Here is a 226,425-nt window from a genome sequence, read left to right as displayed (position 1 = left end):
TGCGGAACATCTACAAGGAGATGCACGCGGAGCTGGACACCCCGATCCCGGACAACGGATATCTGATGCCCTGGGCGAAGCAGGGGGTCCTGCTGCTCAACGCGGTGCTCACGGTCCGCGCCGGCGAGGCGAACTCGCACAAGGGCCGCGGCTGGGAGCTGTTCACCGACGCGGTGATCCGCGCGGTGGCCGGCCGGACCGACCCGGCCGTGTTCGTGCTGTGGGGCAACTACGCGCAGAAGAAGCTGCCGCTGATCGACGAGACGCGGCACGTGGTGGTCAAGGGCGCGCACCCCTCGCCGCTGTCGGCGAAGAAGTTCTTCGGCTCCCGCCCGTTCACCCGGATCAACGAGGCGGTCGGGGCGCAGGGCCACGAGCCGATCGACTGGACCGTCCCGAATCTGGGCTGACCGTCCCGTCACCCGGGCCGGTCCGGCACCCGACCGGCCCGCGCGCGTCCCGGTGCCGCCTGACCGGGAATGCCGGTGCGTGCGGTTAGCGTCGTCGGGACAGCCGACGAGGGCACGGAGGACGCGGTGGCGCAGGGACAGGAGCAGGCGGCGCCGGACGCGGTGCCGACGCGGATCGGCCAGGTCGTCATGCTGCATCACGCGGGCGACCGCGAGGAGGCCCGGCACCGCTTCCTCGGGCTGTGGGCGGAGATCGGCGAGCACGGCGACCCCCTGCACCGCTGCACGCTGGCCCACTACCTGGCCGACACCCAGGACGATCCCGAAGAAGAACTGGCCTGGGACCTCAGGGCGTTGTCGGCCGCCGAGGAGCTGACGGAGGACCGGCTCGCCGACCGGCACGCGGCCACGCCCGCCGCCCGGGCCCTGTATCCCTCGCTCCACCTGAACCTGGCCGCGGACTACGACCGGCTCGGCGACACAGAGGCCGCCCGCCTGCATCTGCGCCGCGCCCGAGGCGCGGCCGAGTCCCTCGCGCCCGGCCGCTACGGAGAGGGCGTGCGCGCTTCGATCGACCGGTTGGAGATGCGCCTGGACGGCGCCGGCCGGGGCACGGACCGGCCCGACCGGCCCGGGGGACGGGGGCGACCGCCGCGGCAGCAACCGTGAACACCGGTCGGCCCACGTGACGCGGGCCGGCCCGCCTGGGCACCGGCGCCGTGCCTCCGGCGTCGGGCGGGTCCCCGTGGCGTGGGCCGGCGTCTGGGGCGTCGAGCAGGCTCCGCGGGCCCCGGCCGGGTTCAGTGGCCGTACGCCTGATCGCAGATCTGTGCCTCGGGGCTGCCCGGCCGCCAACCGCCGTACCGCTTGCCGAGGGAGCACACGTCCGCGTTCTTGCCGGCGTCGCCACCGGACGTGCGCGGCGGGTCGGGCGCCTTGGAGCGGGACGGTGCGGGCGCGCGGTCCGGGGCGGCGGGGCGGGCGGCCCGCTGCTCGGGGGCACGGGCGGGCGGCGCGGGTGCGGTGGTGGAGGGCTTCGGACGGCGCGACTCCCCGGTGGCCCGGTCCGTGGACGAGGACGGGGAAGGGCCGATCATCTCCAGCGCCTCCCGGGCCGGGGCCTGGACGGCCCGTGGATCGACCGGGCCGTCGGGGCGGGGGGCGGACGAACGGGGTCCGGCCGCCGACGGGTCGGCCACGCCCGGACCCCGGACCGTCGTACAGCCGGCCAGGGCCGAAACGGCCACGGTCACCAGAAGAGTCGCGGTGGTCGCAGTTCGATGCACCCGCGCCACTCTGCTCGCTCGGGCGCCTTCCGCGACGCCGGACAAGCGCAGGTTGCCCCGCACGGGTGATCTCCGGCCCCGTACGGAGGCCCGTGGGCGACCGGAGGTGACGTCAGTCGCCCGTGGCCCCGTCCAGGCGCTCGCGGATCAGGTCCGCGTGCCCGTTGTGACGCGCGTACTCCTCGATCATGTGCATGTGGATCCAGCGCAGGGTGAAGCGTTCACCGGTGCGCAGGTGCCTGCCCCGGGTCGGTTCGCCCAAGGGGACACCGACCGCGTTGCGCCGGGCAGCCTCGATCTCGGCCTGCCAGGTGGCGCGGGCCTCGGCGAAGGTGTCCGCGTCGGTGAGCAGGAACTCGCCGTCCGGGTTGTCGTCGGAGTAGTAGATCGGTCCCGCGTCCTCGGCGGCCAGCACTCTGCGATACCAGCTGCGCTCCACCTCCGCCATGTGCCGGACGAGTCCCGTCAGGGACAACGCCGAGGGCGCCACGGCGGCCGTCCTCAACTGCTCCTCGGTGAGCCCCTCGCACTTCCAGGCGAGGGTCTGCCGGTGGTACTCGAGCCAGCCTTCCAGCATGGTGCGTTCGTCGGCGTCGACGGCGGGTTCGCGGCGTTCGGTCGTCATGCCCGTATCCTCGCCCGCACCGGCCCTCCTGACCACGGGTTTTCACCGGCCCGGCGGTCCGCCCGCAGGTTCCCGGGGCCAGACACCCGAGTCCCGGCCGGGGCGGCGACCGGACCGCGGGACCGGCCCCGCTCCCGCGCGGCTTCGACGGCATCGCCGACCGGCGGCCACCGCGGCCCCCGTATGCTTCCCGGCGGACCCAGGTCGGAGAGCGTCACGAGCGTCAGAGGAGCACATCCCGTGAAGGTCGGCTGCATCGGACTCGGCGACATCGCGCAGAAGGCCTATCTGCCGGTGCTCGCCGCCCTCCCCGGGATCGAACTGCACCTGCAGACCCGTACCCCCGCCACCCTCACCCGGGTCGCCGACAAGCTGCGCCTCCCGCCGGCGCAGCGCCACGCCGACCTCGACGCACTCCTCGCCCAGGGCCTGGACGCCGCCTTCGTGCACGCGCCGACGGCGGCCCACCCCGAGATCGTGACCCGGCTCCTCGAAGCCGGCGTCCCCACCTACGTGGACAAGCCCCTCGCCTACGAACTCGCCGACTCCGCACGCCTGGTCGCCCTCGCCGAGGAGCGGCGCACCGGCCTCGCCGTCGGCTTCAACCGGCGCCACGCCCCCGGCTACGAGCAGTGCGCCGAGCACCCGCGCGAGCTCATCCTCATGCAGAAGAACCGCACCGGGCTGCCCGAGGACCCGCGCACGATGGTCCTCGACGACTTCATCCACGTCGTCGACACACTGCGGTTCCTGGTGCCGGGCCCGGTCGACGACGTGACCGTGCGCGCCCGGACCGAGGACGGCCTGCTCCACCACGTCGTGCTCCAGCTCGCCGGGGACGGCTTCACCGCGCTCGGCGTGATGAACCGGCTCAGCGGCTCGGCGGAGGAGATCCTGGAGGTCTCCGGCCAGGACACCAAGCGCCAGGTGGTCAACCTCGCCGAGGTGATCGACCACAAGGGCCAGCCGACGGTGCGGCGGCGCGGCGACTGGGTCCCCGTGGCCCGCCAGCGCGGTATCGAGCAGGCGGTGCTCGCCTTCCTCGACGCGGTGCGCTCCGGCGAGGTGCTCAGCGCCCGGGACGCGCTGGAGACCCATGAGCTGTGCGAGCGGGTGGTTCAGGCCGTGCGGGACCGCTCCGCCTGAGCCGCCCCGTCCGCACGCCCTCGGCGGCGGCCCAGGCCGCGAGGGTCAGCAGCGCCGCGTGCACCGCCCAGTCGCCGTAGCGGACGTACGGCGTGGTGCCGTGGGCGAGGGGGATCTCGTACACCCGCGCCTCGCTCGCGCCGGTGCCGAGCCAGGAGCCGATCCGCGCGCCGTTCGCGTCGTAGACGGCGGAGACGCCGGTCAGCGTGGCGTGCACCATCGGCCGGCCGGTCTCGGCGGCGCGCAGCGCGGCGAGCGAGGCGTGCTGCTCGGGCGCCCAGGTGTGCTGGAACGTCGACGTGGACGACTGGGCCAGCAGCACCTCGGCACCGTCGGCGGCCAGCCGGCGGCTCATGTCGGGGAACGCGCTCTCGAAGCAGACCATCGGCCCGATCCGCAGACCGTCACCCGCCTCCATCACCACCTGCTCGCTGCCCCGCCTGCGGTCCTCGCCCGCCGCCTTGCCGACCGAGGTGGCCCAGCCGAGCAGCGAGCGGAACGGCACGTACTCCCCGAAGGGAACGAGCCGCATCTTGTCGTACCGGTCGCCGGTCGGGCCCTCGGGGCCGACGAGCACCGAACTCTTGTAAATGCCGGGCCGGCCGGAGCGCCGCGCGTCCACGTTGACCAGAAGGTCCGCACCGGTCTCCCGGGACAGGGCCGCGAGCCGCCGGGCGAGGTCGGGCCGGTCGTCCAGGTCGAAGCCGACGCTGCTCTCGCCCCAGACGATCAGGTCGAGGTCCCGGTCCGCGAGCCGCCGGGTCAGCCGCTCCTCACGGTCGAAGCGCCGGTCGGCGCTGCCCGCCCCGGCGACGATGCCCGGCTGCACCACGCCGATCGCGACCCGCTCGTCGGTGTCGGGGCGCGGTGACCAGACCCAGGCCGCCGAGGTGGCCGCGGCCGTGGCGAGGAGCCCGGCCAGGGCCGGTACCCTCGCCCGGCGCACGGCGACGAGGACGGCGACCGCGACGTTGACGGCCACCACCAGGAAGCTGAGCAGCCAGACCCCTCCCACCGACGCGAGCCGCAGCGCCGGTGCGACCTGCCACTGGCTGGCGCCGAGCATCCCCCAGGGGCCGCCCAGCCCCTGCCAGGAGCGGACCAACTCCGCCAGCAGCCAGCCCGACGGCAGCACCACCAGGGCCGCCGCGGCCCGCCCGGCGGACGGCGCCCCGCCCAGCATCCGGCGTACCAGCCAGCCCCACGGGACCCACAGCGCGCCGAGCAGCGCGGCGATGACGAACGTGAACACGTGCAGGTTCGGCAGCAGCCAGTGGTGCATCGCCAGCACGAACCCGAACCCGCCGCACCACCCGTCGTACGCCGCGCGCTTCCCGCTCGGCGCGCTACGGGCCAGCAGGATCCAGGGGACCAGCGCGAACCAGGCCCACCACCACAGGGCCGGACCCGGGAAGGCGAGCACGGGCAGCGCGCCGGCGAGCACGGCGACGGCCGAGCGCCGCCATGGGGAGACCGGCCAGTGGTCGAGCGTCTTCATGGGCGCCTCCCTACCCGGTGATCCCTACAGTGTGCGTCCACGACGAGAGCGAACTCAGTTGATCACACCGGGGCCTGTGCGGCGCGCGACCTTCTCCCTAAGATGATCGATGATCGATCAAATCTGGAGGTAGTCATGACGCGACCCCTCACGGTGGTCACCGGCGGCAGCCGGGGGATCGGCGCGGCGACCTGTCTGCGGCTCGCGGCGGACGGGCACGACGTCGTCGTGGGCTACGCGCGCGACGCGGCGGCCGCCGAAGCGGTCGTCGCGGGGGTGCGCGAGGCGGGCGGCCGCGCTGTCGCGGTGCGGGCGGACACGTCCGTCGAGGCCGACGTCGACCGGCTCTTCGACACGGCGCAGGAGCGGCTCGGCCCGGTGGCGGGACTGGTGAACAACGCGGCGGTGACCGGCCCCCTGGGGCGGCTCGCCGACAGCGACACCGCGGACCTGCGCCGGGTCCTCGACGTCAACCTGCTCGGCGTGCTGTTGTGCGCCCGGCGGGCCGCGCGGCTGATGACACCGCGGGGGAGCGGCGCGATCGTGAACGTGTCGTCGGGCGCCGCGACCCTCGGCAGCCCCGGGGAGTACGTCCACTACGCGGCGACGAAGGCCGGTGTCGACGCGCTGACGCTGGGCCTGGCCAAGGAACTCGGCCCGGACGGGATCCGGGTCAACGCCGTCGCGCCCGGGGTGGTCGACACCGAGATGCACGCGGCCGCGGGCGACGCGGACCGGGCGGCGCGGATGGGGGCGGCGGTGCCGATCGGACGGGCCGGCCGGGCGGAGGAGATCGCCGCGGCGATCGCCTGGCTGATGTCGCCCGACGCTTCCTACACGACGGGGACGGTGCTCCGGGTGGCGGGCGGGCGCTGACTCGCCCGACGGGCGGGGCCCGGTCGGCGCCGCGGCGGGCGACTCCGCGCCGCGGCGGCCCCGTCGCTCAGGCCGCCTCGATGACCTCGCCGCGGATCGCGGTCGCCCACTCGACCACCAGCAACTCGTACTCCACGCGCTCCTGCGCCGACAGGGTCCCGCCCGCGCGCCGCCACAGCGCACGGATCTGATCGTTCAGCTCCGCGGCGGACCGCACGGAACCAGGAAGTACGTAATCGGGGGACATGCCGACAAGCCTAGGGGCAAGCACTGACACTCCGCTACCGGACGGCTACACAACCGGTCGCGGTCAGCCGGACGACTCCGCGGCGTGCGGACTGAGGACGCCCGCCGCGACCAGGGCGATGATGACGATGCCGAGCGCGACGCGGTACCAGACGAACGGCATGAAGCTCTTGGTGGAGATGAACTTCATGAACCACGCGATCACCACGTATCCCGTCGCGAAGGCGATGACCGTCGCGAAGAGCGTCGGACCCCACGAGACGTGGTCGCTCGCCATCGCGTCCTTCAGCTCGAACACGCCGGAGGCGAGGACCGCGGGGACGGCGAGCAGGAACGAGTAGCGGGCGGCGGCCTCACGCCGATAGCCCATGAAGAGGCCGCCGCTGATGGTCGCGCCGGAGCGGGAGACGCCGGGGACGAGGGCCGCCGCCTGGCACAGGCCGAAGATCAGGCCGTCCCGGACGCCCAGGTTCTCCAGTTCCTTGCGCTGCTGGGGCGCGCGGTGCCGGCCGCCCTTCTCGTCCCGGGCGGCCATGCGGTCGGCGATGCCGATGATCACGCCGACGACGATCAGCATCGTCGCGGTGATGCGCAGGTCGCGGAAGGGCCCCTCGATCTGGTCCTTCAGCGTCAGGCCGAGCACACCGATCGGGATCGAACCGACGATCACCAGCCAGCCCATGCGGGCGTCCGGGTTGCGGCGCATCGACTTGTCGGTCAGCGAGCGCGTCCACGCCGAGAGGATCCGCCCGATGTCGTCGCGGAAGTAGATGAGCACCGCGGCCTCGGTGCCGATCTGCGTGATCGCCGTGAAGGCCGCGCCCGGGTCGTGCCAGCCGGAGAACGCCGCGGTCAGCCGGAGGTGCGCGCTGGACGACACGGGGAGGAACTCGGTCAGCCCCTGGACGAGTCCGAGGACGAGGGATTCAAACCAAGACATGGGGTTACGGAGTCCAAAGGGCGATCGAGAAGCGGGCGACGGACACACCGAACCGCCGTGTGCGGTGATCGGGAGGCGGCATGCCGAGGGGCAGCGTAGCGCCCTTAAATGAAGTGCAGACGACAGGGGGCAGCGGGCCCCGGCGCCGCGGGCACGCCGGGCGCCGGGTGTGCCCGCCTCTCAGTGCCCGCGCAGCCGATGCCGCTTGCGCCAGGCCACCACCGCGCCCGCCAGCCCCGGCAGGGCGATACAGGCCAGCGCGATCAGGAACGCCGGCGACGTGGGCGTGGAGGCGCGGGCGCCCGCGACGACGTAGGCGGCGGTGTTGGGGATCGAGCCGAGCGCCGTGGCCAGCAGGAAGGGCAGCAGGCCCATGCGGGAGACGGCGGCGCAGTAGTTGGCCGCGGCGAACGGCACCCCGGGAAACAGCCGCGCCGCCAGCATCGAACGGAAACCGTGCCGGCTCAGCTGTCCGTCGGCGGCCTGCAGCCACTTGCCCCGCAGCAGCGGACGCAGCGCCTCCTGGCCCAGCACCCGGCCGAGACAGAAGGCGATCCCGGCGCCGAGCACCGTACCGGCCAGCGCGGAGGCGAGCCCCAACTGCGAGCCGAACAGGGCGCCGGCCGCCAGGTTGAGCAGCGGGCGCGGCACGAAGGCGACCGTGCACAGCCCGTACGCCACCGCGTAGGCGAGGGCCGCGGCGGCCCCGCCGAGCTGTGGTGGCCAGCCGTTGGTCAGCAACTGCTGTGGCTGGAACAGGAGCACGGCCGTCGCGGCCGAGACCAGCAGGGCGACGAGCAGGGAGAGCCGGGACCACGGCGAGAGCAGCACTCTCGTCGCACGGGCGGCGAAGCCGGCAGGCGCGACCGGCCCGGAAGAGGTGGCGACGGCGAGCTCCGTCGCGGCGGTCCGGGGAGAGACCATGGCGTTGCCCCCAGAGCGGGTGGTGGCATCGAGCATCCGGTGACACTAACCGACAAATGTGTGTGATCGCCGTACGGTGTGTCTCACGAGCGTCACAGGCAGGGAAATCCGGACGCGCCGCCGGGCCCGCTCGTATCGAACTCCCGTTCCCCGAAAACCATTCGACGTGGGCCGAGGCGTCGGCGAGGATCGGCGTCATGTTCCGGTACGCCTTCCACCTCGCAGCATCCGCGGTCGCGGACGCCCCGAAGGCTGCCGTCGCCCATCTCACCGCCGCAGTCGACGGCGCCCGAAGCTGACCCTCCCCGGATCGTCCGGCGGACCCCGCAGGGGGAGGGTCGGCCGGCCCCAGGGGTTCCCACCACCGCCACGAGGCTTCGAGGTACCGCCATGTCCAAGACGGCGTACGTCCGCACCAAACCGCATCTGAACATCGGCACGATGGGCCATGTCGACCACGGCAAGACCACCCTGACCGCCGCCATCACCAAGGTCCTCGCCGAGCGCGGGGCCGACGGCACCACCCGGTACGTCTCCTTCGACCGCATCGACCGCGCCCCGGAGGAGGCGGCGCGCGGCATCACCATCAACATCGCGCACGTCGAGTACGAGACCGACACCCGGCACTACGCGCACGTCGACATGCCCGGCCACGCCGACTACGTCAAGAACATGGTCACCGGCGCCGCCCAGCTCGACGGGGCGATCCTCGTCGTCTCCGCGCTGGACGGGATCATGCCGCAGACCGCCGAACACGTGCTGCTCGCCCGACAGGTGGGCGTGAACCACATCGTCGTCGCCCTCAACAAGGCCGACGCGGGCGACGAGGAACTGACCGACCTCGTCGAGCTGGAGGTCCGCGAACTGCTCACCGCGCACGGCTACGGCGGCGACGCGGTGCCCGTCGTACGGGTCTCCGGGCTCAAGGCGCTGGAGGGCGACCCGCGGTGGACGGCGTCCGTCGAGGCGCTGCTCGACGCGGTGGACACGTATGTGCCCATGCCCGAGCGGTACGTGGACGCGCCGTTCCTGCTGCCGGTGGAGAACGTGCTCACCATCACCGGCCGCGGCACCGTCGTCACGGGAGCCGTCGAGCGCGGCACCGTCCGCGTCGGTGACCGTGTCGAGGTGCTCGGGGCGTCCGTCGAGACCGTCGTCACCGGCCTGGAGACCTTCGGCAAGCCGATGGCGGAGGCCCAGGCCGGGGACAACGTGGCGCTGCTGCTGCGCGGGGTCGCCCGCGACACGGTGCGCCGCGGGCACGTGGTCGCCGCGCCCGGCAGCGTCGCGCCCGCGCGCCGCTTCACGGCGCGGGTGTACGTGCTGTCGACGCGCGAGGGCGGGCGGTCGACGCCGCTCACCACCGGCTACCGGCCGCAGTTCTACATCCGCACCGCGGACGTGGTCGGCGACGTGGACCTCGGCGAGGCGGCCGTCGCCCGGCCCGGCGACACCGTCACCATGACGGTCGAACTGGGGCGGGACGTGCCGCTGGAGACGGGGCTCGGCTTCGCGATCCGCGAGGGCGGCCGCACCGTGGGCGCGGGGACCGTGACCGCCGTGGGATGAGGCTGCCGTCGCCCGGCCGGGTGAGACCCGTGCTTGGCACAATGGCCGGGTGAACGAAGCCATACCGGTCAGCCGGGTCACCGACCACGGCACCGCCAAGCTCATGCCCGACGTCGACCGGGAACGGGCCTGGCTGCTCACCGTCGACGGCGCACCGCAGTCCTACGTCGACCTGGACGAGCCGGCGCACCTGGAGTTCGAGTACACGCGCCGGCTCGGCCACGTCCTGGACACGGTCGCCGAGCCGGGGCGCGCGCTGGACGTCCTGCATCTGGGCGGCGGCGCGTTCACCCTGCCCAGGTACGTGGCCGCGACCCGGCCCGGCTCGCGGCAGGACGTCGTGGAGGCCGACCGGGGGCTGCTCGACCTGGTCGCCGAGCACCTGCCGCTGCCGCCGGGCGCGGGCATCACCGCACACGGTGCCGATGCCCGCGCCTGGCTCGTGGACGCACCCGCGGACTCGGCCGACGTGCTGGTCGCCGACGTCTTCGGCGGCTCGCGGGTGCCCGCGCACCTGACCTCCGTCGGCTACGTGCGCGAGGCGGCCCGGGTGCTGCGCGCCGACGGCGTGTACGTGGCCAACCTGGCCGACGGGGCGCCCTTCGCCTTCCTGCGCGGTCAACTGGCCGGATTCGCCGCGTTCTTCGCGGAGCTGGCGCTGATCGCCGAACCGGGGGTGCTGCGCGGGCGCCGCTTCGGCAACGCGGTGCTCGTCGCCGCACACCGGCCCCTGGACACCGCGGCGCTGGCCCGGCGCACCGCCGCCGACGCCTTCCCGGCCAGGGTCGAGCACGGGCCCGTCCTGCGGGAGTTCGTCGGCGACGCCCGGCCGGTGGGCGACGAGGACGCCGTCCCGTCGCCGGTGCCGCCCGCCGGAGCGTTCGGTATCGGCTGAGGGCTACGACCCGGTCGGCGGTGCCTCGGTGAGGCGCACGGTGCTCAGGATCTTCTGGATCGTCGCCTCCGGGACCTCCTCCTTGACGCCCTTGGCGCCGTACAGGTTCCAGGTGACGAAATCACCCGCGCCGTTCTGGAACGCGAAGGTGATCGCCTTGCCCTCGGTGTCGCACTTCCCCTTCTTCGGAGCGCCCTCCGAGTGCGCCGTGATGACGCTGCCCTTGATGCCCGACGCGGTGGTGTACGCCTTCGCCTTGCCGTACTTCACGCTCTTCTTGTCCGGCTCGGTGAAACCGCCGTAGATCCACCACGGCACCCGCGTCTCGGCCGCCTGGTCGGTGTTCGTGGCGCCCGTCTCACCGCGGGTGCCCGTGGTGGCGAGGGCGGTGGTCTCCTTGCGGCCGTCCTTGTTCTCGTCGGTGGTGCACCACTCGGACTTCAGGTAGGCCGGGGCGGTGACGGTGGTGCGGTCGGTCTTGCCGTCCTCTTCCCACTCGAAACCGACGCTGGTGTCGGTGCTGTCGATCTCCCAGTCCGCGGGCACGTCGAACATCGTGCCGAAGCGCGGGTTGGCGACGACCTTCCAGCCGTCGACCGTGGCCTTCGCGTCCTCACCGCCACGCGGGTTGTCCTCGGAGCCGGACGCGCTGGGCTCCGCGGAGGGGGACTCGGACCCGCTCGCGGACGCGCCGGCGGACGGCTTCTTGTCCTTGCCGTCGTCCGCCCGGTCGTCCTTGTCACCGCCGAGCACCAGGAACCCGGTGACGCCCGCGGCCACCACGACGGCGAGGGAGGCGACGATCGCGACGAGCTTCGTCCGGTTGCCCCCACCGCCCCCGCCGCCACCCGCCGCCGACTGCTCAACCGTGGCAGGCTGCGGGGTGCTCCACTGCTGCTGCCCGTAGGCGGGCTGCTGCGGATAGCCGGGCTGCTGCTGGTAGCCGGGCTGCTGATACGGATTCGGCTGCTGGTACCCCGGCTGCTGGTACGGATTGTCCTGCGGGTTCTGCTCGCCCCCGGGCGGCTGCTGTCCTGGCCACATGGGCAGTCACCCTAATGCCGCCCAGGACACGATTCGGTCACCGGGCCTTGTCAGGGACGTACCGAAGTCTCACGACTTTGACGGGGCGTACTCCCGCACGGTCGCGAGGATCTCGCGGACGGTGGCTTCGGGCACCTCGTCGGCGACGTCGGCGGCGCCGACGAACGACCAGGAGGCGAAGCCGCCGTCGGCGGACTTGAAGGCGAACGTGGTCGCCTTGCCGTTCACGTCGCACTTGTCCTTCTTCTCCACCCCGGACGACCGGGAGGTGGCGACGCTGCCCTCGATGCCGGAGGCGGTGGTGAAGGACGCCACCGGTCCCGTCGACACCTTGTCCCGGTCCGGCTGGGTGAAGGCCCCGTAGACCCACGTCGCGGAGTCGGTGCGGGCTATCTCCCCGGTGCTCCGCGCGCCGTTGTTGCCGCGGGTGCCCGCACTGGCCAGCGGCGTGTGGTCGACCGAACCGTCCCGGTCGCCGTCCGACCCGCACCACTCCTCCTGGAGGACGGCAGGGGCCTTCATCCCGACCAGGGGCTTCTCGTCGGGGTCGTCGTTCTCGGCGACGTAGGTGACCCAGTCGCGCGACTGCGGAGCCCAGGAGGGCGGTACGTCGAAGGCGATGCCCTGGTCGGGATTGGCCACGACCGTCCAGCCCTCGACGGTGGACCGCGGGGTGCCGTCGGCGTCGCGCGGGTTTCCGGCGGTGGAGGCGGGCGGCGAGGAGGAGGCGGGGGCGGTCGGGGCGGGGGCCGCCTCGTCCTCGCCGCCGCCCAGCAGGACGGCTCCGGTCACGGCGGCGGCGAGGACCACGGCCGCCGCGGCGACGACCGCCACCACCTTCGTGCGGCCGCCCGGTCCACGGCCGGGCGGCCCGGCGGGCGCGACCGTGGGGGCCTGCCAGGCGGCAGGCTGCTGCTGCCCGGCGTAAGGCTGGTGCTGCTGGTACCCGGGCTGCCGGTACGGGTTGGGCTGCCGGGGGTCCGGTCCGCCGGTGGGTGACTGCTCTCCTGGCCACATGGGCGCACAGCATACGGCGATCTTCCCCGGGGCCTGGCCCTGGATGCTACTCACGGGTAACCTTCCGGCATGAGCGCAGATCAGATGTCGATCGGCGAGTTGCTCGCCGCCACGGTGCCGATGGTCCGGACCCTGAACCTCGAGTACCTGGAGACCACCCCGGAGAAGGCCGTCCTGGCCCTCCCCGACCAGAGCGAGTACCGCAACCACGTCGGCGGGCCGCACGCCGGAGCCATGTTCACGCTGGGCGAGTCGGCCAGCGGCGCGATCGTGCTGGCCGCCTTCGGTGACCAGCTCTCCCGGGCGGTGCCGCTGCCGGTCACCGCGGAGATCGCCTTCAGGAAGATCGCCCTCGGCCCGGTCACCGCCACCGCGACCCTCGGCCGCCCCGTCGCCGAGGTCGTCGCCGAACTCGATGCCGGTGACCGCCCCGAATTCCCGGTGAGCGTCGCCATCCGGCGCGAGGACGGCGCCGTGACCGGTGAGATGACCGTCATATGGACCCTGCGCCCCAACAGCTGACCCCCGCCGACCCGGTACGCTTCCCGGTGCGCCTCGTGCGAGGCGCACCGGGAACAGGTATCCGAAGCGGAGGGTGGGGCGTTGCACGTCCAGGAATGGCTCGACACGGTGCCCGCGGCGGCCGTCTACGCCGTCGTCGGACTGGTCATCGGTCTGGAGAGCCTGGGCATCCCGTTGCCCGGCGAGATCATCCTGGTGTCGGCGGCCCTGCTGTCGTCGCAGCACGGCGGAATCGACCCGCTGGTCCTCGGAGCCTGCGCCAGCGCGGGCGCGGTGATCGGCGACTCCATCGGCTACGCCATCGGCCGCAAGGGTGGCCGGCCGCTGCTGGCCTGGCTGGGCGCGAAGTTCCCCAAGCACTTCAGCGAGGGGCACGTCGCCACCGCCGAGCGGTCCTTCCAGAAGTGGGGCATGTGGGCCGTCTTCTTCGGCCGCTTCGTCGCCCTGCTGCGCATCTTCGCCGGCCCGCTGGCCGGTGTGCTGCGGATGCCTTACTGGAAGTTCCTGATCGCCAACGTCCTCGGCGGCATCCTGTGGGCGGGCGGCACCACCGCCGTCATCTACTACGTCGGCGTCGTCGCGGAGGACTGGCTCAAGCGCTTCTCGTGGCTGGGCCTGGTGGTCGCGGTCCTGATCGGCGTCGCCTCCATGCTGATCGTCAAGCGGAGGGCGAGTAAGGCCCAGCAGACGCCCGAGCCGGTCGCCGCCGGGGAGTGAGGCGCCCCCGAAGGGGCGCGGGGAACCGCGCGATCAGCCACGACGAAGCCGCAGCCGGCCGATCACCGCACCTGTCCCACCGCATCCCGATGCTCCCCGGCCAGCGCCGCGTACATCGTGCCGTTCAGCGTGACCCCCTGACGCTCCTCCTCCGTCAGCTCCCGCTTGACCTTCGCCGGGACCCCCGCGACCAGCGACCCCGGCGGCACCCGCATCCCCTGCGGGACCAGGGCCTGCGCGGCGACCAGTGAACCGGCGCCGATCACCGCGCCGTTGAGGACCGTGGCGCCCATGCCGATCAGGCAGTCGTCCTCGACGGTGGCGCCGTGCACCACGGCGTTGTGCCCGATGGAGACGCGCTCGCCGACGGTGACGGGGAAGCCCGGGTCGGCGTGGAGCGTGCAGTTGTCCTGGACGTTGCTGCTCGCGCCGACGGAGATCCGCTCGACGTCGCCCCGCAGCACGGCGCCGTACCAGACGCTCGCCCCGGCGTGCAGCGTCACATCACCGACGACCGAGCACGTCGGTGCCACGAACGCCTCCGCGTCCACCGTCGGTTCCTTGCCGCCGATGCCCGTGATCAGCGCCTTCTGTGTCATCTTCGCCTCCTGCTCGGGTGATGTACGGCACCGTACGCCACCCGGTGGGGTGAAGATCACAGCACGGCGCGGCCATGGCCGTACCGCGCGCGGGCTACCGTGAGCGGGTGCCCCACCGCAAGAACACGTTCTCGTCCTGGCGGAGCCGCCTCGCTCAGCGGGCCGTCCACGCGGGCTGGGCCTGGGTGCAGCGCACCGGTTCCGTCACCGCCGCGCACCCCGGACGCTTCCGCTTCGGCGCCCTCGGCACGGGCACCCGGCTCGCCTTCCCCCTCGGCACCGTCTTCGGCGAGCCCTGGATCCATGTCGGTGCCCACTGCATCATCGGCGAGCAGGTCACGCTGACCGCCGGGCTCATGCCCGACCTCGACCTCGGCCCGGAGCCGATCCTGCGCATCGGCGACGGAGTCGTCCTCGGCCGCGGCAGCCACGTCATCGCGGACACCACCGTCACCGTCGGCAGCGACTGCTACTTCGGCCCGTACGTCTACGTCACCTCCACCAACCACTCCTACGACGACCCGCACCGGCCCATCGGCAAGCAGTGGCCCCGGATGGACCCGGTGGAGATCGGCCCCGGGTGCTGGATCGGCACCGGCGCGGTCATCCTGCCGGGCGCCCGGATCGGCCGGAACGTGGTCGTGGCCGCCGGTGCCGTCGTCCGGGGCACGGTCCCCGACCACGCGGTGGTGGCGGGCGCCCCCGCCCGAGTCGTTCGCCGCTGGACACCCGCCGAGGGCTGGCAGCCGCCGCTGCGGACACCGGCCCCGGTGCCGATCCCCGACGGGGTCACGCCAGGGCAGCTGCGGGAGCTGTCGAAGCTGGACGACGAGGCGGTGGCCCGGCTCGCCGCGCTGGACGACCCGGCCAAGGGGGCGGGCCGGCTCGCGGAACCGGCCGCGGAGAGCTGAGCGCCGGGTGCCGGGTGCCGGGCCGTCCGGCCCGGCGGCGAGGGCGACGGACCGACGGGGATGATCACGGCCGTCCCGTGCCGCCCGTCCACCGAGACGGCCGTTCGCCGGGCCGCCCGCCGTTGCTAGCGTGCCGCCATGCACGCACCCATCGGGAACTTCGACAGCGCCACGCCTGCCCCCGACCGCCTCGACGACCTGACCCGCCCCGTCGCCGACGGCGTACGCCGCTGGAACGGCACCGTACCGGCCGACCGGATCCTCTACGTCGACACCGAACCGGAATGGGCCGACACCGCCACCTTCGTCGAGCACTACGGCCGTGAGCTGCTCGAACAGTCCGCCAACTGCGTGGTGGTCAGCGGCAAGCGGGGCGGCGGGACGACGCTCGCCGCCTGTGTGGTGCTCTCCACCACCCGGGTCGACGTCAACGGTGTCGTACGCCGTCGCCTAGGGGCGCGCAAGGCATCCTTCGCCCCGATGGACACCGCCACCGGCGAGACCGGCATGGAGTACGGCGGCATCACCCCGGTCGGCCTGCCCGCCGACTGGCCCGTGCTCGTCGACGCGGCCGTCGTCGACCTGCCGTACGTCCTCGTCGGCAGCGGGCGCCGCCGCGGCAAGCTGCTGGTGCCCGGCAAGGCCTTCGCGGAGCTGCCCGGCGCGGAGGTTGTGGAAGGGCTCGGCGTCGCCTGACCGGTCGGGCGCTCACGCGGTGGCGTGGTGGGCGATCGCCAGGTGCGGATCCGCCTCGCCCGCGGACGGCGCCGGGTCGGCGTGGACCAGGGCGGCGGTGAGCCGCGGCACCGCGTGCAGCAGGGCGTGCTCGGCCGCCACGGCGATGCGATGGGCCTCGCGGACCGTCGCCTCGCCGTCCACCACCAGGGCGACCTCGGCGCGCAGCCGGTGCCCGATCCAGCGCAGCCGCAGCTCACCCACCCCGCGCACGCCGGGGACCTCGCCCAGTGCGCGCTCGGCCCGGTCCACCAGCGCCGGATCGACGGCGTCCATCAGGCGCCGGAACACCTCGCGCGCCGCGTCCCGCAGGACCAGGACGATCGCGGCCGTGATCGCCAGCCCCACCAGCGGGTCGGCGAGTTGCCAGCCGAGGGCCGTGCCTCCGGCGCCCAGCAGCACGGCCAGTGACGTGTAGCCGTCGGTGCGGGCGTGCAGCCCGTCGGCGACCAGCGCGGCGGAGCCGATCTCCCGGCCCACGCGGATCCGGTGGCGGGCCACCCACTCGTTCCCGGCGAAGCCGGCCAGGGCGGCCACCGCGACCGCCGGGACGTGCGCGACCGGGCGCGGGTCGAGCAGCCGGTCCACCGCCGTCCACGCCGCGAGGACCGCGGACGCGGTGATCGTCAGGACGATCACGACACCGGCCAGGTCCTCCGCCCGCCCGTAGCCGTAGGTGAAGCGCCGGGTGGCCGCGCGCCGGCCCAGGACGAAGGCGATGCCCAGCGGGACGGCGGTCAGCGCGTCCGCGGTGTTGTGCACGGTGTCGCCGAGCAGCGCCACCGACCCGGAGACCACCACCACGGCCGCCTGTGCGAGGGCCGTCCCACCCAGCACCGCCAGGGACACCCACAGGGCGCGCAGCCCGCGGGCCGAGGACTCCAGGGCCGGGTCCAGCTTGTCGGCGCTCTCGTGCGAGTGGGGGGTGAGCCGGTGCGCGAGGCGGTGCGCGAGCCGGCGCCACCGGTCGGCGGGGGAGCGGTCGGGGTGGGGGTGCTCGTCGTGGTGGTGATGCCGGTGCGGGTCGCTCATGGTGCCCCTTCCGGTGTCGCGGTGCGATGGGTGGACGTCCGCCGCCCACGACGCCATTATGTGCGTATGAACGCACGCATGCACCTGTCACCTGCGGACGATGCGCACCCGCGCACACCCGGCGAGGAGCAGTTCGCGCTCGCCGCCGAGGTACTCGCCCTGCTCGGCGACCGCACCCGTCTGACCCTGCTGCACGCGCTGACCGGCGGAGAGGCCGACGTCACCACCCTCACCGAGGCGTGCGGAGCGGCCCGCCCGGCGGTCAGCCAGCATCTGGCCCGGCTGCGGCTCGCGGGGCTGGTCGGCACCCGCAAGGACGGACGCCGGGTCGTGTACTCGCTGCGCGACGGACATCTGCGCCGCCTGGTCGACGAGGCGCTGAACGTGGCCGACCACCGGCTCGGCGACCGGCCCCTGCATGACTGAGCCGCCCGCGGCTCCGTGGCCGGGGCCCTCGGGTCCGGGGCGCGGAAAACACCTGGCGGCTCCCGAACGGCGAGGCTATGCTCCCCGCGATGACTACTCCTCCCGTCGGCAGATTGGGGGACCCGTCCGCGCAAGGTGAGTGCTGATGGCCACTCACCTCGCCCACGGGGACCCCGACTTCCGCATTTCCCTCTGGCAGCGCGTGCGCGAGTTCGCCGTGCCGCCCTCCATGATCGAGACCGCGACCACCCGCCGCCGTGCCGGGGACTGGGCGGGCGCGTGCGCCGCCGCGGCCGTCGACGTCGACCTCGACCCGCGCTCCGTGGCGCGCACCCACGGCCACGCTGTCGCCTCCCGGCTCCGCGCCGACCTGCGGCACCTCGCTCCCGACCTGCTGCGCTGGCACATGCCGAGAATCGCCCCGGACGGGCTGCTGCGCCCCGGCCTCACCCTCACCCTCGCCCGGTACGACACCGCGGGCCACGACGGCGCACGCCCGCTGCACCTCGTCGTCCGCACCCCGCCCGCCTGGGCGGACGGCGGCCAGCGGATCAGCCTGGCCCTGTGGGACGGTACGGGCCGCCACGCCGGCACCGCACGGCATCCGCACCCCCGGCCCAGCCGACGCTTCCGCCTCGACCTGCACCGCCACCTGTGGGACGCGCGCAGAACCGGTGAACTGCGCGTCCGCTCGGGCGCCGACCTCCCGCCGCCCGCCGACGCACCGGCCGCACCCGCGGATCCGGCGGCGGAGTCCGAGCCGGAGCGCCACTGCGCCGTAGACCGGTGGGCGGCCGAGGCGGGGATCCTGCTCCGGGCCGAGGACCGGACGGCACCAGGCACCGGCACCCGCACCGGCACGGCGGAGGGCACCGGTACCTCCACCGTCGTCGTGCGGGTCGGGGCCGGGCAACGGCTGGCCCTGGAACTGGACACGGGCCCGGACGGTGTCCCACGGTCCGCGCCGCGCATCGCGGCGCTGCCCACGGGCGGCTCCTCCTGCGCGCTGCCGGTGCTCCCCGACGCGGCGACCTGGGTGCTGCCCGACCTGGAACTGGTCCGCGCCGGTGCCGTCGAGGCCGGCCGGCTGCATCCGCTGGTCGCCCCGGCACTGGTACCGGGGCGGGTACCGGCCGCCCCGCCCTCGACCGCGGGCCCGGTGGCGGGCCCCCGGATCGTGGACTGCCGGGGAGCCCGGCACCGGATCGGCCTCGTCGACGGAGCGCTGGCGGCGCTGGACCACGATCCGGCGGAGATCCGCCGCGAGGAACTGCTCGCCGCCCTGACCGGAACGCCACTGCCCTGCTTCCGGGCCATCGACGACGCCCACCGGCGTCCGGAGTGCCTGCCCGGCATCCGTGAACGACTCCGCCACGGGGACACCGCGGGTGCGCTCGCGGTCGTCGAGTCCCTGCTCGGCCCCGCCGCACGCCTGCGCGACGGCGCCCTGCGGGACGACCTGGAGGCCGCCGCACTGCGGCGGGTCGCCCACGGGATGTACCGCGCCGGCCTCGACGAACCCGCCGCGGGACGCGCCTGCCCCGACCGCCACCGGCCGCGTACGGGCCGCTCCCGCCCCCGCCACGCGCTCTTCGACTGACCCCAACGGCGCGCGAACACCCCGCCCCGCGCCGAAATCCTTCTCACGACCCACCCCAAGGTGATGACAAATGATGACATGTTCCCCTGCCGTGCCCTCCCGGCTCGACGTCGCCGGCGAACTGCTGGCACTCCTGCGTGACACGACCACCGAACCGCGGCCCGACATCCAACTGGAGGCGCTCACCCTGGCCGTGGCCGCCGACCTGCCCGTGCTGCTGTGGGGAGAACCCGGCATCGGGAAGACCGCGGCCCTGACCCAGCTCGCCACCGCCCTCGATCTCCCGCTGACCACCGTGATCGCCAGCGTGCACGAGCCCTCCGACTTCTCCGGCCTGCCCGTCGTCGGCGACGATCCGGCCGAGCAGGGCGTTCCGATGGCCCCGCCGGACTGGGCGGTCCGCCTGGTGCGGGCCGGCCGCGGACTGCTGTTCCTCGACGAGCTGTCCACCGCACCGCCCGCCGTCCAGGCCGCGCTGCTCCGCCTGGTCCTCGAACGGCGGATCGGCGCGCTGCGGCTGCCGCCCGGCGTGCGGATCGTGGCCGCCGCCAACCCGCGCTCCTCGGCGGCCGACGGCTGGGAGCTGAGCCCGCCCCTGGCCAACCGGTTCGTCCATCTGCAGTGGACCCACGACCAGGACGTGGTCGTACGCGGTCTCGGCGGGACCTGGCCCCGGGCGACCCTGCCCGGCCTCGACGCGGCCCGGGTGGGAGAGGCCGTGCGCTACGCGCGCCGTGCGGTGTGCGAGTTCCTCACCGCCCGCCCCGGGCTCGTGCACCGACTGCCCGGCGGCGAGACGCGCCGCGGCGGTGCCTGGCCGTCGCCCCGGAGCTGGGAGATGAGCCTGTGCCTGATCGCCTTCGCGACCGCGGCCGGTTCGTCCCGGGAGGTGCTCTCCCTGCTGGTGCGCGGGACCGTGGGGGACGGACCGGGACTCGAACTGATGGCGGGCCTGGACCGCATGGACCTCCCGGACCCCGAGACGCTGCTCGCCGACCCGGCGGGTGCCGTACTGCCCGAACGGGGGGACCTGCGCCAGGCCGTGCTGGACGGGGTGGTGGCCGCCGTGCGCAAGCGGCCGGAGCGGTCCCGGTGGGACGCGGCGTGGGCACTGCTGGCCCGGGCGATGGAGACCGGCGCCCCGGACGTCGTGGTCGTCCCGGCGACGACGCTCGCCGCGCTGCGGCAGGGGGACTGGGACGTCCCGGCCTCGATCGACCGACTCGCCGGCGCCATGGCCCTGTCCCGCCGCGCCGACCGCGCCGCCGACCGCGCGGCGGCACGGATCGCCGGCACGGCGCAGGCGGCCCGATGAGCCCGGGGAGTACGACCGTGCCGGACCGGGTCGTGATCGACCTGGAGAAGCTCTTCACCGCCCGGCTGCAGGCCGCCCGGGCCCGGCCCTACCTGGCGACGGCGCTGTTCGCGCTGCACGTCGTCCCGTCGCGGAGGGTGCCGACGATGGCCGTCGACACGCACTGGCGGTGCTACGCCTCGCCGGTCTTCGTGGACCGTAGGCCCGTGGAGGAACTGGCCGGGGTCTGGGTGCACGAGGTGTCGCACCTGCTGCGCGACCATCACGGGCGCAGCGACCGGGTGGCGCGCGAGCGCGGGCTGACGGGCCCGGCGGAACGGCTGCGGATGAACATCGCCGCCGACTGCGAGATCAACGACGACGCGTTCGGCGACGGCCTGGTCCGCCCCGAGGGCGCCGTCGACCCGGCGTTCCTGCAACTGCCGGACGGGCAGCTCATGGAGGACTACCTGCGCCAGTTCCGGCTCGGGCGGCTCACCGAGAGCCTGGCCTGGCTGGACTGCGGCAGCGGCGCCGACGGCCTCGAACGGGACTGGGACCTCGGTCCCGACGGCGCGGACGGACTCAGCGAGCAGGAACGGGACGCGGTGCGCTTCCGGGTGGCGCGGGGCATCAACGCCCGTCCGGGAAGCGCCCCGAAGGGATGGCGGCGGTGGGCGGAGAAGGTGTTCCACCCGCCGCAGCCCTGGCGCGAGTTGCTGGGCGCGGCGGTCCGCTCGGCCACCTCCTCGGGCGGCGCGGGAGAGGACTACACGTACGGCCGGCCGTCGCGCCGCTCCGCCGGAACGCCCGGCGTCGTCCTGCCCAGCCTGCGGCGCAGACCGCCCCGGGTCGCCGTGGTCATCGACACCTCCGGGTCCGTCAGCGACGCCGAACTGGGCAGCGCGCTCCTCGAGGTCGCCGCGATCGCCCGCGCCGTCGGCGGCCGGCGCGACCTGGTCAGCGTGGTGCCGTGCGACGCGTCGGCCCGCGCCGCGCACTCCCTGTGCCGGGCCGAGGGGATCCCGCTGACGGGCGGCGGCGGGACGGACCTGCGCACCGGCTTCGCCAAGGCGCTGCGGTCGAGCCCGGCGCCGGACGCCGTCGTGGTCCTGACCGACGGGCAGACGCCCTGGCCGGACACCCGGCCGGCATGCCGGACCGTGGTGGGCTTGTTCCCCCGGGAGCGGTCGAACGGGTCCTGGGACGAGGACGACCCCGAGTACGTCCCCGACACCCCGCCCGAATGGGCCCGCGTGGTGGTCATCGAGTCCGGTCCGGGCACCGCCCGGTGAGCTGCCGCCCGATCAGCCCAGCCGGGGGATCTCGATCGCGGGGCAGCGGTCCATCACCATCTCCAGGCCCGCGGCCCGGGTCCGCTCGTACGCCGCCTCGTCGACCACGCCGAGCTGGAACCAGACGGCCCGCGCGCCCTGGGCGACCGCCTCGTCGGCGACCGGACCGGCCAGGTCGCTGTTGACGAAGACGTCGACGACGTCCACGTCGAAGGGAACGTCCGCGAGCGAGGCGTAACCCTGCTCGCCGTGCACCGTCTCCGCCTTGGGATGCACCGGGACGACGCGCTTGCCGAAGCGCTGCAGCACCTCGGCGACGCCGTACGCCGCGCGCTGACGGTTGTTCGACAGGCCCACCACGGCCCAGGTGTCGCCCGACTCGGTGAGGATCTTGCGGACGGTTGCCTCGTCGCCGTACACCGGCGGCCTCCTCGTGCTCCCGGGCGGCCCGCGGATCGGGCACCCGGTCGGGACAACGGACGGCGGCACGCCGGGATTCCCCGTGCGGCGCAAGCGGTGCCGCGCGCCCCTGTGCGCCACCGCCCCACCCCGCCTACGCTCGCCTCGTGCTGCGCATCATCGACGCCCGGACCGGGCACCCCGCCCCCGCCGCCCCCGCCCGGCGGGCACCGACCCGTGTCGAGGCGCACGCGCCGGGCGGCGACGCCACCGCCCTGCGGGTCCTGCTCGTCGCGGACCTCCTGGTACGTGTCCTGGAACTCGACGGCACGCCCGCGTGGGCGGTGCTCGCCGGCGCGGAGGAGCGGGAACGGCTGGACGGGGCCGCGGCCGCCCTCGGCGTCCGGCCCTTCGAGGACGGCCCGGCCCCGGCTCCTCCCCGGGCTCCGGCCAGAGCGTGCGCGTCGTACGCGACGACGCGGCCGCCCCGGACGGGACGGCGATCGCCGTCGCCCCGGTGCACCCCGCCGCACTCGACCTCGCCGCCCCCGACGCCGTGCGCCTCGCCCTGCTCGAACGGCACCACCACGCGCGCGTGGAGCTCGACACGAGGACGCTGGACGAGGCCCGGCAGAGCCTCGCCCGCCTGCGCCACGCGGTCGCCGACTGGGCCCGGCGGCCCTCGCGCCCCGTCCCGGGCGACGTCCGCGACCGGCTGCGGGCCGCCTGGGAGGACGACCTCGACGCCCCCGGAGTGCTGCGTGTCCTGCACGAGGTGGAGAGCGACCCGGACCTCCCGGACGGAGCCCGCTTCGAGATCAGCGCCTACGCCGACCGCTTCCTCGGCCTCCACCTCACCCGGGACGTCGGGACCGTCGGATGACCGCGGGCGCCGCCCGGCCCCGCGACGACCGTGCCGGGGGACGCGGTACGGCGAGCGCATAGGCTGGCCGGATGCAGGACGAGTACCGCACGGTCGCCCGCGCGGGCGTGCACGAAACCGAGATCAACCGCTCGCGCTTCCTGTGCGCCCTCGCCCCGGCCGCCACCGAGCAGGACGCCCAGGCGTTCGTCGCGGGCGTGCGCAAGGAGCACGCCGACGCCACCCACAACTGCTGGGCCTACGTCATCGGCGCCGACGCCGCCGTCCAGAAGGCGAGTGACGACGGCGAGCCGGGAGGCACCGCGGGCGTCCCCATGCTCCAGATGCTCCTGCGCCGCGACATGCGCTACGTCGTCGCCGTCGTCACCCGCTACTACGGCGGCGTCAAGCTCGGCGCGGGCGGCCTCATCCGCGCCTACGGAGGCGCGGTCGGCGAAGCCCTGGACGACCTCGGCACGCTCACCCGCCGCCGGTTCCGCCTGGCCACGGTCACCGTCGACCACCAGCGGGCCGGCAAGCTCCAGAACGACCTGCGCACAACGGGCCGCGCCGTGCGCGACGTGCGCTACGCCGAGGACGTCACCATCGAGGTCGGCCTCCCGGAGACGGACGTGGACACCTTCCGCGCCTGGCTCGCGGACGCCACCGCCGGCTCCGCCGGGTTCGAGCTGGGCGGAGAGGCGTACGGAGACGCATGACAAGCCGGACAAGACGGTCGTAACAGGCCATCGCGCAACGGTCGTGAAGGGCGAAACGGGAGTAACCGTCCGGGCTGTCGGACCCTCCCGTTAGTCTCGGGGATCATGCGACTGCTGCACACTTCCGACTGGCACCTCGGCCGGGCGTTCCACCGGGTGAACATGCTCGGCGCCCAGGCCGGGTTCATCGGCCACCTCGTCGACACCGTGCGCGAGCACGCCGTCGACGCCGTGGTCGTGTCGGGAGACGTGTACGACCGGGCGGTGCCGCCGCTGGCCGCCGTCGAACTGTTCGACGACGCCCTGCACCGCCTCGCCGACCTCGGCGTGCCGACGGTGATGATCTCGGGCAACCACGACTCGGCCCGCCGTCTCGGGGTCGGTGCCGGGCTCATCGGTCGTGCCGGCATCCACCTGCGCACCGACCCGGCGGGCTGCGCGACCCCCGTGGTACTGACCGACCCCCACGGGGACGTCGCCCTCTACGGACTGCCGTACCTCGAACCGGCCCTCGTGAAGGCCGAGTTCGGCGTCGAGAGAGCGGGGCACGAGGCCGTGCTCGCCGCCGCCATGGACCGGGTGCGCGCCGACCTCGCCACCCGCGCGCCCGGCACCCGTTCCGTCGTCCTCGCGCACGCCTTCGTCACCGGCGGCGAGCAGAGCGACAGCGAGCGGGACATCACCGTCGGCGGGGTCGCCGCCGTGCCCTCCGGCGTCTTCGACGGCGTCGACTACGTGGCCCTCGGGCACCTGCACGGCTGCCAGACCCTCACCGAGCGCGTCCGCTACTCCGGGTCCCCGCTGCCGTACTCCTTCTCGGAGCACCGGCACCGCAAGAGCATGTGGCTCGTCGACCTGGACGCCGGGGGATCGGTCACCGCCGAGCGCGTCGACTGCCCGGTGCCGCGCGCGCTGGCCCGGCTGCGCGGCACGCTGGAGGACCTCCTCGCCGACCCGGAACTGACCCCGCACGAGGACGCCTGGGTCGAGGCGACCCTCACCGACCCGGTCCGGCCGGACGACCCCATGGCACGGCTCACCGAGCGGTTCCCGCACACGCTCAGCCTCGTCTTCGACCCCGAGCGCGCACCCGACGAGCCGGGCGTGTCCTACGCCCGGCGCCTCGCCGACCGCAGCGACCAGCAGATCGCGGAGGACTTCGTCGGCCACGTGCGCGGCGCCGGTCCCGACGGCCACGAGCAGAGCGTCCTGCGGGACGCCTTCGACGCCGTACGCGCCGACGAGACCCTGCGGGAGGTGGCACGGTGAGGCTGCACCGGCTGGACATCACCGCCTTCGGGCCCTTCGGCGCCTCGCAGAGCGTCGACTTCGACGACCTCTCGACGGCCGGACTCTTCCTCCTGCACGGCCCCACCGGCGCGGGCAAGACCTCCGTCCTCGACGCCGTCTGCTACGCCCTGTACGGCTCGGTGCCGGGCGCCCGGCAGGGCGGCGGCCAGGGAGTGACGCTACGCAGCGACCACGCGGCCGTCGGCACCCGCACCGAGGTGCGCCTCGACCTCACCGTCGCGCAGCGCCGACTGGAGATCACCCGGCAGCCGCCCTGGGAGCGCCCCAAGAAGAAGGGCGTCGGCACCACCGTCGACAAGGCCCAGACCTGGCTGCGCGAGTACGACGCCACGGCGGGAACCTGGAAGGACCTCAGCCGCTCCCACCAGGAGATCGGCGAGGAGATCACCCAACTGCTGGGCATGAGCCGCGAGCAGTTCTGCCAGGTCGTGCTGCTGCCCCAGGGCGACTTCGCGCGTTTCCTGCGCGCCGACGCGGAGGCCCGCGGCAAGCTCCTCGGGCGGCTCTTCGACACCCGGCGGTTCGCCGAGGTCGAGAAGCGCCTCGCGGAACGGCGACGCACCACCGAGGCCCGGGTCCGCGAGGGCGACGCCACGCTGCTGGCCGACGCGCACCGGATGCAGCAGGCAGCCGGCCGCGCCATGGAACTGCCCGAGCTGGCGCCGGGCGAGCCGGGCCTCGCCGAGGCCGTTCTCGGCGCCGCCGCCGTCGCCCGCACCACCGCCCGCGAACTGCTCACGATCGCCGACTGCCGGCTCACGGCCGCCGAATCCGCCCAGGCCGCCGCCGAACGCGAACTCGCCGGCGCCCGGGAACTCGACCGGCTGCAACGCCGGTTCGCCGAGGCACGGGAGCGAGCCGCACGGCTCGCCGAGCGGGCCGACGCCCACCGCGCCGCGCAGGAGCGCATGGAGCGGGCCCGCAAGGCCGAAGCGGTGGCGCCCGCCCTGGAGCTGCGGAACGCCGCCGGCACCGAGCACCGGCGGGCGGCGGCCGCGGAGGCACGCGCGCGTGCCGTCCTGCCGCAGGCCCTCGCCGACGCGGGCGCCGCCGGACTCGCCGCCGCCGCCCGCCGGACCGCCGAGGAACTGGGCGGCCTCGAGTCGGCCCGTCGCGCCGAACAACGCCTCGCCGGCCTGGTCGAGGAGCGGTCCGGCCTCGACCGCCAGGAACGCGCCGACGAGGACGTCCGGCACGAGGCGGAGACCTGGCTCGCCGACTGGGAGCGCACCCGCACCCGACTGCAGGGTCGCGTCGACTGCGCGCAGGAGGCCGCGACCCGTGCCGAACAGCTCGCCGTGCAGCGCGATCCGGCACGGCGCCGACTCGACGCCGCCCGGCAACGCGACCGGCTCACCGACGACACGGAGGCCGCCCGGCGGCGGGCACTCGCCTCGGCCGAGCACGCCGGGGACGCCCGCGCCCACTGGCTCGACCTCAAGGAACAGCGGCTGACCGGCATCGCCGCAGAACTCGCCGCGAACCTCACCGACGGCACCCCCTGCGCGGTGTGCGGCGCCACCGAACACCCCGCCCCCGCGCGCAAGACCGCCGGGCACGTCGACCGCGACGCGGAGGAGCGGGCCCTCGCCGCCTACCAGGCCGCCGACGAGCGGCGCGCGGACGACGAACGACGCCTGGGCACCGTACGGGAGGCCCTCGCCGCCGCGAAGGCGGAAGCCGGCGAGACGCCCACCGCCCGGCTGGCCGAAGAGGCCGAGGAGCTGGAGCGGGAGTACGCGCGCGTGCGGACGACCGCCTCCGGGCTGCACGCCGCGCAGGAGGAGCTGCGGGGGGCCGAGCGAGAGCGCGAGCAGCGCGTCGCCGCCCAGCAGCAGGCCGCCCTCCGGTCCGCCTCCCGGATCGCGGGACGGGACCGCCTGGAGCGCGAACAAACGGCCCTGGAAGAGGAGTTGACGCGAGCACGCGGTGCCGCCGCGAGCGTGGCGGCGCGGGCGGCGCAGCTGGAACGCCGGGCCGTGCTGCTCACGGAGGCCGCCGACACCGCCCGCGTCGCCGAGGACACCGCCCAGCGGCTGAAGGACGCCGACGCCCGGCTCGCCGACGCCGCCTTCCGGGCCGGCTTCGACACCCCCGGGGACGCGGCGGCCGCACTGCTCGACGCCACCGCCCACCGCGAGCTGCAACAGCGGCTCGACGCCTGGCACTCCGAGGACGCCGCCGTCCGCGCGGTCCTCACCGAGGCCGACACCGTCACCGCGTCCCGCCGACCGCCCGCCGACCCGGCCGCCGCGGGGCGGACGGCCGCCGACGCGGGTCTGCGCCTGCGCGAGGCCGCCTCCGCCCGCGACGCCGCCGCCCGGTGCTGCGCCGAGCTGGACCGGCTGTCCGCGCACGCAACCGCCTCCGTGCGCGGGCTCGCCCCGCTGCGCGAGGAACACACCCGGGTCGCCCGCCTCGCCTCCCTCACCGCGGGCACCTCCGCGGACAACCAGCGCCGCATGCGCCTGGAGTCCTACGTCCTGGCCGCCCGCCTCGAACAGGTCGCCGCCGCGGCCACCGCCCGCCTGCTGCGCATGTCCTCCGGCCGCTACACCCTCGTCCACTCCGACGACCGCTCCGGACGCGGCCGCAGCGGCCTCGGCCTGCACGTCGTCGACGCCTGGACCGGCCGCGAACGCGACACGGCCACGCTGTCCGGCGGGGAGACGTTCTTCGCCTCGCTCGCCCTCGCGCTCGGCCTCGCCGACGTCGTCACCGACGAGGCCGGCGGCGTCCGCCTGGACACCCTCTTCATCGACGAGGGCTTCGGCAGCCTCGACGACCAGACCCTCGACGAGGTCCTCGACGTCCTCGACGCCCTGCGCGAGCGGGACCGCAGCGTCGGCATCGTCAGCCACGTCGCCGACCTGCGGCGGCGGATCCACGCCCAACTCGAGGTGGTGAAGGGGAGGTCGGGGTCGGCTCTGCGACAAGGCGGTACGGGCCAGTCCGTCTCCCGGTGAACGTCCCGTCAGCTCCCGTTCCGCCGGGTGCATGTGTTCATGATCCGGTCATTGCTCGGGTTGTGCCACGGGAACTTCATGTTGGCTGCGGTGTTCGGGCCGTAGATCCCGTCCTGCTCGCTCGATTGCTGCGGGAAGATCTGTACCTGCAAGTAATACACTGCGTTCTTGGTGGCGTTCCCGTAGATGCCGTCGATGTCGCCGGGGCCGAACTTGTGACCCTGAGCGCCCGTGTAGACGTTGTAGCAGTACGCGAGCGCCGTCTGAAGAGCGGTGACGCCCTTGTTCCGCGCTCCCGGACTCATGCTGCACTTGACCGTGGCGGCCGACTTCGGAATGAGCATGTAGTACGAATACGCGGAGTTCGGCTTCATCTGGACCGCGCGGCTGCACTTGGGGGTCGCGGCAGCCGCCGGCGTCGATTCCAGGGCAACGAGGCCGACCGACAGCATGGTCACGGACAGAACGCTCGATGCGAGCTTACGATTTCTCATTGTCGCTCCAATTCCTCCGGCTTCGCCCAGCGACTTTAGGCGCGTCCTGTGCTTCGGACTTGGCCGAGCGTGCAGGGAACTTTGTCAGTGGTGCACCGCAGCTCCCGTTCGGTGCCGCAGCAGGCGGGCAGGCTCTCCGAACGCGTTTCGGGGTCGTTGCGCAGCCGGTGGGACCCCGCCAGACTGGTGGCCGGAACCATCCTTGTGCCGAGGGGGTCTTGTGGGGGAACGGGCCGAGATGCCGCCGGGCCGGCTTCATGACCTGGCCGGACGGAGGTCTGCTTCATGAGCCCGGTCCTGGACACCGCGTGCATTCCGCCGCGGGATCGGGAGGAAGTGGTCCGGCACGCGGTGTGGGAATCCCTGGTGGCGGTCGACATCGACCACCGTCCCCCCGACGAGGACATCTCCGTGCGCATAGGGCTCGGCGCCGTCGGGCCCCTCAGGTTCTGTTCGGCGAGGGCGTCCGCGGTGACCGTCCGTCGGACGGAGCGGCTGGCCCGGCAGGACGAGGAGCCGGCCGTCTTCCTCGGCCTCCAGGTGACGGGTACCAGCCTGGTGACGCAGAACGGCCGCGAGTGCGTGCTGAAGCCGGGCGAGTTGGCCGTCTACGAATCGGTCTCTCCCTACACCCTGCTCTTCGACGAGGGAGTCGACCACCATTTCCTGCGATTTCCCCGTGCGGCACTCGCACTCCCCGACCAGCTGCTGCGTGACACCGGTACGGTCACCCTGGGTCCCGACAACCCCCTTGCGTGCCTCGCCTTCACCTACTTCTCCCAACTGGCGGTCAGCGACCGGCTGCACCAGGCCGCGCACGCCGACAGCGTTGTGGAACCCAGCGTCGAGCTCCTGCGGGCGGTCCTGACGACCCAGCACGGCGACTCCGGCCTCGCCAAGGCGCCGTTGGAGGCGACTCTCAGCCTCCGCGTCACGCAGTACGTCCGAGAGCACCTGGCGGATCCGGACCTGTCGGCCGCACGCATAGCCGCCGCCCACGACATCTCCGTACGGCACCTCTACGCGGTGCTGTCCCGGTCGGGGATCAGCCTCGGAGAGTGGATCCGTACCCGCCGCCTGGCCGAATGCCGGCGAGAGCTGGCCGGTGCGAACGGACGGCTGCGGACCATCGCCGCAACAGGACGGAGATGGGGCTTCGTGGACGCCACCCACTTCAGCAAGACGTTCAAACGGGCCTACGGAATCTCACCCCGGGCCTGGCGGGAACAGAACCGCCCCCGCTCCCAAACGTAAGGGCGTTCGACGGGCGTGTAGGTTCTCGACCATGGTGCGATACGCGGAGCCGGGCCGGGTGGAGTGGGTCGAGTCGGGCGGAGGGCCGCTCATCGTGGTCCCCGAGACGGTTCTGCCGTTCTGGACCGGCGCCGACGGCGAGGAGGCGGACTCCGACTACGACCGGGCCTGCGAGGTCGACGGCCAGGTCGGACTCCTGCCCGTCGGCGACTCCACCGCCCTGGTGCTCGGCGACGAACCCGCCGCCACCGCCTACCTCCCCGACCACGGCACCTTCGTCCGCTGGTGCGCCGCGGACTCCGAGGACGAGGTGCTGGACGGGGTCCCCGCCGCCCTCGACACGGCCGAGTGGCAGCCCGAGGTCTCCTGGCACGTGCCCGGCCCGGTGCTCCTGTTCGACGCCGCCTGGCCCGGCGCCGCGTCGGACCGCGCAGGCCGGGCGCGGGTCGCGCTGGAGCCCGGCCGGTACGCGGTGCGCGCGGCGGAGGTGCGCCCCGAGCCGGAGACCTGGCTGAGCCTCGTCCACCTGCGGTGGCTCGCCGACCGGTAGCCGGGGACGAAAACGGCGTGCGGGGCGCCCGCGGCCCACCCATCATGGGTGCCCATGCCACGACTTCCCCTCCCCGCCCCCGAAGACCTGCGCCGCGACCCGCTGCCCCTGCGCGGCCGTACCGCCCTCGTCACCGGAGCCAGCCGACGCCGCGGCATCGGCCACGCCGTGGCCCGGCGGCTCGCCGCGTACGGAGCGAGCGTCTACCTGCACCACCACGTGCCGCACGACGCCGCCATGCCCTGGGGCGCCGACCGCGTCGAGGACGTGGCCGCCTCCGTACGCGCGGCCCTCGGCGACCCCGACGCCGCCGTGCACGCGGGCCCCGGCGACCTCACCCGGCCCGACGCACCCGGCGACCTCGTCGCCACCGCCACCGAGGCGCTCGGCGGACGGCTGGACGTCCTCGTCGCCAACCACGCGCTCAGCGGTCTCGACGGCACCCTCGACACGGTCGACGCCGCCATGCTCGACGCGCACTGGCAGGTCGACACCCGCTCGGTGCTGCTGCTGATCCAGGCCTACGCCCGTCACCGCGCCGCCCTGCCGCCCCGCACACCCGGCGGACGCGTCGTGACGATGACCTCCGGCCAGGACATCGCGGGCGGCATGCCCGGCGAGATCGCCTACGCGTTGCAGAAGGGCGCGCTCGCCTCCGTCACGCGCTCCCTGTCGACGACCCTCGCCGAGCACGCCGTCACCGTGAACACGGTCAACCCCGGCCCGGTCGACACCGGTTACCTGACCGGCGAGGACCATGAGGCCGTCGCCGCGTGCTTCCCCGCCGGGCGCTGGGGCATGCCCGACGACCCCGCCCGCCTCATCGCGTGGCTCGCCACGGACGAGGCGGACTGGGTCACCGGTCAGGTGATCGATTCCGAGGGCGGCTTCCGGCGGTGACCGGCGAGATGAGCGGGCGTCAGAGCCGCGACAGCTCGTCCACCAGGTCGTCCAGGCCCAGCGAACCCTGGGAGAGGGCCGCCATGTGCCACGCCTTCGGGTCGAACGCGTCGCCGTGCCGCTCGCGGGCCTTCTCCCGGCCGAGCAGCCACGCACGCTCACCGAGCTTGTAGCCGATCGCCTGACCCGGGATCGTCAGGTACCGGGTCAGCTCGCTCTCCACGAAGTCCGCCGGACGGCTGCTGTGCGCGCCGAAGAACTCCTGCGCCAGCTTCGGCGTCCAGCGCTCACCCGGGTGGAAGGGGGAGTCCGCCGGGATCTCCAGCTCCAGGTGCATGCCGATGTCCACGATGACCCGCGCGGCCCGCATCATCTGGGCGTCCAGGTAGCCCAGGCGCTGCTCGGCGTCCGTGAGGAAGCCCAGCTCGTCCATCAGCCGCTCCGCGTACAGCGCCCAGCCCTCGGCGTTGGCGCTGACCATGCCCACGGACGCCTGGTAGCGGGAGAGGTCCGCCGCCACGTGCGTCCACTGGGCGAGCTGGAGGTGGTGGCCCGGGACGCCCTCGTGGTACCAGGTGGACACCAGGTCGTACACCGGGAACCGGGTCTGGCCCATGGTCGGCAGCCAGGTGCGGCCGGGGCGGGAGAAGTCCTCCGACGGCGACGTGTAGTAGGGCGCCGCCGCGCTGCCGGGCGGCGCGATGCGCGACTCCACCCTCCGTACCCGCTCGGCGAGTTCGAAGTGCGTGCCGTCCAACTGCTCGATCGCCTGGTCCATCAGGCCCTGCAGCCAGTCGCGGACCTCGTCGACGCCTTCGATGTGCCTGCCGTGCTCGTCCAGGTGTGCCAGCGCCACCCACGGAGTCTCGGCGCCCGGCAGGATCTTCTCGGCCTCCGCCTTCATCTCGGCCAGCAGGCGGTGGTACTCGGCCCAGCCGTACGCGTACGCCTCGTCCAGGTCCAGGTCGGTGCCGTTGTAGTAGCGCGACCAGCGGGCGTAGCGCTCCCGGCCCACCGTGTTCGGGGCGCCCTCGATGGCGGGCGCGTACACGTCGCGCATCCAGTCCCGCAGCTCGACCACGGCCGCGGTCGCGCCCCGGGCCGCCTCGTCCAGCTCCGCGCGCAGCGCCTCGGGGCCGTCGGCGGCGAAGTCCTCGAACCAGCCGCGCCCCTCGCCCGTGTCCGCCCACTCGCCGAGCTGTTCGACGAAGGTGGCGGTGGGACGCGGCGCCGCGTACAGCTCACGCTCCAGGCCCAGCGACAGGGACGCGCGGTAGCCCGCGAACGCCGCCGGCACCGCGCGCAGCCGCTCGGCGATCCGGGCCCAGTCCTCGTCGGTCTGCGCCGGAGTGAGCGTGAAGACCTCGCGCACCGAGTGGGCGGCGGTGCCCATGTTGCCGACCGAGCGCAGGCCCTCGTCCGCCTCGTGCACCGCCAGTTCGGCCGTCAGGCGCTCGCGCAGCAGCCGGGCGCAGCGCCGCTCCACGTCGCTGTCCCCGCCCGGCCCGCGCTCGGCCTCGTCCAGCCGGGCGAGGGTGGTGCGGGCCAGCTCCGCGAGGGCCTCCTGCCCGACGGGCGAGAAATCGGGCAGGCGGCTGGAACTCTCCGCGACACCGAGATAGGTACCGGTGACCGGGTCGAGGGCGATGAGGTCGTCGACATAGGCGTCGGCGACCTCGCGGGGCAGCGGGCTCTTGGTCTCTGACATGCGGACATCCTCGTACGGATACCGGTGCCGCGTCAGCCCGGTGGGCCCGGCCCGACGGCCCGGGAGGCCGGATTTCGCTCAGGGCGTGTCCGCGGACGGCGACGACGACGCGGACGCGGACGCGGGTGACGGCGACGGGGTCGGCGCGGTCGGTGGCAGCAGGGGGCCGCACTCCCACTGCTGGAAGATCAGCCGGGTCTCGACGCGGGCCACCTCCCGCCGGGACGTGAACTCGTCCAGGACCAGCCGCTGCAGGTCCGTCATGTCCGCGACCGCGACATGCACCAGGTAGTCGTCCGGACCGGTGAGGTGGAAGACGGTGCGCGACTCGGGCAGCGCGCGGATCCGCTCCACGAACGGGCCGACCAGCTCCCGCCGGTGCGGGCGCACCTGCACCAGCAGCAGCGCCTGGAGACCGCGGCCCAGCTTCGCCGGGTCCAGTTCGAGCCGATGGCCGAGGATCACCCCGGCCCGCCGCAGCCGGGCCACCCGGTCCAGACACGTCGACGGGGCGACGCCGACCTGGGCCGCGAGATCGCGGTAGGTGGTCCGGGCGTCGTTCTGCAGCAGCCGCAGCAGATGAAGATCCACCGGATCCAGTACGACGGAATCGGCCATGGCCCGAACGTAGCACGGAGTCCGGCCCGGCCGGCCCGTTCGGTGTTCACCCTTCCGCCATGGACTCAGCGCGCACGCACACGTCATCACCCGGCGACGTACGCACCACCGCACCCACGGGCAGGGCACTGGCCACCGAGGCCGTGCACGCCGGCCGCGACGACCTCGCCGGCCGGGGCCTGCACGCCCCGCCCATCGACCTGTCCACGACCTACCCGTCGTACGACAGCCGCGGCGAGGCCGCCCGCATCGACGCGTTCGCCGCCACCGGCGCCGAGCCGGACGGGCCGCCGGTCTACGGCCGCCTCGGCAACCCGACCGTCGCCCGCTTCGAGACGGCGCTGGCCCGGCTGGAGGGGACCGAGGCAGCCGTCGCCTTCGCCAGCGGCATGGCGGCGCTCAGCGCGGTCCTGCTGGTGCGCGGCTCGATGGGGCTGCGGCACGTCGTCGCCGTACGGCCGCTGTACGGCTGCAGCGACCACCTGCTGACCGCCGGGCTGCTCGGGTCCGAGGTCACCTGGACCGACCCGGCGGGCGTCGCCGACGCGCTGCGCCCGGACACCGGCCTGGTGCTCGTGGAGTCGCCGGCCAACCCGACGCTGGCCGAGGTCGACCTGCGGGCCGTGGCGCACGCCTGCGGGTCGGTGCCGCTGCTCGTGGACAACACCTTCGCCACGCCCGTGCTCCAGCGTCCCGCCGAGAGCGGTGCCCGGCTGGTGCTGCACAGCGCCACCAAGTACCTCGGCGGGCACGGGGACGTGCTGGCCGGCGTGGTCGCCTGCGACGAGGAGTTCGCGGGGCGGCTGCGGCAGGTGCGCTTCGCCACCGGCGGAGTGCTGCACCCGCTCGCCGGCTACCTCCTGCTGCGGGGGCTGTCCACCCTGCCCGTGCGGGTACGGGCCGCGTCCGCGGGCGCCGCCGAGCTGGCCGGACGGCTGGCGGCCGATCCGCGGGTGGCCCGTGTCCACTACCCGCGCATCGGCGGCGCGATGGTCTCCTTCGAGGTGCACGGCGACCCGCACCAGGTCATCGCGGGCGTCCGGCTGATCACCCCGGCGGTCAGTCTCGGCAGCGTCGACACGCTCATCCAGCACCCGGCGTCGATCAGCCACCGCATCGTCGACGCGGACGACCGACGGGGCGCCGGGGTCGGCGACCGGCTGCTGCGGCTGTCGGTCGGCCTGGAGGACGTCGACGACCTGTGGGCCGACCTGGACCGGGCGCTGGGGGAGCGGGCGGCCGGGGCGACCACTGCGCGGGAGGTGCTGACACCGGCCGAGTGACCCGGCCGCCGCGCCGGACGCCCCGCCCGCCGCCCGTCACTCCCGGCCGACCCGCTCCCCGCGCGCCGGCCGTGCCGCGGACCGGGCCGACGGGTCCAGGCGGGCCGTGACGACCAGGATCCCCTCCTCGATCCGGTAGTCGAGGGGGAGGCCCAGGCCGCGCATCGCGGCGACCATGCCGGTGTTGGACGCCTGCGTGACCGCGTACACGCTCTCGCAGCCCGCCTCCGCCGCCAACGCCACGAGCCTGCCGAGGAGTTCGCCGCCGATGCCCCGACGCTGCCACGCGTCCTCGACGAGCAGCGCGACCTCCGTCTCGTCCCCGTCCCACAGCAGGTGGCCGAGACCGACGATCCGTCCCGACGCGGTCTGCACGGCGAGGGTGCGGCCGAAGCGCGGGCTGAGCAGGTGGTTGAGGTAGCGGTCGGCGTCCCCGACCGGGCCGTGGTAGCGCAGCCCGAGGGTCCGCGCCGAGCAGCGCTCGTGCATCGCCTTCGCGGCCGGGACGTCCCGCGTGTCGACCCGGCGGACCGTGATGTCGCTCCCCTCGGGCAGCGTCAGTACGTCCCGGCCGCGCGGGATCCGTGGACCGAGCCGGGCGTCCAGCTCGACCAGGGCCCGTGCCCGGGCGAACTCGGCCGGGGTGAAGGGAAGATGGGGGCGTTCCACGCTGATCACCCCGCCCTCCGGGGCGCGCAGCCGCAGTACGGTGTCCTCGAACGCGCCCTCCGGAGGGACGGCACCGGTCGTCGCCGCCTCCGCGCTCGTGCCCGCCGGCAGTGACCTGATGGTGCACCTGCCCAGCAACTGCCTGAGTGCCAAGGGGAGTTCCGCCGCATCCAGGGCCGTACGGGCGGCGAGAGCCAGCACCCGGGTCGGGGCGTCCACCAGGTCGTGGGCGTCCGCCCGCTCGGTCCAGGTGCGGGCGCCGCCCGCCGTGGTCACCACGTCGGCCAGCTCGGCCCCGCTCAGCTCACCGGGGGCGCGGAGCAGGAACTCGTCCACCGTGCCCTCGGCCAGCGGGTGCGTCTGCAGGCTCAGGATGTCGATCCGCCGGTCGGCGAGGGCCGCGCACAGCACGGCCAGCGATCCCGGCGCGTCCCGCACCGTCGTCCGCATCCGCCACAGCGCGCTCCCGTTGCGGCTGGGTCCGGTCCCCCTCGGTTCGGTACCAGCCGGTTCGGTACCAGCCGGTTCGGTCCCGGTGGGCCCGGACCCGGCCGGCCGCCCGGCGGCCGGCGGCCGGGCGCCGGTATCCTCCGCCGGCGGCGCCTGCCCGTGGCGGCGTGAGCGGCGGGTGCGGAAGCCCGCCGTGGCGATCAGCGCGGCCACCGAGGCCAGCACCATGGCGGGCACCGCCGGGCCGTGCGCGAAGAGGTGCGCCGCCGCATCCGTCACATCAGACATGTCTCGACTCATGCATCCACTGTGAAGGAACGGTGTTGCGCGGTCGCGAACGCGCTGTGACCGATGGGTAAAGAGGACTTCCGGGAGATTTCGGGGAGTTGGCGCGCACCGGTCCGCGTCCGCGGTCCGCGGGCCGTGTTCCGGGAGCCGTGTTCCCGGGCCGCGCACCGGGGGATGACGCCGATGCGCGGCGCACTCGACAGGCTACGGGACTACTGGCCGACCCGGCCCGGCCGGAGCACCTTCGTGAACAGCACCGTGCCGTCCTGCTCGCGCAGCCGCACCGTCATCTCGGCGCTCTCGCCGTCGATGTCGACCTCGCCGAAGAACTGGTAGCCGCCCGCGGGCGAGACGTTGGAGGCGGTCGGCGCCTTCACGAAGACCCGCTCGGGACCGAACGTGCCGTCCAGCTGACTGGCCGGGAACGCGCCCGCGTTGAGCGGCCCGGACACGAACTCCCAGAACGGCTCGAAGTCGTCGAACGCCGCCCGCGAGGGCTGGTAGTGCTGGGCCGAGGTGTGGTGCACGTCGGCCGTCAGCCACACCGTGCCGGTGATGCGCCGGTGCTTGACGAAGCGCAGCAGCTCCGCGATCTGCAACTCGCGCCCGAGGGGCGCCCCGGGGTCGCCCTGCGCGATCGCCTCGAAGTTGGCCGCGCCCTCGGTGGCGTCGGGCACGACCAGTCCGATCGGCATGTCGGCGGCGATCACCTTCCACACCGCACGCGACCGCGCCAGCTCCCGCTCGAGCCACTCCAACTGCTCGCGGCCCAGGATGCCCTGCCGGTCGACGCGCTGGTCGCCGGGGGAGTTGGCGTCGCGGTACGTGCGCATGTCCAGCACGAACACGTCGAGGAGCGGTCCCTGGCGCAGCACCCGGTGCACGCGTCCCTCCCGGGCGCCGGGGCGCAGCGTGGAGATCGGGACGTACTCGCCGAACGCGCGCCGGGCGCGGGCGGCCAGCACGTCGACGCTCTTCTCCGTGTACCGGTCGTCGGTCTCCGCGATCACCTGGCCGGGGTACCAGTTGTTGCGCACCTCGTGGTCGTCCCACTGGACGACCGACGGGACCCGCGCGTTGAAGCGCCGCAGGTTCTCGTCGAGCAGGTTGTAGCGGAAGTTGCCGCGGAACTCGGCGAGGCTCTCGGCGACCTTGGACTTCTCCTCGGTCGTGATGTTCCGCCAGGTGCCGCCGTCGGGCAGAGCGGCCGTCTCGGGGATGGGGCCGTCGGCGTAGATGTTGTCGCCGCTGCACAGGAAGAAGTCGGGGTCCAGGGCGCCCATGGCGTCGTAGATGCGGTAGCCGCCGAGGTCGGGGTTGATGCCCCAGCCCTGGCCCGCGAGGTCGCCGGACCACACGAAGCGCACACCGTCGCGTCGGCGGACCGGCACGGTGCGGAAGGTGCCGGTCACCGGCTCGCCCGTACGGCGCGGGTCGTCCGGGTCGGCGAGGAGGACGCGGTAGTGGATCTGCTCGCCCGGCGGCAGTCCGTGCAGCCGGGTGGTGCCGGTGAAGTCGGTGTCGCGGCCGAGCAGCGGGCCGTGCCACCGGTGGGTGCGGCGGAACGACTCGGTCGCGGACGTCTCGACCACCATCCGGGCCGGCCGGTCCGAGCGCACCCAGACCAGACCGGAGTGGGCGGTCACGTCTCCCGCCTGCACGCCCCACCCGGCCCCCGGCCGCCCGGAGCGTGCGAACGCCGGCGCCGCCCCGAGGGCGGTCGGCAGGGTCAGGGCCGCCGACGCGGCGAGCGAGCCGCGCAGCACGCTGCGGCGACCGGGCAACGGACGAGGGGACATGAGTGCGCCTCCAGGGACGGGATCCGGCCAGTGTTCCGGCCGGGGTGCGCAGCCAGACCTACTGGCACGGCGCGGCGCCCACGGAAATTGCGGGTGAACAACCCGGACGGCCCGAGGGGTGCGCCGCCCGCGCCGCGTCACACCGCCGCCGCCATCCTCCCCACCCCTGCCCGGATCCGCCCCGGTGACAGGTGCGCGTATCCCAGGACCAGCCGCACCCGCGCGCCCGCCCCCGGGCCACCGGCTGTCCCGTGGTGCCCGTACGTCCCGGGACGACCGGCCGCCCCCGGATGCCCGTACGCCGTCAGCGGGCGCACCGCGACGCCCGCCCGCGCCACGCGGGCCAGGAAGCGCTCCTCGGGCCCGTACCGCTCGGGAAGCGTGGCGATGGCGTGCAGGCCGGCGGCGATGCCGGTGACTCGCGAGCCGGGGAAGTGCTCGGCCAGCGCGGCGACCAGGGCGTCGCGGCGCTCGCGGTAGGCGCGCTGGCAGGCACGGAGCTGACGGTCGTAGTCGCCGCGCTCCACGAAGCGGGCGAAGAGCGCCTGGTCGAGTGCCGGATGCCCGAGGTCGGTGGTGCGCTTGCGTTCGACGACCTCGTCCGAGAGCCGGTCCGGCACCAGGAGCCAGCCCAGCCGCAGTCCCGGTGCAAGGGACTTGCTGACCGAGCCCGTGTAGGCGACGCGTTCCGGATCGAGACCCTGGAGCGAGCCGACGGGGGCGCGGTCGTAACGGAAGTCGCCGTCGTAGTCGTCCTCCAGGACCAGGCCGTCCACCGACCGCGCCCAGTCCAGCAGTTCGGCACGGCGTCGCGCCGAGTAGCCGATCCCGGTGGGGAACTGGTGCGCCGGTGTCGTCACCACGACGCGTACGCCCGAGGCACGCAGCGGGCTCATGGCGAGTCCCTCCTCGTCCAGGGGCAGGGGCACGGTGTCCACGCCCGCCGAGGCGTACAGGGCGCTGTGCTGGGGGCTGCCGGGGTCCTCGACACCGGCGGTGCGCGTCCCGCGCGCGTGCAGCACGCTCGCCAGCAGCGCCGTCGCCTGCGCCACCCCGGAGACGACCACGATCCGCTCGGGGTCCGCCACCACGCCCCGGCGCCGCGCGAGCAGTTCGGCCAGCGCGGTCCGCAGCCGGGGCAGGCCGCGCGGGTCGGGATAGCCGAGGCCCTCGTGCGGCAGGTCGGTCAGCACGCTCCGCTGCGCCGCGGCCCACGCCGAGCGGGGGAAGAGCGACAGGTCGGGTGTCCCCGGCACGAAGTCGGCCCGGTCGCCGGGGGAACGCGGGGCGAGATCACGCGCGCGCGGCCGGGCGGCCCGCACGGCGTCTCCCACCCAGGTCCCCGCACCGCGCCCGCTGCGCAGGTACCCCTCGGCCGTCAACTGCTCGTACGCCTCCGTGACAAGACCCCGCGACACGCCCAGGTCGGCCGCGAGGTCCCGGCTCGACGGCAGACGGGTGCCCGCGGCGAGCCGGCCCGAGCGGACCGCCTCCCGCAGCGCCTCCTGCAAGGCACGGCCACGCGCGCGTGCCGGTGCCGAGGCCGCGGGCAGCAGCAACTCCCACGCAGACGTCATCAAGAACAGCCCCCCGAGGATCCCGTCTTCCCCATCACCTCCACTTTACGAGGGGTTGGCCCCGCTGGTGCGTAAACCGGAGTGACAGACCACAGCGAGGGGGCAGGCTGATGTCGGGCCCCGGAATCGTACGCGCAATCCAGGAGCGCCCGTGGACGCCAAGAACCGTTTCGAGACGAAGGTCACCTTCGCACTCTCCAGACTCGAATGGCTGGGATTCCTCGCCGTATCGCTCGTGCTCGCCTTCCAGCACCGTTCGGAAATCCGCTGGGGCGTTTTCGTGCTGTTGTTCACCGTGATCGACGCCATTGGCTACATTCCCGGCGCGATCGCCTTCCGGCGCCGCCCGGACCGACGGGTTCCGCGCGGCTACTACGTGGCCTACAACACGATGCACAGCCTGTTCACCGCAGGTGTCCTGGCCGGAGCGTGGGCACTGCTCGTCCGTCCCGAGTGGGCGCTGCTCGCCCTCCCGATCCACCTCATGGGCGACCGGGCCCTGTTCGGGAACTCCCTGAAACCCTTCGGTATCGCCTTCGAACCGGAAACCAACCCGGAGTTTCAGATGTTCGAACAGAAATACCGGCCGAGGGTGTATTCAGGTGAGTCCCGCGAGCCCGGAGCGAGTACTGCGGCACGCAATTCCGTGGAGGACGCCGATGCCGTCCGTACTTGACACGCTCGCCGCACACAGCGACAACCCCAGTTCATTTCTCGCCCTCAACAGCGGAAACACCTACTTCCACGACGACCGGTTCGAGGGAACCTGCGCCTATCGCACCTCCGGCCGCTACGTCCTGCAATTCGGCGGCCCCTTCACGGCGCCCGAGCACCGCGGGCGACTGCTGGAGGCGTTCGCCGCCCACACCGGCCGCCGCCTGGTCGCCGTACAACTGCAACGGGCGGACGCCGAGCTGTACGCGGCCCACGGGTTCACGGTCAACCAGATCGGGGCGTCGTACGCCGTCGACCTGAGCCGGTTCACCCTGCGGGGCTCGCGGTTCGTGCGCCTGCGGAACAAGATCTCGCGCGCCCGCCGGGCCGGTCTGGAGGTCGCCGAGGTCCGGGACGGCGACGACTGCGCCGAGCTGGACCGCATCGACCAGAGCTGGCTGCGGGAGAAGGGCCGGCACGTCAAGGAGCTGCGGTTCCTGGTCGGTCAGCGGACCGGCGTCCTCCAGCGGCACCGCCGCCTGTTCGTCGGCCGGATCGACGGCGAGGTGGTCGGGTACGTCAACTACTCGCCGGTCTACGGCAGCCGCCCCGGCATGCTGCACGACCTCAGCCGACGCCGCCCGGACGCCCCGCCCGGCGTGATGGAGGCGCTCAACGCCACCGTCATGGAACGGCTCACCGCCGACGGGGCCGGCTGGCTGCACTTCGGGTTCACCCCGTTCACCGGACTCGAACCGGGACACGAACTCCCCGGCGCCAGCCGTACGTTCACCCGGTTCGCCCGCCTGCTGGCCGAGCACGGCGACGCCGTCTACCCCGCGGCCTCCCAGCTCGAGTACAAGCAGAAGTGGGCCCCGCACGCGGTGCTCCCGGAGTACATCGCCTTTCGCGGCAGGCCCCGCCCCGGCGCCGTCTGGCAGCTGTTGCGCGCCACCAACGCCGTGTGAGTACCGCCCTCGCCCGCACGGCAGCGGGCAGAGCACGCGGCCGTCCGCACGGCAGTCCCGTCCGCCCACCCACCCAGGAGGTCCGCACGCCCATGAGATTCCTCGAGCGTGAACGCACCACCCTCGCCAAGCTGCTGCCCGACCTGGACCCCGCCCTGCGCGAGATCCCCCTGATGGAACTCGAGCGGCCCGGCAGCCCCGGCATCCGGCACTTCCGGGACAGCGGCGCCCCCGGACTGCTCGTCCCGGAGTCCCACCAGGGGCGCGGCGCCACCGCGCTGGACGCGCTGCGCGTCCAGCGGGCCATCGGCAGCCGGTCGCCGTCCCTGGCGGTCGCCACCACCATGCACCACTTCTCCATGGCCACCCTGGTCGGGCTCGGCGGTCTCGGCGACGGCCTGGAGTGGATGCTGATCGAGGGCGTGGCGTCGAGCAACCGGGTCATCGCCTCCGGCTTCGCCGAGGGCCGCAGCGGCGCCGGGATCCTGGACCCGTCGATGACCGCCACCGCGACCGCCGACGGCGTCCGGATCAACGGCGTCAAACGGCCCTGCAGCCTGGCCCACTCCATGGACGTGCTCACCGCGGGCGTGATGATCCCGCGCGAGGACGGCAAGGGCGACGAACTGGCCGTCGCCCTCGTGCCCGCAGACAGCGAGGGGCTGAGCGTCAGCGGCTTCTGGTCCAGCACCTTCCTGGCCGGAGCCGAGAGCGATCAGGTCACGCTCACCGACGTCCTGGTCCCGCCGGAACTCGTCCTGCGCACCGCGACCGCCTCGGGGGAGCGCCTGGACGAGCTCCAGACCGCCGGCCTGGTCTGGTTCCAGGTGCTGATGACGGGCAGCTACCTCGGCGCCGCCTCCGCCCTGGTGGAACGCGTGCTGCAGAACGACCGGATTCCCGAGCACGAGCGCGTGCGCCTCTTCACCGAGACCGAGGCCGCCATGGCCACCGCCGAGGGCGTCGCCCGTCGCGTCGACGCCGGGGAACTGGACGAGTCGGCTCTCGCGCAGGCGCTGTGCGTGCGCTACGGCGTCCAGGACGCCCTCGCCCGCATCGTCCCGCGCGCGGTCGAACTGCTCGGCGGACTGAACTTCATGACCTCCGACGAGGTGGGCCACCTGGCCGCCTGCGCCAACGGACTGGCCCTGCACCCGCCCTCGCGCTCGCGCATGACGGGCCCGCTCGCCACGTACCTGGCCGACGGCCCGCTCACCATCGCCTGACGGCCGACAGGCCGCGCTCCGGCGGCCCCCGCCCGTCTCGCCTGCCCGGCCCCGCACCGACCACCCACCCGCCCGGGGCCGGCCCATTCACCACGGTCAGCCCCGCCCGTCCCGTCCGTCCCACCCGTCCCGCTCGTCGCACGAGCCCCGCAGTCCCTTCCGCCCCGCCCCGTACAAGAGCCCCGCCGCCCCGCCCGTCCCACGTACACCCCGGCGCGCGCCCCCGTCGTCCTCACGTCGGCCACGCGCCGGTCACCGTCCCGCCGACCCCACGTTCCACGGCGGTCGAAGCCCGTCGAGGGGAGCCCCCACCATGCCGCGAAACGCTCCACGTCCCACCGTCCTGCCCGTACCACCCCGCACCACCGCGCGTGACCGTCCCACCCTGCTGCTCACCGGCGGCTCGGGGGTCCTCGGCCGGGCCCTGATCGACGAACTGGCGCCCGACTACGACCTGCTCTGCCTGCGGCGGTCCCGGCCGCTGCACGATCCGCGGGTGCGCGAGATCGAGGGCGACCTCCTCGCCCCGCGCCTCGGCCTGAGCGCCGGCGCCTGGTACGAACTGGCCCTGCGCGTCGACGTGGTGCTGCACTCCGCCGCCCAGACCAACTGGCGCACCCCGCCCGAGGAGATCGTGCGGACCAACATCCTCGGCACGGAGACGATGCTCGATCTCGCCGCCCGCGCCGACGCCCCGCTCTACCTGGTCAGCACGGCCTTCGTGGCCAACACCCCGAGCGAGGAGGACCGGGAGCGCTTCCCGGGCGCCACCGCGTATCTCGCGTCCAAGAGCCGGGCCGAGCAACTGACGCGCGAGGCGGGCGTACCCGGTGCCATCGTGCGGCCCTCCGTCGTCATGGGCCACTCGGCCACCGGGCGCATCGCCGGGCAGCAGGGTCTCACCAAGACGATCGGCGCGATGGTCCTCGGCCAGGTGCCGGTGCTCCCCGGCGCCCCGGAAGCCCGCGTCGACATGATCCCGCAGGACTACGTGACGCGGGCCATCGGCGCCCTGATCCGCGGCGGCGTCGGCGACGGCGAGTACTGGCTCACCGCGGGCAGCCAGGCCCCGGCGCTGAGCGAGATCGCCGACACCTGCGCGGAGTTCGCGGTCCGCCACGGCCTGCCCCGGCCGCTGCGCCCGCGACTCATCCCCGTCGAGGCCGTCCACCGGCTGCTGCTGCCCATGCTGGAGGGCACCTCGCTGCCCGCCTCGGTGCGGCAGCGGTTCCGGCACTACGCGGAACTGCTCCTGGTCTTCCAGCGCGAGCTGCCGTTCGACTCCTCCCTCGGCACCCCCCACTGCGGCACCCCCGTCACCCACGCCGACATCCGCGCCGCACTCGTACGCAACCTGGAGAGCTGGGCCGCGGACGAGTCCGGCACCCTGCGCCGGCACCGCACCCACGCGGCCGCGGCGAGCGCGTCGGAGGTGGCGTGATGACCATGTCGCCTCCCTCCACCGACGCCACCGAGCCGACGGGTGCCGTCGAACCGCCCGGTGCCGCGTCCGTCCCGCCCTCCGGCCGGACCGACGTCGTCGACCTCTACCTCAAGCACATCGGCTCCGGCCGCGCCGTCATGGGCCGGGTCATGGGCGGCATGGCCGAGGTCCGCTCCGAGGGCGCCTGGATCCACGCCGACGACGGCCGCCGCTTCCTGGACTTCGGCGGCTACGGCGTCTTCATCCTCGGCCACCGCCACCCGGCGGTCGTCGAGGCCGTGCACCGGCAGATCGACACCCACCCGCTGGCCAGCCGCGTCTTCCTCGAACCGGTGGCCGCCCTCGCCGCCCAGGCCCTCGCCGCCCACACCCCGCCCGGCGTCGACTACGTCCACTTCGTCAACTCCGGCGCCGAGGCCACCGAGGCCGCCCTGAAGCTCGCCCGCGCCCACGGCCGGACCTCGGTGATCACCACCCGCCGCGGCTTCCACGGCAAGACGCTCGGCGCGCTCAGCGTCACCGCCAACGCCACCTACCAGACGCCGTTCCAGCCCCTGCTCCCCGACGTCACCCAGGTCGCCTACGACGACCCCGCCGACCTCGAACAGGCGCTGGCCGCCCGCCGCGACCGGGCCTGCGTCATCGTCGAACCCGTTCAGGGCGAGGGCGGCGTCCGCATCCCCCGCCCCGGCTACCTCCGCCAGGTGCGCGCCCTGTGCGAGGCGTACGGCGCCCTGCTGGTCGTCGACGAGATCCAGACCGGCATGGGCCGCCTCGGCACCTGGTGGGGCGTGGACGCCGAGGAGGTGCGCCCGGACGTGCTGCTGGCCGGCAAGGGGCTCAGCGGCGGCGTCGTACCGATCGCCGCGATGGCCGCCACCGCGGAGGCCTACGCGCCCTTCAGCCGCGACCCCTACCTGCACACCTCCACCTTCGGGGCCTCCCCGATCGCCTGCGCCGCGGCGCTCGCCACCGTACGGGCGATGGAGGCGGAGAACACCGTCGCCCGCGCCGCGGCCCTCGGCCTGCGCCTGCGCGCCGCCGTACGGGACGTGTGCGCGCCCTACGAGGGCGGCCTGGTCCGCGAGGTGCGCGGCCAAGGACTCCTGATCGGCATCGAGTTCGCCGAGGAACAGGCGGTCGGCGAGCTGCTGCTGGAGCTGATCGCGCGCGGCGTCCTCGTCAACCACTCCCTCAACTCCACCCGGGTGCTGCGGCTGACCCCGCCCGCCGTGGTCGGGGACACCGAGACCGACCTCTTCCTCACCACCCTCGCCGAGGCCCTGCACAGCACGGCCGAACGCATGCCGGGCTGACCGCCCGGCCGACACCCGCGTCCGCAACCCTCCGGAAGGAACCGAACGAACCATGCGCCACGTGGTCCTGCACGCCCTCGCCGACGGTCTGGCACCCGCAGACGTCTACCGTCGCATCAGCGACTTCGGCCGCTACCCCGAATACAGCGACGTCTTCCGCGAGGTGCGCGTCGAGCCGCCGCTTCCCGACGGCTCCACGGTCTCGGACTGGACCGTCGAGTTCCGCGGCGGCCTGATGCGGTGGCGGGAACGCGACACCTACTCGCCCGAGACGTACTCCCTCGCCTTCGAGCAGCTCAGCGGCGACTTCCAGACCTTCGAGGGCGGCTGGCGCTGTGAGGAACGGGGCAGCGGCACCCTCGTCGTCTTCACCGCGGCCTTCGACCTCGGCATCCCCTCGCTCGCCGAGATCCTCGACCCGGTGGCCGAGTCGACGGTGCGCACCAACATCGCCCGGGTACTGCGGGGCCTCGCGGACGCGGAGGTGATCGATGAACGCGCGGCTGCGACTCGTCGCTGACCGGTCGGCGACGACCGCCGACCCGCTGCACGAGGAACCCGGGCCGGGCGCCGCCCGCTGCCTGGGCCTCTACGCCAAACTCGCCGCCGGGGTGACCGTCGTGACCGCCCGCGGCCAGGACGGCCCGCTCGGCATGACGGTGTCCGCCGTCACCTCGCTCTCCGCACGCCCGCCGCTGCTCCTGGCCTGCCTGCGGGAGGGCTCCCGCACCCTCGACGCCGTCCGCTCCCGCCGGACCTTCGCCGTGCACCTGCTGCGCGAGGAACAGCAGGAGCTGGCCGGCCGGTTCGCGTCCCCGACGACGACCGCCGCCGAACGGTTCGCGGGAACGGACACCCGGCAGGTCCTCGGCGTCCCCGTACTGGCCGGCGCACTCGCCTGGTCGGTGTGCCTCACCGAGGACGTCCGCCGCTACGGCGACCACCACCTCGTCGTCGGCCGGGTCGCCGCCGTGCACGTGGGCGCGGGACGACCGCTGCTGTGGCACGACCGCCGGTTCGGCGTACTGACCGAACCGGTGCCGGACGCCGCCGGATGAGTGGCGAACCGGCCGGGACACCGTACTGGGACCCGGCGGAACTGCCGCCCCAGCCCCAACTGCAGGGTGTCGTCACCGCGGACGTCGCCGTCGTCGGGGCCGGCCTGGCCGGGCTGTCCTGCGCCTACCACCTCGCGGAACGCGCCCCCGGGCTCGACATCGCCGTGGTGGACGCCGAGCAGCCGGCCGCCGGGGCCAGCGGCCGGGGCACCGGCCTGCTCGGCCCCCGGGCCGGGCCCGCCCTCGACCGCGCGGTGCGCCGGTTCGGCCCGCGGACGGCCGGCCGGATGCACCGGGCCAGCCAGCAGGCCGTGCGGGACGTCATAGACCTCTGCGCGCGGCTCGCCGTGCCCTGCGGACTGCGGCCCGGCGAGCAGCTCATGGCCACCCGGTCGCCCGCGGGCCTGGTGGCACTCGCCCGCCAGGCCCGCGCCGGCCGCGAACTCGGCCTGGACGTGCCCGTCCTCACCCCGGCCGGCATCCGCGACCGCGTCGGCATCCCCTACCGCGCCGCGCTCCTGCACCGCCCCGCCGCCACCCTCGACCCCGCCGCCCTCACCTGCGCCCTCGCCCGCGCCTGCGCCGACAAGGGCGTACGGTTCTACGGCCGCAGCCCCCTGCTGGCCCTGCACCCCGGCGATCTGGTCGGCCCCGAACTGGTCCTCCCGCACGGCAGGCTCTACGCCGGACAGGCGGTGCTGGCCGTCAACTCGGCCGCCCAGGCGCTGGACCTGCCGGTCGGCACGATCCTCCCGCTGGAGGTGTACGCCGTGGCCACCGAGCCCCTGAGCACCTCGGCGTACGAGGCACTGGGCGGGCGGGCAGGACACGCGGTCGTCGACGCCGTGCCGCTGGCGCCCTACTACCGGCTGCTCCCGGACGGCGGCCTGGTGGCGGGCGGCGGCACCGCGTCGGTCCCGGCCGGACTCGGAGCCCCCCGGCTCCAGGCCCTGCGCGAGCGCGCCTGGGGCCGGCTGGAGCGCTGGCTGCGGTCCCTGCACCCCGACCTGGCCCGAGCGCGGGTCACCCACCGCTGGTCCGGCCGGATCGGCATGACCGGCGACGACCTGCCGGTGGTCGGGCCGGTGCCGGGGTATTCCGACGTCTGGTACATCGGTGGCTGCGGCGGCCACGGCCTCGCGCTGTCCGTGGCGCACGGCGCCCACGTGGCGGGTGCGCTCCTCGGCGAGCCGGAGCCCGGCGACCCGCTGCCCTGGCACCGCTCGCGCGCCCCCCGGCTGCCCCTGCGGGGACCCGTGCGCCCCCTGCTGCGCGCCTGCGTCGACGCACACGGGTGGGCCGTCCGGCGTGTCTGCTGACGGCCGTCGTGCGTTGAAGTGCCGTTCCAGTTCCTGAGTTCGACCGGGAGGTCCTCATGAAGCGACTCCGCCTGGGCAGGGACGGCCGCCTGCCGCCGTCCGTGACCATGGGCACCGTCGATGTCGCCTTTCACCTGGCCGCGCACGGACGGGTGCTCCCCGTCGTGTTCGCGTTCGAGTTCGACGGCCGGGCGCCGACCCTGGACTCCGTGCGCGAGCGGGTGGCCGAACGCGTCCACGGCATCCCGTCGTTGCACTACCGCATCGCACGCGACCGCCTCAGATACCTGCGGGTGGACCGGATCGCCGTGGACCGGCACGTCCACGAGGCGCGGCTGCCCGACGACACCGACGGATCGGCGACCAGCCGACTGATGCTCTCCCGTCCCATGGGCGCCGACGAAGGGCCGCACTGGGACGTGTGGCTGGTGCACGGCCCGGCGGGCCGGCACACCCTCTGCTACCGCACCGACCACGCCTTCCAGGACGGGATGGGCGCCGCCTACACCGCCCGCGCCCTGCTCGGCGACGACCCCGACGGCGGCCCGGCCCCGCTGCCCCGCCGCCGGCCCACCGTCCTCGGCCTCGCCGGCAGCCTGGGGGACGTGGTGGGCGCCTTCGGCGCGGCGACGGCGAAACCGGCCTTCGACGGCGTGTGCACCGGCCGGGTCGACGTGTCCCACACCGACGTGCCGCTGGCCCGGCTGCGTGCCGTCGGCGCCCTGTACGGAGCGACGGTGACGGACGTCTTCCTCGCCGCCCTGTCCCACGCCGTCCGCACCTGGCACCTGAAGGAGACCGGTGCGGCGCACCCGCCGCTGCCCGTGGCGATCCCGATGTCCGTGCGCGCCCCGGGCGAGGAGCACGTCCCCGGAAACCGCATGATCACCGCGCGGATGCTGCTGCCGTGCGACGAGGAGTCGCCGCAGGGGGCTCTGGCCAGGGTCGTGGCCGCGACGGGCCGGATGCGGACCGCCCGGCGGCGCGACGCCATGCGCCTGCTGCTGGCGGCCACCCCGCGGTCGGTCGGGGCCCGGGTCGGCGTCCGCCTGGTGCACGGCAGGCTCGTCGCCGGACCGGTGAGCAGCGTCAACTTCGGCACCGCGCTGGAACACCAGGGGCTCACGGCCAGGCGTGCGGCGGTCCTCACGAGCGTCGCGTCCGGCATCCGCAGCGTCATCACGCTGACCAGCCAGCACGACACCGCGTGCCTGAGCGTCGTGCACGACGAGGCGCTGCGGACCGCCGACGAACTCCCCGACCTGTGGCTGGCGGCACTGCTGGAGCTGGAACGCCGCTGACCCGCCGCGCGGTCCGCGACGAAGCCCCGGGCAGGCGCTCGGGGCTTCGTCGCGGCGGCTCAGCGCGTGCCGCGCAGGGTCCCGGTCGTGAGGAAGGCGCACTTGGCGGCGGCCTCGCCGACCAGCGGCAGGTACAGGGAGAGCCGTTCCATCGCGTACGGCAGCGTGAACAGGTCGGCGACCCGGGCGTCCCAGCCGCGCTCCGCCCACCAGCCCTCGGGGTCCGCCAACTGCCAGTTCCAGGCCGCCCCGATCGTGGACAGTGCCTCGAGGAAGGGCGCCACCAGGGGTGAGGCCACCGCCCGGGCGTTCACGCATTCGGCGCCGAACGTGCTGCCCTCGGCGGACAGTTCGGTCATCGTGGCGACGATCGCCGCCACCTGGGCGGGTTGCAGGAAGTACAGCGGGGCCTCGCAGAGCCAGGCGGTGGGCCTGCCCGGATCGAATCCCGCCGCCACGAGCCGCTCGCCCCACGAACCGGTGACGTCGGCCCCCACCGTGCTGCGCCGTCCGCAGGTGACCGGGCTGCAGTCCAGCACGCGTTCCTTGAAGGCCAGGACGGCCGGGACCTCGACCTCGAAGAGGTGCACACCGGTCGGCCAGTCGAGGCGGAAGGCGCGGGTGTCCAGGCCGGCACCGAGCACCACCACCTGACGGCAGCCCGAACGGGCCGCGGTGAGCAGGTGGTCGTCGAAGAAGCGGGAGCGCACCACCTGCCAGTCGGGCAGCAGCCGCTGCATCGGGCCGTCACCGGGCGGACCTCCCCGGAACCCGGCCGCGTGCAGGAAGTCGGCGGCCCACGGGTCGCGGACGAACGGCGCGGACCGCAGGTACTCGGCCGCGTGCGCGGCGGCCGTCCAGAGGGCCGCGTGGGAGAGGCCGTCCGGGGCCCGGGGGGCCGACGCGGGCGGCGACTGCGGTCGGGTGGCTTCCGGCATGTGTCCTCCTGGGGACGGGACGGGACGGGACGGGACGGTACGAGGCGGGGGAGAGGGCGGCGCGGGAGGGTCGGGCCGGTCGGCCGTGCGCGGGCCCGGGTCAGCCCGAGCGGCGACGGCCCAGCAGGAAGGCCGCGGCGCCCAGCGCGAGCATGCCCCCGGAGGGACGGGTGGGCCGCTGTCCGCCCATGGCGGCGGGGGTGCGCGGCTCGTGGATGTTCAGCGCGAACTGCCGGTTGGCCACGTCGGACAGGACACCCCGCACCTGCTCGGGACTGGTGACGGCGGCGAGCAGCAGCTCCATCGAGTTGCGGGCGAACTGGTTGCGGCCGAGGAACTCGCGGCCCAGCGCGAAGAGGATCTTCGGCACCTCCGCCTGGAACACCTCGGGCAGCGTGATCTCGGGGGCCAGGCAGCGCACCGAGCCGTCCAGGTTCGCGAACGACTTGCCCAGCAGCGACACGGCCGGCGGCGAACCGATGCCCCGCTTGGTCGCCTTGGCGAGCACGGTGGTGAGCGCGAGTCCGAAGTTCATGTCCTCCAGCGACAGATGGGACACCTTGGGTACGAACGCGGCCATGTCCGCGGCGAACGCGGGCATGTTGGCCCACGGCGTCATCCGGCCCATCTCCGCCCAGTGCTGCGCCAGCCCGGTACCGTCGTTCTGGGCCAGGGTCATGAACAGCGGCAGCAGTTGCAGACTGGTCCGCCGGTCCAGCCGGCCGACCATGCCCCAGTCGATCAGCGTCGCCGGTCCGCCGGGGGCGGCGAAGACGTTGCCGGCGTGCGGGTCGGCGTGGAAGAAGCGGTGGACGAAGTACCCGTGGTACATGAACCGCAGCAGGTCCTTGCCGATCTCCACGCGCTCGTCGTCCGCGAAGTGCGCGCGGTCGACGTGCCGCACCGACTTCCCGTCGGCCAGCGACTGGACCAAGACCCGGGGGCTGGCGTGCAGCACCCGGGGCACCTCCAGGGAGCGGAACTGCCGCACCTGGCCACGGGCCTCGTCCATGTTGCGGGCCTCACCGGTGAAGTCCAGCTCCGGTTCCATGGCGTCGAAGACCGAGCCGAGCATCGCCTCGACGTCGATGACCTCGTTGAACCGGGGAGCGACACGGGCCACGATCCGCGCTGCCCGCCGCATCAGGGCCATGTCCGCGAGCACGCCCTCGCGGATGCCGGGGCGCTGGATCTTCACCACGGCCGCGCGTCCGCCCGGCAGCGTCACGCGGTAGACCTGGGCGAGAGACGCCGCCCCGAGGGGGGCGGCGGTCTCGATGTCGTCGAAACGCAGCTTCCAGTCGAGGCCCAGGTCGCGGGCCAGCACCGGCTCGAACTGCGAGAACGGCTGGATGTCGACCTCGTCGTGCAGGTTCTGCAACTCGTCCCGGATGGACTGGGGAACCATGTCGGGGCGGGTGGACAGGATCTGACCGAGCTTCACGTAGAAGGGGCCGAGGCTCTCCAGGGCCTGCCGCACCGCCTTGGCGCGGCGTTGATCGGACCCGGCGGAGGCGTCACCGTCCTCCGCCGGGGGCCGACCGTCCCGCCTCGTACGTCTCCGCAGCCGGGTGGCCTGTCCCACCTCGTCGGCCACGAGGCTGCCCAGGACCTTGACCACGAGACGCAGCCGATCGCCGACGACAGACGCCATCGTGTGTGATCCTCCTCGGGTGGGGTTCGTTCAGGGGACGGAAGAGCGGCGTCCGGCACCGAGCCGGCCGGCGGGACGGTGGTACGACCGGGTCAGGTCGAGGTCGAGGACTGGCCGCCGTGAGGCCGGTCGCCGCCCTGCTGGCCCGTCAGGCCCTGCAGTGCGGCCAAACCCTGCTGCCCGGCCTGGGCCGGCAGGTTGGCCGCGTTCTGCACGCCCTGGACCGCCTCGAGGAGTTTGGGGAGCACCTGGGTCAGCTGGGTCAGCTGGGTGGGGAGCGACATCAGGTCGCCCGCCCCGCTCGCCGCGTGTCCGAGGCCTCCGGCCAGCTGTCCGAGCCCGCCGAGCGCACCGGCCGCGCCGCCGACCGCGGCGAGCGGATTGGCCGCACCGCCCAGCGCGGCCAGGGGTTGCCCGCACCGCCCAGCGCGGCCGCGAGCGGGTTGGCGGCGCCCACGGCACCGGTGAGGCCGGCGAGCGGGTTGGCGGCGCCGATCCCGCCGATCCCGCCGAGGGCGGCCAGCGGGTTGGCGACACCCGCGAGCGCGGTCGCCGGGTTGACGGCCCCGGCCAGCGCGGCGAGGGCGTTCGGGGGCAGCCCGGCCAGTGCGTTGACGGCGTTGCCGGAGCCGGTCGACGAGCCCGAGTCGTCTCGGTTCAGGAGGTCGTCGAACGCATCCTTCCAGGCGTCGGTCATATCACCGAGCAGATCTTTGATGATGTCCTGGATGTTCTTGCTGTTGCCCATGAGTGTGGTCCCTTTCCGTTTCTCTGTGAGGGGAGAGGTGAGGGTGCCGGCTATTACCCGGGGCAGCCTTCCAAGGCCTTAGCGCACGCGCTTTTCAGACGGGCACGTCCCCTGGTGAAAGCGGCTTCGGCCGCCTTGACGGAAATGTTGTGGATGCGGGCGAATTCCGCGGTGGAAATTCCCTTGGCGCGGGCGAGTATGACCTCCTGTTCCCGTCCCCGCAGGTGTTGCACCTGGCCCAGCAGCCAACGGCCGAAGTCTTGGTCGCAGACGTCCTCCTCGGTCGTGCCGAAGGTGTCCACGAGCGCTGCGCGCTGCAGGAGTCTGCTGCGACGCTCCATGTCACGGTAGAAGTCGATGCAGAGGCGAAGCGCCACGGAGGTCAGAAAGGAACCGAGCCGATTCCTGTCCAACGCGGCGTGAGCGGCTGCGCGGGCCATGGTTTCCTGAACGCAGTCCTCGGCGTCCTGAAAACTCGGCAGTCTTCGTCGAACCAATCGCATGAGGCGGTCCTGATGCTGGAAGATGTCTTCCCAGGAGCATTCAGCGGGCGATTGGCAGGTGGAATGTCGCACCATGGTGGATTGCAGCCCGTTGTCTCTCGGATTGGGCAGGGAGAACCACGGCCGACTTTCTATTTGTCGGCCATGTGGTTTTCCTACCCGAGGCCCCGGAGCGGCAAACCGGAATGTGTGCGTCCGCGAGTCGGCGGAAATGTTTTTCCGCGCTCATTTCCGAGGAGCGGTCCGCCGCGCCCAGTCGCGGTTCCAGTTGAGCCACATGTCCCGGACGGTCTGGTGCACCAGCGAGCTGCCGGCCCGCAGTTCGCCGGTGTACGCCTGGACCGCCTCCTTGCCCACCAGCCGGGCGCCACCGGTGAAGTAGGAGCCGCGGACGTGCCGGGGCGAGCGGTACTTGCCCCACAGCAGGATCTTCATCAGCGGCCAGAGCGTGAACACACCGGAAGGGCAGCGGTTGTCGGGGTCCAGGGTCCCCCAGACCCCCGGGACGAGACCGCTCTCGCCCAGCACCTCGTAGATGCGCGCGATCGTCTGCTCCTTCGTCAACTCACCGGCCTGATAAGCGAGTACGGCGTCGCGTGACTGGTCGAACATCCGCTCCACCCAGGGATTGTCCATGCCCTGCAGGCCCCGGTACGGCGGCAGCTCCAGTACGTCGAAGCAGGACGGGTCCTGCGTCTTCTCGTACGTCACCGCGGCCTGGTTCTGGGCGTTCGTGCCGTACAGCGTGGTGAGGGTCCACACCCGGTTCCACGCGTTCCACAGGTCGAAGTCGTCGAACGCGATGTAGCTGCACGACACCAGGTCGTCGTAGAACCGGAACATGCGCTTGGTCCAGTGGTCCAGGTACGCGAACCGGGAGGTGTCGAAGTCGTCCTGGCGCACCGCGTCGATGAGCCGGTGGCCCAGGGCGTTGAGGGCCATCACGGTGACGGCGAGCCCGCTGGAGAAGAGCGGGTCGATGAAGTCACTGGCGTGCGGCAGCAGGCACCACCGGTCGCCGACCACCTTCTGGGAGGCGAACTGCGTGCGGTCGGTGGACACGTACGGCCGGACCGCACGCCCCCGCTCGAACTGCCGCGCCACACTGGGGAACCGGCGCACATGGTGCCAGAACTCCTCCTCCGCCGACATGTCGTCCGGGCGGGGATACCGGTCCAGGTCGAGGTTGAGGCCGACGCTGCACAACTCGTTGGTGCTGGTCGTCTGGTTGTCGAACGGGATGACCCAGAGCCAGCCGCCCTGGAACATGTGGTGCAGCGTCCCCTGACTGAACGGACTCGGCATGCCGTGCTGTTCGCGCGGCGGCGACACCGCGTCGAAGGGCCGCACGTCCACCATGTGCGTGAAGATCGTGCGCGAGCGGGTGCGGTACGGCGGCTCCTGCCGCAGTCCGAGCCGCTCCGGCAGCATCGCCCGCATTCCGCCGGCGTCGACCACGTAGGACGCCCGGAAGTTGCCGCGGTCCCGGGTGACGAGCGTGGCGCCGTCCTCCTCGAACTTCACGTCGTCGACCATGGTGTGGGTGTACGCGGTGACGCCGTAGGACACGGCGACGTGGAACATGTACGCGTCCACGTCCTGCCGGAAGTAGTGCGAGTCGGGGCCGAGCGGCGGACCCCAGGTGGGGTACTGCGTGCACTCGTCGGGTCGGGTCGGCTCGCCGTCCCGGTGGTAGACGAAGCTGAAGTTCCGCTTGACCCCGCAGTTCGACGACACGTGACGGCGCAGGGCCGCGTTGGTCGCCAGGTGCTCGAGCTCCGGGACGTCGTAGCGGCGGGCCAGGACCCTGAGACCGAACGTGGTCTCGGGGACGGTGGACTCTCCGATGGCGAACCGGGGGTGGCCGCTGCCCTCCAGCAGCAGCACGCGCACGCCGTGGCGGGCGAGCACGGTCCCCAGCATCGTCCCGCCGATGCCGCCTCCGACGATGGCGACATCGAAAACACGCTGGTCTTCTTGCATGTCTGCGGTTCCTTTCGCAACGGGAAGGGCGAGTTGCCGCGGCCTCCCGGTCACCGAGGGGCGACCGGGGAGCCCGGCAGCACCCGGCGCGGCCCGCAGGCCAGCATCCGGGCGGAGAAGGACACGGCGAACCGGGGGGTGGGCGCCAGCCCGGCCAACCGCGCACGGTCGCCCGGCACTTGACGCGCACCGCGCCCGACGACGTCGAGCCAAGCGCCGAAGTGCAGAAGCCGCGCTTCCGGTCCGGCGTCGCGCGCGGGAAACGGCCGCATGTGCTCGCGCACCGCACGGGTGAGGGCTGTGCGCCGCCCCGGACCCACCTCGTGCCGGGCCAGGAACGCGTCGAGCAACTGGGCAGAACGGGCCGCGAATCCACCACGTCCCAGCCGCGTGCGCCCGACCAGACCGACGTCGTGGAACGCCGCCGCGGCCAGCAGGCCGACCCGGTCGTACGCCGTCCCGTGGGTGCGTGCACAGGCGTCGGCCAGCAGGAACGTCCGCAAGGAGTGCACGGCGAAGTGCGGCGGCAGCAGCCGGCGCATCTCCGTCAGCGCGGCGCCCGCGAGGGGATGCCCGAGCAACTCCGCCAGCGCCGGCCGGCCGAGCAGCGGCTGCCACGCCTGGGGCAACGACTCCGGCGCGACGAAGGGCGAATCCGCCCCGTCCGCACCGGAACCGGGAACCTCCGGCTCTTCGGGCCCTGCGGCCATGACCCAACCCCCTTGCCCTGCGACCCGTCGACGGGTCCGTCTCATCTGTCTTTACGCTCGGGTCGCGCTCCGCCCCCCATTCCACAACGACCCGTACGTATCCGCGCGTTGGCGCGCAACCGGCGGCGCACGAGAACGGCAAAGCGCTCCGGGCGTACGTTCCCCCCGCGCTTTCGACCGCCGTCTTCGAGATATTCGAATGGACGGCCCCTACCTACTCCATGGAGTGAATTCTTTCGCCCGGTCGAGGGATCGTTGTGGAATTCGATGGACGCAAGACTGAGGAGCAGGATCACCCGCAGTGTCATTCTCCGACGAAAGGGAGAACACCGTGAACTTCGGCAACCCCCGTCTGCCCGGCGTCAATTCGGACGACGTCGTCACGGACATCACCGAGTCACCGCACCGCGTGGGCGCGGTCGCCCAGGCAGGCGGGGCCCAGGTCATCGCCACCGTCGACGTCCAGGCGGGAGAGGACGACTGGAACGCCCCGCCGAGCGAGGAACATCCGCGTCCGGTGGTGCTCGTCCACGGCACCTTCGGCAATCGCGGCTACACCTGGAACACCGCGACACCCCTGCTGCGGCAGAACGGGCACCGCGTCTTCCGGCTCGACTACGGGCAGCACGGAAACCCCGTGATCTTCGGCCTCGGGGACATCAAGCACTCCGCGCGGCAGCTCGCCGAATTCGTGGACGAGGTGCTGCGCCGCACCGGCGCCCAAAAGGTCGACCTCGTCGGCTTCTCGCAGGGCGGCATGATGCCGCGCTACTACCTCAACGCGCTGGGCGGCGGCCCCAAGGTGCACAATTTCGTCGGCATCTCACCGAGCAACCACGGAGTCACCGCCCAGGGGCTGATGAACCTCGCCCGCCAGATCCCCGGCGCCGTGGAACTGCTCGAACAGGGTGCCGTCGGGGAGGTCGTGCCGGCCTGGCCGCAACTGCAGCACGACCACCCCTTCCAGCAGGAGCTGGCCGGCCTCGGCGAGACCACGGAGGGGGTGCGCCACACCGTCATCGCCACCCGGTACGACGACGTGGTCACCCCGTACACCTCGTGCGCCCTGGAACAGACGCCGGGGCGCCACGTCGACAACATCGTCCTCCAGGACATCGACCCGGACGACCACACCCCGCACGTGAGCATGCCCTACAACGCGACCGTGCTGAAGGAGGTGCTCAAGGCGCTCGCCTCCTGAGCACGGCCGCCGGCCGCCGGCCGCCCCGCGCCACGGTGACGGGACGCCCGGCACGTCGTCGGTGAACCGCACGGTCGGGCCGGCCGCCGTGCGGGCCGCCGGGCGGGAGCGGCGGTTCGCTCTGTCGCGGGATTGGTCTTGACCAAGGGGGTGGGGCGTTTTATGGTCGCAGAGAACTGCAACAACCTTTAATAAACAAGGGCGTCAAAACGCCGCCGGACCACGGTGATTGCGGAGGACAGGGTGGGGACCACGCAGTTGGAACCAGTGCCGGAACCGAAGTACTGGCACCTCAGGACCGTGCTCAGCGAGGCCCTGGACTCGGAGTTCGAGGTGGGCGAGGTCCTGCCCAACGAACGCGACCTCGCCGCCCGCTTCGGCGTGGCCCGCGCGACACTCCGCCAGGCCCTGGAACAGCTCGAGCTGGAAGGCAGGCTCCAGCGCCGGCGCGGCGTCGGTACGACCGTGGCCCCACCCCGCGTGGGCGTGGCCGTCGGCACCCGGCAGCACGCCTGGCCCGGGGCGCCCGGCGACGCCTGGCAGCCGGTCGACTGCGTCCTCGCGGCGCCCGCCGCGGCCGTCGCCGACGCGCTCGGGACCGGCCGCGACGAGCCCGTCCACACCGTCCGCCGCTCCCGCGTGACCCACGGCCAGCCCGTCGCCGCGGAACTGCTCCACATCCCCCCGTCGGCGGTGCCCGATCTCACCGCCATCGACGCGCCCTCGGGCCCCGCACGCGCGCGCGCCGTACTGCGCGAACTGCAGCGCGGGGAACTGGAGCGGCAGGAGAGCGCCGTCGAACTGGGCTCGGCCGGCACGGACGACGCGAAGGAACTGGACCGCCTCCCCGGCGCTCCCGTCCTCGTGGTCACCACCCGCTACCTCACCGAGGGACGCACCGCCGCGCTCTCCGTCGCCACCTACCGCGCGGACACCTGCCGGCTGACCTTCGGCGACCAGGGCGACGTGGAGATCCACCACGGCCCCCGGACCCGGGCCTCCTGACCGGAACCCGGCCCACCCGGGACGCCGACGTGCCACCGGCCGCCGGTCGTCCGGCGCGTGATGACGGTCCGGACCGCCCGGTCCGTCGTCGACGGCGCTCCCCCCGCCCGCGGGAACGGCGCTCCCACCGGCCCGCGGGAACGGCGCTCCCACCGGTCCGCGGAGACCCGGTGACGTGCCCTCGTGCGCGCGCCCCGGCCGGACGGGCCCCTCGGCGGGTCAGCGGCGTGCGGTCGCGCCCTCGACCGCGAACAGCTGTTCCTCCACGTGGTCGAGGGCCAGCCGCAGCGCGCCCGTCGCCACGGCGGCCTCGCCGAGCAGGGACAGCGTCACCCGGGGCGGGCGCAGGCAGTAGCGGGCCAGCTCCCGGCGCAACGGCTCCAGCACGCCGTCCAGCCCGGCCGCCCAACCGCCGATCACGACCAGCTCCGGATCGAGCGCCAGCACCAGCGCCGCCACGTCGTGCACCAGCCGCTGGAGGTAGCGCTCGACGGCCGCGCGGGCCCGCTCGTCGCCCTCCCGGGCCTCGGCGAAGACCCTGGCGACCGCCTGCTCGTCCAACGGGTGCAGCGGCTGGTCCGTGGTGGACAGCAGCGTCTCCGGCGTCACGTCCCGGCCCAGCAGATGCAGTGCGCCGATCTCCCCGGCCGCCCCGCCGTACCCCCGGTGCAGCCGTCCGCCGATGAGCGCCCCGGCCCCGGGGCTCAGCCCGGCCAGCACGAACACGATGTCGTCCGACTCCCTGGCGGCGCCCTTCCAGTGCTCGGCGACCGCCGCCGCGTTGGCGTCGTTCTCGACCAGCACCGGGCACTTGAAGGAACGGCCCAGCCGCTCGCCGAGGCCGAGCCCCGTCCACCCGGGCAGCGCCGTGCCCAACCGGACCGTGCCGTCCGCCTCGACGATGCCGGGCGTGGCCGCGCCGACCGCCCGCAGCGAGCCCCGTGCCACACCGGCCCGGCGCAGCAACTCGGCGACGGCCGTACGCAGCCGCTCCAGCCGCTCGTCCGCCGGCGCGTTCTCGTCCACGTCCTTGGCCTGGGCGCCGATCACCCGGCCGTCCAGGTCGGACAGGAGCGCGGCGACGCGGTGCGGGCCGATCTCCAGACCCAGCAGGTGCCCGGCCTCGGCACGGAACCGGAACCGCCGCGCGGGCCGCCCCTGCCGCCGGGCCGTGCTCTCGTCGGCGGCCGCCTCCACCACCAGACCGGCCTCGATCAGCCCCTCCACGACGCCCTCGACGGTCGGCCGGGACAGCCCCGTCACCCGGGTGATCTCGGTCAGCGTCGCGGAGTCCGTCGCACGCAACGCGTGCAGCACCACAGCGGAGTTGATCCTCCGCAACAGCGACGGATCCCCGCCGGTCAGCCCTGCCAAGGTCCGTCCTCCCAGCTCATGCGCATGTGGGCCGGATGGTACTCGGCCCGCCGAGCCCCGGCGAGGTCCGGGCCGACCGTTCCCGGCGAGCGAGGTTCCTCACCCGGGTGCCACGAACCCCGACTCGTACGCCGTGATCACCGCCTGCGTGCGGTCCCGGGCCGCCAGCTTCGCCAGTACGGCGCTCACGTGCGACTTCACCGTCTCCGTGCCGACGACCAGCCGGGCGGCGATCTCGGCGTTCGACAGCCCCCGCGCCATCAACCGCAGCACCTCGCCCTCCCGCTCGGTCAGCCGGGCGCGCTCCAGGGCGGCGCGGGCCGCGCGGTTGCCGCCGCCGTCGCCGTACTCGGCGGCGAGCCGCCGCACCGAGGCGGGGAACAGCAGGGACTCGCCCTCGGCGATCAGCCGCACCGCGTGCACGATCTCCGCCGGGCGGGCCCGCTTGAGCAGGAACCCGTCGGCGCCGGCCCGCAGCGCCTCGTACACGTACTCGTCGTTCTCGAAGGTCGTCACCACCAGGATCTTCGGCGGGTCGGCCACCGTCCGCAGCAGCGCGCGCGTGGCCTCGATCCCGTCGAGCAGCGGCATGCGGACGTCCATGGCCACCACGTCCGGCCGCACCTGCCGCACCAGCGGAATGACCGCCGCCCCGTCGGCGGCCTCCCCGGCCACCTCGATGTCCGGCTGCGCCTCCAGCACGGCCCGCAGACCGGCGCGCACCAGGGGTTCGTCGTCGACGAGGAGCACTCTGACCGGCATCCGGCCAGCCTAGATCAGCCCAGTGGCAGCTCGACGCGCACCTTCCAGTCACCGGCGCCGTCCGGCCCCGTGTGCGCCCGGCCGCCCAGTAGCGCGGCCCGCTCCCGTATGCCGCGCAGGCCGCTCCCACGGCCGGGCCCGGCCCGGTCGTCCGGCAGCGGATTGCGCACGTCGAGGGTGAGCACACCGTCCGCGACCGCGACGTGGACCAGCGTCGGCACGGCGCCCGCGTGCCGCAGCACGTTGGTCAGCGCCTCCTGGAGGATGCGGTAGCCCTCACGGGAGACGGAGCCCGGCACGGTCTCCAGGGGTCCCGTGAACTCCGCGCCGACCTCGGCACCGGAGGCCCGCGCGGATTCGAGCAGCCGGTCGGCGTCCGTGAGCGTCGGTCGGGAGCTCGCCGGCCGCTCCGCCTCGCGCAGCACGCCGAGCACCCGCTCGAGGTCCTCCAGGGCCGCCCTCCCCGTCTCCTCGATGGCCGTCAGGGCCCGGTCGGTGAACTCGGCGCTGTTCGCCGCCCGCGCGGCCCCCGCCTGGACGACGGCGACGGTCAGCGCGTGGCCGATGGAGTCGTGCAGTTCGCGGGCGATGCGGGTGCGTTCCAGGAGCTGCTCGGTGCGTTCCTCCAGGGCGTTGAGCCGCTCCGCCGCCGAAGGCCCCAGGAGGCGGCGGGCGAGCCGGGTGATCAGCTCCCCGGAACCCACGACGACCGCGGCGAGCAGCAGGAGCGGCAGCGGCGAGAGCAGGCCGTACCACCAGTGGTCGCCCGCGAGGCGGACGTACGAGCCGTCCCCCTGCCGCCCGCCCCGCGCCGCGTTCACGAGGTCGACGGAGAGGACGGGCAGCTGCACGGTGAGCATGGCGACGCAGAAACCGAGGACCAGGCGGGCCTCCAGCCACACGACCGTGCGGGCACGGTCGGCCCAGGTCGCGGAGGGCGCGACGACGATGTCCGTGGTCGCGTCGTCCGGGTGGTGGCCGGTCAGCAGCAGCCTGGCCTGCACGCCCTCGACCACCCGCATCCCGGGCACCAGCCCGGCGACCGCCAGCGGCACCACCGACGCGAACGCCCACGCCTCGTCCACGAAGATCCACATGGCGGGCCACACCACGGCCATGAACAGGTGCAGCCATCGTGTGTACGTCACAGCCCGGCCGAACGGGCGCAGCATGCGGACCATCCGCCCATCCTCCCAGCGGCCACCGACACCCGGCCTCCCCCGCCCGGGGGAGACGATCTCCACCGGTGGGGGAGGCCCCGCCCCCGTACCGACCGGCACGCTGCTCCCATGACCAGCATCGACGTCCGGAACCTCACCAAGGAGTACGGCAGCCGACGAGCCGTCGACGACCTCACCTTCACCGTGCGCCCCGGCCGCGTCACCGGCTTCCTCGGCCCCAACGGCGCCGGCAAGTCCACCACCCTGCGGCTCGTGCTGGGCCTGGACCGGCCCACCTCCGGGACCGCCACCGTCGGCGGACGCGCCTACCCCACCCTGCGCGAACCGCTGCGGCACGTCGGCGCCCTGCTCGACGCGGACGCCGCCCACGGCTCGCGCACCGCCCGTAACCACCTGCGGGTCCTGGCGGCGAGCAACCGCGTCCCCGCCCGCCGCGTCGACGAGGTGATGGAGGAGACGGGCATCGCGTCCGTGGCCCGCCGCCGGGTGAGGACGTACTCCCTGGGCATGCGCCAGCGCCTCGGCATCGCCGCCGCGCTGCTGGGCGATCCCGAAGTGGTGATGCTGGACGAGCCGTCCAACGGGCTGGACCCCGAGGGCATCATCTGGATCCGCGAACTGCTGCGCCGACTGGCGGCCGAGGGGCGCACGGTCCTGGTCTCCAGCCACCTGATGAACGAGACCGCGTCCTTCGCCGACCACCTGGTCGTCCTCGGCCGGGGCCGCCTGCTCGCCGACACACCGATGCGGCAGTTCATCGACGGGCGCGTGCGACCACGGGTGCGCGTGCGGACGTCGGACGCGACCGCCCTGAAGGCCGCCCTCGCCCGGCACGGCCACGACGCCGTGGAACACGACGACGGGTACTGGACCGTGCACCACGCGCGCGTGGACGACATCGGCCGGGTCCTGTCCGGCGCGGGTGTGCCCGTCCTCGAACTGGCCTCGGACGAGGGCACGCTGGAGCAGGCCTACCTCGATCTGACCGCCACCGAGACCGAGTTCACCGCACAGCCGCAGGAGGCCTGACCATGAACCTCACACCCGTCCTCCGCGCGGAGGCGCTCAAGGTGCTCACCCTGCGCTCACTGTGCGGCACGCTGCTGGCCCTGTTCGCCGCCACCACCGCGTTCTCCGCCCTCGCGGGGGTGTCCGACACCTCCGACCCGGACTTCGACCCGCTGTTCATGGCCCTGTCCGGGGTCATGCCGGGCCAGATCGCGGCCATCGCCTTCGGGGCCGTCGTCGTCTCCTCGGAGTACCAGGGCAACGGAATCCGGCTCGCCCTGGCCGCCGTTCCGCGGCGGGGGCGCTGGTTCGCGGCGAAGCTGGTGGTCGTCGCCGTACCGGCCCTCGGGGTGGGGCTGGTCACCGCGCTCGCCGCTCTGCTCGCCGCGCGCGCGGGCCTCGGCGGGGCGGCCCACGGCCTCACCGCGGGCGAGCAGGTACGGGGTGTCGTCGGCTGCGCGGTCTACCTCATGCTCATGGCCCTGTTCGCGGCCGGACTCACCGCCCTGTTCCGCAGCGGCGTGGCCACCCTGTCCACCCTGGTCCCGTTCATCCTCGTCGTCTCCTTCGTGATCGGGGACGCGGCGGGCACCGTCGCCGACTTCCTGCCGGACAAGGCCGGGCAGATCGTCCTGTACCAGACGTACGAGGGTTCCCTGGGCCCCTGGACGGGGCTCGCGGTGACCGCGCTGTGGGCGGCGGCCGCGCTCCTCGCCGGGTTCTGGCGGCTGCGCGGCCGGGACGCCTGACCGCCCCCCCCGGAGCCGCGACCGGACTGACGCCCCGCCAATTGTCAGTGGCGGCGGGTTTACTGGACCCATGGACATCGCGCGGCACCTCGCCCTCATCGACGAGCTGTGCCTCCGGCCCTTCCCGGCGGAGCACGGCCCGTCGGACGAGGGCGCCGCGGGCCCCGGGCACTTCACGGCGGTGCTGGAGAGCAGCCACGGCCTGAGCGGCCGCGACCCGGCACGGCGGGCGGCGACGGTGGAGCAGTACGAGAAGGAGCGGGACGCCCTCTACGAACGGCTCGCCCCGCGCTGGGGCGAGACGGCCCCCTGGAACCTGCAGACGGTCCTGCTGCGCACCGAGCGGGAGGAGATACCCGAGCCGTGGGCCGCCCTGAGCGCCCGCGCGCGCGTGGCCTACCTCTGGGAGGCCGAGGGCACCGGCCGCTGGGTCGCGGTGGCCGCCGCCGACCGCGACGAGGCGGACGAGGTACGGCTGCTGGCGGTGGTCACGCGGGAGGCACCACCGTGACCGCCCCGCCTACGTCTGCGAGGGTTCCCGCGCCGCGACCCGCAGCCGGGCGAACTCCGCCGCCATCGTCTGCGCCGTCCAGTGCGCGTTGAGCCCGCTCGGGTTGGGCAGCACCCACACCCGAGTGCCGCCGAACGTCCGCTCCTGCGGCCCCACACGCGCCTTCCGCTCGTCGAAGGCGGTCCGGTACGCGGTGACGCCGACCACGGCCAGCCAGCGGGGGCGCAGCCGCGCCACCTTCGCGACCAGCAGCCGCCCGCCCTCCCGGTACTCCTCGGCGCCCAGCTCGTCCGCCCGGGCGCTGGCCCGCGCCACGACGTTCGTGATGCCGAGCCCGTACGACGGCAGCTCGTCCTGCTCCGACGGCTTCAGCAGCCGCTCAGTGAACCCGGACAGGTGCAGGACCGGCCAGAAGCGGTTGCCGGGACGGGCGAAGTGGTGTCCCGTGGCCGCCGACAGCAGGCCCGGGTTGATGCCGCAGAACAGCACGTGGAGACCGTCCGCGACGACGTCCGGCAGCAGACGGTCGCGGGCGGCCTCCAGCTCGGCCCGGGTGAAGCGGGTCAGAGGATCGCTCCGGGCGTGTAGCCCGCGGCCTCCGGGTGCCGCTTGACGATCTCCTCGATCCGGCCGACGACGACACCGACCTGGTCGGCCGCGGCGCCGGTGAAGGAGAGCTTGTCGGCCATCAGGGCGTCCAGGCCGGCCCGGTCCAGCGGAATGCGGTCGTCGGCGGCCAGCTTGTCCAGCAGCTCGTTGCGCTCGGCGCCCTGCTCGCGCATGGCCAGCGCGGAGGCGACCGCGTTCTCCTTGATCGCCTCGTGCGCGACCTCGCGGCCCACACCGGCCCGCACCGCACCCATCAGCACCTTGGTGGTGGCCAGGAACGGCAGGTAGCGGTCCAGCTCCCGGGCCACGACGGCCGGGAAGGCGCCGAACTCGTCGAGGACGGTCAGGAACGTCTCCAGCAGCCCGTCGAGCGCGAAGAACGCGTCGGGGAGCGCCACCCGGCGCACCACCGAGCAGGACACGTCGCCCTCGTTCCACTGGTCGCCCGCCAGCTCGCCGGTCATCGAGGCGTAGCCGCGCAGGATCACCATGAGGCCGTTGACACGCTCGCAGGAGCGGGTGTTCATCTTGTGCGGCATCGCGGACGAGCCGACCTGACCGGGCTTGAAGCCCTCGGTCACCAGCTCGTGCCCGGCCATCAGCCGGACCGTCTTCGCCAGCGAGGACGGCGCGGCGGCGAGCTGCACCAGCGCGGTGACGACCTCGTAGTCCAGGGAGCGCGGGTAGACCTGGCCGACCGAGGTGAAGGCCTCCGAGAAGCCCAGGTGCACGGCGATCCGCTGCTCCAGCTCGGCGAGCTTGCCCGCGTCGCCGCCGAGCAGGTCCAGCATGTCCTGGGCGGTGCCGACCGGGCCCTTGATGCCGCGCAGCGGGTAGCGGCCGAGCAGCTCCTCCACCCGGCCGTACGCCACGAGCAGCTCGTCGGCGGTGGTGGCGAACCGCTTGCCCAGCGTCGTGGCCTGCGCCGCGACGTTGTGGGAGCGGCCGGCCATGACCAGCTCGGCGTACTCGCCTGCCAGCTTGCCCAGGCGGGCCAGGACGGCCACCGAACGGTCCCGGACCAGCTCCAGCGAGAGCCGGATCTGCAACTGCTCGACGTTCTCCGTCAGGTCGCGGGAGGTCATGCCCTTGTGCACGTGCTCGTGCCCGGCGAGGTCGTTGAACTCCTCGATCCGCGCCTTCACGTCGTGCCGCGTGACCTTCTCGCGCTCGGCGATCGAGGCCAGGTCGACCTGGTCGAGGACGCGCTCGTAGTCGGCGATCGCGGCGTCGGGCACCTCGATGCCCAGATCCTTCTGGGCCCGCAGCACGGCGAGCCAGAGCTGCCGCTCCAGCTTCACCTTCTGCTCGGGCGACCAGAGCGTGGCGAGCTCGGCGGAGGCGTAGCGTCCGGCGAGGACGTTCGGGATGCGGGGCTTGGCGGGAGCGGAAGTCACGTGGACGGATTCTACTGGCGATTCGTGCAGGTCGACGCCGCGGGGTTGTTCGTCGGAAGCTACGAAGGGCCCGCGGCGGCGGCGATCACCGCGCCAGGTCCTCGTAGGGCAGCAGCTCCGGGCGCTTGGCCGGCAGCCCGTCCCCGGACGAGCGGCCCGTCAGCCTGCGGCCTATCCACGGCAGCAGGTGCCGCCGGGCGAACCGGACGTCCGCGGTCCTGCGCGTCACCCAGCCCGGCGGCGGCGTCGTCGGGATCGGCGCGTGCCACTCGGGGTCCTCGGGTGCGTGACCGAGCGCCTGCCACACGGCCTCCGCGACCCGGCGGTGGCCGTCGGCGGTCAGGTGCAGCCGGTCCACGTCCCACATCCGCGGGTCGGCCAGCGACTGGGCCGAGTACAGGTCGACGACCACGGCGCCGTGCCGCTCGGCGAGGTCGTCGATGACGGCGAACAGGGCCTCCATGCGCGGCCGGAACCGTTCCAGTACGGGACCCTGACGGCCCGGGCTGCGCATCAGCACCAGTTGCTCGCAGCTGGGGGCGAGCCGCTCCACGGCCTGGGTCAGCAGGTCCCGCACCCGGGCCATGTCGCACTTGGGCCGCAGCGTGTCGTTGAGCCCGCCGACCAGCGTGATCACGTCGGCTCCCATGGCCGCGGCCACGTCCACCTGCTCGTCGACGATCTGTCCGATCAGCTTCCCGCGCACCGCGAGGTTGGCGTACCGGAAGCCGGGGGAGCGGGCCGCCATCCGTGCGGCGAGGAGGTCGGCCCAGCCCCGGTAGGAGCCGTCGGGCAGCAGGTCCGACATGCCCTCGGTGAAGGAGTCGCCGACGGCGACGAGACTGGTGTGGGTGGGGTTCGTCTGCATGGCGACAGAAATGGTAGCCCCTACACATACCCGCCGGTCGGTCACCCTCCGGACCGGCCCTCCGCGCCGGCCCCCACGGGCCGTCCACCGGCTCTGGGGACCCGCGCGGAGCGGCACACGCGGCCGTGGGGCTCACGTGTGCTGCCCGAACAGCTCCCGCAGCACGTCCTCCATGGTCACCAGGCCCGCCAGCCGCCCGTCCGAACCGAGCACGGCCGCCAGGTGGGTACGGCTGCGCCGCATCGCGGTGAGCACGTCGTCCAACGGGGTCCGCTCCCGGACGCGGGCGATGGGCCGCATGTCCCGCAGCCGGAACGGCAGTTCCCGCGGCGAGGCGTCCAGGGCGTCCTTCACGTGCAGGTACCCGACGATCCGCCGTCCGTCGTCCACCACCGGGAAGCGGGAGAACCCGGACCGCGCCGACAGCCGCTCCAACTGCTCCGGAGTGATGCCCACGCGCGCGTGGACGACGCGCTCCAGCGGCAGCACCACGTCCCGCACTGGCCGGCGGCCCAGCTCCAGGGCGTCGTGCAGCCGCTCCCGGGCCCGGTCGTCGATCAGCCCGGCCTCCCCGGCGTCCTTGACGATCTCCGCCAGCTCGGCGTCCGTGAAGGTCGCCGCCACCTCGTTCTTGGCCTCGACCCTGAGCAGCTTGAGCAGCGCGTTGGCGAACGTGTTGACCGTGAAGATCACCGGCCGCAGTGCGCGGGACAGCGCCACCAGCGGCGGTCCCAGGATCAGCGCACTGCGCACCGGCTCGGCCAGCGAGATGTTCTTCGGCACCATCTCGCCCAGCAGCATGTGCAGATACGTCGCCAGGGCCAGGGCGATCACGAAGGACACCGCGTGCCCCGCGCCGGACGGCACGCCCACCGCGTGGAACACCGGCTCCAGCAGGTGCGCGATCGCCGGTTCCGCCACCACGCCCAGGACCAGCGTGCACAGTGTGATGCCCAGCTGTGCCGCCGCCAGCAGCGCGGAGACGTGCTCGAGCCCCCACAGCACGCGCTTCGCACGGGCGTCGCCCTCCTCGGCGTAGGGCTCGACCTGGCTGCGGCGCACGGAGATCAGGGCGAACTCGGCCGCGACGAAGAACGCGTTGACGACGAGCGTCGCCAGACCGATCAGCAGCTGTACGGCGGTCACCGGTCCGCCTCCCCTTCGCTCGCCCCGCCGCTGCCCCGGTCACCCGCGTCGTTCAGGGGCGCGTGCATCAGCACCCGGGCGGCCCTGTGCCCCGTGGCGTCCACGACGTCCAGCCGCCAGCCGGAGACCTCGAGACGGTCGCCGACATCGGGGATGCGGCCGAGACCGGACGCGACCAGCCCCGCGACCGTCTCGTACGGCCCCTCGGGCACCCGCAGCCCCAGGCGTTCGAGGCGGTCCACGCGCGCCGAGCCGTCGGCCCAGTACAGCGCGTGCCCCTCCTCGTCGGTGCCGGCCGGGTCCAGGTCGGGTGTCTCGTGCGGATCGTGCTCGTCCCGCACCTGGCCGACGACCTCCTCGACGATGTCCTCCAGTGTGGCCACACCCGCCGTCCCGCCGTACTCGTCGATCACCACGGCCATCGTGCGCCGCCCGGACAGCCGGTCCAGGAGCCGGTCCACGGTCAGCGACTCGGGGACCAGCAGCGGCTCGCGCATCAGCTCGGCGACCGGCATCCCCGGCCGCCGGTCGGCGGGCACCGCCAGGACGTCCTTGACGTGCGCGGTGCCGACCACGGCGTCGAGGGTGTCCCGGTAGACGGGGAACCGGGACAGCCCCGTCGCCCGCGTCGCGTTCGCCACGTCCTCGCACGTCGCGTCCGCGTCGAGGGCCACCACCTGGACGCGCGGGGTCATCACCTGCTGGGCCGTCAGGTCGGCCAGGTTCAGGGTGCGCACGAACAGCTCCGCGGTGTCGGGCTCCAGCGCGCCCTCCTTGGCCGAGTGCCGGGCCAGCGCCGCCAGCTCCTGCGGCCCGCGCGCGGACGCCAGCTCCTCGGCGGGCTCCACGCCGAAGAGGCGCACGACCCGGTTGGCGGTGTTGTTCAGGTGGCCGATGAAGGGCCGGAAGGCCGCGCTGAACCAGCGCTGCGGACCGCCCACCCGCTTGGCCACGGCCAGCGGCGAGGAGATCGCCCAGTTCTTCGGCACCAGCTCGCCGACGATCATCAGGAACACCGTCGACAGGGCCGTGCCCAGCACCAGCGCCAGCGAGGACGCCGCCGAACGCGACACCCCCAGGTCCTCCAGCGGGCCCGCGATCAGCGCCGCGACCGACGGCTCGGCGAGCATGCCGACCACCAGGTTGGTGACCGTGATGCCGAGCTGCGCGCCGGAGAGCTGGAAGGTCAGGTTCCGTACGCCCTTCAGGGCGCTCGCCGCACCCCGCTCACCCCGCTCGGCGGCGCGCTCCAGCTCACCGCGCTCGACGGTGGTCAGGGAGAACTCGGCCGCGACGAAGGCGCCGCACGCGAGCGAGAGCAGGATCGCCACCAGCAGCAGGAGCACTTCGGTCATCGGGTCACCTCGGATCCATGATCGGCCAGGACCCGGAGCTTCGCCCGATGTTCAAGTGTTCAACCTTCCTGTCCTCCGGTCGCTCAGCCGGTGAAGGGCTTCACCCAGCGTCGCCACTGCTCCTGGGGCGCGTACCCGGCCGCCCGCCACGCATGCTGGGCCCGCTCGTTGCGCCCCAGCACCATCGCGTCCCCGCGGCGCCCGCCGAGGCGTACGAACCGCTCCTCCGCTGCGGCCAGCAGGGCGGAGCCGATGCCCCCGCGCCGGTGGTCCGGGTGCACCGCCAGCCGGTACAGATGACAGCGCCAGCCGTCGAAGCCCGCGATCACCGTGCCCACCAGCTCGCCGCCGCGCTCGGCCAGGACCAGCGCCTCGGGGTCGCGCTCCACCAGGCGCTCCACCCCGGCCCGGTCGTCGCTGATGCTCGTCCCCTCGGCGGCCGTCTTCCAGAAGGCCAGCACGGCGTCCAGGTCCTCGGGCCCGGCGGGCCGTATGCGCAGATCCGTCATGCCGCGATCCCACCACGCGTGGCGGAGACCCAGGCGGTGATTCCGGCATGCGGACGGACCCGGCGCCGGGGGTCAGTCCTCGCGCAGGGCCCGCAGCACCGGGGCGAAGGCCTCCATGGAGGGCTCCAGCACGGTCAGGTAGGTGAACCCGTACCGCTCGCGCTGCGCCCGCACCTGCGCGGTGATCTGCTCCAGGCTCCCGGCGAGGAAGATCGGCAGCTCCAGCACCTGACCGGGGGTGAGGTGCGGCATGTGCTCCAGGTAGGGGCGGACGGCGGCGGCACGGTCCTCGGTGACGGCCACCATCTGGATGAGCAGGTTCAGCTCCGCAGGTTCCTTGCGGCCGGCCGCCAGCTCCCGGTAGCGGGCGACGCGCTCGTCGAGCTCCTCGGCGGTGACGGGAGCCAGCCGGCCCGTTCCCCGCGCGGTGCGCCCGCCGGTGAACGCGGCGACGGCGGCGTGCCGGGCGGTCAGCTCCAGCATCCGGTCGCCGTTCGCGCCGATCAGCAACGGCACCCCGGACCGCTGCACGGGCCGGGGCAGGTACGCGTCGTCGCCCAGCAGCCGCTCCAGTTCCTCGACGGTGCGCCGCAGATGGTCCACCCGCTCACCCGGCGAGCCGAAGGCCAGGCCGGCGGTGTCGTGCTCCGCGCGTACGTAGCCGGTGCCGAGCCCCAGCTCCAGGCGTCCGCCCGTCAGGGCGTCGGTGGTCGCCACCTCCCGCGCCAGCAGCGCCGGGTTCCAGAAGCCCGCGTTGAGCACGAACGTGCCGAGCCGGGGCCGCTCGGTGGCCCGGGCCGCGGCGACCAGGGCAGGGAACGGCGCCGGCATGCCGAGGTGGTCCGGCACCAGGATCACGTCGTACCCGAGTTCCTCGGCCCGCCGGCACTTGGCGTCCCACTCGTCCGCCGGGGCGGCGCTCATCAGGTTGACGCCGAAACGGAACGGACGGGACATGAACTCTCCTGACACACGGGGGACTTCCGGCCACAGGGAGTCAATCATCCGTCCGCGGCGGCCGCCAGGCCGTGCCCAGCACTCAGTAGGAACTCGGCAGCGCCGGCCCGGTCTCCGGCATCATCACCCGTCGGTAGGGGCCGAGCGCGAACCCCGCGTCGCGCAGCGCGGCGACCGGTTCGCGGGACAGGTGGCAGCCACCGGCCAGCGCAGGCCACAGCGTCCGGTCCAGCGCGCGCTGGGTGAAGGTCATCACCCGCCCGCCGCCGCGGCCGTGCTCGAAGAACCGCACCTGACCGCCGGGGCGCAGCACCCGCCGCAGCTCACCGAGCGCCCGCGGCACGTCGCGGACGCTGCACAGCACCAGCGAGAGCACGGCCGCGTCGAAGGCCTCGGCCTTGACCGGCAGGGCCTCCGCCGCGCCCGGCGCCACGTCCACCGGCACCCGGGAGCGCAGCGCCGCCTCCACCGCCAACCGGCGCAGCATCGGCTCCGGTTCGACGGCGACGACCTCGGCGACGGTGTCCGGGTAGTGCGAGAAGTTCAGCCCGTTGCCCGCGCCGACCTCGATCACCCGCCCCGACAGCCCGGCGAGCAGCCGCTCGCGCACGCCCGCCATGCCCATCCGGGACTCGGCGCCCACACTGATCCGGGCGTAGTAGCGGGCGAACAGCGGATGGTGCACGGCGTCCCGCGGCACGGCGCGGGAACGGGTGGACGGCAGCGGCATGGGACCTCCCTCGCGAGGTGGTGCCTACCGCGATTGTCCCCCGTTTCCACGCCGCGCACCCACCGCACCGGTCCGCGTGTGAGCTGCGCCGGCCCGCGCGTGAGCGCCCCAGTCCGTCAGGGCGCCTCCCGGGCCGTGAACGCGTCCGCGTCCCATCCGCCGCCCAGGTGCGGCGCGAGCCAGCGCGGTGCCGCCGCACGGAACGCGGCCGGCGCGAGCGCGCCCGCACCGTCGGGCACCGCGCCCAGCAGCGGGGCCCCGGCCACGTCCGGCAGGTCCGCGAGATTGCAGCGCGAGGCGAGGTCCGGGGACCCGGGCCAGCTGCCGATCACCACCCCCGGCAGCTCCAGCGCCCGATGCCGCAGTTCCCGCGCCGTCAGTTCCGTGGTGTTCAGCGTGCCCAGCCCCGCCGCCGCCACCAGCAGCACCGGTGCGTCCAGCAGGGCGGCGACGTCCGCGAGCGTCCCGCCGGCCGCGTCGAAGCGTACGAGCAGTCCGCCCGCGCCCTCGACCAGCACCAGGTCGTGCTCGGCGGCGAGCTTCTCCGCGGCCTGAGCCACCTCCCGCGGGCAGACCGGAGCCAGGCCGGCCCGGCGAGCGGCCGTGCCCGGCGCCAACGGTTCGGGGAACCTGGCCACTTCGGCCACCGTCACCCCGCCCGCGAGTCGCGCCACCTCCTGGGCGTCCCCGGTCTCGTGCGGCCCCACACCCGTCTGCGCGGCCTTGAGCACGGCCACCGACCGGCCGCCCGCCGCCGCCGTCGCCGCGACGGCGGCGGTCACCACGGTCTTGCCGACCTCCGTGCCCGTGCCCGTGATCACCAGTACCGGCATGTCATCCCTCCCGTGCCGCCGCGCACACCGCGCGGGCGATCCGTGCCACGTCCGCGTCGCCCGTGACATACGGCGGCATGGTGTAGACCAGGTCGCGGAACGGCCGCAACCACACGCCCTCGCGCACCGCCGCCTGAGTCGCCGCCCGCATGTCGACGGCGTGGTCGAGCTGCACCACCCCGATCGCGCCGAGCACCCGCACGTCACGCACCCCGGGCAGCCCGGCGGCGGGCGCGAGCCCCTCGCCCAGGCCCGCCTCGATCCGCTTGACCTCCGCGCGCCAGTCCTGGCCGAGCAGCAGGCCGATCGACGCGCACGCCACGGCCGCCGCCAGCGGATTGCCCATGAACGTCGGCCCGTGGGCCAGCACCGGGACCTCGCCCCGCGAGATGCCCTCGGCCACCCGCGACGTGCACAGGGTGGCGGCCATCGTCAGATAGCCGCCGGTCAGCGCCTTGCCCACGCACATCACGTCCGGTGCCACCGCCGCGTGCTCCGCCGCGAACAGCGCGCCCGTGCGCCCGAACCCGGTCGCGATCTCGTCGAACACCAGCAGCACGCCGTGCGCGTCGCACGCCTCGCGCAGCACGCGCAGGTACGCGGGGGAGTGGAAGCGCATCCCGCCCGCGCCCTGCACCACCGGCTCGACGATCACCGCGGCCAGCTCGTCGGCGTGCCGCTCGATGAGCGACCGCAGATGCTCGGCGTACGCCTCCTGGTACTCCGCCGGGGGCGCGTCCGCGAAGACCTGGCGCGGCAGGGCACCGGACCACAGTTCGTGCATCCCGCCCTCCGGGTCGCACACCGACATGGGCTGCCAGGTGTCCCCGTGGTAGCCGCCGCGCCAGGTGAGCAGACGGCGCTTGCCGGGGCGGCCGAGCGAACGCCAGTACTGCAGGCACATCTTGACGGCGACCTCGACCGACACCGACCCGGAGTCGGCGAGGAACACGTGCTCCAGGCCCTCGGGTGACATGTCGACAAGGAGCTTCGCCAGCCGCACGGCGGGCTCGTGCGTGAGCCCGCCGAACATGACGTGGCTCATCCGCCCCAACTGCTCGCGCGCGGCCTCGTTCAGCACCGGGTGGTTGTAGCCGTGGATCGCCGACCACCAGGACGACATCCCGTCGACCAGCTCCCCGGAGCCGTCCGCCGGCCGCAGCCGCACCCCGCTCGCCGACTCCACGACGAGCGGGTCCTGCCGTCCGGGCATGGGCCCGTACGGGTGCCAGACGTGCCGCCGGTCGAGCGCGAGCAGCTCGGCGACGTTCAGCGCGGGCTCAGGCATTGGGCGCGAGGTCCGTACCGGCGCCGCGGCGGCGCACCGCCACCAGGTCCGTACGGGGCTCGTCGGTGGTGCGCGCCGCGGGCGCGGGGCGCACACCCCGCCCCCGGCGTGCGACCCGCAGCCCGTGTCGCCCTCGGCGCCCGCGTCCGAGCCGCAGCCACCGCCCGCGTGCGAGCCGCAGCCACCGCCCTCGTGCGAGCCGCAGCCGCTCCGGGTGGCTCCGCGGTGCTCCGGCAGGGTGGTCTCGTCGGCGCCCTCCACCTCGAAGCCGGCGTCCGCGATCATCTCCAGGTCCGCGTGGCCCGCCTGGCCCTCGCTGGTGAGGTAGTCGCCGAGGAAGATCGAGTTGGCCAGGTGCAGGGCGAGTGGCTGCATCGTGCGCAGATGGACCTCGCGCCCGCCGGCGATGCGCACCTCGACGTCCGGGCAGACGAACCGCGTCATCGCCAGGATGCGCAGGCACCGCTGCGGGGTGAGGTGCCACTCCTTGGCCAGCGGCGTGCCCTCCATCGGGATCAGGAAGTTGACCGGCACCGAGTCCGGGTCCAGCTCGCGCAGCGAGAAGACCACGTCGACCAGGTCCTCGTCGCTCTCGCCCATGCCCGCGATGAGGCCCGAGCAGGCGGAGAGGCCGGCGGCGTGGGCCTTGTTCACCGTGTCCACACGGTCGGCGTAGGTGTGCGTGGTCGTGATGTCGCCGTACGTCGACTCGGAGGTGTTGAGGTTGTGGTTGTAGGCGTCGGCACCGGCCTCGCGCAGCCGCTCCGCCTGGCCGTCGGAGAGCAGGCCCAGGCAGGCGCACACCTCGACGGACCCGTTCTGCTCCTTGATGGCCCTGATGGTGTCCGAGACCCGGTCCACGTCCCGGTCGGTCGGACCGCGTCCGCTGGCCACCAGGCACACCCGCTTGGCGCCCCCGGCCACGCCCGCCGCGGCCGCGCCGGACGCCTGGTCGGGCTTGAGCCAGGTGTACTTGAGGATCTCGGCCTTCGAGCCCAGCCGCTGCGAGCAGTAGGAGCAGTCCTCGGGACACAGGCCCGACTTGAGGTTGACGAGGTAGTTGAGCTTCACCCGTCGCCCGAACCAGTGACGGCGCACCCGGCCGGCCGCGGCCACCACGTCCAACAGGTCGTCGTCGGAAGTCGCGAGGACGGCGAGCGCCTCGCCGCGGGTCGGCGTCTCGCGCCGAAGCCCCTTGTCCACCAGCGTGTTCAGCAGGTCCATGAGAGCCGATCCTGTCGTAAGGGGCCGCCCGCGGCCAAGGAGACTTTGCACAACACTGACAGATCGACGTGTGGGTATTGCCACACCTCGCGGGGGTGGCCGTACCGCTAATGTCTGTCCACTGCCTACAAAACACCGGAGGACCGCCCCATGGCGTTCGGCTGGATCGACGAGCAGGACCGGGCACGCCACCGGGCCGGACTCGTACGGGTGCTGCGCCCCCGTGACGCCGCGTCGCCGCTGCTGGACCTGGCGAGCAACGACTACCTCGGTCTGGCCCGGCACCCGGAGGTCGTCGAGGGGGCGGTCCGGGCCGCGCGGACCTGGGGCGGGGGTGCGACCGGCTCGCGGCTGGTCACCGGCACGACCGCGCTGCACACCGACCTGGAACGCGAACTGGCCGATTTCTGCGGGTTCGAGGCCGCGCTCGTCCTCTCCTCCGGCTACACGGCCAACCTCGCCGCGGTCACCGCGCTGGCCCCCCACGGCAGCCTCGTCGTCTCCGACGCGGGCAACCACGCCTCGCTGATCGACGGCTGCCGCCTCGCCCGGGGCACCACCCAGGTGGTGGGGCACGCCGACCCGGACGCCGTGCGCAAGGCGCTGGCGGGGCACGACGGGCCCGCCGTGGCCGTCTCCGACACGGTCTTCTCGGTCGACGGCGACGCCGCGCCCCTGACCGGACTCGCCGAGGCGTGCCGGGAGCACGGCGCCGGACTGGTCGTCGACGACGCCCACGGCCTCGGCGTCCTCGGCGACGGCGGCCGGGGCGCCCGCGGGGGCGGGACTCGCGGGCCGCGACGACGTCGTCGCGACCGTCACGCTGTCCAAGTCGCTCGGCGCCCAGGGCGGCGCCGTGCTCGGCCCCGCGCGGGTGATCGACCACCTGGTCAACGCGGCCCGCACGTTCATCTTCGACACCGGCCTGGCCCCCGCCGCGGCGGGGGCGGCCCTGGCGGCGCTGACCCTGCTGCGCCGCGAGCCGGAGCGCGCGGCGCGGGCCCGTGCCGTCGCCGTCGAACTGCACGGGCGGCTGACCGCCGCGGGTCTGGACGCGGTGCGTCCGGACGCCGCTGTGGTCTCGGTGCGGGCGCCCTCCCCGGAGGGGGCCGTGCGCTGGGCGGCCGACTGCCGTGCGGCCGGTCTGTCCGTGGGCTGCTTTCGCCCTCCTTCCGTGCCCGACGGCGTCTCACGGCTCAGGCTGACCGCTCGCGGGGACCTCTCCGGGGAACAGATCGAGCGCGCTGTACGGGTGATCGGTGAAACGCGGCCATGAGTCGGCGTGACACGGCCGTGCTCCGTCGGCCGGGCGGCGCGGTCAGCCGCGGTGGATGCCCGCGGTGAACGTCGTCCAGCTCCCGGGGGAGAAGAGCAGGGCGGGTCCGGCCGGGTTCTTCGAGTCCCGCACCGCGAGCAGTCCGGCCCAGTGGCCGGCCGACGGACGGGCCGTCTCCACGCAGTTGTTCGCCCCGGTGCTGTAGCTGCTGCGCAGCCACCGGACACCGGGCAGATCCGTGCTGACAGGGATGTTCCTGCGGAGTGGGGACATGGAGCCTGACATGGTGCCTCCTCACACGCCTGCCGCGGTCGCGGCGATGAAGTCCAACGAGTCCTCGGGCGAAAGGGCATGGATCAGAAGGGCGTTGAAGGCCTCGGTATAGGCCTCTAGGTCTTCTTTCCGTTCGAGGTGCAAGCTACTCGTCAAGTGGTCGAGAACAACCACGTCCAGATCAGAAGTGCTCGAAAATGAGAAAATTACGAAAGGGCCGGTGACGCCGATGTGCGCCCCGGCGGCAAACGGCAGGACCTGGAGCCGGACATGGGGCAGGCGCGCGGCCCCGACCAGCTTCTCCAGCTGACGGGTCATCACCCCCGGCCCGCCCACCTCCCGGCGCAGCACCGCCTCGTCCAGGACCGCGCTCAGCCTCAGCGGCGGCTCGCCCCGCAGCACGTCCTGCCTGGCCAGCCGCACCTCGACCAGCGTGTCCAGCCGCTCCTTTGGCATCCCGTCCACCGCGGCCCGGGTCACCGCCCGGGCGTACTCCGGCGTCTGGAGCAGGCCGGGGACCACCGTGGTCTCCAGGGTCCGCATCGCGCTCGCCTGCGACTCCAGGCTGATGAAGTCGCGGTAGGTCGGCGGCAGGACGCCCCGGTAGGCGTGCCACCAGTGGTTGCGGCCCCCCGCGCCGTCGGAGCGGGCCAGCATCTCCAGCAGCCCGCGCAGCTGCTCGTCGTGCACGCCGTAGGCGTCCAGGAGTAACCGCACGTCGGCCGGTTTCGCCCCGCTCGTCCCGGTCTCGATCCGGCTGACCTTCGACTGGTGCCAGCCCACGAGCCGGGCCGCCTCGCCGCTGGTGATGCCCGCCGCCGTGCGCTGGGCGCGCAGCTCCGCGCCCAGCTTCCGGCGGCGCACCACGGGACCGTGCTGCATGGGCCAACCCCCTACTCCCTGTGAGTCGCCCACATACGCTCTGCCGTCGCAGAGTTCACCGCTTCGAGCGACAGATATATGCATATCTTGGTGGATCGCCGTCCTTCACCGGCCGGTGATGGCAGTCTGGCGGCGAAGCACCAGTCCGGGACCGTACTCGAACCGTCTGCTCCGTGTCGGGTCGCGGTCCCGTGAGAAAGGGACGACGTCGCCATGGCAGACCATCTGGAAGCATCCGTCACTCTGCCGAGCGATCCCGCCTCGGTGGCCCCAGCGCGTACCTATGCGGTCGGCACACTCGCGGAGTGGGGTCTGCCGGCCGATGCCGACCTGTCCGAGACCGTCCGCCTCATCGTCTCCGAACTGGCGACCAACGCGGTCCAGCACACGTTCGGGCAGTCGCCCACCTTCACGGTGGACCTCGTCCTCGACCGGGACGAGCGGCTGCGCGTCGGTGTCACCGACAGCCATCCGCGCTTCCCCAAGCGCCTTCCCGCCGCCGTCCAGCAGGACAACGGACGGGGCATGGTGATCATCCGCTGGCTGACCGCGGAATGCGGCGGCAAGCTGAGAGTCCGGCCCACCCGTGAGGGCGGCAAGACGGTCTCCATCGAGCTGCCCTGGACCGTCCCGAGCCGGCCGGCCGCCCCCGAGCCGGCCGCGGCGGCCGTGGCGCGAGGCACCCGAGGGGGCGACGGCGGGGCAGAACGCCGTCGCCCCCTCGGGCGGGCTACTTGACCCGGCCGTACCAGACGCTCGACGTCCAGATCTTCTCCAGGCGCACCACGGCCCCGGTCTTCGGCGCGTGCCAGATCCTGCCCTTCCCGGCGTAGATGCCGACGTGGTAGACGCTGCTGCCGGAGTGGAAGAAGACGAGGTCGCCGGCCTTGCGGTTCCTGCCGGAGACGCGACTCGTCCTGTTGTACTGCTGGGCCGCGGTGCGGGGCAGCTTCTTGCCGGCCTTCTTGAACGAGTACAACGTCAGGCCGGAGCAGTCGAAACGGTGAGGTCCGGTGGCGCCCCATCGGTACGGGGAGCCCTTCTTGGAGGCCGCGATCCTGAGGGCTTTCGTCGCATGGCTCGCGGCGGCCGCCTCCGAGGCGACACCGGGGACCACGACGGAGCCGCTCACGGCGGCGAGGGTGAGGGCCGAGGCCGTACCGGCACGAGCCATCAGGGACGGGACACGATTGAGCGCGGACATGCGCAACCCTTCGTCAGCCGCCTGTGAAGGATGACCTGTCGGATTCGGGCTGGCGAAGTTGCCCGGCCGCACGAGTGCGGCTTCACCCCAAGGGCCGCTCGATCCGGCGCCTCCCGCGGAGGCGGCCGTCGCGGCGACCCGTCGTGCTCGGGTCCTCCACTCCTGCCGATCCACTTCCCTCGCGACCGGTCGTCCGGGCGGCGGCAGGATTCGGCGTCCGCCCGGACCGCCCCGCCGCTGCGGCGGGGGCTTGTCGTCAGTCACGGATCTTGTCCCGCCCTGCGGGGAATTCCCAACGGAACGTGCCCTTTGTGTTGTTACCCGTCACTCGCCCGTTCGGGTGGGCACCCCTGTGTTCGAGTCACCCTCGGGGGTGGTGGCGACGCCGGGACCAGCGGCGCAGTGCTGCCCGCCGCCGCCCGGACGCGCGGGCACCGCAACTTCGACCCGTCGGGAATCGGAGGTGTTCCTACGCTGAAAGGGGGTAAGCCGTTTGGTCCGTTTCGGCCTCGCGATCCTCAGCCTTCAGAGCGCGGCGGAAGACCGACCCGCGCCGTCCGCCGCTCACCGTCCAGCACCCGCAGCGCACGGGCCAGGGTGGCGGCGTGCACGTCCGTCTCACCCCGGCGGTGCATCAGCGCCAGCGCGTCGCGCAGCGCGGTCGCCTTGCCGACCAGTGCCTGGGCGGCCCGCAGCCCGCCGTAGGTGTCGCCGTCCCGGGCCGGATTGACGCGCCCGACGAGGTCGACGACGTCCAGATAGCGGTCGATCAGCTCGGCCTCGGCCCGGGTCAGGGCGGGCAGCGGAGGCAGCTCCGGTGGCAGCATCGGCGGATCACCGCCCGCCGGACGCAGCGGGGCGGGTCCCGCGGGCCGACACGATCCGGTCCACCAGGCCGTACTCCAGGGCCTGTCGGGCGTCGAGAACCGTCTCGCGCTCCAGGTCCGCGCCGACCTGCTCGGGAGTGCGGCCGGTGTGCCGCAGGAGGATCTCCTCCATGCGGGCGCGGACGCGGACCAGTTCGCCGGCCCGGAGGGCCAGGTCGCTGGCCTGCCCCCGCACCGGGTCGGTGAGCGCCGGCTGGCGGAGCACCACCCGGGCGCCCGGCAGTACGGAGCGCTTGCCCGGGGCGCCCGCCGCCAGCAGCAGCGCGGCGGACGGCCCGGCCTGCCCGAGACACGTCGTCGCCACGTCGCAGGTGACGTAGCGCATCGTGTCGTAGACCGCCGTCATGGCGGTGAAGGAGCCGCCGGGCGAGTTGACGTACAGCTCGACGTCGCGGTCCGGTGCCTGGTGCTCCAGGTACATGAGCTGCGCCATCACGTCGTTCGCGGAGGCCTCGTCGAGGGGGGTCCCGAGGAGGACGATCCGCTCCTGGAGCAGCTTGGAGTACGGGTCCGTCGTCCGGGTCCCCGCGCTCGTGCGTTCGGTGAACTCGGGCAGGACATGGCGGGCGGACGGTCGGGTCATGGCGAACCCCTCCTCGTGGCGGAACCGTCTTCGGCTGCGCTGTCTCCGTAAGAAATGTACAGGACGTACGTTTCTCGGGAGTGGATTCGGGCGAAACGTAAGCTGGGGTCATGGCCTACGAGATTCCGGTGACGCAAGCCAGGGCTGAGCTCGCCGACCTGATCAACCGGGTGGTGTACGGCGGTGAACGCGTCGTGGTGACGCGCCACGGCAAGCCTCTCGTCGCCCTCGTCTCCGCCGCCGACCTGGAGCGGCTGGAGGAGGCCCAGGAGTCCTCCGCCGGGCAGGCGGTCACCTCGGTCGCCGCGGTCCGGGACACGGCCGCCGCGACGCCCCGTGAGCAGCATCGCTTCGGCATCGCCGCCGAGCACCGGGGACCGAATCCGTCCTAGGGCGGGCATCGGCCCTGGAGCGGGCATGCGGGAAGTCACCGTCGGCATCGGTAATCAATCGGTCAAAACCGGGTGACGTGGCCGTCACACTCTAGCCCTACTCTGCACCCCGATCCACCTGCGGGTTTTCACGTACCGGTAGGTGAATTCCGGTCTGTTCCCGTGTGTTAAACCTAGAGCCGCCGCGGTGGCCGCGGCAGCCGGACCGGCCGGTCCTGGCGTGACGCCCTGTGAGGTGGTAAATGCAACTGACCCCGCACGAGCAGGAGAGACTGCTCATCCATGTGGCCGCGGACGTGGCGGAGAAGCGCCGCGCACGAGGTGTCAGGCTCAATCATCCCGAGGTCGTCGCGCTGATCACCGCGCACATCCTCGAAGGCGCCCGGGACGGACGCAGCGTCGGTGAACTCATGTCCTCCGGACGCAAGCTGATCCAGCGCGACGAGGTCATGGAGGGCATCCCCGAGATGATCCACGACGTGCAGGTCGAGGCCACCTTCCCCGACGGCACCAAGCTGGTCACCGTCCACGAACCGATCGTCTGACGGGAGCCGCAGTCGTGATTCCCGGAGAGATCCTGTTCGCCGACGAGCCGGTCGCCTTCAACGAAGGACGCGAAGTCACCCGCGTGACCGTGCTCAACACCGCCGACCGGCCCGTCCAGGTCGGCTCCCACTACCACTTCGCCGAGGCCAACCCCGGCCTCGAGTTCGACCGCGCCGCGGCGCACGGCAGGCGGCTGCACATCGCCGCCGGCACCGCCGTCCGGTTCGAGCCCGGCATACCCGTCGACGTGCCGCTGGTCCCCCTGGCGGGTGCCCGCGTCGTGACGGGTCTGCGCGGCGCGACCGGAGGTTCCCTCGATGCCTGAGCTGTCCCGCCCCGCCTACGCCGACCTGTTCGGCCCGACCACCGGCGACCGGATACGCCTCGCCGACACCGACCTCTTCGTCGAGATCGAGGAGGACCGCTCGGGCGGCCCCGGCCGCTCGGGGGACGAAGCCGTCTTCGGCGGCGGCAAGGTGCTGCGCGAGTCCATGGGCCAGGCGCGCACCACGCGCGCCGAAGGCGCCCCCGACACCGTGATCACCGGTGCCCTGATCATCGACCACTGGGGGATCGTCAAGGCCGACATCGGCATCCGCGACGGCCGTATCACCGGCATCGGCAAGTCCGGCAACCCGGACACCATGGACGGCGTCCACCCCGACCTGGTCATCGGCCCCGAGACCGAGGTCATCGCGGGCAACGGCAAGATCGTCACCGCGGGCGGCATCGACACCCACGTCCACTTCATCGCGCCGAACGCCGTCGACGAGGCCCTGGCGTCCGGCATCACCACCCTCATCGGCGGCGGCACGGGCCCGGCCGAGGGCAGCAAGGCGACGACCGTCACGCCCGGCGCCTGGCACCTCGCGTGGATGTTCGCCGCCCTGGAGTCGAGCCCCGTCAACATCGGCTTCCTCGGCAAGGGCAGCACCATGTCGAAGGAGTCCATGCGCGACCAACTGCGCGCGGGCGTCCTCGGTTTCAAGATCCACGAGGACTGGGGAGCGACCCCTGCCGTCATCTCCGCCTGCCTGGACGTGTGCGAGGAGTCCGGCGTCCAGCTCGCCGTCCACTCGGACACCCTGAACGAGGCGGGCTTCGTCGGCGACACCTTCGACGCGGTCGCGGGCCGCACCCTGCACGCCTTCCACGTGGAGGGCGCCGGCGGCGGCCACGCACCTGACATGATCACGGCGGTATCGCTGCCCAACATGCTGCCGGCGTCCACCAACCCGACCCGGCCGCACACCGTCAACACCGTCGAGGAACACCTCGACATGCTGATGGTCTGCCACCACCTGAACCCCGCCGTCCCCGAGGACCTGGCCTTCGCCGAGTCCCGGATCCGGCCCAGCACCATCGCGGCCGAGGACATCCTGCACGACATGGGGGCGATCTCCATCATGTCGTCGGACGCCCAGGCCATGGGCCGCATCGGCGAGGTGGTCCTGCGGACCTGGCAGACCGCGCATGTCATGAAGCGCAGACGCGGCCTCCTGCCCGGCGACATCCGCGCCGACAACCTGCGGGCCCGTCGCTATGTCGCCAAGTACACCATCAACCCCGCCGTCGCCCAGGGCATCGAGCACGAGGTCGGCTCCGTCGAGACCGGCAAGCTCGCCGACCTGGTGCTCTGGGACCCCCGCTTCTTCGGCGTGAAGCCGCAGCTCGTCATCAAGGGCGGCCAGATCGCGTATGCGCAGACGGGGGATGCCAACGCCTCCATCCCCACCCCGCAACCGGTGCTGCCGCGCCCGATGTACGGGGCGCTCGGAACCGCTCCCGCCACCAACTCGGTCAACTTCGTCTCCGAGCAGGCCGTCGAGGACGGGCTGGCGCAACGGCTCGGGCTCGGGCGGGCGTTCGTGCCCATCCGGTCGACACGTGGCCGGACCAAGGCCGACATGCGGCAGAACGACGCGCTGCCCCGCGTGGAGGTCGCCGCGGACTCCTTCGCGGTGACCATCGACGGCGAACTCGTCGAGCCCGCTCCCGTCGCGGAACTACCGCTCGCGCAGCGGTACTTCCTCTTCTGAGCGCCGCGATGAGCCGCGCAGCACTGCTCGTCCTCGCGGACGGCCGCTTCCCCGCCGGAGGGCACGCCCACTCCGGCGGGGCGGAGGCCGCCGTCCGGGCGGGACGCATCACCGACGCCGCGAGCCTGGAGGCGTTCTGCCGGGGGCGGTTGCACACCAGCGGGGTCGTCGCGGCGTGCGTCGCGGCCGCCGCCGCCCTCGGGGCCGACCCCGGGGAACTCGACCGGGCCGCCGACGCCCGCACCCCGTCGCCCGCTCTGCGGGTGGCCGCGCGCAGGCTGGGACGGCAGCTGACGCGGGCCGCCCGGTCTACCTGGCCGAGCCCCGAACTCGACGCCCTGGCCGCGTCGTTCCCCAAGGGAGCCCACCAGCCCGTCGTGCTGGGACTCACCGCTCGCGCGGCCGGTCTCGGGGCGCTCGACGCGGCGTACTGCTCCCTCTACGAGGGGGTGAGCGGACCCGCGACGGCCGTCGTGCGGCTGCTCGGCCTCGATCCGTTCGACGCGACGGGGGTGCTGGCGCGGCTCGCGGACGAGGTGGACCGGGCCGCCGCGGACGCGGTGGAGGTGGCGCGGCGCGTGGTGACCGACGGGGTCGATGCGCTGCCCGCGCGGTCCGCGCCGTTGCTGGAGATCGGGGCGGAGGCGCATGCCGCCTGGGCTGTGCGGTTGTTCGCCTCGTAGGAGGGTTCGCCCCCGCCGCCCCTTCCCGTTCCCGGCCCCAGGGGCTCCGCCCCTTCTACCCCGCCAGGGGGCTTCGCCCCCTGGACCCCCTTTCGGCCTGGACCCCCTTTCGGCCTGGACCCCCTTTCGGCCTGGACCCCCTTTCGGCCTGGACCCCCTTTCGGCCTGGACCCCCTTTCGGCCTGGACCCCCTTTCGGCCTGGACCCCCCTTCGGCCTGAACGGCCTCGTCCTCAAGTGCCGGACGGGCTGACCTGGCCGATCCCGACTGTGACAGGAGCCGTTCATGCATCTCGACCATCACCACGAATCCCCCGCCGCCGTCTCCGCCGACGCGCGTCGGCCCGACGGGACCCGTCGGGCGCTGCGGATCGGGCTCGGTGGGCCCGTGGGGTCGGGGAAGACCGCCACCGTCGCCGCGCTGTGCCGGGCGTTGCGGGAGGAACTCTCCCTCGCCGTGGTGACCAACGACATCTACACCCGGGAGGACGCCGAGTTCCTGCTCAGGGAGGCGGTGCTGCCGCCCGAGCGGATCAGTGCCGTGGAGACCGGGGCCTGCCCCCACACCGCCATCCGGGACGACATCTCCGCCAACCTGGAGGCCGTCGAGGACCTGGAGGACGAGGCCGGGCCGCTCGACCTGATCCTGGTGGAGTCCGGCGGGGACAACCTCACCGCCACCTTCTCCAGGGGGCTCGTCGACGCGCAGGTGTTCGTGATCGACGTCGCGGGCGGCGACGACATCCCGCGCAAGGGCGGTCCCGGCGTCGCCACCGCCGACCTGCTGATCGTGAACAAGACCGACCTCGCGCCCTACGTCGGCTCCGACCTGGCGCGGATGGCCGCCGACGCCAAGGCGGCCCGCGGCGAACGCCCCGTCGCCCTCCAGTCGTTGCGCGGCGACGACGGGGTCCGGGAGGTCGCCGACTGGGTGCGGGAGCGGATCGCCGCGTGGACCGCGTGACCACCGCCCCGGGCGGTGTGCGGGCCAGCGCCCGCATCCTCGCCCGCGGCGACGGGCGCGGCGGGACCGCCCTGCCGGTGCTGGAGGGGAGGGTCCCCTCGCCGTGCGGCGGACCCGGGGAGCGGCGGCGAGGCCCGGGTGATGCTGGTCGGCGCGATGAGCGGGCCCCTCGGCGGCGACCGGTTCACGGTGGCGGCCGACGCGGTGGGGGGCGCCCGGCTGCGGGTCGGCTCGGCCGCCGCCACGCTCGCGCTGCCGGGACAGGACAAGGCAGCCGCCCACTACGACGTCCGGCTCACCGTCGGCGACGACGCGGAACTGCACTGGCTGCCCGAGCAGTTGATCTCGGCCGGCGGCAGCGACCTGCACGTCGGCACACGCGTCGACCTCGCCGCCGGAGCCCGGCTGCTGCTGCGCGAGGAGCAGGTGCTCGGGCGCTCCGGGGAGGAACCCGGACGCCTCACCAGCCGTCTGACCGTACGGATCGACGGGCGGTGCGTCCTCGACCAGGAGCTGGCGTGCGGGCCCGGCACGCCCGGCGGCTGGGACGGGCCGGCCGGGCTGGCGGGACACCGCGCGGTCGGCCAGCTGGTCGTCGTACGGCCGGGGTTCGCCGCCGCACCACCGGTGGCGCGGGCGTTCGAGGAGGGCGCGGCCGTGATGCCGCTCGCCGGACCCGCCGCGTTGGTGACCGCCGTGGCGCCGGACGCGCTGCGGCTGCGGCGGCTGCTGGACGGGGCGCTGGCCTCGCTGGACTGACCGCTCCGCCACCGCTCCGTCGCCGGGTCCGCCGAACGAACGCCCTTCTCCGTTTATCGGATTGGCAAAGAAGTAGTACTTGCTCTGTTCTCAGGAAACCCACAGCCGCGAGGATCCCCGTACTTGTCGCGAACACGTACGGGGAGGGCCACTTGAGGAAGAGCAGCATACGGCGGAGGGCGACGGCGTTCGGCTCGGCCGGGGCACTGGTCACCGCCACGCTGATAGCCGGCGCCGTCTCGGCACCCGCCGCGAGCGCCACGCCGGCCGAGGGCCACGGGCACGCGCGGGGCTGGGACCGGGAAGCGCGCGGTGCCGCCATCGCCGCCGCCCGCGCCTCGAAGGCCGGAGTCGACTGGCGGGACTGCGCCGCCGACTGGAACCTGCCGAAGCCCATCCAGTGCGGCTACGTCACGGTGCCGCTCGACTACGCCAAGCCCTTCGGCAAGCAGATCGAGCTCGCCGTCGACCGCATCGGCAACACCGGCACCCAGGGCGAGCGCCAGGGTGCGCTCCTCTACAACCCCGGCGGCCCCGGCGGCTCCGGACTGCGCTTCCCGGCCCGCGTCACGAGCAAGAGCGCGGTCTGGGCCAAGACGGCCAAGGCCTACGACTTCGTCGGCTTCGACCCGCGCGGCGTCGGCCACTCCGCGCCCATCTCCTGCGTCGACCCGCAGGAGTTCGTCCAGGCACCCAAGGCAGACCCCGTGCCCGGCTCCGAGGCCGACAAGCGCGCCCAGCGCAAGCTGGCCCGCGAGTACGCCGAGGGCTGCTTCGAGCGCAGCGGCGACATGCTCCCGCACATGACCACGCCGAACACCGCCCGCGACCTCGACGTCATCCGTGCCGCGCTCGGCGAGAGGAAGCTCAACTACCTCGGCGTCTCCTACGGCACCTACCTCGGCGCCGTCTACGGCACCCTCTTCCCCGACCACGTGCGCCGCATGGTCGTCGACAGCGTCGTCAACCCCTCCCGCGACAAGATCTGGTACCAGGCCAACCTGGACCAGGACGTCGCCTTCGAGGGCCGCTGGAAGGACTGGCAGGACTGGGTCGCCGGGAACGACGCCACGTACCACCTCGGCGACACCCGCGCCGAGGTCCAGGAGCAGTGGCTGAAGCTGCGCGCCGCCGCCGCGAAGAAGCCGCTCGGCGGAGTCGTCGGACCGGCCGAGCTGATCTCCTTCTTCCAGAGCGCCCCGTACTACGACTCCGCGTGGGCACCCACCGCGAAGATCTTCAGCGCGTACGTCGCCGGTGACACCCAGGCACTCGTCGACGCCGCCGCCCCCGACCTGTCCGACACCGCGGGCAACGCCTCCGCGGAGAACGGCAACGCCGTCTACACGGCCGTCGAGTGCACCGACGCCAAGTGGCCCGCCAACTGGCGCACCTGGGACCGGGACAACACCCGGCTCCACCGCGACCACCCGTTCATGACCTGGGCCAACGCCTGGATGAACCTGCCGTGCGCCACCTGGCCGGTCAAGCAGCAGACCCCGCTGAACGTCAAGGCAGGCAAGGGACTTCCGCCGGTCCTGATCGTCCAGTCCGAGCGGGACGCGGCCACCCCGTACGCGGGCGCCGTCGAACTGCACCAGCGGTTCAAGGGCTCCCGGCTCATCACCGAGCGGGACGCCGGTTCGCACGGCGTCACCGGACTGGTCAACCCGTGCGTCAACGACCGCGTGGACACCTACCTGCTCACCGGCAGGACGGACGCCCATGACGTGACCTGCGCCCCGCACGCCACGCCCAAGCCGTAACCGGCCGGGCGGACACGACAGGAGGGGGCGGCCGGTCCGACCGGCCGCCCCCTCCCGCACGGCCTCACCGCCCCGCGGCCCAGGCGTCCTCCGCCGCGTAGTCGAAGAGGTCCCCGTACGCCTCGAACATCTTCGGATACGCCTCGCGCCAGTCCCGCCCGGCCAGCCGTTCCTCGATGAACGCCACCGTCTCGGGCAGGGTGTCGGCGTACCGGACCACCGGGCGGTAGCCCAACTGGCTCTCGGCCGCGCTCATGTCGCACACCACCGGCGCGGGCACGGACCACGGGGTGTCGCCCACGCCGTCCACCGGCGGGCCGTCCACCAGCACGTCCCGCGCCTCGACGCCCATCACCGCGTCGATCGCCGCCGCGATCTCCGCCACCGTGGGGGCGTCCGGGTCCACGGCGTTCAGGACGCGCGTGCCCGGCCGCGGGGCCGCCAGCCGGACCAGCTCGGCGATGGTGCGCACGCTCGCCGGGTGGAACCGGCTCGCGCCGCCGTACGCGAGCACGCGCCGCTGCCTGCCGTCGAGGTTGCGCTTGACGAAGTACAGCTCGCGCGGCGTCCGGCAGTACGGGCCGTGGACCGCGCCCGCCCGCAGCACCGTCACCGGCAGGCGGTCGCCCGCCGCGAGGAGTTCCCGCTCCAGCGCGGCCTTGCCCGTGCTGTACGAGGTGCCGCCCGGGCGGACGGTCCGCTGCGCCTCCGTGACCGGCACCGGGTACCGGGGGAAGCCGTCGGGTTCGCTCTGCGTGTCGAAGCCCCGGCCCCTGTCGTCCTCGTAGACCGACACGCTGGAGACCACCACCGCCGAGCCGACCCGACCGGCGAGCGAGACCAACTGGCGTGCGTGGCGGTCCCCGTAGGCCACCATGTCCACCAGGACGTCGCAGCCCTCGCCCACCGCCGCCGACAGTGCCGCGTCGTCCTCCCGGTCGGCCCGCACCACCCGTACGTCCCCGGGCCATCGCGCGTCCCGGCCGCCGCCCCGCGAGAGGGCCGTCACCTCCCAGCCGTCCCGGGCCAGCGCCCCGACCGCCGCCCGCCCGATCTGTCCCGTCGCCCCGACCACCACCGCATGTGTCATGGGGCGACCGTAGGCGCGGCCCCGCCTCCTCGGCCACGGACTCTGCCGACGGCAGACGGAGCGACCCCCACGGGGCCGTCAGCGGTGCGGCAGCCGGGGGAACCTCCGGCCCCGCTCCGCCTTCTGCGCCTCCTCGGCCTTCACGTCGGCGGCGTACCGGTCGACGTACTCCTGCCCGGACAGGGTGAGGATCGCGTAGACGATCTCGTCGGTGACGGCACGCAGCACGGCCTTCTCGCCCTCCATGCCCGCGTAGCGGGAGAAGTCGAGGGGCTCGCCGAAGCGGATCACCACCGGGTGCAGCTTCGGGATCTTCCGGCCCGGCGGCTGCGCCTCGAAGGTGCCGATCATCGCGCAGGGCACCACCGGCGCCCCGGCCCTCAGCGCCATCACCGCGACGCCGACCTTGCCCTTGTACAGTCGGCCGTCGTGCGAGCGGGTGCCCTCCGGGTAGATGCCGAGCAACTCGTCCCTGGCCAGCACGCCGAGCCCCTCGCGGATCGCGGCCTGCCCCGCCTCCTTGCCGGAGCGGTCCACGGGGATCTGCCCGGCGCTGCGGAAGAAGAACGCGGTGAGCCTGCCCTTGAGGCCCGGCCCGGTGAAGTACTCGGCCTTGGCGAGGAAGGTGATGCGGCGCCTGAGGACCGCGGGCATGAGGAAGTGGTCCGAGAAGGAGAGGTGGTTGCCCGCGACGATGGCCGCACCCGACGCCGGAACATGGTCGAGGCCCTCGATCCTGGGACGGAAGACGACCCTCAGCAGCGGGCCCAGCAGTACGTACTTGAGCACGTAGTAGAACACGGTGCGTCTCCCCAGTTCTCCGGGCTCTCGGCCGGTCGTCCGCGTCCGGTGATCGATCGTAGCCCGGACACGGTGAAACCGGAGGGGACCGGTTCGGCCGCTCTTCGGTCAACTCGATTGACGCGGCAGGCCCTCTCCTCTGTGCTGTCCGGTAGCTGACGGCGCGAAGCCCGGGCGCCCCACGGCCCGAGGCGGGGCGCGACCGGGGGGAGGGCGGATGACCGCTGGATCGGCACGGGCGGCCGGGACTTCGTGGACGGAGTTCGGACGGCGGCTGCGCTCCCTGCGCAGGGCCGCCGGGCTCACCCAGTTGCAACTCGGTCTGCGGGTGGGCTACCACCACTCCGTCCTCAGCCGGCTCGAAGCCGGTCTCCGTGAGCCGCCCGTCGGGCTGGTGCGCCGGCTCGACGCGGTGCTGGAGACCGGCGGCGAGCTGGCCGCGGTCGCGGCCGCGCCGCGCGAAGCAGCGTCGGAGCCGGGCCGGTCGGCTCTCGACCCGGCACTGTTCGCGCCGCTGCCCGGCTCGGACGCCCCCGGCGGGAAGCGGGCGCCGGACCCCGGGATGTGGCCCGCGCGGCTGCCCGCCGAGGGACTGGCGTGCCCGCTGCACGGCACCGCGGGATGCGCCGTGCCCGAGCCGGGCGCGTTACCGGCCCTCCTCGACGGGCCGGGGCCGCGCGGCGGACCGGTCGAGGCGTGGGGCACGGGCGGCCGAGGAGCGGTCTCCGAGGCCGATCTGCTGCACGGCCTCACCGCCGTGCTCGCCTGTCTGATCCGTGAGGCGTTCCGGCACGAGGGCCGGGTGCGGGCCGTGGAGGGACTGCTGCGGGCCGTGGCGCGCTGGGCCGAGGAGATCAACTCCGCCGGGCGGCTGCCGTACGGGCAGGTGCGGCTGGCCGCGCAGTACGCCCAGGTCGCCGGCCGGCTGCGGATGGAGCGCGGGCAGAGCGGCGTGGCGATGGCCTGGTTCGGCCACGGACTGCGCTGGGCGGACGCCGTCCGGGACGCCCCGGCCCGCGCGACGCTGCTCAGTGACATGTGCACCCTGGTCCGGCTCGACGGGGACCCCTCGCTGATGCTCGGGTACGCGCGGGGCATCGGCGCGGTGGACGGGCGGCGCCGGTGGACGGCCACCCTGTCGGACCTCTACCAGGCGCGCGGCCACGCCCTGGCGGGCGACGCGCCGCAGTGCCGCCGGCACATCACGCTGGCCCGGCGCGGGTTCGCCCGCCTCGATGCGCGGGACCACCTGGAGGCGCCCTGGCTGGCCGGCGCCGAGGGCGGCATGCGGGTCGACTCGGCGATCGGCGGCGCCCTGCGCGACCTCGCCGTGGCGACCGGGGACCGGGCCGCGGCACGGCGCGCGGTCGACGCCACCGCGCGGTCCTGCGCGCAGGTACCGCCCCAGATGCGGGGCGCCCGCCTGCTGCTCACCCTGCGCCTCGCGGACAGCTGGGCGTGCGCGGGCGACCCGGGCGCCGCCGTCGCCCTCGCCTCGGAGGTCCTGCCGGAGGCGGTGCGCTCGCGCGAGTCGATGGTCGTCGCGGAACTGCGCGGGCTGCACAGCAGGCTCACCGGCGGCCAGTGGGGCGAGCTGCCCGAGGTCAGGGCGTACCGGGAGCGGCTGCTGGACGTGGGGGAGTGAGGCACGGGGCCCGTCGCCCGCGCCCGCCCGCACTTGCCGGATTTTGACAGGACCGCACCGCGCCCGCGGAGCCGTTGCTTCGGCCGCGGCGGGGTGTGAGGGTTCCGCCAGCCCGCGACATGACATGCAACCGACACCCGTGGGACGCGCCCCGGCACCCCGGGGTGCGCGTCCGGCACGCCATGGCCCGGGCCGGCCCGCAAGGAGCCCCCACTCTCACAAGGAGCCACGATGCTCAGACAGACCGCGGTGGCCGGGACAGTCCTGGCCATGACACTCGCAGGGGTGGTGGTACCGACCTCCCTCGCCTCGGCCTCGGAGCGGTCCGCGCCCTCCGCGGCGGAACCCAGCCCCGTCGAGAAGGCCGTCGCCGCGGCCGACCGGGCCGTACGCAGCGGCCTCGACGCCCTCGCCGCCGGCGGCCCCGACGAGCAGTACGACCGCCACCAGGTCACCCCCTGGGACAAGGACCTGTACTCCGTCGCCTACGAGCGCACCTACAACGGCCTGCCGGTCGTCGGGGGCGACGCCGTCGTCCTCGCCGACGGCCGGGGCCGGGTCCGCGCCGTCCGGTCCGCCACCGACGCCGCGATCGCCGTACCCACCGAGGCGGCCGTCAAGGCCGAGCAGGCCGTGAAGACCAGCCGCGAGCGGCTCGCCGACGTCGACAAGGTCGACTCCAGGCGGCTGGTGGTCCGGGCCAAGGACGACGTCCAGACCCTCGCCTGGGAGACCGTGCTCGTCGGCACGACCGAGGACCACGCGCCCAGCAGGCTGCACGTGTTCGTGGACGCCCGCACCGGCAAGGTCGTCGACAGCTACGACGACGTGAAGGCCGGCACCGGACACAGCGAGTGGAACGGCCCCGACCCGCTGACCATCGACACCTCCCGCTCCGGCAGCCAGTACGCCCTGCGCGACACCACCCGGCCGGGTCTGCAGTGCTCGGACTACAACGGCGGCCTCTTCACCGGCCCGGACGACGACTGGGGCACCGGCAACGCCTCCAGCCGTGAGACCGGCTGCGTCGACGTCATGTACGCGGCGCAGAAGGAGTCGGACATGCTCCGCGACTGGCTCGGCCGAGGCGGCCACAACGGCAACGGCGGCAGCTGGCCGGTCCTCGTCGGCCTCAACCAGCTCAACGCCTACTGGGACGGCTCCCGCGTCACCATCGGCCACAACAGCGCCGGCAAGTGGATCGCCGGGATCGACGTGGTCGCCCACGAGTTCGGCCACGGCCTGGACAGCTACACCCCCGGCGGTGCCAACCACGAGAGCGGCCTGGGCGAGGCCACCGGCGACATCATGGGCGCCCTGACCGAGGCCTACGCGAACCAGCCCGCCCCGTACGACACCCCCGACTTCACCGTCGGCGAGGAGATCGACCTCCAGGGCCGCGGGCCGATCCGCAACATGTACAACCCCCGGCTGGTCAACAACGACCCGGCCTGCTACACGGCGTCCATCCCCAACACCGAGGAGCACGCCGCGGCCGGGCCGATGAACCACTGGTTCTACCTCCTCGCCGAGGGTTCCAGCCCCGGCGGCGGCAAACCCTCCAGCCCCACCTGCGACGGCAGCCAGGTGACCGGCATCGGCATCCAGAACGCCGGGAAGATCTTCTACGGCGGGATGCTGCTCAAGACGAGCGGCATGACCTACAAGCGGTACCGCACCGCCACCCTCACCGCGGCCAAGAACCTGGACGCCTCCTGCGACCTGTTCGACGCCACCAAGGCGGCCTGGAACGCCATCGACGTCCCGGCCCAGGGCGGCGACCCGACCTGCACCCGCCAGGAGACCGACTTCTCGCTGGCTCTCAGCCCGGCGAGCGGCGACGTCGAGGCCGGCTCCGCCGTCAACGCCACGGTCGACACCAGCACCGTCACCGGCAGCGCCCAGCAGGTGTCGCTGACCGCCACCGGCACCCCGCCCGGCGTGAGCGTCACCTTCAGCCCCTCGACGGTCACCTCCGGCGCCAGCTCCACCATGCGGGTGAGCACCACGTCCGGCACCGCCGCCGGAACCTACTCGCTCACCGTCAAGGGCACGGCGGGCAGCAAGAGCCACACCGCCCAGTACACCCTCACCGTCGGCGGCGGCACCACCCCGGGCACCCCGCCCGACGTCGACGTCGCCCAGGTCCAGGCCCACCTCGCGCAGTTCGGCTCCATCGCCGCGCAGAACGGCGGCAACCGCCGGGCCACCGGCCCCGGGTACGACGCCTCCCTGGCGTATGTGAAGGGCAGGCTCCAGGCGGCCGGCTACACCGTCACCGAGCAGACCTGCGCCTCCGGCTGCTCCGCCGGCGCGGGCAACAACCTGATCGCCGAGTGGCCGAAGGGTGACGCGAACAGCGTCTACATGTTCGGCGCCCACCTCGACGGCGTCTCGGCCGGCCCCGGCATCAACGACAACGGCTCCGGCTCCGCGGCGCTCCTTCAGACGGCGCTCACCCTGGCCGAGCAGAACCCCACCATGAAGAACCGCGTCCGCTTCGCCTGGTGGACCGACGAGGAGCAGGGCCTGAACGGCTCCGACTTCTACGCCCGCGCGCTCAGCACCACGGAGCGCTCGCGGATCAAGGCGTACTACAACTTCGACATGGTCGCCTCCGTCAACGGCGGCTACTTCATCAACAACCTCACCTCCTCGGCCTCCGCGCCGATGCGGGAGTACTGGACCTCCCTCGGCCTGGCCCCGCAGGAGAACGTCGAGGGCCAGGGCCGCTCCGACGACTACTCGTTCCAGCAGGTCGGCATCCCCACCTCCGGCTACGCCACCGGCGCCTCCGCGATCAAGTCGTCGACGGAGGCCGCCAAGTGGGGCGGCACCGCGGGCCGCTCCTACGACCCGTGCTACCACTCCGCCTGCGACACCACCGCCAACATCAGCGCCACCGCGCTGAACCGCAGCGCCGACGGCATCGCGTACACGATCTGGAAGACCGCCGTCGGCGACGCACCGAACCCGCAGGACGACTTCTCGGTCTCCGCGAACCCCTCCTCCGGCACGGTCGCCCCGGGCAGCTCCGCGACGGTCACCGTGAACACCGCCACCACCAGCGGCGGCGCGCAGAACGTGCGGCTGTCGGCGTCCGCCGCGCCGACCGGCGTGAGTGTAGACTTCACCCCGGCCTCGGTCACCTCCGGCCAGTCCTCGACCGCCACGGTACGGGTCGCCGCGGGCACGGCCGCCGGCACCTACACCCTCACCATCACGGGCACCGGCACCGTCACCCACACCACCACGTACACCCTCACCGTGTCCGGCGACGGCGGCGGCGAGACCACCTGGCAGCTGGGAGCCACCTACGCGGCCGGTGACGTGGTGACCTACGACGGCGTCCGCTACCGGTGCATCCAGGGCCACACGGCCTACCCCGGGTGGGAGCCGCCGAACGTCCCCGCCCTGTGGGGCCGCGTCTGACACACGGCTGACACACCCCTGACAGCACTACGGGGCGGTGGGGGTACGCGACACGTACCCCCACCGCCCCTCACCCGCGCTCAGAACTTCGGCGTCGGCGCCTGGGACTCCACCATCTCCGCCGCCTCCTCCGGGGTCTGCACCGACGGCGGCGATCCCTCCAGCGGCTGCTTCGCAGTCTCCTTCATGCAGGCCACGGCCACGACACCGACCAGGGCCGCCGCCATCGAGTAGTAGGCCGGCATCATCTCGGAGCCGGTCACACTGATCAGGGCGGTGATCACCAGCGGGGTGGTGCCGCCGAACAGGGACGCCGACAGGTTGTAGCCCACCGACAGCGATCCGTACCGGACGTTGGTCGGGAACATCGCCGGCAGCGCCGCCGACATCGTGCCCAGCAGGCAGACCAGCGACAGGCCGAGCATCAGCATGCCGCCCGAGACGGCGATCAGACTGCCCTCCCGCACCAGCAGGAACGCCGGGGTGGACAGCACGAAGAAGCCGATCATGCCGGTCATCAGGACGGGCTTGCGGCCGAAGTGGTCGGAGAGCCGGCCGACCTGGTTGATGATCAGCATCAGCAGCACCATCGTCGCCACCAGGATCATCAGACCGTGGCTCTCGCTGTAGTCCAGCTCGTCCGACAGGTACGTCGGCATGTACGACAGCAGCATGTAGTCCGTGATGTTGTACGCGCCGACCAGCGCGATGCACAGCACCAGCGAACGCCAGTGGGTGCGGAAGATCTTCAGGAGGTCGCCCCGTGCGGTGGTCTCCACCGCGTTCGCCGCGTCCGAGATGTGGACGTTGGAGTCCTCCAGCTTCAGGAACGCGGGCGTGTCGTCGAGCTTCAGCCGCAGGTAGATACCCACGATGCCGAGCGGCGCCGCGACGAGGAACGGGATCCGCCAGCCCCACGCGTCCATGGTGTCGCTGCCGAGCCCCGCCGTGAGGGCGGTGACCAGGCTGGCGGCGCCCGTGTACCCGGCCAGCGTGCCCAGCTCCAGGAAGCTGCCGAAGAAACCGCGGCGCTTGTCGGGCGCGTACTCGGCGATGAAGGTGGACGCGCCGCCGTACTCGCCGCCGGTGGAGAAGCCCTGGAGCAGGCGGAACAGGATCAGCAGCAGCGGGGACCAGAAGCCGATCGAGTCGTAGCTGGGAATGAACCCGATGGCGGCCGTGCCGATCGCCATGAGGATCATCGTCAGCGCCAGCACCTTCTTGCGGCCGATCTTGTCACCCATCGGGCCGAAGACCATGCCGCCGATCGGGCGCACCAGGAACGCCACGGCGAAGGTGGCGAACGAGGACAGCAGCTGCGCGGTGTCACTCCCGGACGGGAAGAACACCCGTCCGATGGTGCCCGCGAGATAGGCGTAGATGCCGAAGTCGAACCACTCCATGGCATTGCCGAGAGAGGCCGCCTTCACGGCGCGCTTCACCGCGGCCTCGTCCGTGACGGTGATGTCGGACCGGCGCAGCCGGGGGTTTCGCCGACGCTTGATCGCCCGGAACAGGGCGGGGTGGCGGCGCACCGCGGCGGTGTCGGTCTCCGGTCCGTTCTCGGTGGGGGACGTGGCGGCCTCCCTTTCCACGCGCAGACACTCCGGGCGGAGTCCTGCTCGGTCGTACGTCTCTCAGCTCGTACCCGTTCCCCCGATCATGCTGGGTATGGTCGTGACGTCAGTCATGTGGTTGAGCCGATGAGGTGAGCGGCCCGGTGCGTACGCTTCCCCCATGCGTATCTCCGTCTCCAGCGACATGGACGAACCCGTGGCCCGGCTCCTCGTCGAGGACCTGCGCGCCCGCGGCCACGAGGTGTCCGCGCACGGCGCGCTGAGCCCGGACGCGGACCCGCGGTGGGCCGTCTGCTCCGAGCGGGCGGCGCGCGAGGTCGCCGAGGGGCGGGCCGACCAGGCCGTGGTGTGCTGCTGGACCGGCACCGGCGCGTCGATCGCCGCCAACAAGGTGCCGGGTGTCCGGGCGGCCCTGTGCACCGACGCGTACACCGCTGACGGGGCCCGCCGCTGGAACGACGCCAACGTGCTCGCCCTCGGCCTGCGGCTGACGTCCGGGCCGCTGCTGCGGGAGATCCTCGACGCCTGGTTCGCGGCCGGGCCGAGCCAGGACGCCGAGGACCGGGACAACGTCACGCACGTGGAGCGGCTCGACGAAGGACCCCGAGCCGCTCGGTGAACCCCGCCGGGCGGGGCAGCCGGCGGGTCAGGAGGTCAGGACCTTCTCCAGGGTCCCGAGGGCGCCCTCCAGCTCCGGTCCGGTGACGGTCAGCGGCGGGGCGAGGCGGATCGTCGAGCCGTGGGTGTCCTTGACCAGGACGCCCTCGCGCATCAGCCGCTCGCTGATCTCCCGCCCGCTGCCCAGCGCCGGGTCCACGTCGACGCCCGCCCACAGCCCCCGCGCCCGGAAGCCGACGACGCCCTTGCCGACCAGGGCGGTCAGGCCCTCGCGCAGCACCGTGCCCAGCTCGGCCGCCCGGCGCTGGAACTCGCCGGTCTCCAGCAGCTCCACCACCGCCGTGCCCACCGCGGCGGCCAGCGGGTTGCCGCCGAACGTCGAACCGTGCTCGCCCGGGTGCAGCACACCCAGCACCTCACGCCGGCCGACCACCGCCGACACCGGGACGATGCCGCCGCCCAGGGCCTTGCCGAGCAGCACCACGTCGGGCACCACCGACTCGTGCTCGACGGCCAGGGTGTGCCCCGTGCGGCCCAGACCCGACTGGATCTCGTCCGCGACGAACAGGCAGCCCTTGCGCCGGGTCAGCTCCCGCACACCCGCCAGATAGCCGTCGTCGGGGATGTTGACCCCCGCCTCGCCCTGGATCGGCTCGATCAGCACGGCCGCCGTCGTCTCGTCGACCGCCGCCTCCATCGCCGCCAGGTCGTTGTACGGCACGATCCGGAAGCCGGGCGTGAACGGGCCGAAGCCAAAGCGGGCCGTCTCGTCGGTGGAGAAGCTCACGATGGTCGTCGTACGGCCGTGGAAGTTGTCCGCCGCGACCACGATCGTCGCCCGGTCGGCCGGGACGCCCTTCACGTCGTAGGCCCACTTGCGGGCCACCTTGATGCCGCTCTCCACCGCCTCCGCGCCGGTGTTCATCGGCAGCACCATGTCCGTGCCGGTGAGCGCGGCCAGCCGCTCGGCGAAGCCGGCGAGGCGGTCGTTGTGGAAGGCGCGGGAGGTGAGGGTCAGCCGGTCCAGCTGGCGGTGCGCGGCCTCGACCAGCGCCGGATGGCGGTGACCGAAGTTGAGCGCCGAGTAGCCGGCCAGCATGTCCAGGTAGCGGCGGCCCTCGACGTCCTCGACCCAGGCGCCCTCCGCGCGGGCCACCACGACGGGCAGCGGGTGGTAGTTGTGCGCGAGGACGGGCTCCTCCGCCCGGATCAGTTCCTCGGAGCCGCGGGTGGGGCGGGCGGGTGCGGTCATGAGCGGGTCTCCCGGATCTCCTGGGTGCAGCACTTGATGCCGCCACCGGCCTTGTGGAACTCGGACAGGTCGACGGGCACGGGCAGGTAGCCGAGACCGGCGAGCCGGTCGGCCAGGTCCCGGGCTTCGGGCGCGATGAACACGTGCCGTCCGTCGGACACGGAGTTGAGCCCGAACGCCATCGCGTCCTCGCGGGTGGCGATCACCGCGTCCGGGTAGAGCCGCTCCAGCACCTCGCGGCTGCCGGGCGAGAAGGCGCCGGGGTAGTAGGCGATGTTCCCGCCACTCCCGCCGCCGGTGTCCGCACCGTCGTTGAGGACGAACAGCGCCGTGTCCAGGTGGTAGAAGTACGGGTCGACCAGGGTCAGCGAGATCACCGGAACCCCGAAGAACTCCTGCACCTCGCGGTGCGCCTCGCGGGTGGTGCGGAACCCCGTGCCGGCCAGGATCCAGGGCCCCGCCGGGACCAGGTCGCCCTCGCCCTCGCAGACCGACTCGGGATGCTGGACCTCGAAGCCCTCCGTCTTGAACCACGCCTCGAAGGGAACGGACTCGGGACGCCGCTCGGGCGCGTGGAAGAGGGAGCCGAAGACCCGGCCCCCGACCACCACCGCGCAGTTCGCGGCGAAGACCATGTCCGGCAGGTCGGGGACCGGCCCGACGGTGTCCACGGTGTGGCCGTGGGCACGGTAGGTGTCGACCAGCGCCTGCCACTGGTCGAGGGCGCGGACGACGTCGACGGGTCGGTCGGTGCTCATCCACGGGTTGATCGCGTACTGCACGGCGAAGTGTCTGGGTTCGCAGACCACGAATCGCCGCCGGCGCGGCACACGGGACTCGGTCACAGAGGGGTACCTCCGCTTTTCACGGTGCGTGACGGGGTGTCGACACCACGGTAGGAAGTGACGCCCACGCCGGACAAGCGACGAAAGCTGCGTGTTCCCGCAGGATCGCTGCGTTGTCCGCCCGGTCAGCGCTCGTCTGCTGCGCCGTCCGGGGCGAGCAGGGCCGCTCCCGCCTCCGGACTCTCCGGGATCAGGTGGGACAGCACCATCACACTGATCGTCTTCCGGATGAACGGCTCCGCACGGATCCGCTCCAGCACCTCCTCGAAGTGCTCCACGTCCCGCGCCCGCACGTGCAGCAGCGCGTCCGCGCCGCCGGTCACCGTCATCGCCGCCGTGATCTCCGGATAGCCCCGCACGACCTCCGCGAGCCGCCGCGGCGGCGCCGCCCCCTCGCAGTACACCTCCACGTACGCCTCCGTGCGCCACCCCAGCGCCGAGGGCCGCACCGTCGCCGTGAACCCGGTGATCACATCCGTCTCGCGCAGCCGGTCCACCCGGCGCTTGACCGCCGTGGAGGAGAGTCCGATCTCCGCCCCGATCTCCGCGAAGGACGTCCGGGCGTTCTCCATCAGGGCGGTGACGATCTTCCGGTCGAGTTCGTCGAACGAAGCGGGCCTGCTGCTCATGCGGGCACTGTATCCAGCGCACAGGTCCACGTCGCAGGCGTGTGCAGGCGCACGGATCGCCCCTACACTCCACCTTCATGCTGCGCGCCCTGGCTGTCGACGACGAACGCCCCACGCTCGAGGAACTCGTGTACCTGCTGAACGCCGACCCCCGCATCGGCACCGCCGAGGGCGCCGGCGACGCGACCGGGGCGCTGCGCCGCATCAACCGGGCCCTGGAGTCCGGCCCCGACGGTCCCGACGCCATCGACGTCGTCTTCCTCGACATCCAGATGCCCGGCCTCGACGGACTGGACCTCGCCCGGCTGCTGACCGGGTTCGCCCGGCCGCCGCTGATCGTCTTCGTCACCGCGCACGAGGACTTCGCCGTCCAGGCCTTCGACCTCGACGCCGTCGACTACATCCTCAAACCGGTCCGCCGGGAACGGCTCGGCGAAGCGGTGCGCCGGGCCGCCGAGCAGCGCGGCACCACCGCCGTCCCCGCGCCGCGCATCCCCGTGCACGAGCCCGACCCCGACCACATCCCCGTGGAGCTGGGCGGCGTCACCCGCTTCGTCCCCGTCGACGACATCACCCACGTCGAGGCCCAGGGCGACTACGCCCGCCTGCACACCGACCGGGGCAGCCACCTCGTCCGCATCCCCCTGTCCACCCTGGAGGAGCGCTGGCGTGCCCGCGGCTTCGTCCGCATCCACCGCCGCCACCTCGTCGCCCTGCGCCACATAGGCGAACTCCGCCTGGACGCGGGGACCGTCAGCGTCCTGGTCGGCACCGAGGAACTCCAGGTCAGCAGGCGCCACGCCCGTGAACTGCGGGACCTGCTCATGCGAAGGCCGTGACCCGTGCCCCAGGACCCCACCGAACGCCGCGTCACCGTCACCGGCCCGCCCAGGCGCACCCGGCGGGCGTCCGGCTACTACCGCCCGCGCACCGAGATCGACGAGCAGACCACCCTCGGCCACACCTACGTCCGCTCCCTGATGCGCAGCCAGCTGCGGGCCGGCCTCGCCGCCCTCGCGGTCCTCGGCCTCCTCGTCGCTCCGCTGCCGCTGCTGTTCGCCGCGATGCCGGGCGCCCGCCGCCTGGAGTGGGCCGTCCTCGGCTTCGGCCTGTACGTCCCGCTGGTCCTGCTCGCCCGCTGGTACGTCCGCCGCGCCGAGCGCAACGAACGCGACTTCGTACGCCTCGTCGAGGACCGATGAACTCCGGCTACGCCATACTCGCCGTCGCCCTCGTGGTCGTCGCCACCGTCCTCGTCGGCGCCTTCGGCCTGCGCGTCTCCCGCACCACCTCCGACTTCTACGTCGCCTCCCGCACCGTCGGCCCCCGCCTCAACGCCGCCGCCATCAGCGGTGAGTACCTGTCCGCCGCGTCCTTCCTCGGCATCGCCGGCCTCGTCCTCGTCCAGGGCCCCGACATGCTGTGGTACCCGGTCGGCTACACCGCCGGCTACCTGGTCCTGCTCCTCTTCGTCGCCGCGCCGCTGCGCCGTTCGGGTGCCTACACGCTGCCGGACTTCGCCGAGGCCCGGCTCGCCTCCCAGGGGGTGCGGCGGCTCGCCGGGGCCTTCGTCGTCGGCGTCGGCTGGCTCTACCTGCTGCCCCAGCTCCAGGGCGCCGGACTCACCCTGACCGTGCTCAGCGGGGCGCCCGACTCGCTGGGCGGGGTGATCGTCGCCGTCGTCGTCACCGCCATCGTCGCGGCCGGCGGCATGCGCAGCATCACCTTCGTCCAGGCCTTCCAGTACTGGCTCAAACTCACCGCCCTGCTCGTCCCCGCGCTCTTCCTGGTGCTGGCCTGGCAGGGCGACGGCGCCCCCGGCCGCCCCTTCGACGAACCCGCCACCTTCCGCGAGCAGCGCTCCGTCCGCGTCGACGACGGCCTCACCCTCAAACTCGAGGAACCGCTGACCGTCACCGTCGAGGGCACCGTGGACGGCCGCGCCCACGACGGCGCCCGGACCACCCTGCCCGCCGGCACCCACCGCATCGAGGCCGGCACCCGCCTCACCTTCGCCCGGGGCGCCTCGGTCCCGGCCGCCGGACGCGGCGCCGACGACGCCCTCTCGCCGTCCCGGGCCGAGAGCCGCACGGAACGCCCGCTGTACGCCACGTACGGCCTCATCCTCGCCACCTTCCTCGGCACCATGGGACTGCCGCACGTCGTGGTCCGCTTCTACACCAGCCCGACCGGCGTCGCCGCCCGCCGCACCACCGTGGCCGTGCTCGGCCTGATCGGCGCCTTCTACCTGCTGCCGCCCGTCTACGGCGCCCTCGGCCGCCTCTACGCCCCCGAGCTGACCCTCACCGGCGACGCCGACGCCGCGGTCCTGCTGCTGCCCGACCGGGTCATCGGAGGAGTGGGCGGCGACCTGCTCGGCGCGCTGGTCGCGGGCGGCGCCTTCGCGGCGTTCCTGTCCACCGCGTCGGGGCTGACCATGGCCGTCGCGGGCGTCCTCACCCAGGACGTGCTGCCGTCCCGCGCGGTACGGCACTTCCGGCTCGGCACCCTGCTCGCCATGGCCGTGCCGCTGGCGGCGAGCGCGCTGGTCGGCGGGCTGCCGGTCGCCGACGCCGTCGGCCTCGCCTTTGCCGTGTCCGCGTCCTCCTTCTGCCCGCTGCTCGTCCTCGGCATCTGGTGGCGGCGGCTGACCCCGCCCGGCGCGGCCGCCGGGATGCTGGTGGGCGGCGGCTCGGCCCTGCTGGCGGTGGCGGCCACCATGGGCGGCTTCCCGGGCGGCGGAGGGGCCCTGCACGCGCTGCTGGCCTGGCCCGCCCTGTGGTCGGTGCCGCTGGGCTTCCTGACCATGATGCTGGTCTCCCTGTCCACCCCGGGCCGGGTACCGGCCGGGACGGCGGCGATCCTGGCCCGCTTCCACCTGCCGGAGGAGCTGGGCACGGAGGAACGGCGCGGAGAAGGGCCGCAGCCGGGCGGCGCCGAGGCGGCCGGGGCGGCGGACGCGCCGTCGGACGCGGAGCGGGGGAGCCGAAAGACGACGGGCCCGGGGCCGAGGGCGGGAGAGCCCCGGACCGGCCCGTGGGCGGGAGTGCGAACGGGGACGTGGACCAGGACGCGGACGAGGACCGGGACGGGGACGGGGACGGCGACGGGGACCGGGACGGGGACGGCGACGGGGACCGGGACGGGGACGGCGACGGGGACGGGGACGGGGACGGGGACGGCGACGGGGACCGGGACGGGGACGGCGACGGGGACCGGGACGGCGACGGCGACGGGGACGGGGACGGGGGCCGGGACGGGGGCCGGGACGGGGACGGGGACCGGGACGGGGACGGCGACCGGGACGCGGACGGGGACCGGGGGATCCCGCGGTGGTGAGCGGGCGGGCACCCCGCGGCCCCCGGGCGCTCCCCGCTCCCCGGTCGCCCCGGAGCCGCCGGACGGCGGACCGCCGCGGGATCCGCGCGAGGGGGCGACGCGGTGAGCGGCTCCCTGGGCGGTTTCCTGGCGGGCCTGGCCGTCGCCCTGCTCCCGCTGCTGGCCGCCGGCTTCTGGCTCGGGCGGCGCACGGCCCGCCCCCAGCACCTCGGCGGCCTGGGCACCCCCGTCGAGCACGCCACCTTCCAGGCCCTGCACACCGCCTCCCTGGCCACGCCCCCGCTGCGGGCGGGCCTGACCGAGGAGACCGCCGGCAAGTCGGCCCGCAAGCTGCGCTCCCTGCTCGGCACGGACGCGTTGTGCCTGACCGACCTCAAGGAGGTCCTGGTCTGGGACGGCGTGGGCGCCCACCACCGCACCGAGATCATGGAACGCCTCGCGGGACCGCTGGAGACCGGCCGCGGCGAGGCCTTCCGGCTCACCTGCGACACCCCCGACTGCACGGTGCGCTGGGCCGTCGTCGCCCCCCTCACCGTCGACGACCGGGTGCACGGCGCCCTCGTCGCCTGCGCGCCCCGCGAGTCCGCCGTGCTGGTCCGGGCGGCGGGGGAGGTGGCCCGCTGGGTCTCCGTCCAGCTGGAGCTGGCCGACCTCGACCAGTCCCGCACCCGGCTCATCGAGGCCGAGATCAAGGCGCTGCGCGCCCAGATCTCCCCGCACTTCATCTTCAACTCGCTCGCGGTGATCGCGTCCTTCGTCCGTACCGACCCCGAACGCGCCCGCGAGCTGCTCCTGGAGTTCGCCGACTTCACCCGCTACTCGTTCCGCAGGCACGGCGACTTCACCACCCTCGCCGACGAGCTGCACGCCATCGACCACTACCTGGCGCTCGTGCGGGCCCGCTTCGGCGACCGCCTCGCCGTCACCCTCCAGGTCGCCCCCGAGGTACTGCCGGTCGCCCTGCCCTTCCTGTGCCTGCAGCCGCTGGTCGAGAACGCCGTCAAACACGGACTGGAGGGCAAGGCCGACCGGTGCCGCATCCAGATCACCGCCCAGGACGCGGGCGCCGAGGCCCTGGTCGTCATCGAGGACGACGGCGCGGGCATGGACCCGGGCCTGCTGCGCCGCATCCTCGCGCGCGAGGTCAGCCCGTCGGGCGGCATCGGGCTGTCCAACGTCGACGACCGCCTCCGCCAGGTCTACGGAGACGACCACGGCCTCGTCATCGAGACGGCCGCCGGCGCGGGCATGAAGATCACGGTCCGGCTGCCGAAGTACCAGCCGGGCGTGCACTCGGCGGGCCGGCTCGGGCGCGAGTGAGCCGTGGCACCGGTGAGTCCCCGGGCACCCCGCGCGGGGCTCAGGCGCTGCGCGTGGCCACCAGTCCCACGGTGATCAGGCCCAGCACGACCCAGCCGAACCACAGCCAGCCGTTGCTTCCGAGCGCCACCGTGTAGGCCGTCACCGCGACCAGGCCGCCGATGGTGAGCGCCCCCATCGTCTTCGTCGAACCGTCCGTGGAACCGGGCATCGCAACACCCTCCTCGTGTCCGTTGCCCTCCATGGTGCCCCGTTCAGCCGCCGCGTGTGTTCAGTGAGGCCAGATAGGCGTTGTACGCCGCGAGTTCCTTGTCGCCGTCCCGGTCGGCGGCGCGGTCGCTGCGCCGGGCCTGCCGCTCCTCCGAGGCGTACCACTGGAAGAGCAGGGCGAGCAGGACCAGCACGGACGGGACCTCGCTGAACGCCCAGGCGATGCCGCCGGCCGCGTTCTGGTCGGAGAGCGCGTCGATGCCGAGCGAGGCGGGCGGGTTCTTGAACGTCTCGACCATCGGGGAGGAGGCCATCATCAGCGCGATGCCGAAGAAGGCGTGGAAGGGCATGCCCGCGAACAGCTCCAGCATCCGCATCAGGTACCCCGGCCGGTGCGGGCCCGGGTCCACGCCCATGATCGGCCAGAAGAACACCACGCCCACGGCGAGGAAGTGCACCATCATCGCGATGTGCCCGGCCTGCGAGCCCATGAGGGTGTCGAAGAGGGGGGTGAAGTACAGGGCGTACAGACTCGCGATGAACAGCGGGATGGTGAACGCCGGATGCGTGATGATCCGCATGTAGCGGCTGTGCAGCAGCATCAGCAGCAGCTCGCGGGGCCCCTTGCGGCCGCGGCCCGCCGGGGGCAGCGCGCGCAGGGCCAGCGTGATCGGGGCGCCGAGCAGCAGCAGGATCGGCGACACCATGCTGATCACCATGTGCTGCACCATGTGCACGCTGAACATGACCATGCCGTAGTCGTTCAGCTTGGTGCACATCATCAGCGCGATGCTCAGCACACCGGCCACGAAGGCCACGGTCCGGCCGACCGGCCACTTGTCGCCGCGCCGCACCAGACGGACGACGCCCCAGCCGTACAGCGCCAGCCCCAGGAGGCAGGCGATCAGGAAGAACGGGTCCGCCGACCAGGCGAGCCCCCGCCCCAGCGTGAACGGCGGCAGATCCATCGTCATGCCGTGCCCGCTGTGATCCATCCGCCCGCTCCTGTTTCGTGGGGGTTGAGCGCGGTTGAACGCCGCTTGTCCGAAGCCAGCGTAGAACCGCCCCCGGCGACTTCTGTCACCGGGGGCGGCCGAAAGGGGCGCGGGGCTGTGTCAGTCTGCGGCTCCGCCGCACGGGCGCGAGCGACCACGGATCACCCGCGGACGGAGTACTGCCGCAACCTCACAGAACACACTCCGCCTCCGCGTACCGCGCGTCCGGCACGGTCTTCAACGACTCCACCGCGTCGGCCAGCGACACCATCTCGATGTCCGTCCCCCGCAGCGCCGTCATCATGCCGAACTCCCCGCGGTGCACCGCCTCCACCGCGTGCCACCCGAACCGCGTCGCCAGCACCCGGTCGTACGCCGTCGGCGTGCCGCCGCGCTGGACGTGCCCGAGTATCACCGGCCGGGCCTCCTTGCCGAGCCGCTCCTCCAGCTCGATCGAGAGCTGGCGGGCGATCCCGGCGAAGCGCTCGTGGCCGTAGACGTCCTTGCCGCCCTCGTCGAAGTCCATGGTCCCGGTCTTCGGCTTGGCACCCTCCGCGGCAACCACGATGGCGAACCGCTTGCCGGCCGAGAAGCGCTCGCCGACCTTCGCGGTCAGCTCGTCGATGTCGAAGGGCCGCTCCGGTACGACGACGGCGTGCGCGCCGGCCGCCATGCCCGAGTGCAGTGCGATCCAGCCGGTGTGCCGGCCCATGACCTCGACGATCAGTACCCGCTGGTGGGACTCGGCGGTCGTCTTCAGCCGGTCCAGGGCCTCGGTGGCGACGGTCACCGCGGTGTCGAAGCCGAAGGTGACGTCGGTGACCGCTATGTCGTTGTCGATGGTCTTCGGCACGCCCACGATCGGCAGACCGTTGTCGGACAGCAGCCGGGCCGCCTTCAGGGTGCCCTCGCCGCCGATCGGGATGATCGCGTCGAGGCCCAGCTCCTGGACGTGCCCGCGCGCCCGCTCCACGCCGTCCCGCAGGTGCTCGGGACGGACCCGGGAGGAGCCGAGGATGGTGCCGCCGCGGGCCAGGATGCCGCCGACCGCGTCCAGGTCGAGCTTGAGGTAGTCGCACTCCAGGAGGCCCTTCCAGCCGTCCCGGAAACCGATGACCTCGTCGCCGTGGTCGACGACGGCACGGTGCACGACGGACCGGATGACGGCGTTCAGGCCGGGGCAGTCGCCGCCGGACGTGAGGACACCAATGCGCATAGCCCGAAATACCTTCTCAACGTGGCACGGGTCCGGACCGCGCTGTCCGGCTCGATCCCCGCCACCCTAGCGGCATCGGGGGGCGGGACCGAACCGTGCGTCCGTCTGGTGGACGTGCCCGCTCACCTGTGCGGACGAGTCATCAGACGGGCCACCGGGACAACCGTCACGCGGGCTGCTGCGCCGCCGCGATGCGCTCGTTGCGGAGCGCCTCGTACCAGCGGTCGTCGGTCGGCGGCAGCGCGTTCACGTCGAGGGCCAGCTTGAGCAGCAGGTCCGCGATCTGCGGGTTGCGCGCCAGCACGGGACCGTGCATGTACGTGCCGAAGACCGTGTCGTTGTACGCGCCCTCGGTGCCGTCGCCCGTGCCGTTGCCGTTGCCGAAGCGGACCTGGGCGAGCGGGCGCGCGCCCGGACCGATGTGGGTGACGCCCTGGTGGTTCTCGAAACCGGTCAGCGGCGGCAGGCCGAGACGCGGGTCGATGTCCCCGAGGACGTCGCCGACACAGCGCTCGCCCTCCCCGCGGGTCGAGACCACGTCGAGCAGGCCCAGGCCCGGCTCGCGCTGACCCAGGTCGTTGATGAACTCCTGGCCCAGGATCTGGTAGCCGGCGCAGACGGAGAAGACGATCGCGCCGTTCTCCACCGCCCGGTACAGACCCCCGTCGCGGCGCAGCCGCTCGGCGGCGAGCCGCTGCGGCCGGTCCTCGCCGCCGCCGATCAGGTAGATGTCGCCGGAGGTCGGGATCGGCTGGTCGCTGCGCACGTCGAGCCGGGCGACGTCGAGGCCGCGCTGACGGGCCCGGCGCTCCACGACCAGGGCGTTGCCCTGGTCGCCGTAGGTGCTGAGGAGGTCCGGGTAGATCCAGACGATCCGGAGTTGGTTGTCGCTCACGAAAGTCCCCTGAAGTCTCGCGGTCAGTTGCCGACGCGGCGGCGCAGGTCCTGGAAGGCGGTGTAGTTCGCGATGACCTCGATGCGTCCCGGCGGGCACAGCTGCACCGCCTGGTCGAGGTCCTCGCACACCTGGAACTGCTGGTTCGCGACCTCCAGGCGCACCGCGAGGTCCAGCTTCCGGTCGCCGACCACGCAGATCGGGTGGCCGCTCAGCCGGGTGTAGTCCACGTCCCACAACCAGGAGGTGTCGGTGCCGTCGGCGCCGCGCGCGTTCACCGACAGGATCACCGGAGCGGGCGGCGGGTCGATCAGGGAGAAGGTCTCCAGCCAGCCCGCCGGGTTCTTGGCGAGCAGCAGCCGCAGGTCGCGGCCCTGGAACTGCACGACGTCGTAACGGCCGGCGACCGCCTGCACCTGGTACATCCGCTCCAGGGCGACCTGCGGCGGCACTCCGAAGACGGCGGCGACGGCGGCCGAGGAGGCGGCGTTGGCCTTGTTGGCGCGGCCCGGCAGCTGGAGGTGGATCGGCCAGGCGGAGCCGTGCGGGTCGAGGACGTGGTCGCCGGACAGGGCCCAACTGGGCGTCGGGCGGCGGAAGCCGCACTCGCCGCAGAACCAGTCGTCCCCGGGGCGCTGCATCACGCCGCCGCAGGACGGGCAGGACCAGGCGTCGTCCTTCCACATCTGCCCGGCGGCGACCCAGATCACGTTGGGGGAGGAGGAGGCGGCCCACACCACCAGCGGGTCGTCGGCGTTGGCGATGACCACGGCCTTGGAGCCGGCCAGGCCCTCGCGCCAGTTCTCGGCGAGCATGCGGGTCTCGGCGGCGCGGTCGAGCTGGTCGCGGGAGAGGTTGAGCAGCGCGATGCACTTCGGGTCGGTGGCCTGGGCGACGCCGACGAGGTACTTCTCGTCGACCTCGATGACCCCGTACCGGGCCTCCGCGCCGCCCGCGAGTGCCGAGGTGATGCCGGCCGGCATGTTGGCGCCGAGCGCGTTGGAGACGACCGGTCCGGCCGCCTTCAGCGCCTCGGCGATGAGCCGGGTGGTGGTGGTCTTGCCGTTGGTCGCCGAGACCAGGGTCACGTCGAGGTGCCCGGCGAGCCGGCCGAGGAGGTCGGGGTCGAGTTTCAGCGCGACCCGGCCGCCGATCACCGAACCGCTGCCGCGCCCCGCGGCGCGGGACGCCGCCGCGACCGCCTTGCCCGCGGTCACGGCGATCTTGGCCCGCGGCGTGAGCGGGTCCGAGTTGCCTGCCATCAGTTCTCGATCCTCCTTGCCGTACGCGCCGCGCCTGAAGCCTGTGAAGCCTGACGGCCACGTGGTGTGGGCCTCAGCCTATCGAGATCCATTCGCACTCCCGAATCGCGGCACCGGCCACCAGGTCCGGCGGTGGGCGCGAGCCGCCGGGGGACACAGGGACCTTACTCTGGCCGTCATGCGACACGGCTCCATCCCGGGCGCCCACGGGCGCGTCCGCACCCTCGGCCTCCTCGGCGACCCCGTCCTGCACGCCCCCTGCGCGGAGGTGACCGACTTCGGCCCGGAACTCGCGGCCCTCGTGGAGGACTTGTTCGCGACCATGTACGCCGCCCACGGCGTCGGCCTGGCCGCCAACCAGATCGGCGAGGCGCTGCGCGTCTTCGTGTACGACTGCCCGGACGACGAGGACGAGCGGCACCTGGGACACGTGGTGAACCCGCGGCTCGTCGAGACCGGCGGGGTGGTGGTGCGCGGCCCGGAGGGCTGTCTGTCGCTGCCGGGCCTCGAGGCGGGGACCGAGCGTCACGACGAGGCGGTCGTGACGGGCTTCACGCTGACCGGGGAGCCGGTGACCGTACGCGGGACGGGGTTCTTCGCCCGGTGCCTCCAGCACGAGTGCGACCACCTGGAGGGGCGGATCTACGCCGATCACCTGACCGGCAGGCGCCACCGCAAGCTGATGCGTCAGGTGGCGCGGGCGTCCTGGCACCGCTGAGCGGGCCCCGGGGTTTCAGAACCTCTGGTTTCAGAAGCCCGGGCCGCCCGCCTTGTCGTCGGCCCCGGCGAGGCGGCCCCACAGCAGGTCGGCCAGGCTGCGGACCAACTCCTCCCGCGGGCAGGGGCGTTCACCCAGCCACCAGTCCCCGGCGGCGTGCATCATGCCGACGATCCCGTGCCCCCACACCCGGGCCAGCTGCTGGGTGCCCGGTCCGACGTCGAGGCGCTCCTCGATGACCTGGGCCAGCTCCTCGCCCATGCGGCGCAGCAGCGGCGCCGAGTGCCTGCCGACGTCGAAGCCCTGCTCGGCCTGGTCGCCCGGAGTGGCGCTGCCCTCCGCCGGGTGCATCAGGAAGCGGTACACCTGAGGGCGGGCCTCGATGGCCGCCAGGTAGGTGTCCAGGGTGGCCTCGACGCGCTGCCGCCGCTCCGCCGGGGCGTCCAGGGCGGCCCGCAGCGAGGCGAGCAGGGCGTCCGTGTGCCGGACGGCGAGGGCGGCGTAGAGTCCGCCCTTGTCGCCGAAGTGGCGGTAGAGGATCGGTTTGGTGATGCCGGCCTCGGCGGCGATGGCGTTCATCGAGGCGTGCGGACCGTCGCGCAGCACCACCCGGTCGGCGGCCTCGAGCAGCTCGCGCCGTCTGCGGTCGGCGGACGTCTGCTGACCGGTCCGCTGCGTGGTGTTCATGTGCTCTCCCCACCCGTGCTGTTTCGGTGACGCCTGCGCAAACTAACACTCACAGGGCACGTGACATCGAACGGGAGGGCGAGGGGGCCCCGGGAGTTGACTTTTCCTACCCACCGGTAACAGACTCGGGGTTACCGCAAGTAACATGCATGGGCGTCACTGGAGGGGACATGGCCGAGTTCACCATGGAGCTGAGCGACGAACAGAAGGAGGTCCGGGACTGGCTGCACGGCTTCGCGGCCGACGTCATCCGCCCCGCGGCCGCCGAATGGGACGAGCGCGAGGAGACCCCCTGGCCCGTCATCCAGGAGGCCGCCAAGGTCGGCATCTACTCCCTGGACTTCTACGCCCAGCAGTACTTCGACCCCACCGGCCTCGGCATCCCCATGGCGATGGAGGAGCTGTTCTGGGGCGACGCGGGCATCGCCCTGTCGATCGTCGGTACCGGCCTCGCCGCCGTCGGCGTCCTCGCCAACGGCACCGAGGAGCAGATCGGCACCTGGATCCCCCAGATGTACGGCGACGCCAACGACGTCAAGGTCGCCGCCTTCTGCTCCTCCGAGCCCGACGCCGGCTCCGACGTGGCCTCCCTGCGCACGCGTGCCGTGTACGACGAGGCCAAGGACGAGTGGGTCCTCAACGGCACCAAGACCTGGGCGACCAACGGCGGCATCGCCAATGTCCACGTCGTCGTCGCGGTCGTCGACCCGGACCTGGGCTCCAAGGGCCACGCCTCCTTCATCGTCCCGCCGAGCACCCCGGGGCTGTCCCAGGGCCAGAAGTTCAAGAAGCACGGCATCCGCGCCTCGCACACCGCCGAGGTCGTCCTCGACGACGTGCGCGTGCCCGGCTCCTGCCTGCTCGGCGGCAAGGAGAAGCTGGACGCCCGCCTCGCCCGCGCCCGGGAGAAGGCCAAGAAGGGCGGCGAGCGTGTGAAGAACGCGGCGATGGCCACCTTCGAGGCGTCCCGCCCGGCGGTCGGCGCGATGGCGGTGGGCACGGCCCGGGCCGCGTACGAGGTGGCGCTGGAGTACGCGCAGACCCGGGAGCAGTTCGGGCGGCCGATCATCGACAACCAGGGCGTCGCCTTCCAGCTCGCCGACATGCGCACGTCCATCGACGCGGCCCGGCTGCTGGTGTGGCGGGCGTCCTGGATGGCGATCAACGGCAAGCCGTTCACGGCGGCCGAGGGCTCGATGTCCAAGCTGTTCGCGAGCGAGACCGCGAAGAAGGTGACCGCCCAGGCGATCCAGATCCTGGGCGGCAACGGCTACACGCGGGAGTACCCGGTGGAGCGGATGCACCGGGACTCCGCGATCTACACGATCTTCGAGGGCACGAGTGAGATCCAGCGGCTGGTGATCGCGCGGACGCTCGCCGGGATGCCGATCCGCTAACCGTGTCGCAGCGGCGTGAGCTGCTCGATGTCGTACTTCGCCCGCAGGGCCTCGATGGCCTCGTGGTCCGGCGGTCCGCCGTCGCCGAGGATCTCCAGGAGTTCCTCGAAGTAGCGCTCGTGGTCCGGGGGCGGACTGGCCTGGAAGAACATCTTGGCCGGCTCGCCCGTCGGGTTGGCGAAGGCGTGCGGGCAGCCGGGGGGCACGACGACGACCGTGCCCGGGGTGGCGCGTACCGCCCGGCTGCCCGAGGGCGACTGCCACGTCCGCCAGTTGTCGGGGGTGCGGATCCTCGGCTCGAAGGCGAGCACGTCCAGCTCGCCCTCCAGCACGTAGAACAGCTCCTCGCTGCGGGCGTGCACATGGGCGCCGACGTCGAAGCCCGGCGGCACGATCACCTCGAAGGTGGACGCCATGCGCGAGTGCGAACCGGTCACCTTGAAGGTCACGTGCTGGGCCGGCGCCTGCACCACCCGGCCGTGGCCCGGCGGCACCAGCAGGCCCTCCGCCGCCGCCACGAGGCCGCTCACCAGGTCACCGGCAGGGCCTCTGGCCCGCGGATCAGCGCGCCCTTCCTGAAGGGCACGTCCTCCGGCCGCACCGCGAGCTTCAGCCCCGGCACCCGGTCCAGGACCGCGTCGACGAGCAGCTCCGACTCCAGCCGGGCCAGCATGGAGCCGGGGCAGTAGTGCGGGCCGAAGCCGAAGGACACGTGCGGGTTGGGGGAGCGGCCGAAGTCGATCGTGTCCGGGTCGGGGAAGACCTCGGGGTCGCGGTTGGCCGCCAGGTACGACACGTAGACCGCGTCGCCCGCGCGGATCCGCACTCCCTTGACGTCCACGTCCTCCAGGGCGATCCGGGACAGCCCCACGGCGTTGCGATGGGGAATCCAGCGCAGCAGTTCGTCGATGGCCCGGGGGCGGATCTCCGGCTCGGAGCGCAGCCGTTCGGCGAGTTCCGGTCGGCTCAGCAGCAGGTGGAACATCTGCCCGCTGTTGTTGGTGACCGCCTCGCCGCCGATCTGCAGCAGGACCGCCAGTCCGACCGCCTCCTCCAGCGTGATCCCGCCCTGCCCCACGGCGGCGCCCAGCAGCGAGGTGACGTCCTCGCCGGTGCTGTCCGACCGGAGCCCGACGAGATCCGCGAAGTAGGCGTTCATCTCGTTCTTGGCCCGCTCGCTGACCTCGGCGCCGTGCGAGGAGGACAGGATCAGCTGCGTCCAGGTGTGCATGGCGTGCCGGTCGGCGGCCGGCACACCCATCAGCTCGCAGATCACCGCGATGGGGAACGGGCTCAGCACGGCCTCGGTGAGGTCGGCGGGCGGACCGGCCCTCAGCATGGCGTCGACCAGTTCGTCGAGCATCCCGCGGGACCGCTCGCGCACCCGCTCCACGCCGCGCGCGGTGAAGGCCGCGGCCACCGAGCGGCGCAGCCGGGTGTGGTCGGGCGGGTCCAGGAAGCCGACCGCGCCGCGGGCCGGGATGAAGTGCGGGGCGAGCCGGGTGACCTGCCGGTCCATGACGGCCTCGCGGCCGAACCGGGGGTCGTTGGTGACCAGGCGGACGTCGTCGTGGCGGGTCACCAGCCAGGCCCAGCCCTCGCCGTTGGGCAGTGAGATCCGGGTGACGGGGCCCTCGCGCATCAACTCGGTCAGCACCGGGTCGAAGTCGCTGCCGGGCAGGTCGACGGCCGGCCAGTCCCGGATGGGCGGCGCGGTCTCGGGGACGGTCTCCTCGCTCACCTCTGCCTCACACTCTGTCGCAGGGCCCGCGTCATGTCCCGGCGTACGTCCTGCCGCGTGTCCGCGGTCTGCCAGCGGCCCAGGGACATCTCCGCGGTGATGCCGGGGCCGAAACCGGCCAGCAGCCCGCGCGCGCCCTCCTCGGCGCCGCCCGCGTCGAAGAGGCGGCGCAGCGCGTCCAGGACGACGGCGCTGGCGATGTTGCCGTACTCGGTGAGCGTGGCCCGGCTGAACCGGAAGGCGTGCGGGTCGACCCGCAGGAAGGTGCTGAGGTCGTCCAGGATCCGGGGGCCGCCCGCGTGCACGATGTAGAAGTCCAGGTCGGAGGCGTCCCAACCGTGTTCCCCCGCCAGCTGCTTGAGCGCCGGGGCCAGCGGTTCCATGGTGGCGGGGACCCGCTTGTCCAGCAGGAAGTGGAAACCGGTCGCCTTCACGTCGTACATGATCCAGTCCTCGGTCTTGGGGATCAGGTACGAGCCGTTGCGCTCCAGGCCGATGCCGGTGCCGCCCTGTCCGCGGACCACCGCGGCGGCGATGCCGTCGCCGAACAGGCCGTTGCAGAGCAGGGACCCCACACCGAGGTCGGTGGGCTGGTAGCACAGCGAGCAGAACTCGCAGGCCACGATCAGCGCGTTGGCCTCGGGATACGCGGTGCAGAAGTCGTGGGCGCGGTTGATCGCCGCGCCGCCGGCCGCGCAGCCCAGCTGGGCGATGGGTATCTGCCGCGTGGTGCTGTCGAAGCCCATCGCGTTGATCAGCCAGGCCGTCAGGGAGGGCATCATGAAACCCGTGCACGACACGTAGATGATCACGTCGATGTCGGTGGGGAGCAGCTCCGCGTCGTCCAGGGCCCGCTGGATCACGGCCGGGACACGGGACTTCGCCTCCCGCTCGTAGACCTTGTTGCGGTCCTCGAAACCGGGGTGCTTCAGCGTCTCCTCGATGGGCTGCACGATGTGCCGGGTGCGGACCCCGGTGTTCTCTATCAGCCGGAGCGCGAGCGGCAGTTGAGGATGGTCGGTGTGGCGTCTGCGCGCCAGCTCCAGCGTCTCCTCCATCGTGATCACGTGCTCCGGGACGGACACCGAGGGTCTGCACAAAGTCGCCATGAACCGTGCCTGCTTTCGCCTCGCGGAAGGCTGACGCCCCCCGACCGGAAAGTGGTGCACCTTTACGGGGGTGCCCATCCACGATCACCCACCGAAGCGGTGATCTCTCGCCGGGTTACTCCGTCTCGGGGAACGCGCCGGCCCGGGGCGAGGCGTCGGCCCGCGGCCGGGGCGTCAGGAGGAGGAGGGGCCGCTGCTGTGGGCGATGCAGGCCACGTCGATCCGGTCGGCCAGCTTGGCCAGCTCGATGGTGAGGGCCGCGACGGTGTCCTCGTCCAGGCTCTCCTCGCCGGTCTCCACCAGCCGCAGCCACCGCCCGCCCACCGTGCGCAGCAGCTTGCTCACGTCGGACGCGGCGACCTGGAGCGTGCCGCGGTCGTCGACGATCAGAGGCAGGGTCACTTCGCGGTTCACAGGGGGGATCGTAGTCGCGGAAGGCTCACGCTCCGTGCCATACGGTGGTGATGTTGCAGAACTCCCGGATTCCGTGCCCGGACAGCTCACGGCCGTAGCCCGACCGCTTGACCCCGCCGAACGGGAACGCCGGATGGGACGCCGTCATCCCGTTGACGTACACGCCGCCCGCCTCCAGGTCCCGTACGAAGCGGTCCACGTCGGCGTCGTCGCGCGTCCACACGTTGGAACTGAGCCCGAAGTCCGTGTCGTTGGCGATCAGCACCGCCTCGTCCAGGTCGGCCGCCCGGTACAGGGTGGCGACCGGGCCGAAGGCCTCCTCGCGGTGGATGCGCATCTCCCGGGTGATCCCCGCCAGGACGGTCGGCGGGTAGTACCAGCCGGGCCCGTCGGGGCGTTCGCCGCCGCACAGCACCGTCGCGCCGCCGCGCACGGCGTCGTCGACCAGCTCCACCACGTCGTTCAGGCCCTGCTCACTGGAGAGCGGGCCGACGTCGGTCGCCTCCTCCATGGGGTCGCCGACCGTCAGCGCCCTCATGCCCTCGGCGAAGCGCTCGGCGAAGGCGTCGTACACGTCCGTGTGCACGATGAACCGCTTGGCGGCGATGCACGACTGCCCGGCGTTCTGCGTACGCGCGGTCACCGCCACCTCGGCGGCGCGGTCCACGTCGGCGGACGGCATGACGACGAACGGGTCGCTGCCGCCCAGCTCGAGCACCGTCTTCTTGATCATCTCCCCGGCGGTGGAGGCCACCGCGCGGCCCGCGGGCTCGCTGCCGGTGAGGGTGGCGGCCCGCACCCGCTCGTCGCGCAGGACGTCGTCGACCTGGGCGGAACCGATGAGCAGGGTCTGGAAGCAGCCCTCCGGGAAGCCCGCCCGGTGGAACAGGTCCTCCAGATACAGGGCGGTCTGCGGCACGTTCGAGGCGTGCTTCAGCAGCCCGACGTTGCCCGCCATCAGCGCGGGCGCGGCGAAGCGGATCACCTGCCAGAGCGGGAAGTTCCACGGCATCACCGCGAGCACCGGGCCGAGCGGCCGGTAGCGGACCAGGGCCCGGGAGGCGCCGGAGTCCTTCACGTCGGCGTCCGCGGGCTCCTCGTCGGCCAGCAGCTCCGCCGCGTGGTCGGCGTACCAGCGCATCGCCTTGGCGCACTTGGCCGCCTCCGCGCGGGCCTGCTTGACCGGCTTGCCCATCTCCGTGGTGATGACCCGGCCGATCTCCTTCTGGTCGGCCTCCAGAAGATCCGCGGCCCGGCGCATCAGCCCGGCCCGCTCGTAGAAGCCGGTGGTCCGGTAGGTGCGGAAGGTGGCCTCCGCCAGTTCGAGCCGGCGCTCGATCTCCTCCTCGCCCATGGGCTCGTACGTCCTCAGCGTCTCGCCGTTCGCCGGGTTCACCGTCGCGATGGGCATGGCCGACCTCCTGGGTGCGCAAGCGTGCTTCGACCTTGGCGCGCGGCGTGGGGTGCCGCAACGCGACCGGTCGCCTCGTTCCTCGTGGCGTCTCGTCAGTGCGAGTGCTCAGCCAGGCGGTCGAGAAACGCGGCCTGCGCCTTCACGATCACCCCCCGGGCGCGGTCCAGCTCGAACCACGCCACCCGGTCCAGCTCGGGGAACTCCTCGGTCCGCCCCGACCTCGGCGGCCACTCCATCCGGAAGGTGCCCGGGACGACCGTCGCCGGATCGAGGTCCGCCTCGACGGCCCAGACCGTGACGACCTTCCCGCCCGCCTGCCGCACCTCGCCCAGCGCGACGGCCTCGCCCCCGGGCGGCGGCAGCCCCAGCTCCTCCTCGAACTCCCGCCGGGCCGCCTCCCACGCCGGTTCCGTCGGCCCGTACTCGCCCTTGGGGACGGTCCACGCCCCCGCGTCGCGCCGCGTGTGGAAGGGGCCGCCCATGTGACCGAGGAGGACCTGGAGCTCCCGGGCGGGACCGCGCCGGTGCAGCAGCAGACCCGCGCTGCGCTTCACGGGGACACGCCGGGGTGGGCGGCGAGCAGGGTCTCCACGGTGTCCGCGTCCTCGGGACGCTTGTCCTCGCGGTAGCGGATCACCCGGGCGAAGCGGAGGGTGACGCCGGCCGGGTAGCGGGTGGAGCGCTGGAGGCCGTCGTAGGCGATCTCCACGACCAGTTCGGGCCGTACGGTCACACCCCAGCCGTGCTCCTCGACCGCCAGTTCCCCCAGGCGCTCGGTCTGCCAGGCCAGCAGCGCGTCGGTCATGCCCTTGAAGGTCTTGCCGAGCATCGCGAAGGAGCCGTCGGCGGTGCGGGCGCCCAGGTGGAGGTTGGAGAGCTTGCCGGTGCGACGGCCGTGGCCCCACTCGGCGGCCAGCACCACCAGGTCGAGCGTGTGGACGGGCTTCACCTTCAGCCAGGACGCGCCGCGCCGACCGGCGCTGTAGGCGGCGTCCAGCCCCTTGACGACGACGCCCTCGTGCCCGCGCGCCAGTGTCTCCTCGAGGAACTCCTCCGCGACCCCGGTCTCCTCGGGGCCCCGCACCAGCGTGCGCCGCACCCGCAGGGGTTCGGGAACCAGCCGGGCCAGCTCCGCGTGCCGCTCGGTCAGCGGCAGGTCGAGCAGGTCGCGGCCGTCGACGGACAGCGCGTCGAAGAACACCACGGAGACGGGCAGCGCCCGCGCGGCCGTGGCGACGTCCGTACGGGAGCCGACCCGCCCGGCGGTCTCCTGGAAGGAGCGGGGGCGTCCGCTCGCGTCGAGGGAGATCGCCTCGCCGTCCAGGATGAACCGCTCACCGGGCAGCGCCAGGGCCGCGTCGGTGACCTCGGGCAGCCGGGCGGTGATGTCGTCCAGGGTGCGGGTGTGGACCCGTACGGTGCCGCCGTCCCGGTGGACCTGGACGCGGATGCCGTCCAGCTTCTCCTCCACGGCCGCCGCGCCCAGCCTGCCGACCGCCTCGGCGACCGAGGACGCGCTGTGCGCCAGCATCGGCAGCACCGGTCGGCCGACGGTGAGCCGGAACCGGTCCAGGGCACCGGGCCCGTCCGCCAGCAGGGCCTCGGCCACCGCCTGGAGCGACCCCGCGAGCATCACCGCGCGCCGTACGTCGGCCGGGGGAGCGTTTGTCGCCGCGGCCAGGCCCTCGACGGCGGCCGCGTCCAGGGCGCCCTGCCGGACCTCGCCGGTGAGCAGCCCGACCAGGAAGCGCTGCTCGTCCTCCGTGGCGGCGCCCATCAGCTCCCCGACCAGCCGGGCCCGCTCGGCCTGCGAACCGGCGCCCGACACCGCCCCGAGCCGGGTGAGCCGGGCGTCCACGTCGCGCACGGTCAGGGTCGGCGCCCCGGCGGGCGGGACGCGGCGGCCCAGCACCTTCCAGCCGACGCCGATCCGGCCCTGCGGGAGGCGCCCCGCCAGGTACGGGATGACGACCGGCACGTCCTCCGCCTCCGCCTCGCGGAACAGCTCCGCGAGCAGGACGGTCTTCCGGGACCGCGCCGACGTCTCGGCGACCTCCCGGGACACCTGGGCCAACCGGGCAAGCAGCATGAAGTCAGGGTGCACCGGAGAGGGCGGGCCTACACCCCCGCGGGGGTCCGGCTCCCGGACGGGGGAGGCCCGAGGGGGGCGGGTGCGTCGGTCGGCGCGGTCCGCCGGGCCGCGCGGCGTCCGTGGTCCGTGCGGCGTCCGTGGTCCGTGCGGCCCGACCGGTCCGCCCGGCCTGTTGCCGCTGACGCCGGGATCTTCCCCGGGGCGTCCCGCTGTCGCCGGGTGCCCGCTCCGCACTCCGCACGCCCGACCGGGCTCGGACGGGGTCGGACGAGGGAGGGGCCCCGGCGGGGTGCCCTCACTCCGCGAGGGCCGCGTCCAGGTCCGACATGATCAGGTCGCCCACGATCGCCGCCGCCGCGCGGTAGCCGCCGCTGGCCGCGTGGACGACCTGCTCGGCGAAGCCCATCGCGTTGCCGGCGGTCCACACGCCCGGCACGGTGGTCCGGCCCGTCGGGTCCACCACGGGATAGGCACCGAACGGCGTCTCCCGCAGCTCCGCCCCCAGCCGCTCCATCAGGCCGGTCTGCGGGACCGCCGCGGGGGCGACGAACATCACCGTGCGTTCGTGTGCCGTGCCGTCCGCCAGCCGGACCCCGGTCAGCCGGTCGTCCTCGACCCGCAGGGCGGCGACCTCGCCCGGCACCACCTTGACGCCGGCCGCGGCGAGGCGCCGCAGGTCGTCGTCCGACAGCTCCCGTTCGGCGACCGTGTGCAGGAACAGCGTCACGTCGTCGGACCAGCCGGTCACCATCAGCGCCTGGTGCACGCTGAGCGGACTGGTGGCCAGGACGCCGAAGCGCTCGTCGCGGACCTCCCAGCCGTGGCAGAACGGGCAGTGCAGCACGTCCCGGCCGAACCGCTCGGCGACCCCGGGCACGGCGGGCAGCTCGTCCCTGAGCCCGGTCGTGACGATCAGCCGGCGGGCGCGCACCGTGTCCCCGCCGGCCAGCTCCACCGCGAAGTCCTCGCCCCGGGACACGTCCACCGCACGGTCGCGGACCAGCTCCACGCCGTAGCGCGCGATCTCCTCCCGGCCGAGCGCCAGGAACTCGGCGGGGGACATGCCGTCCCGGGTCAGGTAGCCCTGCATGTGGTCCGAGGGCGCGTTGCGCGGCTCACCGGCGTCGACGACCAGGGTGCGCAGTCGTGCGCGGCCCAGGACCAGCGCCGCCGAGAGTCCGGCCGCACCGCCGCCGACGACGATCACGTCGTACTCGCCGGACCGCTCCTGCCGGTCCTCGGCGTTCTTCGGGTCCGTGTTCTTCGGGTCCGTGTGCTGGGTCATGGTGACCACCTCCACGTAGAAGGTCGCTCGGAGCCCCGGGATTGACAAACGTATTTGCCGGTTCTGCAATAAGCGCATGACGACTGCAGACGATGTTCTCGCCGGTGTCGGCCCCAGGCTCCGTCAGCTCCGCAAGGAGCGCGAGGTGACGCTGGCCGCCCTGTCCGAGGCGACCGGCATATCGGTGAGCACCCTGTCGCGGCTGGAGTCGGGGCTGCGCAAGCCGAGCCTCGAACTGCTGCTGCCGATCGCCCAGGCCCACCAGGTGCCGCTGGACGAGCTGGTCGGTGCCCCGCCGGTCGGCGACCCCCGGGTACGGTCCGAGCCGATCGTCCGCCACGGCCGCACCCACTGGCCGCTCACCCGCCAGGCGGGCGGGCTCCAGGCGTTCAAGGTGCGAGAACCCATGCGCAAGGAGGAGCCGGACCCGCGCAGTCACGAGGGGTACGAGTGGCTGTACGTCCTCTCGGGCCGTCTGCGGCTCGTGCTCGGTGAGCACGACGTGGTGCTGTCGGCGGGGGAGGCCGTCGAGTTCGACACCCGGGTGCCGCACTGGTTCGGCTCGACGGGGGAGGGGCCGGCCGAGTTCCTCAGCCTCTTCGGCCCGCAGGGTGAGCGGATGCACGTACGGGCGCGACCCGCCGCGCGGGCGTGACGGGACGGTCCGCGCCCTGTTCCCTCCACCTGTTCCCGAATGGCAAGCGACCGCTTAGTATGCGAGGGACCCGGTCGAACGACACAGTCGGTGGAGGCCCCGCATGCAGGCATGGCAGGTGCACGAGAACGGCGAGCCGGGCGAGGTGATGCGCCTCGCGGACGTGGCGCCGCCGGCACCCGGCGAGGGCCAGGTCCTGCTGAGGGTTCGCGCCGCGAACATCAACTTCCCGGACGCCCTGCTGTGCAGGGGGGAGTACCAGGTCAGGCCGCCGCTGCCGTTCACACCGGGTGTGGAGATCTGCGGGGAGACCGAGGACGGCCGCCGGGTTCTCGCCAACCCGGCGCTGCCGCACGGCGGTTTCGCCGAGTACGCCCTCGCCGACGCGCGCGCCCTCCTGCCCGCGCCGGACACCCTGGACGACGCCGAGGCCGCGGCCCTGCACATCGGCTACCAGACCGGCTGGTTCGGCCTGCACCGCCGGGCCCGGCTGGCGGCCGGCGAGACCCTGCTCGTCCATGCCGCCGCGGGAGGCGTCGGGAGCGCCGCCGTGCAACTCGGCAAGGCGGCCGGAGCCACCGTCATCGGCGTCGTCGGCGGCCCGGAGAAGGCGGCCGTCGCCCGCGAACTGGGCTGCGACGTGGTGGTCGACCGGCACGGTGAGGACGTCGTCGCGGCGGTGAAGGAGGCCACCGGCGGCCGGGGCGCGGACGTGATCTACGACCCGGTGGGCGGCCAGGCGTACACCCAGTCCACCAAGGTCGTCGCCTTCGAGGGACGGATCGTCGTCGTCGGCTTCGCGAGCGGCACCATCCCCAGCCCCGCGCTGAACCACGCGCTGGTCAAGAACTACACGATCCTCGGTCTGCACTGGGGCCTGTACAACACCAAGAACCCCGAGCTGGTCCGGCACTGCCACGAGCAGCTCACCGAGCTGGCCGCACGGGGCGCCGTCAAGCCGCTGGTGAGCGAGCGGGTGCCGCTCGACGGGGCGGCCGACGCCGTGCAGCGCGTCGCCGACGGCAGGACGACCGGCCGGGTGGCCGTCGTACCGGAGAAGGGGATACGACGGTGACGGCCGTGTCGGGGAGGGCAGTACCGGAGAAGGCGATGTCGGAGAAGGCGATGTCGGAGAAGGCGATGTCGCGGAAGCTGGAGAAGGGAGCGACCGCATGACGGACGCAGCGGAACTGCGGCGCCGCACACGGGAGTTGCTGGACACGCACCCCCCGGCCACCACGGACCGCCCGGACTTCCTGCGGGCCCGCTTCGACGCCGGACTCGCCTGGGTGCACTACCCGCAGGGTCTCGGCGGGCTCGGCGCCCCCCGCTCCCTCCAGAGCGTCGTGGACGCCGAGTTGGCGGCCGCCGAAGCCCCCGACAACGACCCCCGGCGCATCGGCATCGGCCTCGGCATGGCCGCCCCGACCATCCTCCAGTACGGCACCGACGCGCAGAAGCGCCGGCTGCTGCGCCCGCTGTGGACCGGCGAGGAGGTCTGGTGCCAGCTCTTCAGCGAGCCCGGCGCCGGATCCGACCTGGCCGCCCTCGGCACCCGCGCGGTGCGGGACGGCGAGGACTGGGTCGTGGGCGGACAGAAGGTGTGGACCTCCAGCGCGCACCTCGCCCGCTGGGCCATCCTCATCGCCCGCACCGACCCGGACGTGCCCAAGCACCGGGGCATCACGTACTTCGTGTGCGACATGACCGATCCCGGCGTCGAGGTCCGGCCGCTGCGCCAGATCACCGGTGAGGCCGAGTTCAACGAGGTCTTCCTCACCGACGTCCGCATCCCCGACTCCCACCGCCTCGGCGAGGTCGGCGACGGCTGGCGGGTCGCGCAGACCACGCTCAACAACGAGCGGGTGGCCATCGGCGGCACCGCGATCCCCCGCGAGGGCGGCATGATCGGCAAGGTCGCCGGAACCTGGCGGGAACGCCCCGAACTGCGCACCCACGACCTGCACCAGCGGCTGCTCGGCCTGTGGGTCGAGGCCGAGGTGGCCCGCCTCACCGGCGTCCGCCTGCGCCAGCAACTGGTGGCGGGCCAGCCCGGACCCGAGGGCGCCGGCATGAAGCTGAACTTCGCCCGCCTCAACCAGGAGATCAGCGGCCTGGAGGTCGAACTCCTCGGCGCGGAGGGCCTGCTCTACGAAGACTGGACCATGCGCCGCCCCGAACTGGTCGACTTCACCGGCCGTGACGCCGGGTACCGCTACCTGCGCTCCAAGGGCAACAGCATCGAGGGCGGGACCAGCGAGGTCCTGCTGAACATCGTCGCCGAACGCGTCCTGGGCCTGCCTCCCGAGCCGCGGACCGACAAGGACGTCGCGTGGAAGGACCTCGCCCGATGAGCGCACAGCCGGAACCCGCTCTGCTCCACACGGAGGAGGAAGAGGCGCTGCGCGCCGCCGTCCGGGACCTGCTCACCGACCACTGCGACCCTGCGGACGTCGTCACCCGCACCGAGTCGGCCGCCCCGCACGACCTGTCGCTGTGGAAGACCCTGGCCGAATCGATGGGGCTCGCGGGCCTGCTGATCCCCGAGACGCTGGGCGGGCAGGGCGCCACCCATCGGGAGACGGCGGTGGTCCTGGAGGAGCTGGGCCGTGCCGTCGCGCCGGTGCCGTACCTGACGAGCGCCGTCGTCGCCACCGAGGCGCTGCTGGGCTGCGGGGCCGACGACCTGCTCACCGAGTTGGCCACCGCCCAGACCGTCGCCGTCCTCGCCGTCGGCCTGCATGTCGCGCCCGCGGGCACCGTCCCGGGTGTGCGACTCGAAGGCGGTGCTCTCCATGGGGAGTTGACGGGCATCGCCGACGCGTCCTTCGCCGACGTGCTGCTCGTGCCCGCGGACGACGGGGGCCTGTACGCGGTCCGCGCCGCCGATGCCACCGTCGTCCCGCAGGTGTCGCTCGACCTCACCCGCCCGGTCGCCCGGGTGGTCCTCGACGGCGCGTCCGGGCGCCGGCTCGGCGACGCCGCACCCGCCGTGCGACGGGCCCTGCGGACCGGTGCCGGGCTGCTCGCCTCCGAGCAACTGGGCCTCGCCGACGGGCTGCTGACCGAGACGGTCCGCTACCTCGGGGAACGCAAGCAGTTCAACCGCCAGGTCGGCGGCTTCCAGGCTCTCAAGCACCGGCTCGCCCGGCTCTGGCTGGAGGTCGCCGGCCTGCGCGCCGCCGCCCGGAACGCCGCCGACGCCCTGTCGACCGGCGAGGACACCGACGTCGCCGTGGCCGTCGCCCAGGCGTACGCGGCCCAGGTCGCCGTCCACGCCGCCGAGGAGGCGCTGCAACTCCACGGCGGCATCGGCATGACCTGGGAACACCCGGTCCACCTGTACCTCAAGCGGGCCAAGGCCGACGCGATCGCCTACGGAACGGCGGGCGTCCACCGCGCGACACTGGCCGAGCTGGTCGACCTGCCGACTCCCTGACGAGGCCCGGCGACGTCCGGCGACGTCCGGCGACGGCTGAGGACGGCTGAGGACGCCTGACGCGGGCGAGTTCGCCGTATGCCCGTCCGGGCCCGTGTCCTGAAGCGCCCGTCCCCCTTCCGGGGCGGGCGCTTCCCGTGCGACCCGCCCCGGCGACATGAACGACCGGCGGCGGTCCGGCCAACTCACCGCACGGCTCTGCTCTCCGAGGCCATCGGCACCGCATACTCACAGGCGTCCCGTACGGCCCTTCCAGGGAGGCAGAGCATGGCCCTCACCACCCGACGCAGAGCCCTCACCACCCTCGGCGCCGCCCTCGCGGGCGCGGTCGCCCTGCCCGCCGGCACCGCGTCGGCGTCCGAAGGCAGGCACAGGCCGCGCCCGTTGTGGCGTGCGCACGCCCACAACGACTACGAGCACCCGCGTCCGCTTCTCGACGCCCTCGACCACCGCTTCGGCAGCGTCGAGGCCGACATCTACCTGGTGGACGGCCAACTCCTCGTCGCGCACGACCCCGAGGACCTCGACCCGTCCCGCACCCTCGAGTCGCTCTACCTCGACCCCCTCGCCGCCCGCGTGCGTGCGGGCCGCGGCCGCGTGTACCGGCACGACCGCGGCTCCCTGCAACTCCTGATCGACATCAAGACCGAGGGCGGGCCGACGTACCGGGAACTCGACCGGCGACTGCGCAGGTACAGGCACCTGTTCACCTCCTACGCCCACGGCCGCGTGCACCGGGGCGCGGTCACCGCCGTGATCTCCGGCGACCGGGCCGCCCGTGCCCCCATGGAGGCCCAGCGCACCCGCCTGGCCTTCTACGACGGCCGTCTCACCGACCTCGGCAGCACGGCACCGGCCTCGTTCGTTCCGCTGGTCAGCGACAACTGGACGCTCAACTTCGGCTGGCAGGGCGTGGGAGCCTTCCCCGCGGCCGAGCGGCGCAGACTGCGGGACATCGTGGGCGCTGCCCACGCCCGCGGCCAGCGGGTGCGCTTCTGGGCCACACCCGACGTGGCGGGGCCCGCACGCGACGCCGTCTGGGCCGAACTCCTCGCCGCCGGCGTCGACCATCTCAACACCGACGACCTCGCGGGCCTCGAGGCGTTCCTCGAGACTCACCGCAACGCGTAGGGCACCGCCGGAACACCACTCGTTCGGAGGACAGGTCAGCCGCCCGGACGAACCCTCCGCTACGCCACACTTACGGCCGAACGCCGCGAAGTGGACGTGGCGGAGGAGGTTGACGATGGCCGTTTCCATCTCTGTGGTGCTGTTGCTGTTCGTCCTCGCGGTGCTCTTCCTGCGCAACGGCGGACTCAAGATCTCGCACGCGCTGGTCTGCCTGCTGCTCGGCTTCTACCTGGCCGGCACGAGCATCGCCCCCACGATCAGCAGCGGACTGACCGCGACGGCGGACATCGTGAGCAGCCTCAGACCGTAGCCCGGGCGCAGGCGTCGCCGAACGGGTCCCGCAGTCGTGCGAGGGCCCGGGGTCAGGCGTCCACGACCCGCGAGCGGATGAGGAAGCGCACCCCCTCGGGTGCCTCCAGTGAGAAGCCGCTGCCCCGGCCGGGGACGACGTCCACGGTCAACCGGGTGTGACTCCACACCTCGTACTGGCTGCGTGACATCCAGAACTCCACCGATTCCTCGACGCCCTCGACGTCCAGTTCGCCGAGGAGGACGTCCGCGGCGCCCGTGCGGAACTCGCCCGCCGGATAGCACATGGGTGCGCTGCCGTCGCAACAGCCGCCGGACTGGTGGAACATCAGCGGTCCGTGCGCCTCGCGGAGCCGCCGGAGCAGCGCGGCGGCCTCACTGGTCAACCCGACGCGGGGCGTCTCCTCGTATGTGTCACCCATGCGCCGCATACCAGCACAGGGAAGGTTGCGAGTGCGTTGCGCGGCCCCTGTGGCCGCACGCGGCCGCCCCATGTAGCTCTTTTGACATACCTATCCGGTCATACCTAACATCGTCGGGTGACCGACTCCAGCACCCCTCGCCGGGACATCGACCGCATGGCCTCCGGGCTCGCGGCGTGCCTTCCCGCGCTGCACCGGGCGCTGGACCGACAGGTCACCGCCCGGTACCCGTACCCCAAGCCCCCCGAGGGCCGGCTCGCCCTGCTGCGCTTCGTCGCACAGCACGAGGGCGCCACGGTGCGCGAGGCCGCCGAGGCGCTGCTGATGAAGCCGAACAACGTCAGCGCCCTGGTCTCCCAGCTCACCGAGCAGGGCGACCTGGAGCGCAGGCGGGACAGCGCCGACCGGCGGGTCGCCCACCTCCACCTCACGGCCACGGCCCGTGAGCGGCTGACCGAGGTGCGGGCACTGGAGACCGCGTTCATCCGCCACGCCCTGACCTCCCTCACCGAGGGGCAGCAGGGCGCGCTCGGCTCCGCCCTGGACGCCCTCGACGCGTTGGCACGGCACCTCCACCCCGCCACCCGCTGACCGGGCGGGACCCCGAGCGTTCCCGCCGGCCCGGGCACACCGCCGTACGCCGGTCCGACGGGCTGCCGGTCCGACGGGCTGCCGGTCCGCGCCGTTCCCGTGTCCTTCCGGCGCCGTTCCCGCACCCCTTCCGCATCCCTGAATCCGAAGAGAAGGCTCCCCCATGCCGTCGTCCACGTCCGTGGATCACTCCGCCACGCCCGCGGCCGAGACCGCCCCGTCGGCGTCCGGCCGTACCGGCCGCTTCGGCCACCTGCGGTCCAACCCGTGGCTGACCCTCCTCGCCGTCGCGTTCGGACTGTTCATGGTCCAGCTCGACGGCTCCGTCGTCGCCATCGCCAACCCCGAGATCGGCAGCGATCTGCACGCGTCGACCGCCCAACTGCAGTGGGTGACCAACTCCTATCTGCTCGCACTCGCCGCCACCCTCATCCTGGGCGGCAAGCTCGGTGACCGGTTCGGCCGCCGTACCTACTACCTCGTCGGCGTCGCCGGGTTCACCCTCGCCTCCGTCGCCATCGGCCTGTCCGGGTCGATCGAGGGAGTGGTCGCCTTCCGCGCCCTCCAGGGCGCCTTCGGCGGACTGCTGATGCCCAACACCCTCGGACTGCTCCGCTCCGTGTTCCCGCCGAAGAAGTTCGGCATGGCCGTGGGCATCTGGGCCATGGTCTCCGCCGTGGCCACCGCCCTCGGGCCCATCGTCGGCGGCCTCCTCGTGGAGCACGTCGACTGGGAGTCCGTCTTCTACATCAACGCCCCCATCGGCGTCGCCGCGATCGCCTTCGGTGCCCTCGTCCTCCCCGAGAGCCGCAGCGCCGCAGGCCGGGAACGCTTCGACATACCCGGTCTCGTCCTGCTCGCCCTCGGTCTGCTGGCCGTGGTCTTCGGCGTCGTCAAGGGCGAGACCTGGGGCTGGACGTCCGCCGGCACCCTGGGCGCCGTCGCCGCGGGCCTGGTGCTCCTGCTCGTGTTCGGCCGGTACGAGACACGGGTGGCGCACCCGCTGCTGCCGATGCGCCTGTTCCGCAGCCGTGCGCTGACGATCGGCGCGATCATCACCGCCCTGAACTTCTTCGTCATGCTCGGCGTGATCTTCTTCGTCATGCTGTACCTGCAGAACGTCCGCGGCTTCACGCCGGTCGAGGCCGGCGTGCGGACCCTCCCGCTCAGCCTCGCCTCGCTGGTCGCCTCGCCCCTGGGCGCGGCCCTGACCCAGCGCTTCGGCCCCCGGCTGACCATGCCGCTGGGCATGCTGTTCCAGGCGGCCTCCTGCTTCGGCATGCTCACCTGGCAGACCGACTCCTCCTACGCCACGATCTGGCCGCCGTTCATCGCGCTCGGCCTCGGCGTCGGCATGGTGATGGCCGCCTCCTCCGACGCCATCGTCGGCAACGCCCCCGTCCGGGACGGCGGGGTGGCGGGCGGTCTCCAGGCGACCACCCTGCAGATCGGCGGCGCCCTCGGCACGTCCGTACTGGTCTCCCTGATCAGCGCCAAGGTCGGCGCCACGCTCACCGGCGAGCTGACCGACGCGGGCGTGCCCCCGGCGATGGCGCACGGCATGCAGGAGGCCAAGGACGCCGTGGCCATGGGCGTGGCACCCGTCTCCTCAGACACGCCGGCCGGGCTTCGGGCCGCCGTGGTGGAGGGCAGCGGGCAGGCGTTCATGAACGGCGTGCACGTGGCCGTGGTCGTCACCGGCTTCCTGTGCGTGCTCGGCGCGCTGCTCGCCGCCCTGGGCATCCGGCGCGGCGCGGAGAGCGGCGCGGAGGAGGCTGGGAACCACTGAGGCCGTGAACGGCGGTGCCCGCGCCCACCGCGGGCCGGCGCCGCCGTCCTCGTCCGCCCGTCGCAGTGCGCTCGGACGCGTCGGAGACCGTCGAGGCCGGTCAGATCTCCCCGGCCGCGGAGCGCGGAAGCACCGTGACCCGGCGGAAGTTGCACCCCGGGATACCCGACGGCGGATCCGTCGGGGGCCGGGACTGGTGGGCCTTGAGCGCGATGCTGACCAGGCTCAGCAGCAGGTCCACGTCCGCGTCGCAGTCCAGGTGCACGGTCACCCAACGGGAACCGGGAACCAGACGGATGGCGGTGGAGCCACCGAGGTCGTACCGGAAGCGCTGGATGGCCCGGTGGGTGAGGTGCAGGTCCACGTCCCGGTCCGCATGGAAGTGGACGATCTCGTCGCGGACGGAGCGCAGCGCCCGTCCGGTTCCGCAACTGGCCGGACCCGCGAAGAGGTCGGGCCAGGCTTGCAGCCGCTCAAAGGCGCGCTGGGCCGGAGTCATGGCCCCATCGTCGCCCGATCACCGCTTCGCAACCAGAGGTTGAGCGATTCGTAACCGGCACGTGAGGTCGGCGGGACGCCCGTCCGAGGCCCCGCCGACCGTGTCCCGACGTGTGTCAGGGCGTCACGCAGCCGATCGAGTCGGCCGGGAAGTCGTTGCCCGTCGACGTGGCGGTGAAGCCGAAGGTCACACTCCCGTCAGGTGGTATCACACGGTTGTGGTCCACGTTGCGGACCGTGACCGTACCGTCCGTGCCGCTGGACAGCGAACCGTTCCAGACCCCGCCGAGGGTGGTACCGCTGCCCGGCTGCCACCGCACGGCCCAGCCGTTGAGCGGCTCGGTACCGTGGTTCATCACCTCGACGGAGCCCTGGAAGCCACCGCCCCAGGAGTTCTCCACGGAGTACACGGCCATGCAGGAACCGGAGTGGGTGGGCGGCGGAGTCGTCGGGTCCGTCGGGGTCGGGGTCGGATCCGGGTCGGGAGTGCCGCCGGAACCGCGGATGCCGGTGACCTCCCCGTTGCCGCCGTCGAAGACGATGTCCGAGCAGGAGAAGAAGTTCTCCTGGCTGTCGGAACGCACCCACTGCATGAAGATCAGTGCGTTGCCCGAGCGGCCGGAGGGCAGGGCGAGATCCCAGTAGTAGTGCCCGCCGTCGGTGCCCGGCGAGCCCTGCTGCGGCGGGTTGGTCTCCGTCTGGATCAGCTCCAGGTCGTCCCAGCCCAGCTCGGACGTCGGCGACCAGCCCGGCTTGGTCAGGTACACCCGGAAGTCACCCGGGTGAGCGGCCCAGTTGCTGTACTGCACCGGGATCGTCGCACCCGACGTCAGGTGCGTGCGGGGCCAGTCCGCGCGGGCGGCGTTGTAGCCGGAGAAGTCGTACGGGGATCGGTCGCCGGCGCTGCACAGGGTGCCGTCGGGCACGTAACCGGCGCCACGGCCGCCCGCGTTGGAGTCCAGCACGGCGAACCAGTTGTACAGCGCCGTCGCCCCGCTCTCGTCGAGGGCGGCCTGACAGGCCGGGTTCGTCGGATCGAGGGCGCCGGTGCCGGTCTTGGCGTCCAGCTGGCACAGGTAGGTGCGGGAGCCGGGCATCATCGCCACGCCGTGGGCCTCGGCCCTGCCCTGCCCGAGCAGGAGGGTCACGCCGAGTGAGCCGAGCAGGGTGGCCAGTACCGCCGCTAGGGAGAGTAGTCTGCCGCGTCGAGCCATAGGGGTCTCCTGATTCCGGTCCGGGTCCGGTCTTGCCTTCTTCTGGGGCTGGGCCTTTCGCTCACGAGTCGTTGCTGATGAGTCCATGGCAACTGGTGCGGGTGGGGCGGTGGAACCCTCGCCCGTCCGGGGCGGGCGCTTCGACCGGACGGGCGAGGAGGCGGTGGCCGGGCCGGCCACCAGGGCGTGGCCGTGGCGGTGGCTAGGCGGTGGCGCAGGCGGCGTCGTTCAGACGGAAGCCGGCCGGTTCGGTGAACGTGCCGCTGTAGGTGGCCTGGAAGCCGAACGACAGGCTGCCGCCGGGCGCGATCCGGGCGTTGTGACTCGCCCCGGTCGCCCTGACCTCGCCCCCGGACGGTGTGACGGAGGCGTTCCAGGCGTTCGTGATCCGCTGACCGGAGGGCAGGGTGAAGGCGAGCCGCCAGCCGTCGACGGCGCTCGTGCCGGTGTTGGTGACGGTGACGTCCGCGGTGAAGCCGTCCTGCCAGACGTTGGTGCCGTACGACACCTCGCACGCCGCCGTGTCACCCGGGTCGCCGGGGTCGGGGTCCGGGCCGCCTGGAGTGCCGCCGGTCTCGACCGTGGAGGAGAAGGAGTTCACGGACAGCCCGGTACCGTTCTGCCAGGGCTCGAAGCCCGCCTGAACGCTCGTCAGGTACCAGTCGTCCTCGGCGAGTCCGCGGGCCACCGTCGCCCGGACGAAGTCCATGACGTCGAAGTTCCATCCGGTGATCGCCGACGGGGCCACGAAGGACAGTACGTCGTTGGAGCCGTTGCCGCCGCTCCACACCTCCCACGTCCGACCGCCCACGGCGGCCGTGCCGACCGGTGAGCCGATGGGCTGGATCGGGCCCACCCGGTTGAACCAGATCATGATCTCGGTCCGGTTGACGCCGTCGGTGCGGGCGGTCGGGTCCAGCCATATGTCGTACGAGGCGTTGTACACGGCGTCGTCGACGAAGCCGTACGAGACGCCGGACGGCGCCTCGGAGACCGTGTCCAGGCGGGCGGGGAGGGCGGTGCCCGGCGAGCAGGTCGTGTAGTGGCAGCCGTTGAAGACCGACGGGTACGACTTCGGCGCCCCGTTGGTCGGTGCCGAGCCGTCGGCCTGCGCCACCCGGAAACCGGTGTCGGTGGCGGTCACGCACTGGGTGGCGCTGGAGCCCCAGCGGTTGTTCTGGACGACGTACCGACCCTGGATCGTCGTCGTGCCGAACGGTTCACAGAGGGTCGTGTCCGCCTGGGCCGGTGCGGCCGCGGTCACGAGTGACGCGGTGAGGGCCAGGGTCGCGACGGCCGCGCTCAGGGAGCTCAGGATTCCACGCCGGGTGCGGGCTCGGGGCCATAACGTTCGCATGGGGGCCTCTCCGGGAGGGTGCGGGGGGAATGGAGGGGGCGAGAGGCCGGTGCGGGAGCGCTCCCAACTCCCCACTGATGGGAGCGCTCCCACTTACCGGTTGCTGGGACTGTAGGAGCGGTTCATGTTCCTGACAAGACTGTGCGCGTCGATGTCGTCGAACGAATCTCGAAGCCGCAGGTGGGAGACGCGCCGTCGGGAGCGCTCCCGACGGCAGAACTCGGGTCTCCGGTCTCCGGTCTCGGAACCAGGCACTGGGGCCCTGGATCTGGGTCTCGGTCTCGGTCTCGGTCTCGCGGGTCAGGCGGAGTTCCGAAGGACCAGTTCCGTACGCAGGATGACGTGCCGCCAGGCGACGGGGGAGTCCTCCATCTCCTCCTGCAGCAGTCGGACCATCGTGCGGCCGATCTCCTCCAGCGGCTGGCGCACCGTCGTCAGCGGGGGGTCCGTGGGCCGGGCCGGCTGGAAGTCGTCGAAGCCGATCACCGCGACGTCCTGCGGAACCCGCCGCCCTGCGGCGCGCAGTGCGCCGAGCGCCCCGGCGGCCAGGGTGTCCGAGGCGGCGAAGACCGCGTCGAGGTCCGGGTGACGGGCGATCAGTTCGGTCATCGCCCGACGCCCGCTCTCCTCCTTGAAGTCGCCGCCCTCGACGACCAGCGACGCCCCGGCGGTCACGCCCGCCAGCTCCAGCGCCTCCCGGTACCCGCGCAACCGGCACTGGGCGACGTACATGTCCAGCGGCCCGCTGATGACCCCGATCCTCCTGCGGCCGCCGTCCAGCAGATACGTCACCGCTCTGCGCGCACCGCCCGCGTTGTCGGCGTCGACGTAGGTGATGTTCTCGTCCGCGGAACGCCGCCCCAGCATGACGGTGGGCAGCCCCGCCTTCGCGAGCATGTCCGGCAGCGGGTCCTCGGCGTGCACGGACATCAGCAGCACACCGTCGACCCTGCCGCCACGGGCGTACTCCACGAAGCGCCGGCGCTCGGTGTCCGTACGGACCAGCGTGAGCAGCAACTGCACCGGGGTGTCGGTCAGGGCGTCACCGACGGCGTGGACGATCTCGGTGAAGAAGGGCTCCCCGAACAGCCGCCAGTCCGGCTCCGTCATCACCAGAGCGACGGCGTCCGCACGATGCCCCGCCAGGGAACGGGCCGCGAGATTCGGAACATAGCCGAGCTCGGCGATGGCCCGCTGCACGGCGCGACGCGTCGAATCGCGTACCCCGGCCGCGTTGTTGACGACCCTCGAGACGGTGCCCCGCCCGACGCCGGCGAGCGCGGCCACCTCCTCCAGCGTCGGCGCACCGGGACGCTGCCTGCCCATGTCCGCCCGCCTTCCCCCACGAGATCACCCGATACTACGGCGACCGGCCCCGAACGGCGGGGCGATGGCGGGGGCGCCGCCGACCGATCGGCCGGCGTCACGGACTTCCCCCGGCGGGACGGGCGTTCGGCGTTCCCCGCGCGGGTCGGTGGCGGGGTCGCCGGGGCTCGCTCCCCATGCGGCGGCGCACAGGACGCGGTCGAGTTCCTCCGTGTAGACGGCCGCGCCGAGCCACGCGTGGGAGAAACGCCCGGTGTCGGCCGGGAGCAGTCGGCCGAAGGGGTCGCGTTCCCGCTCCGCGGCGGTGGCGTGCAACTCCGCGAGCAGCTCGCCGGCGGTGCCCAGGCCGTGCCGGCGCAACCGTGCGACCTCGGCGTCCCGGCTGCCGGGGAAGGCGAGGACACGGCGGCCACCGGACACGGCCTGGTGGACCCGGCGCCGCAGCAGGTGCACGGGGGCCTCGTCGACGGGGAGGGCCGACGGTACGGTCCGTGCGGTCCGGGGATTCCGTGCCTGCCCGTCCTGTGCCGTCCCGGACACCGGTGCCGCGGGCAGGTCGGCGCGACGGAGCCGGTCGACACCGAGGTCGACGCGGGTACCGGGATCGGTGGGATGGCTCGCCGCCAGCAACAGCGCCCGGGGGAGCGGAGCCGGTGTGAGCCGGGCGACGACACGCAGCCGGGTGCCCCGCGCGGACGCGAGGAGGCGGAGGTTCTCACGGTGGGGCAGCGCGGGGTCGTCGTGGGCGGCGGCGAGCCGGACGGTCAGCCCCTCGCACTCGGCGACCAGACACTCGCCCGCCGCCTCGCGGACCGTGCCGAGGAGCGTGACGTCCAGGAACAGCAGGTCCCGGCCGTCCCTGCCGTCGCGGCCGTCGCGGCCGTCGCGATGGTCCCGGCCGTCGTACGCGGTCCGTACGGCCGGGGCGCTCGCCAGAGCCCGGGAGACCTGCTCGGCCACCGGTACCGCCCACAGGCGGTCGAGGGGCTCGGCGTGCCACGACGCACCGGCCGCGCGCACGGCCCGCACACCCGCCCCCGCCCCCAACCGGCCGGTCGGGGAGACCGTCGCCCCGGAGACGGCGAGTCCCGCGCGGGAGAGTTCGCGATGCGTCAGGGAGGTGTCGCCGATGCGCACGGCGCGGTCCGCCGACCCCGTGGCCCGGTCGGCGCCGCCCGGTGCCACGTCCGAGACCGTGCAGAGCCGACCCACCGCGTCGGCGGTCCAGGTGACGGTTCCCGCGTAGCCCGTCGCCGTGAGGACCGGCTCGGCGAAGAGCCCGTACAGGCGCAGTGATCCGTCCGGCCTGTACGGCTGCCGGGCGCTGCCGCGCAACTCGGCGAGGTTCCTCCCGGTGGCGCCCGGGATACGGTGCGCGAGGACCAGGACGTCGCGCAGGGCGGAGGTGAGGTCGCTCAGGCGGTAGGCGGGGTCGGCGTCACGGGCCGCGCGCAACGCCGTGACCACGGCGACAGCGCGGCCGGCCGCACGGGGGAGTCCGGCGAGACGCGCGGTGTGCGCCGCCCGCAGCAACTCCGCCTGAAGCACGGCGCCCGCGCCGTCGGTTCCGGCCTCCAGCACGGCGGCAGCCGCGTCGCGCAGGGCGACCGCGGCGGCGCACTGGGCGGGGGTGGCGGATTCGGGGGTGAGATCTTCGGGGGGTGCGCCGGCGGACGCGGACGCGGAAGGGGGCGCGGTCGCGGGAGCTGGGGCTGTAGTTGGGGTGGGGACGGGAGGTGCCGTCCGTGGTGGTTCCGTGGGGGAAGGCCCTTCGGCGGACGACTCCGCGGGCTCGGCGATCGGGGCGACCGATGCCGCGGCGGCCCGGTGCAGGCAGTCGGGGGCGAGCAGACAACCGCACCTGATCGCCTCGGCACTGGTCACGGCTCCGTCGGAAACGTGCAGTTCGAGGTCGGTGTCGTCGTCGACCGCGATGCGTACGATGTCGCCGTCCCGGGTCACCGGCCGCCCCGCGATCTTGACGACTCCCCCGTCCAGCCGCTTGCGCAGTCTGGGTGTGAGCGCCGCGACGAGCTGGGCCGTCACCGCGGGAGCGACCGGAGGAAGCTGCGGGTTCATGCGATCTTCTCCCCTACCCAACGAGCGAGTTCGAGTGGACTGAGCGCGGCGACCGGCATGCCCGCGGCGACGAGTTGCCCCGCCACCGCGGTGGAGTACCGGGGCCGGCCCGCGTCGTCGAGGCTCGCGCAGCCCAACACGTGGCAGCCGGACCCGATCAGGGCGCGGACCTCGGCGAGCAGTCCGCCCAGCGGATAGCCCTCCTCGAAGTCGCTGACGACGACCACGAGGGTGCGGGACGGCACGGTGACGAGCTCGCGGGCGTGCCACAGCCCCGCGGCGATGTGGGTGCCGCCGCCCACGCTGACCTCGAGCAACAGGGACAGCGGATCGTCGACGTGGTCGGTGAGATCCATGACCTCCGTGGAGAACGCCAGGAAATGCGTGGACAGCGTGGGCACCCCGGCCAGCACCGACGCGGTGAGGGCGGCCCAGACGGTGGACGCCTCCATGGACCCCGACACGTCCGTCACCAGGACCAGCCGCCAGTCGGCGGCCCTCCGTGCCCGGGTGCGGAAGACGGGGTGCTGCGGCACGACCCGGACCGTGCCGTCCGGACCCCGGGACGCCGAGGCCAGGTTGGCCCGAAGCGTGCGGGCGAGGTCCAGCCCACCACCCGGGCGGCGGCTCGGACGCGGCACAACGGTGCCGTGCAGCGCGGGGCGCAACCGGGTGGCCAGCTCCCGGGTCAGCGCATCGACCAGGCGTCGCACCAGTGGCCGGAGCGCGGCGAGGCGTGCCTCGGGCAGACCCCCGGCATGCCGGAGCACGGTGCGCAGCAGATCGACCGAGGGGCGCACACTCTCCGGGTCGAGCTCGGCCAGGACGTCCGGCCGGCCCGATGAGGCCGCGGCCGCCAGGACCTCCTCGCGGACACCCGGTCCGAACAGCGCCGCCAGGTCCTCCGACCACTCCCGCACACCCGGGTACGAAGCCTCCCGGCCGCCCCCCGAACCGCCCCCGCCGGGCCCGGTCAGGTCGCCCCTGCTGCCCTCACCGCGCCCGCTGCCGTACAACTCGTCCAACGCGGTGGCCGGTGCGGCCGCCGCCGGGGACAGCCGGTCGGTACGGCGACCGAGCACGAGCCGCCAGCGGTCGGCGGGGGCGAGGCGGTGATCCGCGGCGGCGACAGGGCGAGCGCCGGCGGCCCCCCTGGCCACGCCGCCGGGCGGGCCGGTGGGGGTGGTTCGGGTGGCTCGGGTGGTTCGTCCGGCCTCTGCGGGCCGGCTGGCTTTGCCAGTCGGGATGGTGGTCGTGAACGGGTACGGAGCCGAAGCCGAAGCCGGAACTGGAACGGGGACCGGAGCCGGGCCCGTGCGCGCCGCCGGGGGCAGCAGTCCGAGCCCGTCGAGCGCGGCCCGTGCCGTGACGTCCGCCCGGGTCCACAGGGCGAGCGCGGCGGGATCCACTCCACCCGTGTCGGCCAACCGGTCGGTGTCCAGGCGCTCCTCGACGGTGGAGAGGAGACGGTCACGGGCGGCCGGGCTGAGCGTGTCGAAGCCGCCGCGCAGCGCGGGCAACCGCTTCAGGAACTCCCGGTCGGTCAACTCCGACACCCGGTCGAGGAGCGGTTCGAGCGCTGGAGCCGCCGACTCCAGCAGCGGCCCCGCGGCCGTCAGCAGCCCCGTCAGCCGGGCGGTGAGCGCGGAGCGGGACGCACGGTCGCATGCGGCGTCGACCCAGGACGCGACGCGTTCGCCGAGTACGCCGGGTTCCTCGTGCCCGAGCAGTACCCGGACGGCCCCGGCGGCGCCGCGCATCAGGGGTGAGCCCTCGTGCGCCAGCCGGGCCAGCGCGTCGGCCGGCCGGACGCCCCCGAGCACGTCCGCCCGCTGGGCGAGCTCCAGCAGCGCGTGCGCGTCCGCCGGGTCCTCCGCACCGCTGAGCCCGTCCACCTGGCGTACCGCGGCGGCGGTGAGCAGCTCGGTCACCTCGGCGGCCCGGGCCGCACGGTGCTCGTCGACAGGAAGCCCGGGGACATGCCCCGCCCGCAACCGGTCCGACAAGCCCAGCCCGGTGAGCAGTTCGGGCAGCGTGGCGGCAGTCGGCAGCACGTCCGCGGTCTCCGCGAGCCGGGCGTCCGTCAGGTCCGGCAGACCGCACTCGGCCGCCTGCCGCAGCCCGTCCAGGTTCTGAGCGGCCGTGGGCCCGCCCTCGCCCCGCTCCGTGCGCCACCGCTCGCGCAGAACCCCCTCGGCAGCCTGGGCCGACGTGACTCCGTGCACGCCTGCCGCGGACAGCATCGCCTCGGTGGCCGGTGTCCAGCGCACCTCCCACCGTGTCGTCAACGTCTCGGCGCCGCCCGCACCGACGACACCCCGCTGCTCGGCGTACGGCACGCCGCACACGGTCAGGCGGCGCAACAGCAGGTCCCGCGCCCGGTCGAGGCCGGACCGCAGGGGGTCCAGCCGCAGGTCCCGGGCGGTCGTGGCCGGCGTGGTGGCCCCGCGTGGGCTCGTGCCCGGCGCGGCCTCACCCGCCCCGTCCGGTCGCGGGCCGGCGGGCGCCGGGCCCGGCAGTCCCAGAGCCGACAGCTCCGCCTCGACCGCGGGAGCGAGACCACTGCGCGGGGCGCCCGGGGCGGGCCTGCCGCCGCGGGTCCCGACGAGGACCTGCTCCATCGCCCTGGCGACGGCACGCCCCCGGCCGTACGGCTCACCCTGCGCGAGGACGGTCTGCACCGCCTCGACCAGTTCGCCCCGGCCCGCCGCGGGCAGCCCGCGCAGCCGCGCCAGGTCCGACGCCAACCGTGCGATCTCGCGTGCGTCGGCGGGTCCCGACGGATGCCCGAGACCGCGCAGAGCCGCACACACCCGTACGGCCGCGTGCGTCAGAGCCTCCTCCAGCGCGTCCGGATCACCCGCCGCCCGCAGCACCAGGTGCTGCCACTCGGGATCCCGGATACCCGCCGGATAACCGGACCGCTCGTCCAGGAGGGCGTACGTGTACGGGATGAGGGACGTGATCCACCCGGACCGGCCGACCGGGCGCGTGAGGTCGTCGGAGCCCTCCCGCCCGGGGTCGGCACCGGCGGCCGAGGAGACCAGCGCCGGAGCGTGGAAGGCGCCCACGACCAGAGCGGCCCGCGCGCCGTCCTCCGTGGCGGCCGCCAGGCGGGAGCGCATCCAGGCCTCACGCCGAAGATCCAGCCCGGGCACGCCTCCGGAGGCGGCTGCCTCTTCGCGCAGGGCCCACCCGGTCAGGAGCGCGGCGCGACGCAACGCCTCCGGCTCGGAACCCGGAGCCGTGGCCTCGACGAGGCGGTCCCACAGGTCCTCGCCTGGGCGGCCGGTCAGCCGGGCCCGAAGAGCCGCGCTGAGCCCCGAACGGTCCGGCTCCGGCACGGCGGGTGCGATGCGCGCGCCGGGCGGGGTGCCGACGGTGGGCGCGACGGGTGTGCCGGGTGTGCCGGGGCGCCTCCCCTCCCGCCACGCCCGGTCCGCCAACGGCAGGTCGCACGCGACGACCGGAACGCCCCGCCGGGCGGCCCAGCGCACGGCGGCAAGCTCGGGAGAGAAGTCGGCGAACGGGTAGAAGGCCGGGCCCGCTCCCTCCTCCGCGCAGGCGGCGGCCAGCGCCACCGGCGCCCGCGTCTCCTCGTGGCCGAGCCAGGGCAGCCACTCCTGCATCTCGGCCGGCAGCTCGACCAGCAGCACGTCAGGAGCGGCCCGGTCCAGCAGCGCGGGCACGGCCGCGGCCAGCGACGGCGCGTGATGCCGCACGCCGACGAGGAACGGCCCCGCGGGATCGGTGAGCGCCGCGACCGCTTCGTCGGGAGACGGGGGCACGGACCCGGAGGAGCACGAGGACGGGGAGCCGGGAAAGGAGGGTGCGCGGGACACGGGGGTCAGCCCTCCAGGACCGTGCGCAGGTCCCACAAGGTGCGCCAGGTGGCCGAACCCTGCTCGGCCCGGCGCCGGACCGGACCGTCCCAGTAACCGCGCAGCCGCGCCGCGTCGGCGGGATCGTCCTTGCGGACCACGCCGAGGAGATGCCCGGGCAGCAGCCCCAGCACGTCGCGGTCCCCGGGGAAGTACGCCGCGGCCAGCCCGAGCGCGCCCGCGACGGACACCGCCTCCGCGGTGCTCATGACGGTGGAGGGCCGCTCGACTTCCCAGCCCTCCGCAGAACGGCCTTCTCGCAGATCGCGGAACGCGACGACCAGGGCCTCCAGGACGGCCTCGTCGACCTTGAAGGGCACGCCGGCACGTTCGACCGAGGCCCGCGCCTGGCCGCGCACCAGGGCCGTCTCGGCGTCGAGGTCCGGGATGGAGCCCACCGTCTCGAAGTTGAAGCGCCGCTTGAGAGCCGCGGACATCTCGGAGACGCCCCTGTCGCGGAGGTTGGCGGTGGCGATGAGGTTGAACCCGGGCGCGGCGTGTGCCAGGGCGTCGTCGGTGCCCGAGAGTTCGGGCACGGCGATGCGCCGCTCGGAGAGGAGGGAGACCAGGGCGTCCTGCACCTCCGGCAGGCAGCGGGTGACCTCCTCGACGCGGGCGATGCCGCCCCGGGTCATCGCGGTCAGCACCGGGGACGGCACGAGCGCCGTCCGGCTGGGGCCCTGGGCGAGCAGCAGGGCGTAGTTCCAGCCGTACTTGAGCTGGTCCTCGGTCGTTCCCGCCGTGCCCTGCACCACCAGGCCGCTGGTGCCGCACACGGCTGCCGACAGCAGCTCGGACAGCATCGACTTGGCGGTGCCGGGCTCGCCGACGAGCAGCAGTCCGCGCTCCCCGGCGAGCGTCACGACGCACCGCTCCACCAGCGCCCGGTCGCCGACGAACTTGCCCTCCACCACCAGCCGGCGCGGCACTCCCTCGGGCACCTCGGCGTCCTCGGGCAGCCGTAGGGCGCGGCCGTCGCTGCCCATGACGAAGGTGACCGCCGCGCGGGGCGTGAGCCGCCAGGCGGGCGGGCGCGGACCGTCGTCGTGGGCGGCGAGGAAGGCCAGCTCGGTGGCGTACCGCTCCTCGGGCGGCACGATCTGGCGGGCGGTGTCGGGGGAGAGGGTGGTGGTCATCGTCGGGTCTTCCGGGTGGGATCGGGAGGCGGTCACGGTGGCTTCGTCCTGGATCATCGGCGACGGCCCTTGCGCGGTGTGCGGGTGGTGAGTTCCTCGTAGGCGGGCGCGTCCTGGGCGCACACCCGTCCCCAGGCGCGGGTGAACAACTCGCCCACCGGGAGCAGGGGAGCGGCGCGGAGCCCCTCGCTCACCGGATAGAGGCCCTCCTTCCACGTCTCCACCGGCAGGGCGGGCGACCTGAGATCGCGCCAGCCGCAGGGCAGGAAGAGGGAACGACCGGCCCGCGGCCGCTTGGCCTCCACCACCAGCGCCGTGGCGGCGAGTTCGGCCCGGGCCCTCTTCGACCGGGCCGACTTCCAGCCGGTCCAGCGGGCGCAGTTGCGGTCGGTCGGGTCGGGCAGGGCCAGCAGTTGCAGGTAGAGCGCCGCCGCGTCCTCGCTCAGCCCGCGGGCCGCCGCGACCTCGCCGACGAGTGCCGGAACACTGACCGTGGGGTCCTGCGCCGGTCCCGTGGTCCCCTCGGAATCCAGACCGGCGGCGAGCGTGCGGGCGAGCTCGTCCCCCAGGATCGCCCGCAGGGCCCGCACTCGGCTGCCGCGCGCGACACCCACCAGCCCTTCGAGGAGGCCGAACACGGAGTCGTCCGGACCGATGAGGCCGGCCGGGCGCACCAGCACCGTTTCCCTGTCGCCGTGCCACGGGCGCAGGACGAGGGCCTCACCCACCCGCGTCGTGCCGTCCGCGTCCGCGCCGCCCGCGGCGGGCAGTCCGTAGGCCTTGCGCAGCTCGGCGGCGGTGGTGCCGCCCTTCTCCGCCCACTCGACATCCAGGTCGAGCAGCAGCCCCGGATCGGCGAGGCGGCGGCGCAGAGCGGCCAGGGCCTGCGGCAGCGCCGCGCGCAGGGGGTGGCCGTGAGGGAGGGCGTAGGCGAGCGAGCAGAGGGCGTCGACGGCCGCGGCCAGCGCGTGACCGTGGGGTACCGCGGCGGGGTCCTCCGCGACCAGCCGGCCGTCCTTGTCCGGCCGCTGCACCGTGGTGCGGCTGAGCCAGGGGGTGCGCGCCGGGTTGAGCACGACCTCGGCGGACCCGCCCGGCAGGCCGTCGAGCACGGCGGCCAGGTCCTCGGGCACGCGGACGAGGGAACCCAGGCGCTCGGCCCACACCCGGCCGGCGGCGCCCGTGTCGGGTCCGGCCGTCCACAGCTCGGCGGGATCGTCGGGCAGCAGGGCGCCGATGAGCGCCGCCCGGTCCGCCGCGGGCAGCGACCGCAGCATCCGGTTGCCCGAGTCCAGCTGACGCGGTTTGAGCCCGGTCGTGGCGAGTGCGTCGGCGTCGAGCTTCTCCTGCTGCCCGGCGAGCAGCACCGTCGCCTGGAGCGGCCCCAGCCCCGCCCGCGTCGCAGCTGCGAGGGCGGCCGGCGCCTCGGGCTGCCAGGGCGCGGCTCCCTTGTCCCGGACCAGCCGGACGACCGCGGCCAGGGTGTCGGCCGGGAGCGCCGGCGCGTGCCGGGTCTCCTTCTCCAGGGTGAAGTGGGCGACCGCGCCGAACACGCCCGCGGGATCGTGGTCGAGCGCGAGCCAGTTGACACGGTCCCGGGCGGTGTCGATGTTCTGGCAGCCGAGTACGACCACGGTGCGGCCGTCCCGGCGCAGTACCTGACCCGCGCGCTCCTGCTGCTGGTGCCGCCGGTGCGTGTCGTACGGCTCGGCCAGAACGACCTCCCGGAGGCAGCCGTCACCGGGTGCGGCGAGCGGCCCTTCGGCGAGCGCCTCGAACAGGAGGAGCAGCGACTCCCGTTCGGCCTCCGGCACGGTCGGCGCGGTGGCCCGGTACGCCAGCGGCCGCAGCACACCGAGCAGGGCGGGCCAGACCACTGCGATGCCGGGGACGGTGTGCTCGTCGCTGTGCCATCCGTCGGTGAGCGCGGACCGCCGGGGCCGGTCGGGCAGCCGGGCGCCGTCGGCGGGCCTGCCCGACAGCACGTGGTTCACGGCACGAATCTGCCGGAGCGCGGTCCACTTGCTCTCGCCGCCCCACGCCCCCCACAGGTGGGCCAGGCCGTTGGCGGCCGTGACGAGGGCGCGGTCGTCGCCGTGGTCGGGGCGGTAGTCCGCGAACATGCCCTCGGTGCGCCTGCGCTCCTGCTTCGGCTGCTCCTCGGGCGGCGTGACGAAGCGGGTGACCGTGTCGGCGACCTGGACAGTCGTGCGGACCAGGGCCGCCACCCCCAGGAGGAGCCGCTTGTCGGTGAGGCCCGGAAGCCCTCGGGACACGGCCTTCCGTACCACCTCCTCGGCGGACGGCACCGCGAGCCGCCCCTCGGTGCTGCCCGCCCCGGCATCCGCCGCCGAACCGTCGGCCGACCCGTCCGTGCCACGGGCGGCGGTCACCAGCGCCTGGCGTTCGGCCAGCGCCCGCGCCGCCGCGCTCAGCAGGCCGGCGGCCCCCTCGTCGGTGACGGCCCGCAGAACGGCCGAGGCCCGCTCGTCACGCGGACGCAACGCGTGCCAGAAGGCGACCGGAGGAACGAGCGGCGTGCCCGCGGCGAACTCCCCGCCCCGCTCGTTCGACGTCACCCGGCCGAGCACGCCCGCGTCTGTACCGTCGTCCTGAGCGAACAGGGCGATCTGGCGTCGCGTGCGGGCCACGACGGGCGCCGCGCCCCCGGGCAGCCGCAGCGCACCGAGCGGGACGACGCGCTCGCCGCCCCCGGACGTCCGCAGCGTGACGGTGCGGCCGTCGGGCGTGCCGGCGGTGGTGAGCGTCCGACCGGGCTCGTCCTCCGCCCGCACCCAGCGTCCCAGTACGGCGCCGTCGGTGCCGAACGGGCTCCGTTCCAGGCCGGGCTGCACCGGCAGCACCTCGCACCGGTCCTGCAGCAGCGTCGCGTCGTCGCTGATGCCGGAGCGGAGGAAGGCGGGCAGGGAGGCGCGACCGTGAGTGCCCGTCGCGGGGTCGTACTCCAGCCACACGTGCTGCCGCCCCTGCCTGCCCTGGCGCCAGTACAGAGTGCCGTCCCCGATGACGGGCCGGGTCGAGGGCAGGACGGTGTCCCCGGCGTGCAGGGCGGGCCCGCCGGTGGCCCGGCCGCCGCCGACCAGCGGGATGGAGGGGGTGCCCGTGTCCTCGTTGTGCCACCAGCGGGAGACCTGCTCGCCGGTGAGCGTGACGACCTCGGACGGGCGGGCCGACCAATAGCCGCGCTGCTTGCCGTCGTGCCACCACACCACGAGCAGTTCCCCGTCGGTGTAGCGGAACTGAGGACGCTGCCAACGGTCCAGGTCGGGCGGGAGCCGCAGATCGTGTTCGAGCAGGATCTTGTCCGGACCGACGACGACCGCCTTGTGTCCACGGCTCAGCACCAGGCAGGGCCATGCCTCGGTCACGGTCAGCGGGGTGTCGCGGTCCCTCCGGGCCCCGGCCCCCGTCCCGGTTCGGCCCCGGGTCTCGGTGTCGAGCAGGCGCAGGGCCTCCTCGAGGGCCGGCCAGCCCAGTTCGTCGAGGACACCGGCGCGCAGGGTGCGCCCGAGCAGCGGAGCCGTCTCGTAGGCGGCGACGCGGGCGACGGCCTCGGGGTTGACCCGGGGGGCCACCGACCGGAAGGGGCCCAGCCGGTGCAGGGCCTCGCGCGCCCCGGGCAGGCCCACGGCGCCCGCGAGTTCACCCACCGCGTCGTCCAGCCATTCGCGCAGGACGCCGCTGAGCACGGGATGGTCGGCGAGGTGGTCCAGCACCTTGCCCGAGGGCCGGTAGTGGTCCACGGCACCGATCGCCCGCAGGAGCAGCGGGCGCAGCCGCGGGTCCGACGCGACGGCGGCCAGATCACGCCGCTCGGTCCCGGTGTCGCGCGTCCAGTGGTCCAGCCCCAGGTGGACCTCGCTGTCGGGAGCGGGCAGGGCGAGCGGCACGCCCTGCGCCGCGCACAGGTCGAGCAGGGCGATGTCGACGGCCACGTGCCGGCGCCCGGTGAACAGGTCGACGGTCCGTCCGTCGGCGCGCAACCGCGGCGCCATCCGCGCGACGAGGCCGAGAGTGGCCGGGGAACTGTCGCACACCGTGCCGCCGCGCTTGCGGTGGGCGGCCCAACGGCTCAGCCAGTCCGCCGCGTCGACCTTGCCCACCGCGCCACCCGTGCCGTCTCCGTCCACCGACCCACCCGTCGCGTCGGGTTCGTCGGTCAGCAGTCGGTCGGCACCGCACTCGGTCAGCAGCGCCAGCCAGAACTCGTCGCTCTTGGCGTCGTGGTCCAGCCCGGCCGGCATGATCTCCAGCAGCCGTTCCCGGACGGCGGGCCGCCGTCCGGCGAGGACGCTCAAGGTCGCCCGGTAGGCGTTCCAGAAGGAGGCGGGCGCCCGCACTGCGGCCGGTGAGGCGACCAGGTCGGCGACGAGCTCGCACTCCGCCTCCACCCTGGGCAGCCCGGCCGCCTTGATCAGCCCGCGTGCGTCCTGCGGCAGCGACGCGTACGGCGGCATCCCGGCCGCACAGCGTTCCACCGCCAGCTGACGGAACTGCGCCCATGCCTCCGAGGCGTCCAGCCTGGTGGCGAGATCCCTCACATGCTGCTTCAGCGCCTTGACGGTCAGCGCGCCCGCGAACGCGAACTCCAGGAACACGGCGCGCTGCCGCCGCTCGTCCACCGCGAGCGCGTGCACCCGCTCGGCCTCACGGGCCTTGCCGAAGAAGGCGGCGGCGTAGGTGGTGTTGTCGAACTGGAGGAAGACCCGCGCGGCCTGCTCGTAGAAGGTGGGCAGGAAGTGCGGCACGGTCCGGCCGAGGCGGTCGCCGAGCTTCTCGAAGCCCTCCTTGGCGGTGCCGGGCCGGGACTTGGCCTGTCGGGCGAGCCGCTCGACGTCCTTGACCAGAGCCAGCGCGTGGTGCCCGTTGGCCGGGTCGTTGACCAGGGCCCAGGCGGGGAAGCCGAGGGTCTCCCGCTTGACCTGACCGACCTCGGGCGCCTCCGCGTCCCGGACGAGTCCGAGGAAGTCCAGGGCGAGGTCCTCCGCCTCCCCGAGGGTGCCCGGCACCAGCCGGACGACGCTGCGCTCACCCAGCGCGGCATGCGCGTACGTACGGACGGTGAGGGTGTCGGCGTCCTCCCGGCTGCTGCTGCCCGGCGGCAGGAGCGCGCCGGCCTCGAGCAGAGCGGCGGCGGTGGCCTCGTCGAGGCGGGCGGCCTCGCGCGTGCCGACGGTGCCGACGGTGCCGTCGGCGACGATGGTGTCCATGGTGCTCACGCGGCCCGCTCCTCGTCCTCGATGTCGCGACCGGCGTACAGCGCGGCAGCCATGCGCATGCCCTCCGACCAGGCCACCGGTCCCACACGGCCCGGCTTCACCACCTGGCCGGCGGCGTCGGTCCACATCAGGGGGCCGGTCTCCGTCTCGGCGTACCCGTCGTAGTCGCCGACCCAGACGCGGGCTTCCACACCGCGGCCGTCCTCCCACACGGAGCAGACGGCGTATCCGCCTCGTACGCGGTGGCCGAGCTGAGTGACGCGCCCGTGCAGGAAGCGCAGCTCCTTGAAGGCGCCGCCCGCGTACTCGTCCACCGTGGTGGCCTCGGCGTCGAGTACGGCGGGGCGGTGCCACACCTCGCGGAAGAGCTGCTGAGCCCGCTGTTCGACGCCGAGCTCGACGGCGAACTCCCGCAGCTCCTCGAGGTCTTCGAGGAGCACGGGATGCGGGAGACGGACGAGGTCGGGGGCGATGCGCACCGTGTCCCCGTCGAGGTCGACGAGGCCGAGACCGCGCTCGGGGTCGGCGTCCCGCAGGAAGCCCGCGACCTCGCCGTCGGCACCGGTGACCACGAGGTCGCGCAGGGCGGACCGCCAGGCCGGGTCGGGCCACACCCGGGTGAGCACGGCGAGGGGCACGGGCAGGGACCGCACCATCCACCGCTCCACGTCGCCCAGGCACTGGCGTTCGTGGCGCTCCAACCACTCGACGAGCTGCCGCAGTCCGACCACCGCGGGATCGTCCGCGAGTTTGGCGGGCACCGACTTCAGCCGCCGTCCGGCGGCGTTGCGGCACACCACCTTGCCGTCGTCCAGGGCGACCTCGTAGTCCCCGGCCGTCACCCACCCCATGAGTGCCTCCCCGCACCGCAGTGATCAAGTGCTGACGACTGTAGGCGAGACCACTGACAATGCCGTGAGCACAGGCGACGGGCTCCAGGAGCAGGGCGGCAGGCGCGGCCTCAGTCGTCCAGGCGGACCGGCATCAGCAGCGAGAACGCCGCGTCGTCGTCCGTCCGGCGGATCGCGAGCGGTGCCGTGGAGGCGCCCAGTTCCAGGACGAGCCGGTCCCGGTCCGCGGCGGCGAGCGCGTCCAGCAGGAACCCGCGGTCGACGCCGACGCGGTCCACGTCGTCGCCGTCCCCGCAGACCGTCACCGTCCCGTCGTCCGCCACACCGAGCACGCTGACCTCCCGCGCGGCGCCGTCCCGCTCGCGCGCCTCACCCGGCCGGACGGGGCCGGACTCCAGTGCCTTCCGGAAGGCGGGCACATCGACGACCACGCGCCGTCCGGACGGCAGCTGGACGAGACGGCGGTAGTCGGGAAAGTCGTACGCCAGCCGCTGACCGGAGGCCTGGCGCCCCCCTGTCTCCAGCATCACGCCGTCGCCCTCCACGGAGAAACGGGCGGGCCCGCCGTCGCTCAGGAGGGCACGCATCGCGTCGGCGAGCGGAGCGGGCACGACGACCTGGTCACGCGGCCCCTCGTGTCCGGCGGCAGCCACACGCGCGACGGCCATCCGATACCGGTCCGTGGCCACGAGGTGCAGCGTGTCGCCATCGACGTCGAACAGCACCCCGCCGAGCATGGGCAGCTCGGGGTCTCCGCCGGCGGCGAAGCGGACCGCGTCGAAGGCGGCCGCGAGGTCGGCCGCGGGGAGGGACAGTCGGAGGGTGCCGGTACGCGCGGCAGCGGTCATGGGATTCTCCCGGTGATCGAGTAGGGCTCGGAGTGTGGAGAACTCGTCGCGGGCCTCGGCCAGGCCCAGTTCGAGACGACGCAGATGCGCCGACAGGAGTCCGCGCACGAGGTCCGTGTCCGCGCCGGCCCAGCCGGCCAGCACCAGCCGGACGTCCGCCAACGGCATGCCGGCCCGCCGCAGCCGGGCCAGCACCCTGGCCTCGTCGAGCTGCTCCGGGGCGTACCAGCGGTAGCCACTCACCGGATCCACCCGTGCGGGGACCAGTACACCGGCCCGGTCGTAGAACCGCAGGGCGCTCACGCCCAGTCCGCTGTCGCGGGCCATCTCCCCGATGCTGCGCATCTCGCTCTCCACGTCCCGCACTCTGAGCCCTTGACCAGGTCGAGGGTCAATCCCGGCATCGGCCGACCCGCACTGCTGCCCCTCCCGTGGCCCGGTACGTCCGCCGCCCCGGTCCGTGCGTCACGCCGTACGTCTGCCATTCTTGCGCCGTGCAGAATCCGAGTCCCAGCGCGGTCACCCCGGACGCCCCCGCCGTGATACGGATGCCGCTTCTCACCCAGGAGTGGCTCGACCTCGCCTTCATCCACTGGGCGGTCGAGCCCGCCGCCGTGGCGGGGCTGATGCCGCGCGGCACCGTCCCCGACACGTACGACGGACTCACCTACGTCGGACTCGTCGCCTTCCGGATGCACCGGGTCGGATGGCTCCGGCTGCCCGCGATCCCGTACCTCGGCTCGTTCCCGGAGACCAACGTGCGCCTGTACAGCGTGGACGCGCACGGGCGGCGCGGCGTGGTCTTCCGGTCGATGGACGCGGCCCGCCTGATACCGGTGGTCATGGGCCGGGTCGGCTTCCGGCTGCCCTACCTGTGGTCCCGCATGACCGTCCGTGCCGCGGGCGACACCGTGACCTACACCAGTTCCCGCCGATGGCCGGGACCGCGCGGCGCGTACAGCCGCATCACCTTGCGGACCGGTGAACGCATCGACGAACCCACCGGCCTGGAGCACTTCCTCACCGCCCGCTGGGGCATGCACAACATGTTCTTCGGCGGGGCGGCGTACCTGCCCAACGACCATCCCCGCTGGCCGCTGCACCGGGCCCGGCTCCTCTCGTGCGACGAGGATTTGATCGCGGGCGCCGGGCTGCCGGCCCCGTCCGACGCTCCGGTCAGCGTCCTCTACTCACCCGGCGTCCCGGTCCGCCTCGGACGCCCCGCCAGGCCGGCCGCCATCAACCCGTCGGGCCCTGACCTCAGGCACGCTTGACCCCGCATACTCGGACGACCATGGCCGCATCCCGGGGCGAGGTCCGTCAGGCGCCGGCCACGGCACTCGGCCTGCGCGACCCGCTGCGCCTACGAGAGGGCACGAGGACACCCTCGGCGTCGTACAGGGCACTGGTCGGGCCTCGAAACGTCGGACTGTGGTCGTACCACTCAGGCGCGGTACGCGAGTCCGATGGCACGGGGCGGACTCGACGCCGACCACCTCGAATGCAAGGCGCCTGAGGGGCAGAGCCCCGCTCAGGCGCCTTCTCTCGTGCCCCTAGAAGAACCCGAGCTTCTTCGCCGAGTACGAGACGAGGAGGTTCTTCGTCTGCTGGTAGTGCTCCAGCATCATCTTGTGGTTCTCCCGGCCGATGCCCGACTGCTTGTAGCCGCCGAAGGCGGCGTGCGCGGGGTAGGCGTGGTAGCAGTTCGTCCACACGCGTCCCGCCTGGATCGCCCGGCCCGCACGGTAGGCGGTGTTCATGTCGCGGGTCCACACGCCGGCGCCGAGCCCGTACAGGGTGTCGTTGGCGGTCCTGATCGCGTCGTCGAAGTCGTCGAAGGACGTCACCGACACGACCGGGCCGAAGATCTCCTCCTGGAAGATCCGCATGCGGTTGTGACCCTCGAAGATCGTCGGCTGGACGTAGTAACCGCCCTTCAGCTCGCCGTCGTGCTCGATCCGCTCGCCGCCGGTGAGCACCTTGGCGCCTTCCTGCCGGCCGATGTCCAGGTAGGAGAGGATCTTCTCCAGCTGGTCGTTGGAGGCCTGCGCGCCGATCATCGTGTCGGTGTCCAGCGGGTGGCCCGGCTTGATCAGTTCGGTGCGGGCGACGGCCGCTTCCATGAACTCGGCGTAGCTGCCGCGCTGGACGAGCGCACGGGACGGACAGGTGCAGACCTCGCCCTGGTTGAGCGCGAACATCGTGAAGCCCTCGAGCGCCTTGTCGCGGAAGTCGTCGTCCCGCGCCCAGACGTCGTCGAAGAAGATGTTCGGCGACTTGCCGCCCAGCTCCAGCGTGACCGGCTTGATGTTCTCCGAGGCGTACTGCATGATCAGCCGCCCCGTCGTGGTCTCCCCGGTGAACGCCACCTTCGCCACCCGGGGGCTCGACGCGAGCGGCTTGCCCGCCTCCGCGCCGAAGCCGTTGACGACGTTCACGACGCCGGGCGGCAGCAGGTCCGCCACCAGGCTCAGCCAGTAGTGGATCGAGGCCGGGGTCTGCTCCGCGGGCTTCAGCACCACCGCGTTCCCGGCGGCCAGGGCCGGGGCGAGCTTCCAGGTCGCCATCAGGATCGGGAAGTTCCACGGGATGATCTGCGCGACGACGCCGAGCGGCTCGTGGAAGTGGTACGCCACCGTGTCGTCGTCGACCTCGCCGATCGAACCCTCCTGCGCGCGGATCGCCCCCGCGAAGTAGCGGAAGTGGTCGACGGCGAGCGGCATGTCGGCCGCCAGCGTCTCGCGCACCGGCTTGCCGTTCTCCCAGCTCTCGGCGACCGCCAGGCGCTCCAGGTTCGCCTCCATGCGGTCGGCGATCTTCAGCAGGATGTCGGAACGCTCGGTCACCGAGGTACGGCCCCAACCCGGAGCGGCCTCGTGCGCCGCGTCGAGCGCCCGCTCCACGTCGTCCGCGGTGCCGCGCGCGATCTCGGTGAACGGCAGACCGTTCACCGGAGACGGGTTCTCGAAGTACTGCCCGCGCGACGGCGGCACGTACTCGCCGCCGATGAAGTGGTCGTAGCGCGACTGATAGGAGACGATCGCGCCCTCGGTGCCGGGCGCCGCATAACGGGTCATCCTGTGTGCCTCCCTCATCGAGCACTGCCCGCCGTTGGACAGCTCTGGCGCGAGGCTAGGAACCCGGACGTTGCGGAGACGTTGCGTGCGCCGGGGCCACCGCCCGGCCCATGGGGAGAGCGCCCCTCACCGGAACGTGGTCACCAGGGGTCCGGATCCGTCAGCTCCGACTCCAGCGCCGCCAGCCGGGAGCCGTTGGCCGCGCTGGGCCGGACCGAGGCGAGCGCACGCCAGATGTCGAGATCGTCCTCCCCCCACGGTGCGTACGCCCAGTCGGCCAGCAGGTCGGGATCGCCGCACGCGATCAGCGCGGCGCGCAGACCGTCGGCGAGCCGGCGCCTGAGCCGCACCACGGCCGGGGCTTGGGAGCCGGGCAGCAGCGGGCCCGCGTACGCCGTCGCGGCCGCCGTCAGCGCGCCGACCCGCAGACGACGCTCGACGACGGCGGCGTCGGACTCGACGGGCGTCGTGAGCCGGTACGGACGGGAGGCCAGCCGGCCCGGCCCCAGGATGCCGCGCAACCTGGCCAGCTCGGCACGCAGCGTCACCGGCGGCACCGTCTCGTCCTCGTACAGCGCGCACAGCAACTCGTCGCCGGTCAGGCCCTCCGGGTGGTGGGCCAGCAGCACGACGATCTCGCTGTGCCGCCGGCTCAGCCGTACCCTGCGGCCGTCCGCGCTGAGCAGGGCCTCGTCCCGGCCCAGCGCGGTCAGCTCGGCCGCTCGGGGTCCGGACCGCTCCGGAGCGAGCAGCGCCAGCTGCGACTGAGCGGCACGCGCCACCGCCTGCACGAAGCCCAGACTGTGCGGGTGCGCCAGACCGTCCCCGCCCGTGATGTCCACGGCCCCCAGCACCCGCCCGGTGCGGGGATCGTGCACGGGAGCGGCCGCGCACGTCCAGGGCTGGACCCGTCGTATGAAGTGCTCCGCCGCGAAGACCTGCACCGGGCGGCCGACGGCCACCGCCGTGCCCGGCGCGTTCGTTCCGACCGCCGACTCCGCCCACCGGGCACCGGGCACGAAGTTCATCCCTTCCGCCCGCCGCCGGGTGACCGGATGCCCCTCGACCCACAGCAACCTGCCGTGCGCGTCGCACACCGCGAGCAGATGCTCGCCGTCGGAGGCGAACGTGCCCAGGAGCTCCCGGACCAGCGGCATCGCCCGCGCCAGTGGGTGTTCGGCCCGGTAGGCGCCCAGGTCACCGTCCATCAGTTCCACGCTCGCGGTGCCGTCGGGCCCGACACCCGCCCGGACCGACCGCCGCCACGACTCCGCCACCACGGCACGCACCGGCTGCGGTACCGTCCCCGCCTCGGTGAACGTCTCGTGTGCCCGCCGCAGAGTCCGCGCGCGCTCCAGGGGGTCGGTCCCCGGTTCCAGAGCCAGCCATGAATCAGTCAACTCGGCCTCCCCGGACGGCGTAGCGGTTCGGGACATCGTGACTCCGCGGAAACGCGCGTACAACCACTTCGACCAGCCGGGTCACCCGAATGTGGCGTTCCGGGTTCGGCGGGCGGGCGGCCGGGTGAGCGGGTCAGGCGAAGTTGACCAGTCTGATGTAGCGGGTCCAGTCCCAGAAGGGCCCCGGATCGGTGTGGTCGCTGCCCGGGACCTCGTGGTGCGCGATGATGTGCTCGCGGTCCTTGGGGATGCCGTAGGCCGTGCAGATCGCGGCGGTGAGCCGGGCGGACTGCTCGTACAGGGCATTGGTGAAGTACTGGGGCCGGTCCACCCACCCCTCGTGTTCGATGCCGATGCTGCGGGTGTTGTAGTCCCAGTTTCCGGCGTGCCAGGCGATGTCCGTCTCACGGACACACTGCGCCACGTGCCCGTCGGAGGACCGGACGACGTAGTGCGCGGACACCTGTTTCTCGGGATCGCGGAAGATGGAGAGGGTGTCGGGGTACGTCTCCTGCGTGACGTGGACGACCACATAGTCGACGGGGTAGGCCGTGGGGCGGGTCGACCGGCTGTAGTTGGAGGCGCTCGCGGGCTGCCACTCGGCGGAGGGGTAGTCGACGGCGCGGGTCGTGGCGGTGGCCGGTGTACCGGAGAGCAGGGCGTAGGGGACGGTGGCGAGCGCGGCGCCCTTCAGGAGCCGCCGCCTGCTGGGAACCGGCGCTGTCCTTTCCCTTTCCATGGGAGTTGCCCTTTCGTCGGTGGGCCCCGGGGCCCGGTGGGGGGATGCTCAGCTGTTCGTTCGGCATGCCTCAGGGGCACGGCTGAGGTGGAGACGACGTACGCGGACGTCCGACACGATGTGAGCGAGGTGCGTTCGCGTGAATCACCGTACGGGGAGCGGGGGTTGCGCAGAAGACCGCCGCGCCGTTCCGTGGACAGCCACGGCTCTGTGGACACCGGGCTCACTCGACCGGGTGAAGTGTGGGACGGTGCCGGTGCGGCAGCGGTGCCGGGTCGGCCGCCGAAGCGATCTCCGGTGGTGTTGTTCATCCCGGCCCCCACCGCCGTCGTCGCGGGGAGGGGCGGTGAGGGCCCGTGAGGTCGGCGCGCGGCCGTCCGCGGACGGCTTCAGGCCCGCTCCGCCGCCAGCGCCGGGTCGTCCAGGACGGCCCGCACCACGGAGTGTGCGGCTCCGAGCAGCGGCCCCTGCGGTCCCAGCCCGGACACCGTGACCGGGCAGGGGGGACCGGCCGTCCGCCGGGCCAGTTCGTCACGCAGTGAGGGCAGCAGCCACGGTGCCAGTCCGGCCAGGGCGCCGCCCAGGATCACGCTCTCTGGATCCAGCAGGTTGACGGCACCGGTCAGCGCGATCCCGAACGCCGTACCCGCTTCACGCAGCGCGGCCCGTACCTCCTCGTCGCCCGCCGTGGCACGTCCGGCGAGCAGCCCCACACGATCTTCCCCGGGCTCCACGCCCGCCGCGCGCAGCACCGCCTTCTCACCCGCGTACTGCTCCAGACATCCCCGCCCACCACAGGCGCACTCGGGCCCGTCGGGACGGACCGGTACATGTCCCAGCTCACCGGCGAACCCGCGGGTGCCGCGCAGCAGGCGACCGTCGAAGACCACGGCCGCGCCGATGCCGATCTCCGCCGAGACGTGCAGGAAGTCCCGGGGAGTGCCGTCACCGAGCCAGAGTTCGGCGAGCGCCCCGAAGTTGGCCTCGTTGTCCACGGTCGGCGTGAGGTCCGGGGGCAGCAGGGCGCCGAGATCGGTGTCGTGCCAGTCCAGGTTCGGGGCGCGCACGACGGTCCGGCCGTCCCTGGCCACCAGACCCGGCACGGCCACCGCGAGCCCGGCCGACCACAGTCCCTCGGCCTCCGCCTCCGAGACGACCTGCCGCACCAGTGCGGCGAGCTGCTCGAGCACCGGCTCCGGGGAGCGGCCCCGATTGCTGCCGTACCGCACGGCCCGCGCGCGCACCCGGCCACGCAGGTCGACGGCGCAGACCGCGAGGTGGTCGACGCCGACCTCCGCCCCGATTCCGGCCGGGCCCTGCGCGCTGACGGCGAGCGCGGATCCGGGGCGGCCCACGCGACCGGGACGCTCCGGACCCAGCTCCTCCAGCAGGCCCGAGCGGATGAGTTCGTCCACGAGGGTCGACACCGCCGCGCGCGTCAACCCGATACGTGAGGCGACGGCGGCCCGGGACAGCGGGCCCTCGGCGCTGACGGTGTGCATCACGCGCGCGAGATTGCGACGGCGCATGCCCTGCTGGGTGTCCGGCAGTGCCCGCCCGGGGCGGGCCGGGTGCGCTTCGTGCGGCGGTGCGGTCATGCCTCCGTCAGTCCTTGGTCTGTCGTCGCTCGGCCCGGTCCAGGACGCGGCCCCGCCTGTGCGGAGCCCCGGCGGCCCCGTCCGGGTACGGGGCCTCGGCGGAGGACCGCCGGTGACGGTCATCCTGAGCGTGCCCTCCGGCTCGGGGCGAGTCGGACGGGTGCGCTCCGACAGGTCCCCTCCCGCGGCGCCGCGCGGGAACGGTCGGCGGGCAACCCGCCGGTGGCGTCGCCCGTGCGGGCGTGCCCTCAGCGGGGGTCCACGTTCCGTTCCAGCAGCGGTGCCGCGTCGGAGAGTACCCCGGTGATCCGGTTCAGCGTCGCCTCGTCCCGTTCCACGGCGTCGAGCACCGGCCCGGCGGCCGTGTCCCAACGCCGGGCGACCGCGGCCCCGTCCTCGCCCGTCAGCAGGCCGGCCGCCTGCGCGGCGGCGCCCAGGGCGACCAGTTCCCTCGCCTCGGGGATCTGGACAGGGCGGCCCGACAGCCGCCGTACCGTCTGCTGCCAGGCCGCTCCCCGCGCGCCGCCACCGATCAGCAACAGTGGTGCGCCGGGGTCCGCGTCCGCGTCGAGGACCAGGTCGAGGGCGCCGAGCAGAGAGTGGACGGCGCCGTCGTACGCGGCCTGGAGCAGCTGACCGGCGGTCGTGTCGTGGCGCAGCCCGTACAGCAGGCCCGAGGAGTGCGGGAGGTTCGGTGTGCGCTCGCCGTCCAGGAAGGGCAGGAGCGTGGCTTCGGTGCCGGGCTCGACGGCTTCCCGGTCCAGGTTCAGCAGGGCGGCGACGCGGTCGACGGCAAGCGTGCAGTTGAGGGTGCAGGCCAGTGGCAGCCAGTCGCCGCGCGCGTCGGCGAAGCCCGCCACCGTGCCGGTCGGGTCGGCGGGCCGGTGCCGTGACACGGCGTACGCCGTGCCCGACGTGCCGAGGCTCATCACCGGAACCCCGGGACGCAGCCCAAGGCCCAGCGCGGCGGCCGCGTTGTCGCCGGTGCCGGCGGCGACCAGGGTGCCCTTGGAGAACGGCAGGCCGTGCCCGTCGCGTACGGTGCCGGCCACCTCACCGGGCCGGACCACCCGGGGCAGCAACGCCGGATCGAGCCCCACGCGCGCGAGGATCCCCTCGTCGTACTCCTCGGTGTCCGACGCCCACCAGCCGGTGCCGGACACGTCGCCGCGGTCGGTGGTCCCCTCGCCGGTGAGGCGCTCGGTGAGGTAGTCGTGGGGGAGTCGTACGGCCTTCACCGCGCGGGCCGCGTCCGGCTCGTGCTCGGCCAGCCAGGCCCACTTGGTGACCGTGAAGGAGGCGCTGGGCACGCTCCCCGTGCGCTCCGCCCAGGCCTTGGGCCCGCCCAGCTCGTCGATCAGGCGGCTGGCCTGCGGGGCCGAGCGCACGTCGTTCCACAGCAGGGCGGGGCGCACCGGCTCGCCCCGCGCGTCCAGCGTCACCAGGCCGTGCTGCTGCCCGCCGATGGACACCGCGGCGGCCTCCCGGGCGGCCTCCCCGCACTGGCTCAGGGCCTCGCCCAGCGCGTCCCACCACTGGCGGGGGTCGCTCTCGCGGCCGGCCCCGGAGGACACGGTGTGGGACGCCTGGCCACTCGCGACGACCCGGCCGGTGGCCGCGTCGACGACCAGCGCCTTGGTGGACTGGGTGGACGTGTCCACGCCGACGACGAGCGGACCCTCGGCAGCTGACATCGGGCTTCTCCCTCTTCCGCGGGTCCTGGGACCCGGCCTTCACTCCTTCGGGGACACCTTGTCCCTTCCCAGGACCGTGTGTGCATACTAATTTGTAAAGCGCCATGACGAAATAGTCGGCAGCGATTGATCGGCAGCGAGTGAGGAGCCACGGAATGAACTACCAGCCCACTCCCGAGGACAGGTTCACGTTCGGTTTGTGGACGGTCGGCTGGCAGGGCCGTGACCCGTTCGGTGACGCCACCAGGCAGGCCCTGGACCCCGCCGAGTCGGTACGGCGTCTGTCCGAGCTGGGTGCGCACGGCGTCACGTTCCACGACGACGACCTGATCCCCTTCGGGTCGAGCGACACGGAGCGGGAGTCGCACATCAAGCGGTTCCGGCAGGCGCTGGACGCGACCGGCATGAAGGTGCCGATGGCGACGACGAACCTGTTCACGCACCCGGTGTTCAAGGACGGCGCCTTCACGGCCAACGACCGCGACGTGCGCCGCTACGCGCTGCGCAAGACGATCCGCAACATCGACCTCGCGGTCGAGCTGGGCGCGAGTGTCTACGTGGCCTGGGGCGGCCGGGAGGGCGCGGAGTCCGGCGCGGCGAAGGACGTGCGGGACGCGCTGGACCGCATGAAGGAGGCCTTCGACCTGCTGGGCGAGTACGTCACCGAGCAGGGCTACGACCTCAAGTTCGCGATCGAGCCGAAGCCCAACGAGCCGCGCGGCGACATCCTCCTCCCGACGGTGGGGCACGCGCTGGCGTTCATCGAGCGTCTGGAGCGGCCGGAGCTGTACGGCGTGAACCCGGAGGTCGGCCACGAGCAGATGGCCGGTCTGAACTTCCCGCACGGGATCGCCCAGGCGCTGTGGGCGGGCAAGCTCTTCCACATCGACCTCAACGGCCAGTCGGGCATCAAGTACGACCAGGACCTGCGGTTCGGCGCGGGCGACCTGCGGGCCGCGTTCTGGCTCGTCGACCTGCTGGAGCGGGCCGGGTACGCGGGCCCGAGGCACTTCGACTTCAAGCCGCCGCGGACCGAGGACCTCGACGGCGTGTGGGCGTCGGCGGCCGGCTGCATGCGCAACTACCTGATCCTCAAGGACCGGGCCGCCGCCTTCCGCGCCGACCCGCAGGTGCAGGAGGCACTGGCGGCGGCCCGGCTGGACGAGCTGGCCCGCCCGACCGCCGAAGACGGTCTCGCGGCGCTGCTGGCCGACCGGAGCGCCTACGACACCTTCGACGTGGACGCGGCCGCCGCGCGCGGCATGGCCTTCGAGCACCTCGACCAGCTCGCCATGGACCACCTCCTCGGCGCCCGCTGACCAGCCCCCTCACGCGCGCACCGGCTCCGGCCCCTTCTTCACGGACGGGGCCGGAGCCCGTGTCGTTCGCGGCCGCCCCTCAGCCCGTGGGAGCCCTTGTGTTCCGCAGACGGGGCGGAGTCCGCACGTTCACGGACGGGGGCGGGAACCTGCGCCGTGCAGGTCCGGGGCCCGGAACCCATTTCGGCCGCCGGCCGACCGAGCCCGTCCGGGGCGGAGCGTGTGACCGGCCGCCCGCGGCCGAACCTGCCGAGGCGGAGCAGACCGAGTGGTGCGGCGCGCGGTGCGGAGCGGAACGGGCGACGTCAGGGCTCGTCCCCCGTCGAAAGGTCCGCCGAGGCAAGGGCCGTCGCGGGGTCCTGGGACGCGCCGCCCGCGGGGACCCAGCGGCCGCCTTCCTTGCGGTACGGCCACCAACGCCCCTCGTGGTCGAGGCGAAGCTGGTGGGGTGCGCCGACGACGGTCCACCGGTTGGCCCGCGCCCGCAACGACGGGCGCTCGTCCTCCTCCCAGGCCGACTCCAGCGCCGCACGCGCGCGTGCGAGCGTGTCGCCCTCCACCGCCCACTCCTCCTCGAGCGCCGCCAGCGCGGCCCCGCCGCCGAGCCGCCACGCGCGTACGGCCACGGCCAGCGCCTCCCGCGTGCGCCCCGAACCCTCGCCGAGGCGGTCCCACGCGTCCGGCCCGGGCCCCCCGGCGGCCAGACGCACCGCATCCTGGGCCACGGTCGGTTCCGGGGGCACGCCCTGCCGGTCGTGCCCGCTCCGCAGCGCCTCCACGAGCAGGCGGTGGGCCTCCGCCGCCGTCCGGGTGGCAAGGAAGGCCAGCGCGGACGGGTCGACGCCGAGTGGGGGCGCCGTCTCGGTGTCCAGGGACGGCGGCACCCCCGGGCCCTCACCGACGACGGGCGGGGCGGGCAACGGCGGCAGCACGTGCCCCGCATCCCACGCCTCAGCGGCGTCCACACCCTCCGGCAGGGAGCCTGACTCCTCGGTGGGTGCGCAGCCGTGCGCCTGGAGCGCGTCGAGCACGGCGTTCTCCGCGCGTCCCCGCATCAGCAGCAGGACGAAGGGGTCCTGGTCCAGCAGCCTGGCGACCTGGTAACAGAGCGCCGCGGTGTGCCCGCAGTGGTCCCAGGCGCCGCAGTCGCACTCGGGCTCCAGGTCGCCCATGCCCGGCAACAGGTCGATGCCTGCGGCCGCGGCGTCCTCCACCAGGTGCGGCGGCATGTCGCGGTCCAGCAGCGCCGCCACATGCCCGGACCGCTCGACCGCCATGTCGGCGAAACGATCCCACTGGGCGTCGGACAACTCCTCCAGCAGGACGTCGGCCCGGTGCGCCGTACGGTCCCGGTCCTGGACGACCGCGGTGATACGCCCCGGCCGTACCGACACCGCTCCGACCGCTCCCGCGCGCGCGAGCCTGCGTCCCGTCTTCACCTGCGCCGTGTCCATCGCGGCGTCCTCCAGCGCCTTCAGCCAGGCGCGGCCCCACCAGGTCTGCGCGAAACCCCGCCCCTGCGTGGGCGGCAGCGCGACGAACGTCCGCTCCGCACCGTCGTCGTACCGAGTCATCGCGTACCCCCTCGCAGCTCGACCAGGTCGGCCAGCTCCGCGTCCGTCAGTTCCGTGAGCGCCGCCTCGCCCGCGCCCAGCACCGCGTCGGCGAGTTCCCTCTTGCGATGCAGCAGGGCGGCGATGCGGTCCTCGATCGTGCCCTCCGCGACCAGCCGGTGCACCTGCACGGGACGGGTCTGGCCGATGCGGTGGGCACGATCGGTGGCCTGTGCCTCCACGGCCGGGTTCCACCAGCGGTCGTAGTGCACGACGTGCTCCGCGCGCGTGAGGTTCAGCCCGGTGCCCGCCGCCTTGAGCGACAGCAGGAAGACCGGGACCTCGCCTTCCTGGAACCGCCGCACCAGCGACTCCCGAGCCGCGACCGACGTGCCGCCGTGGAGGAACAGCGACGGCACACCCCTCGAGGCCAAGTGCTGCTCGAGGAGCCGCGCCATCTGCACGTACTGGGTGAAGACCAGCACGCTCGCCTCCTCGGCGAGGATCGTGTCGAGCAGTTCGTCCAGCAGCTCCAGCTTCCCCGAACGGCCGGCGATCTTCGGCCGGTCCTCCTTCAGGAACTGCGCCGGGTGGTTGCAGATCTGCTTGAGACTCGTCAGCAGTTTCACGATCATGCCGCGCCGCGCCATGCTGTCGGACCCGGCGATCTCCGCGAGCGCCTCACGTACCACCGCCTCGTACAGGCCCGTCTGTTCAGCGGTCAACGACACGGGGTGGTCCGTCTCGGTCTTCGGCGGCAGCTCCGGCGCGATTCCCGGGTCCGACTTGCGGCGTCGGAGCAGGAAGGGCCGTACGAGCCTGGCCAGCCGTTCTGCCGCGGCCGGGTCCTGGCCGCCCTCGATGGCCCGGGCGTAGTGCCGGCGGAAGCTGCCGAGCCGGCCCAGGAGCCCGGGAGTGGCCCAGTCGAGGACGGCCCACAGCTCCGAGAGGTTGTTCTCCACAGGGGTTCCGGTGAGCGCCACGCGCGCGCGTGCGCCGATGGAGCGCAGCCGTCGCGCGGTCTCGGAGTACGGGTTCTTCACGTGCTGGGCCTCGTCCGCCACGACCATGCCCCACGACACGGCGGACAGCCGGTCGGTGTCCAGACGCATGGTGCCGTAGGTGGTCAGCACGAACTCGCCGTCCACGAGGTCGTCGAGGTCGCGGCGGGTGCCGTGGAAGCGGCGCACGGGGATGCCGGGCGCGAACCGTTCGATCTCGCGCTGCCAGTTGCCCATCAGGGAGGTCGGGCACACCACCAGGGTGGGTCCGGCGGCGTCGGCGTCGGTCTGCCGGTGCAGATGCAGGGCGATCAGGGTGATGGTCTTCCCGAGCCCCATGTCGTCGGCGAGACAGCAGCCCAGACCCAAGGACGTCATGCGGGCCAGCCAGTTGAGACCCCGCCGCTGGTAGTCGCGCAGTGTGGCGTCGAGCGCGGCGGGCTGCGCGACGGCGTCCTGGCCCTCAGGGTCGGCGAGCCGCTCCCGTACCGTCGCCAGCCATCCCGTGGGGCGCACCTCCACGCGGTGTCCGTCGACCTCCGCCGAACCCGTCAGGGCCGCGGCGAGCGCGTCCACCGGTGTGACCTTGTGGTCGTGCCGGGCGCGGGCGCGGTGGACCTCCCCGGGGTCGACGAGCACCCACTGGTCGCGCAGTCGTACGACGGGGCGGTTCGCCTCGGCGAGCAGGTCCAGCTCCTCGCGCGTGAGTCCCTTGCCGCCCAGCGCGAAGGTCCAGTTGAAGGCGAGCAGCGCATCGGCGGACAGGAACGATGGTGCCTCTGTGGACTCGGACGCGGCCGTACGGGACGTCGTGTCTCCGTCGGGCGGCCCGACCTCGGCGCGGGTGGTCAGGTCGCGGGCCAGCTCCCTCGGCCAGTGCACATCGATTCCCGCGCCGGCGAGTGCGAGGGACCCGGCTCCGAGGAGCTCGGTGATCTCCTCGTCGGTGAGTTCGACGGCGTCCGGCACCGACGCCGACAGCAGAGGCGTGAGCGAGGGCCAGACCCGTGCCGCCCGGCGCAGGGCGAGCAGGGCATCCATACGCGCGCGAGTGCCGAAGGCATCGCCCACGGCACCGGCCCACACCTCGGCTGTGTCCGCGACACGCGTGGGGTCGTCGACGCTGTGCACTTGAGGCACCGCCCGGAACGCCGGACGGGCGTCCGGGACAGTTTCGGCGGACAGCCCTCGCACCTCGATGCGCAGCGACAGCCGTACGCCCGTGTCGTGTCCCGAGGAGACGTCCGCGGCCCACTCGCGCAGCTCGGGCGACCGCTGCGGTTGCCGTGAGGCGTAGGCGGGCCCGGGTGTCAGGAGTGCGGCGGCGGGCGAGCGGGGCAGGATGTCCGCGACGGCGTCCAGGAAGGCGCGCACCAGCCGTTCCTGGTCGGGCAACCGCAAGGGTTCGGTGCGGTTGACCGGAACCGCGTGTGCCTCGGGCGGCATGGCGGCGGCGAGATGGCGGATCCGATCGGACTCCCGCGCGCCGAGCGGACCGGTGCGCCAGGCGTCGTGGTCGGCCGCGGACAGGCCGGGCAGCAACAGCCCGCGCGCGACGAGGTGCAGGGCTTCGACGGCGACCGCACCCCAGAACACCGACGCCCGGTGGCCCTCCGCGTGGGCACGCGCGCGTGTGAGAACCGGCAGGGCCGCCCGCACGGGCAGGAGCACCGCGGGCACGCTCACCGCCTCCACACCGTCACCGCCGGGCAGTACGACCGTCAGACTTTCCGTGGTACCCGAAGCGACGGCCCGGAGTGCTTCGCCGTCGGGCCGCCAGAACGCGACCGCACCGGCGCGACCGGGATCACCGGGCAGGAAGACGGCACAGCAGCCGACGAGTGCGGAGAACTCCGGGGACGAGGCAAGAGCTGTCTGCGCAGCGATGATGTATTCCTCAAATTTGACTAGCTGGGATGCGGCGGCCGACTGTACACCAGCACATCGGCTCCCGGATGCCGTCCAGCTGTGGCATGAGTCACTCTTCAGATGGGGAGGTGCTCCCTCGGCGCCTCTCCCGACTCAGCCGCCGACGAGAACTCCATGGAAATTCGCGAGAACTCAGGGGTGCGTAGGGGGCGCGTCTCAGGGAGTTCTCAGGGTCACGTCGCGGAACTGCCGGGAGCGCGGGCCCGTTTTCAGGACAGAGAGCGGCAGTGGCCGCGAAGGAGGCGACATCATGTCGAAGAACGCCAAGGTCGCAGCAGGGGGTGTGGCGGCCGGACTGATCCTGCTGATCTGGCTGCCCTGGTGGGCCGCCCTGCTGATAGTTCTGGGAGTCCCGGCCGCCGCCTACCTCACCCTGGATCCCTCGCAGCGGCGCAGGCTGCGCCGTGTCTCACGCAAGGAGATAGGTCGTTGAGGGGCTAACGCCGCGTCGTGGCCGGACCGGCCGGCGAGCAGGAGTCGAGCACGTCGCCGTCGGCCGGCTCGCCGACCGCGTGGTCCTCGGGCGGCGGGGTGCCCCGCTCCACCCATCCGGTCAGCGCGTCGAACGCGGAGCGGAAGCAGGGGAGAATCGGCCGCAGCCTGTCGGGATACGTGTCGTACAGACCGTCCACGTGGGTTCCGCCCCGGACCGTGTAGTAGCGGTGCAGTCGGCCCCGTCCGCCGGCGTCGATCATCTGCGCGTACACGTCGGAGTCGGCGGCCCGGGGCAGCAGCGCGTCCAGATCGCCGTGCAGTGTGATCAACGGCTTCCCGATGCGTCCGGTCAGTGCCACCCGTGCCACCGCGCGGTGCACCGAGGCGGGCCGTGCCGCGTAGTCGTACGTCGCGTCGGACGGGCACGGTGCCAGGATCTCCTCGGGCGAGGACCCGGCGGTGGGCCCGGGGCAGCGGGGATCGTAGGCCGGGTCGAACTCGGCCCGGTAGATCTTCTGCGTCACACCCCAGTACGCCTTCTCGTGGTACGGCCACAAGAACTCCGAACCGTGAGCGAACCCCACCGCGTACAGGTCCTCGTCCCCCGCCTCGCCCGACGTCCGGGCCACCGTCGTCGGCAACGAGGTGAGCACATTCGGGCCGTCCGCGGTCCACAGCGCCCCCTCCCAGTCCACGCCGCCGTCGTACAGCTCGGGGTGGTTCTCCAACTGCCAGCGGGCGAGGTAGCCGCCGTTGGAGATGCCGGCGATGTACGTGCGTCGCGGTGCGTGCCCGTAGCGCTGGGCGGCGACCCGCCGCGCGGCCCGGGTGAGCTGGGTGGTCCGCGTGTTCCATTCGGCGACCGCGTCCGCTGGCCGCCTGCCGTCCCGGTAGAAGTCCGTCCCGTTGTTGCCCTTGTCGGTCGCCGCGTACGCGTACCCCTGCGCCAGCGCGCGGTCGGAGATCGCCTTGTCGGTGGCGTACTGCTTGCGGGTACCGGGCGCCCCCGTCACGACGAGGCCGCCGTTCCAGTGGTCCGGCAGCCGGATGACGAACTGCGCGTCGTGCCGCCAGCCGTGCGTGGTGTTGAAGTGCGAGGAGTCCGGAAGTACCCGTCCACCTGGATGCCGGGGACCCCGGACGGTGTCCTGGTGCCTTCCGCAGTCAGCCCGTCCTGGTCGGCGATGTCGGTGAACGGGGTGCCCGCCAGTCCCGTCGTCGTCAGGTCGGCCAGGCAGGCGCTGCGTTGGAGAGCCGCGCCGGGCACCCGTACGCGCTCCTGCCGGGCGCAGGGCGAGCCGGGGTCGGCCGCCGCCGGGGTGGGCGACGGCCCGGTGAGCGCGACGGCAGTCAGGGCGGCGGCGAGCAACGGGACACCACGGGGCAGGCGCATCCGGTCCTCCAGGCACGACAGGGAAGCGGGACTGAGAGCTGCCCCATCGTGTGGGCCCGCCACGGCCTCTTCCATGGGCTGGGGACACATACGCGGAGTGCCGCCCATGGTGGTTGAAGACAGCCGGGTGCCCCGCCCACTCCTGGCTGCCGGTGACGGGGACCCGGCGGTGAGACCCCTGTCGCCCGTCCTCAGCTCGGCCGTACGGCCATCTTGTCGAGGGCCTCCAGGAGCCCCGGCAGGGCCGGCCCCCGCCCCACCGGCAGGACCTCTCCGGGTTCGTCGTCGAGCAGGACGAACGCGATGTCGTCGGTCCGGGCGACGAGCGACCAGCCCGGGCCGTCCGCGCGCAGCGTCCGCGCTTCCCCCGGTGCGAACGACGACCGGACCCGGCCGAGCGGCGGTGGTGTGTCGACGTAGGCACGGGCCTCCGCGAGTACCCGCCGGACGCCGCGGTGCCCGGACCGCCTTGTGCCGGTCGGATCCTTCGAGGCACCGGCACCGGCACCGGCACCGGCACCGGCACCGGCCGCGTTCGCCGCTTCGGCCGGAGTGTCCCCGTCGGCGCCCGCGTCGCCCTCCACACCACCGTCCGGAACCGAGAACTTCGCGTCGTCGATCTGGTCCCGCCACTGGGCCCACTGCATGGCGATCTCGTCGGCCCCCAGGCGGCGCTGCGCGGACCCCCACACAGTGGTGTCCGGCGGGCACAGTGCGGGCTGGTCGGCGATCTCGGGCCCGGGGTCGTGGGGCTCGGGCACACCGGGCGCCGCCACGGCGACCGCGAGGGGCCAGCCGGGCAGCGCGGTGACGACCGTACGCTCGTCCGGCGACAGGTCGTACTCCATGCCGCAGTCCCAGGAGGCCACGGCGACGGCGACCAGTGAGGCGTCGTCGATCACGACGGTCCACCGGGCGCCGCCACCGTCCTGGCCGAGCACCAGGCCGTAGCCGTCGGCCGACGGAGGCAGACCGAGCGCCGCGCACGCCTCCGGGAAGTCGTCGCCCAGCACGCTCGGAAACTTCGCCGGCGTCAGCAGCACCGCCGTGAGCACGTAGAGCGCATCGTCCGCGGCGGCGACGGCGTCCTCGTCCGTCCCGGCCATCCCAGCCTCCCCATCAGTTGGTCCCAATGGCGCGCACCTTAGTGCGCCCGGGAAGCCCTTGTCACGACTCCCAGACGCACCCGAGCTGCAGTTTTCCGGCTGGACGGGGGCGAATCGACCACTCGGCGCCGAGGGCGTACCGCTCAGTTCGCGGGCAGACCGAGGAGCGCGCGGGCCACATCTCCCGGGGGCGCGTCCCGTTCGCGCGCCAGCGCGACCACGGCCCGGCAGGCCAACTCGTTCACCCCGAAGGACAGGGCTTCGGGCGACACGCGGGCCGCCGCCTCGTCGATCCGTTCCTGATCGTCGTCCACACACGCCGCGACGTACGCGGCGGCGGCCTCGAACAGATTGTGCGACCGAGGGTCTCTCCCCGTTCTCCTCCCCGTTTCGCCCTCCGTGCGCCGAGCGGCGCGAGATCTGTCCCAGGCCCCGCGGATCCTGTCGAACAAGCGGACCACCCTCCCCCTGCCGATTTCCGTTCCTGACCGTGCATCCCCTGCTACTCAACGTAGAGTTGAAGCCTCGACGGCAGAAGGGGGCAGCCAGATGCAGCGCTTCGAACGACTGGCCCGGATCAGGAGCATGGATCCGTACGAGGACGCCTCGGAGATCTATCGACTGTCCTCGGCCTACGAGTTCCCCTGGGATTTCGCCCGCGCACTGGAACTGGCGCTGTACCGCACCTACGCCGTGCCGAGCATCGGCCGACTGCTCGCCGAGACGGCGGAGTTCACCGACAGGCCCCAGAAGCGGTACGACGACACGGCGCTGCTGCTCGACGCCATCGTGGAACACGGGTTCGGCAGTGAGCAGGGCCGTACGGCCATCCGGAGCATCAACCGGATGCACCGCAGCTACGACATCACCAACGACGACATGCGATACGTCCTGTGCACGTTCGCCGTGGTCCCCAAACGCTGGATCGACAGCTACGGGTGGCGCCGGATGTCACGCCACGAGATCGTCGCCTCCGCCGTCCACTACCGCACGCTGGGACGGCACATGGGCATCAAGGACATCCCCGGTACCTACGAGGAGTTCGAAGCCTGCCTCGACGCGTACGAGGAAGCCCACTTCGCCTGGGACGAGGGTGGCCGCCGCGTTTCGGACGCCACCCTGGACCTCATGGCCTCCTGGTATCCGCGCCCCTTCGCACCGCTCCTGCGTGCCGGGACCCTGGCCCTGCTCGACGACCCCCTGCTGCGGGCCTTCGGATACGACCAGCCCGGTCCCGCCACCCGTGCGGTCGTGCGTCGCGCAGCGAGGCTGCGCGGGCGGGCGGTCCGTCTGCTGCCGCCGAGGCGTGCCCCGCAGCACGCCCGTCAGAACCGCCAGGTCAAGGGCTACCCGAACGGCTACCGGCTGGCTGACCTCGGCACCCGCCCGGTCCCCGGCCTCCGGGCCTGCCCGGTCCGCCACATCGACACATCAGCCGCCGAGTGAAGCGACCGCTCCCCGGAGCCTGCTAGCGGCTCGCGCGACGGTCAGTACGCCACGCCGAAGGCGATAGTCCAACTCCGCGGCATCCAGCGGCCGGTCAGCGTCGCGGAAGCGACTCGTGGGTTGCTCCAGGAAGGCCGGAGGCGTTCAGCTCGCGCGCACCGCCAGGGCCAGGAAGCGGGCGTCCTCGTCGATGTAGGCCGTCATGTCCCACCCGGAACCGGCCAACAGCGGACGGAGGTTGGGCTCGGCCCGCAGATCGCCCGGCGTGATCCGCCGGCCCTGCCGTGCCGCGAGCGCCGCTCTGCCGATCGGGTGGAACAGGGCCAGCACGCCGCCGGGACGCACCACCCGCGCCAACTCCCGAAGGTTTCCGGCCGGATCGGGCAGATGCGCGACGAGACCCGCCGCGAACACGGCGTCGAGCGACCGCGACCGCAGCGGCAGCGCCGCCACGTCGGTCAACAACAAGTGCCCGTCACCGTCCCTTCCGGCCGCTACGGCGGCCCGCAGCATGGCAGGCGTCAGATCCGCACCGACCACCACCCCCGACGGACCCACGGCGGCACGCAACGGGGGCAGCGCCCGCCCGGTGCCGCACCCGGCGTCGAGCACGCGATCCCCCTCCCGCAGTCCCAACTCGGCGACCGCGGCCGCGTAGGCCGGGCCGTCGTCGGGGAACCGGCGGTCCCAGCCGGCGGCGCGGGCGCCGAAGAATTCCTGGACGTGCGTGTGGTCGTCGCTCATGATGCGCATGATCCCCCCAAGAGCACAGAAGATGCAGCAGTGCACACCTTGGAGCGTGACGCGATCGTTCCAGTGCTTCTCTGCGTCAGCGGGCGACACCGGTCGGCTGATCGACCGGTGCTGGTCCCTCTGGGACGGAACCGGCGCAGGGTGCACTCGGCGCCGTTGTCCCGGCGGACCCCCGGCGTCTGGCGGACCGCTTCCCGGCGGCCGCCTGCTTCGAGCACCGGCACATCCCGTTCGTGGTGGCCGTGAACTGCTTCACGTGAGCAGGCCGCTACGACGCCCCCGACGTCCTGCGCGCCCTCGACCTGGACGTGGGAACGCCCGTCGTCCGCTGCGACGCCCGGCACCGCGACTCGGGCAAGGAAGTACCGATCCGGCTGGCGGAGCACGTCGGACGGAATGCACACCGCCCGGCTGCTCGACTCCGTCCGCCGACCGGGCCGGTGCCCGTGACAGACGATCGTCAGTCCGCCGCCACCGACTTCTGGGCCAGGACCTTGTCCACGGTGACACGGACCAGAAGCTCGCCCGGGACGCCGTTGCGCGCCCCGAACTCCTCGGCGCGCTCCTCGCCCATGTACCGGGCGGCGATACGGGCGGCCCAGTGCCGGAGTTCGCCGATGTCCTCCGAGATACGCGCACGCCCCTGCAGCACGACGAAGTCGAAGGGCGGCCGGTCGTCGTCCACACACAGGGCGATGCGGCCGTCACGGGTCAGGTTGCGCCCCTTCACCGTGTCCTTGCCGGTGTTGAACACCACGTCGTCGCCGTCCAACAGGAACCAGATCGGTGCCACGTGCGGGCTGCCGTCCGCCCGGACGGTCGAGAGCTTTCCGGTGCGGGTGCCGTCCGAGACGAACGCCCGCCATTCCTCATCGGTCATCTTCTGTGCCATGCCCCTATCCTCCTTGCCCGGAGCACGGGCGTGGTGAAGGCTGGCGGACGGGTCCCCCAGCCAGGGGGAGGCATCGCGCACGGGGAGACACGGGGAGATCGGATCATGGTGCAGAACCAGGGACTCGGCTGGCTGCTGGACGACCTGACCGCGCGCGTCGAACACGTACGGCACGCGTTGGTCCTGTCCAACGACGGACTGGTGACCGGAGCCAGCACGGGCCTGCGACGTGAGGACGCCGAGCACCTCGCCGCCGTCTCGTCCGGACTCCACAGCCTGGCCAAGGGCTCGGGCCGCCACTTCGGCGCAGGCCGGGTACGACAGACGATGGTCGAGTTCGACGACGCCGTCCTGTTCGTCACCGCGGCCGGAACGGGCAGCTGCCTGTGCGTGCTCAGCGGCGCGGAGGCCGACTTCGGACAGATCGCGTACGAGATGACACTGCTCGTGAACCGGGTGGGAGAGCACCTCGACGTCGATACCCGGCAGCCGGGACGGATAGCGCCCACAGAAGAGACCTGACCGCCCTGACCTGGACGTTCACCGATCCCGCGAGGTCGGTCGGAGAGTTTTCCACAGGCTGCCACGGATGTCGCGAACGCGGCTACGGTTCTTGTGTCAGGCGGGCGCGGACGGCGCCGGCCGCACACTCCGCGGGGGAGAAGACCATGTCCGGCGACATCATCACGCCTCAGACCACAGCGACGAGCGAGCAGGGCCGTGCCACCGGGGCCGCCGACCGCGGCACCACACTCGCACCGAGCCGCGCGGCACGGGAGCTCGGACTCAAACGCAGCGAGTTCGACCTGGCGGTGCACCTCGGCCGCGTCCGCACCGTACCCGACGAAGGGGGAGGGGGCCGACGCGTCCCCCGGGACGAGATCGAGCGGATCCGGACAGGACACGGTTCGTCCGCGCTGCGGGAGAGTGTCAGGGCCGTCGGCACCACGGCGGGCGCTGCCGTGATGGAGGTGACCGGTGCCAGGTTCAACCGGCTGGCACGGCTCGGACTGCTCGTGCCCGTGCATTTCTACCTCAACCGCTACCGAGCCGTCGTGTGGCTGTACCTGAGCGACGAACTACGTCAGTTCGCTGCCGACGAGAAGAACGCCGCACTGCTGAAGGGCCGCACACCCCAGGGGCTCAGGGACCAACTGGGGGAGGGGCTGGACCTGCGCCCCCGCAACTGGCGGGGCAGGCGCCTGGGACTTCTTCTCCGTCAGGCCGACCATCCTTGGGCGCGGGCCGCGGCCGTGGCATCCCTCCTCGACGCCACCGATGTCTCGGACGTCGTCACCGACCCCTACGAGCGCTCTCACCTGCGCCGGTTCCGTCCCATGCCGGCGGCGCACGGCTCGCCGGGCTCCCCGGCCGCGCAGCTCGCCGAGGAGATCATGACGGCGGGTGACCCCGACGAGATCGAGTGGCTGCGCTCGGATCTGGCGCACGCGGTGGCAGCGGCCCGCGGACAGCACCCGGCCCCACGGCCGGTGCCGCGCGGCATGCCGACCGCACCGCGAGGCAGGAATCCCGTGCTACCCGAAACAGAGCCGCGCCCACCTGAAACGGAGCAGCCCGCGCCGCGCGAGACGGAACGAAACCGACGGCGGAGCGGCCTGTTCGGACGACTGTGGCGCAGGGACTCCTGACCTACAGGGCCCGGAAGAGCCCCTCCTGAACGACGGACACCAGCATGCGTCCCTCCGCGTCGTAGATCCGCCCGCGGGCCAGCCCCCGCCCACCGGTCGCGATCGGCGACTCCTGGTCGTACAGGAACCACTCGTCCGCCCGGAACGGCCGGTGGAACCACATGGCGTGATCCAGCGACGCCATGTCGAAGCCCCGGCGACCCCACAGGGGCTCCACCGGAATGCGCACGGCGTCCAGGAGCGTCATGTCGCTGGCGTAGGTCAGGGCGCAGGTGTGCACGAGCGGGTCGTCACCGAGCGGCCCGACCGCCCGCATCCACACGGCGCTGCGGGGCTCGGCGCCCTCGACCTCCTCGGCGCTCCAGCGCAGCCGGTCGACATAGCGGATGTCGAAGGGCTGACGGCGGGCCATGCGCTCCAACTGCTCCGGCAGCGCGCCCAGGTGCTCCCGCACCTCGTCGGCGACCGTCGGCAGGGACTCGGGATCCGGGACCTTGCGGGCCGGCGGCAGCTGATGCTCGAAACTTCCCTGCTCAGGCTTGTGAAAGGAGGCGGTGAGCGTGAAGATCGTGCGGCCCTGCTGCACAGCGGTGACCCGGCGGGTGGTGAACGACCGTCCGTCCCGGTCCCGTTCGACCTGGTACACGATCGGCACGCCGGGGCGTCCGGGACGCAGGAAGTACGCGTGCAGCGAGTGCACCGGGCGGTCCCCGTCAGTGGTGCGGCCCGCGGCGACCAGCGCCTGGCCGGCCACCTGGCCGCCGAAGACCCGCTGCAGCGACTCCTCGGGGCTGCGGCCGCGGAAGATGTTGACCTCGATCTGCTCCAGGTCGAGCAGGGCGACGAGGCTCTCTGCCGGATTCGTCATCGGTGGGTTTCTCCTGTGTTCACAGCTGGCCGACATCGGTGACGCGGACGACAGCACGGCCCTCCGCGTCGGAAGCGGTGAGGTCGACCTCCGCGCTGATGCCCCAGTCGTGGTCGTCGTTCGGGTCGTCGAAGATCTGTCGCACACGCCACAGCCCGTTCCGCGGTTCTTCCTCGATGACCAGCAGCTTCGGACCGCGGGCGTCGGGGCCGGTACCGAGGTCGTCGTACTCGTCCCAGTACTTGTCCATGGCCTCGCCCCACGCGTCGGCGTCCCAGCCGGCCTCGGAATCCATCTCGCCCAGCTCACCGACCTGGTCGAGGGCGGCGAGCTCCACACGCCGGAACATGGCGTTGCGGACCAGCACACGGAAGGCGCGCGCGTTGGCGGTGACCGGCCGCACCTGGTCGGCCTTCTCCTGAGCCTCCTCGGCGGTCATCTCCTCCGGGTTGGCGAGCTGCTCCCACTCGTCGAGGAGACTGGAGTCGACCTGACGCACCATCTCGCCGAGCCACTCGATGAGGTCCTGGAGGTCCTCGGACTTGAGATCGTCCGGGACGGTGTGGTCGAGGGCCTTGTAGGCGCTCGCCAGGTAACGCAGCACGATGCCCTCGGTGCGGGCCAGTTCGTAGTGGGAGACCAACTCCGTGAAGGTCAGCGCCCGCTCGTACATGTCGCGGATGACCGACTTCGGGGACAGCGGATGGTCACCGACCCAGGGGTGACTCCTGCGGTACGTGTCGTACGCGTGAAAGAGCAGCTCCTCCAGCGGCTTCGGGTAGGTGACGTCCTGGAGCCGCTCCATGCGCTCCTCGTACTCGACACCGTCCGCCTTCATCGCGGCGACGGCCTCACCGCGTGCCTTGTTCTGCTGGGCGGCGAGGATCTGCCGGGGGTCGTCCAGCGTGGACTCCACGACCGACACCATGTCCAGCGCGTACGACGGGGACTCGGGGTCGAGCAGTTCGAACGCGGCCAGGGCGAACGTGGACAGCGGCTGGTTGAGTGCGAAGTCCTGCTGCAGGTCGACCGTGAGACGCACGACGCGTCCCTCGGCGTCCGGCTGGTCCAGCTTCTCCACGATGCCGCCGTCCAGCAGCGAGCGGTAGATGGCGATCGCCCGCCGGATGTGCCTGAGCTGCTGCTTGCGCGGCTCGTGGTTGTCCTCCAGCAGGTGCCGCATCGCGGAGAAGGCGTCGCCGGGGCGGGCGATCACCGACAGCAGCATGGTGTGCGTGACCCGGAAGCGGGACGTCAGCGGCTCCGGCTCGGAGCCGATGAGCTTGTCGAACGTGCTCTCCGACCAGGCCACGAAACCCTCGGGAGCCTTCTTGCGCACCACCTTCCGCCGCTTCTTCGGGTCGTCACCGGCCTTGGCGAGCGCCTTCTCGTTCTCGACGACGTGCTCGGGCGCCTGGGCGACGACGAAACCCTCCGTGTCGAACCCGGCGCGTCCGGCCCGGCCGGCGATCTGGTGGAACTCCCGGGCCCGCAGCGTGCGCACCCGGGTGCCGTCGTACTTGGAGAGCGCCGTGAACAGCACCGTCCGGATGGGGACGTTGACACCCACCCCGAGCGTGTCCGTACCGCAGATCACCTTGAGCAGGCCCGCCTGCGCGAGCTTCTCCACCAGACGCCGGTACTTCGGCAGCATGCCGGCGTGGTGGACGCCGATGCCGTGCCGGACGTAGCGGGAGAGGTTGCGTCCGAACTTGGTGGTGAAGCGGAAGTTGCCGATCAGGTCGGCGATCCGCTCCTTCTCCTCACGCGAGCACATGTTGATGCTCATCAGCGCCTGGGCCCGCTCCACGGCCTGGGCCTGGGTGAAGTGCACGATGTACACCGGGGCCTGCCGCGCCGACAGCAGGTCGGTGAGCGTCTCGGTGAGCGGGGTGTAGCGGAACTCGTAGGAGAGCGGTACGGGACGGGTGGCAGAGCGGACCACCGCGGTGGGACGATCGGTGCGGCGCGTGAGGTCCTTCTCGAAGAAGGAGACGTCTCCGAGGGTCGCCGACATCAGCACGAACTGGGCCTGCGGCAGTTCCAGCAGGGGGATCTGCCAGGCCCACCCGCGGTCCGACTCCGCGTAGAAGTGGAACTCGTCCATGACCACCTGGCCGATGTCCGCGTGCTTGCCGTCACGCAGCGCGATCGATGCCAGGACCTCGGCGGTGCAGCAGATGACGGGGGCGTCGGCGTTCACGGAGGCGTCACCGGTCAGCATGCCGACGTTCTCGGTGCCGAAGATCTTGCACAGCTCGAAGAACTTCTCCGACACCAGCGCCTTGATCGGAGCGGTGTAGAAGGTGACCTCGTCCCGGGCCAGGGCGGCGAAGTGGGCGCCGGCCGCGATCATGCTCTTGCCGGAGCCGGTGGGCGTCGACACGATCACGTTCGCGCCGGAGACGACCTCGATCAGCGCCTCTTCCTGATGGGGATAGAGCGTGAGACCGCGATCCTGGGCCCACGCCTCGAAGGCTTCGTACAGGGCATCGGGGTCGGCGGTCCGCGGCAGCTGATCGATGAGGGTCACGCCCCCATCTTGCCTGCCCCGGGCCGCGATGGGGGAATCGGCTGTCCGCGTGAAGATCACGAACGCTACGCTGGGTCGCCGACGAGGCAACAGCGGACCCGGACAACTGCACAGCGGCACACGAGGAATGGGGCGGGCAAGCGCGATGATGGGACCAGCACACTCACTGTCGGGCGCCGCAGCCTGGCTCGGCGTCGGAGCGGCGACCGCCGCCGCGGGACACCCGATGCCCTGGCCGGTGCTGCTCGCCGGAGCCCTGATCTGCGCCGGAGCGGCGCTCGCCCCGGATCTCGACCACAAGGCGGCCACCATCTCCCGGGCTTTCGGGCCGGTCTCACGGGGTCTGTGCGAGATCGTCGACAAGCTGTCCTACGCCGTCTACAAGGCCACGCGGAAGCGTGGCGACCCACGTCGCTCCGGCGGACACCGCACACTGACGCACACCTGGCTGTGGGCGGTCCTGATCGGCGGGGGCACTTCGGTCCTGGCCATCACCGGTGGCCGCTGGGCCGTCCTGGCGATCCTCTTCGTGCACATGGTGCTGGCCATCGAAGGCCTGCTCTGGCGAGCCACCCGCGGCTCCAGCAGCGATGTACTGGTCTGGCTGCTGGCGGGGACCAGCGCGTGGATCCTCGCCGGAATCCTGGACAAGCCGGAAGGCGGCGCCGACTGGCTGTTCACCGCACCGGGCCAGGAGTACCTGTGGCTGGGGCTGCCCATCGTGCTCGGCGCCCTGGTGCACGACATCGGGGACGCGCTGACCGTCTCGGGCTGCCCCGTGCTCTGGCCGATACCGGTGGGTCGCAAGCGCTGGTACCCCATCGGCCCGCCGAAGGCGATGCGCTTCCGGGCGGGCAGCTGGGTGGAGCTCAAGGTACTGATGCCGGTGTTCATGCTGCTCGGGGGAGTGGGCGGCGCGGCGGCACTCAACTTCATCTGAGCGAAGCGGGTCCGGTCGGCTCAGCCGTTTCCCCCGGTGTCCTGCCCCTCGCCCGCGCCGTAACGCCGCTCGAAGCGGGCGACGCGACCCTCCGAGTCCACCGTTCGCGCCTTGCCCGTGTAGAAGGGGTGGCTCTCCGAGGAGATCTCCACGTCCACCACGGGGTAGGTCTCGCCGTCGTCCCACGCGATGGTCTGGTCACTGGTCGCGGTGGACCGGGTGAGGAAGGCGTACCCGGCGCTGCGGTCACGGAAGACGACGGGCCGGTAGTCGGGGTGCTTGTCCTGCTGCATGGCTGCTCCTCGTACGGCGCGGATCATTGGGGCGACGGCACGGACCCGCCGTCGCGAGTGGTGTCAGCCGGGCAGGGAGTCCTCGTCGACGACGTGCATCGCGGCCTCTTCGGCGGAGGCGGCCGCGCCGTCGATGCCCACGTCCATGGCTACCAGTGCCGGCTCCTCGTCCTCGTGTGCCCCCTCGTCGGGTGCGACGAGTCGGCCGGAGCGGTCCGCGCCGACCTCGTTGTCCAGCAGTTCCCCGTCGGTGCCGTCCAAGTCGCCCAGCCCGTCGCCGTCGGGTCCGAGCTCGTCCGGCCGCTCCTCGGCGAGGCGCTGATCGAGTGTTTCGCCCCGGCGGCGTTCGGCGGCCGTCACACCGGTGTGCTCCACGGCCCAGGGGCGTTCGGGCGGGGACCAGCCCCGGTCGAGCGGGTCGTCGACGCCGTCCTCCTCGAGGGTGTCCTCGCCGTCGAGGAGCCCGGTGTCCTCCCGCTGCTCGGATCCGTCGGGTTGGTAGACGTCGTCTCCCCATCCGTCGGCGCTGTTCACGGGTACCTCCAGGGGGTGGGGACCGGCCCCTTCTCGCCGTGGACCGCGGCGGGCCGCCGCTGCACGGGGCACAGGCCTCGCCCGTCACGGAACCGCACGGTTCCCGGGCTCATCTCGAGCCGGTGCCTCCTCCCAGCCTTCCACCCCCGTTCGGGACCGCGCAACGGCACGGGCCCCGCCCGGGTACCGGCCGCGCCACCCGCCCTCCGGCCGCCACCGCCTTCTGCGGCACACACCGGCCGGTCCCGCACCGGCCACGCCTCCGCCCCATGCACTCCCCCCGGCACCATCGAGCAGCACTGCACGACCGCTCGGCCGGGGGCGAGCGTCCTGCCTCCCGTCACCACTCCGCCGGGAGCCAACGTCAGGCCCGCCACCATCGCCCGATCCGGGACGAGCACCGGACTCGGCACCACCCCGCCCGACCCTGCGCACCGTGCCCGACCTGGTCGCAGCCCAGCGATTCCGGGCGTGCCCGCACACGACCGACGCCGGGCCGCGGCCCCCGCCGGGCGCGGCCCCGCGCTCCCGGAGCCCACCCGGCACCTCACGGGCCCTGCCCGCTGCCCCGCCCAGCGCGCCGAGGCGCCCGTCCCGTGGCGCGCGGTGCACGCAAGGCGTTCCGCAGCGGGTCCGGGCGGGCGGCGGAGACCCGGCGGAACCGGACCGGCCGCCGCCGCATCGGCGACCCGTGCCGCCGCTGCCCCGTCCCTGGCCGGCGAGGTGCGGCTATCCGTGCCAGGACCGCCACAGCGCCGCGTAGGCACCGTCCGCCGCCACGAGTTCGTCATGGCTGCCCAGCTCGCTGATCCGGCCGTCCTCGACCACGGCGATGACGTCCGCGTCGTGGGCGGTGTGCAGGCGATGGGCGATCGCGATCACCGTGCGGCCGTCCAGGACCCGGGCCAGGGACCGTTCGAGATGGCGCGCGGCCCGCGGGTCGAGCAGCGACGTCGCCTCGTCCAGCACCAGGGTGTGCGGGTCGGCCAGTACGAGGCGGGCCAGCGCGATCTGCTGGGCCTGCGCCGGAGTGAGCGCGAAGCCGCCCGAGCCGACCTCGGTGTCGAGGTCCTCGTCGAGCCCGCGGGCCCAGCCGTCCGCGTCGACCGCGCCGAGTGCCGCCCACAGCTCGGCGTCGGTGGCGCCGGTTCTGGCGAGGCGCAGGTTGTCGCGCAGGGAGCCCACGAAGACGTGGTGCTCCTGGTTGACGAGCGCGACCTGAGAGCGGACCCGTTCCGCGGACATGCGCGAGAGCTCCGCGCCGCCCAGCGTGATCCGGCCCTCGCGAGGACCGTAGATACCCGCCAGCAGCCTGCCCAGCGTGGACTTGCCGGCGCCCGAGGGGCCGACCAGGGCGAGCCGGGTGCCGGGGGCGACCTCCAGCGACACCTTGCGCAGGACGTCCACGCCCTCCAGGTAGCCGAAGTGCACCCGGTCGGCGTGCACGTGCCGTCCGTCGGGGGCCAGCGTGGGGTCGCCGGCGTCCGGCTCGATGTCCCGCACACCCACCAACCGGGCCAGGGAGACCTGGGCCACCTGCAACTCGTCGTACCAGCGCAGGATGATGCCGACCGGATCGACGAGCATCTGCGCGATCAGTGCGGCCGTGGTCAGCTGACCGACGCCGATCCAGCCCTGGAGGACGAAGACACCGCCGATGAGCAGGACGGAGGCGAGCACGGTCACATGGGTGACGTTGATGACCGGGAAGAGCACCGACCGAAGCCAGAGCGTGTAGCGCTCCCAGGCCGTCCACTCCCGGATCCGGCGCTCCGACAGCTCGATGCGACGGGCATCGAGGCGGTGGGACTCGACGGTGCGCCCGGCGTCCACGGTCTCGGCGAGCGTGGCGGCCACCGCGGCGTAACCGGCGGCCTCCGAGCGGTAGGCGGAAGGTGCCCGGCGGAAGTACCAGCGGCAGCCGATCACCAGCAGCGGCACCGCGATCAGCACCACAGGCGCCAGCGGCGGAGCCGTGACCACCAGGCCCGCGAGCAGCAGCACCACCCACACGGCACCGATCGCGAGCTGGGGCACGGCCTCGCGCATGGCGTTGGCGAGCCGGTCGACGTCGGTGGTGATGCGGGAGAGCAGGTCACCGGTGCCGGCCCGTTCGAGCACGCCGGGCGGCAGACCCACCGACCGTACGAGGAAGTCCTCGCGCAGGTCGGCCAGCATCCGCTCGCCGAGTACGGCCCCCCGCAGCCGTACCTCGCGCACGAAGACGGCCTGCACGACGAGGGCGAGTACGAACAGCGTGGCCGTCAGACCGAGACGCAGTTCGCGCGCGTCGTCCGAGACCCGTTCCACGATCCCGCCCAGCAGGTAGGGGCCCGCCATCGAGGCGATCACGGCGACGGTGTTGACGGTGACGAGGAGGAGGAACGCCCGGCGGTGCCGGCGCAGCAGTTCTCCCGCGTACGCGCGCACGGTCGCGCGGGCGCCGACGGGCAGGGTGCTCGCCGTCGTGGGAGCCGCCGGGTCGTAGGACGGGGGCGCGACGCCGATCATGCCGTCTCCTCGATCTCTTCCAGTCGGTGCAGTACGTCGTCGTCGCTCAGGGCGTCGTCGCGGTCGCTGCCGCGGCCGTTGCCGAGGTCGTCGCCGCGGCCGTTGCCGGTCGGGGGTTTCGCGGGCTTCCCGCCTGCCGGTACCCCTTCGGGGTGCGCCGCGGTCTCCTCGTCGGTCTCGCGGGTCACCACCGCCCGGTACCGGGGCTCGGTGTGCAGCAGCTCCCGGTGGGCGCCGATCGCCGCGACCTCGCCGTCGTGCAGGAACACGATCCGGTCCGCGCGGTCCAGGAGCAGCGGTGACGAGGTGAACACCACCGTGGTGCGACCCGCGCGCAGTGCCCGGACGCCTTCCGCGATACGTGCCTCGGTGTGGGAGTCCACGGCCGAGGTCGGTTCGTCCAGAACCAGTGCCTCCGGGTCCGTGAGCAGCGAGCGGGCCAGGGCCAGCCGCTGGCGCTGGCCGCCCGACAGCGACCGGCCGCGCTCGGTGATCCGGGCGTCCATCGGGTCGTCGGCGCCGAGCGACCCCTGCGCGAGTGCCGTCAGTACGTCACCGCACTGGGCGGCGGCCAGCGCGTCCCCGGCTTTCACGGCACCGGAGGCGGGCACGTCGAGCAGTTCGCGGAGCGTGCCGGACAGGAGTACGGGGTCCTTGTCCTGCACCAGCACGGCGGTGCGCGCGGACTTCAGGGGCAGCTCGTCGAGCGGCACGCCGCCCAGCAGGGCCGACGTGCCCTTCTCCGAGGGGTGCCCGCCGAGCCGTTCCGCCAGGCGCCCGGCCGCGTCCGGGTCGCCGCACACGACGGCGGTGAACCGGCCCGCCGGGGCCAGGAGACCGGTGGCGGGGTCGGACAGGTCCCCGGCGGGGGCCTCGTCGGCGCGCGAGCCCGCCGTGTCCGTGGCCCGTTCCAGTGCCAGCACCCGAGCGGCCCGCTTGGCCGAGGGCCGGGAGAAGGAGTACGCCATGGCGATCTCCTCGAAGTGCCGCAGCGGGTAGGTGAGGATCATGACGGAGCTGTAGACGGTGACGAGCTCGCCGACGCCGATGCGGCCGTCACGGGCGAGGTGGACGCCGTGCCAGACCACGGCGATCAGCAGCAGTCCCGGCAGCAGCACCTGGATCGCCGAGATCAGGGACCACATGCGGGCGCTGCGCACGGCCGCGTGGCGCACCTCCTGGGAGGCGCCGCGGTAGCGGTCGAGGAAGAGTTCCTCACCGCCGATGCCGCGCAGCACGCGCAGCCCGGCGACGGTGTCCGAGGCGAGCTCGGTGGCGCGGCCGGCCTTGTCGCGCTGGACGTCGGCCCGCCGGGTGGCCCGCGGCAGCAGGGGCAGTACGGCGAGGGCCAGCACCGGCAGGCCGACGATCACGACGACGCCGAGCGCCGGCTCGTAGACGACCAGCGCCACGCACACCAGCACGATGGTGAGCGCGGCCGCGGTGAAGCGGGAGAGGGCCTCCACGAACCAGCCGATCTTCTCGACGTCGCCGGTGGACACGGCCACGACCTCACCGGCCGCGACGCGTCGGGTCAGCGCCGAGCCCAGCAGTGCGGTCTTGCGGGCGAGGAGTTGCTGGACGCGGGCCGCGGCGGTGATCCAGTTGGTGATGGCGGAGCGGTGCAGGAAGGTGTCGCCGATCGCGTTGCCGGCGCAGCACAGCACCATGACACCGCCCGCGACGGCGAGGCGGGAGCCGGAGCGGTCGACGACCGCCTGGACGGCGAGACCGACACAGAAGGGCAGGGCCGAGACGGAGGCGAAGTGCAGCAGGCCCCAGGCCAGTGACTTGAGTTGGCCACCGAGCTGGTTGCGGAACAGCCACCACAGGAATCGGGGGCCCGAGCGCGCGTCCGGCACGCCCGGGTCGGGATACGGAAGGTCTTGGATCTGCATGACGTCCCAGTGGCTCGTGTCAGGGGTGCCGTTGCTATGCGGCATCAAGAGGCTGCAAACCGTGAAAGGTTCGCGTCGTCACACGCCCAAAATCAAGCGGTTTTCCACGGTGGCGTGCGAATCGGACCGCGATGCGCCGCACGCGGTCCGGCACGACCACCGCACTCCGATCACGTGCGCCCGCCGCGCTCCACCCCCGTGCGCCCGTCGCACTCCTGACGGCCCGCCCGGAGGGGGTGCGACGATGGACGGATGGCGAGTGGTGGCGTACGACGTACGGCGGTCGCGATGGCGGCCCTTGGTTCCCTGCTGACGGTGACGGCGTTGTCGGCCTGCGGCGGCCCGTCGGGGCACGGCGCGGACTCCGGAGCGAGCGGGTCCGCCGACGGGGCGGGCAGGAGCGGTGCCACGGCCGCCGACCCGACCAGGATCCCCGGCGTCGGCGACCGGCTCCAAGGACACATCCCCGCCGATTCGCGCCAGGTCGTCGCGGTGTACGGCGACGGCAAAGATTCCGCCGACTCCACGGTCGTGCTGTACACGAAGCAGGGATCCGCCTGGCACCGCGCCCGGAGCTGGGCGGCGCACAACGGCAAGAAGGGGTGGACGACCGAACACCACGAGGACGACAAGCGCAGCCCTGTCGGCGTGTTCACGCTCAGCGACGCGGGCGGCGTGCTGCCGGACCCCGATCCGGCCCCCGGCGCCGGGCTGCCGTACAGCCGGTCCGCGAGCTTCGCGGCGCCGCGCTGGTGGGCCAAGTCGTACTGGCACGACTTCGACTACGTCATCGCCATCGACTACAACCGCGTCAAGGGCACCCCGCCGAACGATCCGACCCGACCCGAAGGCACGTCCAAGGGCGGTTCGATCTGGCTCCACATGGACCACGGCAGCGGCACGTCGGCCTGCGTCAGCCTGCCCAAGCCGGCGATGGAGTACCTGCTGCGCACGCTCGATCCGGAGCGGCACCCGGTGGTGGTGATGGGGGACCGGGCGCACCTGAAGGCCTGAGCGCAAGCCTCCCGGTCACCGGGACCACCCGGGACACGGGGAGCGCCCGGGACGCCCGGCCCCGGTTCACGGCGTGTGACGGCCCCGACCGCTCTCGGGGCCGTCGATCAGCGTGTCCAGCAGCCCGCCCAGCACCGAGCGCTGCTCTTCCGTCAGCGGGGCGAGGATCTCCTCCGCGGCGGCCCGGCGTGCGCCGCGCAGCTCCCGCAGGGCCGCGCGCCCCTCGTCGGTCAGCTCGATCCGGATGACCCGGCGGTTGGCGGGGTCCGGAACGCGGCGGGCCTTCCCTGCCGCCTCCAGCCCGTCGACCAGCGTCGTCACCGCCCGGGGCACAACCTCCAGGCGCTCGGCCAGATCGGCCATGCGAGGGGGTGAACCGTAGTGCGCCAGGGTGCGCAGAAGCCGGGACTGGGCCGGTGTGATGCCGAGGTCACGGTGCTCCAGATGGCGCTTCTGGATGCGGTGCACCCGGCGGGTGAGCCGCAGCAACTGCTCGGCGAGCAGGCCGTCGGGATCGGGGGCGGTCATACGGGAACAATATCAGGACGACGTTCATTGTGAGTATAGGTAACAATGACCTACGATCAGTAATCCCCCATCGCCGCCGAAGGAGCCCATGCATCCCGATCGCGAATCCACCTGGACCGCACCGGCCGACGCCGAGGAACAGCCCCGGCAGGTGCGTCGCATCCTCAAACTGTTCCGCCCCTACCGCGGCCGCCTCGCGGTCGTCGGCCTGCTGGTCGGCGCCGCCTCCCTGGTGTCGGTCGCCACGCCCTTCCTGCTCAAGGAGATCCTCGACGTCGCGATCCCCGAGGGGCGCACGGGCCTGCTGAGCCTGCTCGCCCTCGGCATGATCTTCGGCGCCGTCCTCACCAGCGTCTTCGGCGTGCTCCAGACCCTGATCTCCACGACGGTGGGCCAGCGCGTCATGCACGACCTGCGCACCGCCGTCTACGGCCGGCTGCAGCAGATGTCCCTCGCCTTCTTCACCCGCACCCGCACCGGCGAGGTCCAGTCCCGGATCGCCAACGACATCGGCGGCATGCAGGCCACCGTCACCTCCACGGCGACCTCCCTGGTCTCCAACCTCACCAGCGTCGTCGCCACGATCGTCGCCATGGTCGTCCTCGACTGGCGCCTCACCGTCGTCTCGCTGCTCCTCCTCCCGGTGTTCGTCTGGATCAGCCGCCGGGTCGGCAGGGAACGCAGGAAGATCACCACCCGGCGCCAGAAGCAGATGGCCGCGATGGCCGCGACGGTCACCGAGTCGCTCTCCGTCAGCGGCATCCTGCTCGGTCGCACCATGGGCCGGTCCGACTCGCTCACCCGCGCCTTCGCGGACGAGTCGGAGAGCCTGGTCGACCTCGAAGTGAAGTCGAACATGGCGGGCCGCTGGCGGATGGCCGTCATCACGATCGTCATGGCCGCCATGCCGGCCGTCATCTACTGGACCGCGGGCATCGCCCTGCAACTCGGCGGCCCGGACGTCTCGCTCGGCACGATCGTCGCCTTCGTCTCGCTCCAGCAGGGGCTGTTCCGTCCGACGGTGAGCCTGCTGTCGACCGGTGTCCAGATCCAGACCTCGCTCGCGCTCTTCCAGCGCATCTTCGAGTACCTCGACCTGCCGATCGACATCACCGAGCGGCCGGAACCCGTGCACCTCGACCACATCAAGGGCGAGGTCCGCTTCGAGAGCGTCGTCTTCGGGTACGGCGGCAAGGGGGGACCGGTCCTCGACGGCATCGACATCTCCGTCCCGGCCGGCAGCAGCCTCGCCGTCGTCGGTCCCACCGGCGCCGGCAAGTCCACGCTGGGCCACCTGGTGCCGCGGTTGTACGACGTGACGGGAGGCCGCGTCACCCTCGACGGGGTCGACGTGCGCGACCTGGACTTCGACACGCTCGCCCGCGCCGTCGGCGTCGTCTCGCAGGAGACGTACCTCTTCCACGCCTCGGTCGCCGAGAACCTGCGTTTCGCCAAGCCGGACGCCACCGACGCGGAGCTGGAGGCGGCGGCGAGGGCGGCGCAGATCCACGACCACATCGCCGCCCTGCCCGACGGCTACGACACGGTGGTCGGCGAGCGAGGCCACCGCTTCTCCGGGGGCGAGAAACAACGTCTGGCCATCGCCCGCACCATCCTGCGCGACCCGCCCGTCCTCGTCCTCGACGAGGCGACCAGCGCGCTGGACACCCGCACCGAGGCCGCCGTGCAGGACGCCATCGACGCCCTGTCCGCCGACCGCACCACGATCACCATCGCCCACCGCCTGTCCACCGTCCGGGACGCCGACCGGATCGTGGTCCTCGACTCCGGACGCCTGGCCGAGCAGGGCACGCACGAGGCGTTGCTGGCGCAGGACGGGAGGTACGCCGCGCTCGTCCGCCGGGACGCCCGACTGGAGCCGACAAGATGACGATATGCCGAGTTTGCGCGCAAATGGGGGTTAACGTGCCCGCATGCAGACGAACACTCCGCCGCGGAGCGCGAGGAGGGCCAGGAACACCAGGGGCCCCAGGAGAACGATCCGACTGACGCGCCGGGGCCGCATCGCCCTGATCGCGGCCGGCGCCGTCGTGGCCGGGACCGCCGTGGCGGTGCCGCTGCTGACGACGGACGACGAGGGCGGGTCCCGGCCGACGTCGCTGCTGATTCCGGAGGGCTGGCGCGCGACCCAGGTCTACGGGGCGGTCGACAAGGTCCTCGCCCTGCCCGCGGGCACCACCAAGAAGTCCCTGGCCAAGGCCGACCTCAAGCTGCCGAACGACGCCGAGGGCAACCCGGAGGGCTATCTCTTCCCGGCGACCTATCCACTCGGCGAGAACCCCACCCCGGAGAAGCTGCTGACGGCCATGGTCGACACGGCGAACAAGAAGTTCACGGGCGCGCCGGTCGCCGCGGGCGCCCAGCGCAACGCGCTGAACGTGTACCAGGCGGTCACCATCGCCAGCATCGTGCAGGCGGAGGCCGCCGCCAAGGAGGACATGGGCAAGGTCGCCCGAGTGGTCTTCAACCGGCTGGAACGCGGTATGCCGCTGCAGATGGACTCCACCATCAACTACGCGCTGGGCCGTTCCACCCTGAAGACCACGACCACGGACACGAAGATCGACAGTCCTTACAACTCGTACCAGCGCATGGGGCTGCCGCCCACGCCCATCGCCAACCCCGGCGACGAGGCGATGACCGCCGCGATCAACCCGACCCCCGGGGACTGGCTGTACTTCGTCACGGTCAAGCCCGGCGACACTCGGTTCACCGCCGACTACGCCGAACACCAGCGCAACGTCGCCGAGTTCAACCGCCTCCAGCAGAGCGCCTCGAAGAAGGCCGAGACCGGGGCCGCGAAGTGACCGGGCGGGGCGTCACGCGGCGACCGGTTCCCCGTCGGCCAGCAGCCGCCTGATGTCCCGCACGGCCGCACGCCCCGCCCGGTTGGCGCCGATGGTGCTGGCCGAGGGCCCGTAGCCGACGAGATGGATCCGAGGGTCGGCGACCGCGCGGGTCCCCTCCATCCGGATACCGCCGCCCGCCTCGCGCAGCCGCAGCGGCCGCAGATGGTCGATGGCGGCCCGGAATCCGGTCGCCCACAGGATGACGTCCGCGGCCACCCGCCGCCCGTCGCTCCACTCCACGCCCTCGGGCGTGATCCGGTCGAACATGGGCTGCCGGTCCAGCACCCCGGACTCCAGCCCGGCCCGGACCGCGTCGTTCAGCGGCAGCCCGGTCACCGACACGACGCTCTTGGGCGGCAGCCCCTGCCGTACCCGCTCCTCCACGAGCGCCACCGCCGCCCGGCCCGCGTCCTCGTCGAAGGGCCCCTCGCGGAAGACAGGAGGCCTCCTGGTCACCCACGTGGTGGCCGCCGCGTACGGGGCGATCTCCAGCAGGTGCTGCGTCCCCGAGGCGCCGCCGCCCACCACGATCACGCGCCGACCCGCGAACTTCTCGGGCCCGGCATACCCCGCGGTGTGCAGTTGCCGACCCCGGAAGCTCTCCTGCCCCGGGTAGCGCGGCCAGAAGGGCCGGTCCCAGGTGCCGGTCGCGTTGATCAGCGCACGCGTCGACCACTCCCCGGCCGAAGTGTCGACGAGCAGTCGCCCGCCCGTCCCCTCGCGCACGGCGCGGACATCGACGGGCCGCCGGACGCGCAGGTCGAAGGTCCGCTCGTACGCCGCGAAGTACCCGGCGACCACCTCGGCGGACGGCCGCTCCGGATCGGCACCGGTCAGCTCCATGCCCGGCAGGGCGTGCATCCCGTGCACCTTGCCGTACGTCAGCGACGGCCAGCGGAACTGCCAGGCACCGCCGGGGCCGGGGGAGTGGTCGAGCACCACGAAGTCGCGCTCCGGCTCGAAACCGGCGCGTCGCAGGTGGTAGGCGGCGGCGAGTCCGGCCTGGCCCGCGCCGATGACGACGACCTCGACCTCGCGTGTGTTGTTCACGCTTCTACCAACGGCGCCGCAGGCCCCGATCTTCCCCCGGTGTCAGGATGGGGTCATGCCAGATGCCTTCACCACCCGAGTACTCAGCCTCGCCACCGGCTCGGCGGAGCGGGTCGCCGACATCACCGGGGACTGCGAGACCTTCCTGCGCGAGGCCGCGGCCGGTCGCGACGGCCTCCTCAACGTCTTCGTTCCGCACGCCACCGCCGGCATCGCGATCATCGAGACCGGCGCCGGCAGCGACGACGACCTGCTGTCCGCCCTGCACAGCCTGCTCCCGGCCGACGACCGCTGGCAGCACCGCCACGGCAGCCCCGGCCACGGACGCGACCACGTCCTGCCCGCCTTCGTACCACCGCACGCCACACTGCCGGTGATCGGCGGCCACCTGGAGCTGGGAACGTGGCAGTCGGTGTGCCTGGTGGACACCAACCGGGATAATCCCGACCGTCAGGTTCGGTTGAGTTTCCTGGGATGATCCCGGGGCGATCGACATCGTCCTGAGTGCGGCCACTGATCCTCCGGACGCCCTGGCGTCGAAACGCGGAAACTGCTTTGCGCCCCACGCCTGTCGGTGTGGAAGCTGGCTTGCCGGAGGTACTGAAGATGACCAACGTTGTGGTGAAGCTGTCTGTCCGTGACCTGGTCCATGCCGACCTGGCGTCGTGCGGCTGGGCAGGGTCCGACCACCACCTGGCCGGCGTCGTCGGACAGTTGGAACGCGCCCGTATCGGTGAGGTCGACTACTTGGCGGTCTGCCCCGCGACCGACATCCCGGTGGCGAAGGGCGGCATCGACTATCAGATCAAGGCAGGTGCCGGCACTCTGTGGCAACTGGCAGTCCACCCCGCCCTGCAGTCGTGCGGGATCGGGACGCTTCTTGTCGAAGCCGCGGAACTGCGGATCAGAAAGCGCGGCCTGCTCCAGGCCGAGCTGGCCGTGGAGGAGAACAACCCCAGGGCCCGCGCACTGTACGAACGACTGGGATACGTCGCGTACGACCGTCAGCCGGACTCGTGGGACGAGCAGGCCCCTGATGGATCGTTGCGCCGCTACGAGACGATCTGCACGTTGATGCGAAAGGAACTCACCGACGCTCCTTGAGCTCGGGGGACAGCCCTCAGGAGGCTGCGAAGGGGGCGCACGGCCCGGTACCGCGGCGCAGGGGCCCGCCCCGCCGCACGGCCCGCAACCTCTGATCTGCGTCAAGTCGGTCCTGGGCACGGTGCGTCGCGGGAACCATGGCGCCATGTCGACATGGAAGCGGGTTCTTGCTCCGATACGGAGACACTGGCGGCGTGTCTTCTTCCCCGTCGGGTTCGTCATGAACGTCTGGGGGAACAGCCTCTACGACACTCCGCACCGGGGTGTCGGCCTGGCCATGTTCGTCGGGGGCCTCGTCCTGGTCTTCGGTGGGCGGCGTCCTTGGAGCGGCTTCACGGATGGTTGGCACACCCCGAAGCGGATTCTTCGCCGTGTCGACGAGACCTGGAACGAGCCGCAGTGGAAGCGCCGTTGGGGATACCTGAAGCTGACGGTCTGGGGCGTCGCGGTGTTCGCCGTCGTGCGGCATGGCTGGGGGCTGCTCGCTGACATAGAGCGGGAGCCGGACCAAGTGGTCGCCCACGTGGCGTCCGCGCAGGTGTTGATGTGCGCTTGGGTGCTCCTTCCGGTGTGGGGGCAGGCAGCCGAGCCGGACCTGCCGGCAGCTGAGCTGCTGGACAGGCTGAGCTCGCGGGTCTGGCGGGCGATGCTCGGCCGGACGGTCGCCAACGCCGCCGGCATCTACTTCGCGGCGGTGGTCATTCACGCCTATGTCGTCACGACCCGTCCGTCGCTGATCGTGCCGGTCGCGGTGACACTCGGGGGCGCCATCATCGCGGTGGGCCACAAGGGCTGGATGCGGCTGCGCAAGTTGTCCACGCAACTGCACAGCAACATCGTGACGCTGGAACGGGATCTGGACCTGATCCCCGGCAGCGAAGGCGACAAGGTCCGCGAGCGGCAGGACGCGGCGCGCAGAAGTTGGGATGCGGTGCACCTGGATCTGCAGACGCCGGTGGACACCGGCTATGCCGTCATCGGCACCCCGTTCCTGCCGGCCGAGATGATCGACGACCTGTGCCGGAGGGTGGAGCGGGCGGTGGAGCTGCTGCCGTCGGACGAGACCGCCACCGCCGGCGTATCGGCCGACCTCGACAAGATCCGTGAGGCGTGCAGGGGCCGGATCGATTCGGTCGCGTGAACTGACTGCCTGACTGCCTGGCTGCCTGACCGGCTGCCCGGCTTTCCGGCCGGCTGCCGGGACGCCTGCGCCGGATCGGCTACTCGACCGCCATCTCGCCGAGTTCCGACCAGTCGTCCTGGTCGATCGTCGCGTTGACGACGCGCGGTGTCCGGGCCAGATGGCGCGGCAGCTTCTCCTGCGCGGCCCTGAAGTGGGCGGACTGGACGTGGGCAGCGCCCGCCTCGTCGTCGCGGAACGCCTCGACCAGGACGTATTCCGAGGGGTCGTCGACGCTGCGGGACCAGTCGAACCAGAGGCAGCCGGGTTCCGCCCGGGTGGCCCGGGTGAACTCGCCGGAGATCTCCGGCCACTGGTCGGCATGTTCGGGGAGTACCTGGAACTTCGCCGTGATGAAGATCATCGGTTCGCCTTCCGTGGTCGTGCGGGGCGGGGACGGGACGGGTACCTCGCCGTGCGTATCCGTACCCGGTCCCGCGCCGTCGGCACCCTCGGCTCGGCCGGACGGGGTGAGGGCAGAGGCCGGTGCCGCCGCCCCGCCCGGCCGGGGATCAGGCGTCGGTCCGCGCCCGTCCCCGGCTCACCAGCCGCTTCACCAGGGGCCAGGCCAGCAGCAGCACGATCACCGCGTACACCGTCACCGAGAACGGCGTGTTGACCAGGCCGGACACGCTCCCGTCGCTGATCTGCAGGGCGCGGCGCAGCTGCTGCTCGGCGTTCGGGCCGAGGATGACGCCGATCACGGCGGGCAGGATGGGCAGACCGTAGCGGCGCATGCCGAAGCCGATGAGGCCGATGACCAGGAGGATCACCAGGTCGACCACCTCACCGCCGACCGCGTACGCGCCGACCGCGGCGAAGAACATGATGCCCGCGTACAGGTACGGCCGCGGGATGCGCAGCAGCTTGGCCCAGACGGGGGCCAGCGGCAGGTTCAGGGCGAGCAGCAGCACCATGCCGACGAAGAGCGAGGCGATCAGGCCCCACACCAGCTCGGGCTCGCGTTCGAAGAGCAGCGGGCCGGGCTGGATGCCGTACTGCTGGAAGGCGGCCAGCATGACCGCCGCGACGGCGGTGGTCGGCAGGCCCAGGGTCAGCATGGACACCAGCGTGCCCGCGGCCGAGGCCGACGCCGCCGACTCGGGACCGGCCACGCCCTCGATGGCGCCCTTGCCCCACTCGTCCTTGTGCTTGGACAGGCGCTTCTCCGTGACGTACGACAGGAAGGTGGGTATCTCCGCGCCGCCCGCCGGGATCGCACCGAACGGGAAGCCGATGAGCGGACCGCGCAGCCAGGACTTCCAGGTGCGCCTCACGTCGGCGCGGCCGAGCCAGGGACGGCCCACCGGGATCGGCTCGGCCGCCCCGCGCCGCAGATGGGCCGCCACCCACAGCGCCTCGCCGATCGCGAACAGACCGACCGCGACGATCACCACGTCCACCCCGTCGGCGAGCTGCAGCGAGCCGAACGTCAGCCGCTGCTGGCCGGTCATCTGGTCCAGGCCCACCAGGCCGATGGTCAGGCCGATCAGCAGCGAGGCCAGGCCTCTGACCCGCGAGGAACCCAGCACCGACGTCACGGCGATGAACGCCAGCACCATGATGGCGAAGTAGTCCGGGGCGCCGATGTCCACCGCCAGGTCGGCGACGGTCGGGGCCAGCACCACCAGCAGGATCGTGCCGATCATGCCGCCGGCGAAGTGACCGATGGCCGCGGCCGCCAGCGCCTGCGCGCCGCGTCCCGCCTTGGCCATGGGGTTGCCCTCCATGGCCGCGACCACGGCCGCGCTCTCGCCGGGGGTGTTGAGCAGGATGGAGGTGGTCGAACCGCCGAACATCGCGCCGTAGTAGATGCCGGCGAACATGATGAACGCGGCGACCGGGTCCAGCCCGTACGTCACCGGCAGCAGCAGTGCCACCGCCATCGCCGGGCCGATGCCGGGCAGCACACCGATGGCGGTGCCGAGCAGCACGCCCAGGGCGGCCCACAGCAGATTGATGGGGGTGAGGGCCGTACCGAACCCGTCCATGAGGGAGTTGAGGGCGTTCATGTCAGAGCACTCCCATCAGCGGACCGCCGGGCAGCGGCACACCGAGCAGCTTGTCGAAGACGACGTAGGTGATCAGGGACAGCACCGCGGCGATCAGCGGATCGCGGTCCACGCGGCGGCTGCCGAGGGCGAAGGCGGCGCCCCAGAAGAGCAGCGCCCCGGCGACGGGGAAACCGGCCGGCTCGATCAGGGCGGCGGCGCCCAGGAAGATGCCGGAGAGCAGCAGCACCGTGCGCCAGTCGGCCGGTTCGGACAGGTCGACGTCCTCGCCGCCCTCGGCCTCGCCCCGGCCGCCGCGCAGCACGTCGACGGCGAGCAGCGCGGCGATCACCAGCAGGCCGGCGCCGACCACGATCGGCACGGTCTTGGGGCCGACCGGCCCGCGCTGGGTGATGTCGACGTTCATCGTGAGCGCGTCGGTCAGGACCAGCGCGCCGAGCGCCAGCAGCAGGGCGCACACGCCGAGTTCGGAGTGCTCGCGCAGCCACGAGCGCCGACCGGCGGCCGCCTCCACGGGGAGTTCGGTGGGCGTCGTCACAGTCCCAGCTCCTTCAGCACCGACACCACGCGCTTGTCCTGGGCCTCCAGGAAGTCGCCGAACTTCTCACCGGTCAGGAACGCGTCGTCCCAGCCGTTCTGGTCCATGGACTTCTTCCATTCGGGCGAGTCGTGCAGCTCCTCCACCAGGCGGGTGAGCTTGTCGCGCTGCGCCTCGGACAGGCCGGGCGGGGCGACGATGCCGCGCCAGTTGGTGAAGTCCACGTCGTAGCCGGACTCCTTGAGCGTGGGTGCGTCCTTCAGGTCGTCCACCCGCTCGGGACCGGTCACCGCGAGCACCCTCAGCTCGCCCGCCTTGATCTGGTCCAGGTACTCACCGACGCCGGAGACGCCGAAGCCGACCTTGTTGCCGAGGATGGAGGCGAGCAGCTCGCCGCCGCCGTCGAAGGGGATGTAGTTGACCGACTTCGGCTCGATACCGGCGGCCTGCGCCATCAGCATCGGGGCGAGGTGGTCGGGTCCGCCAGGTGACGAGCCGCCGCCGACGGGGATCTTGCCCGGGTCCTTCTTCCAGGCGTCCACCAGCTCGTCGATCGTCTTGTACGGCGAGTCCTTGCCGACCACGACGACGTCCTGCTCCTCGGTGAGGCGGGCGATCGGCGTGGTGTCGGCGAGGGTCTTGGGGGCGTGGTTGGAGCGGACGGCGCCGACTACGCCGAGGCCCATGGACATGGCGAGCTTGCCGTTGCCGTGCTCGCTCACCAGCCGGCTCAGCCCCACGGTGCCGCCCGCGCCGGGCAGGTTGAAGACCTCGATGTTGTGCGTGAGCCCGGCGTCCTCGGCGTTCTTGGCGGCCGTGCGAGCGGTGATGTCGTAGCCGCCGCCGGGCGTGTTGGGAACCATGAAGCGCAGGCCCGGGATCTGGGTGCCGGAATCGGAGTCGTCGCCGGAGGACAGCAACGGCGGTCCCGCCAGCACGAGCACGGCGGCCCCGAGCAGGGCAAGGGGAGTGCGCAGGCGCACGAATGACACCACCTGTCGGTTGGGTAGAGCGGTACGGGGAAGCCCTGTGGGGGAGGGTGACGTGGGCCACATGGTGCCCGCGCGTCCGCCTCCTGTCTTCCTTGCGGAACCAAGGGAGGTTGTGTTCATTGCGGTCGCCGGAGCGCCCCTGGGGCGTCGCCGGAACGCCGTCTGGGCAGGCGCCGAAACGGTGCCCCGGCCTCACCGGGGCGGGTGCCGGTACGTGGCCGTCGTATCGCCGGTTCATTGCGAAGAAGGCACATCAGAGGCACGTCTCTTTCCTTCGCCGCAGGTGGGCGCCATGATGGCGACCCGGCACCCCCGCCCCCCCCGTGAGCCGAGAACGAGTCAGCCGTGGCCCCCACCTTCCGCCGTCAGACCCTCGCGGGCGAGATGCTGGTCCTCCAGCTCGCCATCGTCGTGGTCGTCCTGCTCGCGGTCGCCGCCGTCTCGCTCGCCCAGTCCGAGGCGACCTTCAACCGCGTCGAAGGCCGCCGCGTCACCGCCCTCGCCGAACAGCTGGCCGCCACGCCGCTGGTCCGCAGCCAGCTGCTGAGCCCCGTGCCGCAGGAGGCCCTCGCCCCGCTGGTGAACTCCACGCAGACCCAGTCCGGCGTCACCTCCGTCACCGTCGCCGACGCCGACGGCCGCGTCGTCAGCTCCACCGACCCCACGCTGATCGGCGGCCGGCTGCCGCGCGGCGCGGGCGCCGGTGCCGCGAGCGGCTGGTCGGGGCCGCTGACCGTGCAGGGCGGCCGGGAACTCGTCGCCCAGGTCCCGGTGATCGGTGCCACCCGGCGGGCCCTCGGCCACCACCTCGGCACGGTGATGGTCGGCGAGGCAGACCCGACGGTGTGGCAGCGACTCAGCGGCGCCTCCTCCTACCTCCTGGCCTACCTCGGCATCGCCAGCGGCCTCGGCGTGGCCGGTTCCTGGCTGCTGGCCCGGCGCGTCAAGCGGCAGACCCTCGGCCTGGAACCGCGCGAGATCGCGGGCCTCGCCGAGCACCGGGAGGCCATGCTCTACGGCATCGCCGAAGGCGTCGTGGCCCTCGACCCGCACCACCGGCTCACCCTGGTCAACGAGATGGGCCGGCGTCTGCTCGACCTGCCCGCCGACTGCGTGGGCCAGAGCCTGGACGGCCTCGGCATCGACGGGCGGCTGCGCGACGTCCTGGCCGGTGCCACGCCCGAAGCGGCCGAGCCGCGCGACGAGGTCGTCGTCCGCCACGGGCGGGTCCTGGTCATGAACCGCATGACCGTCGCCAAGGACGGCCGCCCGCTCGGCTCCGTCACCACCCTGCGCGACCGCACCGAACTGGCCCGCCTGGAGCGGGAGATCGGTTCCTTCCGCAGCACCTCCGAGCTGCTGCGCGCCCAGGCCCACGAGTTCGCCAACCAGTTGCACACCATCTCCGGACTCATCCAGATCGGCGAACAGGACGAGGTGGTGCGCTACGTCCGCGGACTCAGCCGGCGCCGCCAGTCCCTGGACGTCACCCTGAGCCGCCGGGTCCGGGACACCGCCGTGGCCGCGCTGATCACGGCGAAGGCGTCCCTGGCGGCCGAGCGCAGGGTCGCGCTGCGCGTGTCGGACCGTACGGCGCTGGACCGGCTGGCCCCGGAGGACGCCGCCGACGTGGCGACGGTGGTCGGCAACCTCGTCGACAACGCGGTCGACGCCGCCGCGGCCCCCGGCGACGAGCACGAGCCATGGGTCGAGGTCGAACTGCGGCAGGACGCCGCCAGCGTGGAGATCGTGGTCCGCGACTCCGGGCCCGGCGTCGCACCCGAACTGGCCCGGGAGGTCTTCTCCCACGGCTTCACCACCAAGGCCGCCCGGCAGGGCGAGCGCGGCATCGGCCTGGCGCTGACCCGGCTCGTCTGCGAACGTCACGGCGGTGAGATCTCGGTGACCAACACCCCCGAGGGGGCCGTGTTCACCGCACGCATGACCGTCAGCCACCTCACCGACGCGGTGGCGGAAGGAGCAGCACCATGACGGCTACGAGCGGCACGTCCGACGCGACCGCCCCGACCCCCGCGACCCGGGCGGCACCCCGTGGCGCCGGGCCGATCGGCGTACTCGTGGTCGACGACGACTTCATGGTGGCCCGCGTCCACCGCGCGTTCGTCGAACGGGTCGAGCCCTTCCGGGTCCTCGGGGTCGCCGGTACCGGGGAGCAGGCACTCGACGCCGTCGGGGAACTGCGCCCCGACCTGGTCCTGCTCGACCTGTACCTGCCGGACGTCTTCGGCCTCGACGTCATACCCCGGCTGCGTGCCGCGGGCCACGACTGCGACGTCATGGTGATCAGCGCGGCCCGCGAGGCGGACGCGGTGCGCGGCGCCGTGCGGCACGGGGTCGTCGACTACCTGCTCAAACCGTTCGAGTTCGAGGACCTGAGGATCCGCCTGGAACGCTACGCCGTCCAACGGGGCCGGCTGCTCGGCACCGTCGTACGCAGCCAGGCCGACGTCGACCGGGTACTGGCCGGAGCCGCCGCGCAGGCCGCCACCGCCCCCGCGCTGCCCAAGGGCATGAGCGTGGAGACCGCCGAACTGGTCGAGCGCACGCTCCGGGAGGCGGACGGCACCCTGTCCGCCAGCGAGTGCGCGGCGCTGACCGGCGTCTCCCGGGTCAGTGCCCGCCGGTACCTGGAGCACTTCCACACCGTCGGCAGCGCGGACGTCTCGCTGCGCTACGGCGTGGCGGGCCGGCCCGAACGCCGCTACCGCTTCCGGGGAGCCGTCACCGGCCTGGCGCTCCCGCCCGCAGCCCGTCCATGACGAAGTCCAGGAACCGGGTGACCCTCGGCTGCCGGTCCTCGCCGGGACTGATCAGCCACAGACCGCCGAGGACGAGGAAGAAGTCGTCCCCGGTCACTCCGGGCCGGATCGTGCCGGCCTCGTCGTTGGCACGGAGCAGAAGCTCCGCCGCCTCCTCCAGCGGGGTGGGGCGCGGCTTCTCCGGCGCCCCGGGTGCGCTGGTGACCAGCCGGATCGCGTCCGCCAGACCGGCCTTGGTCATGGCGAACTCGGCGAGGCGGTCCATCCATTCGCGCAGCGCCAGATCGGGTTCCCGGGTGGCCAGCATCTCGGGCGCGGCCTGGGCCACCTGCTGCATCCCGTGGCGGTAGATCTCCAGGACGAGTGCCTCACGGTTCGGGAAGTTGCGGTAGAAGGTGCCCTGCCCGACCCCCGCCTTCTTGGCGATGGCGCTCAACGGCGCGTTCGCGCAGTGCGTCAGTTCTTCCGTGGCCACTGCCAGGATGCGCTCGCGGTTGCGCTGGGCGTCCGAGCGCAGGGGAGTGTCCGGCTTGTCCCTCTTCGGCTGCGGCACTCGTCCCCCTTCCGGGTTGTGGCCGAATCCCGACCTTGCTAAGCGGACAGCTGTCCGTTACGTTCTCGGTGAGCGGACAGTTGTCCGGTTGCCCGTCCAGTCTAGCGGCGGACGCGGCCACGTGGACCGGCCGGTGGTCGACCGGCCGCGAATGACCCCCACTGCCTACAGCCCGTTTCTCCCTGTCAAGACATCCCGCTGTCACCAGACACCAAAGAAGGCTGATCATGGCCCCAGCACTCTCGTCGACGTCCAGCGCCGTCATCCTGAACATCAACGGCGAGAAGCACCAGCTGACCGTCGACCACCGCACCACCCTGCTCGACGCCCTGCGCGAGCGCCTCGATCTCACCGGGACCAAGAAGGGCTGCGACCAGGGACAGTGCGGCGCCTGCACCGTCCTGGTCGACGGGCGTCGCACCGTCTCCTGCCTGAACCTCGCCGTCGCCGCCGAGGGACGCGAGATCACCACCATCGAGGGCATGGCCGCGGGCGACCGGCTGCACCCGGTGCAGCAGGCATTCCTCGACGCCGACGGCTACCAGTGCGGCTACTGCACCCCGGGTCAGATCTGCTCGGCGATCGCCGTCATCGAGGAGCACGCGGCGGGCTGGCCCAGTGCCGCCACCGAGGACGTTCGGCCCGAGGCAGGCCCGCCACCCCTGACGCCGGACGAGATCCGCGAACGGATGAGCGGCAATCTGTGCCGCTGCGGTGCCTACGTCTCCATCGTCCAGGCGGTCGCCCGCGCGGCCGAGGCCCACGAGGCCGCGGCCCGGGACGACGACGGCGCCGGAGAACCGGCCGAGACGGTGAAGGAGACGGCGGCATGAGGGAGTTCGCATACCAGCGTGCCGAGGACGTCTCCGGCGCGGTGGCGCTGCTCGGCGCCGACCCGGACGCCCGCTTCCTCGGCGGCGGCACCAACCTCGTCGACCTCATGAAGACCGGCGTCGAACGCCCGGCCCGGCTCGTCGACGTCCGTGAACTCCCCCTGGACCGCGTCGAGGAGACCTCCGGCGGCGGCCTGCGCATCGGTGCCACCGTCACCAACAGCGACCTCGCCGCCCACCCCGAGGTGCGCCGCCGCTACCCGGCGCTGGCCCAGGCGGTCCTGGCCGGCGCCTCCGGACAGCTGCGCAACATGGCGACCGTCGGCGGCAACCTCCTCCAGCGCACCCGCTGCGGCTACTTCACCGACCTGAGCAGGCCCTGCAACAAGCGGGCCCCCGGCAGCGGCTGCTCCGCGATCACGGGCGAGCACCACAACCACGCCGTCCTGGGCGCCTCCGACCACTGCGTGGCCGTACACCCCTCGGACATGGGCGTGGCCCTCGCCGCGTTCGACGCCGTCGTCACCTACGAAACCCTCGACGGACCGGGCGAGTCGCCGCTCGCCGACTTCTACCTCCCCGTGGCGGACACCCCGCACCGGGAGACCGCCCTGCCGCCCGGCGCGCTGATCACCGGCGTCACCCTGCCGGCCGCCCCGGTCGCCGCCCGCTCCCGCTACCGCAAGGTGCGCGAGCGCGCCTCGTACGCCTTCGCGATCGGCTCGGTCGCCGCCGCGCTCGACATCGAGGACGGCATCGTACGCGAGGCCCGGCTGGCCCTCGGTGCGGTCGCCTCGCGGCCCTGGCGGGCCCGCGCGGCCGAGGCCGTCCTGGCCGGTGCACCGGCCGACGGCGAGACCTTCGCCGCCGCCGCGGACGCCGAACTCGCGGCCGCGAGGCCGCTGCCCGACAACGGATACAAGGTGACCCTCATGCGCAACCTCGTGGTGGCCGTCCTGACCGAACTCGCCGAGGAGGCCGCCCGATGACCACCGCCACGACCGGCCCCACGACGGCCGGCGGCGCCGTCGGCACCGCGCACACGCGCGTCGAGGGCCGCGACAAGGTGACCGGAGCGGCCCGCTACGCCGGCGAGATCCCCTTCGCCGACCTCGCGCACGGCTGGCTGGTGCTGTCGACCGTCGCACGCGGCCGCGTCCGCGCCATCGAGACCGAGCCCGTCCTCGCCATGCCCGGTGTGCTCGCCGTCCTGCACCACGGCAACGCCCCGCGCGTCGACACCGACTACATCGGCCTGCTGGGCATCCCGCCGGACCCGACCTCCGCCGTCTTCCAGCACGACCGGGTGCCGCATTCCGGCTGGCCCGTCGCCCTCGTCGTCGCCGGGACGCCGGAGCAGGCGCGGGAGGCCGCCGAGGCCCTCGTCGTCACCTACGACCAGGAACCGCACGACATCACACTCGTCGCCGACCACCCCGCCGCCTACCCGGCCGACGGGCACATGCCGGCCGAGACCGAGAAGGGCGACCTGGCGGCGGGACTCGCCGCGTCCGCCGTCGTGGTGGACGAGGAGTACACCACCCCCGAAGAGCACCACAGCATGATGGAGCCGCACGCCGCCACGGCCCGCTGGGACGGCGGCCGACTCGAGGTCGTCGACTCCAACCAGGGCACCACCTGGGTCCAGACCGAGCTGGCGAAGATGTTCTCCCTCGACGAGTCCGCGGTGCGGGTGCGTTCCGAACACATCGGCGGCGGCTTCGGCAGCAAGGGCCTGCGCGCCCACCAGGTCGCCGCCGTGATGGCCGCCACCGAGCTGCAGCGCCCGGTGCGGGTGGTCATGACGAGGCGCCAGATGTTCTCCCTCGCCGGGTACCGCAGCCCCACCGCCCAGCGCGTGCGGCTCGGCGCCGACGCCGACGGCCGGCTGCGCGCCCTGGAGCACCGCTCGCTGAACCAGACGTCCACCGTGTACGAGTTCGTCGAGCCCGGCGCCGGTGTCGCGCGGATCATGTACGACGCGGACGCGCACCGCACGGCCAACCACGTGGTACGCCTCGACGTGCCGTCGCCGACCTTCATGCGGGCGCCGGGCGAGGCGCCGGGCTCCTTCGCCATCGAGTCGGCGCTCGACGAACTCGCCGAGCGCTGCGGCCTCGACCCGATCGAACTGCGGCTGCGCAACGAGCCCGAGACCGGGCCGGTCTCCGGACAGCCCTTCAGCAGCCGCAACCTGGCCGCCTGCTTCCGCGAGGGCGCCCGCCGGTTCGGCTGGGCGGACCGCGACCCACGTCCCGGGGTACGCCGCGACGGGCGCTGGCTGCTCGGCACCGGGACGGCCGCGGCCTCCTTCCCCTCCGGCGCCGGACCTTCCACGGCCCTGCTGACCGCCGAGGCGGACGGGACCTTCACCGTGCGGATCGCCGCCGCCGACATCGGCACCGGCGCCCGCACCGCGCTCACCCTGGTCGCCGCCGACGCGCTGGAGGTCACGCCCGAGCGGGTCCGGGTCCGTATCGGGGACAGCGACTTCGGACCGGCGATGATCGCGGGCGGCTCGATGGGCACGCGCTCATGGGCATGGGCGATCACCGCGGGCGCCGCCGAACTGCGGGAGCGCCTCGCCCTCAGCACCGACATCCCCGCCGAGGGCATCACCGTGCGGTCCGACACCACCGAGGCCCTCGGCGGCCTCGCGCAGAAGGAACGGCACTCCTTCGGAGCGCAGTTCGCCGAGGTCGCCGTGGACACCGCCACCGGCGAGGTACGGGTGCGCCGCATGCTCGGCATCTTCGCCGCGGGCCGGATCGTCAACCCGCTCACCGCCCGCAACCAGCTCGTCGGCGGCATGGTCTGGGGCATCTCCATGGCCCTGCACGAGGAAGCCGTACGGGACCGGACGAGCGGCGGCCTCTATGCCCCCGACCTCGCCGGCTACCACGTGGCCACCAACGCCGACGTGGGCGACGTCCAGGCCGACTGGGTGGACGACCCCGACCCGGACGACCCGGTGGGCATCAAGGGCGTTGGCGAGATCGGCATCGTGGGGGCCGCGGCGGCCGTCGCCAACGCCGTCCGGCACGCCACCGGAGTCCGTCACCGAAACCTGCCGATCCGGCCCGACCGGGTGCTGTCGGCGGGGGCGCCCACGGCCGGGGACGGCACGGATGCTTGACATCGCCGACGAGCTGAACCGCTGGCTCGCGGACGGCCGGGAGTTCGCGGTCGCCACCGTCGTCTCCGTCGGCGGCAGCGCACCGCGCGGGCCCGGCGCCGCCCTCGCCGTCGACAGCGACGGCACGGTGATCGGCTCGGTCTCCGGCGGCTGCGTGGAGGGCGCCGTGTACGAGCTGTGCACCGACGCCCTGCACAGCGGCGAGAGCGTGCGCAGGCGGTTCGGCTACAGCGACGAGGACGCCTTCGCGGTCGGCCTGACCTGCGGCGGAATCATCGACGTACTGGTCACGCCGGTCGGCGCGCACGCGCCGTCGCGGGAGGTGCTCCGGGCGGCGCTGTCGACCGCCGCCCGGGGCGGAACCGCCGCCCTCGCACGGGTCGTCCAGGGCCCGTCCGACCTCCTGGGCCGGGCACTGCTGGTCCGTCCCGACGGCACCCACGAGGGCGGGCTCGGCGGCCACCCCGACCTGGACCGCACCGCGGCCGCCGAGGCGGGCGCCCTGCTGGACGTCGGACGCACCGCGACGGTCGGGCTCTCGGAGGACGGCTCGCACTGCCCCGGCGGGCTCACCCTGCTCGTAGAGTGCAGCGTGCCACCGCCCCGCATGATCGTCTTCGGTGCCGTCGACTTCGCCGCGGCGCTGGTGCGGGCCGGGAAGTTCCTCGGCCATCACGTCACCGTGTGCGACGCCCGGCCCGTCTTCGCCACACCGGCCCGCTTCCCGGAGGCCGACGAGGTCGTCGTCGACTGGCCGCACCGCTACCTGCGGCAGACCCGCACCGACGCACGCACGGTGCTGTGCGTCCTCACCCACGACGCGAAGTTCGACGTGCCGCTGCTGACGGAGGCGCTGCGCATGCCGGTCGCGTTCGTCGGCGCGATGGGCTCGCGCCGCACCCACGAGGACCGCGACCGACGGCTGCGCGAGGCGGGCCTGACCGAGGACGAGCTCTCGCGGCTGCGCTCACCGATCGGCCTGGACCTCGGCGCCCGGACCCCCGAGGAGACGGCGCTGTCCATCGCGGCGGAGATCGTCGCGGCCCGCCGCGGCGGAACGGGCGTCCCGCTCACGGGCGGGGCGGCACCGATCCACCGGGACCTGACGGGTGCGGCCGCCTGAGGGGCGGGTCGGGGACGCCGCCGGGGTCAGGGCAGCGCCGACTCGCCGGCCAGCCGGACCGAGCACTCCAGCATCATGGCGTGCACGAAGGCCTGCGGAAGATTGCCGCGCAACTGGCGCTGGCGCACGTCGTACTCCTCGGCGAACAGCCCGGGCGGTCCGCAGGCCGCCCGGGTGCGCTCGAACCAGCGGAACGCGCCGACCCGGTCGCCGACCCGGTGCGTGGCGAGCGCCATCGTGAAGCCGCAGAGCAGGAAGGCACCCTCCGCCTCGCCCAGCGAAGCCCCCGGATGCTCGAAGCGGAACAGGTACCCGTCCTCGGTCAGCCGGGACTCGACGTACTCGCGGGTGGCCGCTCCGTCGCCGTCGCCGAAGGAGCAGCCACGGGCCATCGGCACCAGCAGCGCGGCCTCGGGCCCGTCGTCGTCCTCGGCCCGCCGCCAGCGGCCGTCGTCCCGCAGACACCGGCGCCGAGTCTCCCGCAGCACGGTCTCGGCGAGGTCTGCGCAGCGGCGTCCCGCGGGTCCGGGCAGCACCTCGGCCATCCGCCGCAGACCGCACACCACGCTCAGCCGGGAGTGCGTCCACCACCGGTCCTCCAGCTCCCACAGACCGGCCTCCGGCTTCGGCCACCGCTGCTCGACGACGTCGACGGCGACGAGCGCGGCCCGTTCCGCCTCCTTGGTCAGCCGGTCGTGCGCGGCCGCCGCGGCGAACAGCTGCAACGCCTCACCGAAGGTGTCCAGCTGGAACTGGGCACCCGCGTCGTTGCCGACGTGGTCGGTGCCGCCGGGGTAGCCGGGCAGCCGCAGTGAGCGCTGCTCCCCGACGGGCCGCCCGTCGACCGTGTAGGCCGGGCGCACCCCGTCGCCGTCGGCGAGGATGCGCTCGGCGACGAAGCGGACCGCGTCGTCGACCAGAGGGTGGGGCCCGTGCGCGGCGACCGCGAGACCGGCGTAGCACTGGTCGCGCAGCCACGCGTAGCGGTAGTCGTAGTTGCGGCCGCTGTTGGCCCGCTCCGGCAGGGACGTCGTGGCGGCGGCGACCATGCCGCCCGAGACGCTGGTCAGCCCGTGCAGCACGGCGTACGCGTGCTTGGCGTCGCGGGGCGCGACCAGCCGCGAGCAGTCCGGGACGGCCCGCCGCCACTCCCGTTCCGTGGCCCGCCACAACGCGTCGGCGTCGAGCGGTTCGCCCTCCCGTCCTTCGGACAGCTCCAGTACCAGGTCGTGCGTCTCGCCCTCACGCAGCCGGAACTCGCCGCACAGCCCGGCCCCGTCCCGCCACACCGCGTCCGGGGCCCCGGCGAGCCGCATCCGCAGCCCCGCCGCCTCGGCGGTCCACACCCCGTGCTCCTGCCGGGGATCGCGCATCCGGGCCGCCCCGAACCCGGGCCGCGGGTCCAGGTCCAGGTTCAGCCGTGCCTCGCCCCGCTCCACCCGCATGCGGCGCAGCAGCACGAGCCGGTCGGTGCGGGCCGGCAGGGCCAGGGCCTCACGGCACTCGATCACGCAGTCGGCGGTCACCCACCGGCTGATCCGGATCAGCGTGCCCTCCTCGTAGGAGCCGCCCCAGACGTGCCAGGGATCCGCGGGCTCCACGGTGAAGTGGCCGGCTCCGCCGATCAGCGCGGAGAACACCGCGTCGTCGTGCCACCGCGGGGCGCACAGCCACACGATCCTGCCCCGCGGATCCAGGACCGCCCCCCGCTCGCCGTCGGCGAGCACGGCGTACTCGCGCAGCGCCCAGGGAGGGCAGGACATGTCCGGTGCCGCCGTGTGCTGATCGTCGCTGTCCTTGTCCTTCATGACGCTACGGCTATCCCGGCGCCGGTGGCCGAAACGGAGGCGTCCCCGGCGCGGCCGCCGCCCAGCCCGTGCTCGCCCAGCGGGCCCACCGCCAGCCCCGCCCCGCGGCAGTCGCGGACGATGCCGGGCAGGGCGCCGAGCGCGGCCCGCCAGCTGCCCGGGGCGGAGGCGTGGTCGGTGTCGTGGAGGAGGACCGTGCCGCCGCCGCGCAGGTCCGCGGCGACGGTCGCGCGGACCGAGGCGGGCGTGGCGTCCTGTCGCCAGTCCTTGCCCCACGCCGTCCACAGCACCGTCCGCAGCCCGGCCCGGCGGGCGGCCGCCCAGCGTCCGGAGGTGAGGATGCCGTAGGGCGGCCGGTACCAGTACGGGGCACGGCCGGCGGCCTCGCCCACCACCTGGACGGCCCGCTCCAGATCGCGCGTATCCCGCGTCGGCGACGGCCGCCAGGGCCGGTCGTGGGCCCAGCCGTGGACGGCGATCTCGTGCCCGCGCCGGACCAGCTCACGGGCCAGTGCGGGGTGCCGTGCGGCGTTCTCGCCCAGCACGAAGAACGTCGCCCGTACCCCGAGCCCGTCCAGTACGTCGAGGAAGTGCGGTGTGGACGCCGGATCGGGCCCGTCGTCGAAGGTCAGCGCGACATGGCCGGGACTGCCCTGCCCGGCCAGCCCCGGGAACCGGCGCCGGCGCAGCCCCGGCAGCCAGGTCGCGGCCGGCCCGACGTGGGCCAGTGCGGCGGCGAGCACCGGGGCGACGGCGTACACCGCCACTCCGGTGTGCAGCCCGGGTCGGGCGGTGACCGCCGTCCGTCCGGCGTGGGACGTCTGACGCATCCGTGGTGCCTCCGGTCCTTCGGTGTGCTCTGTCCCGGTGCTCTGTCCGTTCGTCCTCTCCCCGCCCGCGTGCGGCCGCTCGCCGCCTCACCCGCGCCCGGGTCCGTCCCGCGCCGCCGGGGCGGTGTCCCAGGCGCCGTGGACCGACGGTGCCCGGGCCAGCCCGATGCTCCCGAGGCCGATCAGTGCGACGCCGAGCAGCTCGGGCAGCACCCGCACCCCGAGCAGGATCTCCTCGCCGAACAGGGCCCAGCCCAGAGCGACGCTGGTCAGCGCGTCGCCGAGGGTCAGCGCGGGCTGCGAGGCCGCGAGGGTCCCCGCCCGCAGGGCGCTCTGCAACAGCAGGAAGCTGACCACGCCGACCACCGCCGTGGCGTACGGCGGCCACTGGGTCAGCACCTCGCCCACGCCCTGCGAAAGCCGTCCGGTGAGTTCCTTCAGCAGGGCCGCCGTGCCGCCGAACCCCACCGCCGACGCCGACCCGAACAGCGCGGCGCGGGGCGCACCGTGCACCAGGCTGCCGATCGAGGCGAAGGCCGTGATCAGGACGAACAGCGCCAGCCCCGCCCAGGCCCAGCGGCCCGCGGCGGCGGTGTCGTGGCCGGCCGAAGGCGACGCGGCGCCCAGGAACAGCGCGAGCCCCACGGCCAGGGCCGCGAACGCCAGCCAGGTCCGGGAGTCCGGACGCCGGTGGAAGACCGCGCTGCCGACCACCAGCGTGAACAGCAGTTCGCTGGCCATCAGCGGTTGGACGACGGCGAGACTGCCCACCGCCAGCGCGGCCGCCTGCAGCACCGTCGTCAGCGCGAGCAGCGCCGCTCCGCCGACCCAGTACCGGTCGCGCACCAGCCGCAGCAGTGAGCGCAGCGCCGTGTGCCTGGCCCCCGCCCGGTCCTCGTCCTGTGCCGCGGCCCGGCGCTGCAGCACCGACGCCGCAGCGTTGGACAGCGCCGCGAACAGGGCCAGGACGACGGTGAGGACACTCACCGCGGTGCGTTCCCGGTCATCCGAACCGCGCCGCCAGCCGCCGGTACAGACCCGGAGCCGCCCCACGCACCCGGCAGGGCAGCCGCAGCCAGGAGGGCACGTACACCTCGTCGCGGCCCCGCACCACCGCGTCGCGTACCGCGTCGGCCACGCGCTCCGGGGGAACCGGGCGCGGCCTGGACCGCCGGTAGGGGGTACCGCGCCGTTCGAAGAACGGGGTGTCGACGACACCGGGCACCACATGGGTGACCCCCACGCCGGTGCCCCGCAACTCGTAGCGCAGGGAGTCGGCGAAGGCACCGACCGCGGCCTTGGCGGCCGAGTACACGGCTTCGTCACGCACCGCGACGCTGCCTGCCAGCGATCCGATCAGCACCACGCGCCCCGAACCCGCCGCCACCATCCCCGGCAGCAGCAGCCGCACCAGGCGGAGCGTGGCCAGCACGTTGATGTCGAGGACCTCGTCGATGGTGTGCGGGGGCATGTCCAGGAACTCCCCGGCCCAGCCCACACCGGCTCCGGCCACCAGCAGGTCCACCCGGCCCGTCGTGGCCAGCGCGAAGTCGGTGAGCTGCCGGTCGGCGCCCGGCAGGGTGAGATCCGCGGCGAAGGCCGTGGCCGACGTGTCGTCGGCGATCCGGCGCAGCCGCACCGGGTCGCGTCCGGTGAGCACCAGCCGCCAGTCGTCCTCCTCACCCAGCCGGCGGGCCACGGCCGCGCCGATGCCGGAGGAGGCCCCCGTCACGAGCGCCGTGCGGGTCCTGGTGTCCCGGACGCCGGCGGGGTGACGCCGGGGCCTCGCGCGGTCCACGTCGGGGGCGACGACCTGCGGCCCGGGCGCGACGGACCGGGGGCGGGAGAACGCATGGACCATGGAGACCACCTTGGCTCGGGGCGGGCACCGGCAAGCGACCGACCGGGCGGTCGGACTCCGGCGTCCGGCCGGACGGGCGGTCACGGAGTATCCCGGGACGGCGCACCCGAAACGCCCGCTTGTGCGGTGGTTTGGAACCTACCCGTCGGGCAACCTGGTGCGCCGTGCATCCTCGCAGCTCATCAGCGCCCCGCCCGCCGGGTGTGCCGCCCGGTCCGCGGGACGGCAGACGTCTGCTGGTGATCAGCGCGAGCATGGGCGCGGGCCACGACACGGTCGCCGCCGAACTGGTCCGCCGGGCCCGGGAGCGCGGCGGCGACGCCCAGGTCGTCGACGTCCTCGCCCTGCTGCCGTACGGCCTGGGCGGTGCCCTCAGACGCTTCTACCGCGGGTCGGTACGCCACTTCCCGTGGGCGTACGCCGCCCTGTACCGCCTCTTCCTGCGCCCCGGCACGGGACCCCGCCCCAGCGGCACGCCCCTGGCCCGGCTCGCCGGCGGAAGGCTGCGCGAGCTGGCCGAGCGCACGGGCGCGGACGTGGTCGTGCCGGTCTTCCACCTGGGCGCCCAGCTGACCGGGCACCTGCGGGGCCGTGGGCTGCTGCCCGTGCCCAGCGTCGTCCTCGTGATCGACTTCGAGATCCACCGGCAGTGGCTGCACCCCGGCAACGACCACTGCCTGACCCTCACCGAGGACGCGGCACGCCAGGTGCGGGAGAGCACCGGCACGCCTGCGGAGACGTGCGGACCCGTCGTGGCCCCCGAGTACCTCGCCGACGCCCCGACGGCTCCGAGGGCGGCCGAGTGGCGGGAGCTGTTCGACCGGCTCGGTCGCGGGCGTCCCGCCGTGGTGCTGTCCGCCGGTGCCTGGGGCGTCGGCTCGCGCCTGGACGCCACCGTCCGGCTCCTGGCGGACCACGGCTTCCTGCCGGTCGTGCTCTGCGGCGACAACCGGCGGCTGCGCCGCGAACTCTCCCGCACACCGGGCGTCCTCGCCCTGGGCTGGGTGACGGACATGCCCGGACTGCTGCACGCCGCCCGCGCCCTGATCGACAACGCGGCCGGTCAGACCGCCGTACAGGCGCTCGCTGCCGGACTGCCGGTGGTGGGCCACCGCCCGATACCCGGCCACGGCGCCGACGGCGTCCGGCGGATGGCCGCGCTGGGGGTGTCGGAGGTCGCCGAGGACGGGACCGCGCTGCTCGACGCGTTGCGGCGACTCACCGCCCCGGGCCGGGAGCGGAGCCGGCGGATCGCCGCCGGACGCGCCCTGTTCACCGGGAACGCGGACGTCCTCACCCGGGTGACCGACCTCGCCGACGCCGCCCGCGCACGGCAGTGAGCAGGTGAGCACGCGCCCGTTTCCCCCGCCCGGACGCAGGGAACCCGCCCCGGAGCGCGAACCGGTGCGAGGAGGCGATGCCGTGCGGCTCGACGAGTTCCTGACCCGGGTCCGCGACCGCGGGGAGTTCCACAGCGACGACGAGGCCGAGCAGGTCACCCGTGCCGTCCTGTGGGTCGTCGCGTCCCGCGTCACCCCGGACGAGGCCGCCCGGCTGGCCTCCGACCTGCCCGCGCCCCTGGACGACGCGCTGCGCCTGGAGCGCGGGCGCCCCGAGTCCTTCGGCCGCCAGGAGTTCCTGCGCCGGGTGGCCCAGCAGACCGGCGCCCGGCCGCGCACCGCCGAGTGGGACGCGGGCGCCGTGCTCTCCACCCTCGCCGAAGCGGTGCCCCGCGAACGGGTCGATCGCCTGCTGGCACTGCTGCCCGCGGACTGCGCCGACCTCTTCGGTGGCCGGGCACCCCACTGAGCGCGACCGGGAGCGACCCCGCAGCCCACCGAGCCCGAGGAGGCACCATGACGGACGTTGAGCAGCGCTACACCGACGGGGAGGAGACACCTCTCGGCGGATACGCCGCGCTCGCGACGACCTTCGCCACGGGCGCCGCCGTGTTCGCGGCGACGGCGTGGCGCCGCGGGGTCCGGCTGCCGGAGACCGTCCCCGCCTGGGACGTGGCCCTGCTGGGGACGGCGACGTTCAAGGCCTCCCGGCTGCTGACCAAGGACAAGGTCACGAGCTTCCTGCGGGCACCGTTCACCAGCCGGGAGGGTCAGGGCAACGCCAACGAGGTGATGGACGCCGGGCGCGGCACCGGTCTGCGCCGCGCCGTCGGAGACCTGATCTCCTGCCCGTTCTGCACCTCCGCCTGGGTGGCCGGCGGACTCGTCGGCACCTACGCCGTCGCCCCCAGGGCGGGACGGCTGCTGTGCGCGGGGCTGAGCGCGGTCGTGCTCTCGGACTGGCTGCAGTACGCGTGGAGCCTCACGGCGCAGAAGGCGGAGGAGTGAGCGGGCGAAGCCCCGCAGGCCACCGGACCTCCGGGGCGGAGGAGCCGCTGACCGGGGAAGCGGCGGCCGACGGGCCGGTCAGTCGCGCTCGGCGCGCTCCGCCCGCTCCGCGTGCAGCTTCTTCACCCGGACCGCCTCCTTGCGCACGTCCGCCTGGACCGCCTGCTCCCGCTCCAGCCACTCCGGGCGCTCCTGCTTCAGCGCCTCGATCTGCTCCGTGGTGAGCGGCTCGGTGACCCCGCCGCGGTGCAGGCCCGCGATGGAGACGCCCAGCTTGGCCGCCACCACCGGACGCGGGTGCGGACCGTCGCGCCGCAGTTCGCGCAGCCACGCGGGCGGGTCGGCCTGAAGCGCGTTGAGTTCGCCGCGCGTGACCACGCCCTCCCGGAACTCGGCGGGTGCGGCCTCGAGGTACACACCCAACTTCTTCGCCGCGGTCGCGGGCTTCATGGTCTGGGTGTTCTGGTGCGACGTCATGCCGTCAAGGGTATCGATCGTGTGAGCGGCTCCCGACCACGCCCGGTAACCTGGCCGGGTGACAGGCTCGGAAGCGACCCCCTCGTTCCGGCTCGCGTACGTCCCGGGGGTGACGCCCGACAAATGGGTGCGCATCTGGAACGAGCGACTGCCGGACGTCCCCCTCTCCCTGACCCAGGTCCCCGCCCTCGGCGCGGCCGGGGCGCTGCTCGACGGCGACGCGGACGCCGGACTGGTGCGGCTGCCCGTCGACCGGACCGTGCTCAGCGCCATCCCGCTGTACACCGAGACCACGGTCGTGGTGATCCCCAGGGACCACCTCGTCACCGCGGCCGACGAGGTGTCCGTCGAGGACCTCGCCGAGGAGATCGTGCTGCACCCCCTGGACGACGTCCTCGGCTGGGACCGGCTGCCGGGCCGGCCCGCCCTGGAGCGACCGGCCACCACCGCGGACGCCGTCGAGCTGGTGGCGGCCGGGATCGGCGTGCTGCTCGTACCGCTGTCGCTGGCCCGGCTGCACCACCGCAAGGACCTCACGTACCGCACGGTCACCGACGCGCCCGGGTCGGGCGTGGCCCTGTCCTGGCCAGAGGACGCGCACACGGACCACGTCGAGGACTTCATCGGCATCGTCCGGGGCCGGACGGTCAACAGCACCCGGGGGCGGCAGCCCGACCCGGCGCCCGCGAAGGCCGGGCACGCCGGGGCGGCCACCGCCCGGCGCAAACCGGCGGCCGGGAAGCAGACCGGCGGACCCCGGCGCGGCGCCGGTGGCAACGCCAGGGGCGCCAGCGGCGGCAAGGGCAAGGGCGGCGGACGCGGCGGCAGGCCGCGCCACCGCTGACCCCGCCGGCCCCGCCCCGGTGGCCCGGCCCCGGGGGCGTCAGCGGACCGTCGGACTCGGCGTGGGCGGCGAGGTGTCGACGTCCAGCCCGGGCGGCGCGGTCAGCGAGAGCACCGGCTCGCCCGGCTGCGGAGCCGGCGGCGTGAGCTGCACCTTGGGCAGGCCCGGCGGGGCGGTCTGCTGGAAGTTGACCTGGTCGAAGTTGACCAGCCCGGTCTTCTCCAGCACCGTGATGTGGTCCAGGACGGTGTCGTTGGCCTGGTCGGCGAGCTGCCGGACCAGCGAGTTCTTGGTGTTGGCGCGGATGTTGGCGATGGCCGGGAAGATCTGGCCGTGCGTGATCCGCATGATGTTGACCGCCGTGGTGTCGAACTGCCTGCCCGTGGTCCCGTCCACGGTCGACACGAACTGCTGCTGCTGCGGGGATGCCAGGTTGGGCAGGGTGATACCCAGCTCCGGCGCGATCTTCCGGCAGGTCGCGTCCAGCCGGGAGTGCCCGACGACCAGGTGCTCGCCGGCCTCCTTCATCTCCGGCGTCGTCCCCCGCTCCATGGCCATCAGCCCCAGCGGGTGCTCCCACAGCCCCGCGGCGCGCACCTTCACCACGAAGTCCCGGTCCTGCTCGGTGAGCGGCCCGTACCGCGTGTTGGTGACGATCCTCGCCTGGTCGCTGCCCGCGTTCCGCACCCCGAGCATCGTCGGGTAGGCGAGTGCGGTGAGGGTGAGGACCAGGGCACCGGCCACGAAGGCGGTCCCTGCCGTGGTGCGCGTGATGCGCATCGTGCCTCCTGGGGCGCGGACAGGCTCGGACACCAGGAGGTACGGACACGGGCGGCGCCCTGATCACCTCCCCGGGTAAAGACTTGGTGTCGTCGGCCGGCACCGACCGGCCGGGTCAGGCGGCCCGTGTCTCCCGCACCAGCCAGTCGTGCGCCCTCCGCGCGGTGAACTCCTCCTGGCCCCCACGCAGGAGGAGCCCCGCGGTGGCGAACTCCGGGGCGTCGGCCTGCTCCGCGACGTACGGGATCGCGATGCAGCGCATCCCGGCCGCGTGCGCGGCGGCGGCACCGGGAGCGGCGTCCTCCAGGACCACGCAGCGGGCCGGGTCCGCCCCCAGCCGGCGGGCCGCCTCCAGGAAGACGTCCGGAGCGGGCTTGCCCTCTGCCACCTCGTCGGCCGAGACGACGGTGCGCAGGTGCGCGTCGAGGCCGGTGCGGGCGAGGATCGTGTCGATCGCCTCGGGCGACGAGCCCGAGGCCACCGCCATCGGCACGCCCTCGCCCGCCAGCAGCTCGACGAAGCTCCGCATCTCGGGGTAGGCGCGGGCCGAGGTGCGGGCCAGGTCCAGATAGTGCCGGTTCTTGACGGCGAGCAGCTCCTCCACCGGGGCCCGCAGGCCGTACCGCCGCCTCCAGTCGGCCACCGTCTCCCGGGTGCTGATGCCCACGTACGCCTCGTGGTCGGCCCAGGTGAAGTCAGGGACCCCGTACTCGGCGAGGGTCCGCCGGCCCGCCTCGTAGTAGTTCGGCTCGCTGTCCACGAGCGTTCCGTCGAGATCGAAGATGACCGAGATGCCGTTGAGCGTGCTCATGGGGTCCAGCATGCCAAGGGACTCGGGGGTCACTTCCGCGCCGTGCGCCCGATCGACTCCACGAGGGGGAGCAGCCGGTGCGGCACCCGCTCGCGCAGCGCCACCTCGCTGCGGGTGCGGACCACCCCGGGCAGGCTGATCAGCTTCTGCACCACGTCCTCCAGGTGGGCGTTGTCGCGGGCCACGACCCGGGTCAGCAGGTCCCCGCCACCGGTGATGGAGAACGCCTCGACGATCTCCGGCACGGCCGCCAGCGCCTCGCCCACCTCGTCCAGGTGGCCCTGGGTGACCTCGATGTGCACGAAGGCGAGTACCGGGTGCCCCAGCGCGGCGGGGGAGAGGGAGGGAGCGGTACCGGTGATCACACCGTCGCGCTCCAGGCGGTCCAGCCGGGCCTGCACGGTGCCGCGGGCGACCCCCAGGAGGCGGGCGTACTCGCGCACGCTGGTGCCCGGCTGTTGGAGCAGCAGCCGCAGGATGCGGGTGTCGAGTTCGTCGACGGCCATCGCGGGTACGGTCCCCTCTCGTCGGCCATTGGCTCGTCGGTGGCCAGGTGAATGCCGTGATCACTGTACCAATGGCCCACTCTGTCATCGCTCGGTTGAGCCACTGGTGGCAGAGATGCTCCTATAGACGTGTCGATGGCGCTGCGGACCCCGCGGCGCCTTTTGCGTGCGGCGACTTACGGACCCGTGGGCGTGAGTGAGTGAGGGGGCGGTCATCCGTGCTGAAGAAGGTGTTCGTGAGCCCGGACCCGGGACGGTCCCGGCTGCGGTTCGCCGCACGGGCCGTCCTCGGCATCGGGCTGGCCGTGGTGGTGTGCGGGCTGGCCGGCACCTCCCTGATCGGCGCGATCATCGGCGGGCTCGCCGCCCTGCTCGCGCTGTTCACCGTGACCGACGCCACCGTGCGGGGCCAGGCCGTCACCACCGCGCTGCTGCCGGTCGCCGGGCTGCCCGTGCTCACCGCCGCAGCCGCGCTGCACGGCCACCCCGTGGCCCGCGATCTCACCTTCCTCGCCGTCGTCGGCGCGGGCGTGTACGCGCGACGCTGGGGCCCGCGCGGCCACAGCCTCGGTGTGTTCGCCTTCATGACCTTCTTCATCGCCCAGTTCCTGCACGCGACCACGGGCCGGCTGCCCGAGATGTTCGCCGCCGTCCTGCTGTCCCTGGCCGCCGCCGCGGCGGTGCGCTTCGGCCTGTGGTGCTACGAGCGCCGCAGGACCGCGCCCGCCGCCCCCGCACCGGCCGCCGGGACCGGGCTCGCCCGCATCACCACCCGCCAGGCCGTGCAGGCCACCGCGGGCGCCGGTTTCGCCCTGGTAGCGGGTCAGCTGGTGTCCGGCGACCGCTGGTACTGGGCCGTCGGCGCCACCTGGTGGGTGTTCGTCAACACCACCTCGCGCGGTGAGACCCTGGTACGCGGCTTCCGCCGGGTCCTCGGCACGGTCGTCGGCATCGGCCTGGGCCTCCTGATCGCCGTCCCGGTGGCCGGGGCGCCGGTTCCCACCGCCGTGCTCGCCGCCGCCTGCGTCTTCGGCATCTTCTACACCGCCGCGGTCTCCTACACCTGGATGATGCTCTGCGTCACCCTGCTCGCCGAGCTGCTCTACGGGCTCCTCGGCGTCCTCAGCCCCGGCCTGCTCGCCCTGCGGCTCGCCGAGACCGGCGTGGGCGCGCTCGGCGCCGCACTCGCCGTGCTCCTCGTCCTGCCCGTCACCACGCACGCCGTCACCGACGCCTGGATCCAGCGCGCCCTGCGCTGCGTGCACGCCTGCACGGCCGAGGCCGCCGCCCGCCTCGCCGGGACCGAGGGCGCCGACCCGGCCCCGCGCGTGGCCGAACTGGAGCAGCTGCTCGGCCGGGTACGGCAGTCGGTCGCCCCGCTCGTGCACCCGCTGAGTCCGGTGTACGGCCGCAGGCGGCGTGCCCGGCGGGTCCTCGCCCTGCTCGACGACTGCGCCCGGGAGATCCGCGGACTGGTCGCCGTCGCCGCCGACCCCGAGGCCTCGCACGACGCGCGGCTGGCCGCCGCCTGCTGGCGTGTCGAGACCGCGGTCGAGGCACTCACCGGTGGTGGCGCCTCCCCCGCTCCCGGCTTCGCCCGAGCGGGAGGTACCCCCGTCGCGCGCGGGGGCGGCCCGCGCGCCGCCGAACCCGCGTTGGCCCACCTGCATGGCCTGGAGCACGCCCTCGCCGAACTCGCCGCACCCCTGCGCCCGTCCTCGGCCTCCCGACTGGCCGGCGCCTGACATCCCGCCCCGCGGCACCCGTTTGGTCTAGACCGCAGGTGATCGACTGCTACCGTCGCTGCGGGGCGGACGATCGGGTCGGCACTCGACGTGACGCCCACCGAGGCGGCAGGACGCGACGGCCGTACGAAGCGGGCAGGACGAAGCGGGACGAGAGGGGCAGCGGTGACGGACGGCGGCAGGCGGCAGCGGCGGGCATACATCGGGTCGTTCACGGCGGCCGGCGGCCCAGGGATCCTCACGGCGACCGTCGACCCCGGCAGCGGCGCCCTCACGGTCGTGAGCGGCACGGACCGCCTCGCGGACCCCTCCTACCTGGCCCTCGCCCCCGACGGCGACACGCTGTACGCCGTCAGCGAGACGGCCGAGGGCGCGGTGGCCGCCTACCGCGTGAGCGGGGACAAACCCGAGCCCACCGGGCGGCCGGTGCCCGTCGGGGGCGACGGCCCGACCCACCTCAGCCTGTACGCCGGGCACGTGCTGACCGCCAACTACGGCTCCGGCACCGTCACCGCCGTGCCGGTGCGCGCCGACGGCACCCTCGCCCGGTCCGCGTCCGGCGTCCTGCGGCACACCGGCTCCGGCCCGCACGCCCAGCGGCAGCAGGGACCGCACGCCCACCAGGTGCGTCCCGACCCCAGCGGGCGGTGGGCCGTCAGCGTCGACCTCGGCACCGACTCGGTGCGGGTCTGCACCCTGGCCGACGGTGTCCCGGCCGTGCACCGCGAGATCGCGCTGCGCCCCGGGTCGGGCCCCCGGCACCTCGCCTTCCACCCCGACGGTTCCCGCGCCTACATCGCCAACGAACTGGCGCCCACCGTGACCGTCTGCCACTGGGACGCCGCCGAGGGCGTGCTCAAGCCCCACACCGAGGTACCGGTGCTGCCGCAGGCTCCGGCGGGCGACGCCTACCCGTCCGGCATCGCCGTCTCGCCCGACGGCCGCTTCGTGTGGACCGCGACCCGCGGCGAGGACGTCCTGTCCGTGTTCTCCGTCGAGCCGGACGGGCTGCGGCTGTCCGCCACCGTGCCCTGCGGCGGGCACTGGCCCCGCGAGATCACCGTCTCGGACGGCGTCCTGTACGCGGCCAACGAACGCTCCGGAGACGTCACCTGGTTCGCCCTCGACCCGGCCACCGGCATCCCCCGGCGCACGGGTTCCCTGTCGGTCCCGGCAGCCTCCTGCGTGGTCCTCGCCCCCGCATAGCCGCGGGCGGTCGTGCCGACCCCGTGTCTCAACGGTCTGGGAGCGGGGCGGCACGGGCGGGCGCCCCGGCACCCTCCGGAGCCCGGCGCCGCGTCCCCCGAGGAGGGGGCGCGACGCCGAAGGGGCCCGCTCCTGACCGGGAGCGGGCCCCTTCGCACGTCTAGCGGCGCACGCGCACAGGCACGCGCTGCGCCCACGTCACTGAACCGGCGCCCCCTGCGCCTGCTGGGGCGAGATGCCGAGCGCCGTCGTGTACTTGGCCAGCGCCAGCTTGCCGATCGCCGGGTACGGGCCGAGGGGCTCGGCGGTGGAGCAGCCCGCCTCCTTGGCCGCCTCCTCCAGCACGGACGCCTCGATCTCCGGGCCGACCAGATACGGTGCGAGCGCCAGCTGCTGGGAGCCCGAGGACCGCAGCTGCTCGGCCACGGACGCGATCGAGCCCTCCTCGTCCAGCGCCGCCGCGATCACCGGCACGGCGAGGCGCGCGGCGAGCAGCATGCCGGTGATCCCGGCCGCCTGGACGGCCTCGTCGCCACCCACGGAGGCCAGGATGATGCCGTCCGCGGCGGTCGCAACGGTGAACAGCCGGGCGCGGTCGGCACGGGCCAGACCGGCCTCGGAGAGCCGCACGTGCAGCGCCTCGGCCAGCAGCGGGTGCGGCCCGAGCACGTCGGTCAGCTCGGCCGCGATCCTGCTGTCCATCACGGCCTGCCGGATCCGGCGCAGCAGCGCGTTGTCCGGCCCGGCCAGCAGCGGCACGACGACGGCGACGGGGCCCTCGGGCTCCTTCACGTCCAGGCCGGCGGCGCGCGCCTGCTCGAAGCGGGCGGTGCGCTCCTCCGCCGCGTGCGCGAGCACCGTCGACAGTGACAGGAACTCGGTGTCGTCCCCGTCGAGGTGGCCGATCCGGGCGTCGAGCCCGGGCAGCTCGGAACGGGCGATGCTGATGACCTCGTCGGCGAGGCCCCGGGTGGCGCTACTGGGCGTCCCCGGCACCGCGAGGACAAGCGCCGGCGCGCCCTCGGGAGCCACCAGGGGTTCGGGACGGCGGTGCCGTCCGGGCTGGCGGGGGCGCGGCATTCGTACAGGCAGGCCGGACGCGGGCCCAGTGGGGGAGCTCATGGCGCCGCATGTTACTGGTTTCCGGGGTTTCCCTGTTCGGGGAGGGTGCGGCTGAGCGGTATCCGTCCGGTTTTGTCTGATGAGTGATGTACGGATCGGCCGACATCGGCACGATTCACCTCACCGTCGGATCACGGTCCGACCGGTCCGGGGCCACCCGGCACGGTCGTCACCCACAGCATCCTCTCGTCACTCGGAAGGGCGAGCGAGCCGGTCGCCAGACCGGTCGCGATCCGGACCGCGCCGTCCAAGGGACCACCCTCCGCGACCGTCCACCGCGCCCGCGGCAGTCGCTTCGCCAACTCCTCGCTCAGCGGCACGAGGAGCGGATCGCCCATCCGCAGCAGCCCGCCGGTGACCGCGACGCGCGGCTCGCCGCCGGCCGGGCAGACCGCCGCGGCCGAGTCGGCCAGGTGCCGGGCGGCGGCGCGCAGGATCCCCGCGGCGACGGGGTCGTCGGCCGCGCAGGCGGCCACCTCCGGCGCGAAGGAGCCGAGGACGGCGGGACGGTCCGCACGCGGATAGACCTGCCCGGGCAGCCCCGCCGCCGGGCCGAAGCGCTCCTCGGCCCGGGCCAGCAGCGGCGCCGAGCCGCCCTCCCGTCCGTCGTGGCGGCGCAGCGCCGCCTCGAGACCGGCCCGCCCGATCCAGGCGCCGCTGCCGCAGTCGCCCAGCAGATGGCCCCAACCGTCCGCCCGGCGCCAGCGGGTGAGGTCGGTGCCGACGGCGATCAGACCGGTGCCGGCGGCCACCACCGCGCCGGCCCGCGGACCGAGGGCGCCCACGTACGCGGTCACGGCGTCGGCGGCCAGCGCGACCGTGCGCACGCCCAGCTCCCGGGCCAGCGCACCCGGCAGTTCGGCGCGCAGGGCGTCGCCCAGCGTGGCCAGCCCGGCAGCACCCACGACGACCGTGCCGAACCCGGTCACGCCGGTCTCGTCGCTCAAGGCCCTGGCCATGGGCAGCAGTTGCCCCATGAGGTGCCCGGGGTCGATCCCGCGCGGACCGGTGCGGACGGGCTCTGGGGAGTCACGCCGGGCGAGCGGGCCGTGCCCGTCGCCGTCGGTGGTGCCGACGACGGCGCGCAGCCCCGAGCCGCCCGAGTCCACGGCCAGGAAGCCGGTGCTCACGGCAGCCGCCAGTCGACCGGCTGACCTCCCAGTCGCATCAGCAGGTCGTTGGCCCGGCTGAACGGGCGGGAGCCGAAGAATCCCCGGTCGGCCGACATCGGCGACGGGTGCGCGGACTCCACGGACGGCAGGTCGCCGAGCAGCGGCCGCAGATTGCGGGCGTCACGGCCCCAGAGGATGGACACCATCGGCTTGCCGCGCGCCGCGAGCGCCCGGATCGCCTGTTCGGTGACCTCCTCCCAGCCCTTGCCGCGGTGTGCGGCGGGTTTGCGCGGGGCCGTGGTGAGCGCCCGGTTGAGCAGCAGCACGCCCTGCTGTGTCCAGGGCGTCAGGTCCCCGCTGGAGGGCTGCGGAAGGTTCAGGTCGGTGTTCAGCTCCCGGAAGATGTTGAGGAGGCTGCCGGGCAGCGGACGTACCTCGGGGGCGACGGAGAACGACAGCCCCACCGCGTGTCCCGGGGTCGGGTACGGGTCCTGTCCGACGATCAGGACCCGGACGTCGTCGAAGGGTTGCTGGAAGGCCCGCAGGACGTTGGCCCCGGCCGGGAGGTAGGTGCGTCCGGCGGCGATCTCCGCGCGCAGGAACTCACCCATCGAGGTGATTTGTCCGGCAACGGGTTCCAGGGCCGTCGCCCAGCCCGCTTCGACGATTTCGTTCAAGGGTCGTGGTGCCACGGGCGTCACCCTACTGCCGTACGGGTGCCGCCGATCAACCGGTGGCCGAGACCGGTCCCCCCTGTCCGGTTCACGCGAGGACCGCGGCCCGTACGCACAGCACGTCCGGCAGGTGCGAGGCCAACTGCCGCCAGCTGTCGCCGTGGTCGGCCGAGGCGAACACCTCGCCGTTGCGGTTGCCGAAGTACACGCCCGTCTGTTCCGCGTCGTCCGTGGACAGCGCGTCGCGCAGCACCGTGCCGTAGTGGTCCTCCTGCGGCAGGCCCGCGGAGAGCGGCTCCCAGCTCTTGCCCGCGTCCGCCGTGCGGAAGACCCGGCACCGGTGGTCCGCCGGCACCCGGTCGGCGTCGGCGTTGATCGGGAAGACGTACGCCGTGTCGCCGCGGTGCGGGTGGGCCGCCACCGCGAAACCGAACGTGGAGGGCAGGCCCTCGCCGATGTCCGTCCAGTGCGCTCCCGCGTCGTCGCTGCGGTACACCCCCCAGTGGTTCTGGAGGTACAGGCGGTCCGGTGTGGCCGCGTCCCGTGCGACCTTGTGCACGCACTGACCGAACTCCGGGTTCGGGTCCGGCAGGAAGACGGCGGAGACACCGGAGTTGGACGGGGCCCAGCTCGCGCCGCCGTCGGCCGTGCGGAAGACGCCCGCGGTCGAGACGGCGACCGTCACCGACTTCGCGTCGCGCCGGTCGGTGAGGACGGTGTGCAGCCCCTCACCGCCACCGCCCGGCACCCACTTCGACCGGGTGGGGTGCTCCCACAGCGGACGGACCAGCTCGAAGCTCTCGCCGCGGTCCTCCGAGCGGTACAACGCGGCCGGTTCGGTGCCCGCGTAGACCACGTCCGGCTCGGCGGCGGCCGGGTGCAGCTGCCACACCCGCTCCAGCGAGGCGCCGGTCTCCTTGGGGAACCGGACGGCGGGGGCGGCCGGTTCGGTCCAGGTCCGGCCCAGGTCGTCGGAGTGGAACACCGACGGGCCCCAGTGCGCGCTGTCGCCGCCGGCCAGCAGCCGCGGGGTGTCGCCGCGGGTGTCGAGGGCGACCGAGTAGACCGCCTGTGCGTTGAAGTAGGGATTCTCGTCGAACTCCCAGGCGCCACCCCGCCGGCGCCCGATGAACAGGCCCTTGCGGGTGCCCACGGCGAGCAGTACCTCGGCCATGCCGATCACCTCCGCGGCGTCCTGGTCGACGCCTTCGTCTCGGACAGGGGCCAGTCTGCACCCACCCACTGACAGTCACCTCTGGAAAGGGCATCGCCGCAGGTCGGGGCGGTGATGCAGGTGGTGATGCGGGCGGTGAGCAGCGGTGGTGCCGGGGCCGGAGAGGCGTCCGGGCGGGGCCTCTCGCCCGGCCCGGCTCAGCCCTCGCCCGGCAGGGCCCGCGCCAGGATGCCGTCGACGTCGGCCGTGTCCGGCAGGGTGCCGAACGCGTGTCCCCAGTCGCCGCCGAGCCGGGTCGCGCAGAAGGCGTCGGCGACGGCGGGCGGGGAGTGCCGGACCAGGAGGGACGCCTGGAGGGTGAGCGCCATCAGCTCCACCAGCCGGCGGGCACCGGTCTCGGACGCCTCGCCGAGCCCCGTCCGGAGCCGGGCCACCGCCGCGTCCAGCCGGGCGTCCGCCCCGCGCGCGAGGGCGAGTTCGTCGAAGAGGGCGTGCGCACAGGCGGGGGAGCGACCGAGCGCCCGCAGCACGTCGAGGGCGTTGACGTTCCCCGAGCCCTCCCAGATCGACAGCAGCGGCGCCTCGCGGTAGTGGCGCGGCATGCCCGACTCCTCCACGTAGCCGTTGCCGCCCAGGCACTCCAGGGCCTCCGCGGTGAACGCCGGCCCGCGCTTGGTCACCCAGTACTTGCCGGCCGCGGTGGCGATCCGCCGGAACGCCGCCTCCCCGGCGTCCCCGCGCACGGCACGGTCGGCCGCGCCGGCGAGCCTCAGGGTGAGGGTGGTCGCGGCCTCGGACTCCAGCGCGAGGTCGGCCAGGACGTTGCGCATCAGGGGCTGGTCCACCAGCCGGGCGCCGAACGCGCTGCGGTGCCGTACGTGGTGACCGGCCTCGACGAGGGTCTTGCGCATCAGCGTCGCCGAGGACATCACGCAGTCCAGCCGGGTGCAGTTGACCATCTCGATGATCGTCTTGACGCCCTGCCCCTCGGGCCCGACCAGCCAGGCCACCGTCCCGTCGAACTCGGGCTCAGAGGAGGCGTTGGACCGGTTGCCGAGCTTGTCCTTGAGGCGTTGGATCCGGAAGGTGTTGCGGGTGCCGTCGGGCAGCACGCGCGGCACCAGGAAGCAGGAGAGCCCGCCGGCCGCCTGCGCCAGCACCAGGAACACGTCGCACATCGGCGCCGACGTGAACCACTTGTGCCCGCGCAGCGTGTAGACGCCGGGCTCGGCGGTCGCGGTGGCCGTCGTGGTGTTCGTCCGGACGTCCGAGCCGCCCTGCTTCTCGGTCATTCCCATGCCGGCCAGCAGGCCGCGCTTGTCGGTGGGCGTCCGCAGCCCCGGTTCGTACTCCCGGGAGGTCAGCAGCGGCTCGTAGACCTTCGCCAGCTCGGGCTGGGCGCGCAGCGCCGGGACGGCCGCGTACGTCATCGACGTCGGACAACCGTGCCCCGCCTCGGTGTGCCCCCACACCAGCCCGCCCGCGGTCCGCGCGACGTGGGCGCCCGGCCGGTCGTCGGCCCACGGCGCCCCGGCCAGGCCCTCACCGACCGCCACCCGCATCAGGTGGTGCCAGCTCGGGTGGTACTCGACCTCGTCGACCCGGTTGCCGTACCGGTCGTGCGTGCGCAGCACGGGCTCGTGGCGGTTCGCGAGGTCGCCCCACTCCTGCGCCTCGGCGCTCCCCGCCCGCCGCCCCAGGCGCCGCAGACCGTCCTCGGCCCACCCGGCGCCCTCCCGTCGCACGCCCTCCAGCAGGACCGTGTCGTCACAGGCGTCGTAGGGGGCCGGGGGAGGAGGCTGATTGGTGACGTCGTGCGTCGCGTGCGGCTGCTGCGCGGGTGTCGTCATGACCCGAGTGTTGCACTCTTCCTGCGGACGCAGCAATAGTGCAACACGGCGGGCGGCCGTACAGTACGTGCTCATGTGGACGGACAAGGGGTGCCCGCGCGGATGAACGGTTCCGAGGCCCCCGGCGGGCTCACGCCGCGTCCGCTGTCGGCGCGGTCGGTCGTGCTGAGCCTGCTGCTCGGCACGCATCCCCCCGAGCTGCCCGCGCGGGACCTGGTGCGGCTCGTGGAGGGGTTCGACGTCGGCGCCTCCACCGCGCGCGCGGCGCTCAGCCGGATGGCCGCCGCCGGTGACCTGCGGCGCACGGACCAGGGCTACCGGCTCAGCGAGCGGCTGCTGGAACGCCAGCGGCGCCAGGACGAGGCGGTGCGCCCGCACACGCGCGCGTGGGACGGCGACTGGGAGACGCTCGTGATCACCGCGACGGGGCGCGGTCCCGCCGCCCGCGCCGAACTGCGCACCCGGCTGACCGGCCTGCGCCTGGCCGAACTCCGCGAGGGTTTCTGGCTGCGTCCCGCCAACCTGGACCGTCCGCTGCCCGCGGCCCTGGACCGGGTGGCCGAACGGCTCGTCTCGCGCCCCGGAACCCCGGCCCGTGAACTGGCCGCGCGCCTGTGGCCGCTGGGGGAGTGGTCCGACACGGCGCAGGCCCTGCTGGCCCACGCCGGCCGGTCCCGGAGTCCGGCCGACCGCCTCACCGCCTTCGCGGCCGTCGTACGGCACCTGCTCGCCGATCCGGTGCTGCCCGCGGAGCTGCTCCCGCCCGGTTGGCCGGGGGCGGCACTGCGGGACGCCTACGCCGCGTACCAGGGGGAGCAGTCCGGTCGGGTCCGGGCGCGGAGCCACCGGACCTGACGCGTCACCTGTCGGTGCTGCCGGACGACGCGCACGCGCCGTACGCGCCGTCGACGCCGGAGCCGTTCGAGTCCGGCGTTTCGCGCGCGACCCGCCTCACAGGCCCCAGCCGTACTGGTCCGGCATCCGGACGTCCGCGCCCAGCTCCCGTGCCGCGTGCTGGGCGAAGGACGGGTTGCGCAGCAGTTCTCGGCCCAGCAGTACCGCGTCGGCCTCGCCGTTGGCCAGGATCTTCTCGGCCTGCTCGACGTCGGTGATCAGGCCGACGGCGGCGACCGGCAGGGTGGTCTCGGCCTTCACGCGCGCGGCGAACGGGACCTGGTAGCCGGGCCCGGTGGGGATCCGGACGCGCGGGACGTTGCCGCCGGTGGACACGTCGAGGAGGTCGATGCCGTGGGCCCGGAGGTCGCCGGCGAGGCGGACCGTGTCGTCCGGCGTCCAGCCGCCCCCGTCCAGCCAGTCGGTCGCCGAGACGCGGAAGAACAGCGGCTTGTCGTCCGGCCACACCTGCCGTACGGCGTCGACGACCTCCAGCGCGAGCCGGGTGCGGTTCTCGTACGAGCCGCCGTAGGCGTCGGTGCGGTGGTTGGAGTGCGGCGACAGGAACTCGTGGATCAGGTAGCCGTGGGCGCCGTGGATCTCGACGGCCTCGAAGCCGGCGGCCAGTGCCCGGCGCGCGGCGTCGGCGAATAGCCCGACGACCTCCTGTATTTCCGCGACGGTCAGCTCGGTCGGCACGGGGTGTCCCTCGTCGAACGCCAGGGCGCTCGGGGCCAGCGGCTGCCAGCCGTACGCGTCCGGTCCCACCGGCGCACCGCCCTTCCACGGCTGCGCGGTCGACGCCTTGCGACCGGCGTGGGCCAACTGGATCGCGGGGACCGTGCCCTGGGAGCGCAGGAAGTCCGTGATCCGGCGGAACGCCTCGACCTGCGTGTCGTTCCACAGCCCCAGGTCCTGCGGGGAGATGCGGCCCTCGGGCGACACACCGGTGGCCTCCACGACGATCAGCCCGGTGCCGCCCACCGCGCGGGCCCCGTAGTGCGCGAAGTGCCAGTCGCCGGGCACCCCCGCCGACGGGCCCTGCGGTGCGGCGGAGTACTGGCACATCGGCGGCATCCACACCCGGTTCGGGATCGTGGTGTCACGGAGCCGGAGGGGCTCGAAGAGGGCGCTCATGGCGGGCTGCTCCCTGGGTCGCGGTGGGTCGGGGCGGCTCGTACGATAACTCTCGTAGTACGCCGAGTGTCAAACTACGGTGTCCTTCGTACAATGGAGGACCCTCCCGACCGGTGAGGGTCCCGAACCGACTGGAGCCGCCGTGCCCCCCGCCGCCACCGCCGCCGGCGTCCGCGAACTGCCGCACCCGACGCGCGCGGAGATCCGCCTGGAGGAAGTGCTGCACGCGCTCTCCGACCCGGTGCGGTTGCGGATCGTGCGGGATCTCGCCGCCGACAGTGAGGCGCTCTTCTCCTGCTCGCACTTCGACCTGCCGGTCAGCAAGTCCACCACCACGTACCACTTCCGGGTGCTGCGCGAGTGCGGGGTGATCCGGCAGACCTACCGGGGCACGGCCAAGATGAACGGCCTGCGCCGGGACGATCTGGACGCCGTCTTCCCCGGGCTGCTCGACGCCCTGCTGGCCGCGGCCGCACGCCAGGCCGCCGGGGCGGGCCCGCTCCGCTGACAGGGTGCCGCGCCCGGTGAACGAAGCGTGTTCCGTTCGTATTGAATGTGATCATGCGGTTACGTTCCGTATATGCTCGAAGCATCCTTCGTTGATCGTTCTCTTCAGCTTTCCGACCGCTGTCCGGACGAAGGTGAGATGTCCGTGCGGCACACCTGGGTGGTGGGCGAGGGCGGCACCAGGACCTCGTGGTTCGACGTCCGGCTGGCCTTCGCGGACGGTGCCCGGGTGGACGCGCTCGCCGTGCTGTCCGGTCAGGACGTGCGGGTCGAGGACGTACGGGCCGAACCGCCGCTGTCCCTCGACGACCTGGCCGTGCTCGCGGAGTGGCTGGAGAACCCGCTCTTCGAGGCATGCGTGCCGGCTCCCGCCCGTGCCGAGCCGTCGGCGTCGCGGCGGGCCCGCCCCGCGTGGCCGCGCGGACGGGAGGGGCGCAGGCTGGTCGCCCAGGAGTACCGGACGGCCCGGGAGACGGGCGGCGACCCGGTCCTCGCGGTGATGCGCGCGACCGGGCACAGCAGGCGCAAGTCGCTCAGGCTGATCGGCCAGGCACGCGACGAGGGCTTCCTGACGCCCCGTCGCGCACGCCGCTGACGGGCGCCCGAGAGTCCGTCCCGTCAGCGGACCGGCACGCCGTCACAGCATCTCGCGCATCCGCGAGATCTCGCTCGTCTGCTGGGCGACCACGTCGTCGGCCATCTCCTCGATCCGCACGTTGTTCCCTTCGGACTTCACGTCCGTGGCCATGGTGATCGCGCCCTCGTGGTGGGTGATCATCAGGGTGAGGAAGAGCTGGTCGAAGGCCTTGCCCCGCGCCGCGCGCAGCTTCTCCAGCTGTGCCTCGGTCGCCATCCCCGGCATCGCGGCGTGCTCGTGCCCGCCGCCGCCCGCCGTCTTCTCGCCGTTGGTCGTGAGCCAGCCCTCCATGGCCTTGATCTCCGGTCCCTGGGCCGCCGAGATCCGTTCGGCCAGCTTCTTGACCCGGCCGGACTCGGCCTGCTGCGGCGCCAGTTCGGTCATCTTCAGCGCCTGGGCATGGTGCTGGATCATCATCCGCGCGTAGGAGACGTCCGCCGAGTTGGGGGAGTCGTCGTCGGCCCGCTGCTCCTGCGCGTCCTCGGCGGAGAGTGTCCGGTTGTCCTCGCCCGGCTTGCCCGGAGCGAGCACCGAGGGCCCGGCGGTGGCCGCCGACCCGGTGTCCGAACCCGAGTCGCAGGCCCCGAGTCCGAGCACGGCCAGTGCGGTCAGCGCGGCCGTGACGAGCGACGCGCTGGACATCGGGGGGCGAAAGGACACGACGACCTCCTGTGGCTGGGGAGCACCGTGTGGGTGCGATGACCGTCCTAGCACGCTTCCGCGCGTCACTGATCAAAAAACTTCATTGCGTGTTTGTTGCCCCCTGTTGGTATGTGCATGGCGAAGACGATACTGCGGGGTGCGTGAACCGTTCCGAAGGGAACGGACGCTGGGAGGAAACAGTGACCCTGTCCAACGACCCGCGAACGCGGCGCAGACGACTGGGAGTCGCGGCCGTGGCCGCCGGACTCCTGTCCGCCCTGCTGACCGCCGGCCCGGCCGTCGCGACCCCCGACCCCGGGGACGGTCCGGCCACGTCCAAGGAGGTGTCCAAGAGTGCGCGCGCCGAGGTGCGCGACGCCATCGGGAACGGCGAGATACCCGGGCAGGACGAGATAGTCCACTCCGACAACATCGAGCACCTGACCAACATCCCCAAGGACGCGCTGTCCGGCACCAACTCGGACCTGGCCTTCCAGGGCCGGTACGCCTTCGCCGGCAACTACGACGGCTTCCGCATCTTCGACATCAAGAACCCGAAGAAGCCGAAGACCGTCGCCCAGGTGCTGTGTCCCGGCTCGCAGAACGACATCTCCGTCTCCGGGGACCTGCTGTTCCTGTCGACCGACTCCTCGCGCAGCGACAGCAGTTGCAACAGCACCACGCAGCCGGCGACCGAGAAGTCCTCCTGGGAGGGCATGAAGGTCTTCGACATCAGCGACAAGCGGAACCCGAAGTACGTCGCCGCCGTCGAGACCGCCTGCGGCTCGCACACCCACACGCTGGTGCCCGAGCGCAAGAACGTCTACATCTACGTCTCCTCCTACTCGCCGAACGCCGCGTACCCGGACTGCCAGCCGCCGCACGACGGGATCTCCGTGATCAAGGTGCCGCGCAAGGCGCCCGAGCGGGCGGCCCTGGTGGGCTTCCCCGTGCTGTTCCCCGGTGAGGGCGCCGACGGCGGCGGCAACCCGGGCGGGCCCACCAACCCGGGCGTCTCCAAGACCACCGGCTGCCACGACATCACCGTCCTGCCCTCCGAGGACCTGGCGGCCGGCGCCTGCATGGGTGACGGCATCCTGTTCTCCATCAAGGACCCCGAGCGCCCGAAGGTCATCGACCGCGTCCAGGACAACGTGAACTTCGCGTTCTGGCACTCGGCGACCTTCAACCAGAAGGCGAACAAGGTCGTGTTCACCGACGAGCTGGGCGGTGGCGGCGCCGCCACCTGCAACGCGGAGATCGGCCCGAACCGCGGCGCCGACGGCATCTACGACATCGTCGGCCGGGGCGACCACCGCAAGCTGGTCTTCCGCAGCTACTTCAAGATCCCGCGCCACCAGGCGGACACCGAGAACTGCGTGGCCCACAACGGCTCGCTGATCCCGGTCAAGGGCAAGGACATCATGGTCCAGGCCTGGTACCAGGGCGGCATCTCCGTCTGGGAGTTCACCGACTCCTCGCGGCCCAAGGAGATCGCCTACTTCGAGCGGGGCCCGCTGACCACCGACACGATGACCACGGGCGGTTCCTGGTCGGCGTACTACTACAACGGGTACATCTACTCGAACGACATCGCCAAGGGCTTCGACGTCCTCAAGCTCAGCGACCGGCGCACCGACCCCGCCAAGCGGGTCCACCTGCGTGAGCTCAACACGCAGACGCAGCCGGACTACTTCGACTGAGCCGTCCGTCCCGTCCGTCCCGTTCGCCCCGCCCGGGCCGTGCGGTCCGGACGGCCGAGCACGCCGGTCGCGAAGAACCGCGACAGGTCCGTGTCGCACGTCGTCCCGCCGGACGCCTCGGTGTCCGGCGGGGCACCCAGCTCCCAGTCCAGCCGGTAGCGCTCGAACAACTCGGCGCGCAGGTCCCGAACCGGCAGCGGTGCTCCCGGCAGCAGGGCCGCGAAGACGGCGCCCATGAGCTGCGCGCGCAGCATCGGGTAGTCGCGCTCGACGTCCCGCGAGCCGTGCCGGGCCACGGTGTCCCGCAGCAGCTCCGCCAGCCGCCGCTGCTCCGGGCACGGTACGAAGCCCACCTCGGTCTGGAGCAGGCCCGCCATGTGCTGGCGCATGAGCACCGGCCGGTCGCGGGCGAGTCCGAGGACCGCGTCGATGGCCCGCGCCATCCGCTCGCGCCCCTCGGCGGTGCGCGGCTCGCGCTCCAGGGCCTCCTCCAGGGTGCGGTGCATCAGGCGGTGCACCGCTGACTGCACCAACTGGCGCTTGCCGGGGAAGTAGTACGAGACGAGGCCGCGCGCCGAGCCCGCCCGGTCGGCGATGGCCCCCAGCGTCGTCGCCTCGTAGCCGTGCTCGCCCACCAGCTCGACGGCGGCCTGCAGGAGCCGCTCCTTCGAGCGCCGCCGCAATTCTTCATTGACCGAGGCGCTGCGCGGGGACATGCTGTACTCCTGCGTTGACTGGCTGGCAGCCAACTATACTCGGCGCAGGCGGACGGGCCCCGCGGTCCGTTCCGGCCACCGTCCGTCTCGGGCGACACGGGGGATCGTCCGAGACGGGCGGAACCCCTCACTGGTTGCCTCGGGCTACGGACTCCGCCTTCACGGGCTTCCGTCCTCGCGGGCTCCCGTCTCGGTGCGGGGAGTCCACGGCTGCCCCGCCCCTCGGCGTACCAGGTCAAGCACCGGCCGCAGCCCGGCCGGGCGTTGGGCCACCGGCAGGTGGTCCACGAAATGCACCGCGCACCCGAGCGCCGTCGCGCCGCCGTCCGCCCGCCGGTCGTCGCCGACCATCAGGGTCCGCCCCGGCTCCACCCCCAGCGCCGAGCAGGCGACGCCGAACAGCCGGGGATCGGGCTTGCGGATGCCGTGCTCGTAGGACAGGACGTAGGTGTCCACGTACCGGTCGAGGCCGTGGGCGCGGAAGACCGGCCGCAGGTCCCAGCCGATGTTGCTGACCACCCCGACGGCGGTCCCGCGCCCGCGCAACGCGCTGAGCACCTCGGCGGCGTCGGGGTAGGGGCTCCACGCGCCCGGCTCCATGTGCCGCTCGTACAGCGCGTCGTGCAGGTCCGGGTGCGGCAGCGGCACCTGCCGGGAGAGTCCGGTGTACGCGGCCCGGTGCAGCTCGGAGCTGTGGTCGCGGGTCTCCCACACCTCGGCGAGTTCCTCCGGCACCCGCGGGGGAGGTGCGCCGCCGGGCAGCGCTCCCGCCCGCCCGAGCGCCCGGGCCGTCTCCGCCAAGTCCGGGGCGGCGAGCCGGAGTCCGGCGGCGTCGAGCGCCGCGCGCAGCCAGGCCTCGGTGGATTCGATGCGGAACAGGGTCCCGGAGAAGTCGAACAGCACGGCGGACATGGACGCATCCTAGGAGTCGGCGCGGGCGACGTCCCGGTCCGGGCGGAAGCCGGGTCGGGGGGCGCCGCCCCGCTCACGGGTGCTTGCGCCGGTGCACCAGGACCGCGAGCGTCACGATCAGGGCCCCCATGAGCCAGCCGCCGAGGACGTCCGTGGCCCAGTGGACGCCGAGCCACACCCGGGTCGCGCCGACACCGGCCACCGAGACCACGGCCACGGCGAGACCGGTACGGCGCAGGTCGCGGCGGACGCCGTAGTGGTGGAGCAGCCACACGAGCAGGCCGCACACGAACGTCGCGGTCATGGCGTGCCCGGAGGGGAAGGCCGCGTAGTGCGCGGAGTCCACCGGGTCGGGCCAGACCGGGCGGGGCCGGTCCACCGCGGCCTTCAGGACCTGTTGCAGAAGGCTGCCCAGCAGGCAGGTCGTCCCGAGCCACACGGCCGTCCACCGGTCCGCCCGCCGCCACCACAGCCACACCACCACCACCGCGCACAGCAGGCGCATCGTCCAGGTGTCCCACACCCAGTCGGTGAGGATCCGCATGGTGTGCGTGACGCCGGGTTCGTCGACGGCCCAGCGGTGGGTCGTGGCCGCGATGTCGTCGTCCAGACGGAACAACGGGCCCCACTCGACGGCCACCAGGGCGAGCAGCAGCGCTGAACACGCGGCCAGCACCCACGCGAGGCGGAGGGTGGTGCGCGGCTGCGGCGGGGCGGGCGGGGAGTCGACCGGCGGCGTCTGCATGCTGCGATACTCGCCGAACCGGTGGGTCCGCGGCCAGTTCCGCGGGCTATCCCAGGGCCCGCAGCCCCGGTGCGAACGCCACCAGCACCGGAACCACCGGCACCAGCGCGGCCGCGGCCGTCAGCCGCAGCCTCCGGGCCGCCGTCAGCCGGTTCGGCGGGGTGAGCAACCGGTGGACCCGCTGCGGGACATGTGCCTGGGCGGTCGGGCAGGGGCCGAAGACACCGCGGTCCTCGTTGAGTTCGACCAGGGCCAGGGCGGTCGTCAGACGGCCGAAGCGGCGCGAGGCCACGTCGTCGGCGGCGAGTTCGACCAGGCGGTGCATCTCGTCGCGGAACGCCGCGAAGACCGGAACCTGCGGGAAGCCGTCCGCCAGCGCGGCGGAGCAGTGCAGCAGCCAGTCGTGCCGCGCCTGCGCGTGCCCCTTCTCGTGGGCGAGCACCGCGTCCAGTTGCCTGCCCCTGAGCCGGCGCAGCGCGGCGGTGGTCACCACCAGCTGCGGGGGAGTGCCGGGCAGCCACCAGGCGTCCGGCCGCTCGCCCTCCAGGACGACGAGCCGGTCGGTGCCGGGCTCCTCGCCCGGCAGCAGCGGAGCGCGGTGCACGAGTTCCGCCCGGCGCAGCCGGCGCCGGGCGCGGGCCCGTACGACCTCCCGGACCAGCATCGCGGCGCTCCACAGCCCGCCGCACGCCAGCGCGACGGCGGTCGTGTCGGCCCAGAGGCCGGACGTGCCCAGCGCGTAGGCCTCGACCACCGGACCGGGGGCCGTCGCGAAGACGGGGCCGCCCACCGCGTGCCAGGCCGCCGCCGCGCTCAACGTCATCGACAGCGCGCAGCACACGATCACCGCCGCGACCACGCACTGCCAGAGCCACAGGGCGACCACCGGTTCGCGATCCGGCCAGTCGGCCCGGGCCAGCAGCCTGGGGGCGAGCACGGCGGCCAGCGCGCCGAGCAGCAGCAGTGCCGCGGGGAGAATCATGGGGGCAGCCTATGAGCGCCGTGCCGCCGGCAGTACGGCCCGAAGCGCAAAGTGACGCAGGCAACGCTTGCGCACCGCGACCGCCGGGCACACCGGCCCGGGTCGCGGTGTCACAGGGGCAGCAGCATGGCCAGCATCGCGATCGCCATGGAAAGCCGGCAGGCCCGCGCCAGCTCCGGCCGGTCGCCCCACCCGGAGGCGGGACCGGCGGGGGGCGAGGAGGGGGGCGAGGACGGGCCGCCGACCGCCGCGACGACGGGTATCAGGCGTACGCCGGTCAGCAGCACGTAGCCGGTGAAGTACAGCAGCAGTGCCCCGGTCAGCAGGGGGACGCCGGACGCGCCGTGGCCGTGCCCGTGCGCCTGGGCGGGGGAGCCCGCCATCGCCACCGCCATGTAGACCATCGCCCCGGCGCCCACCAGGTGGTGCAGATGGTGACGCCCGGACCGAGCCGCCCACAACGCCCGCAGCCCGGCGGCGCCGAACACCACCGCGTAGGCGGACCACACCCACCCGGGCGGGGTGAACACCGCGGCGGGCACGGCCATGGCGGCCATCCCGAACCCCATGAGGGCCTCGCCGCCCGCGGCGCGGCGCTGCTCCTCGACACCGCTGCGCATCCGCAGCAGGCAGTAGGCACCGGTCGCCGCGCACAGCGCGACCAGCAGCCATCCGGGCGACGCCGGTCCGTGCACACGCACCTCCCCGTCTCGGCGGTCCACGGTCTGTCAAGGACTGCCCGGGCGGTACGGCGCGCACGCGAGCGCAAGGGTGTACACGGGGGGTATCCGGGGGAGCGCGACGGATCGCCGCTGGTCGGCGGAGCGGGGCGGCGGGCGTCCGGCGGCCGCCGGGATTTGTTTACTGGTAAAACACCCGCTAAGGTAAATCGTATGAGCAGTGCGACCCCCACCTCCGGCACCTCACTGGGCCGACACCTGTCCCTGGCAGGCGTGCTGCGCCTGCGCCGGCCCTCCGAGATCTGGTTCAAGCCCGCCCTGAGTTCGGTCGCCGCCGTCGCCCCTCCCAACCTCCTCCTGCTGGCGTACGGCCGCCTCGACCTGGCGATGTACACGATGGCCGGGTCCCTGTGCGCGCTCTACGCCCACAACCGCCCCTACGCCGCCCGCGCCCGCACCCTGGCGTGGGTGGTGCTCGGCATGCTCGGCGGCCTCGCCGTGGCCCTGGTCACCGCCTCGCTCACCCGGAACGCCGTCGTCCTCGTCACCGTCGGCGCCCTGCTGGCCGCCGTGCAGAAGGCCCTGTGCGACGCCACCCGCGTCGGTCCGCCGGGCAACGTGGTCCTGACCTTCATCAGCTCCGCCGCCCTCTTCGTCCCGCAGACCCTCGGGCAGGTCCCGGGGCACCTGGCGCTGGGCGCCGCCGCGGGCGTCTGGGCCTGGCTCGTCGGCATGGCACCCGCACTAATCCGCCCGCACGGACCGGAACGCCGGGCCACCGCCCAGGCCCTGAACGCCGCCGCCGCGTTCGCCGCCACCCGCGGCACCGGTGACGGCCACGCACCCGCCCGCGCCGCCGGGTACGCCGCCGTACAGGCCGCCTGGCAGACGCTGCTGTCCCTGCCTTCGACCGGCGCCCGCGCCACCACCCGGCACGCCCTGGAACGCCTCGTCGTCCGCGCCGAGGTCGCGCTGGCAGCCCCCGCCGACACCGATCCGGAGCGGCTGCGCGCCTGGGCCCTCGCCCTGCGCGGCGCAGGGCGCGTCCCCCGCACCGGCGACACCCCGGAAGGGGCCGAGGAACTCGCCGGAGTGGACGCCGAACTCGCCGCCCGCCCCGCGCCGCTGCGGCAGCGGCTCGGCCCGCTGGCCCCGATCGCCGCCCGTACCGCCCTCGGCTGCGCGCTGGCCGGGTACGCCTCCCTCGCCCTCGGTATCGGCCGCCCCTACTGGGCCCTGGTCACCGCCGCCGCGCTCTACCAGGCCAACATGACCCTGACCTGGAGCCGGGCCGTGCAGCGCGTCGTCGGCAACCTCGCGGGCGTGCTGTTCTTCGCCGCCATCGCCCCCCTCGCGCACCTCGGACAGGTGCTGCTCGTCCTGTGCTGCCTCGCCCTCAACTTCGGCGCCGAGGCACTCATCACCCGCAACTACTGGCTCGGCAGCGTCTGCGTGACCCCGAT

The 226,425-nt window shown here is 73.4% G+C and carries 206 protein-coding genes and 8 pseudogenes (2 of these 214 cut by a window edge); 94 read left to right on the top strand and 120 right to left on the bottom strand.

What is annotated here, in order from left to right; genetic code table 11:
* Both ung and BJ961_RS23520 read left to right on the top strand, forming a co-directional pair.
* On the top strand, positions 1 to 410 hold the 3' portion of the coding sequence (gene ung / locus BJ961_RS23525) for a uracil-DNA glycosylase (protein WP_271414793.1). The gene continues 274 nt to the left of window position 1, outside the view; 410 of the gene's 684 nt are visible here — the last part of the coding sequence; its start codon lies off the left edge, out of view; it ends in the stop codon at positions 408 to 410.
* 126 nt (positions 411 to 536) lie between these two features.
* Complete coding sequence (locus tag BJ961_RS23520; protein ID WP_271417148.1) at positions 537 to 1,079, top strand: hypothetical protein; 543 nt, start codon at positions 537 to 539, stop codon at positions 1,077 to 1,079.
* A 131-nt stretch (positions 1,080 to 1,210) separates the two neighbouring features.
* Here BJ961_RS23520 and BJ961_RS23515 read toward each other — a convergent pair whose 3' ends face one another.
* Entirely contained in the window at positions 1,211 to 1,696 is a 486-nt protein-coding gene (locus BJ961_RS23515; RefSeq protein WP_328656471.1) for a hypothetical protein, read from the bottom strand.
* Between the two features lie 112 nt (positions 1,697 to 1,808).
* Positions 1,809 to 2,321 (bottom strand): DinB family protein, encoded by a 513-nt coding sequence (locus BJ961_RS23510; protein ID WP_271414792.1) that lies wholly within the window; start codon positions 2,319 to 2,321, stop codon positions 1,809 to 1,811.
* 240 nt (positions 2,322 to 2,561) lie between these two features.
* On the opposite strand from BJ961_RS23510, the gene BJ961_RS23505 reads away from it, so the two are divergent.
* The gene (locus BJ961_RS23505; protein WP_271414791.1) at positions 2,562 to 3,467 is read left to right on the top strand and encodes a Gfo/Idh/MocA family protein; all 906 of its coding nucleotides are present in this window, start codon (positions 2,562 to 2,564) and stop codon (positions 3,465 to 3,467) included.
* Here the strand turns inward: BJ961_RS23505 and lnt are convergent.
* Positions 3,391 to 4,965, bottom strand: coding sequence for an apolipoprotein N-acyltransferase (lnt, locus tag BJ961_RS23500; protein ID WP_271414790.1), 1,575 nt, complete (start codon positions 4,963 to 4,965; stop codon positions 3,391 to 3,393). The two genes, BJ961_RS23505 and lnt, sit on opposite strands and share 77 nt — an antisense overlap.
* A gap of 135 nt (positions 4,966 to 5,100) precedes the next feature.
* Between lnt and BJ961_RS23495 the strand changes: the two genes are divergently transcribed.
* The gene (locus tag BJ961_RS23495; RefSeq protein WP_271414789.1) at positions 5,101 to 5,841 is read left to right on the top strand and encodes an SDR family oxidoreductase; all 741 of its coding nucleotides are present in this window, start codon (positions 5,101 to 5,103) and stop codon (positions 5,839 to 5,841) included.
* Between the two features lie 67 nt (positions 5,842 to 5,908).
* Here BJ961_RS23495 and BJ961_RS23490 read toward each other — a convergent pair whose 3' ends face one another.
* The 3 genes from BJ961_RS23490 to BJ961_RS23480 all read right to left on the bottom strand — a co-directional run bounded on the left by BJ961_RS23490 (position 5,909) and on the right by BJ961_RS23480 (position 7,987).
* On the bottom strand, positions 5,909 to 6,088 hold the full coding sequence (locus tag BJ961_RS23490; RefSeq protein WP_271414788.1) for a hypothetical protein: 180 nt from the start codon (positions 6,086 to 6,088) through the stop codon (positions 5,909 to 5,911).
* A 63-nt stretch (positions 6,089 to 6,151) separates the two neighbouring features.
* Positions 6,152 to 7,027: an undecaprenyl-diphosphate phosphatase gene (locus BJ961_RS23485; RefSeq protein WP_271414787.1), complete on the bottom strand. Its 876-nt coding sequence runs from the start codon at positions 7,025 to 7,027 to the stop codon at positions 6,152 to 6,154.
* Positions 7,028 to 7,207: 180 nt separating this feature from the next.
* Positions 7,208 to 7,987, bottom strand: coding sequence for a TVP38/TMEM64 family protein (locus BJ961_RS23480; protein WP_271414786.1), 780 nt, complete (start codon positions 7,985 to 7,987; stop codon positions 7,208 to 7,210).
* 354 nt (positions 7,988 to 8,341) lie between these two features.
* Here BJ961_RS23480 and tuf point away from each other — a divergent pair, with 354 nt between their 5' ends.
* Positions 8,342 to 9,520, top strand: a complete 1,179-nt coding sequence (gene tuf / locus BJ961_RS23475; RefSeq protein ID WP_271414785.1) for an elongation factor Tu — start codon at positions 8,342 to 8,344, stop codon at positions 9,518 to 9,520.
* Positions 9,521 to 9,569: 49 nt separating this feature from the next.
* Positions 9,570 to 10,415, top strand: a complete 846-nt coding sequence (locus BJ961_RS23470) for a spermidine synthase (protein WP_271414784.1) — start codon at positions 9,570 to 9,572, stop codon at positions 10,413 to 10,415.
* 3 nt (positions 10,416 to 10,418) lie between these two features.
* On the opposite strand, the gene BJ961_RS23465 is transcribed toward BJ961_RS23470, so the two are convergent.
* Positions 10,419 to 11,459, bottom strand: a complete 1,041-nt coding sequence (locus BJ961_RS23465) for a hypothetical protein (RefSeq protein ID WP_271414783.1) — start codon at positions 11,457 to 11,459, stop codon at positions 10,419 to 10,421.
* Positions 11,460 to 11,528: 69 nt separating this feature from the next.
* Complete coding sequence (locus BJ961_RS23460; protein ID WP_271414782.1) at positions 11,529 to 12,476, bottom strand: hypothetical protein; 948 nt, start codon at positions 12,474 to 12,476, stop codon at positions 11,529 to 11,531.
* Between the two features lie 84 nt (positions 12,477 to 12,560).
* On the opposite strand from BJ961_RS23460, the gene BJ961_RS23455 reads away from it, so the two are divergent.
* Both BJ961_RS23455 and BJ961_RS23450 read left to right on the top strand, forming a co-directional pair.
* A complete protein-coding gene (locus BJ961_RS23455) occupies positions 12,561 to 12,998 on the top strand; it encodes a DUF4442 domain-containing protein (protein ID WP_271417146.1) in 438 nt (145 codons plus the stop codon).
* Positions 12,999 to 13,079: 81 nt separating this feature from the next.
* Positions 13,080 to 13,715 (top strand): DedA family protein, encoded by a 636-nt coding sequence (locus tag BJ961_RS23450; protein ID WP_271414781.1) that lies wholly within the window; start codon positions 13,080 to 13,082, stop codon positions 13,713 to 13,715.
* 62 nt (positions 13,716 to 13,777) lie between these two features.
* Here BJ961_RS23450 and BJ961_RS23445 read toward each other — a convergent pair whose 3' ends face one another.
* On the bottom strand, positions 13,778 to 14,314 hold the full coding sequence (locus BJ961_RS23445; protein ID WP_271414780.1) for a gamma carbonic anhydrase family protein: 537 nt from the start codon (positions 14,312 to 14,314) through the stop codon (positions 13,778 to 13,780).
* 107 nt (positions 14,315 to 14,421) lie between these two features.
* Here BJ961_RS23445 and BJ961_RS23440 point away from each other — a divergent pair, with 107 nt between their 5' ends.
* Both BJ961_RS23440 and BJ961_RS23435 read left to right on the top strand, forming a co-directional pair.
* Positions 14,422 to 15,225, top strand: coding sequence for an acyltransferase (locus tag BJ961_RS23440; RefSeq protein WP_271417145.1), 804 nt, complete (start codon positions 14,422 to 14,424; stop codon positions 15,223 to 15,225).
* A gap of 138 nt (positions 15,226 to 15,363) precedes the next feature.
* Positions 15,364 to 15,921 carry a YbaK/EbsC family protein gene (locus BJ961_RS23435; protein WP_271414779.1) on the top strand — a complete coding sequence of 186 codons (558 nt, stop codon included), beginning with the start codon at positions 15,364 to 15,366 and terminating at the stop codon, positions 15,919 to 15,921.
* A 12-nt stretch (positions 15,922 to 15,933) separates the two neighbouring features.
* Here the strand turns inward: BJ961_RS23435 and BJ961_RS23430 are convergent, their stop codons facing one another.
* On the bottom strand, positions 15,934 to 16,992 hold the full coding sequence (locus tag BJ961_RS23430; protein WP_271414778.1) for a cation diffusion facilitator family transporter: 1,059 nt from the start codon (positions 16,990 to 16,992) through the stop codon (positions 15,934 to 15,936).
* A 66-nt stretch (positions 16,993 to 17,058) separates the two neighbouring features.
* Between BJ961_RS23430 and BJ961_RS23425 the strand changes: the two genes are divergently transcribed.
* From BJ961_RS23425 to BJ961_RS23410, 4 genes are all read left to right on the top strand, one after another.
* Positions 17,059 to 17,418 (top strand): ArsR/SmtB family transcription factor, encoded by a 360-nt coding sequence (locus tag BJ961_RS23425; protein ID WP_271414777.1) that lies wholly within the window; start codon positions 17,059 to 17,061, stop codon positions 17,416 to 17,418.
* Between the two features lie 145 nt (positions 17,419 to 17,563).
* Positions 17,564 to 19,018, top strand: a complete 1,455-nt coding sequence (locus BJ961_RS23420; RefSeq protein ID WP_271414776.1) for a hypothetical protein — start codon at positions 17,564 to 17,566, stop codon at positions 19,016 to 19,018.
* 70 nt (positions 19,019 to 19,088) lie between these two features.
* Complete coding sequence (locus BJ961_RS23415; RefSeq protein ID WP_271414775.1) at positions 19,089 to 20,333, top strand: AAA family ATPase; 1,245 nt, start codon at positions 19,089 to 19,091, stop codon at positions 20,331 to 20,333.
* Positions 20,330 to 21,607 (top strand): vWA domain-containing protein, encoded by a 1,278-nt coding sequence (locus BJ961_RS23410; RefSeq protein WP_344503917.1) that lies wholly within the window; start codon positions 20,330 to 20,332, stop codon positions 21,605 to 21,607. The genes BJ961_RS23415 and BJ961_RS23410 overlap by 4 nt, the downstream gene beginning before the upstream one ends.
* Before the next feature lie 12 nt (positions 21,608 to 21,619).
* On the opposite strand, the gene BJ961_RS23405 is transcribed toward BJ961_RS23410, so the two are convergent.
* Positions 21,620 to 22,027, bottom strand: coding sequence for a CoA-binding protein (locus BJ961_RS23405; RefSeq protein WP_271414773.1), 408 nt, complete (start codon positions 22,025 to 22,027; stop codon positions 21,620 to 21,622).
* 146 nt (positions 22,028 to 22,173) lie between these two features.
* Here BJ961_RS23405 and BJ961_RS23400 point away from each other — a divergent pair.
* The 4 genes and pseudogenes from BJ961_RS23400 to BJ961_RS23385 all read left to right on the top strand — a co-directional run bounded on the left by BJ961_RS23400 (position 22,174) and on the right by BJ961_RS23385 (position 27,864).
* Positions 22,174 to 22,889, top strand: a pseudogene (locus BJ961_RS23400) (hypothetical protein).
* 71 nt (positions 22,890 to 22,960) lie between these two features.
* On the top strand, positions 22,961 to 23,587 hold the full coding sequence (locus tag BJ961_RS23395) for a YigZ family protein (protein WP_271414772.1): 627 nt from the start codon (positions 22,961 to 22,963) through the stop codon (positions 23,585 to 23,587).
* A gap of 105 nt (positions 23,588 to 23,692) precedes the next feature.
* Complete coding sequence (locus BJ961_RS23390; protein ID WP_271414771.1) at positions 23,693 to 24,856, top strand: exonuclease SbcCD subunit D; 1,164 nt, start codon at positions 23,693 to 23,695, stop codon at positions 24,854 to 24,856.
* The gene (locus tag BJ961_RS23385; protein WP_271414770.1) at positions 24,853 to 27,864 is read left to right on the top strand and encodes an AAA family ATPase; all 3,012 of its coding nucleotides are present in this window, start codon (positions 24,853 to 24,855) and stop codon (positions 27,862 to 27,864) included. The genes BJ961_RS23390 and BJ961_RS23385 overlap by 4 nt, the downstream gene beginning before the upstream one ends.
* An 8-nt stretch (positions 27,865 to 27,872) precedes the next feature.
* Here BJ961_RS23385 and BJ961_RS23380 read toward each other — a convergent pair whose 3' ends face one another.
* Complete coding sequence (locus BJ961_RS23380) at positions 27,873 to 28,316, bottom strand: peptidoglycan-binding domain-containing protein (protein ID WP_271417144.1); 444 nt, start codon at positions 28,314 to 28,316, stop codon at positions 27,873 to 27,875.
* 327 nt (positions 28,317 to 28,643) lie between these two features.
* On the opposite strand from BJ961_RS23380, the gene BJ961_RS23375 reads away from it, so the two are divergent.
* From BJ961_RS23375 to BJ961_RS23365, 3 genes are read left to right on the top strand one after another with little or no spacing between them, the layout of a single operon-like run.
* Entirely contained in the window at positions 28,644 to 29,612 is a 969-nt protein-coding gene (locus BJ961_RS23375) for an AraC-like ligand-binding domain-containing protein (protein WP_271414769.1), read from the top strand.
* A 31-nt stretch (positions 29,613 to 29,643) separates the two neighbouring features.
* Complete coding sequence (locus tag BJ961_RS23370; protein ID WP_271414768.1) at positions 29,644 to 30,162, top strand: immunity 21 family protein; 519 nt, start codon at positions 29,644 to 29,646, stop codon at positions 30,160 to 30,162.
* A gap of 54 nt (positions 30,163 to 30,216) precedes the next feature.
* Complete coding sequence (locus BJ961_RS23365) at positions 30,217 to 31,062, top strand: SDR family oxidoreductase (RefSeq protein WP_271414767.1); 846 nt, start codon at positions 30,217 to 30,219, stop codon at positions 31,060 to 31,062.
* A 19-nt stretch (positions 31,063 to 31,081) separates the two neighbouring features.
* On the opposite strand, the gene BJ961_RS23360 is transcribed toward BJ961_RS23365, so the two are convergent.
* On the bottom strand, positions 31,082 to 32,770 hold the full coding sequence (locus tag BJ961_RS23360; protein ID WP_271414766.1) for a DUF885 domain-containing protein: 1,689 nt from the start codon (positions 32,768 to 32,770) through the stop codon (positions 31,082 to 31,084).
* Positions 32,771 to 32,848: 78 nt separating this feature from the next.
* Positions 32,849 to 33,388 carry an Lrp/AsnC family transcriptional regulator gene (locus tag BJ961_RS23355; RefSeq protein ID WP_271414765.1) on the bottom strand — a complete coding sequence of 180 codons (540 nt, stop codon included), beginning with the start codon at positions 33,386 to 33,388 and terminating at the stop codon, positions 32,849 to 32,851.
* Between the two features lie 59 nt (positions 33,389 to 33,447).
* On the opposite strand from BJ961_RS23355, the gene BJ961_RS23350 reads away from it, so the two are divergent.
* Positions 33,448 to 34,671, top strand: a complete 1,224-nt coding sequence (locus BJ961_RS23350) for a trans-sulfuration enzyme family protein (protein ID WP_271414764.1) — start codon at positions 33,448 to 33,450, stop codon at positions 34,669 to 34,671.
* A gap of 36 nt (positions 34,672 to 34,707) precedes the next feature.
* Here the strand turns inward: BJ961_RS23350 and BJ961_RS23345 are convergent, their stop codons facing one another.
* From BJ961_RS23345 to pdxR, 3 genes are all read right to left on the bottom strand, one after another.
* The gene (locus tag BJ961_RS23345; protein WP_271414763.1) at positions 34,708 to 36,078 is read right to left on the bottom strand and encodes a GNAT family N-acetyltransferase; all 1,371 of its coding nucleotides are present in this window, start codon (positions 36,076 to 36,078) and stop codon (positions 34,708 to 34,710) included.
* A gap of 212 nt (positions 36,079 to 36,290) precedes the next feature.
* Positions 36,291 to 37,877: an alkaline phosphatase D family protein gene (locus BJ961_RS23340; protein ID WP_271414762.1), complete on the bottom strand. Its 1,587-nt coding sequence runs from the start codon at positions 37,875 to 37,877 to the stop codon at positions 36,291 to 36,293.
* 137 nt (positions 37,878 to 38,014) lie between these two features.
* Positions 38,015 to 39,454, bottom strand: a complete 1,440-nt coding sequence (gene pdxR / locus BJ961_RS23335; RefSeq protein ID WP_271414761.1) for a MocR-like pyridoxine biosynthesis transcription factor PdxR — start codon at positions 39,452 to 39,454, stop codon at positions 38,015 to 38,017.
* Positions 39,455 to 39,605: 151 nt separating this feature from the next.
* On the opposite strand from pdxR, the gene BJ961_RS23330 reads away from it, so the two are divergent.
* The 9 genes from BJ961_RS23330 (at position 39,606) to BJ961_RS23290 (ending at position 48,740) form a co-directional block, all read left to right on the top strand.
* Positions 39,606 to 40,130, top strand: a complete 525-nt coding sequence (locus tag BJ961_RS23330) for a hypothetical protein (protein ID WP_271414760.1) — start codon at positions 39,606 to 39,608, stop codon at positions 40,128 to 40,130.
* Positions 40,114 to 41,076, top strand: coding sequence for a bifunctional lysylphosphatidylglycerol flippase/synthetase MprF (locus BJ961_RS23325; RefSeq protein WP_271414759.1), 963 nt, complete (start codon positions 40,114 to 40,116; stop codon positions 41,074 to 41,076). Before BJ961_RS23330 ends, BJ961_RS23325 begins: the two co-directional genes overlap by 17 nt.
* A gap of 92 nt (positions 41,077 to 41,168) precedes the next feature.
* Positions 41,169 to 42,302 (top strand): acyl-CoA dehydrogenase family protein, encoded by a 1,134-nt coding sequence (locus tag BJ961_RS23320; RefSeq protein ID WP_271414758.1) that lies wholly within the window; start codon positions 41,169 to 41,171, stop codon positions 42,300 to 42,302.
* A gap of 313 nt (positions 42,303 to 42,615) precedes the next feature.
* The gene (locus tag BJ961_RS23315) at positions 42,616 to 43,743 is read left to right on the top strand and encodes an SDR family oxidoreductase (protein WP_271414757.1); all 1,128 of its coding nucleotides are present in this window, start codon (positions 42,616 to 42,618) and stop codon (positions 43,741 to 43,743) included.
* Positions 43,743 to 45,062 (top strand): aspartate aminotransferase family protein, encoded by a 1,320-nt coding sequence (locus tag BJ961_RS23310; protein WP_381160351.1) that lies wholly within the window; start codon positions 43,743 to 43,745, stop codon positions 45,060 to 45,062. Before BJ961_RS23315 ends, BJ961_RS23310 begins: the two co-directional genes overlap by 1 nt.
* A 52-nt stretch (positions 45,063 to 45,114) precedes the next feature.
* Complete coding sequence (locus BJ961_RS23305) at positions 45,115 to 45,582, top strand: aromatase/cyclase (protein WP_271414756.1); 468 nt, start codon at positions 45,115 to 45,117, stop codon at positions 45,580 to 45,582.
* Positions 45,554 to 46,120, top strand: coding sequence for a flavin reductase family protein (locus BJ961_RS23300; RefSeq protein WP_271414755.1), 567 nt, complete (start codon positions 45,554 to 45,556; stop codon positions 46,118 to 46,120). Before BJ961_RS23305 ends, BJ961_RS23300 begins: the two co-directional genes overlap by 29 nt.
* Positions 46,117 to 47,439 carry an NAD(P)/FAD-dependent oxidoreductase gene (locus BJ961_RS23295; protein WP_271414754.1) on the top strand — a complete coding sequence of 441 codons (1,323 nt, stop codon included), beginning with the start codon at positions 46,117 to 46,119 and terminating at the stop codon, positions 47,437 to 47,439. The genes BJ961_RS23300 and BJ961_RS23295 overlap by 4 nt, the downstream gene beginning before the upstream one ends.
* Before the next feature lie 56 nt (positions 47,440 to 47,495).
* Complete coding sequence (locus tag BJ961_RS23290; protein WP_271414753.1) at positions 47,496 to 48,740, top strand: wax ester/triacylglycerol synthase domain-containing protein; 1,245 nt, start codon at positions 47,496 to 47,498, stop codon at positions 48,738 to 48,740.
* Between the two features lie 59 nt (positions 48,741 to 48,799).
* Here the strand turns inward: BJ961_RS23290 and BJ961_RS23285 are convergent, their stop codons facing one another.
* From BJ961_RS23285 to BJ961_RS23255, 7 genes are all read right to left on the bottom strand, one after another.
* Positions 48,800 to 49,678, bottom strand: coding sequence for an SAM-dependent methyltransferase (locus BJ961_RS23285; RefSeq protein WP_271414752.1), 879 nt, complete (start codon positions 49,676 to 49,678; stop codon positions 48,800 to 48,802).
* A 100-nt stretch (positions 49,679 to 49,778) separates the two neighbouring features.
* The gene (locus tag BJ961_RS23280; protein WP_271414751.1) at positions 49,779 to 51,332 is read right to left on the bottom strand and encodes an ABC1 kinase family protein; all 1,554 of its coding nucleotides are present in this window, start codon (positions 51,330 to 51,332) and stop codon (positions 49,779 to 49,781) included.
* Positions 51,333 to 51,424: 92 nt separating this feature from the next.
* On the bottom strand, positions 51,425 to 51,616 hold the full coding sequence (locus tag BJ961_RS23275) for a hypothetical protein (RefSeq protein ID WP_271414750.1): 192 nt from the start codon (positions 51,614 to 51,616) through the stop codon (positions 51,425 to 51,427).
* Positions 51,616 to 52,080, bottom strand: coding sequence for a hypothetical protein (locus tag BJ961_RS23270; RefSeq protein WP_271414749.1), 465 nt, complete (start codon positions 52,078 to 52,080; stop codon positions 51,616 to 51,618). The genes BJ961_RS23275 and BJ961_RS23270 overlap by 1 nt, the downstream gene beginning before the upstream one ends.
* 53 nt (positions 52,081 to 52,133) lie before the next feature.
* Positions 52,134 to 52,658, bottom strand: a complete 525-nt coding sequence (locus tag BJ961_RS23265; RefSeq protein WP_271414748.1) for an RNA polymerase sigma factor — start codon at positions 52,656 to 52,658, stop codon at positions 52,134 to 52,136.
* A gap of 150 nt (positions 52,659 to 52,808) precedes the next feature.
* Positions 52,809 to 54,566, bottom strand: coding sequence for an NAD(P)/FAD-dependent oxidoreductase (locus BJ961_RS23260; protein WP_271414747.1), 1,758 nt, complete (start codon positions 54,564 to 54,566; stop codon positions 52,809 to 52,811).
* A 50-nt stretch (positions 54,567 to 54,616) separates the two neighbouring features.
* Positions 54,617 to 55,276 (bottom strand): HD domain-containing protein, encoded by a 660-nt coding sequence (locus BJ961_RS23255; protein ID WP_271414746.1) that lies wholly within the window; start codon positions 55,274 to 55,276, stop codon positions 54,617 to 54,619.
* Positions 55,277 to 55,607: 331 nt separating this feature from the next.
* On the opposite strand from BJ961_RS23255, the gene BJ961_RS23250 reads away from it, so the two are divergent.
* Positions 55,608 to 56,477: an alpha/beta fold hydrolase gene (locus BJ961_RS23250; RefSeq protein ID WP_271414745.1), complete on the top strand. Its 870-nt coding sequence runs from the start codon at positions 55,608 to 55,610 to the stop codon at positions 56,475 to 56,477.
* 243 nt (positions 56,478 to 56,720) lie between these two features.
* Positions 56,721 to 57,482, top strand: coding sequence for a GntR family transcriptional regulator (locus tag BJ961_RS23245; RefSeq protein WP_271414744.1), 762 nt, complete (start codon positions 56,721 to 56,723; stop codon positions 57,480 to 57,482).
* Positions 57,483 to 57,701: 219 nt separating this feature from the next.
* On the opposite strand, the gene BJ961_RS23240 is transcribed toward BJ961_RS23245, so the two are convergent.
* The 3 genes from BJ961_RS23240 to BJ961_RS23230 all read right to left on the bottom strand — a co-directional run bounded on the left by BJ961_RS23240 (position 57,702) and on the right by BJ961_RS23230 (position 60,799).
* On the bottom strand, positions 57,702 to 58,856 hold the full coding sequence (locus BJ961_RS23240; protein ID WP_271414743.1) for an ROK family transcriptional regulator: 1,155 nt from the start codon (positions 58,854 to 58,856) through the stop codon (positions 57,702 to 57,704).
* Between the two features lie 99 nt (positions 58,857 to 58,955).
* Positions 58,956 to 59,618, bottom strand: coding sequence for a response regulator transcription factor (locus tag BJ961_RS23235; protein WP_271414742.1), 663 nt, complete (start codon positions 59,616 to 59,618; stop codon positions 58,956 to 58,958).
* Between the two features lie 14 nt (positions 59,619 to 59,632).
* Positions 59,633 to 60,799 (bottom strand): sensor histidine kinase, encoded by a 1,167-nt coding sequence (locus BJ961_RS23230; protein ID WP_271414741.1) that lies wholly within the window; start codon positions 60,797 to 60,799, stop codon positions 59,633 to 59,635.
* Positions 60,800 to 60,907: 108 nt separating this feature from the next.
* Here BJ961_RS23230 and BJ961_RS23225 point away from each other — a divergent pair, with 108 nt between their 5' ends.
* The 3 genes from BJ961_RS23225 (at position 60,908) to BJ961_RS23215 (ending at position 63,067) form a co-directional block, all read left to right on the top strand.
* The gene (locus BJ961_RS23225) at positions 60,908 to 61,828 is read left to right on the top strand and encodes an ABC transporter ATP-binding protein (RefSeq protein WP_271414740.1); all 921 of its coding nucleotides are present in this window, start codon (positions 60,908 to 60,910) and stop codon (positions 61,826 to 61,828) included.
* Between the two features lie 2 nt (positions 61,829 to 61,830).
* Complete coding sequence (locus tag BJ961_RS23220) at positions 61,831 to 62,556, top strand: ABC transporter permease (RefSeq protein ID WP_271414739.1); 726 nt, start codon at positions 61,831 to 61,833, stop codon at positions 62,554 to 62,556.
* Positions 62,557 to 62,626: 70 nt separating this feature from the next.
* Positions 62,627 to 63,067: a hypothetical protein gene (locus BJ961_RS23215; RefSeq protein ID WP_271414738.1), complete on the top strand. Its 441-nt coding sequence runs from the start codon at positions 62,627 to 62,629 to the stop codon at positions 63,065 to 63,067.
* 9 nt (positions 63,068 to 63,076) lie between these two features.
* Here the strand turns inward: BJ961_RS23215 and mug are convergent, their stop codons facing one another.
* The 11 genes and pseudogenes from mug to bioB form a co-directional block, all read right to left on the bottom strand.
* The gene (mug, locus tag BJ961_RS23210; RefSeq protein WP_271417142.1) at positions 63,077 to 63,586 is read right to left on the bottom strand and encodes a G/U mismatch-specific DNA glycosylase; all 510 of its coding nucleotides are present in this window, start codon (positions 63,584 to 63,586) and stop codon (positions 63,077 to 63,079) included.
* Positions 63,587 to 63,630: 44 nt separating this feature from the next.
* Positions 63,631 to 65,073 carry an adenylosuccinate lyase gene (purB, locus tag BJ961_RS23205; protein WP_271414737.1) on the bottom strand — a complete coding sequence of 481 codons (1,443 nt, stop codon included), beginning with the start codon at positions 65,071 to 65,073 and terminating at the stop codon, positions 63,631 to 63,633.
* A gap of 85 nt (positions 65,074 to 65,158) precedes the next feature.
* Positions 65,159 to 65,941, bottom strand: coding sequence for an SGNH/GDSL hydrolase family protein (locus BJ961_RS23200; protein ID WP_271414736.1), 783 nt, complete (start codon positions 65,939 to 65,941; stop codon positions 65,159 to 65,161).
* A 132-nt stretch (positions 65,942 to 66,073) separates the two neighbouring features.
* The gene (locus tag BJ961_RS23195; protein WP_271414735.1) at positions 66,074 to 67,087 is read right to left on the bottom strand and encodes a hemolysin family protein; all 1,014 of its coding nucleotides are present in this window, start codon (positions 67,085 to 67,087) and stop codon (positions 66,074 to 66,076) included.
* Positions 67,084 to 68,442, bottom strand: coding sequence for a hemolysin family protein (locus BJ961_RS23190; protein WP_271414734.1), 1,359 nt, complete (start codon positions 68,440 to 68,442; stop codon positions 67,084 to 67,086). The genes BJ961_RS23195 and BJ961_RS23190 overlap by 4 nt, the downstream gene beginning before the upstream one ends.
* Positions 68,443 to 68,525: 83 nt before the next feature.
* A complete protein-coding gene (locus BJ961_RS23185; RefSeq protein ID WP_271414733.1) occupies positions 68,526 to 68,951 on the bottom strand; it encodes a GNAT family N-acetyltransferase in 426 nt (141 codons plus the stop codon).
* A 72-nt stretch (positions 68,952 to 69,023) separates the two neighbouring features.
* Positions 69,024 to 69,908 (bottom strand): LLM class F420-dependent oxidoreductase, encoded by an 885-nt coding sequence (locus BJ961_RS23180; protein WP_271414732.1) that lies wholly within the window; start codon positions 69,906 to 69,908, stop codon positions 69,024 to 69,026.
* 82 nt (positions 69,909 to 69,990) lie between these two features.
* On the bottom strand, positions 69,991 to 70,638 hold the full coding sequence (locus BJ961_RS23175; protein WP_271414731.1) for a class I SAM-dependent methyltransferase: 648 nt from the start codon (positions 70,636 to 70,638) through the stop codon (positions 69,991 to 69,993).
* 116 nt (positions 70,639 to 70,754) lie between these two features.
* Positions 70,755 to 71,471, bottom strand: a complete 717-nt coding sequence (gene bioD / locus BJ961_RS23170) for a dethiobiotin synthase (protein WP_271414730.1) — start codon at positions 71,469 to 71,471, stop codon at positions 70,755 to 70,757.
* A 1-nt stretch (position 71,472) separates the two neighbouring features.
* On the bottom strand, positions 71,473 to 72,759 hold the full coding sequence (locus tag BJ961_RS23165) for an adenosylmethionine--8-amino-7-oxononanoate transaminase (RefSeq protein WP_271414729.1): 1,287 nt from the start codon (positions 72,757 to 72,759) through the stop codon (positions 71,473 to 71,475).
* Positions 72,752 to 73,983 (bottom strand): annotated as a pseudogene (bioB, locus tag BJ961_RS23160) (biotin synthase BioB). Before bioB ends, BJ961_RS23165 begins: the two are co-directional and overlap by 8 nt.
* A gap of 150 nt (positions 73,984 to 74,133) precedes the next feature.
* Here bioB and BJ961_RS23155 point away from each other — a divergent pair.
* A pseudogene (locus BJ961_RS23155) lies at positions 74,134 to 75,259 on the top strand (8-amino-7-oxononanoate synthase).
* 42 nt (positions 75,260 to 75,301) lie between these two features.
* Here BJ961_RS23155 and BJ961_RS23150 read toward each other — a convergent pair.
* Together BJ961_RS23150 and BJ961_RS23145 are read right to left on the bottom strand one after the other, a co-directional pair.
* A complete protein-coding gene (locus BJ961_RS23150) occupies positions 75,302 to 75,532 on the bottom strand; it encodes a DUF397 domain-containing protein (protein WP_271417141.1) in 231 nt (76 codons plus the stop codon).
* 21 nt (positions 75,533 to 75,553) lie between these two features.
* Positions 75,554 to 76,414 carry a helix-turn-helix domain-containing protein gene (locus tag BJ961_RS23145; RefSeq protein ID WP_271414728.1) on the bottom strand — a complete coding sequence of 287 codons (861 nt, stop codon included), beginning with the start codon at positions 76,412 to 76,414 and terminating at the stop codon, positions 75,554 to 75,556.
* A gap of 213 nt (positions 76,415 to 76,627) precedes the next feature.
* Here BJ961_RS23145 and BJ961_RS23140 point away from each other — a divergent pair, with 213 nt between their 5' ends.
* On the top strand, positions 76,628 to 77,152 hold the full coding sequence (locus BJ961_RS23140) for an ATP-binding protein (protein WP_271414727.1): 525 nt from the start codon (positions 76,628 to 76,630) through the stop codon (positions 77,150 to 77,152).
* Here BJ961_RS23140 and BJ961_RS23135 read toward each other — a convergent pair.
* From BJ961_RS23135 to BJ961_RS23125, 3 genes are all read right to left on the bottom strand, one after another.
* Positions 77,145 to 77,618, bottom strand: coding sequence for a C40 family peptidase (locus tag BJ961_RS23135; protein ID WP_271414726.1), 474 nt, complete (start codon positions 77,616 to 77,618; stop codon positions 77,145 to 77,147). The two genes, BJ961_RS23140 and BJ961_RS23135, sit on opposite strands and share 8 nt — an antisense overlap.
* A gap of 518 nt (positions 77,619 to 78,136) precedes the next feature.
* Positions 78,137 to 78,445 carry a hypothetical protein gene (locus BJ961_RS23130; protein WP_271414725.1) on the bottom strand — a complete coding sequence of 103 codons (309 nt, stop codon included), beginning with the start codon at positions 78,443 to 78,445 and terminating at the stop codon, positions 78,137 to 78,139.
* 7 nt (positions 78,446 to 78,452) lie between these two features.
* Positions 78,453 to 79,088 (bottom strand): ATP-dependent Clp protease proteolytic subunit, encoded by a 636-nt coding sequence (locus tag BJ961_RS23125; protein ID WP_271414724.1) that lies wholly within the window; start codon positions 79,086 to 79,088, stop codon positions 78,453 to 78,455.
* A gap of 110 nt (positions 79,089 to 79,198) precedes the next feature.
* Here BJ961_RS23125 and BJ961_RS23120 point away from each other — a divergent pair, with 110 nt between their 5' ends.
* From BJ961_RS23120 to BJ961_RS23085, 8 genes and pseudogenes are all read left to right on the top strand, one after another.
* Positions 79,199 to 79,480: a type II toxin-antitoxin system Phd/YefM family antitoxin gene (locus BJ961_RS23120; protein ID WP_271414723.1), complete on the top strand. Its 282-nt coding sequence runs from the start codon at positions 79,199 to 79,201 to the stop codon at positions 79,478 to 79,480.
* Positions 79,481 to 79,722: 242 nt separating this feature from the next.
* Positions 79,723 to 80,025, top strand: coding sequence for an urease subunit gamma (locus BJ961_RS23115; protein WP_271414722.1), 303 nt, complete (start codon positions 79,723 to 79,725; stop codon positions 80,023 to 80,025).
* A 14-nt stretch (positions 80,026 to 80,039) separates the two neighbouring features.
* A complete protein-coding gene (locus BJ961_RS23110) occupies positions 80,040 to 80,351 on the top strand; it encodes an urease subunit beta (RefSeq protein WP_271414721.1) in 312 nt (103 codons plus the stop codon).
* Positions 80,344 to 82,065 carry an urease subunit alpha gene (locus tag BJ961_RS23105; protein ID WP_271414720.1) on the top strand — a complete coding sequence of 574 codons (1,722 nt, stop codon included), beginning with the start codon at positions 80,344 to 80,346 and terminating at the stop codon, positions 82,063 to 82,065. The genes BJ961_RS23110 and BJ961_RS23105 overlap by 8 nt, the downstream gene beginning before the upstream one ends.
* Before the next feature lie 8 nt (positions 82,066 to 82,073).
* Positions 82,074 to 82,748, top strand: a complete 675-nt coding sequence (locus tag BJ961_RS23100; protein ID WP_271414719.1) for an urease accessory protein UreF — start codon at positions 82,074 to 82,076, stop codon at positions 82,746 to 82,748.
* 285 nt (positions 82,749 to 83,033) lie between these two features.
* On the top strand, positions 83,034 to 83,711 hold the full coding sequence (gene ureG, locus BJ961_RS23095; protein ID WP_271414718.1) for an urease accessory protein UreG: 678 nt from the start codon (positions 83,034 to 83,036) through the stop codon (positions 83,709 to 83,711).
* Positions 83,708 to 84,470: pseudogene (locus tag BJ961_RS23090) on the top strand (urease accessory protein UreD). The gene ureG and the pseudogene BJ961_RS23090 overlap by 4 nt, the downstream one beginning before the upstream one ends.
* A 152-nt stretch (positions 84,471 to 84,622) precedes the next feature.
* Complete coding sequence (locus BJ961_RS23085) at positions 84,623 to 86,236, top strand: alpha/beta hydrolase (RefSeq protein WP_271414717.1); 1,614 nt, start codon at positions 84,623 to 84,625, stop codon at positions 86,234 to 86,236.
* Positions 86,237 to 86,300: 64 nt separating this feature from the next.
* Here BJ961_RS23085 and BJ961_RS23080 read toward each other — a convergent pair whose 3' ends face one another.
* Entirely contained in the window at positions 86,301 to 87,326 is a 1,026-nt protein-coding gene (locus BJ961_RS23080; RefSeq protein ID WP_271414716.1) for an NAD-dependent epimerase/dehydratase family protein, read from the bottom strand.
* A gap of 78 nt (positions 87,327 to 87,404) precedes the next feature.
* Entirely contained in the window at positions 87,405 to 88,127 is a 723-nt protein-coding gene (locus BJ961_RS23075) for a lysophospholipid acyltransferase family protein (protein ID WP_271414715.1), read from the bottom strand.
* A 217-nt stretch (positions 88,128 to 88,344) separates the two neighbouring features.
* Between BJ961_RS23075 and BJ961_RS23070 the strand changes: the two genes are divergently transcribed.
* A complete protein-coding gene (locus tag BJ961_RS23070; protein WP_271414714.1) occupies positions 88,345 to 89,772 on the top strand; it encodes a helix-turn-helix domain-containing protein in 1,428 nt (475 codons plus the stop codon).
* Positions 89,773 to 90,003: 231 nt separating this feature from the next.
* Positions 90,004 to 93,204, top strand: a complete 3,201-nt coding sequence (locus BJ961_RS23065; protein ID WP_271414713.1) for a M20/M25/M40 family metallo-hydrolase — start codon at positions 90,004 to 90,006, stop codon at positions 93,202 to 93,204.
* 80 nt (positions 93,205 to 93,284) lie between these two features.
* On the opposite strand, the gene BJ961_RS23060 is transcribed toward BJ961_RS23065, so the two are convergent.
* Positions 93,285 to 94,799, bottom strand: a complete 1,515-nt coding sequence (locus tag BJ961_RS23060) for an MFS transporter (RefSeq protein ID WP_271414712.1) — start codon at positions 94,797 to 94,799, stop codon at positions 93,285 to 93,287.
* 142 nt (positions 94,800 to 94,941) lie between these two features.
* Here BJ961_RS23060 and BJ961_RS23055 point away from each other — a divergent pair, with 142 nt between their 5' ends.
* Complete coding sequence (locus BJ961_RS23055) at positions 94,942 to 95,400, top strand: RpiB/LacA/LacB family sugar-phosphate isomerase (RefSeq protein ID WP_271414711.1); 459 nt, start codon at positions 94,942 to 94,944, stop codon at positions 95,398 to 95,400.
* A gap of 27 nt (positions 95,401 to 95,427) precedes the next feature.
* Here the strand turns inward: BJ961_RS23055 and rocD are convergent, their stop codons facing one another.
* The 3 genes from rocD to BJ961_RS23040 all read right to left on the bottom strand — a co-directional run bounded on the left by rocD (position 95,428) and on the right by BJ961_RS23040 (position 98,125).
* Positions 95,428 to 96,651, bottom strand: a complete 1,224-nt coding sequence (gene rocD / locus BJ961_RS23050; RefSeq protein ID WP_271414710.1) for an ornithine--oxo-acid transaminase — start codon at positions 96,649 to 96,651, stop codon at positions 95,428 to 95,430.
* Positions 96,648 to 97,496, bottom strand: coding sequence for a dimethylargininase (gene ddaH / locus BJ961_RS23045; RefSeq protein WP_271414709.1), 849 nt, complete (start codon positions 97,494 to 97,496; stop codon positions 96,648 to 96,650). Before ddaH ends, rocD begins: the two co-directional genes overlap by 4 nt.
* 125 nt (positions 97,497 to 97,621) lie before the next feature.
* Entirely contained in the window at positions 97,622 to 98,125 is a 504-nt protein-coding gene (locus tag BJ961_RS23040; RefSeq protein ID WP_271414708.1) for an Lrp/AsnC family transcriptional regulator, read from the bottom strand.
* Positions 98,126 to 98,202: 77 nt separating this feature from the next.
* Between BJ961_RS23040 and BJ961_RS23035 the strand changes: the two genes are divergently transcribed.
* The 4 genes and pseudogenes from BJ961_RS23035 (at position 98,203) to BJ961_RS23020 (ending at position 102,784) form a co-directional block, all read left to right on the top strand.
* Entirely contained in the window at positions 98,203 to 98,964 is a 762-nt protein-coding gene (locus BJ961_RS23035) for a LytR/AlgR family response regulator transcription factor (RefSeq protein ID WP_271414707.1), read from the top strand.
* Positions 98,965 to 98,967: 3 nt separating this feature from the next.
* On the top strand, positions 98,968 to 99,327 hold the full coding sequence (locus tag BJ961_RS23030; protein ID WP_271414706.1) for a hypothetical protein: 360 nt from the start codon (positions 98,968 to 98,970) through the stop codon (positions 99,325 to 99,327).
* Positions 99,324 to 101,027 (top strand): annotated as a pseudogene (locus BJ961_RS23025) (sodium/solute symporter); the annotation flags it as partial. The gene BJ961_RS23030 and the pseudogene BJ961_RS23025, both read left to right, overlap by 4 nt.
* 551 nt (positions 101,028 to 101,578) lie before the next feature.
* On the top strand, positions 101,579 to 102,784 hold the full coding sequence (locus tag BJ961_RS23020) for a sensor histidine kinase (protein WP_271417140.1): 1,206 nt from the start codon (positions 101,579 to 101,581) through the stop codon (positions 102,782 to 102,784).
* Between the two features lie 40 nt (positions 102,785 to 102,824).
* Here the strand turns inward: BJ961_RS23020 and BJ961_RS23015 are convergent, their stop codons facing one another.
* From BJ961_RS23015 to BJ961_RS22995, 5 genes are all read right to left on the bottom strand, one after another.
* A complete protein-coding gene (locus BJ961_RS23015; RefSeq protein ID WP_271414705.1) occupies positions 102,825 to 102,995 on the bottom strand; it encodes a hypothetical protein in 171 nt (56 codons plus the stop codon).
* Between the two features lie 43 nt (positions 102,996 to 103,038).
* Complete coding sequence (locus tag BJ961_RS23010) at positions 103,039 to 103,989, bottom strand: cytochrome c oxidase assembly protein (RefSeq protein ID WP_271414704.1); 951 nt, start codon at positions 103,987 to 103,989, stop codon at positions 103,039 to 103,041.
* Positions 103,990 to 104,179: 190 nt separating this feature from the next.
* Positions 104,180 to 105,205, bottom strand: a complete 1,026-nt coding sequence (locus BJ961_RS23005) for a 6-phosphofructokinase (protein ID WP_271414703.1) — start codon at positions 105,203 to 105,205, stop codon at positions 104,180 to 104,182.
* Positions 105,206 to 105,371: 166 nt separating this feature from the next.
* Positions 105,372 to 106,100, bottom strand: coding sequence for a type 1 glutamine amidotransferase (locus tag BJ961_RS23000; RefSeq protein ID WP_271414702.1), 729 nt, complete (start codon positions 106,098 to 106,100; stop codon positions 105,372 to 105,374).
* Between the two features lie 23 nt (positions 106,101 to 106,123).
* Entirely contained in the window at positions 106,124 to 107,362 is a 1,239-nt protein-coding gene (locus tag BJ961_RS22995) for a Mur ligase family protein (protein ID WP_271414701.1), read from the bottom strand.
* A gap of 178 nt (positions 107,363 to 107,540) precedes the next feature.
* Here BJ961_RS22995 and def point away from each other — a divergent pair, with 178 nt between their 5' ends.
* A complete protein-coding gene (gene def / locus BJ961_RS22990; RefSeq protein WP_271414700.1) occupies positions 107,541 to 108,080 on the top strand; it encodes a peptide deformylase in 540 nt (179 codons plus the stop codon).
* A 30-nt stretch (positions 108,081 to 108,110) separates the two neighbouring features.
* On the opposite strand, the gene BJ961_RS22985 is transcribed toward def, so the two are convergent.
* Positions 108,111 to 108,767 (bottom strand): TetR family transcriptional regulator, encoded by a 657-nt coding sequence (locus BJ961_RS22985; protein ID WP_271414699.1) that lies wholly within the window; start codon positions 108,765 to 108,767, stop codon positions 108,111 to 108,113.
* 170 nt (positions 108,768 to 108,937) lie between these two features.
* Here BJ961_RS22985 and BJ961_RS22980 point away from each other — a divergent pair, with 170 nt between their 5' ends.
* On the top strand, positions 108,938 to 110,164 hold the full coding sequence (locus BJ961_RS22980; RefSeq protein ID WP_271414698.1) for an acyl-CoA dehydrogenase family protein: 1,227 nt from the start codon (positions 108,938 to 108,940) through the stop codon (positions 110,162 to 110,164).
* On the opposite strand, the gene BJ961_RS22975 is transcribed toward BJ961_RS22980, so the two are convergent.
* From BJ961_RS22975 to BJ961_RS22940, 8 genes are all read right to left on the bottom strand, one after another.
* Positions 110,161 to 110,694 (bottom strand): cupin domain-containing protein, encoded by a 534-nt coding sequence (locus BJ961_RS22975; protein WP_271414697.1) that lies wholly within the window; start codon positions 110,692 to 110,694, stop codon positions 110,161 to 110,163. The two genes, BJ961_RS22980 and BJ961_RS22975, sit on opposite strands and share 4 nt — an antisense overlap.
* The gene (locus BJ961_RS22970) at positions 110,691 to 111,905 is read right to left on the bottom strand and encodes a cytochrome P450 (protein WP_271414696.1); all 1,215 of its coding nucleotides are present in this window, start codon (positions 111,903 to 111,905) and stop codon (positions 110,691 to 110,693) included. The genes BJ961_RS22975 and BJ961_RS22970 overlap by 4 nt, the downstream gene beginning before the upstream one ends.
* The gene (locus BJ961_RS22965) at positions 111,902 to 113,092 is read right to left on the bottom strand and encodes a type III polyketide synthase (RefSeq protein WP_271414695.1); all 1,191 of its coding nucleotides are present in this window, start codon (positions 113,090 to 113,092) and stop codon (positions 111,902 to 111,904) included. Before BJ961_RS22965 ends, BJ961_RS22970 begins: the two co-directional genes overlap by 4 nt.
* A gap of 96 nt (positions 113,093 to 113,188) precedes the next feature.
* The gene (locus BJ961_RS22960; RefSeq protein WP_271414694.1) at positions 113,189 to 113,428 is read right to left on the bottom strand and encodes a DUF6213 family protein; all 240 of its coding nucleotides are present in this window, start codon (positions 113,426 to 113,428) and stop codon (positions 113,189 to 113,191) included.
* A 25-nt stretch (positions 113,429 to 113,453) separates the two neighbouring features.
* Positions 113,454 to 114,839 (bottom strand): NADP-dependent succinic semialdehyde dehydrogenase, encoded by a 1,386-nt coding sequence (locus tag BJ961_RS22955; RefSeq protein ID WP_271414693.1) that lies wholly within the window; start codon positions 114,837 to 114,839, stop codon positions 113,454 to 113,456.
* Between the two features lie 95 nt (positions 114,840 to 114,934).
* Complete coding sequence (locus BJ961_RS22950; RefSeq protein ID WP_271414692.1) at positions 114,935 to 115,396, bottom strand: NUDIX domain-containing protein; 462 nt, start codon at positions 115,394 to 115,396, stop codon at positions 114,935 to 114,937.
* Positions 115,393 to 116,931: an ATP-dependent DNA ligase gene (locus BJ961_RS22945; protein ID WP_271414691.1), complete on the bottom strand. Its 1,539-nt coding sequence runs from the start codon at positions 116,929 to 116,931 to the stop codon at positions 115,393 to 115,395. Before BJ961_RS22945 ends, BJ961_RS22950 begins: the two co-directional genes overlap by 4 nt.
* Positions 116,932 to 117,229: 298 nt before the next feature.
* Complete coding sequence (locus BJ961_RS22940) at positions 117,230 to 118,234, bottom strand: NAD(P)/FAD-dependent oxidoreductase (protein WP_381160405.1); 1,005 nt, start codon at positions 118,232 to 118,234, stop codon at positions 117,230 to 117,232.
* Positions 118,235 to 118,295: 61 nt separating this feature from the next.
* Here BJ961_RS22940 and BJ961_RS22935 point away from each other — a divergent pair, with 61 nt between their 5' ends.
* The 6 genes from BJ961_RS22935 (at position 118,296) to BJ961_RS22910 (ending at position 123,754) form a co-directional block, all read left to right on the top strand.
* A complete protein-coding gene (locus tag BJ961_RS22935) occupies positions 118,296 to 118,874 on the top strand; it encodes a helix-turn-helix domain-containing protein (RefSeq protein WP_271414689.1) in 579 nt (192 codons plus the stop codon).
* Between the two features lie 103 nt (positions 118,875 to 118,977).
* Positions 118,978 to 119,949 (top strand): NADPH:quinone oxidoreductase family protein, encoded by a 972-nt coding sequence (locus BJ961_RS22930; RefSeq protein ID WP_271414688.1) that lies wholly within the window; start codon positions 118,978 to 118,980, stop codon positions 119,947 to 119,949.
* A gap of 97 nt (positions 119,950 to 120,046) precedes the next feature.
* On the top strand, positions 120,047 to 121,228 hold the full coding sequence (locus BJ961_RS22925) for an acyl-CoA dehydrogenase family protein (RefSeq protein ID WP_271414687.1): 1,182 nt from the start codon (positions 120,047 to 120,049) through the stop codon (positions 121,226 to 121,228).
* On the top strand, positions 121,225 to 122,313 hold the full coding sequence (locus BJ961_RS22920) for an acyl-CoA dehydrogenase family protein (RefSeq protein ID WP_271414686.1): 1,089 nt from the start codon (positions 121,225 to 121,227) through the stop codon (positions 122,311 to 122,313). Before BJ961_RS22925 ends, BJ961_RS22920 begins: the two co-directional genes overlap by 4 nt.
* 267 nt (positions 122,314 to 122,580) lie before the next feature.
* A complete protein-coding gene (locus BJ961_RS22915; protein WP_271414685.1) occupies positions 122,581 to 123,444 on the top strand; it encodes a phosphatidylinositol-specific phospholipase C/glycerophosphodiester phosphodiesterase family protein in 864 nt (287 codons plus the stop codon).
* Positions 123,445 to 123,559: 115 nt separating this feature from the next.
* Positions 123,560 to 123,754 carry a hypothetical protein gene (locus BJ961_RS22910; protein WP_271414684.1) on the top strand — a complete coding sequence of 65 codons (195 nt, stop codon included), beginning with the start codon at positions 123,560 to 123,562 and terminating at the stop codon, positions 123,752 to 123,754.
* A gap of 52 nt (positions 123,755 to 123,806) precedes the next feature.
* Here BJ961_RS22910 and BJ961_RS22905 read toward each other — a convergent pair whose 3' ends face one another.
* Entirely contained in the window at positions 123,807 to 124,175 is a 369-nt protein-coding gene (locus BJ961_RS22905) for a DUF779 domain-containing protein (RefSeq protein WP_271414683.1), read from the bottom strand.
* Positions 124,176 to 124,292: 117 nt separating this feature from the next.
* Between BJ961_RS22905 and BJ961_RS22900 the strand changes: the two genes are divergently transcribed.
* Positions 124,293 to 124,766, top strand: coding sequence for a MarR family winged helix-turn-helix transcriptional regulator (locus tag BJ961_RS22900; protein WP_271414682.1), 474 nt, complete (start codon positions 124,293 to 124,295; stop codon positions 124,764 to 124,766).
* A 163-nt stretch (positions 124,767 to 124,929) separates the two neighbouring features.
* On the top strand, positions 124,930 to 126,555 hold the full coding sequence (locus BJ961_RS22895; RefSeq protein ID WP_271414681.1) for an MFS transporter: 1,626 nt from the start codon (positions 124,930 to 124,932) through the stop codon (positions 126,553 to 126,555).
* Positions 126,556 to 126,655: 100 nt separating this feature from the next.
* Here BJ961_RS22895 and BJ961_RS22890 read toward each other — a convergent pair whose 3' ends face one another.
* The 10 genes from BJ961_RS22890 to BJ961_RS22845 form a co-directional block, all read right to left on the bottom strand.
* Positions 126,656 to 127,054, bottom strand: a complete 399-nt coding sequence (locus tag BJ961_RS22890; RefSeq protein WP_271414680.1) for a luciferase domain-containing protein — start codon at positions 127,052 to 127,054, stop codon at positions 126,656 to 126,658.
* Between the two features lie 115 nt (positions 127,055 to 127,169).
* Positions 127,170 to 128,267 (bottom strand): lytic polysaccharide monooxygenase, encoded by a 1,098-nt coding sequence (locus tag BJ961_RS22885; protein WP_271414679.1) that lies wholly within the window; start codon positions 128,265 to 128,267, stop codon positions 127,170 to 127,172.
* Between the two features lie 202 nt (positions 128,268 to 128,469).
* Positions 128,470 to 129,624, bottom strand: a complete 1,155-nt coding sequence (locus tag BJ961_RS22880) for a GH12 family glycosyl hydrolase domain-containing protein (RefSeq protein WP_271414678.1) — start codon at positions 129,622 to 129,624, stop codon at positions 128,470 to 128,472.
* Between the two features lie 300 nt (positions 129,625 to 129,924).
* The gene (locus tag BJ961_RS22875) at positions 129,925 to 130,950 is read right to left on the bottom strand and encodes a LacI family DNA-binding transcriptional regulator (protein WP_271414677.1); all 1,026 of its coding nucleotides are present in this window, start codon (positions 130,948 to 130,950) and stop codon (positions 129,925 to 129,927) included.
* Between the two features lie 24 nt (positions 130,951 to 130,974).
* Positions 130,975 to 133,029, bottom strand: a complete 2,055-nt coding sequence (locus BJ961_RS22870; protein ID WP_271414676.1) for a hypothetical protein — start codon at positions 133,027 to 133,029, stop codon at positions 130,975 to 130,977.
* Positions 133,026 to 136,817, bottom strand: coding sequence for a vWA domain-containing protein (locus tag BJ961_RS22865; protein ID WP_271414675.1), 3,792 nt, complete (start codon positions 136,815 to 136,817; stop codon positions 133,026 to 133,028). The genes BJ961_RS22870 and BJ961_RS22865 overlap by 4 nt, the downstream gene beginning before the upstream one ends.
* A 59-nt stretch (positions 136,818 to 136,876) precedes the next feature.
* The gene (locus BJ961_RS22860; RefSeq protein WP_271417139.1) at positions 136,877 to 138,046 is read right to left on the bottom strand and encodes an ATP-binding protein; all 1,170 of its coding nucleotides are present in this window, start codon (positions 138,044 to 138,046) and stop codon (positions 136,877 to 136,879) included.
* A 53-nt stretch (positions 138,047 to 138,099) separates the two neighbouring features.
* Entirely contained in the window at positions 138,100 to 143,286 is a 5,187-nt protein-coding gene (locus BJ961_RS22855) for a hypothetical protein (RefSeq protein WP_381160418.1), read from the bottom strand.
* Positions 143,283 to 144,137 (bottom strand): DUF4132 domain-containing protein, encoded by an 855-nt coding sequence (locus BJ961_RS22850; protein ID WP_271414674.1) that lies wholly within the window; start codon positions 144,135 to 144,137, stop codon positions 143,283 to 143,285. The genes BJ961_RS22855 and BJ961_RS22850 overlap by 4 nt, the downstream gene beginning before the upstream one ends.
* A 110-nt stretch (positions 144,138 to 144,247) precedes the next feature.
* On the bottom strand, positions 144,248 to 145,342 hold the full coding sequence (locus BJ961_RS22845; protein ID WP_456300698.1) for a DNA polymerase III subunit beta family protein: 1,095 nt from the start codon (positions 145,340 to 145,342) through the stop codon (positions 144,248 to 144,250).
* A 191-nt stretch (positions 145,343 to 145,533) separates the two neighbouring features.
* Between BJ961_RS22845 and BJ961_RS22840 the strand changes: the two genes are divergently transcribed.
* Positions 145,534 to 146,259, top strand: a complete 726-nt coding sequence (locus BJ961_RS22840) for a YqjF family protein (protein ID WP_271417136.1) — start codon at positions 145,534 to 145,536, stop codon at positions 146,257 to 146,259.
* A gap of 279 nt (positions 146,260 to 146,538) precedes the next feature.
* On the opposite strand, the gene exaC is transcribed toward BJ961_RS22840, so the two are convergent.
* The 5 genes from exaC to xylB form a co-directional block, all read right to left on the bottom strand.
* The gene (gene exaC, locus BJ961_RS22835) at positions 146,539 to 148,062 is read right to left on the bottom strand and encodes an acetaldehyde dehydrogenase ExaC (protein WP_271414673.1); all 1,524 of its coding nucleotides are present in this window, start codon (positions 148,060 to 148,062) and stop codon (positions 146,539 to 146,541) included.
* Positions 148,063 to 148,202: 140 nt separating this feature from the next.
* Positions 148,203 to 149,462, bottom strand: a complete 1,260-nt coding sequence (locus BJ961_RS22830; protein WP_271417135.1) for a GAF domain-containing protein — start codon at positions 149,460 to 149,462, stop codon at positions 148,203 to 148,205.
* A 133-nt stretch (positions 149,463 to 149,595) separates the two neighbouring features.
* Entirely contained in the window at positions 149,596 to 150,201 is a 606-nt protein-coding gene (locus BJ961_RS22825) for an N-acetylmuramoyl-L-alanine amidase (protein WP_271414672.1), read from the bottom strand.
* Between the two features lie 389 nt (positions 150,202 to 150,590).
* On the bottom strand, positions 150,591 to 151,799 hold the full coding sequence (locus BJ961_RS22820; protein WP_271414671.1) for an ROK family transcriptional regulator: 1,209 nt from the start codon (positions 151,797 to 151,799) through the stop codon (positions 150,591 to 150,593).
* Positions 151,800 to 152,047: 248 nt separating this feature from the next.
* Entirely contained in the window at positions 152,048 to 153,493 is a 1,446-nt protein-coding gene (gene xylB, locus BJ961_RS22815; protein WP_271414670.1) for a xylulokinase, read from the bottom strand.
* A 155-nt stretch (positions 153,494 to 153,648) separates the two neighbouring features.
* On the opposite strand from xylB, the gene xylA reads away from it, so the two are divergent.
* Positions 153,649 to 154,812 (top strand): xylose isomerase, encoded by a 1,164-nt coding sequence (gene xylA / locus BJ961_RS22810; protein ID WP_271414669.1) that lies wholly within the window; start codon positions 153,649 to 153,651, stop codon positions 154,810 to 154,812.
* Positions 154,813 to 155,117: 305 nt separating this feature from the next.
* Here xylA and BJ961_RS22805 read toward each other — a convergent pair whose 3' ends face one another.
* Both BJ961_RS22805 and BJ961_RS22800 read right to left on the bottom strand, forming a co-directional pair.
* Positions 155,118 to 156,386, bottom strand: a complete 1,269-nt coding sequence (locus tag BJ961_RS22805; protein WP_271414668.1) for an SWF or SNF family helicase — start codon at positions 156,384 to 156,386, stop codon at positions 155,118 to 155,120.
* Positions 156,383 to 159,253: a DEAD/DEAH box helicase gene (locus BJ961_RS22800; protein ID WP_271417134.1), complete on the bottom strand. Its 2,871-nt coding sequence runs from the start codon at positions 159,251 to 159,253 to the stop codon at positions 156,383 to 156,385. Before BJ961_RS22800 ends, BJ961_RS22805 begins: the two co-directional genes overlap by 4 nt.
* Positions 159,254 to 159,545: 292 nt before the next feature.
* On the opposite strand from BJ961_RS22800, the gene BJ961_RS22795 reads away from it, so the two are divergent.
* Positions 159,546 to 159,728 (top strand): hypothetical protein, encoded by a 183-nt coding sequence (locus tag BJ961_RS22795; protein WP_016325661.1) that lies wholly within the window; start codon positions 159,546 to 159,548, stop codon positions 159,726 to 159,728.
* Between the two features lie 4 nt (positions 159,729 to 159,732).
* On the opposite strand, the pseudogene BJ961_RS22790 reads toward BJ961_RS22795, so the two are convergent.
* The 3 genes and pseudogenes from BJ961_RS22790 to BJ961_RS22780 form a co-directional block, all read right to left on the bottom strand.
* Positions 159,733 to 161,123 (bottom strand): annotated as a pseudogene (locus BJ961_RS22790) (tannase/feruloyl esterase family alpha/beta hydrolase).
* Between the two features lie 191 nt (positions 161,124 to 161,314).
* The gene (locus BJ961_RS22785; RefSeq protein ID WP_271414667.1) at positions 161,315 to 162,229 is read right to left on the bottom strand and encodes a hypothetical protein; all 915 of its coding nucleotides are present in this window, start codon (positions 162,227 to 162,229) and stop codon (positions 161,315 to 161,317) included.
* A gap of 143 nt (positions 162,230 to 162,372) precedes the next feature.
* The gene (locus BJ961_RS22780) at positions 162,373 to 162,681 is read right to left on the bottom strand and encodes a hypothetical protein (protein WP_271414666.1); all 309 of its coding nucleotides are present in this window, start codon (positions 162,679 to 162,681) and stop codon (positions 162,373 to 162,375) included.
* Positions 162,682 to 162,778: 97 nt separating this feature from the next.
* On the opposite strand from BJ961_RS22780, the gene BJ961_RS22775 reads away from it, so the two are divergent.
* The gene (locus tag BJ961_RS22775; RefSeq protein ID WP_271414665.1) at positions 162,779 to 163,675 is read left to right on the top strand and encodes an oxygenase MpaB family protein; all 897 of its coding nucleotides are present in this window, start codon (positions 162,779 to 162,781) and stop codon (positions 163,673 to 163,675) included.
* On the opposite strand, the pseudogene BJ961_RS36200 reads toward BJ961_RS22775, so the two are convergent.
* Both BJ961_RS36200 and BJ961_RS22765 read right to left on the bottom strand, forming a co-directional pair.
* A pseudogene (locus BJ961_RS36200) lies at positions 163,661 to 163,810 on the bottom strand (PadR family transcriptional regulator); the annotation flags it as partial. The gene BJ961_RS22775 and the pseudogene BJ961_RS36200 overlap by 15 nt on opposite strands.
* 9 nt (positions 163,811 to 163,819) lie before the next feature.
* Positions 163,820 to 164,419: a class I SAM-dependent methyltransferase gene (locus BJ961_RS22765; protein ID WP_271414664.1), complete on the bottom strand. Its 600-nt coding sequence runs from the start codon at positions 164,417 to 164,419 to the stop codon at positions 163,820 to 163,822.
* 112 nt (positions 164,420 to 164,531) lie between these two features.
* Between BJ961_RS22765 and BJ961_RS22760 the strand changes: the two are divergent.
* Positions 164,532 to 164,878, top strand: a pseudogene (locus tag BJ961_RS22760) (ATP-binding protein); the annotation flags it as partial.
* Between the two features lie 10 nt (positions 164,879 to 164,888).
* On the opposite strand, the gene BJ961_RS22755 reads toward BJ961_RS22760, so the two are convergent.
* Positions 164,889 to 165,320, bottom strand: coding sequence for a PPOX class F420-dependent oxidoreductase (locus BJ961_RS22755; RefSeq protein WP_271414663.1), 432 nt, complete (start codon positions 165,318 to 165,320; stop codon positions 164,889 to 164,891).
* Between the two features lie 105 nt (positions 165,321 to 165,425).
* Between BJ961_RS22755 and BJ961_RS22750 the strand changes: the two genes are divergently transcribed.
* On the top strand, positions 165,426 to 165,842 hold the full coding sequence (locus BJ961_RS22750; protein WP_271414662.1) for a roadblock/LC7 domain-containing protein: 417 nt from the start codon (positions 165,426 to 165,428) through the stop codon (positions 165,840 to 165,842).
* A 146-nt stretch (positions 165,843 to 165,988) separates the two neighbouring features.
* Complete coding sequence (locus tag BJ961_RS22745) at positions 165,989 to 166,969, top strand: DUF6397 family protein (RefSeq protein ID WP_271414661.1); 981 nt, start codon at positions 165,989 to 165,991, stop codon at positions 166,967 to 166,969.
* A 1-nt stretch (position 166,970) separates the two neighbouring features.
* Here BJ961_RS22745 and BJ961_RS22740 read toward each other — a convergent pair whose 3' ends face one another.
* Together BJ961_RS22740 and BJ961_RS22735 are read right to left on the bottom strand one after the other, a co-directional pair.
* Complete coding sequence (locus tag BJ961_RS22740; RefSeq protein WP_271414660.1) at positions 166,971 to 167,837, bottom strand: acyl-CoA thioesterase; 867 nt, start codon at positions 167,835 to 167,837, stop codon at positions 166,971 to 166,973.
* A gap of 19 nt (positions 167,838 to 167,856) precedes the next feature.
* The gene (locus tag BJ961_RS22735; protein WP_271414659.1) at positions 167,857 to 170,370 is read right to left on the bottom strand and encodes a DEAD/DEAH box helicase; all 2,514 of its coding nucleotides are present in this window, start codon (positions 170,368 to 170,370) and stop codon (positions 167,857 to 167,859) included.
* Between the two features lie 145 nt (positions 170,371 to 170,515).
* Between BJ961_RS22735 and BJ961_RS22730 the strand changes: the two genes are divergently transcribed.
* Positions 170,516 to 171,310 (top strand): metal-dependent hydrolase, encoded by a 795-nt coding sequence (locus BJ961_RS22730; RefSeq protein WP_271414658.1) that lies wholly within the window; start codon positions 170,516 to 170,518, stop codon positions 171,308 to 171,310.
* Between the two features lie 20 nt (positions 171,311 to 171,330).
* Here BJ961_RS22730 and BJ961_RS22725 read toward each other — a convergent pair whose 3' ends face one another.
* The 4 genes from BJ961_RS22725 to BJ961_RS22710 all read right to left on the bottom strand — a co-directional run bounded on the left by BJ961_RS22725 (position 171,331) and on the right by BJ961_RS22710 (position 176,546).
* Positions 171,331 to 171,603, bottom strand: a complete 273-nt coding sequence (locus BJ961_RS22725) for a type B 50S ribosomal protein L31 (protein ID WP_271414657.1) — start codon at positions 171,601 to 171,603, stop codon at positions 171,331 to 171,333.
* A 63-nt stretch (positions 171,604 to 171,666) separates the two neighbouring features.
* Entirely contained in the window at positions 171,667 to 172,137 is a 471-nt protein-coding gene (locus tag BJ961_RS22720; protein ID WP_271414656.1) for a DUF5709 domain-containing protein, read from the bottom strand.
* Positions 172,138 to 172,866: 729 nt separating this feature from the next.
* The gene (locus BJ961_RS22715) at positions 172,867 to 174,648 is read right to left on the bottom strand and encodes an ABC transporter ATP-binding protein (RefSeq protein WP_271414655.1); all 1,782 of its coding nucleotides are present in this window, start codon (positions 174,646 to 174,648) and stop codon (positions 172,867 to 172,869) included.
* The gene (locus tag BJ961_RS22710; protein ID WP_271414654.1) at positions 174,645 to 176,546 is read right to left on the bottom strand and encodes an ABC transporter ATP-binding protein; all 1,902 of its coding nucleotides are present in this window, start codon (positions 176,544 to 176,546) and stop codon (positions 174,645 to 174,647) included. The genes BJ961_RS22715 and BJ961_RS22710 overlap by 4 nt, the downstream gene beginning before the upstream one ends.
* A 252-nt stretch (positions 176,547 to 176,798) precedes the next feature.
* On the opposite strand from BJ961_RS22710, the gene BJ961_RS22705 reads away from it, so the two are divergent.
* Positions 176,799 to 177,560, top strand: a complete 762-nt coding sequence (locus BJ961_RS22705; protein ID WP_271414653.1) for a L,D-transpeptidase family protein — start codon at positions 176,799 to 176,801, stop codon at positions 177,558 to 177,560.
* Between the two features lie 66 nt (positions 177,561 to 177,626).
* Here the strand turns inward: BJ961_RS22705 and BJ961_RS22700 are convergent, their stop codons facing one another.
* Positions 177,627 to 178,088 carry a MarR family winged helix-turn-helix transcriptional regulator gene (locus BJ961_RS22700; protein WP_271414652.1) on the bottom strand — a complete coding sequence of 154 codons (462 nt, stop codon included), beginning with the start codon at positions 178,086 to 178,088 and terminating at the stop codon, positions 177,627 to 177,629.
* Positions 178,089 to 178,176: 88 nt separating this feature from the next.
* Here BJ961_RS22700 and BJ961_RS22695 point away from each other — a divergent pair, with 88 nt between their 5' ends.
* Both BJ961_RS22695 and mltG read left to right on the top strand, forming a co-directional pair.
* Positions 178,177 to 179,979: an ABC transporter ATP-binding protein gene (locus BJ961_RS22695; protein WP_271414651.1), complete on the top strand. Its 1,803-nt coding sequence runs from the start codon at positions 178,177 to 178,179 to the stop codon at positions 179,977 to 179,979.
* Positions 179,980 to 180,022: 43 nt separating this feature from the next.
* Positions 180,023 to 180,916 carry an endolytic transglycosylase MltG gene (gene mltG / locus BJ961_RS22690; protein WP_381160441.1) on the top strand — a complete coding sequence of 298 codons (894 nt, stop codon included), beginning with the start codon at positions 180,023 to 180,025 and terminating at the stop codon, positions 180,914 to 180,916.
* A 12-nt stretch (positions 180,917 to 180,928) separates the two neighbouring features.
* Here mltG and BJ961_RS22685 read toward each other — a convergent pair whose 3' ends face one another.
* Complete coding sequence (locus tag BJ961_RS22685; protein ID WP_271414650.1) at positions 180,929 to 182,008, bottom strand: NAD(P)-binding domain-containing protein; 1,080 nt, start codon at positions 182,006 to 182,008, stop codon at positions 180,929 to 180,931.
* 55 nt (positions 182,009 to 182,063) lie between these two features.
* Between BJ961_RS22685 and BJ961_RS22680 the strand changes: the two genes are divergently transcribed.
* From BJ961_RS22680 to BJ961_RS22670, 3 genes are all read left to right on the top strand, one after another.
* Positions 182,064 to 182,486, top strand: a complete 423-nt coding sequence (locus tag BJ961_RS22680; RefSeq protein ID WP_271414649.1) for a YjbQ family protein — start codon at positions 182,064 to 182,066, stop codon at positions 182,484 to 182,486.
* Between the two features lie 128 nt (positions 182,487 to 182,614).
* Positions 182,615 to 183,112, top strand: a complete 498-nt coding sequence (locus tag BJ961_RS22675; protein WP_271414648.1) for a GNAT family N-acetyltransferase — start codon at positions 182,615 to 182,617, stop codon at positions 183,110 to 183,112.
* A 145-nt stretch (positions 183,113 to 183,257) separates the two neighbouring features.
* The gene (locus tag BJ961_RS22670; RefSeq protein ID WP_271414647.1) at positions 183,258 to 184,253 is read left to right on the top strand and encodes a hypothetical protein; all 996 of its coding nucleotides are present in this window, start codon (positions 183,258 to 183,260) and stop codon (positions 184,251 to 184,253) included.
* Between the two features lie 79 nt (positions 184,254 to 184,332).
* On the opposite strand, the gene BJ961_RS22665 is transcribed toward BJ961_RS22670, so the two are convergent.
* The 4 genes from BJ961_RS22665 to BJ961_RS22650 form a co-directional block, all read right to left on the bottom strand.
* Entirely contained in the window at positions 184,333 to 184,656 is a 324-nt protein-coding gene (locus BJ961_RS22665; protein WP_271414646.1) for a putative quinol monooxygenase, read from the bottom strand.
* 148 nt (positions 184,657 to 184,804) lie between these two features.
* Positions 184,805 to 186,304 carry a tripartite tricarboxylate transporter permease gene (locus BJ961_RS22660; protein WP_271414645.1) on the bottom strand — a complete coding sequence of 500 codons (1,500 nt, stop codon included), beginning with the start codon at positions 186,302 to 186,304 and terminating at the stop codon, positions 184,805 to 184,807.
* Between the two features lies 1 nt (position 186,305).
* Entirely contained in the window at positions 186,306 to 186,842 is a 537-nt protein-coding gene (locus BJ961_RS22655) for a tripartite tricarboxylate transporter TctB family protein (protein WP_271414644.1), read from the bottom strand.
* Positions 186,839 to 187,825, bottom strand: a complete 987-nt coding sequence (locus BJ961_RS22650; RefSeq protein ID WP_271414643.1) for a Bug family tripartite tricarboxylate transporter substrate binding protein — start codon at positions 187,823 to 187,825, stop codon at positions 186,839 to 186,841. Before BJ961_RS22650 ends, BJ961_RS22655 begins: the two co-directional genes overlap by 4 nt.
* 354 nt (positions 187,826 to 188,179) lie before the next feature.
* On the opposite strand from BJ961_RS22650, the gene BJ961_RS22645 reads away from it, so the two are divergent.
* Both BJ961_RS22645 and BJ961_RS22640 read left to right on the top strand, forming a co-directional pair.
* Complete coding sequence (locus BJ961_RS22645) at positions 188,180 to 189,826, top strand: sensor histidine kinase (RefSeq protein WP_271414642.1); 1,647 nt, start codon at positions 188,180 to 188,182, stop codon at positions 189,824 to 189,826.
* A complete protein-coding gene (locus tag BJ961_RS22640; RefSeq protein WP_271414641.1) occupies positions 189,823 to 190,614 on the top strand; it encodes a response regulator in 792 nt (263 codons plus the stop codon). The genes BJ961_RS22645 and BJ961_RS22640 overlap by 4 nt, the downstream gene beginning before the upstream one ends.
* On the opposite strand, the gene xdhR is transcribed toward BJ961_RS22640, so the two are convergent.
* Complete coding sequence (xdhR, locus tag BJ961_RS22635; protein ID WP_271414640.1) at positions 190,577 to 191,167, bottom strand: purine salvage operon transcriptional regulator XdhR; 591 nt, start codon at positions 191,165 to 191,167, stop codon at positions 190,577 to 190,579. The genes BJ961_RS22640 and xdhR overlap by 38 nt on opposite strands.
* Positions 191,168 to 191,394: 227 nt before the next feature.
* Here xdhR and BJ961_RS22630 point away from each other — a divergent pair, with 227 nt between their 5' ends.
* From BJ961_RS22630 to BJ961_RS22615, 4 genes are read left to right on the top strand one after another with little or no spacing between them, the layout of a single operon-like run.
* The gene (locus BJ961_RS22630) at positions 191,395 to 192,000 is read left to right on the top strand and encodes a 2Fe-2S iron-sulfur cluster-binding protein (protein WP_271414639.1); all 606 of its coding nucleotides are present in this window, start codon (positions 191,395 to 191,397) and stop codon (positions 191,998 to 192,000) included.
* Positions 191,997 to 192,989 (top strand): FAD binding domain-containing protein, encoded by a 993-nt coding sequence (locus tag BJ961_RS22625; protein ID WP_271414638.1) that lies wholly within the window; start codon positions 191,997 to 191,999, stop codon positions 192,987 to 192,989. The genes BJ961_RS22630 and BJ961_RS22625 overlap by 4 nt, the downstream gene beginning before the upstream one ends.
* Entirely contained in the window at positions 192,986 to 195,136 is a 2,151-nt protein-coding gene (locus tag BJ961_RS22620) for a xanthine dehydrogenase family protein molybdopterin-binding subunit (RefSeq protein WP_271414637.1), read from the top strand. The genes BJ961_RS22625 and BJ961_RS22620 overlap by 4 nt, the downstream gene beginning before the upstream one ends.
* The gene (locus tag BJ961_RS22615) at positions 195,129 to 196,259 is read left to right on the top strand and encodes an XdhC family protein (RefSeq protein WP_271414636.1); all 1,131 of its coding nucleotides are present in this window, start codon (positions 195,129 to 195,131) and stop codon (positions 196,257 to 196,259) included. The genes BJ961_RS22620 and BJ961_RS22615 overlap by 8 nt, the downstream gene beginning before the upstream one ends.
* A 26-nt stretch (positions 196,260 to 196,285) precedes the next feature.
* On the opposite strand, the gene BJ961_RS22610 is transcribed toward BJ961_RS22615, so the two are convergent.
* From BJ961_RS22610 to BJ961_RS22595, 4 genes are all read right to left on the bottom strand, one after another.
* On the bottom strand, positions 196,286 to 198,067 hold the full coding sequence (locus BJ961_RS22610; protein ID WP_271414635.1) for a glycoside hydrolase family 15 protein: 1,782 nt from the start codon (positions 198,065 to 198,067) through the stop codon (positions 196,286 to 196,288).
* A complete protein-coding gene (locus tag BJ961_RS22605) occupies positions 198,064 to 198,828 on the bottom strand; it encodes a polysaccharide deacetylase family protein (protein ID WP_271417132.1) in 765 nt (254 codons plus the stop codon). The genes BJ961_RS22610 and BJ961_RS22605 overlap by 4 nt, the downstream gene beginning before the upstream one ends.
* Before the next feature lie 156 nt (positions 198,829 to 198,984).
* Positions 198,985 to 199,884, bottom strand: a complete 900-nt coding sequence (locus BJ961_RS22600; protein ID WP_271414634.1) for a DMT family transporter — start codon at positions 199,882 to 199,884, stop codon at positions 198,985 to 198,987.
* Positions 199,885 to 199,900: 16 nt separating this feature from the next.
* Positions 199,901 to 200,758 carry an SDR family NAD(P)-dependent oxidoreductase gene (locus tag BJ961_RS22595; protein WP_271414633.1) on the bottom strand — a complete coding sequence of 286 codons (858 nt, stop codon included), beginning with the start codon at positions 200,756 to 200,758 and terminating at the stop codon, positions 199,901 to 199,903.
* Positions 200,759 to 200,997: 239 nt separating this feature from the next.
* Here BJ961_RS22595 and BJ961_RS22590 point away from each other — a divergent pair, with 239 nt between their 5' ends.
* From BJ961_RS22590 to BJ961_RS22580, 3 genes are all read left to right on the top strand, one after another.
* Complete coding sequence (locus BJ961_RS22590) at positions 200,998 to 202,098, top strand: MGDG synthase family glycosyltransferase (RefSeq protein ID WP_408648682.1); 1,101 nt, start codon at positions 200,998 to 201,000, stop codon at positions 202,096 to 202,098.
* A gap of 82 nt (positions 202,099 to 202,180) precedes the next feature.
* Positions 202,181 to 202,567: a DUF2267 domain-containing protein gene (locus BJ961_RS22585; protein WP_271414632.1), complete on the top strand. Its 387-nt coding sequence runs from the start codon at positions 202,181 to 202,183 to the stop codon at positions 202,565 to 202,567.
* Between the two features lie 47 nt (positions 202,568 to 202,614).
* Complete coding sequence (locus tag BJ961_RS22580) at positions 202,615 to 203,106, top strand: DUF1360 domain-containing protein (protein ID WP_271414631.1); 492 nt, start codon at positions 202,615 to 202,617, stop codon at positions 203,104 to 203,106.
* Positions 203,107 to 203,184: 78 nt separating this feature from the next.
* Here BJ961_RS22580 and BJ961_RS22575 read toward each other — a convergent pair whose 3' ends face one another.
* Positions 203,185 to 203,583, bottom strand: a complete 399-nt coding sequence (locus BJ961_RS22575) for a DUF5997 family protein (RefSeq protein WP_271414630.1) — start codon at positions 203,581 to 203,583, stop codon at positions 203,185 to 203,187.
* Between the two features lie 58 nt (positions 203,584 to 203,641).
* Between BJ961_RS22575 and BJ961_RS22570 the strand changes: the two genes are divergently transcribed.
* Positions 203,642 to 204,427 (top strand): LysR family substrate-binding domain-containing protein, encoded by a 786-nt coding sequence (locus BJ961_RS22570; protein WP_271414629.1) that lies wholly within the window; start codon positions 203,642 to 203,644, stop codon positions 204,425 to 204,427.
* A 39-nt stretch (positions 204,428 to 204,466) separates the two neighbouring features.
* Here BJ961_RS22570 and BJ961_RS22565 read toward each other — a convergent pair whose 3' ends face one another.
* The 3 genes from BJ961_RS22565 to BJ961_RS22555 all read right to left on the bottom strand — a co-directional run bounded on the left by BJ961_RS22565 (position 204,467) and on the right by BJ961_RS22555 (position 206,524).
* Positions 204,467 to 205,207: a DUF4142 domain-containing protein gene (locus BJ961_RS22565; protein WP_271414628.1), complete on the bottom strand. Its 741-nt coding sequence runs from the start codon at positions 205,205 to 205,207 to the stop codon at positions 204,467 to 204,469.
* 115 nt (positions 205,208 to 205,322) lie between these two features.
* Positions 205,323 to 206,018: an HAD family hydrolase gene (locus BJ961_RS22560; RefSeq protein ID WP_271414627.1), complete on the bottom strand. Its 696-nt coding sequence runs from the start codon at positions 206,016 to 206,018 to the stop codon at positions 205,323 to 205,325.
* Between the two features lie 29 nt (positions 206,019 to 206,047).
* Positions 206,048 to 206,524, bottom strand: a complete 477-nt coding sequence (locus tag BJ961_RS22555) for an Lrp/AsnC family transcriptional regulator (RefSeq protein WP_271414626.1) — start codon at positions 206,522 to 206,524, stop codon at positions 206,048 to 206,050.
* Between the two features lie 218 nt (positions 206,525 to 206,742).
* Here BJ961_RS22555 and BJ961_RS22550 point away from each other — a divergent pair, with 218 nt between their 5' ends.
* Positions 206,743 to 208,269 (top strand): FUSC family protein, encoded by a 1,527-nt coding sequence (locus BJ961_RS22550; RefSeq protein WP_271414625.1) that lies wholly within the window; start codon positions 206,743 to 206,745, stop codon positions 208,267 to 208,269.
* A 165-nt stretch (positions 208,270 to 208,434) separates the two neighbouring features.
* Complete coding sequence (locus tag BJ961_RS22545) at positions 208,435 to 209,475, top strand: lactonase family protein (RefSeq protein WP_271414624.1); 1,041 nt, start codon at positions 208,435 to 208,437, stop codon at positions 209,473 to 209,475.
* 198 nt (positions 209,476 to 209,673) lie between these two features.
* Here the strand turns inward: BJ961_RS22545 and BJ961_RS22540 are convergent, their stop codons facing one another.
* The 5 genes from BJ961_RS22540 to BJ961_RS22520 form a co-directional block, all read right to left on the bottom strand.
* Complete coding sequence (locus tag BJ961_RS22540; protein WP_271414623.1) at positions 209,674 to 210,597, bottom strand: sirohydrochlorin chelatase; 924 nt, start codon at positions 210,595 to 210,597, stop codon at positions 209,674 to 209,676.
* 131 nt (positions 210,598 to 210,728) lie between these two features.
* A complete protein-coding gene (locus BJ961_RS22535; protein ID WP_271414622.1) occupies positions 210,729 to 211,727 on the bottom strand; it encodes an N-acetylglucosamine kinase in 999 nt (332 codons plus the stop codon).
* Positions 211,724 to 212,401 (bottom strand): uracil-DNA glycosylase, encoded by a 678-nt coding sequence (locus tag BJ961_RS22530; protein WP_271414621.1) that lies wholly within the window; start codon positions 212,399 to 212,401, stop codon positions 211,724 to 211,726. Before BJ961_RS22530 ends, BJ961_RS22535 begins: the two co-directional genes overlap by 4 nt.
* 70 nt (positions 212,402 to 212,471) lie before the next feature.
* On the bottom strand, positions 212,472 to 213,626 hold the full coding sequence (locus BJ961_RS22525) for a WD40/YVTN/BNR-like repeat-containing protein (protein WP_271414620.1): 1,155 nt from the start codon (positions 213,624 to 213,626) through the stop codon (positions 212,472 to 212,474).
* Between the two features lie 128 nt (positions 213,627 to 213,754).
* The gene (locus BJ961_RS22520) at positions 213,755 to 215,407 is read right to left on the bottom strand and encodes a DNA alkylation response protein (RefSeq protein ID WP_271414619.1); all 1,653 of its coding nucleotides are present in this window, start codon (positions 215,405 to 215,407) and stop codon (positions 213,755 to 213,757) included.
* Positions 215,408 to 215,509: 102 nt separating this feature from the next.
* Between BJ961_RS22520 and BJ961_RS22515 the strand changes: the two genes are divergently transcribed.
* A complete protein-coding gene (locus BJ961_RS22515) occupies positions 215,510 to 216,262 on the top strand; it encodes a PaaX family transcriptional regulator C-terminal domain-containing protein (RefSeq protein ID WP_271414618.1) in 753 nt (250 codons plus the stop codon).
* A gap of 96 nt (positions 216,263 to 216,358) precedes the next feature.
* Here BJ961_RS22515 and BJ961_RS22510 read toward each other — a convergent pair whose 3' ends face one another.
* Positions 216,359 to 217,438: an NADH:flavin oxidoreductase/NADH oxidase gene (locus BJ961_RS22510; RefSeq protein WP_271414617.1), complete on the bottom strand. Its 1,080-nt coding sequence runs from the start codon at positions 217,436 to 217,438 to the stop codon at positions 216,359 to 216,361.
* A 142-nt stretch (positions 217,439 to 217,580) separates the two neighbouring features.
* Here BJ961_RS22510 and BJ961_RS22505 point away from each other — a divergent pair, with 142 nt between their 5' ends.
* The gene (locus tag BJ961_RS22505; protein WP_271414616.1) at positions 217,581 to 217,946 is read left to right on the top strand and encodes an ArsR/SmtB family transcription factor; all 366 of its coding nucleotides are present in this window, start codon (positions 217,581 to 217,583) and stop codon (positions 217,944 to 217,946) included.
* A 138-nt stretch (positions 217,947 to 218,084) separates the two neighbouring features.
* Positions 218,085 to 218,540, top strand: a complete 456-nt coding sequence (locus BJ961_RS22500) for a DUF6214 family protein (protein ID WP_271414615.1) — start codon at positions 218,085 to 218,087, stop codon at positions 218,538 to 218,540.
* 42 nt (positions 218,541 to 218,582) lie between these two features.
* Here the strand turns inward: BJ961_RS22500 and BJ961_RS22495 are convergent, their stop codons facing one another.
* Positions 218,583 to 219,242, bottom strand: a complete 660-nt coding sequence (locus tag BJ961_RS22495; RefSeq protein ID WP_271414614.1) for a DUF305 domain-containing protein — start codon at positions 219,240 to 219,242, stop codon at positions 218,583 to 218,585.
* Positions 219,243 to 219,424: 182 nt separating this feature from the next.
* On the opposite strand from BJ961_RS22495, the gene BJ961_RS22490 reads away from it, so the two are divergent.
* Positions 219,425 to 220,927 (top strand): LVIVD repeat-containing protein, encoded by a 1,503-nt coding sequence (locus tag BJ961_RS22490; RefSeq protein ID WP_271417130.1) that lies wholly within the window; start codon positions 219,425 to 219,427, stop codon positions 220,925 to 220,927.
* On the opposite strand, the gene BJ961_RS22485 is transcribed toward BJ961_RS22490, so the two are convergent.
* The 5 genes from BJ961_RS22485 to BJ961_RS22465 form a co-directional block, all read right to left on the bottom strand.
* Complete coding sequence (locus BJ961_RS22485; RefSeq protein WP_271414613.1) at positions 220,915 to 221,643, bottom strand: TetR/AcrR family transcriptional regulator; 729 nt, start codon at positions 221,641 to 221,643, stop codon at positions 220,915 to 220,917. The genes BJ961_RS22490 and BJ961_RS22485 overlap by 13 nt on opposite strands.
* A 159-nt stretch (positions 221,644 to 221,802) precedes the next feature.
* Positions 221,803 to 222,555 (bottom strand): HAD family hydrolase, encoded by a 753-nt coding sequence (locus tag BJ961_RS22480; protein ID WP_271414612.1) that lies wholly within the window; start codon positions 222,553 to 222,555, stop codon positions 221,803 to 221,805.
* Between the two features lie 73 nt (positions 222,556 to 222,628).
* Complete coding sequence (locus BJ961_RS22475; RefSeq protein ID WP_271414611.1) at positions 222,629 to 223,300, bottom strand: phosphatase PAP2 family protein; 672 nt, start codon at positions 223,298 to 223,300, stop codon at positions 222,629 to 222,631.
* A gap of 46 nt (positions 223,301 to 223,346) precedes the next feature.
* Entirely contained in the window at positions 223,347 to 224,282 is a 936-nt protein-coding gene (locus tag BJ961_RS22470; RefSeq protein WP_271414610.1) for a M56 family metallopeptidase, read from the bottom strand.
* Positions 224,283 to 224,392: 110 nt separating this feature from the next.
* Positions 224,393 to 224,977 carry a DUF5134 domain-containing protein gene (locus BJ961_RS22465; RefSeq protein ID WP_271414609.1) on the bottom strand — a complete coding sequence of 195 codons (585 nt, stop codon included), beginning with the start codon at positions 224,975 to 224,977 and terminating at the stop codon, positions 224,393 to 224,395.
* Positions 224,978 to 225,175: 198 nt separating this feature from the next.
* Here BJ961_RS22465 and BJ961_RS22460 point away from each other — a divergent pair, with 198 nt between their 5' ends.
* Positions 225,176 to 226,425 carry the 5' portion of an FUSC family protein gene (locus BJ961_RS22460; protein ID WP_271414608.1) on the top strand. 439 nt of this gene lie beyond the right edge of the window, so the window shows 1,250 of its 1,689 coding nt (coding positions 1-1,250); its start codon is at positions 225,176 to 225,178; its stop codon lies beyond the right edge, outside the window.

The organism is Streptomyces lienomycini, from assembly GCF_027947595.1.
Lineage (GTDB): Bacteria > Actinomycetota > Actinomycetes > Streptomycetales > Streptomycetaceae > Streptomyces > Streptomyces lienomycini.
This window is presented reverse-complemented; position numbering and strand designations above follow the sequence as displayed.

Coding starts and splice junctions, on each gene's coding strand:
- BJ961_RS23510 (WP_271414792.1), bottom strand. CDS start 2,321: ATGACGACCGAACGCCGCGAACCCGCCGTCGACGCCGACGAACGCACC.
- lnt (WP_271414790.1), bottom strand. CDS start 4,965: ATGAAGACGCTCGACCACTGGCCGGTCTCCCCATGGCGGCGCTCGGCC.
- BJ961_RS23495 (WP_271414789.1), top strand. CDS start 5,101: ATGACGCGACCCCTCACGGTGGTCACCGGCGGCAGCCGGGGGATCGGC.
- BJ961_RS23490 (WP_271414788.1), bottom strand. CDS start 6,088: ATGTCCCCCGATTACGTACTTCCTGGTTCCGTGCGGTCCGCCGCGGAG.
- BJ961_RS23485 (WP_271414787.1), bottom strand. CDS start 7,027: ATGTCTTGGTTTGAATCCCTCGTCCTCGGACTCGTCCAGGGGCTGACC.
- BJ961_RS23480 (WP_271414786.1), bottom strand. CDS start 7,987: ATGCTCGATGCCACCACCCGCTCTGGGGGCAACGCCATGGTCTCTCCC.
- tuf (WP_271414785.1), top strand. CDS start 8,342: ATGTCCAAGACGGCGTACGTCCGCACCAAACCGCATCTGAACATCGGC.
- BJ961_RS23465 (WP_271414783.1), bottom strand. CDS start 11,459: ATGTGGCCAGGACAGCAGCCGCCCGGGGGCGAGCAGAACCCGCAGGAC.
- BJ961_RS23460 (WP_271414782.1), bottom strand. CDS start 12,476: ATGTGGCCAGGAGAGCAGTCACCCACCGGCGGACCGGACCCCCGGCAG.
- BJ961_RS23455 (WP_271417146.1), top strand. CDS start 12,561: ATGTCGATCGGCGAGTTGCTCGCCGCCACGGTGCCGATGGTCCGGACC.
- BJ961_RS23445 (WP_271414780.1), bottom strand. CDS start 14,314: ATGACACAGAAGGCGCTGATCACGGGCATCGGCGGCAAGGAACCGACG.
- BJ961_RS23435 (WP_271414779.1), top strand. CDS start 15,364: ATGCACGCACCCATCGGGAACTTCGACAGCGCCACGCCTGCCCCCGAC.
- BJ961_RS23430 (WP_271414778.1), bottom strand. CDS start 16,992: ATGAGCGACCCGCACCGGCATCACCACCACGACGAGCACCCCCACCCC.
- BJ961_RS23425 (WP_271414777.1), top strand. CDS start 17,059: ATGAACGCACGCATGCACCTGTCACCTGCGGACGATGCGCACCCGCGC.
- BJ961_RS23420 (WP_271414776.1), top strand. CDS start 17,564: ATGGCCACTCACCTCGCCCACGGGGACCCCGACTTCCGCATTTCCCTC.
- BJ961_RS23415 (WP_271414775.1), top strand. CDS start 19,089: ATGATGACATGTTCCCCTGCCGTGCCCTCCCGGCTCGACGTCGCCGGC.
- BJ961_RS23410 (WP_344503917.1), top strand. CDS start 20,330: ATGAGCCCGGGGAGTACGACCGTGCCGGACCGGGTCGTGATCGACCTG.
- BJ961_RS23395 (WP_271414772.1), top strand. CDS start 22,961: ATGCAGGACGAGTACCGCACGGTCGCCCGCGCGGGCGTGCACGAAACC.
- BJ961_RS23390 (WP_271414771.1), top strand. CDS start 23,693: ATGCGACTGCTGCACACTTCCGACTGGCACCTCGGCCGGGCGTTCCAC.
- BJ961_RS23380 (WP_271417144.1), bottom strand. CDS start 28,316: ATGCTGTCGGTCGGCCTCGTTGCCCTGGAATCGACGCCGGCGGCTGCC.
- BJ961_RS23375 (WP_271414769.1), top strand. CDS start 28,644: ATGAGCCCGGTCCTGGACACCGCGTGCATTCCGCCGCGGGATCGGGAG.
- BJ961_RS23370 (WP_271414768.1), top strand. CDS start 29,644: ATGGTGCGATACGCGGAGCCGGGCCGGGTGGAGTGGGTCGAGTCGGGC.
- BJ961_RS23365 (WP_271414767.1), top strand. CDS start 30,217: ATGCCACGACTTCCCCTCCCCGCCCCCGAAGACCTGCGCCGCGACCCG.
- BJ961_RS23360 (WP_271414766.1), bottom strand. CDS start 32,770: ATGTCAGAGACCAAGAGCCCGCTGCCCCGCGAGGTCGCCGACGCCTAT.
- BJ961_RS23355 (WP_271414765.1), bottom strand. CDS start 33,388: ATGGCCGATTCCGTCGTACTGGATCCGGTGGATCTTCATCTGCTGCGG.
- BJ961_RS23350 (WP_271414764.1), top strand. CDS start 33,448: ATGGACTCAGCGCGCACGCACACGTCATCACCCGGCGACGTACGCACC.
- BJ961_RS23345 (WP_271414763.1), bottom strand. CDS start 36,078: ATGTCTGATGTGACGGATGCGGCGGCGCACCTCTTCGCGCACGGCCCG.
- BJ961_RS23340 (WP_271414762.1), bottom strand. CDS start 37,877: ATGTCCCCTCGTCCGTTGCCCGGTCGCCGCAGCGTGCTGCGCGGCTCG.
- pdxR (WP_271414761.1), bottom strand. CDS start 39,454: ATGACGTCTGCGTGGGAGTTGCTGCTGCCCGCGGCCTCGGCACCGGCA.
- BJ961_RS23325 (WP_271414759.1), top strand. CDS start 40,114: ATGCCGTCCGTACTTGACACGCTCGCCGCACACAGCGACAACCCCAGT.
- BJ961_RS23320 (WP_271414758.1), top strand. CDS start 41,169: ATGAGATTCCTCGAGCGTGAACGCACCACCCTCGCCAAGCTGCTGCCC.
- BJ961_RS23315 (WP_271414757.1), top strand. CDS start 42,616: ATGCCGCGAAACGCTCCACGTCCCACCGTCCTGCCCGTACCACCCCGC.
- BJ961_RS23310 (WP_381160351.1), top strand. CDS start 43,743: ATGACCATGTCGCCTCCCTCCACCGACGCCACCGAGCCGACGGGTGCC.
- BJ961_RS23305 (WP_271414756.1), top strand. CDS start 45,115: ATGCGCCACGTGGTCCTGCACGCCCTCGCCGACGGTCTGGCACCCGCA.
- BJ961_RS23300 (WP_271414755.1), top strand. CDS start 45,554: ATGAACGCGCGGCTGCGACTCGTCGCTGACCGGTCGGCGACGACCGCC.
- BJ961_RS23295 (WP_271414754.1), top strand. CDS start 46,117: ATGAGTGGCGAACCGGCCGGGACACCGTACTGGGACCCGGCGGAACTG.
- BJ961_RS23290 (WP_271414753.1), top strand. CDS start 47,496: ATGAAGCGACTCCGCCTGGGCAGGGACGGCCGCCTGCCGCCGTCCGTG.
- BJ961_RS23285 (WP_271414752.1), bottom strand. CDS start 49,678: ATGCCGGAAGCCACCCGACCGCAGTCGCCGCCCGCGTCGGCCCCCCGG.
- BJ961_RS23280 (WP_271414751.1), bottom strand. CDS start 51,332: ATGGCGTCTGTCGTCGGCGATCGGCTGCGTCTCGTGGTCAAGGTCCTG.
- BJ961_RS23275 (WP_271414750.1), bottom strand. CDS start 51,616: ATGTCGCTCCCCACCCAGCTGACCCAGCTGACCCAGGTGCTCCCCAAA.
- BJ961_RS23270 (WP_271414749.1), bottom strand. CDS start 52,080: ATGGGCAACAGCAAGAACATCCAGGACATCATCAAAGATCTGCTCGGT.
- BJ961_RS23265 (WP_271414748.1), bottom strand. CDS start 52,658: ATGGTGCGACATTCCACCTGCCAATCGCCCGCTGAATGCTCCTGGGAA.
- BJ961_RS23260 (WP_271414747.1), bottom strand. CDS start 54,566: ATGCAAGAAGACCAGCGTGTTTTCGATGTCGCCATCGTCGGAGGCGGC.
- BJ961_RS23255 (WP_271414746.1), bottom strand. CDS start 55,276: ATGGCCGCAGGGCCCGAAGAGCCGGAGGTTCCCGGTTCCGGTGCGGAC.
- BJ961_RS23235 (WP_271414742.1), bottom strand. CDS start 59,618: ATGCCGGTCAGAGTGCTCCTCGTCGACGACGAACCCCTGGTGCGCGCC.
- BJ961_RS23230 (WP_271414741.1), bottom strand. CDS start 60,799: ATGGTCCGCATGCTGCGCCCGTTCGGCCGGGCTGTGACGTACACACGA.
- BJ961_RS23225 (WP_271414740.1), top strand. CDS start 60,908: ATGACCAGCATCGACGTCCGGAACCTCACCAAGGAGTACGGCAGCCGA.
- BJ961_RS23220 (WP_271414739.1), top strand. CDS start 61,831: ATGAACCTCACACCCGTCCTCCGCGCGGAGGCGCTCAAGGTGCTCACC.
- BJ961_RS23215 (WP_271414738.1), top strand. CDS start 62,627: ATGGACATCGCGCGGCACCTCGCCCTCATCGACGAGCTGTGCCTCCGG.
- BJ961_RS23200 (WP_271414736.1), bottom strand. CDS start 65,941: ATGCAGACGAACCCCACCCACACCAGTCTCGTCGCCGTCGGCGACTCC.
- BJ961_RS23190 (WP_271414734.1), bottom strand. CDS start 68,442: ATGACCGAAGTGCTCCTGCTGCTGGTGGCGATCCTGCTCTCGCTCGCG.
- BJ961_RS23185 (WP_271414733.1), bottom strand. CDS start 68,951: ATGACGGATCTGCGCATACGGCCCGCCGGGCCCGAGGACCTGGACGCC.
- BJ961_RS23180 (WP_271414732.1), bottom strand. CDS start 69,908: ATGTCCCGTCCGTTCCGTTTCGGCGTCAACCTGATGAGCGCCGCCCCG.
- BJ961_RS23175 (WP_271414731.1), bottom strand. CDS start 70,638: ATGCCGCTGCCGTCCACCCGTTCCCGCGCCGTGCCGCGGGACGCCGTG.
- bioD (WP_271414730.1), bottom strand. CDS start 71,471: ATGCCGGTACTGGTGATCACGGGCACGGGCACGGAGGTCGGCAAGACC.
- BJ961_RS23165 (WP_271414729.1), bottom strand. CDS start 72,759: ATGCCTGAGCCCGCGCTGAACGTCGCCGAGCTGCTCGCGCTCGACCGG.
- BJ961_RS23150 (WP_271417141.1), bottom strand. CDS start 75,532: ATGTCCCCACTCCGCAGGAACATCCCTGTCAGCACGGATCTGCCCGGT.
- BJ961_RS23145 (WP_271414728.1), bottom strand. CDS start 76,414: ATGCAGCACGGTCCCGTGGTGCGCCGCCGGAAGCTGGGCGCGGAGCTG.
- BJ961_RS23140 (WP_271414727.1), top strand. CDS start 76,628: ATGGCAGACCATCTGGAAGCATCCGTCACTCTGCCGAGCGATCCCGCC.
- BJ961_RS23135 (WP_271414726.1), bottom strand. CDS start 77,618: ATGTCCGCGCTCAATCGTGTCCCGTCCCTGATGGCTCGTGCCGGTACG.
- BJ961_RS23130 (WP_271414725.1), bottom strand. CDS start 78,445: ATGCTGCCACCGGAGCTGCCTCCGCTGCCCGCCCTGACCCGGGCCGAG.
- BJ961_RS23125 (WP_271414724.1), bottom strand. CDS start 79,088: ATGACCCGACCGTCCGCCCGCCATGTCCTGCCCGAGTTCACCGAACGC.
- BJ961_RS23120 (WP_271414723.1), top strand. CDS start 79,199: ATGGCCTACGAGATTCCGGTGACGCAAGCCAGGGCTGAGCTCGCCGAC.
- BJ961_RS23115 (WP_271414722.1), top strand. CDS start 79,723: ATGCAACTGACCCCGCACGAGCAGGAGAGACTGCTCATCCATGTGGCC.
- BJ961_RS23105 (WP_271414720.1), top strand. CDS start 80,344: ATGCCTGAGCTGTCCCGCCCCGCCTACGCCGACCTGTTCGGCCCGACC.
- BJ961_RS23100 (WP_271414719.1), top strand. CDS start 82,074: ATGAGCCGCGCAGCACTGCTCGTCCTCGCGGACGGCCGCTTCCCCGCC.
- ureG (WP_271414718.1), top strand. CDS start 83,034: ATGCATCTCGACCATCACCACGAATCCCCCGCCGCCGTCTCCGCCGAC.
- BJ961_RS23080 (WP_271414716.1), bottom strand. CDS start 87,326: ATGACACATGCGGTGGTGGTCGGGGCGACGGGACAGATCGGGCGGGCG.
- BJ961_RS23070 (WP_271414714.1), top strand. CDS start 88,345: ATGACCGCTGGATCGGCACGGGCGGCCGGGACTTCGTGGACGGAGTTC.
- BJ961_RS23065 (WP_271414713.1), top strand. CDS start 90,004: ATGCTCAGACAGACCGCGGTGGCCGGGACAGTCCTGGCCATGACACTC.
- BJ961_RS23055 (WP_271414711.1), top strand. CDS start 94,942: ATGCGTATCTCCGTCTCCAGCGACATGGACGAACCCGTGGCCCGGCTC.
- rocD (WP_271414710.1), bottom strand. CDS start 96,651: ATGACCGCACCCGCCCGCCCCACCCGCGGCTCCGAGGAACTGATCCGG.
- BJ961_RS23040 (WP_271414708.1), bottom strand. CDS start 98,125: ATGAGCAGCAGGCCCGCTTCGTTCGACGAACTCGACCGGAAGATCGTC.
- BJ961_RS23035 (WP_271414707.1), top strand. CDS start 98,203: ATGCTGCGCGCCCTGGCTGTCGACGACGAACGCCCCACGCTCGAGGAA.
- BJ961_RS23015 (WP_271414705.1), bottom strand. CDS start 102,995: ATGCCCGGTTCCACGGACGGTTCGACGAAGACGATGGGGGCGCTCACC.
- BJ961_RS23010 (WP_271414704.1), bottom strand. CDS start 103,989: ATGGATCACAGCGGGCACGGCATGACGATGGATCTGCCGCCGTTCACG.
- BJ961_RS23005 (WP_271414703.1), bottom strand. CDS start 105,205: ATGCGCATTGGTGTCCTCACGTCCGGCGGCGACTGCCCCGGCCTGAAC.
- BJ961_RS22995 (WP_271414701.1), bottom strand. CDS start 107,362: ATGGCAGGCAACTCGGACCCGCTCACGCCGCGGGCCAAGATCGCCGTG.
- def (WP_271414700.1), top strand. CDS start 107,541: ATGCGACACGGCTCCATCCCGGGCGCCCACGGGCGCGTCCGCACCCTC.
- BJ961_RS22985 (WP_271414699.1), bottom strand. CDS start 108,767: ATGAACACCACGCAGCGGACCGGTCAGCAGACGTCCGCCGACCGCAGA.
- BJ961_RS22980 (WP_271414698.1), top strand. CDS start 108,938: ATGGCCGAGTTCACCATGGAGCTGAGCGACGAACAGAAGGAGGTCCGG.
- BJ961_RS22965 (WP_271414695.1), bottom strand. CDS start 113,092: ATGGGCACCCCCGTAAAGGTGCACCACTTTCCGGTCGGGGGGCGTCAG.
- BJ961_RS22955 (WP_271414693.1), bottom strand. CDS start 114,839: ATGCCCATCGCGACGGTGAACCCGGCGAACGGCGAGACGCTGAGGACG.
- BJ961_RS22945 (WP_271414691.1), bottom strand. CDS start 116,931: ATGCTGCTTGCCCGGTTGGCCCAGGTGTCCCGGGAGGTCGCCGAGACG.
- BJ961_RS22935 (WP_271414689.1), top strand. CDS start 118,296: ATGACGACTGCAGACGATGTTCTCGCCGGTGTCGGCCCCAGGCTCCGT.
- BJ961_RS22930 (WP_271414688.1), top strand. CDS start 118,978: ATGCAGGCATGGCAGGTGCACGAGAACGGCGAGCCGGGCGAGGTGATG.
- BJ961_RS22925 (WP_271414687.1), top strand. CDS start 120,047: ATGACGGACGCAGCGGAACTGCGGCGCCGCACACGGGAGTTGCTGGAC.
- BJ961_RS22920 (WP_271414686.1), top strand. CDS start 121,225: ATGAGCGCACAGCCGGAACCCGCTCTGCTCCACACGGAGGAGGAAGAG.
- BJ961_RS22915 (WP_271414685.1), top strand. CDS start 122,581: ATGGCCCTCACCACCCGACGCAGAGCCCTCACCACCCTCGGCGCCGCC.
- BJ961_RS22910 (WP_271414684.1), top strand. CDS start 123,560: ATGGCCGTTTCCATCTCTGTGGTGCTGTTGCTGTTCGTCCTCGCGGTG.
- BJ961_RS22905 (WP_271414683.1), bottom strand. CDS start 124,175: ATGGGTGACACATACGAGGAGACGCCCCGCGTCGGGTTGACCAGTGAG.
- BJ961_RS22895 (WP_271414681.1), top strand. CDS start 124,930: ATGCCGTCGTCCACGTCCGTGGATCACTCCGCCACGCCCGCGGCCGAG.
- BJ961_RS22890 (WP_271414680.1), bottom strand. CDS start 127,054: ATGACTCCGGCCCAGCGCGCCTTTGAGCGGCTGCAAGCCTGGCCCGAC.
- BJ961_RS22885 (WP_271414679.1), bottom strand. CDS start 128,267: ATGGCTCGACGCGGCAGACTACTCTCCCTAGCGGCGGTACTGGCCACC.
- BJ961_RS22880 (WP_271414678.1), bottom strand. CDS start 129,624: ATGCGAACGTTATGGCCCCGAGCCCGCACCCGGCGTGGAATCCTGAGC.
- BJ961_RS22875 (WP_271414677.1), bottom strand. CDS start 130,950: ATGGGCAGGCAGCGTCCCGGTGCGCCGACGCTGGAGGAGGTGGCCGCG.
- BJ961_RS22870 (WP_271414676.1), bottom strand. CDS start 133,029: ATGAACCCGCAGCTTCCTCCGGTCGCTCCCGCGGTGACGGCCCAGCTC.
- BJ961_RS22860 (WP_271417139.1), bottom strand. CDS start 138,046: ATGACCACCACCCTCTCCCCCGACACCGCCCGCCAGATCGTGCCGCCC.
- BJ961_RS22850 (WP_271414674.1), bottom strand. CDS start 144,137: ATGGGGTGGGTGACGGCCGGGGACTACGAGGTCGCCCTGGACGACGGC.
- BJ961_RS22840 (WP_271417136.1), top strand. CDS start 145,534: ATGCCGCTTCTCACCCAGGAGTGGCTCGACCTCGCCTTCATCCACTGG.
- exaC (WP_271414673.1), bottom strand. CDS start 148,062: ATGACCCGTTATGCGGCGCCCGGCACCGAGGGCGCGATCGTCTCCTAT.
- BJ961_RS22825 (WP_271414672.1), bottom strand. CDS start 150,201: ATGGAAAGGGAAAGGACAGCGCCGGTTCCCAGCAGGCGGCGGCTCCTG.
- BJ961_RS22820 (WP_271414671.1), bottom strand. CDS start 151,799: ATGACCGCACCGCCGCACGAAGCGCACCCGGCCCGCCCCGGGCGGGCA.
- xylB (WP_271414670.1), bottom strand. CDS start 153,493: ATGTCAGCTGCCGAGGGTCCGCTCGTCGTCGGCGTGGACACGTCCACC.
- xylA (WP_271414669.1), top strand. CDS start 153,649: ATGAACTACCAGCCCACTCCCGAGGACAGGTTCACGTTCGGTTTGTGG.
- BJ961_RS22805 (WP_271414668.1), bottom strand. CDS start 156,386: ATGACTCGGTACGACGACGGTGCGGAGCGGACGTTCGTCGCGCTGCCG.
- BJ961_RS22795 (WP_016325661.1), top strand. CDS start 159,546: ATGTCGAAGAACGCCAAGGTCGCAGCAGGGGGTGTGGCGGCCGGACTG.
- BJ961_RS22785 (WP_271414667.1), bottom strand. CDS start 162,229: ATGGCCGGGACGGACGAGGACGCCGTCGCCGCCGCGGACGATGCGCTC.
- BJ961_RS22775 (WP_271414665.1), top strand. CDS start 162,779: ATGCAGCGCTTCGAACGACTGGCCCGGATCAGGAGCATGGATCCGTAC.
- BJ961_RS22765 (WP_271414664.1), bottom strand. CDS start 164,419: ATGAGCGACGACCACACGCACGTCCAGGAATTCTTCGGCGCCCGCGCC.
- BJ961_RS22755 (WP_271414663.1), bottom strand. CDS start 165,320: ATGGCACAGAAGATGACCGATGAGGAATGGCGGGCGTTCGTCTCGGAC.
- BJ961_RS22750 (WP_271414662.1), top strand. CDS start 165,426: ATGGTGCAGAACCAGGGACTCGGCTGGCTGCTGGACGACCTGACCGCG.
- BJ961_RS22745 (WP_271414661.1), top strand. CDS start 165,989: ATGTCCGGCGACATCATCACGCCTCAGACCACAGCGACGAGCGAGCAG.
- BJ961_RS22740 (WP_271414660.1), bottom strand. CDS start 167,837: ATGACGAATCCGGCAGAGAGCCTCGTCGCCCTGCTCGACCTGGAGCAG.
- BJ961_RS22730 (WP_271414658.1), top strand. CDS start 170,516: ATGATGGGACCAGCACACTCACTGTCGGGCGCCGCAGCCTGGCTCGGC.
- BJ961_RS22725 (WP_271414657.1), bottom strand. CDS start 171,603: ATGCAGCAGGACAAGCACCCCGACTACCGGCCCGTCGTCTTCCGTGAC.
- BJ961_RS22715 (WP_271414655.1), bottom strand. CDS start 174,648: ATGATCGGCGTCGCGCCCCCGTCCTACGACCCGGCGGCTCCCACGACG.
- BJ961_RS22710 (WP_271414654.1), bottom strand. CDS start 176,546: ATGCAGATCCAAGACCTTCCGTATCCCGACCCGGGCGTGCCGGACGCG.
- BJ961_RS22705 (WP_271414653.1), top strand. CDS start 176,799: ATGGCGAGTGGTGGCGTACGACGTACGGCGGTCGCGATGGCGGCCCTT.
- BJ961_RS22700 (WP_271414652.1), bottom strand. CDS start 178,088: ATGACCGCCCCCGATCCCGACGGCCTGCTCGCCGAGCAGTTGCTGCGG.
- BJ961_RS22695 (WP_271414651.1), top strand. CDS start 178,177: ATGCATCCCGATCGCGAATCCACCTGGACCGCACCGGCCGACGCCGAG.
- mltG (WP_381160441.1), top strand. CDS start 180,023: ATGCAGACGAACACTCCGCCGCGGAGCGCGAGGAGGGCCAGGAACACC.
- BJ961_RS22680 (WP_271414649.1), top strand. CDS start 182,064: ATGCCAGATGCCTTCACCACCCGAGTACTCAGCCTCGCCACCGGCTCG.
- BJ961_RS22675 (WP_271414648.1), top strand. CDS start 182,615: ATGACCAACGTTGTGGTGAAGCTGTCTGTCCGTGACCTGGTCCATGCC.
- BJ961_RS22670 (WP_271414647.1), top strand. CDS start 183,258: ATGTCGACATGGAAGCGGGTTCTTGCTCCGATACGGAGACACTGGCGG.
- BJ961_RS22665 (WP_271414646.1), bottom strand. CDS start 184,656: ATGATCTTCATCACGGCGAAGTTCCAGGTACTCCCCGAACATGCCGAC.
- BJ961_RS22660 (WP_271414645.1), bottom strand. CDS start 186,304: ATGAACGCCCTCAACTCCCTCATGGACGGGTTCGGTACGGCCCTCACC.
- BJ961_RS22640 (WP_271414641.1), top strand. CDS start 189,823: ATGACGGCTACGAGCGGCACGTCCGACGCGACCGCCCCGACCCCCGCG.
- BJ961_RS22630 (WP_271414639.1), top strand. CDS start 191,395: ATGGCCCCAGCACTCTCGTCGACGTCCAGCGCCGTCATCCTGAACATC.
- BJ961_RS22625 (WP_271414638.1), top strand. CDS start 191,997: ATGAGGGAGTTCGCATACCAGCGTGCCGAGGACGTCTCCGGCGCGGTG.
- BJ961_RS22620 (WP_271414637.1), top strand. CDS start 192,986: ATGACCACCGCCACGACCGGCCCCACGACGGCCGGCGGCGCCGTCGGC.
- BJ961_RS22615 (WP_271414636.1), top strand. CDS start 195,129: ATGCTTGACATCGCCGACGAGCTGAACCGCTGGCTCGCGGACGGCCGG.
- BJ961_RS22610 (WP_271414635.1), bottom strand. CDS start 198,067: ATGAAGGACAAGGACAGCGACGATCAGCACACGGCGGCACCGGACATG.
- BJ961_RS22595 (WP_271414633.1), bottom strand. CDS start 200,758: ATGGTCCATGCGTTCTCCCGCCCCCGGTCCGTCGCGCCCGGGCCGCAG.
- BJ961_RS22580 (WP_271414631.1), top strand. CDS start 202,615: ATGACGGACGTTGAGCAGCGCTACACCGACGGGGAGGAGACACCTCTC.
- BJ961_RS22575 (WP_271414630.1), bottom strand. CDS start 203,583: ATGACGTCGCACCAGAACACCCAGACCATGAAGCCCGCGACCGCGGCG.
- BJ961_RS22565 (WP_271414628.1), bottom strand. CDS start 205,207: ATGCGCATCACGCGCACCACGGCAGGGACCGCCTTCGTGGCCGGTGCC.
- BJ961_RS22560 (WP_271414627.1), bottom strand. CDS start 206,018: ATGAGCACGCTCAACGGCATCTCGGTCATCTTCGATCTCGACGGAACG.
- BJ961_RS22555 (WP_271414626.1), bottom strand. CDS start 206,524: ATGGCCGTCGACGAACTCGACACCCGCATCCTGCGGCTGCTGCTCCAA.
- BJ961_RS22540 (WP_271414623.1), bottom strand. CDS start 210,597: ATGAGCTCCCCCACTGGGCCCGCGTCCGGCCTGCCTGTACGAATGCCG.
- BJ961_RS22520 (WP_271414619.1), bottom strand. CDS start 215,407: ATGACGACACCCGCGCAGCAGCCGCACGCGACGCACGACGTCACCAAT.
- BJ961_RS22515 (WP_271414618.1), top strand. CDS start 215,510: ATGAACGGTTCCGAGGCCCCCGGCGGGCTCACGCCGCGTCCGCTGTCG.
- BJ961_RS22510 (WP_271414617.1), bottom strand. CDS start 217,438: ATGAGCGCCCTCTTCGAGCCCCTCCGGCTCCGTGACACCACGATCCCG.
- BJ961_RS22500 (WP_271414615.1), top strand. CDS start 218,085: ATGTCCGTGCGGCACACCTGGGTGGTGGGCGAGGGCGGCACCAGGACC.
- BJ961_RS22485 (WP_271414613.1), bottom strand. CDS start 221,643: ATGTCCCCGCGCAGCGCCTCGGTCAATGAAGAATTGCGGCGGCGCTCG.
- BJ961_RS22480 (WP_271414612.1), bottom strand. CDS start 222,555: ATGTCCGCCGTGCTGTTCGACTTCTCCGGGACCCTGTTCCGCATCGAA.
- BJ961_RS22475 (WP_271414611.1), bottom strand. CDS start 223,300: ATGCAGACGCCGCCGGTCGACTCCCCGCCCGCCCCGCCGCAGCCGCGC.
- BJ961_RS22470 (WP_271414610.1), bottom strand. CDS start 224,282: ATGATTCTCCCCGCGGCACTGCTGCTGCTCGGCGCGCTGGCCGCCGTG.